Here is a 224,581-nt window from a genome sequence, read left to right as displayed (position 1 = left end):
GAAAGCCGGCCTGATCGGTGCCAACGGCGCCGGTAAATCCAGCCTGTTCGCCTTGCTGCGCGGTGAGCTGACGCCCGACTCCGGCGACTGCCAGCTGCCTGGCGACTGGCGCATCGCGCACATGCGCCAGGAGGTCGACACCCTCGAGCGCCTGGCGGTCGACTATGTGCTCGACGGCGATGCCCGCCTGCGCAAGGTCCAGGCCGACCTGGCTGCGGCCGAAGCTGCCCACGACGGCACTGCGTTGGCACGCCTGCATATCGAGCTCGACAGCGCCGACGGCTATACCGCCGATGCGCGGGCGCGCAAGCTGCTGGCAGGCCTGGGGTTTACCAACGAGCAGATGGACCGCCGGGTCGGCGACTTCTCTGGTGGCTGGCGGATGCGCCTGAACCTGGCCCAGGCCCTGATGTGCCCGTCTGACCTGTTGCTGCTCGACGAACCGACCAACCACCTGGATCTGGACGCCATCCTCTGGCTCGAAGACTGGCTCAAGGGCTATCCGGGCACGCTGCTGCTGATCTCCCACGACCGTGACTTCCTCGATGCCGTGGTCGATCACGTCGCCCATGTCGAGCAGTGCAAGCTGACCCTCTACCGTGGTGGCTACACCGCGTTCGAGCGCACCCGTGCCGAACGCCTGGCGCAGCAGCAACAAGCCTACGAGAAACAGCAGGCGCAGCGCGCGCACATGGAAAAGTACATCGCCCGGTTCAAGGCCCAGGCCACCAAGGCCCGTCAGGCGCAGAGCCGGATCAAGGCCCTGGAGCGCATGGAGGAGCTGTCGGCGGCGCATGTCGATTCGCCGTTTGACTTCGTTTTCCGCGAGTCGGAGAAAATCTCCAGCCCGCTGCTCGACCTGTCCGAAGCCCGCCTGGGCTATGGCGACAAGACCATCCTCGAGAAGGTCAAGTTGCAGCTCACCCCGGGGGCGCGGATCGGCCTGCTCGGTCCCAACGGCGCGGGCAAGTCGACCCTGATCAAGAACCTCGCCGGCGAACTGGAGCCGCTCAGCGGGCGCCTGGTACGCGGCGAGAACCTCTCGGTTGGCTACTTCGCCCAGCACCAGCTCGACTCGCTGGACAACAAGGCCAGCCCGTTGCTGCACCTGCAGCGCCTGGCGCCGACCGAGCGCGAGCAGACCTTGCGAGACTTCCTGGGTGGATTCGATTTCCGCGGCGCGCGCATCGACGAGCCGGTGGTGAATTTCTCCGGCGGCGAAAAAGCCCGCCTGGCCCTGGCCCTGATCGCCTGGGAGCGGCCGAACCTGTTGCTGCTCGACGAACCGACCAACCACCTGGACCTGGAAATGCGCCTGGCGCTGACCATGGCCCTGCAGGAATTCAGTGGTGCGGTGTTGGTGGTCTCTCACGACCGTCACTTGCTCAAGAGCACCACCGATGACTTCCTGCTGGTCGCCGACGGCAAGGTCGAGACCTTCGACGGTGACCTGGACGACTACACCCGCTGGCTGGTCGAGTACCGTCAACGCAATGCCCCGGTCAGCACTGCGCCGGTCAATGCCGACAAGACCGACAAAAAGGCCCAGCGCCAGGCCGCTGCCGCCCTGCGTCAGCAACTGGCACCGCACAAGCGTGAAGCCGACAAGCTCGAACGCGAGCTGGGCACCGTGCATGAGCAACTGGCCAAGGTCGATGCCAGTCTGGCTGACAGCGCCCTGTATGAAGCCGCGCGCAAGGACGAGTTGCGTGAGCTGTTGGCCCAGCAGGCCAAGCTCAAGGTTCGTGAAGGGGAGCTCGAGGAAGCCTGGATGGCCGCCCTGGAGACCCTCGAGGGCATGCAGGCGGAGCTGGAGGCGTTGTCCTGATGGAATCCTTGCAGTTGCCATTGCCGGTGGAATGGATCGCTCCGTTCTGGCTGGGTTTGCAGATCCTGCTGATACTTTCGGCGGCGTTCATCCTGCAGCGCGTGGTTGCCCGTTGCCTCAAGCGCCTGGGCGAGCGCTACCCGTTGCCACCGGAGCTGCTGATGCCGCTGCGTGGTGGCCTGCGCTGGCTGATCATGGGCAGTGCGCTGATCTTCGTGCTCGAGCGCCTGGGGGTTTCCGCCACGGTGCTGTGGACCGCACTGTCCGGGTTCGTGGCGGTTGCCGCAGTGGCGTTCTTCGCCATGTGGAGCGTGCTGTCGAACCTGCTGTGCGCGGTGCTGATCTTTACCGTCGGGCCGTTTCGCATCGGCGATGTGGTGGAACTGGTGGAAACCATCGACAAGCCGGGCGTCAAAGGCCGGGTGGTGGCCATCAACTTGTTGTTCACCACCTTGATCGAACTGCCGGAAGCGGGCGGTGCGCTGGTGCAAGTGCCCAACAGCCAGTTCTTCCAGAAATCGGTGCGGCGCTGGCGCGGTGCCGAAGTGCTGCCGCTGGTGAGCGAGAGCAAAACCCCGGGCAATTGATCGATCGCAGAAAAAAATCGTGGTGATTTTTTCGCCACGGCACTAGCTTAGAGGTTTGTAACAAGTTAGTGCCGAGGTGCGCGATGTCATTGGAAACGTGGTTGGCATTTTTTGCCGCTTGCTGGGTGATCAGTCTGTCGCCGGGTGCCGGGGCCATTGCCTCGATGTCCTGCGGCCTGCAATACGGCTTCTGGCGCGGCTACTGGAACGCGCTAGGCCTGCAGCTGGGCCTGGTGCTGCAGATTGCGATCATTGCCGCTGGCGTCGGTGCCATCCTCGCGGCATCGGCCACCGCATTCCAGGTGATCAAATGGTTCGGCGTGGCCTACCTGGTGTACCTGGCGGTCAAACAGTGGCGCGCGCTGCCGGCTGACATCAGCGACGAATCCGCCGTGCGCCCGATCGGCAAGCCGTTGAGCCTGGTGTTCCGTGGCTTTCTGGTCAACGTCAGCAACCCCAAGGCGCTGATCTTCATGCTCGCGGTGCTGCCGCAGTTCATCAATCCGCATGCGGCGCTGGTGCCGCAGTACCTGATCATTGCCGCGACCATGGTCACGGTCGATCTGATGGTCATGGCCGGTTACACCGGGCTTGCGGCCAAAGTGCTGCGCCTGTTGCGTACGCCCCGGCAGCAGCGGCGGATGAACCGCACCTTTGCCGGACTGTTCCTGGGGGCTGCGACCTTGCTGGCGACCATTCGCCGCGCGCCGGTGTAGGAAAACAATCAGCATAAAAAAAGGCGACCCGAAGGTCGCCTTTTTACTTTCTCAACGCAGGATCTGCGCTGGCTCGTCAGGCGGCAGGTTGTTGCGCGCCGGGGTGCGTTCACGCTCCGGCATCGCGCCTACCAGCTGTTCGGCCAGTTGCTTGGCAACGTCCATGCCCAGTTCCTTGGAAACCTCACGTACCACCCGTGGGCGGTTGAGGGTGACCCGAACATCCTGGCTGTTGACCAGCTTGGTGTCCTGGCCCTCACCCATGGCGGTGAACGCCGAGGTGATCTCGTAGGTCTTGGTGTTGATCAGGCTGAAGTCGGCCACCAGGCTCAGGCCGAGGATCGCCGAATAGCTGTTGGTGTTGTCCAGGGAGGTGATATCGCGCTGGAAGTCGATATCCGACAAGGTACCGAACAGCACGTAGTCAGCACCTTTGAAGTTGCCGTTCTTGATGCGGCGGATAACGTCGTAGACGTCAGCCTTGGCATCGGCGGTGTACGGCGTACCCTGGACCAGCTGGAACATCCCGGACTTGAGAATCTCGCCCTTGATGTCGCCGCTGAACTTGCGCAGCTCGGTCTGCTCGATGTAGCTCTCGCTGCTTTCGAACTCGCTGTAGCTCGACGAACCACTGGCGTGGTACATGCTCGCCTGGCTGCTGTTCTGCGCCGAGACCATGTGGATGTACTGCTCCACACGCTCCTGGTAGGCGAGGTCGGTTACTGCGACTTTTGGGGCCGCTTGCACGCTGAACGCGCAAGCCAGGCCCAGAATGCCCATCCATGCACGCATTGCTTAGCGCTCCGTGGTCTTGCGGATTTCTTTCTCGTCCATCCACTCGGCCAGGCCGCTCTCGACGTCGATCAGCTGCAGGCTGAACTTGTAGAACACGTCCTTGTAGTCGCTGCTGCGCTTGACGATCGAGCTGATCGAGCCTTCCAGGCGGTACTTGGCGGCGATCATGTTGCCGGTCTTGGCTACGGTGCCTTTCTTGTACAGACCGCTCTGGTTCTGCAGCTTGAGCTGGTCAACCTGGCTTTGCATCTGGGTGTTGTCGCTGGCGAAGCGGGCGGTGCCGGACTTCATCAGCTGGGTTTTGATCGACGTGGTGATCTCGCGGGTATCGATGTACTCGCTGGTCTTGTTCTTCACGTCATAGACCTGCACCACCGGGCGACCCTGGAGGATGCCGGACTGGGCCAGCGAGCGGGTCATGGACTCGGCGATCATCTGCAGGTCGGTCGAACCGAACTCGTTGGTGACCAGTTCCACGGCCTTGCTGTCGCCGTAGCCGATGTTCTTGCCGCCCAGGACCGGCGACGGGGTGCTGCAGCCGCTGACCAGGGCAATGGCGATGGCGGCGAGGGAAATACGTGCAATCATGAAAATGTGCTCCTGCAAAAATGATTACTGAGACTGAACTTCGATACGGAAGTCGGTGGCCTGGGATACCGGGGCAATCGCCGGCAACACGCTGGCCTGCTTGCCATACAGGGTGACGGTCTTCCAGCTCTCTTCATCGGCCACCGGGAAACCGTCGTTGCCCAGCCAGGCGAAGCGGTAGAACAGGGTCTTGTTGCTGCTGCTGGTGTTGTTCAGGGACACCTTGACGGTCAAGAAGCCGTTCTCGCGCGCAACGCGCATCGGGCCGGTCTCGATGTTCTTCAGGTTGCCCATTTTCACCACTTTGCTGGCAGCGCTGCCCGGCTCTGGTGGTGGCGGGGTCGCGCAACCGGCCAGCAGGGCTGTGACGAGAACGGCGAGCAATTTGATACGCATGGCGTTTCCTTAAGGTTGTTTGAGGCTGGCGACGGCCTGGCCAGTGGCTTTTGGTGCCACCTGCAGGGCAGGGCCACCGGCGAAGACCTGGTTGCCGACTACGCGCAGGGTGACCACCTGGAACGGCCGGTCAATCTTCACGCTGACCTGGCTGCCGCCCAGGCTCGAAGGCAGGCTCAACTGGTGTTCGCCCTGACGCAGGCGCACGCGGGCTACCTGGGTTTCATCCGGCAGGGTGCGCCAGGTACGGGTGTCGGCACCTTCGGTGATGGTCGAGGCGATACCCAGTGCCAGGCCAGCCAGCGGGTTGGCGTCGTTCAGTTGCTTTTGCGCCACACCACGAGAGATAGCCCGCACGCTGGTGCGCAGGATGATCCCCGGCATGTCGTCACGCAGGGCGCGGCGGGACATGGCAGTGGTGCTGTTGAGTGCGGTCAGCTTCAGCGAGTGGTCGTTGAGGTAGATTTCGCTGAAATGCGCGGTGGAAGTGTCTTCCTTGATCACCGGGAACGACAGCGGGGTGATCACCAGGTTGCCGCTGATCGGCAGCGGCAGCGGGACGCGCACCGAGTCGCGGGCCGGAGCGAGGCCGCTCTGGATCACGATCAGCACATCGCTTTCAGTGGCTTTCGCCGCTGGCTTGTCCAGGTCGAGCAGGGCTTTTTCCAGCAGCGGGGTGTTCGGGCGCAGTTCGGCAGCCTTGCGGTAGCCCGGTGCGGCCAGGCCTTTCTCACCCAGGGCTTCGTAGACATAGCCAGACAGGTAGTGGCTGAACGCACTCTGGTAGCTGTTCTTGAGGCCCACCACTTCTGGCGCGTCGAGGCTGGCGACCGGGTAACCCTGAAGGTCCTTGTACTCGGTCTTGACGCCTTCTTTCTCGGCCTCTTCTTCGCGCTTGAGGTATTCCTTGTCGCGCAGCTCGGCAATCACCGCTTCGCGCTCGTGGGTCTTCTTGATTTCGGTACGGGCGCCGTCGAAGTCGTTCTGGGCCAGGAGGTTGAGGGCCATCTGCGTGGTCAGCATGACTTTTTCGTAGTCATAGCCTTCGTAGCGGCGCACCTTGTCGTTGACCAGGTAGCTGCCGAACTGGCTCAGGTACTTGTCGGTGTCGAGCTTGACCGACTCTTCCCACTTGAACACCACGTCATCGGCACTGCGCCAGGCCAGCTGGCTGCCGGCCAGGTCGCCCTTGGAGCGCAGCAGCTCGCCTTTCTCGAAGTAGTAGAGAAGGTCTTTGTCCTCACCCTTGTTGTTTTTTTCCAGCAGCGCCAGGGCAGCGTCGACGTTGCCGCTGGTCAGGTGCTGGTTGGTTTCCTGAAGTTCGCTGTCATAGCTGCGAAAGGCCGAGCAACCAGCCAGTTGAACGGCCGCGAGCAGTGTCGCGACGGTGAGGACACGGGATGCCATCTGAATTCTTCTTCCCTGAATTGATGAAAAGCCTGGGGGCGAGAAGGCTGTCATCCCTTTGGCAATATCGCCAAATCCTCTTAAAAGAAGAGCCAAAATTCTGATCCGCTATATAGCGGCGCGGCATTATAAACGCATTTGCTGGCTAAATAATGGCGTTGTGCTTTAGGAATTTGCCGTCGTGCCAGCATTCAGCTATCGGCCGACGAACGGTCGTTCTTTAATCGGGAGGTGTCGCAGGGTATTTGTCACAAAATTTTTCAAGGATTCATCTGGCAAGCCTTGAGCGAACGGCAGTGGAAGTGAACAATGCTTTACCTCGTATTTCCATTTGAGAGTCGCTCATGATTCCCCGTTCCCGCTTACTCGCCTGGCTGCTCTGGCCGGTGCTGGCGCTGAGCAGTGCCACGCTGCTGGCCGACAGCCCCGATGGCGCTGCCAAGGCCCTGCACCTGCTCGATTACATCGGTGCCGATTACCCGGCCACCGTCGAGGCGGGCAAGGTAATCGACGACGGCGAATACCGCGAACAGCTCGAATTCCTCGATGTGTTGCAGGGACTGATCGGCGCTTTGCCGGCACGCGCTGAGCGCCAGGCCCTGGAGCAGGGCGTGGGCAACTTGCGTACGGCGGTCAGCCAGCGTCAGGACGGCGCGGTGGTCGCTCGTCAGGCCCGTCAGCTTGGCGCGCAACTGGCGGTGGCCTATGAGGTCAGCCAGGCGCCGATCATTACCCCTGACCCGAGCCGCGGCGCGCCGCTGTATGCCCAGCACTGCTCGGTGTGTCATGGCGACACTGGCGCCGGTGACGGCCCCGCCGGCCTTGGCCTGACCCCGCCGCCGGCCAACCTGCGCAGCCTCGAACGGCTGGATCGCCTGAGCCTGTTTGACCTGTACAACACCCTCGGCTTGGGCATCGAAGGCACCGACATGCCGTCGTTCGCCGACCAGCTCGACGAGCGCCAACGCTGGGACCTGGCGACCTATGTCGCCAGCTTCACTGCCGACCCGGCCCAGGCCAAGGGCGATAAAACCTACAACCTGGCCGACCTGGCTCGTCAGACCCCGGCCGAAATTGAAGCCAGCGAAGGGCCAGAGGCGCTCGCCCGGTTCCGCGCCCAGCGTGCGCAACCGCCGCAGGTCCAGCGCGGCCCGGCGCAACTGCTGGACTACACCGCCAGCACCCTGGACAAGAGCCTGGCGGCCTATCAGGCCGGTGATCACGAGCAAGCCTACGACCTGTCGGTAGCGGCCTACCTGGAAGGTTTCGAGCTGGTCGAAAGTTCGCTCGACAACGTCGATGCCAACGTACGCAAAGACACCGAAAAATCCCTGATGGCCTACCGTCAGTCGCTGCAGGACGGCCTGCCGCTTGAGCAGGTGCAGCAACGCCTGGATGCCGCCAAGGCCAAGCTCAAGGACGCCGCCGGCCTGCTCGGTGGCGATGGCCTGAGCTGGTCGCTGAGCTACATCTCCGGCTTGCTGATCCTGCTGCGCGAAGGCCTGGAAGCGATTCTGGTGCTGGCGGCGATCCTCGCCTTCCTGCGCAATACCGGCCAGCAATCGGCCGTACGCAGCGTCAACCTCGGCTGGGGCCTGGCCTTGCTGGCCGGGCTGGGTACCTGGGCGCTGGCGGCCTATGTAATCGACGTCAGCGGCGCCCAGCGTGAACTGCTCGAAGGCTGCACGGCGCTGTTTGCCAGTGTCATGGTGCTGTGGCTGGGTGTGTGGATGCACGATCGCCGGCACGCGGCGGCCTGGCAGGATTACATCAAGAGCAGCCTGGTCAGTGGTGGCGGGCGCTTTGGTTTTGCCGTGCTGGCGTTTTTCTCGGTGTACCGTGAGCTGTTCGAGGTGATCCTGTTCTACGAAACCCTCTGGCTGCAGGCCGGCCCTGCCGGGCACAACGCGGTACTGGCCGGTGGTGCCACGGCACTGGTGCTGCTGGTGGGCCTGGCCTGGGTGATCCTGCGCGGCTCGGCCAAACTGCCGCTGGCGTTGTTCTTCAGCATCAACGCGGCGCTGCTGTGCGCCTTGTCGGTGGTGTTTGCCGGGCACGGGGTCAAGGCGCTGCAAGAGGCCGGGGTGTTCGGTACCCGGCCGGTGGCGTTCTTCGATTTCGACTGGCTGGGCATTCACGCCGACGCGTATTCACTGGCCGCGCAGCTGGTGGCCTTGTTGGCCATTGCCATCCTTTACGGGCGCAGCCGCCTGGCCGAGAAGCGCCGCCAGCCAGCGGGCTGATTTGAAGGCAAACGGGCGAGCAGGGATACTGTTCGCCCGTTTTTGTTGGAAATCTGTGCCATGCGTGTGTGGATCGATGCCGACGCCTGCCCCAAGGCGGCCAAGGATCAACTGGTCAAGTTCGCCCTCAAGCGTCAGCTGGAAGTGGTGCTGGTGGCCGGCCAGAGCCAGATCAAGCCGGCTTTTGCCTGCGTCAAACTGATCGTCGTGCCCAGCGGGCCGGATGCCGCCGACGATTACTTGGTCGAGCACGCGGTGCCCGGCGAACTGGTGATCTGCAGCGACGTGCCGCTGGCCGATCGCCTGGTCAAGAAAGGCGTTGCCTGCCTCAACCCGCGCGGCAAGGAGTTCGACGAGCGCAATATGGGTGAGCGGCTGGCGGTGCGCAACCTGTTCACCGACCTGCGCGATCAGGGGCAGGTCGGCGGCGGCCAGGCGCCGTATGGCGATCGCGAGAAGCAGGCGTTTGCCAACGCCCTGGACCGCATTCTTACGCGGCTGAGTAGGAGCGGGCTTGCCCCGCGATGAGGTCCGTGATCTCAGCGCATCATGTGGTGCCTGGACGACGACCGCTTCGCGCGCGATCGCGTGGCAAGCCCGCTCCTACAGGGGTGTTCAGTCATTCTCGTGGGTCAGTTCCAGCACCCGGTCGACCAGTTTGTAGATGCCGCCGGCGGCTTCGCTGATGCTTTTCGCCAGCATGTAGGCCGGGGTACTGACCAGCTTGCGCTGGGTGTCTTCGACGATGTCATGGACATCGCATTCCTCATGGGTGCCGCCCATCTTGACGATGGCCGCGCTGGTGCCGGCATCGCTGCCAATGGTGCAGACCACGCCGGGGCCGTAGATTTTCGCCGCAAGGGCCGGCGAGATGCAGATCAGGCCGACCGGCTTGCCGGCTTCGGCAAAGGCTTCAGCCAGGGCCAGGACGTCTGGGTGCACGCTGCAGCCCGCGCCTTCAACGGCAAAGTTCGAAAGGTTTTTCGCCGCGCCAAAGCCGCCCGGCACGATCAGCGCGTCGAAGTCCTTGGCGTCGGCTTCGCGCAGGTCCTTGACCTCGCCGCGAGCGATGCGCGCCGATTCCACCAGCACGTTGCGGGTCTCGGGCATTTCTTCGCCGGTCAGGTGGTCGATCACGTGCATCTGCGCAATGTTCGGCGCAAAGCACTGCACCTGCGCACCGCGCTGGTCCAGGCGCAGCAGTGTGATCACGCTTTCGTGAATTTCGGCGCCGTCATACACGCCACAGCCGGAAAGAATCACAGCAACTTTTTTCTGGGTCATGCTCACTACTCCCGATTCGAGGCGCTAAATGTCCTCTAGTTTGGCAGATGTCGCCATAGGGTTTATGCCATTCCCGGCCTAATCTTGCTGGATAGGCTGGAGATGAAAAGACCCATGGACCTGATCCTCTTGGCGGTACCGTTTTTCATTGTTCTGATCGTTGCCGAGCTGCTCGCCGATCGATTGCGCGGCATGCGGACCTATCGTCTGGCAGATGCCATCAACAGCCTCAGCACCGGCGTGCTGTCGACCACCACCGGCCTGCTGACCAAGGGCGTTGGCCTGGTGACCTATGCGCTGGCCTGGGAACACCTGGCGCTGTTCAAACTGCCGGGCGAAGCCTTGTGGGTGTGGGTACTGGCGTTTGTCGTCTATGACTTTTGCTATTACTGGCTGCACCGTATGGGCCACGAGCGCAACATCCTCTGGGCCGCCCATTCGGTGCATCACCAGAGCGAGGACTACAATCTGTCGACGGCCCTGCGCCAGACCAGCAGCGGCTTCTTGCTGTCGTGGATCTTCTACCTGCCGCTGGCCGTGTTGGGGGTGCCGCCGCTGGTGTTCATCACCGTCGCGGCGCTGAACCTGCTGTACCAGTTCTGGGTGCACACCCGGCACATCCCCAAGCTGGGCTGGCTGGAATGGCTGTTCATTACCCCGTCCAATCATCGCGTCCACCATGCGCAGAACCCTCTGTACTTGGATCGCAACTACGGCGGAGTGTTCATTGTCTGGGATCGTCTGTTCGGCACCTTCCAGGAAGAGGACGATAACGAGCCGGTGATTTTCGGCGTGACCACGCCGCTGGCCAGCTGGAACCCGCTGTGGGCCAACCTGCAGTTCTATGCCCAGTTGTGGAGCGATGCGCGGCATGCCGAGCGTTGGTGGGACAAGCTGCGGATCTGGTTCATGCCCACCGGCTGGCGGCCGGATGACGTTGCCCGGCGTTATCCGCAAGCCAAGCAGGACTTGAGCCGCTTCCAGAAATTCGAGGTGCCGCTGGCCTGGCCGCAACAGTTGTATGTGGCGCTGCAGTTCGCGGTGTACGTGGGCTTGGGCAGTTACTTGATGGAGCACGCCGAGCAGTTGTCGGTGGCTGCCCTGGTGCTGGGCTGCGGCTTGATGGCATTTGGCTTGTTCGTGCTTGGCACGGCCCTGGAGAACCGCCCCTGGGCTTTGCGGCTGGAGCTACTGCGCCTGGGGCTGAATGTCCCGGCCATGGTCCTGGCCGGGATGACGGGCTCAGGGCCGGTCACTGCCCTGGCTTGGGTCCTGCTGCTTGGCTACAGCCTGCTCAGCCTTTTCGGCCTCTATGGCAGCCGCTTCCTTGCGCGCAATGCGCGCGGCCTTGAAGCGCCGGCGCAGCCACAGGCAGCCACCGAGCACCAGCAGGCCGCCGAGCACCCATAACTCGTATTTCTTCACGTTGCCCAGCAGGCCTTCGAGGATGGCGCCGAAGTGATAGGCGGCGGCGCCCAGGGCCAGGGCCCAGATGGCCGCACCAATGCCGTTGAGCAGCAGGTAGCGGCGCGGCGGGTAGCCGGACAAACCGATGGCCACCGGCATCACCGTGCGCAAACCGTAGACGAAGCGAAAACTCAGGACCCAGATGTCCGGATGGCGGCGAATGTGCTCCAGCGCACGGTCGCCCATCATCTGCCAGCGCGGTTTGCGTGCCAGCAACTTGCGCCCGTGACGGCGCCCCATGAAGTACCACAGCTGGTCGCCGGCATAGCTGCCGAAGAAGGCCACCACGACCACCAGGTTGATATCCATGTATCCGCGGAACGCAAGGAAGCCTGCGAGAACCAGGATGGTCTCACCTTCGAAAAACGTGCCGAGAAAAAGGGCAAAGTAGCCGAAATCCTGCAGGAATTGTTGGAGCATTTTCTGGGTGCTGGCGAAATGAACGCGCAGCCTAACCCTTCGTGGCCTTTGGGGAAAGTGTCCAAATGTGTCTCGACGTGAACATTTCCTACAAGGACAATGACTGCGTCCTCAAGTCGCAGGGTTGCCCTTGCCTGTCATACAGGCGTCATAATGGCCGCTTATAACTGTCGCGCTCGCCCGCCTGCGCGGGCTCAGGAGTCTGCCGTGAGCTTTACCCCCGCTAACCGTTTGTTTCCTGCCACCCGTCTGCGTCGCAACCGTCGTGACGACTTCAGCCGTCGTCTGGTTCGCGAAAATGTTCTGACTGTCGATGACCTGATCCTCCCGGTGTTTGTCCTCGATGGCGAAAACCGCCGCGAAGAAGTCGCTTCGATGCCGGGTGTCGAGCGTCTGTCCATCGACCTGTTGCTGGAAGCTGCGCAAGAGTGGGTAAACCTCGGGATTCCAGCCTTGGCGCTGTTCCCGGTCACCCCGGTAGAGAAAAAATCCCTCGACGGCGCTGAAGCCTGGAACCCCGACGGCATCGCCCAGCGCGCCACCCGCGCCCTGCGTGAGCGCTTCCCGGAACTTGGGGTGATCACCGACGTTGCCCTGGACCCGTTCACCACCCACGGCCAGGACGGTATCCTTGACGAAGAAGGCTACGTTCAGAACGACATCACCGTCGACGCCTTGGTGCGCCAGGCGCTGTCCCACGCCGATGCCGGTGCCCAGGTGGTCGCGCCATCGGACATGATGGACGGGCGCATCCAGGCCATCCGTGAAGCGCTGGAGCTGGCCGGTCACGTCAACGTCCGCATCATGGCCTACTCGGCCAAGTATGCCAGTGCCTACTACGGTCCGTTCCGCGATGCGGTCGGCTCGGCGCTGAACCTGGGCAAGGCCAACAAGGCCTCCTACCAGATGGACCCGGCCAACAGTAACGAGGCCCTGCACGAAGTGGCCGCCGACCTGTCGGAAGGCGCCGATATGGTCATGGTCAAACCGGGCATGCCGTACCTGGATATCCTTCACCGGGTCAAAGACGAATTCAAAGTGCCGACCTTCGTTTACCAGGTCAGCGGCGAGTACGCCATGCACATGGCGGCGATTCAGAACGGCTGGCTCAGTGAAGGGGTTATCCTTGAATCCCTCACTGCTTTCAAACGGGCGGGCGCCGATGGCATCCTCACCTATTTCGCTGTTCGCGCTGCTCAATTGATGAGAGGGCAGTAACGCCCTTCAGGAACGCTAGATGAATAACGAAGTACTTACCGACGTTGCAGTCAAAGACGCCCAGCCCGTGCCCGAGCAACTGGTCGAGACCCCGCCGGAGCCGCCTGCGGTGGCCGAGCCGGTGGTCGAGGCCCCGGCGCCGGCGCCAGTGGCTGCGCCTGCCATCGTCATTCCCGGTCTGGACGACAGCAGCCTGTACATTCACCGCGAATTGTCCCAGCTGCAGTTCAACATCCGCGTGCTTGAGCAGGCGCTGGATGAGTCCTATCCGCTGCTGGAGCGGCTGAAGTTCTTGCTGATCTTCTCCAGCAACCTGGATGAGTTCTTCGAAATTCGTGTGGCGGGCCTGAAGAAGCAGATCACCTTTGCCCGTGAGCAGGCCGGCGCCGATGGCTTGCAGCCGCACCAGGCGCTGGCGCGGATCAGCGAGCTGGTGCACGGCGAGGTCGATCGCCAATACGCGATCCTCAACGACGTGCTGCTGCCGGAGCTGGAAAAGCACCAGATCCGCTTCATTCGCCGCCGCCACTGGAACACCAAGCTCAAGACCTGGGTGCGGCGCTTCTTCCGCGACGAAATCGCGCCGATCATTACCCCGATCGGCCTCGATCCGACTCACCCGTTCCCGTTGCTGGTGAACAAGAGCCTGAACTTCATCGTCGAGCTTGAAGGCATCGACGCCTTCGGCCGCGATTCGGGCCTGGCGATCATCCCGGCGCCGCGTTTGCTGCCGCGGGTGATCAAGGTGCCGGAAGAGGTCGGTGGGCCTGGCGACAACTATGTGTTCCTGTCGTCGATGATCCACGCTCACGCCGATGACCTGTTTCAGGGCATGAAGGTCAAGGGCTGCTACCAGTTCCGCCTGACCCGCAACGCCGACCTGGCGCTGGACTCCGAAGATGTCGAAGACCTGGCCCGGGCCCTGCGCGGCGAGCTGTTCTCGCGTCGTTACGGCGATGCGGTGCGCCTGGAAGTGGCCGACACTTGCCCCAAACACCTCTCCGACTACCTGCTCAAACAGTTCAGCCTGAGCGAGAGCGAGCTGTACCAGGTCAACGGTCCGGTCAACCTGACCCGGCTGTTCAGCATCACCAGCCTGGACAGCCATCCGGAGCTGCAATACACGCCGTTTACCCCGGCAATCCCCAAGCTGTTGCAGAACAGCGAGAACATTTTCAGCGTGGTCAGCAAGCAGGACATCCTGCTGATGCACCCCTTCGAGTCGTTCACCCCGGTAGTCGACCTGCTGCGCCAGGCGGCCAAGGACCCGCATGTACTGGCTGTGCGCCAGACCCTGTACCGCAGCGGTGCCAACTCGGAGATCGTCGACGCGCTGGTCGACGCCGCGCGTAACGGCAAGGAAGTCACTGCGGTGATCGAGCTGCGTGCGCGTTTCGACGAAGAGTCCAACCTGCAGATGGCCAGCCGCCTGCAGGCCGCCGGTGCGGTGGTGATCTACGGTGTGGTGGGCTTCAAGACCCACGCCAAGATGATGCTGATCCTGCGCCGCGAAGCCGGCGAGATCGTCCGCTATGCGCACCTGGGCACCGGTAACTACCACGCCGGCAACGCCCGCCTGTACACCGACTACAGCCTGCTGACCTCCGACGACGCCCTGTGCGAAGACGTCGGCAAGCTGTTCAGCCAGCTGATCGGCATGGGCAAGACCCTGCGCATGAAGAAGCTGCTGCACGCGCCGTTCACCCTGAAAAAGGGCATGCTCGACATGATCGCGCGCGAAACCCAGTTCGCCCTCGACGGCAAGCCTGCGCACATCATCGCCAAGTTCAACTCGCTGACCGATCCGAAGATCATCCGCGCGCTGTACAAGGCCAGCCAGTCAGGGGTGCGTATCGACCTGGTGGTGCGCGGCATGTGCTGCCTGCGTCCGGGTATTGCCGGGGTGTCGCACAACATTCAGGTGCGCTCGATCATCGGCCGCTTCCTCGAGCACACGCGGGTGTTCTACTTCCTCAATGGCGGCGAAGAGCAGATGTTCCTCTCCAGCGCCGACTGGATGGAGCGCAACCTCGACAAGCGCGTCGAGACCTGCTTCCCGGTCGAGGGCAAGAAACTGATCCTGCGGGTGAAAAAGGAACTCGAAGGGTATCTGACCGACAACACCCACGCCTGGATCCTGCAACCGGACGGCCGTTACGTACGCAGCACGCCAACCGGCAACCAGAACCCGCGCAGTGCCCAGGCCGCTCTGCTCGAGCGCCTGAGCAACCCGGTGCTTATCGTACGCTGAGGACGAAGCCGACCCGGGCCAGCCATTCTGCCTCCAGGCCGAAGTCGGCCTGGGTCAGCTGGTTTTCTTCCAGCCAGCCGGCCGGGAACTCGACGTCCAGGCTGTCGCCCTTGGCGTGCAGGGTGACCGTGGGCATCTGCTGGGTGCCGCGGATGTGATGGAACAGGATCGCGAAGCGCAACAGTACGCACAGGCGAATCAGCTTGACCGCGTCGTCACCGAATTCGGCGAATTTATCCTTGGGAATGTTGCGGCGATGGCCGCGCACCAATAGCGCCAGCATCAGCTGGTCTTCCCGGGAAAAGCCGGCCAGGTCGGAGTGCTCGATCAGGTAGGCGCCGTGCTTGTGGTAATGGTAGTGGGCGATGTCCAGGCCCACTTCATGCACCTTGGCTGCCCAGCCCAGCAGTTCACGCCAGATGCCGTCTTCCAGGTCCCAGGCTTTGGCCACCTGGTCGAAGGCGTGCAGCGCCTTGCGCTCGACCCGTGCCGCCTGGCCCTGGTCAACGTGATAACGCTCCATCAGCGAGGTCAGGGTGCGCTCGCGCACGTCTTCGTGGTGGTGGCGGCCGAGCAGGTCGTAGAGCACGCCTTCACGCAGGGCGCCGTCGCAGTGGTCCATGCGCTGTAGCTCAAGGGCGTCGAAAATCGCTTCGAGAATCGCCAGGCCCGCCGGGAAGATCGCCCGGCGGTCGGGTTTGACCCCGTCAAAATCGATCTTGTCGGTTTCTCCCAGCTTGAACAGCTTGCGCTTGAGCCAGGCCAGGCCTTCGGCATTGACCTCGCCGCTGCCCATACCGCCGGATTTGAGCGCCAGGCCGATGGCGCGGATGGTCCCTGAGGAGCCGATGGCTTCGTCCCAGGTCAGGCGATGCAGGGCGTTTTCGATGCTCATCAGCTCCAGGCGTGCGGCGGTGTAGGCCTGGGCATAACGCGCCGGGGTGATCTTGCCGTCGCGGAAATAACGCTGGGTATAGCTGACGCAGCCCATCTGCAGGCTTTCGCGCAGCAGCGGTTCAAAGCGCTGGCCAATGATGAATTCGGTACTGCCGCCGCCGATATCAGCGACCAGCCGCTTGCCTGGCGTGTCGGCCAGCGTGTGGGACACGCCGAGGTAGATCAGGCGCGCTTCTTCACGACCGGAGATGACTTCCACCGGGTGGCCGAGGATGGCTTCGGCGCGGCGGATGAATTCGCCGCGGTTGCGGGCTTCGCGCAGGGCGTTGGTGCCAACGATGCGCACGGCGCCATCGGGCATGCCGTTGATCAGTTGGGCAAACCGCTTGAGGCAGTCCAGGCCGCGTTGCATGGACTCTTCGCTGAGCTGGCGCTCTTCATTGATGCCGGCGGCCAGCTGAACTTTTTCGCCGAGCCGCTCAAGGATGCGGATCTCGCTATGGTGGGCCTTGGCGACCACCATGTGGAAACTGTTGGAGCCCAGGTCTATGGCAGCGATCAAGGACAGATTCTTGGCTGTGGTTTGCGGCATGGTCATGGGTTCTCGGTCGATAACCCGGCAATCCTGCCACGATCCGGCGCTGGCGCCAACGCGCAGCGTATCAAGGCTTGATATGGGGCAGGTTGTGCGGGAAATATGACTTTCCCGTGACAGCAGCGATATGCGCGGTCATGCACAACTATAGTTACACTCAATCGTCCGCGGCTTCCTGTCAGCGGCGGGTGCAGCTATGATGGGCCACGTTTTTTTGCTTACGACCTTGGAGACTTCCATGAGCAGCGATCTTATCAAACACGTCACCGACGCCACCTTCGAAGCCGAAGTCCTGAAGGCTGAAGGCCCGGTGCTGGTCGACTACTGGGCTGAATGGTGCGGCCCTTGCAAAATGATCGCTCCGGTTCTGGACGACATCGCCGCTACCTACCAGGGCAAACTGACCGTCGCCAAGCTGAACATCGACGACAACCAGGAAACCCCGGCCAAGCACGGCGTGCGTGGCATCCCGACGCTGATGCTGTTCAAGAACGGCAACGTCGAGGCCACCAAGGTCGGCGCGCTGTCGAAATCTCAGCTGGCAGCCTTCCTGGACGCCAATATCTGAGTGAAATTAGCCCCGCATTCGTCGGGGCTTTTCTTTATCTGGTGACTAGACGCCAGAAAAAGCAGGTGTTACATTCGGCCTCGCACTGTTTCTTCGGTGCCCTCTGCACGCCGTCGCCGACGCATCCCTAATTCGAATCAGTACGCGATCCTGTCGCCTTCTTTGCGGCGCGGCTTCATTAAGCCAGAAGCTTAATTCCCCCTTCTTACATGATTACGTCACTCCCCTTATGAACCTGACTGAACTCAAGCAAAAGCCGATTACCGATCTGCTCGAAATGGCCGAACAGATGGGCATAGAAAATATGGCCCGTTCGCGCAAGCAAGATGTGATTTTCTCCCTGTTGAAAAAGCATGCGAAAAGCGGCGAGGAAATCTCCGGTGACGGCGTGCTGGAGATTCTCCAGGACGGCTTCGGCTTCCTGCGCTCGGCCGATGCCTCGTACCTGGCCGGCCCGGACGACATCTACGTGTCGCCAAGCCAGATCCGTCGCTTCAACTTGCGTACCGGCGACACCATCGTCGGCAAGATCCGCCCGCCAAAAGAAGGCGAGCGTTACTTCGCCCTGCTGAAAGTCGACACCATCAACTTCGACCGGCCGGAAAACGCGAAGAACAAGATCCTGTTCGAAAACCTGACGCCGCTGTTCCCTAACGAGCGCCTGAAGATGGAAGCCGGCAACGGCTCCACCGAAGACCTCACCGGCCGGGTTATCGACCTTTGCGCCCCGATCGGCAAAGGCCAGCGCGGCCTGATCGTCGCTCCGCCAAAAGCGGGCAAGACCATCATGTTGCAGAACATCGCGGCCAACATCACCCGTAACAACCCCGAGTGCCACCTGATCGTCCTGCTGATCGACGAGCGCCCGGAAGAGGTAACCGAAATGCAGCGCACCGTGCGCGGCGAAGTGGTTGCCTCGACCTTCGACGAGCCGCCAACCCGCCACGTGCAGGTTGCCGAAATGGTTATCGAGAAGGCCAAGCGCCTGGTTGAACACAAGAAAGACGTGGTCATCCTGCTCGACTCCATCACCCGTCTGGCCCGTGCCTACAACACCGTGATCCCGAGCTCCGGCAAGGTCCTCACCGGTGGTGTCGATGCCCACGCCTTGGAGAAGCCGAAGCGTTTCTTCGGCGCCGCGCGTAACATCGAAGAGGGCGGCTCGCTGACCATCATCGCCACCGCGCTGGTTGAAACCGGCTCGAAGATGGACGAAGTGATCTACGAAGAGTTCAAGGGTACCGGCAACATGGAACTGCCCCTGGACCGCAAGATCGCCGAGAAGCGCGTCTTCCCGGCCATCAACATCAACCGTTCGGGTACCCGTCGCGAAGAGCTGCTGACCGCCGACGACGAGCTGCAGCGCATGTGGATCCTGCGCAAGCTGCTGCACCCGATGGATGAAGTGGCTGCCATCGAGTTCCTGATCGACAAACTCAAGCAGACCAAGACCAACGACGAGTTCTTCTTGTCGATGAAGCGCAAGTAAACTGTTGCGCTGGGCAAGAGCCGGGGCGACCCGGCTTTTTGCTATCTGTACTTTGGCTATTCTGAGCAGCCGAGTTCGGCGCTACACTCTGCAGCCCGACCGCTACGGCAGCCAATACGAGGCTTTTGCATGCAGTATCGCGATTTGCGCGACTTTATCCGTGGCCTGGAACAGCGCGGCGAACTCAAGCGCATCCAGGTGCCGATCTCTCCAGTCCTGGAAATGACCGAAGTCTGCGACCGCACCCTGCGCGCCAAAGGCCCGGCCCTGCTGTTCGAAAAGCCTACCGGCTTCGACATCCCGGTGCTGGGCAACCTGTTCGGCACCCCGGAGCGGGTGGCCATGGGCATGGGCGCCGAGTCGGTCAGCGAGCTGCGTGAAATCGGCAAGCTGCTGGCCTTTCTCAAGGAGCCCGAGCCGCCGAAAGGCCTCAAGGACGCCTGGTCGAAGCTGCCGATCTTCAAGAAGGTCGTGTCCATGGCGCCGAAGGTGGTCAAGGACGCGGCATGCCACGAAGTGGTCATCGAAGGTGATGATGTCGACCTCGGCCTGCTGCCCGTGCAGCACTGCTGGCCGGGCGACGTTGCGCCGCTGATCACCTGGGGCCTGACCGTGACCCGCGGGCCGAACAAGGACCGCCAGAACCTCGGCATCTACCGTCAGCAGGTGATTGGCCGCAACAAGGTCATCATGCGCTGGTTGAGCCATCGCGGCGGCGCCCTGGACTATCGCGAATGGTGCGAGAAGCACCCGGGTCAGCCGTTCCCGGTGGCGGTGGCCCTGGGCGCGGACCCGGCGACCATCCTTGGTGCCGTGACCCCGGTGCCCGATACCCTCTCCGAGTACGCCTTCGCCGGCCTGTTGCGCGGCAACCGTACCGAGCTGGTCAAGTGCCGTGGCAACGACTTGCAGGTGCCAGCCACCGCTGAAATCATCCTCGAAGGCGTGATCCATCCGGGTGAAATGGCCCCGGAAGGCCCGTACGGCGACCACACCGGCTACTACAACGAAGTCGACAGCTTCCCGGTGTTCACTGTCGAGCGCATCACACACCGCAGCAAGCCGATCTATCACAGTACCTACACCGGCCGTCCGCCGGATGAGCCGGCGATCCTCGGTGTGGCGCTGAACGAAGTATTCGTGCCGATCCTGCAAAAGCAGTTCCCGGAAATCACCGACTTCTACCTGCCGCCGGAAGGCTGCTCGTATCGCATGGCGGTGGTGACCATGAAAAAGCAGTACCCAGGACACGCCAAGCGCGTGATGCTGGGTGTCTGGTCGTTTTTGCGACAGTTCATGTACACCAAGTTCGTTATCGTCACGGACGACGATATCAACGCGCGTGACTGGAACGACGTGATCTGGGCGATTACCACGCGCATGGACCCCAAGCGCGACACGGTAATGATCGACAACACCCCGATTGACTACCTGGACTTCGCTTCGCCGGTGTCCGGGTTGGGGTCGAAGATGGGCCTGGATGCGACGCACAAGTGGCCGGGTGAAACCACCCGCGAGTGGGGACGGGTCATCGTCAAGGACGAAGCCGTCACCCGGCGGATCGATGAGCTGTGGAACCAGTTGGGAATAGACTAAATGCAGGTAACCTTGCAGCCGTCCGGGGCCGTGTTGGCGCTCAAGCCCGGAGAAAGGATTCTGGATGCGGCGCGACGCCTGGGCTACGACTGCCCGCAAAGCTGTCGCAATGGCAACTGCCATGTCTGCGCCGCGCTGCTGGTCGAGGGCCGGGTGCGTCAGGATGGCGTCGAGCGTGATCACGGCGAGCTGTTCACCTGCATCGCCGAGCCACTGGAGGATTGCGTCTTGTTGTGGGATGGCGTGCTGGCCCTGGGCGAGCTGCCGGTACGGACCCTGGCCTGTCAGCTCAGTGAGTGTGTCGAAGTCGGCGGCGACGTCTGGCGCGTGCGCCTGCGGGCGCCTGCCGGCAAGCCACCGCGCTACCATGCCGGCCAGTACCTGATGATCGAGCGAGACAGCGGCGACAAGGCTGCCTTCTCGCTGGCCTCGGCGCCGCACAGTGGCCGCGACCTCGAGCTGCATGTACTGGCCCGCGAGAACAGTGCCCTAGAGCTGATCGCTCAGTTGCGGCGCAACGGCATGGCGCGGCTGCAGATGCCCTTTGGTGACACCCACCTGGCCGAATTGCCGGACGGCCCGCTGGTGCTGATCGCGGCCGGCACCGGCATGGCGCAGATGCACAGCCTGATCGAGCATTGCCGGGCCAGCGGCTTCAAGCACCCGGTGCACCTGTACTGGGGCGTGCGCCTACCGGACGACTTCTACCAGATCGAGCACTGGGCCGAGTGGGAGAGTCTGCCCAACCTGTTCCTGCACAAGGTGGTCAGCGACCTGTGCGGCTGGGAAGGGCGCTGCGGCCTGTTGCACGAGGCGGTATGCGAAGACATCAGTGACCTGGCCGGCGTGCATGTGTACGCCAGCGGTTCGCCAAACATGATCTACGCCACCCTCGACGCACTGGTCGACGCCGGCATGGACGCGCATCAAATGCGCGCCGATGTATTCGCTTATGCCCCGCGCAATTGATTGACGGAATAAGGCACGCTGCAACAGCGTGCCGGTTTAAATAACTGCCGGTGTCGCCAGCGGTGATAAGCCACTAATTATTGCCGGCAACGAAAATAACTTTCGCTACACTTGAAACAGTGCACCTGTTATCGCACCGGTGCGGCCTTTATCGCCGTCTCATGGCGTCTGGGGGCTTGTATTGCGGCGCTTATCTGCCGTACGGTAACTCTGTGCACAGTGCGTTGCTTTATAGTGCAATGCGTTGGTAATTCATGGGGAAGTGTGGCGGCAGCTATGTCGGCGATCGAAACGGTATCTTTGAATGTGGCCTATCCGCCGTTGCTTGATTTCGGCGAACAGTTAACTCGCGAGCAACTTGTGCATTCAGTTCAACACACCATGTCCCGGCACCAGGGTGGCCCGGTATGGTTGTTTGCCTACGGCTCATTGATCTGGCGCCCGGAGTGCAATGCCGCCGAACGGCGACGGGCACGGGTGCACGGCTATCATCGCGGGCTGTATTTGTGGTCCCACGAGCACCGCGGTACGCCGGAATGCCCCGGGCTGGTATTCGGTCTTGATCGTGGTGGTTCATGCAGCGGTTTTGCCTACCGCCTGCCGGACGACTGCCTGGAAGATTCGTTGCTGGCCTTGTGGCAACGAGAAATGCCTTACCCTGCGTACCGCCCGCACTGGCTCAATTGCCGGCTTGAGGACGGCAGTAAGGTCCAGGCCCTGGGGTTTGTGTTGGAGCGGCATTTGCCATGCTATGCCGGCAACCTGCCGGACACCTTGCTCAGCCAGATATTTGCCAATGCCAAGGGCCGTTACGGCAGCACCCGCGATTATGTCGAGCAGACCCTCAATGCCTTGCGCAGCCATGCCATGCCCGATCGCAACCTGGAGGCGCGTTTTCGGCGCTGCCATTCCAGGTAGGAGCGGGCTCAGATGTTCAGGCCATGGTCACCACCAGCTTGCCCACCGCCTTGCGCTGGCCCAGCATCTCGATGGCTGCACCTGCTTCAGCCAGCGGAAAGGTCTGCGATACCAGCGGCTTGAGCTTGCCTTCGGCGAACCAGGCAAACAGTTGCTGGAAGTTCGCCGCATTGTCGGCCGGCTGGCGCTGGGCAAAGGCGCCCCAGAACACCCCGAGCACCGCTGCACCTTTGAGTAGCGCCAGGTTCACTGGCAACTCGGGGATGCGCCCGCTGGCAAAACCGACCACCAGCAGCCGGCCATTCCAGGCAATGCCGCGCACCGCCTGGTCAAACAGATCGCCGCCAACCGGGTCGTAGATCACATCGGCGCCGTTGCCGCCGGTCAGGCGCTTGATTTCGTCCTTGAGGCTGGTTTCGCTGTAGTTGATCAGTTCGTCGGCGCCTGCCGCCTTGGCTACGGCAAGTTTCTCGGCGCTGCTGGCGGCGGCAATCACCCGCGCGCCCATGGCCTTGCCGATTTCCACCGCCGCCAGGCCAACCCCGCCCGAGGCGCCCAGCACCAGCAGGGTTTCCCCGGCCTTGAGCTGGCCACGCTGGCTCAGCGCATGCATCGAGGTGCCGTAGGTCATGCCGAAGGCCGCCGCCGTGGTGAAGTCCATCTGCGCCGGGATCGGCAATACGTTGTAGGCCGGCACCGCCACTTGTTCGGCAAAGCTGCCCCAGCCGGTCAGGGCCATGACCCGGTCGCCGACTTTCAGGTTGCCGGCTTTTTCACCCACCGCGCTGACCACGCCGGCGGCTTCGCCCCCGGGGGAGAACGGCAGCGGCGGCTGGAACTGGTACTTGCCTTCGATGATCAGGGTGTCGGGAAAGTTGACCCCGGCGGCCTGCACGTCGAGGAGGATCTCGTTCTTTTTCGGCACGGGGCTGGCGACTTCTTCCAGGACCAGGTTTTGCGCCGGGCCAAGGGCTTTGCACAACACTGCTTTCATCGGGACTATTCCTTTGCGCGTAGTGGCCGATAAGTGTAGGTGGGCGAGGTGCCGGGTCAACGAGCATGGCCCGCCCTGATAGGCCGGCATAAGCCCGGGCTTGGGTTTGACCGGTGCGCTGGGTATGCTGGCGCCAACTGTATGAGGAGCGAATTCGTGAAAGCGTGGATCTTGATGGTACTGGCGCTGATGCTGCCGATGGCGGCCATGGCCGAGGAAGCCAAGGAAGGGGAACCGAAGGTTTCCTACATTTCCCTGAGTCCGCCTTTTGTGGGCAACTACGCCCTTGATGGCGGGCCGAAGCTGCGCGTGTACAAGGCCGACGTGGCCCTGCGGGTCAACAGCGATGCCGCCGCCGCAGCGGTAAAGCATCATGAGCCGCTGATCCGCAACCAGCTGGTGGCGCTGTTCACCCAGCAGAACCTGGAGGCCATGAGTAACGTCGAGGCCAAGGAAAAACTGCGTCAGGAAGCCCTGAAGCAGGTCCAGCAGGTGCTCGAATCCGAAGAAGGCAAGCCGACCGTCGACGACCTGCTGTTCAACAACCTGATCGTCCAGTAATCACGAGGTCAGGCTGCGGCGAAAACGCGCCAGGGCAATGGCGAAGAAGGCCAGGCCAATGGCGGCGAGCGCCGCGATGTCTGGCCAGACCACTGCCAGCCCGGCGTCACGGAACAGGATTGCCGCGCTGAGGCTGACGAAGTGGGTCGAGGGCGAGCCCTGCATGACCCACTGCAGCCATTGCGGCATGCTGTCCAGCGGCGTGCTGCCGCCCGACAGCAACAGCATCGGGATGATCACCGGAATCGCCAGCAGGCCGAATTGCGGGGTTGAGCGCGCCAGGGTGGCGAGGAAGATCCCCAATGCGGTGCTGGCGAACAGGTACAGCGCCGTCACCGCCAGGAACAACCCCAGCGATCCCGCCAGCGGTACCCCCAGCGCGCCCTTGACGATCACCTCAAGCGACACCCAGGTGCACAGCACCACCACCAGGGCGTTGCTGGCGATCTTCGCCAGCATGATTTCCAGCGCGGTCAGCGGCAGCACCAGCAGGTGGTCGAGGGTGCCGTGCTCGCGCTCGCGCAGCAGTGCCGTGCCGGTGAGGATGATGGCCAGGATGGTGATGTTGTTGACGATCTGGATCACCGCCAGAAACCAGCCGCCCTCAAGGTTGGGGTTGAACAACGCCCGGGCACTGAGCTGCGCCGGGCTGCCGGCGGTAGCCGAGCCCTGCTTGGCATAGTCGAGCAGCTCGCGCTCGACGATCCTGCCGATGTAACCGGCGCCCATGAACGCCTGGCTCATGGCCGTGGCGTCGACGTTGACTTGCAGCTCGGGCGAGCGCCCGGCCAGCAGGTCGGTCTGGAAGTTCACCGGTACGTTGATCACGAAGGTGTAGCGGCCGCTGTCCAGGGCCTGGTCGAGCTGGTCGTAGGGCAACGGCACGGCGTGCTGGAATTCCGGTGGTTGCAGAGCCTCGGCGAGCTTGCGCGAGACCAGGCTGTGGTCTTCGTCGATGATCGCCACGCTGGCGTTGTGCACGCCGATCACCGAGCCTGCGGCCGGCATGTAGATCGCCACGCTGAAGGCGTACAGCAGGAACAACAGCAGCACGCTGTCGTGGCGCAGGCTGGTCAGCTCCTTGAGCCCCAGGCGCAGGGTATGTGCCAGACGATGCATCAGACCTCCTGCTTCTTCAGCATGGCCAGACTCAGGCCAGTGAAACCGACAAAGAAGCCCAGCAGCGCCAGGCACTGGGGCCAGAGTTCGCGTAGGTCCAGGGCTTTGGTAAAGGTGCCGACGGCGATATCGAGAAAGTAACCGGCCGGGAACAACTGGCCCATCAAGGCCGCCGCGCCATCGAGCGAGGAACGCGGCACGATCAGCCCGGAGAACTGGATGGTCGGCAGGCTGGTGATGATCATGGTGCCGAGGATCGCGGCGATCTGCGTGCGGGTGAACGCCGAGATCAGCAGGCCCAGGCTAGTGGTCGCCAGCAGGTAGAGCACGCCGCCGCAGGCCAGGGCCAGGGCGCTGCCCTTGAACGGCACGTCGAACAGCCAGCGGTTCATTGCTACCAGCAGCGCCAGGTTGACCAGGCTTACCGCCAGGTAGGGCGCCTGTTTGCCGAGCAGGAACTCCAGGCGGGTCAGGGGCGTGGCATAGAAGTTGGTGATCGAGCCCAGCTCTTTTTCGCGCACGATGCCCAGTGCGGTGAGCATTGCCGGAATGAACGCCAGGATCAGCGCCATGACCCCGGGGCCGATGGCGTTGACGCTGACCACGTCCTGGTTGTAGCGAAAGCGGGTTTCCAGGCGCACTGGAGTTTGTCCGGCCCGGGCCTTGCTGCTCAGCGCCGCCAGTTGTTCGAGGTTGCCCTGGTGCACGGCTTCGACATAGTTACGGCTGGTCTCGGCGCGAAATGGCATGCCGCCATCCAGCCAGGCTGCTACCACCGGCTGGCGACCGGCGTGCAGATCGCGACCAAAACCTGGTGGAATCTCCAAGGCCAGCTTGATTTCCGAGCGCTGCAGGCGTTTGTGTAACTGTGCGGCATCGCGAATCGGCGTCTGTTCGGCGAAGTAGCGCGAGCCGCGGAAGGCTTCAAGATAAGCGCGGCTTTGCGGGCTCTGGTCCTGGTCATAAACGGCGAAAGCGAGGTTTTCCACGTCCAGGGAGATGCCGTAGCCGAAGATCACCATCATGAACAGCGCGCCAAGCAGGGCGAACGCCAGGCGCACTTTGTCGCGCAGCAGTTCCTTGCCTTCGCGGGTGGCGACGGCGACCAGGCGCTTGAGGCTGAAGCCATGGCGCAGGGGTTGCGTTGCTGTATTGGCCGGGCTGTCGAACTGGTTTGGGGCCGTTGGCGCTTCGCTGGCGCCCTGGGCCTGTTCCAGGCAGGTGACGAAGGCATCTTCCAGGGTTTCACCGCCGAACTGCTGCTGCAGCGCCGCCGGGGTGTCGCAGGCCAGGACCTTGCCGGCATGCATCAGGGAGATCCGGTCGCAGCGCAGGGCTTCATTCATGAAATGAGTAGAGAGGAAGATCGTCACCCCCTGATCGCGCGACAGCTCGATCAGCAGGCGCCAGAAGTCGTCGCGCGCTGCCGGGTCCACACCTGAGGTCGGTTCGTCGAGGATCAGCACCTCCGGACGGTGCAGTACCGCTACTGCCAGCGACAGGCGCTGGCGCAAACCCAGGGGCAGGGCGCCGGACTGCTGGTCGGCGATGGCGCCCAGATCGAAACGCGCGATCAGCTCGGCGATGCGCGGGCCGCTGTCGGTCTTGGGCAGGTCGAACAGCCGCGCATGCAGTTCAAGGTTCTGCCGCACGCTGAGTTCGCCATACAGCGAGAAGCTTTGGGACATGAAGCCAACGCGCTTGCGCGTGGCCAGGTCCTTGGCGTTCACCGGGCGACCGAGCAGGGTGGCGCTGCCCTCGCTGGCCGGCATCAGCCCGGTGAGCACCTTCATGGTGGTGGTCTTGCCGCAGCCGTTGGAGCCGAGAAAACCGAAGATCTCGCCACGGCCGATGGCGAAACTGACCTTGTTCACGGCGGTGAAGTCACCAAAGCGCAAGGTCAGTTCATGGGCTTCGATAGCGATCTCGGCATCGCCGCTATCGCGCGGCGGGATCACCAGGGGCTGCTGGCTGCGCTGGCTGTCGCCCTGAAAGTGGGTAAAGGCGTCATCGAGCTTGTGGCTGGCGGTGGCTGCGGCCAGCTCTTCGCTCAAGCCTGCGGCAATCAGCCGGCCTCGATCGAGCATCAGACAGTGTTCGAACTGTTCGGCCTCTTCCATGTAGGCCGTGGCGACCAGCAGGGTCAGTTGCGGGCGTTCCTGGCGCACCTGCTCGACCAGCTCCCAGAAGCGCCGGCGCGACAGCGGATCGACACCGGTGGTGGGTTCGTCGAGGATCAGCAGGTCCGGTTCGTGGATCAGCGCACAGCACAGGCCGAGCTTCTGCTTCATGCCGCCCGACAACTTGCCCGCCGGGCGTTCGGCAAAGCGCAGCAGGTCGGTGGCCAGCAGCAGGTTGTGCATGCGCTGCTCGCACTCCGTGGCGCCAAGGCCGAACAGGGTGGCGAAGAAGCGGATGTTCTCGCTGATCGACAGCTCGGGGTAAAGGTTGCCGCCCAACCCCTGGGGCATGAAGGCGATACGCGGGTAGAGGCTGTTGCGATGGCGGCGCTGGCGGATCGAGCCGCCAAGCACCTGCAGTTCGCCGCTTTGCAGCTTCTTCACCCCGGCGATCAGCCCGAGCAGGCTCGACTTGCCGGCGCCGTCCGGGCCGATCAGGCCGCAGCGGGTGCCGGCCGGCAGGCTGAAGGCAATGTCCTGCAGGGCGTTCAGCCCGCCGTAGCGGTGGTTGATGCCCTCGGCGTGCAGCGCCAGCGCGCTCATTGCAGGTTGGCCGGCCAGTCCACATCAGCGGTGCGCACATAGCCTGCGCCCGGCATGCCGGGTTTGGCCTGAGGCATGGCGCTTGGTTCGGTCAGGCGCAGCTTGACCCGGAACACCAGCTTCTGGCGCTCGTCACGGGTTTCCACCTGTTTGGGGGTGAACTGCGCCTTGGCCGCGACGAAGGCGATCTTCGCCGGCAAGGCCCGGTCGGGCAGGGCGTCGAGAACGATGCGCGCCTGGTCGCCGACGGTCAGGCGGCCGGTCGTGGAGGCGGGCAGGTAAAGGTTCATGTACTGGTCGCTGGGGTCGATCAGCATCAGCACGCGGCCGCCGGCACCGAGCACTTCACCTGGCTCGGCCAGGCGCAGCTGGATCACGCCGTTGATGGGCGCGCGCAGGCTGCTGTCGTCGATTTCGCTGGTCAGCTGTGCCACCTGGGCTTCAGCGGCGCCGATGGCGGCCTTGATTGCCGCCAGTTGCGCGCGGGCGGCGACCACGGCGGAGTTGCTGGTGTCGTAGCGGGCCTGCTGCTGGTCGAGCAGCTGCTGGCTGGCATATTTGCGCTGGAAGATCTCGCGGACGCGCTTGAGCTCCTGGCTGGCCAGCAGTTGTTCGCTCTGGCGCAATTGCACCGTGGCCTGGGCGGCGGAGTAGTTTTCCCGGGCCCGTAGCACTTCGGCTTCGGCCTGGTTGCGCTGGGCTTCGAGGGTGCGGGTGTCGATGCGGGCGAGCAACTGGCCCTGCTTGACGGTATCGCCTTCGTCGACCAGCACCTCGGCCAGGCGCCCGGGGATCTTGCTGGCGATCTGCACTTCGGTGGCTTCGAGCCTGCCGTTGCCCATGCTCAGGCCTTCGGGCAGGCGGTCATGCAGGGACTTCCAGTAGCCCAAGCCACCCGCGGCCAGGAGCAGGGCGATCAAGGCACCGGCGAAGAATTTCGGGGCGTGTTGGCTCATCGACATGGTTGGGCAATCCTTGCTGCATTAACGTCAAATTGTGACGCCGCACCGGTCCTGGTGCGTTGATGTTCGTCAAATGAGCGGCCATCCTACCCTGTTTAACGCAGTGCGAGTACCGCTGCCCACTGTTCGGCGGTCACCGGCATCACTGAAAGGCGGCTGCCTTTCTGTACCAGCGCCAGTTCGGCAAGGGCGGTTTGCTGCTTGAGGTAGCCCAGTTGCAGGACCTTGTCGAAGGTTTCGACATGGGCGACATCGACAGCGCTCCAGGGGTTCTTGGCGTCGTTGGCCTTGGCGTCGAAGTAGTGGCTTTGCGGGTCGAGTGCAGTGGGGTCGGGATAGGCTGCGGCACTGATGCGGGCAATGCCGGCAATGCCCGGCTCCGGGCAGCTGGAGTGGTAGAAGAAGAACTGGTCACCGACTGCCATGGCCCGCAAGAAATTGCGCGCCTGGTAGTTGCGCACGCCATCCCAGCGCGCTTCGCCCAGCCGCGCGAGGTCCTTGATCGAGAGTTCGTCGGGCTCGGATTTCATCAGCCAGTAGGCCATGGGTGGTGCTCCAGACAATGTTTGAAATAACCTGTTTCAGGAAACCGACGGTCGGTTGGCGTCAACGTTTGCGTGTCGCCTCAGGTTGTCGGAGAATGCGCGCATTTTAAGCTTGACGCTGCTGCAACAACAAAAACGTTGCTGACAACGTGATCAGTTTGCCTGAGGGGGGCAATCGATGAATCGCAAACCGGATTTGCTCTGGATTCTGGTGTTTCTGTTCGGTTTGGGTGTTGTCACTACCGGTTATGCGCAAAGCCTTTGGGAACGCAAACTCGACGCCCCTTACGAAATGCCGGTCAATCCGCAACAGCGTTGATAGCCAGGTACCAGCCACGGTCCGAGACCGTCCCCTGCAGCGGCACATCCCAGCTGGCTTGCGCCAGTCGTTCGACCTTCTGGCATTCATGCGCCAGGCCCAGCAGCAAGGGTTTTTTCCAGGCCTTGCGGCGGGCATGATAGGCCAGGCTGCGGTCATAGAAACCGCCGCCCATGCCCAGCCGACCACCCACTTCATCAAAACCCACCAGCGGTAGCAGGATCAGGTCCAGCGCCCAGATCGGTCGTTGCCGGGCCAGGCTGATGTGCGGCTCGGGGATGCGAAAGCGGTTGCGCCGCAGCTTCTCGCCGGCTTCGATGCGCTGGAACACCATCTTGGTTTTTGGCCAGGCGTGCAGTACCGGCAGGTAGGTGCGTTTGCCACGGCGCTGGGCTTCACGCATCAGCAGGCGCGGGTCGATCTCGCAATCATTGGGCAGGTACAGGGCGATGTGCCGGGCCCGGCGAAACAACGGATGCTGCGCCAGCTGACGGTACAGGCCACGGGCTGCCTGGCGTTGTTCGGCCGGCGTCAGGGCACGGCGGGCATCGCGAAGCAGGCGGCGAAGTTGCGGGCGGGTCAGCGGCGCGGTGTCGGTCATGGCACGGGCGGTCCCAGAGAGGGCTGCCACCCGCCGGGTGACAGCTCGATTGCCCGCGCAGAAGGGCGGGCAAAGAATTCAGGCTCCCCGACGAACCGCTGTCGGTGTAGCCCTTGAACCCGAAAGTTCAAGGTGGAGATTGCAGGAGGCGTTAAGGCTTTCCGTCAAGCGGACATGCACACCGGCCCCACGTGCAACCCCCGTGGTTGTGCGTATCGGCTCAGGGACATGACCGACTGGCAAGCACTCCAGGGAGTGGCGCCAGTATACCGATACTCAACCCTTATTTGAATCTTGATCGTCGGCCAGTGCGCTATCGACGCGTTCAAGCAGGTCGCGCACCTGTTCACGGGTGGCGCCGCCCGCCGGCACATCCGGACGTTCCTGGTTGTGCAGCAGGTCGTGGGTAATGTTCAGCGCAGCCATCACGGCGATGCGGTCGGCACCGATGACTTTGCCGCTGCTGCGGATTTCGCGCATCTTGCCGTCCAGGTAGCGCGCGGCGCTGACCAAATTGCTGCGTTCTTCCGGCGGACAGATGATCGAATATTCTTTGTCGAGAATCTGAACAGTGACGCTATTGCTTGAGCTCATGAGTCTTGCTCCAGGGCCTTGAGTCGCAAAATCATCGATTCGACCTTACGCCGGGCGATTTCATTTTTTTCGATGAGGTGGGCGCGCTCTTCGCGCCAGGATTTTTCCTGAGCTAATAAGAGTGCGTTTTGCCGTTTTAGTTGCTCGACCCGCTCAATCAGCAGTTCGAATCGGCCCATCAGCGCTTGCAGATCGTTCTCTTGCATTGGTTGCCACTCGATTCGGTCGTGCGGGTGGTTGCCCGGTTTATGCCCTGGCCGGCCCGGAGTTGGCCGCGTCGATGGTCTTGGCGCGCCTGCCGGTGCTAGGATACAAGGTCTTCATTCTAGTCATTGCGCCGTCTGGCGCCTAGTTGCCCATGCCCAATATCAATTCGCCGTACACCGCCTTCGCCACCTTGCTCAGCAGCAACGGGCATCCTGTTTCCCCTGCCGAACTGCACGGGCTGTTGCTCGGGCGCAGCTGCGCCGGTGCCGGCTTCGATGCCGATGCATGGTTGGCCGATGCTGCGCAACTGCTGGAAAGCGAACCGGCAGACAACGTTCGTAACGCCTTGATCGGCCTGCAAGAAATGGTCAAGGGCGAACTGACCAGCGACGATATCACCGTGGTGCTGTTGCTGCCGGGTGATGATGAGCCGCTGACCGAGCGTGCCACCGCCCTGGGTCAATGGTGCCAGGGCTTCATTGCCGGTTTCGGTTTGAATGCCGGTGGCAAGGACCTGAGCACCGAGGCCAAGGAAGTGCTGCAGGACCTGGTCGCGATCTCTCAGGTCCAGGACGCCCTGGAAGAGTCCGAAGACGGCGAAAACGACTATATGGAAGTCATGGAATACCTGCGCGTCGCCCCGCTGCTGCTCTACACCGAGCTGAAGCAGCCGGTCGAGCCTGCGGCCAAACCTTCGTTGCACTGATCAACCACGGACTGCCACTGCCCATGAGCCACATCCCCAAGTCGGAATACGCCCGTCGACGCAAGGCGCTGATGGCGCAGATGGAACCCAACAGCATCGCCATCCTGCCCGCCGCCGCAGTTGCCATCCGCAACCGCGACGTCGAGCACGTGTACCGCCAGGACAGCGACTTCCAGTACCTCAGCGGCTTCCCCGAGCCCGAGGCGGTGATCGCCCTGATCCCCGGCCGCGAGCACGGCGAGTACGTATTGTTCTGCCGCGAGCGCAATCCCGAGCGCGAGCTCTGGGACGGCCTGCGCGCTGGCCAGGAAGGGGCGATCCGCGATTTTGGCGCCGATGATGCTTTCCCCATCACCGATATCGACGACATCCTCCCCGGCCTGATCGAAGGCCGCGACCGGGTGTATTCGGCCATGGGCAGCAACGCCGAGTTCGACCGCCACTTGATGGAGTGGATCAACGTCATCCGCTCCAAAGCGCGGCTGGGTGCGCAGCCGCCGAACGAATTCGTTGCCCTGGATCATCTGCTGCACGACATGCGCCTGTATAAATCGGCGGCGGAAGTGAAAGTAATGCGCGAGGCCGCGGCGATTTCCGCCCGTGCCCACGTGCGGGCCATGCAGGCCTGCCGCGCCGGTTTGCGCGAATACAGCCTGGAAGCCGAGCTCGACTACGAGTTCCGCAAGGGCGGGGCGAAGATGCCGGCCTACGGCTCGATCGTCGCCGCCGGGCGCAACAGCTGCATCCTGCATTACCAGGAGAACGACGCGCCGCTCAAGGACGGCGACTTGGTGCTGATCGACGCCGGTTGCGAGATTGACTGCTACGCCAGCGACATCACTCGCACTTTCCCGGTCAGCGGGCGCTTTTCGCCGGAGCAGAAGGCCATCTACGAGCTGGTGCTCAAGGCCCAGGAAGCGGCCTTTGCGGTCATCGCCCCGGGCAAGCACTGGAATCACGCCCATGAGGCCACGGTGCAAGTGATTACCGAAGGCCTGGTGGAACTGGGCCTGCTCAAGGGCCAGGTGCACGAACTGATTGAAAGCGAAGCCTATCGGGCTTTCTACATGCACCGCGCCGGGCACTGGCTGGGCATGGATGTGCATGATGTCGGCGAGTACAAGGTCGGCGGCCAGTGGCGAGTGCTCGAGCCGGGCATGGCCCTGACTGTTGAACCGGGCATTTACATTGGTGCCGATAACCAGAGTGTCGCGAAAAAATGGCGTGGCATCGGTGTGCGAATCGAGGATGACGTAGTGGTAACCAAGCAGGGCTGTGAAATCCTGACCTCCGGCGTACCCAAGACGGTTGCCGAAATCGAAGCCTTGATGGCTGCTGCGCGCAGTGCCGCAGCATGAGCCGGGTCAACCTTGCGATCATTGGCGGCGGCCTGGTTGGCGCCAGCCTGGCCCTGGCCCTGCAGGCCGGGGCCAAGGCGCGTGGCTGGAAGATCCTGCTGATCGAGCCGTTCGCTCCGGGTGACAGTTTCCAGCCGAGCTATGACGCCCGCTCTTCGGCGTTGTCTTTCGGTACCCGGCAAATCTACGAGCGTCTTGGCCTGTGGCAACAGATCAGCCGCCGCGCCGAGCCGATCCGCCAGATCCAGGTCTCCGACCGTGGCCGTTTTGGCGCCACCCGCCTGGACGCCCTGGAAGAAGGGGTACCGGCGCTCGGTTACGTGGTCGAGAACGCCTGGCTTGGCCAGTGCCTGTGGCAGGGCCTGGACGCTGAGGTGGTGAGCTGGCGCTGCCCGGCGGAGGTCACCGCCCTGCAGCCGCTGGAAGACGGTTACCGGCTGTCGCTCAACGACGACACCACGCTTGAATGCGACCTGGCGGTACTGGCCGATGGCGGCCGCTCCGGCCTGCGCGAGCAACTGGGTATTCATGTCAGCCAGCGGCCGTACAACCAGAGCGCCCTGATCGCCAACATCACCCCGAGCGAAGCCCATTGCGGCCAGGCTTTCGAGCGCTTTACCGACGAAGGGCCGATGGCCTTGCTGCCATTGCCGGAGAACCGCTGCGCGCTGGTCTGGACCCGTGCCGGTATGGACGCCAAGCGCCTGGCCGAGCTGGACGAACGCAGCTTCCTCAGCGAGCTGCAGGACGTGTTTGGCTACCGCCTCGGTGCGCTGCGCCAGGTCGGCGCCCGGCACTTGTATCCGTTGTCGCTGGTCGAGGCCCAGGAGCAGGTGCGCCCGCATCTGGTAGTCCTTGGCAACGCTGCGCACAGCCTGCACCCGATTGCCGGGCAGGGCTTCAACCTGTCGCTGCGCGATGTGCAGTCGCTGGCCGACGGCTTGCTGGCCAGCCCTGGAGTGCCGGGTGATTTCGCCACCCTGCAGGCCTACCGCGAGCGTCAGCGCCTGGACCAGGACCTGACCGTGGGCTTCTCCGACCGCGTCACCCGATTGTTCGGCAGCGCTCAACCCTTGGTCGCTACCGGCCGCAACCTGGGCCTGCTCGGCCTCGACCTGTTGCCTCCGGCCAAGCGCTGGTTCGCCCGCCAGGCCATGGGCCTGGGCACTCGCCCGGACCCACGGAGCTGAGCATGAGCGACCCGCGCAAACTGGCCCGGCGCGCGCGCAGGCTGCGCTGGCTGCTGAATATCTACCCGCCGTACCTGGGCGCGGGCATTCGCGTGCTCAGCGTCAGCCCCGACCTGCGCCACATCCGCGTGCGCATGGGCCTGCGCTGGTTCAACCGCAACTATGTCGGCACCCAGTTCGGCGGCAGCCTGTACTCGATGGTCGACCCGTTCTACATGCTGATGCTGATGGAGCTGCTCGGGCGTGAGTACATCGTCTGGGACAAGGCCGCCAGCATCGATTTCGTGTCGCCGGGCAAGGGCCCGGTGTTCGCCGACCTGCGCATCGACGATGCCCTGCTCGACGACATCCGCCAGCACACCGCCGGCGGCAAAAAGTACCTGCCACGACTTCAGGTCGATATCCGCGACGCCGCCGGTGAACTGGTGGCGCGGGTCGACAAAACCCTTTACGTGCGGCTCAAGCCGCAAGCGAGACAGGCTTAAGGCATGGAAATGCGCGCAGATCTGTTGATTGTCGGTGCCGGTATGGTCGGCAGCGCCCTGGCCCTGGCGTTGCAGCACAGCGGCCTGGAAATTCTCTTGCTCGACGGCAGCCCCTTGTCGATCAAACCCTTCGACCAGCAGTCGGCGTTTGAGCCGCGGGTCAGTGCCTTGTCGGCGGCCAGCCAGCGCATTCTCGAACGCCTGGGCGCCTGGCAGGGAGTCAGCGAGCGACGCCTGAGCCCCTACTCGGACATGCACGTGTGGGATGGCAGCGGCACCGGCCGGATCCACTTCTCGGCGGCCAGCGTGCACGCCGAAGTGCTTGGCCATATCGTCGAGAACCGGGTGGTGCAAGATGGCCTGCTGGAGCGTCTGCACGACAGCGAAATCGGCCTGCTGGCCAATGCCCGCCTGGAGCAGATGCGTCGCTCCGGCGACGACTGGCTGCTGACCCTGGCCGACGGCCGTACCCTGCGTGCGCCGCTGGTGATTGCTGCCGACGGCGCCAACTCGGCGGTACGCCGCCTGACCGGCTGCGAGACCCGCGAGTGGGATTATCTACACCACGCCCTCGTCACCAGCGTGCGTTGCGCCCGGCCGCATCAGGCGACCGCCTGGCAGCGTTTTACCGACGAGGGCCCACTGGCGTTCCTGCCGCTGTTGCGCGATGGCCAGCAGGACTGGTGCTCGATCGTCTGGTCGACCACCCCCGAGCAGGCTGAACACTTGATGGCCTTGAGCGACGAGGCGTTCTGCGCCGAGCTTGAGCGCGCCTTCGAAGGGCGCCTGGGCGGCGTCCTGCAGGCCGACCCACGGGTTTGCGTGCCGCTGCGCCAGCGTCACGCCAAGCGTTACGTGGCCGAAGGCCTGGCGCTGATCGGCGATGCCGCGCACACCATCCACCCGCTGGCCGGGCAGGGCGTCAACCTCGGTTTCCTTGATGCCGCGGTACTGGCCGAAGAGTTGCTGCATGCCTACGAGCGTGGCGAGCGCCTGGCTGATATTCGCGTGCTGAGCCGTTTCGAGCGCCGACGCATGCCGCACAACCTGGCCTTGATGGCGGCGATGGAAGGCTTCGAGCGCTTGTTCCAGGCCGATCCACTGCCGTTGCGCTGGTTGCGCAACAGCGGCCTGAAATGGATCGAGCAATTGCCGGAAGCCAAGGCCCTGTTCGTGCGCCAGGCCTTGGGCTTGAGCGGTGACCTGCCGGAACTGGCGCGGGCCTGAGGGCCCCGCAACATCTGGTAACTCCTCCCTTGTGAGTTCGGTTGAGAAGGCAAATGGGATTAACTACCATTTGCGCCTCTCATGAATTCCGAGGACTGCACCATGTTGCCACGCAAGCACGTAATGGCCGCCCTGGCTCTGACCCTGTTCGGCACGGCCGCCCAGGCGGCGGACGAGGTGGTGGTGTATTCCTCGCGCATCGACGAGCTGATCAAACCGGTATTCGATGCCTACACCAAAGAAACCGGGGTGAAGATCAAGTTCATCACCGACAAGGAAGCGCCGCTGATGCAGCGGATCAAGGCCGAGGGTGAGAACGCCACCGCCGACCTGCTGCTCACCGTCGACGCCGGCAACCTTTGGCAGGCCGAGCAGATGGGCATCCTGCAGCCGATCAAGTCGGACGTCATCGACAAGAACATCCCCGCCCAGTACCGCGCCTCGTCCCACGACTGGACCGGCCTGAGCCTGCGCGCACGGACCATCGCCTACTCCACCGAGCGGGTCAAACCCGAAGAGCTGAGCACCTACGAGGCCCTGGCCGACAAAAACTGGGAAGGTCGCCTGTGCCTGCGTACGGCGAAGAAGGTCTACAACCAGTCGCTGACCGCTACCCTGATCGAAACCCATGGCGAGCAAAAAACCGAAGAGATCATCAAGGGCTGGGTCAACAACCTGTCCACCGATGTATTCTCCGACGACACCGCCTTGCTCCAGGCGATCAACGCCGGCCAGTGCGACGTCGGCATCGTCAACACCTACTACTACGGCCGCCTGCACAAGGAAAACCCCAAGCTGGCAGTCAAGCTGTTCTGGCCCAACCAGGCTGACCGTGGCGTGCACGTCAACCTCTCGGGTATCGGCCTGACCAAATATGCGCCGCACCCTGAGGCGGCGAAGAAGCTGGTCGAATGGATGACCGGTGCCGAGGCGCAGAAAATCTTCGCCGGCGTGAACCAGGAGTTCCCGGCCAACCCGGCCGTGGCGCCATCTGAAGAAGTGGCTGCCTGGGGCACCTTCAAGGCCGACAGCATTGCTGTGGAAGTGGCCGGCAAACGCCAGGCCGAAGCCATCCGCCTGATGGATCGGGCTGGCTGGAACTAAGCGCCAGGCTTTATCCTTCCGGGGCCCTTATCGGCCCCCTGTGGGAGCGGGCTTGCCCCGCGATTGCAATGTGACTGACACAATGCAATCGCGGGGCAAGCCCGCTCCCACAGAGCCTGTGCTTCTACATAGAGATTTTTCCTTTTGGCCCACCCCGCCCAACGCCGCTGGTACCCCCTGGTCTTCATCATCGCCGCCCTGGTGCTGCTGCCGCTGAGCGTGCTGTTGTTGTCCTGGCAGTCGGTCGACCTGCAGATCTGGTCGCACCTGCTCGATACCCAGATGAGCCGCCTGCTGGGCAACACCCTGACGCTGATCCTCGGTGTCGGCATTGGTGTGACGGTGCTGGGCGTGAGCCTGGCCTGGCTCACCAGCCTGTGCGAGTTCCCCGGGCGGCGCTGGCTCGACTGGGCCTTGATGCTACCGTTCGCGATTCCGGCCTATGTGCTGGCGTTCGTGTTTGTCGGCCTGCTGGATTTCGCCGGGCCGGTGCAAAGCTTGTTGCGCGAATGGTTCGGGCCCTTGCGCCTGCCGCGGGTGCGTTCTACCGGCGGGGTCATCACCGTGCTGGTGTTGGTGTTCTACCCCTACGTCTACCTGCTGGCCCGTAACGCCTTCCTGGCCCAGGGCAAGGGCCTGATGGAAGCGGCGCGGGTTCTGGGTCTGTCGCCGCTGCAGGCATTCTGGCGGGTTGCCATGCCCATGGCGCGGCCGGCCATCGGTGCCGGGGTGGCCCTGGCATTGATGGAAACCCTGGCGGATTTTGGCGCGGTGTCAGTGTTCAACTTCGACACCTTCACTACCGCCATCTACAAGACCTGGTATGGCTTCTTCAGCCTCTCAAGCGCCGCGCAACTGGCCAGCCTGCTGTTGCTGGCGGTGATGCTGGTGCTGTACGGCGAGCGCCGGGCCCGTGGCGCCGTGCGCAGCAGCAACGAACGCCCGCGCGGCCAGGCCTTGTATCACTTGCGGGGCATCAAGGCCCTGGCCGCCAGCAGCTGGTGCCTGCTGGTCTTCGCCTGTGCCTTCGTGGTGCCGATGCTGCAGTTGCTGGTGTGGTTCTGGCAGCGCGGGCGTTTCGACCTTGATGAGCGCTATGCCGGGCTGATCCTGCATACCCTGTACCTGGGCGCCATGGCGGCACTGATTACTGTGTGTGTTGCCCTGATGCTGGCGTTTGCCCGGCGCCAGGCGCCGACCTCGACCATCCGCGCCGGCGTCGGTCTGGCCAACCTGGGCTATGCCTTGCCCGGCTCGGTGCTGGCGGTGTCGATCATGCTGGCCTTCAGTTACCTCGATAACCACTTGGTGGTGCCGCTGTCCGGCTGGCTCGGTGGTGCCGGCAAGCCGTTGCTGCTCGGCAGCCTGTCGGCCTTGTTGCTGGCGTATCTGGTGCGCTTTATCGCCGTGGCCTACGGCCCGCTGGAAAACAGCCTGGGACGGATTCGCCCGTCCTTGCCTGAAGCTTCGCGCAGCCTGGGGGTCAGTGGCCCGAGATTGTTTTTCAAGGTGTATCTACCCTTGCTGGTGCCCGGTGCCATGAGCGCGGCGCTGCTGGTATTCGTCGACGTGCTCAAGGAAATGCCGGCGACCTTGCTGATGCGCCCCTTTGGCTGGGATACCCTGGCGGTTCGGGTATTCGAGATGACCAGCGAAGGCGAATGGTCGCGGGCTTCGCTACCGGCGCTGACCCTGGTGCTGGTCGGCTTGCTGCCGGTCATCGGCCTGATTCGACGTTCGGCCCGCCACCCCGGTCAAACGCGCTAAGGGTGTAAGCCTGCTTGCTTGCAGCTACAATGCGCGGCATTCGCTGCGGCCGGTCCTACAGACCGGGTAGCTGCAACGCTGCCAGCCGCCGTAGCCTCGCCACGCCCGGAAGGAGAAACCCATGGGACAGCGTACGCCTCTTTATGACCTGCACTTGGCCCTCGGCGCCAAGATGGTCGATTTTGGCGGTTGGGATATGCCCCTGCATTACGGCTCGCAAGTCGAGGAACACCATCAGGTGCGCCAGGCCTGCGGGGTCTTCGATGTATCCCACATGACCGTGATCGATATCCGTGGCGCCCAGGCCGGTGCCTGGCTGCAACAGGTGCTGGCCAATGATGTCGCGCGCCTGAACGCCACCGGCAAGGCCCTGTACAGCACCATGCTCAACGAGCAGGGCGGGGTGATCGACGACATGATCGTCTACCGCTGTGAAGACGGTTACCGCCTGGTGGTCAACGCCTCGACCCGCGACAAGGACCTGGCCTGGCTGCAGGCGCGGATGATCGGCTTCGAGGTCGAGCTGAGCGAGCGCCCGGAACTGGCCATCCTTGCCATCCAGGGCCCGCAGGCGCGAGAAAAGGTCGCGGAGCTGGTAACCGCTGCCCGCGCTGCGCTGATCCGTGAACTCAAGCCCTTCGAAGGCCTGGCCGACGGTGACTGGTTCATCGCCCGCACCGGTTATACCGGTGAGGATGGCCTGGAAATCATTTTCCCGGCGGTACAGGCGCCGGCGTTCTTCAACGACCTGGTCGGCGCCGGCATCGCCCCTAGCGGCCTTGGCGCCCGCGATACCCTGCGCCTGGAAGCGGGCATGAACCTGTATGGCCAGGACATCGACGAAGCCCACACGCCGCTGACCTCGAACCTGGGCTGGAGCATCGCCTGGGAGCCGGCAGCGCGTGACTTCATCGGTCGCAAGGGCCTGCTGGAAGAAATCGAGCATGGCGTCGAGCAGAAACTGGTCGGCCTGGTGCTCGAAGAGCGCGGGGTTTTACGCGCCCATCAGGTGGTCCGTGTCGCCGGGATTGGCGAAGGGGAGATCACCAGTGGTAGTTTCTCTCCTACGCTGAGCAAATCCATTGCCCTGGCGCGGGTGCCGATGGCCACCGCCGATCGTGCCGAGGTGGAGATTCGCGGCAAGTGGTACCCGGTGCGGGTGGTCAAGCCGACCTTCGTGCGCCATGGCAAGATCCTGATCTGAACCCAATTCTGGCGGGCCAACCGCTGACCCAATCGAGGACAACAATTATGAGCAATATCCCCGCCGACCTGCGTTTTGCCGAAAGCCACGAATGGGCCCGGCTGGAAGCCGATGGCTCTGTGACTGTCGGGATCAGCGACCATGCCCAGGAAGCCCTGGGTGACGTGGTGTTCGTCGAGCTGGCGGAAGTGGGCAAGGTCTTTGCCGCCGGCGATGCGGCGGGCGTGGTCGAGTCGGTCAAGGCAGCTTCCGACATCTACGCACCGGTCAGCGGTGAAGTGATCGCAGTCAACGAGGCGCTGGCCGACAGCCCTGAGGAACTGAACAACGATCCGTACGCCAGCTGGATCTTCAAGCTCAAGCCAAGCGACAAGGCCGAGCTGGACAAATTGCTCGACGCCGCCGGTTACAAAGCCGCCATCGGCGAATAGTTTCACGCAGGCGGCAATCTCTTCCTAGACTCAATATGCCTCGAGCGCTCGAGGCTTGGTCGAGGAAGAGAGAGCCGCTATGTCCCAGTCGCCGTCCCTGAGCCAACTGCACGACCGCAATCCTTTTCTGCGTCGCCACCTGGGCCCCGATGCCTCGGAGCAGCAGGCCATGCTCGCTACCCTCGGGGTTGGCAGCCGCCGCGAGCTGATCGAACAGACCGTGCCGCCGGGCATCCGTTTGAACCGGCCACTGGAGCTGCCTGAGGCCCTCGATGAACAGGCTGCCCTGGGCAGGCTCAAGGGCTATGCCGAGCAGAACCAGGTGTGGACCAGCCTGATCGGCATGGGTTATCACGGCACCATCACGCCAACCGTCATTTTGCGTAACGTCCTCGAAAACCCGGGCTGGTACACCGCCTATACCCCGTATCAACCGGAAATCGCCCAGGGCCGCCTGGAAGCCTTGCTCAATTTCCAGCAAATGATCATCGACCTCACCGGCCTGGACCTCGCCAACGCCTCGTTGCTCGACGAAGCCACTGCCGCGGCAGAAGCCATGGCCCTGGCCAAGCGCGTGGCCAAGTCGAAAAGCAATGCCTTCTTCGCCGATGAACACTGCCACCCGCAAACCCTCTCGGTGCTGCAGACCCGCGCCGAGGGCTTCGGTTTCGAACTGATCGTCGACGCTGTGGATAACCTCGCCAAGTACAAGGTGTTCGGGGCCTTGCTGCAATTCCCCGATACCCACGGCGAAGTGCGTGACTTGCGGCCGCTGATTACCCAGCTGCATGCCCAGCAGGCGCTGGCCTGCGTCGCTGCCGATCTGCTCAGCCTGGTGATGCTGATGCCGCCGGGTGAGCAGGGCGCCGACGTGGTACTGGGCTCCTCTCAGCGCTTCGGCGTGCCCATGGGCTTTGGTGGCCCGCATGCGGCGTACTTTGCCTGCCGGGACGAATTCAAGCGGGCCATGCCTGGGCGCATCATCGGCGTGTCCAAGGATGCCCGCGGCAACACCGCGTTGCGCATGGCCCTGCAAACCCGCGAACAGCATATCCGCCGCGAGAAGGCCAACTCCAACATCTGCACCGCCCAGGTGCTGCTGGCCAACATCGCCGCCTTCTATGCGGTGTACCACGGCCCGGAGGGCCTGCAGCGCATCGCCCAGCGGGTGCATGCGTTGACCTTCGTGTTGGCGGCGGGTCTGGAGAGCAAGGGCATCAAGCGCCTCAACGAGCACTTCTTCGACACCCTGACCCTGGAAGTCGGCGGCAGTCAGACGGCCATTATCGAAAGCGCCGAGGTGGCGCAGATCAACCTGCGGATTCTGGGTCGCGGGCAACTGGGCGTGAGCCTCGACGAGACCTGTGACGAAACCACGGTGATGCGCCTGTTCGATATCTTCCTGGGCGCCGACCACGGCCTGGATATCGCCGCGCTGGATGCTCTGGCGCAGCCCGAGGGCATTCCGTCGGCATTGGTGCGACGCTCGGCTTTTCTCAGCCACCCGGTGTTCAACCTGCACCACAGTGAAACCGAGATGCTGCGCTACCTTAAGCAGCTGGAGAACAAGGACCTGGCGCTGAACCAGTCGATGATCCCGCTGGGCTCGTGCACCATGAAACTCAATGCCAGCAGCGAGATGATCCCGATCACCTGGCCGGGTTTTGCCTTGTTGCACCCCTTTGCCCCGGCCGCGCAGGTGCAGGGCTACAAGGCGATGATCGACGAGCTGGAAAGCTGGCTGTGCGCGATCACCGGCTTCGATGCCATCTGCATGCAACCCAACTCCGGCGCTCAGGGCGAGTACGCCGGGCTGATGGCAATTGCCAAGTACCACCGCAGCCGTCATCAACCGCAACGTGATATCTGCCTGATCCCGGCCTCGGCCCATGGCACCAACCCGGCCTCGGCGCAGATGGCCGGGATGCAGGTGGTGATCGTCGAGTGCGACCAGGCCGGCAACGTCGATCTGGCCGACCTCAAAGCCAAGGCGCAGGCGGCTGGCGACAAGCTGTCGTGCCTGATGGCGACCTACCCATCGACCCATGGTGTGTACGAGGAAGGCATCAGCGAGATCTGCGAGGTTATCCACACGCACGGCGGCCAGGTGTACATGGACGGTGCCAACCTCAATGCCCAGGTCGGCCTGGCGCGGCCAGCGGATATCGGCGCCGACGTCTCGCACATGAACCTGCACAAGACCTTCTGCATCCCCCACGGCGGTGGCGGCCCGGGCATGGGCCCGATCGGTGTGCGCGCACACCTGGCGCCGTTTGTCGCCAGCCACCCGGTCATCCCGCTGCCTGGCCCCGACCCGCAGAACACCGCAGTCAGCGCCGCGCCCTGGGGCAGCGCGAGCATTTTGCCGATCAGCTGGATGTACATCGCCATGATGGGCCCGCAACTGGCCGATGCCAGCGAGGTGGCGATCCTCTCGGCCAACTACCTGGCCGAGCAATTGGGCGGCGCCTTCCCGGTGCTTTATCGCGGGCGCAATGAACGGGTGGCCCATGAATGCATCCTCGATCTGCGCCCGCTCAAGGCCTTGACCGGCATCACCGAGGAGGATGTGGCCAAGCGCTTGATGGATTACGGTTTCCACGCGCCGACCATGTCGTTCCCGGTGCCGGGCACCCTGATGGTCGAGCCGACCGAGAGCGAGTCGAAGGCCGAGCTGGATCGCTTTGTCGAGGCGATGCTGAGCATTCGCGCCGAGATCCGTGAAGTGCAGGAGGGTAACTGGCCGGCCGAAGACAACCCGCTCAAGCATGCGCCGCATACGCTGGAGGATGTGCTAGGGGTGTGGGAGCGGCCCTACAGCATTGCCCAGGGCGTGGCGCCCAGTGCCCATGCGCGGCAGCACAAGTATTGGCCGGCAGTGAATCGCGTCGACAATGTGTATGGCGACAGGAACCTGTTTTGCGCCTGTGTGCCGGTGGATGACTATCGTTGAAGCGCTATTGGTGTGGGAGGGGATTTATCCGCTCCCACAGCGGTCGCGAGCTTACTCGCTGGCTAGCGCATTCTTGGCCAGGATCGCATTGGCCAGTTCCATGTCGCTGACTTGCAGCCCCGGGTTGTCGGCGCGCACTTTGTGCATCGCCGCTTCCAGGTACGGGCCGCGAATCGCGCCTTCGCTGGCGACGTAGCTGCCGGCATCATCCTGGGCCGCCATGACCAGTTTGTGGTCCTTGAAGGTCAGGTAGGTGGAACCGGTAGTGGCGCCGGACGAGATGACGTTGCGCCAGAAGGTATCGGCCATGGCAGAACCAACCGGCAGGGACAGCAGGGCGAGGGTTGCGACTGCGAATTTGAGGCGCATCGGGGGTGACTCCAACGTGAGGTGAACTGGGGCCTTTGATCGGCTTTGCGCAGATCTAGTTCCCTGCCCGGGTAAAAGCTTTGGCGCAGCCTCAGGCCGTGACGCGAAGCACTTCAGTCTGGCTTGTCTGCCCGGCCGCGACTTTGTCCAGGCCACTTTGCCTGAGGCTGTGCATCCCTTCCTTCAACGCCAGTTGGCGCAGGCCAGGCAGGTCGGCTTCACGGTTGATGAGTGACTTGAGCGCATCGCTGATGCCCAGCAACTCGAAGATCGCGCTACGGCCGTGATACCCGGTGTGCCGGCATTCCCGGCACCCCAGCGGCGCTCCCTTGCAGTGCCGGCACAGGGTACGCACCAGGCGCTGGGCCATGACCCCGATCAGGCTGGCCTTGAGCAGGTAGGGCGCAATGCCCAGCTCCAGCAGGCGGGTGATGGCGCTGCAGGCATCGTTTGTATGCAGGGTCGAGAGCACCAGGTGGCCGGTGAGGGCGGCCTGGATCGCCACCTGAGCGGTTTCCAGGTCGCGTATTTCGCCGATCATGATGACATCCGGGTCCTGGCGCAGCAGGGCGCGGGTACCGGCGGCAAAGTCGAGGTCGATGGCTGGTTGCACCTGCAACTGGTTGAAGGCCGGTTCTACCATCTCGATCGGGTCTTCGACGGTGCACAGGTTGATCTGCGGGGTAGCCAGGTGTTTGAGGCTGGCGTACAGGGTGCTGGTTTTGCCCGAGCCGGTAGGCCCGGTGACCAGGATAATGCCGTGGCGATGGTCGAGCATGGCCAGCCAGCGCTTGAGGTCGGCGCCGCCGAGGCCCAGTTGGGCAAAGTCCTGTTGCAGCAACTGTGGATCGAAAACACGCAGTACGAGCTTTTCACCGAATGTGGTCGGCAGGGTCGACAGCCGCAGCTCGACCTCTGCGCCGCCTGGCAGGCGGGTCTTGATCCGGCCGTCCTGGGGCCGGCGTTTTTCTGCGACATTCATGCGCCCCAGGCTTTTCAGGCGGCTGACCACCGCCAGAGTCACCGGCCCCGGAAACTGGTAGACCGGGTGCAGCACGCCGTCGATGCGAAAGCGCAGCTGGCCCTGGTCGCGCCGGGGCTCGAGGTGGATATCGCTGGCGCGCTGCTCGAAGGCGTACTGCAACAGCCAGTCGACGATGCTGACAATGTGCGCATCGTTGGCTTGTGCGTCAGCCCCGCGCGCGCCCAGCTCAAGCAACTGCTCAAGATTACCCGCAGCGATTGGCGTCGACTGCTGCTGACTGGCGCCGCTGACCGATTGCGCGACCTGGAAAAACGTCTGGCTGAGCTGACGGATCTGCACCGGGCTGGCCAGCACGCGCTTGATTGGCCGTTGCAGCACCTGCGCCAGGTCCGCTTCCCAGGCGCGTACATAAGGTTGTGCGCTGGCCACGGTGACGCCGCTGGCATCGGCGGCCACCGCGAGGATGCCGTGGCGCCGGGCGAAGCCTGCAGACATCAGGCCGGTGAGGCGGGCGGGGTCGATCTCCAGGGGATCGATACGCAGGTACGGCTGCCCGGCCTGCCTGGCCAGCCATTGGCACAGGCTATCGAGGTCCAGGTGCTGGCCGGGATTAAGCAGGTCGGCAAGCTGCTGGCTGGCGATCCACTCCAGCGGGTGCTGGTCGTGCTGCACCGGCGGGCAATTGCCGCGATCAGCCGGGCTGATGCGTTGCTCGGCCAGCAGCTCGTCCAGCAGGGTGTTCAGGTCAAGCCAGCGATCTTCGCTAAGGTTGTGCATGGCTGCGGGCTTCCTTGCCGCGCCACCGACAGTGGTGGCTTGAGCAAGGTTAGCGGCTGAGCCGGGGCTTCCCGCTGAACAAGGGTTACCAGGCTTTTCCGGCAGTGCTCAACTGCACTTCGCTTACGCAAATCAGGTTGCGCATTTTTTGCGCAATCAGCTCGGCGCGGTGCCAGCTAAGGCCGCTGATGCCAATCTCGACGTTGAGCAGGTCATCCTGCTGCTCGACATTCAAGCGATGTGGTACCAGAAATTGCAGGGCAAACAGGTTGAGCACCCGGCACAGGCTGTCGGGCTCGGCTTCGACCTGCAGTTGATAGCAGACATCGCTGTGGGCGTTGTTGGCGGCCCAGACATCGTGGCGCAAGGGCGTAAGGGGGCTGTCCAGCCGTTCGAGAGCGCTCATGGGTTTCTCCGCAAAAAGTGGAGAAATTTTTACATGCGGGCCGGGGCATTTCTTCTCTATGATCGTGCGATATTGCTCAATCTTGAATAGATCAATTCGCAGCTAATGACTTTGGAGAAATAATCATGCACAGCGAACTGGATGCTTATGACCGGCGCATCCTGGCCTTGCTGCAGGAAGATGCCTCGCTCTCCAGCGCGCAGATCGCCGAGCGCGTGGGCTTGTCGCAATCGCCTTGCTGGCGGCGCATACAACGCCTGAAAGAGGAGGGGGTGATTCGCGCCCAGGTGACCCTGCTCGACCGCAAGAAGATCGGCCTGAACACGCAGATTTTCGCCGAGGTCAAACTCAACGCCCACGGGCGCTCCAACTTCACCGAGTTTACCGAGGCGATCCGCGGTTTTCCGGAAGTGCTGGAGTGTTATGTGCTGATGGGCGCAGTGGATTTTCTGCTGCGCATTGTCACCCCGGACATCGAAGCCTACGAACGGTTCTTCTTCGAAAAGCTGTCGATGGTGCCGGGGATCCAGGAGGTCAACTCGACCGTGGCCTTGTCCGAAATCAAGTCCACGACGAGTTTGCCGGTATTGCCTTGAGCCTTACTTGCGCAGCAGGTGTTTCCAGCCGCGGCTCTGGAACACGGCCATGGCCTGGTGGACGCGGGCTTCGAGCACTTCGTCGCTGATCGGCAGGTTGGCCAGTTCCTGGAGCTTGTTCAGCTCGCCGAACAGGCGGTCCAGGTCCGGGCTTTCCAGCACCTGGCGGGCATGGTGCAGCCAGGCCAGCAGGCGCTCGATGCGCGGCAGCTGCTCGGCCAGGTCTTCCGGTTGGCGATGGTACAGCGGCAGGTTGAGGGCCTTGGCTTCTTCGGCCAGCAGCACGTTCAGCCAGTTGGCCAGTTGCGCGGCGCCCTGGCGGTCGCCGCGCTTGTTGCGCTCGACGGTCCAGGCGCGGGCCAGCAGCCAGCGCGAGGTCTCCAGGGAGAACTGGCCCCAGCGGGTTTCCAGCAGCTCCTCGGCGAACTGCTCGGGCGCTGCGCGGCGTACATCTTCGTCGTCGGCACCGGCGAGCACCAGCGGGCGCCAGTCTTCGAGCAGGGCGTCGAGGCTGTTGCGCAACTCGCGGGTGCTGGCGCGTGGGCCGGCCTGGCCGAGGCTGCTGGCCAGGGCACGCAGTTCCCAGAGGTTTTCGACCCAGTCTTGCAGCAGGCGCCAGTGACCGTTGAAACGGTACTGTTCGGCCAGGCGTTGGCTGCTGCCGAGCAGCTGCAAGGCCAACGCGGCGAAGGCGTCGTCGAGGGTCATTTCGGCGTTCAGTTCGGCGGCTGGCAGGCTCAGGGCGTAGCTGCCGGCGTCGAGCAGGCGGTAGCCGCGCTCGGCCTTGCTGATGTCGCAGGGCATCAGCGGCAGCTTGGCTGACAGCTCGGCGGCCAGTTCCAGCAGGGCTTCGGGGGCGCCTTCGCGCAGCTCGAGCTCCAGCTCGCAGATCTCTTCTTTTTGCTTGCCGGCGACCACGGTGCCGAGGTCCAGGGCGGCTTCGATTACCACTTTGGCCTTGCCGCGGCCCCAGGCGATTTCGGCGTACTCACGGGTGAAATCGGTGGTGAACAGCGCCTTGATGGTCTTTTTGTCGACATCGGCCAGTTGCTCTGGCCAGCACTCGGCGTCGAGTTTTTTCAGGTCGAGCTTGGCCTTGGGCAACTGCCATTCGAACTCGTTGCGCTGGGACAGGCCGGCGACGCTCTGGCCGCGGGTCTTGAGGGTCTGGATGACCACCTCGCCGTCGCGGCGCAGGCGCAGGGCGACCTTGGCGGCGGCCAGGTCGCGCTCCGGAGTGTCGAAGTACTGGTTGAGCAGTTCGCGGCTTTGCCACCCGGACTTGTTGCGCTTGTTCAGCAATGGGTGTTCACGCAGGGCGGCGAGGGTCTCGCGGCTGACCCGCAGTTTGATTTCGGTTTCTTTATGCATTGCTGGGTAATCCAGGCTCGAATGACAGGGAGCGTCTTGGGGGTGCAGTGTACAGGAGTCGGCTCGCGGCGGTTTATTCCCGGTGCCGGATGGCCCTATGATGAGCTTCGCCCAAGGAGAAAGCGCATGCCGTTGCCATCGCTCAAAGAGCAGTTCGCCGCCCTGATCGCCGCGCCATCGGTCAGTTGTACCCAGCCGTCGCTGGATCAGTCCAACCGTGCGGTGATCGACCTGCTGGCCGGCTGGCTGGGGGACCTGGGTTTTGCCTGTGACATTCAGCAGGTGACCCCGGGCAAGTACAACCTGCTGGCGAGCTACGGCAGCGGCCCGGGCGGCCTGGTGCTGGCCGGGCACAGCGATACCGTGCCGTATGATCCCGAGCTGTGGCAGACCGACCCGCTCAAGCTGACCGAGGTCGACGGCCGCTGGGTGGGCCTGGGCAGTTGCGACATGAAGGGCTTCTTCGCCCTGATCATCGAGGCCGTGCAGCCGCTGCTGACGCATGACTTCAAGCAGCCATTGTTGATTCTCGCCACCTGTGACGAAGAGAGCTCGATGGCCGGCGCCCGCGCCCTGGCCGAGGCCGGCCGGCCGCTGGGCCGTGCGGCGGTGATCGGCGAGCCGACCGGGCTCAAGCCGATCCGCCTGCACAAAGGGGTGATGATGGAGCGCATCGACATTCTTGGGCGCAGTGGCCATTCGTCCGATCCGAGCCTGGGCCATAGCGCACTGGAGGCCATGCACCAGGTGATGGGCGAGCTGATGAACCTGCGCCGGCAGTGGCAGCGTGAATACAGCAATGCCCAGTTCAGCGTGCCGCAACCGACGATGAACTTCGGCTGCATCCACGGCGGCGACAACCCCAACCGCATCTGCGGGCAGTGCGCCCTGGAGTTCGACCTGCGCCCGCTGCCGGGCATGGACCCTGAAGTACTGCGCAACGCCATCCGGCACAAACTGGCGCCGCTGGCCGAGCAGCATCAGGTGCGCATCGACTACGCGCCGCTGTTCCCCGAGGTACCGCCGTTCGAGCAGGCCGCCGATGCGGAACTGGTACGGGTCGCCGAACGTCTTACCGGCCATCGCGCCGAAGCGGTAGCCTTTGGCACCGAAGCGCCTTATCTTCAGCGCCTGGGTTGCGAGACCCTGGTACTGGGCCCCGGCGACATCGCCTGCGCCCACCAGCCGGGCGAATACCTTGAAATGTCACGCTTGCAGCCTACCGTGCGTCTATTGCGTGAGTTGATCGAACATTATTGCCTCAGCCCGGTAATTGCCCGCTGAGCTGAACCGTTTTGCAGAGGAGATTGCGCGTGACGCCAAGCCTGTTCCGACGATAACCCTTCGAGCGCTGTGTGCTTTCCCGTTCTTGTCCCTATTTTCTACAGGCTCTCCGGTTATGCCCGAATACGTCAATTGGCTGCGTCATGCTTCGCCTTACATCAACGCCCACCGCGACTGCACCTTTGTGGTCATGCTGCCCGGTGACGGCGTCGAGCACCCCAACTTCGGCAATATCGTTCACGACCTGGTGCTGTTGCACAGCCTTGGCGTGCGCCTGGTGCTGGTCCACGGCTCGCGCCCGCAGATCGAAAGCCGCCTGGCGGCCCGCGGCCTGACCCCGCACTACCACCGCGGCATGCGCATCACCGATGCGGCGACGCTTGAATGCGTGATCGATGCCGTCGGCCACTTGCGCATCGCCATCGAGGCGCGCCTGTCGATGGACATGGCCGCCTCGCCGATGCAGGGCTCACGCCTGCGCGTGGCTGCCGGCAACCTGGTTACCGCGCGGCCGATTGGCGTGGTCGAAGGCGTTGATTACCACCACACCGGCGAAGTGCGCCGGGTCGACCGCAAAGGTATCAATCGCCTGCTCGACGAGCGCTCTATCGTCCTGCTTTCGCCTTTGGGCTATTCGCCCACCGGCGAGATCTTCAACCTCGCCTGTGAAGACGTCGCCACTCGCGCCGCGATTGAACTGAATGCTGACAAGCTGCTGCTGTTCGGCGCCGAGCGCGGCCTGCTTGATGAACAGGGCCGGCTGGTGCGCGAACTGCGCCCCCAGCAAGTGCCGGCGCACCTGCAGCGCCTGGGCAGCGACTACCAGGGCGAGCTGCTTGATGCCGCCGCCGAAGCCTGCCGGGGCGGTGTGGCGCGCAGTCATATCGTCAGCTATGGCGAAGATGGCGCCTTGCTCACCGAGCTGTTCACCCGCGATGGTGGTGGCACCCTGGTGGCCCAGGAGCAGTTCGAGAAGGTACGCGAGGCGGCGATCGAGGATGTCGGCGGCTTGCTCGACCTGATCAGCCCGCTGGAGGAGCAGGGCATTCTCGTGCGCCGTTCGCGTGAGGTGCTGGAGCGTGAGATCGAGCAGTTCAGTGTGGTCGAGCGCGAGGGCATGATCATCGCCTGTGCGGCGCTGTACCCGATTGCCGATTCCGAAGCGGGCGAGCTGGCGTGCCTGGCGGTCAACCCGGAGTATCGCCACGGCGGTCGCGGTGACGAGTTGCTGGAACGGATCGAGACGCGGGCGCGGGAGATGGGGCTCAACACGCTGTTTGTGCTAACAACGCGGACAGCGCACTGGTTCCGCGAACGCGGCTTTGTGCCTAGCGGCGTCGAGCGGCTGCCGGCGGCGCGGGCATCGCTGTACAACTATCAGCGCAATTCGAAGATCTTCGAAAAAGCGCTGTAAAGCATCGCGGGTCAAGCCCGCTCCCACAGAAGATATTTGTGGGAGCGGCGGTGCGGCGACCCGACTTGACCCGCGATAAGGCCCTCAAGCATCAAACGGTATGCAGATACCAGTTGTACTCGAGGTCGGAGATGGAGTGTTCGAACTCCTCCAGCTCGCTCTCTTTACAGGCCACGAAGATATCGATGTATTTCGGATCGATGTACCTGGCCAGGATCTCGCTGTCGTCCAGCTCGCGCAGGGCATCACGCAGGTTGTTTGGCAGGCTCTGCTCGTTCTGCTCGTAGGAGTTGCCTTCAACCGGCTCGCCCGGGTCGACCTTGTTGGTCAGGCCATGGTGAACACCGGCCAGTACAGCGGCCATCAGTAGGTACGGGTTGGCGTCGGCACCGGCTACGCGGTGTTCGATGCGCACGGCGTCCGGGGTGCCGGTCGGTACGCGCAGAGCCACGGTACGGTTGTCCAGGCCCCAGCTTGGCGAATTCGGCACGTAGAACTGGGCACCAAAACGGCGGTACGAGTTGACGTTCGGGCACAGGAACGCCATCGACGCCGGTAGGGTCTCGAGCACACCGCCGATCGCGTGACGCAGTGCGGCGTTCTGCTCGGGATCCTCGCTGGTGAAGATGTTCTTGCCATCTTTGTCCAGCACCGAGATATGGACATGCAGACCATTACCCGCCTGGCCCGGGTAGGGCTTGGCCATGAAGGTGGTGTCCATTTCATGGTCGTAGGCAATGTTCTTGATCAGGCGCTTGAGCAGTACCGCGTAGTCGCAGGCCTTCATCGGGTCGGCAACGTGGTGCAGGTTGACTTCGAACTGTGCCGGGGCGCTTTCCTTGACGATGGCGTCAGCCGGAATGCCTTGTTCCTTGGCACCCTCGAGGATGTCCTGGAGGCAGTCGACGTATTCGTCGAGGTCGTCGATCAGGTAGACCTGGGTCGAGATCGGGCGTTTGCCGGAGATCGGCGAGCGCGGCGGTTGCGGGCGGCCGTTCACGTTCTCCTGGTCGATCAGGTAGAACTCAAGCTCGAATGCGGCGCAGATGGTCAGGCCCAGCTCGTCGAACTTGCTCACGACCTGGCGCAGGACTTCCCGCGGGTCAGCGAAGAACGGTTCGCCTTCGAGCTCGTGCATGGTCATCAGCAGTTGCGCGGTCGGGCGCTTTTGCCAGGGCTCGTTGGACAGGGTGTCCGGGATTGGATAGCAGATGCGGTCGGCATCGCCGATGTCCAGGCCAAGGCCGGTGCTTTCGACGGTCGAGCCGTTGATATCCAGGGCGAAGAGGGAGGCCGGCAGGTTGATGCCTTTCTCGTAAACCTTGTGGAGGCTGGTGCGCTCGATGCGCTTGCCGCGCACCACACCATTCATATCTGCAATCAGAAGGTCAACGTAGAGAACCTCAGGATGTTCCTTAAGGAACGCGTTCGCTTCGTTAAGCTGAACGGCACGCGGGGGTACCGACATGATGCAACACCTTTGTTGTTAAAAATATCAATCAATGGGGGCTTGCAGGTTCAGTCAATCGGAAAGCCTTGCTGAAGTCAAGCCAGCCCCATGATGCCCTAAAATGGCCCTCAAGCGGCATTTTTGCTGCAATTGGGGGCGCCGACAAGGGCTGCTTTCGTACGGTAACGGCGATCTTGAGCGGGCCGTGTTCTATTTTTTACGGGGGTGTTGTGTAAAAAAATGAACAAGGCTAAGCTCGGTGGCAACCCATAACACCAATAATACCGGGGGTTACATGTCACGCCTGCCGACAACCGGCATCATCGCCCGCCGTTCGCAGAACGGTTTGCACGCATTCCTCGCGGGTGGCTTGCGCCCTGCGCCAGCACCTTGCGCCCCGGCTGAAATAATTGACGGCCCAGGCGTCCTGCCTGCTGTCGACGCTACTTCGAATGACCTCTGCCATCACTATAGCGGGCTCGTCAGCCTTGCGGGAACTGCCCGTTGCGGCCTCCCTGCGCCTGACTTTTGCTTTAGCCCCGTGGGGCATCCAGAATGTCTGGGACGGCCCACTCCGGGTCACGTCCTGACGTCAGTCCAGACATTTACCTCCTGAGGTATTTATGAGTAGCAACCTCGACCAGCTCACCGATTGGTTGAAAGAACACAAGATCACCGAAGTCGAGTGCCTGATCAGCGACCTCACCGGTATCACCCGCGGCAAGATCTCGCCGACCAACAAGTTCATCGCCGAAAAAGGCATGCGCCTGCCCGAGAGCGTGTTGCTGCAGACCGTGACCGGCGACTATGTCGATGACGACATCTATTACGAACTGCTCGACCCGGCCGACATCGACATGATCTGCCGCCCCGACGAGAACGCGGTGTTTCTCGTGCCCTGGGCCATCGAGCCGACCGCCCAGGTGATCCACGACACCTACGACAAGCAGGGCAACCCGGTCGAGCTGTCGCCGCGCAACGTGCTCAAGAAGGTTTTGAAGCTCTACGCCGACAAGGGCTGGCAGCCGATCGTGGCGCCAGAGATGGAGTTCTACCTGACCAAGCGCTGCGAAGACCCGGACTTCCCCCTGCAGCCGCCGATTGGCCGCTCCGGGCGCCCGGAAACCGGTCGCCAGTCCTTCTCTATTGAAGCGGCCAACGAATTCGACCCGCTGTTCGAGGACGTCTACGACTGGTGCGAGCTGCAGAACCTGGACCTCGACACGCTGATCCACGAAGACGGCACGGCGCAGATGGAAATCAACTTCCGTCACGGGAATGCCTTGTCGCTGGCCGACCAGATCCTGGTGTTCAAGCGCACCATGCGCGAGGCTGCGCTCAAGCACAACGTCGCCGCCACCTTCATGGCCAAGCCGATGACCGGCGAGCCGGGCAGCGCCATGCACCTGCACCAGAGCATCATCGACGTGCACACCGGCAAGAACATCTTCTCGGACGAAGACGGGCGCATGAGCGAGCTGTTCCTCAACCACGTCGGCGGCCTGCAGAAGTTCATCCCGGTGGTGCTGCCGCTGTTCGCCCCCAACGTCAACTCGTTCCGTCGCTTCCTGCCCGACACCTCGGCGCCGGTGAACGTCGAGTGGGGCGAAGAGAACCGTACCGTCGGCCTGCGCGTACCGGATGCCGGCCCGCAGAACCGCCGGGTCGAGAACCGCCTGCCAGGCGCCGACGCCAACCCCTACCTGGCGATCGCCGCCAGCCTGCTGTGCGGTTTCATCGGCATGGTCGAAGGCATCAAGCCGAGCGCGCCGGTACAGGGTCGTGGTTACGAGCGGCGCAACCTGCGCCTGCCGCTGACCATCGAGGACGCCCTCGAGCGCATGGAAAACTGCAAGGCCCTGGAACCCTACCTGGGCAAGAAATTCATTACCGGCTACGTCGCCACCAAACGCGCCGAGCATGAAAACTTCAAACGCGTAATCAGCTCCTGGGAACGTGAGTTCCTGCTGTTTGCGGTCTGATCAACCCGGAGCCGCAGGACCGCGGCCGTCAACAAACGGAGAAGCACATGAGCGTCAACAACCCGCAAACCCGTGAGTGGCAAACCCTTAGCAGTGAGCATCACCTGGCACCTTTCAGTGACTATCAACAGCTGAAAGAGAAGGGGCCGCGGATCATCACCAAAGCCGAGGGCGTGCACCTGTGGGACAGCGAGGGCAACAAAATCCTCGATGGCATGGCGGGCCTGTGGTGCGTGGCGGTCGGTTATGGCCGTGAAGAGCTGGTTGAAGTGGCCGCCAAGCAGATGCGCGAGCTGCCGTACTACAACCTGTTCTTCCAGACTGCCCACCCACCGGCACTGGAGCTGGCCAAGGCGGTTACCGCCGTGGCGCCCAAGGGCATGACCCATGTGTTCTTCACCGGTTCCGGTTCTGAAGGCAACGACACCAACCTGCGCATGGTCCGCCATTACTGGGCGCTCAAGGGCAAGCCGCAGAAACAGGTGATCATTGGCCGTATCAATGGCTATCACGGCTCCACCGTGGCCGGCGCCGCCCTGGGCGGCATGAGCGGCATGCATGCCCAGGGTGGCACGCTGCCGGGCATCGAGCACATCCCGCAGCCATACTGGTTCGGTGAGGGCGGCGACATGACCCCGGACGAGTTCGGGGTCTGGGCTGCCGAGCAGCTGGAAAAGAAAATCCTCGAAGTCGGCGAAGACAAGGTCGCCGCCTTTATTGCCGAGCCGATCCAGGGCGCCGGCGGGGTGATCATTCCGCCAGAAACCTACTGGCCGAAGATCAAGGAGATCCTCGCCAAGTACGACATCCTGTTCATTGCCGACGAAGTGATCTGTGGCTTCGGTCGCACTGGCGAGTGGTTCGGTTCCGATTACTACGACCTCAAGCCCGACCTGATGACCATCGCCAAGGGCCTGACCTCCGGTTACATCCCCATGGGCGGTGTGATCGTGCGTGACGAAGTGGCCAAGGTGCTTAGCCAAGGCGGCGACTTCAACCACGGCTTCACCTACTCCGGCCACCCGGTGGCGGCGGCGGTAGGCCTGGAAAACCTGCGGATTCTGCGCGACGAGAAGATCATCGAGCGGGTTCAGGCCGAAACGGCACCGTATTTGCAGAAACGTCTGCGTGAGCTCAACGATCACCCGCTGGTGGGCGAAGTGCGTGGCCTGGGCATGCTCGGTGCCATCGAACTGGTCAAGGACAAGGCCACCCGTGCCCGTTACGAAGGCCAGGGTGCCGGCATGATCTGCCGCCAGTTCTGCTTCGACAACGGCCTGATCATGCGCGCCGTGGGCGACACCATGATCATTGCGCCGCCGCTGGTGATCAGCCACGCCGAGATCGACGAGCTGGTGGAAAAGGCGCGCAAATGCCTGGACCTGACGCTCGAAGCGCTGAAATAGCCAGGTGCTAGGCTAGCGTAATGGCATCAATGGGTTTCAAGGCGCCTCTGTTGTTGAAAGAGCGCCTTGTAACTTGCCAGACTAGCGGCTGTTTCAGTCGCTCGGAGCTTGCGCCGAATAAGCCGGCCGCTGAACAGATGGCTAAATAAAAAATTCTGGAGCATTACGCATGAAGAAATTGGGCAAGACGTTGTTGGCCGTGTCCCTGATGGGCGCCATGGCCAGTGCTGTTCAGGCGGATGACAAAGTACTGCACGTCTATAACTGGTCCGACTACATCGCACCAGACACCGTCGCCAAGTTCGAGAAACAGTCCGGTATCAAGGTCGTCTACGACGTCTTCGACAGCAACGAAACCCTCGAGGCCAAGTTGCTGGCAGGCAAGTCCGGTTACGACGTGGTGGTACCGTCGAACAACTTCCTGGCCAAGCAGATCAAGGCTGGCGTCTATCAGGAGCTGGACAAGTCCAAACTGCCAAACTGGAAGAACCTCGACGAAGACCTGCTCAAGGCCGTTGGCGATGCCAGCGACCCGGGCAACAAGCATGCGTTCCCGTACATGTGGGGCTCCATCGGCATCGGCTACAACCCGGAGAAGGTCAAGGCGGCGCTGGGCGTCGACAAGATCGATTCCTGGGACGTGGTGTTCAAGCCTGAAAACATCGCCAAGCTCAAGAGCTGCGGCGTGAGCTTCCTCGATGCCCCGACCGAAATGATCCCGGCGGCGCTGCATTACCTGGGCAAGCCGACCAACAGCACGAAAAAAGAAGACCTCAAAGCCGCCGAAGACCTGTTCCTCAGCGTGCGTCCTTCGATCGGCTACTTCCACTCCTCCAAGTACATCTCGGACCTGGCCAACGGCAACATCTGCGTGGCCGTAGGTTATTCGGGTGACCTGGAGCAGTCCAAGGCACGTGCCCACGAAGCCGGCGACAAGGTCAAGCTCGACTACATCATTCCGAAAGAAGGCGCCGGTACCTTCTACGACATGGTTGCCATCCCTAAAGATGCCGTCAACGTCGAAGCCGCCTACAAGTTCATGGATTTCCTGATGCAGCCGGAAATCATGGCCGAGATCACCAATGCCGTCCGTTTCCCGAACGGCAACAAGGCGGCCACCGCACTGGTGGACAAGGACATCTCGGGCGATCCGAGCATCTACCCACCGGCTGATGTGAAGAAGCAGCTGTACGCAATTGCTGACCCGGGTGCCAAGGCCCAGCGCGAAATCACGCGCAGCTGGACCAAGATCAAGTCGGGCAAGTAACAGCGGTTACCTCCCTGGGCGCGGTGTAAATCCCGCCCGGGGAGCATGAAAGCACAAATTTTTTTGCGGCATGAGTGCATCGAAGGTAAGTTGCGCGCCGGTTTGCTTATCCGGCAGGTATTTCTGCCGTTTGCCACGGGCACATTTGTGAGGACCTCCCACTTGTCTATTTCTGTATTTCGCAAGGCCATGTTGGCTGGAGCGGGTCTGACGCTGGCGATCAGCGTCCAAGCGGCGCCCACGGTGCACATTTATAACTGGTCCGACTACATCGGTCAGACCACCCTCGCGGACTTCGAAAAAGCCACTGGCATCAAGCCGGTGCAAGATGTCTTCGACTCCAACGAAACCCTGGAAGGCAAACTGCTGGCCGGTCGCACCGGCTATGACGTGGTGGTGCCGTCCAACCATTTCCTCGGCAAGCAGATCAAGGCAGGCGCGTTCCAGAAGCTCGACAAGGCGCTGCTGCCAAACTATGCGAACCTCGACCCGGCGCTGATGAAGCGCCTGGAAAAGAACGACCCGGGCAACCAGTACGCCGTCCCCTACCTGTGGGGCACCAATGGCATCGGCTATAACGTCGACAAGGTCAAGGCGGCGCTGGGTACCGACAAGATCGATTCCTGGGCCGTGCTGCTCGAGCCGGAGAACATCAAGAAGCTCTCCAAGTGCGGAGTCGCGTTCCTCGACTCGGCCGACGAGATGCTCCCGGCGGTGCTCAATTACATGGGGCGCGACCCCAACAGCACCAACCCCAAGGACTACGCCGACGCCGAGAAGAAGCTGCTGGCCGTGCGTCCCTACGTGACCTACTTCCACTCCTCCAAGTACATCTCCGACCTTGCCAACGGCGACATCTGCGTGGCTGCCGGTTTCTCCGGCGATGTATTCCAGGCCAAGTCCCGCGCCGAAGAAGCCGGCAAGGGCGTCAAGGTGGCCTATGCGATTCCCAAGGAAGGCGGCAACCTCTGGTTCGACATGCTGGCGATCCCCAAGGACTCCAAGAATGTCAAAGAGGCCCATGCCTTCATCAACTATTTGCTGCAGCCTGAGGTAATTGCCCAGGTCAGTGATTACGTCGGTTACGCCAACCCGAACCCCAAGGCTGGCGATCTGATGGACCAGAGCGTGCGAACCGACGCAGCGGTTTACCCACCGCAAGAAGTGCTGGACAAGTTGTACGTCAACTCCGAGCTGCCTCCCAAGGTGCAACGGTTGATGACCCGTAGCTGGACCAAGGTCAAGTCGGGCAAGTAAAAATCCAGGGTCCGTCACGGCAGGGGCGGACGCAAAAAATCTTGTTGGGAGTTTCACAAATGGCAGTTGCCTCCGGTGCCTATAAGAAAGCCCTCGAGGGCGACCAGCAACCTAAACAGGTGCTGGTCAAAATCGACCGGGTCACGAAAAAGTTCGACGAAACGGTCGCCGTGGACGATGTGTCCCTGGAAATCAAGAAGGGCGAGATCTTCGCCCTGCTCGGTGGTTCCGGTTCGGGCAAATCCACCTTGCTGCGCATGCTCGCCGGCTTCGAACGGCCCACCGAAGGGCGCATCTTCCTCGATGGCGTAGACATCACCGATATGCCGCCCTACGAGCGGCCGATCAACATGATGTTCCAGTCGTACGCATTGTTCCCGCACATGACCGTGGCGCAGAACATCGCCTTCGGCCTGCAGCAGGACCGCATGCCCAGGTCCGAGATCGACGCCCGCGTGGCCGAGATGCTCAAGCTGGTGCACATGACCCAGTACGCCAAGCGCAAGCCGCACCAGCTCTCCGGTGGCCAGCGTCAGCGTGTGGCCCTGGCCCGTTCGCTGGCCAAGCGGCCGAAACTGCTGCTGCTCGATGAGCCGATGGGCGCGCTGGACAAGAAGCTGCGCTCGCAGATGCAACTGGAGCTGGTGGAGATCATCGAGCGGGTCGGCGTGACCTGTGTGATGGTAACCCACGATCAGGAAGAGGCCATGACCATGGCCCAGCGCATCGCCATCATGCACCTGGGCTGGATTGCCCAGATCGGCAGCCCGATCGACATCTATGAAACCCCGACCAGCCGCCTGGTTTGCGAGTTCATCGGCAACGTCAACCTGTTCGAAGGCGAAGTGGTCGACGATGCCGAAGGCCACGCGGTGATCGCCAGCCCCGAGCTTGAGCGCAAGATCTACGTCGGCCACGGTGTCACCACTTCGGTGGAAGACAAGCGCATCACCTACGCCCTGCGCCCGGAAAAACTGCTGGTGACCACCGAGCAGCCGACCTGCGAGCACAACTGGTCGCGCGGCAAGGTCCACGACATCGCCTACCTGGGTGGCCATTCGGTGTTCTACGTCGAGCTGCCTGGCGGCAAGATTGTCCAGTCGTTCGTTGCCAACGCCGAGCGCCAGGGCACCCGGCCGACCTGGGACGACCAGGTCTACGTCTGGTGGGAGGATGACAGCGGCGTGGTACTGCGCTCATGAACGCCCGCAAGCTCAAGCGAGCCTTCAACCGAATAAAGCCCGAGGGGCGCCATGTGGTGATCGGCGTGCCGTTCATCTGGCTGTTCCTGTTCTTCATGCTGCCGTTCTTCATCGTTCTGAAGATCAGCTTCGCCGAAGCCGACGTGGCGATCCCGCCGTACACCGAGATCTACAGCTACGTCGAAGACAAGGTGCAGCTGGTGCTCAACCTGGCCAACTATGGCCTGTTGACCGAAGACGAACTGTACATCTCGGCGTACCTGGGGTCGTTGAAGATGGCCTTCGTCAGCACGCTGCTGTGCCTGCTGATCGGCTATCCGATGGCCTACGCCATCGCCAACGCCCGCAAGGAAACCCAGACGGTACTGTTGCTGCTGATCATGATGCCGACCTGGACCGCAATCCTGATCCGTGTCTATGCCTGGATGGGCATCCTCAGCAACAATGGCCTGCTCAACGCCCTGCTGCTGTGGCTGGGCTGGATCGATCAGCCGTTGCAGATCCTCAACACCAACCTTGCGGTGTATATCGGCGTGGTCTATTCGTACCTGCCGTTCATGATCCTGCCGCTCTACGCCAACCTGGTGAAGCATGACCAGAGCCTGCTTGAAGCCGCTTCGGACCTGGGTTCGAGCACCTTCAACAGCTTCTGGAAAATCACCGTGCCGCTGTCGAAGAACGGCATCATCGCCGGCTGCATGCTGGTGTTCATTCCGGTGGTGGGCGAGTTCGTCATTCCTGAGCTGCTTGGCGGCCCGGAAACCCTGATGATCGGTAAAGTGCTCTGGCAAGAGTTCTTCAACAACCGTGACTGGCCGGTGGCCTCTGCCCTGGCGGTAGTGATGCTGGCGATCCTGATCGTACCGATCCTGCTCTTCAACCGTAGTCAGGCCAAAGAGATGGAGGGCAGGGCATGAAGCGTTTCAGTTTCTCCAAATTGATGTTGGTCCTGGGCCTGCTGTTCATCTACCTGCCCATGCTGATCCTGGTGATCTACTCGTTCAACGCCTCCAAGCTGGTGACGGTGTGGGGCGGCTGGTCGGTGAAGTGGTACGTCGGCCTGCTCGACAACACCCAGTTGATGGGCTCGGTGATGCGCTCACTGGAGATCGCCTGCTACACCGCGATCGCCGCCGTGGCGCTGGGCACCCTGGCCGCCTTCGTGCTGACCCGGGTTACCCGCTTCAAGGGCCGCACGCTGTTCGGTGGCCTGGTTACCGCACCGTTGGTAATGCCCGAGGTGATCACCGGTCTGTCGCTGTTGCTGCTGTTCGTGGCCATGGCGCAGATGATCGGCTGGCCGCAGGAGCGTGGCATCGTCACCATCTGGATCGCCCACACCACCTTCTGCGCAGCCTATGTGGCGGTAGTGGTATCGGCGCGCCTGCGTGAGCTGGACCTGTCGATCGAAGAAGCGGCCATGGACCTCGGTGCCCGGCCGTGGAAGGTGTTCTTCCTGATCACCATCCCGATGATCGCACCGTCGCTGGCAGCGGGCGGGATGATGTCCTTTGCCCTGTCGCTGGACGACCTGGTACTGGCCAGCTTCGTCTCCGGCCCGGGTTCGACCACCCTGCCGATGGAAGTCTTCTCTGCCGTGCGTCTGGGCGTGAAGCCGGAAATCAACGCCGTGGCCAGCCTGATCCTGCTCAGCGTGTCGCTGGTGACCTTCATGGTCTGGTACTTCAGCCGTCAGGCCGAAGAGCGTCGCCGTCGGGCGATCCAGCAGGCTATCGAAGAAAGCGCTGCCGACTCGTGGAAACAACCGGACGTGCGTCGCGCGCCGGCGCCGGTTTCGGCGTGATCTGAAACCCTTCGCGGGGCAAGCCCGCTCCTACAAATGGGTAGGAGCGGGCTTGCCCCGCGATTGGTTTTCACTCCGGCCAGTGCCAGGCCGGCTCATCCAGCATCCCCTGACCGGCAACGCGGGTCTGCCCCAGCACCTTCTCCAGCACGATCGAATTGCAGCTCGCATCCTGTTCCAACGCGGCCACCAATCTTCGTGCATGCGACACCACCCACACCTGACACTGCTCCGAGGCACGAACGATCAAGCGCGCCAACGCTGGCAGCAAATCCGGGTGCAAGCTGGTTTCCGGCTCGTTCAGTACCATCATGGTCGGCGGCCTTGGCGTCAGCAGCGCGGCGACCAGCAGCAGGTAGCGCAAGGTACCGTCTGACAGTTCGGCGGCGCTCAGCGGCCGCAACAAGCCCTCTTGATGAAACAACACCCCGAACGCCCCACCCGGCACGGCATCGATCTCCAGGCGTGCGCCGGGGAAGGCATCGGCGATGGTTGCCTGCAAGGCCTGCGGGTCGCCGATCTCGATGATGGTCTGCAGCGCGGCGGCCAGGTCGCGGCCGTCGTGGTGCAGTACCGGCGTGCGCGTACCCAGTTGCCGGCGGCGGGCCGGGGCATCACGGTCGGTGCGAAAGTGATCGTAGAAGCGCCAGCCACGGATGCGCTCACGCAGCAGCAACACCTCCGGTGAGGAGCGCAGGTTGCCGACCTGGTCGAACAGGCTGTCGAAGCTCGGCGTGTGCTGCGCCTGCACCTCCCATTGGCGGCCTTCACGGACCTTGACCATCGGCCCCTGGCGGTCCACCAGCAGGCTGGCCGGGCGGTACAACGGACCTGCCCAGATGCTTTCGCGCTTGATCTGCGGGTCGAGGGCGAAAGATGACCTGCTTGGCTCCGGCAGGCCGAGACCGATGGCGTAGCCGAATTCTTCGTCGCCAAAGCCCAGGCGCAAGCGCCGTGCATGCTGGCGCGGGCCGCCCTGGATGGCGACTTCGCCGTTGCTCATGCGCCGGCTGATCTGCTCGGGGCCGGCCCAGAACGTCGACTCCAGCCCGCCCTCCACCGCCAGGGCGTTGACCACACCGCCTTGCGCCGTTTCGGCGAGCAGGCGCAGGGCCTTGTACAGGTTGGACTTGCCGCTGCCGTTGGGCCCGGTGATGACGTTAAGGCGTGCCAGTGGCAGCACCAGGTGATTGATCGAGCGGTAGTTGGCGACAGCCAGGGTGGTCAGCATGGCAGCGTCCATTCAGGTAAAGAGGGCAGTATCGCCGATTCCGCGTGGTGAACGAATTGTGTACACCGACAAGCGATCAAGGGAACCCTGATCTACGCTAACACTCGCATTCCTAAATAGATCTGGCACATGCAAGGAGCCTGCATGAGGGTGTTGCGTCCTTTATCGCTCGTCTGCCTGGGGGTGTCGCTGGTGCTGACGGGATGCGGGGAGAAAAAAGCCCCTGAAGCCGAACTGCCCAGGGTTGGTGTTCAACGTGTTCAGCCCAGTGATTTCGCAGCGTCCGTAACCCTGACCGGCGATGTTCAGGCGCGGGTGCAGACCGATCTTTCCTTTCGCGTGGGCGGCAAGATCATTGCCCGCAGCGTCGATGTCGGCGATCACATCAAGGCCAACCAGGTACTGGCCAGGCTTGACCCCAAGGACCTGCAAACCAACGTCGACTCGGCCAAGGCCGAGGTCTTCGCCGAGCAGGCGCGCGTGACCCAGACTGCCGCGGCCTTTGTTCGCCAGCAAAAACTGCTGCCCAAGGGCTACACCAGCCAGAGCGAATACGATTCGGCCGAAGCCGCCTTGCGCAGCAGCCAGAGCGCACTCAAGGCCGCCCAGGCGCAACTGGCCAACGCCCGAGAGCAGTTGAGCTACACCGCGCTGGTCGCCGAGGCGGACGGGGTGATCACCGAGCGCCAGGCCGAGGTCGGCCAGGTGGTTCAGGCCACGGTGCCGATCTTCAGCCTGGCCCGCGATGGTGAGCGCGATGCGGTGTTCAATGTCTACGAAGCCTTGCTGGTGGCCCCGGCCACCCGTGAGGCAATCAAGGTCAGCCTGGTGGATAACCCGAAAATCCAGGCTCAGGGTTACATCCGTGAGGTCACCCCGACGGTTTCGGCGCAAAGCGGCACGGTGCAGGTCAAGGTGGCATTGAATGATGTGCCGCCCGGCATGGACCTGGGCTCGCCAGTTACTGCCACCGGCAAAGTTCAGGGCAAGCCGAGCGTAGAGTTGCCCTGGTCAGCGCTGACCAAAGACCTGCATGAGCCGGCGGTGTGGCTGGTGGGCGAGGGTGACAAGGTGCGCTTGCAGAAGGTCAAGGTGATGCGCTACCTGACCGGCAAGGTGGTGGTGGGCGATGGCCTCAAAGGTGGGGAAACCGTTGTGGTAACGGGCGGGCAACTGTTAAATCCGGGCATGCAGGTGGAAATCGCGCCGCTCAAGGACAGCGGGGTGGCGCAATGAAAACAATCACGTTTGTCTTGGGCGGCGCACTGCTGCTCGTAGGTTGCGGCAAGCAAGCCAGTGCGCCAGAACCTGTGCGACCAGTGCTGTCGGTCATTGCCCAGCCACAGGTACAGGCCAATCTTGGACGTTTCGCTGGCAGCATCCAGGCCCGTTTTGAAAGCACCCTGGGCTTTCGTGTGGGGGGCCGGATTGCCCGGCGCTGGGTCGATGTCGGCAGTCAAGTGCAACCAGGCGATGTGCTTGCCAGCCTTGATCCCACCGACCAGCGCAACCAGTTGCGCGCCGCTGAGGGCGACCTGGCGAAGATCCAGGCGCAGTGGATCAACGCCCAGGCCAACGCCCGACGTCAGCAGCAGTTGTTTGATCGCGGCGTGGGTGCGCAAGCCCAGCTGGACATCGCGCAGACCGACCTGAAGACCACTGGAGCCTCCCTGAAGCAGGCGCGGGCGGCGGTTGACCAGGCCCGTGATCAACTGGGTTACAGCGAGCTGAAGGCCGACCATGGCGCCGTAGTCACCAATTGGCAGGCCGAGGCCGGGCAAACGGTGAGTGCCGGCCAGGCCGTGGTGACCCTGGCGCGACCGGATATCAAGGAAGCGGTGATCGACCTGCCGACCAGCCTGGCCGAGCAATTGAACACGCAGCTTCAGTTCCTGGTGGCCTCGCAACTGGACCCGGATATCAACACCACAGCGACCCTGCGTGAGCTGGAGCCGCAGGCCGATGCCACCACCCGCACCCGTCGCGCCCGCCTGACCTTGGTCGATACGCCGAATGCGTTCCGTCTCGGCACGGCTATCAGCGTCACCCTGACCTCGGCGGTTTCGCCACGCACCGAACTGCCGGCGTCGGCCTTGCTCGAAAGCGACGGCAAGACCCGGGTATGGGTGGTCGATCCGCAGCAAAAAACCGTCGCCACACGTGATGTGAAGCTGCTTGAGCGTACCCCTGGCAGCGTAGTGCTGGCCTCGGGCGTACAGCCTGGCGAGCGAGTAGTAACCGCCGGTGTAAACAGTCTCAAACCGGGCCAGAAGGTCATCGTCGACGAGGAAGACCCGCAATGAATGGAAGCTTCAACCTGTCGGAGTGGGCGCTGAAGCACCAATCCTTTGTCTGGTACCTGATGTTCGTCGGCTTGCTGATGGGCGTGTTTTCCTACATGAACCTGGGGCGTGAGGAAGACCCTTCGTTCACCATCAAGACCATGGTCATTCAGACCCGCTGGCCGGGTGCGACCCAGGATGAAACGCTGTACCAGGTCACCGACCGCATCGAAAAGAAGCTCGAAGAGCTGGACTCCCTCGACTATGTGAAAAGCTACACCCGCCCTGGCGAGTCGACCGTTTACGTCAACCTGCGCGACACCACCAAGGCGGCGGACATCCCGCAGATCTGGTATCAGGTGCGCAAGAAGATCCAGGATATTCGCGGCGAGTTTCCCCAAGGCATTCAGGGCCCGGGTTTCAACGATGAGTTCGGTGACGTGTTCGGTTCGATCTACGCCTTTACCGCCGATGGCCTGAGCATGCGCCAGCTGCGCGACTACGTCGAACAGGTGCGCGCCGAGATCCGTGAAGTGCCCAACCTGGGCAAGGTGGAAATGATCGGCACCCAGGACGAGGTGCTCTACCTGAACTTCTCGACCCGCAAGCTGGCGTCGTTCGGCATCGACCAGCGCCAGGTACTGCAGGCCCTGCAGAGCCAGAACGCAGTCACCCCGGCCGGGGTGATCGAGGCCGGTCCCGAGCGCATTTCGGTACGCACCACCGGCCAGTTCGCCTCGGAGAAAGACCTCGAGGCGGTCAACCTGCGCATCAACGACCGTTTTTTCCGCCTGGCGGATATCGCCGAGATCCAGCGAGGCTTTGTCGACCCACCCGCGCCGATGTTTCGCTACAACGGCCAGACCGCCATTGGCCTGGCCATCGGTATGAAGGCCGGCGGCAACATCCAGGTGTTCGGTGCCGACCTGCACAAGATGATGGACCGCGTGGTCTCCGAGTTGCCGGTTGGTGTTGGCGTGCATACGGTGTCTGACCAGGCGGTGGTGGTAGAGGAGGCCGTGGGCGGCTTTACCAGCGCCCTGTTCGAGGCGGTGGTGATCGTCCTGGTGGTCAGCTTCATCAGCCTCGGGGTACGCGCCGGTCTGGTGGTGGCCTGCTCGATTCCGCTGGTGCTGGCCATGGTCTTCATCTTCATGGAATACAGCGGCATCACCATGCAGCGGATCTCCCTGGGCGCGCTGATCATTGCCCTGGGCCTGTTGGTGGACGATGCGATGATCACCGTCGAGGTCATGGTCACGCGCCTGGAAATGGGCGAGAGCAAGGAGCAGGCAGCCACCTTCGCCTACACCTCGACCGCCTTTCCGATGCTTACCGGTACCCTGGTGACGGTCGCGGGCTTCGTGCCGATCGGCCTCAATGCCAGCTCGGCAGGGGAGTACACCTACACCCTGTTCGCGGTGATCGCGGCCGCCTTGCTGGTGTCCTGGGTGGTGGCCGTAGTATTTGCCCCGGTACTCGGCGTGCATATCCTCAGCACCAAGGTCAAACCGCACAGCGAAGAGCCGGGGCGTATCGGCAAGGCCTTTGGCAACAGCCTGCTGTGGTGCATGCGTCATCGCTGGCTGACCATCATCGGCACTGTGTTGTTGTTCGTGCTGGCGGTGTTCTGCATGCGATTCGTGCAGAACCAGTTCTTCCCGTCCTCGGACCGCCCGGAAATTCTCGTCGACCTCAACCTGCCGCAAAACGCCTCGATCGAGGAAACCCGCAAGGCGGTGGATCGCCTGGAAGCGACGCTCAAGGGCGACCCGGATATCGTGCGCTGGAGCACTTACATCGGCCAGGGCGCGATCCGTTTCTACCTGCCGCTGGACCAGCAACTGCAGAACCCGTACTACGCCCAGCTGGTGATTGTCAGCAAAGGCCTGGAGTCGCGCGAGGCATTGATGGCGCGCCTGCAAAAGCGCCTGCGTGAAGACTTCGTCGGCATTGGCAGCAACGTCCAGTCACTGGAAATGGGCCCGCCGGTCGGGCGGCCGATCCAGTACCGGGTCAGCGGCAAGGACATCGATGAAGTGCGCAAGCACGCCATTGCTCTGGCCTCGCTGCTCGACCAGAACGAGCACATCGGCGAGATGATTTACGACTGGAACGAGCCGGGCAAGGTGCTGCGGGTCGAGATCGCCCAAGACAAGGCGCGCCAGCTCGGGTTGTCGTCCGAAGACGTGGCCAATGTGATGAACAGCATCGTCAGCGGCGCGCCGGTGACCGAGGTCAACGACAACATCTACCTGATCGACGTCATCGCGCGCGCCGTAGACAGCGAGCGCGGCACGCCGCAGACCCTGCAAAACCTGCAGATCGTCACCCCCAACGGCACCTCTATCCCGCTGCTGGCCTTCGCCACCGTGCGCTATGAGCTGGAACAGCCGCTGGTATGGCGTCGCGACCGCAAACCGACCATCACCATCAAGGCCTCGGTGCGCGGCGAAATCCAGCCGACCGACCTGGTGGCCGAGCTCAAGCCGCAGATCGACGAATTCGCCAGCAAACTGCCGGTGGGTTACGCCGTGGCCACCGGCGGTACCGTGGAAGAAAGCGGCAAGGCCCAGGGCCCGATCGCCAAGGTGGTGCCGCTGATGCTGTTCATGATGGGCACCTTCCTGATGATTCAGCTGCACAGCGTGCAGAAGCTGTTTCTGGTCGCCAGTGTGGCGCCGCTGGGCTTGATCGGCGTGGTCCTGGCGCTGGTGCCGACCGGCACGCCGATGGGCTTTGTGGCGATCCTGGGGATTCTTGCGCTGATCGGCATCATCATCCGCAACTCGGTGATCCTGGTGACCCAGATCGACGAGTACGAAGCCCAGGGCTACTCGCCCTGGGATGCGGTGCTGGAAGCGACCAACCACAGGCGCCGGCCGATTTTGCTGACTGCGGCAGCGGCGAGCCTGGGCATGATCCCGATCGCCCGCGAAGTGTTCTGGGGGCCGATGGCCTACGCCATGATCGGCGGGATCATCGTCGCCACCTTGCTGACCCTGCTGTTTTTGCCGGCGCTGTACGTGGCCTGGTACAAGATCCGCGAGCCGCAGCGCCAGTGATTACGCCATCGCGGGTCCAGCCCGCTCCCACAGTTGCAACGGTGTATTCTGTGAGAGCGGGCTTGACCCGCGATAAACTCAGCGCTTGTTCAAACCCTTCGCCAACCGGTCCCCACCCAGCTGAATCAACGCCACCAGCACCACCAGCATGACGATCACCGTCAGCATGATCTGGCTGTCGAAGCGCTGGTAGCCATAGCGGTAGGCGATGTCGCCCAGGCCTCCGGCACCGATGGCGCCGGCCATGGCCGAGGAGTTGATCATGGTCACCAGGGTGATGGTAAAGCCGCCAACAATGCCCGGCAGGGCTTCGGGCAGCAGTACATGCCAGACGATATGCCAGCGCCGGCAGCCCATGGCCTGGGCCGCTTCGATCAGGCCGTGGTCGACCTCGCGCAGGCTGACTTCGGCAATGCGCGCAAAGAACGGTGTGGCGGCAATGGTCAGCGGTACCACTGCCGCCCAGACGCCGTAGGTGGTGCCGACGATCAAGCGGGTGAAGGGAATCAAGGCCACCATCAGGATCAGGAACGGAATCGAGCGGAACAGGTTGACGAAGGCGCCGAGCACCCGGTTCAGGGCAGGCGCTTCAAAGATCCCGCCCTTGCCACTGGTGACCAGGATCACCGCCAGCGGCACGCCGGCGAGCAGGGCGATCAGCGATGAGACGCCGACCATCAGCAGGGTGTCGAGCACGCCCTGGAGCAAGCGATCAAACCACATAACCCAATACCTCCACTTGTGCCGCCCATTGCCGGGCGCGCTCAATCACTTGCTCGTGGCGGTGCGGCGAGTTGGCCACCGACACAACAAGCTGCCCCAACGCGCGGCCCTGGATCGGTTCGATGCCGCCTTGCAGCAAGCTGATCCGACCGCCGAGCAAGGCGAATAATGAAGACAATTCCGGCGCCTGCTTGTCTTTGCCACTCACCCGCAAGCTCAACACCAGTGCTGCCTCAGGCCCCGCCGGTTGCGGCTGCAAGCGAGCCTGCAACGCAGCTGGCAGAGCCGGCTGCAAGGGCGCGAGCAGGGTCTTGCTGACCTCATGCTGCGGATCGCCGAACACCTGCCAGACAGCGCCTTGTTCAACGATGCGCCCACGCTCGAGCACCACCACCCGGTGGCAGATATCGCGGATCACCGCCATCTCGTGGGTGATCAACACGATGGTCAAACCCAGGCGCTGGTTGATATCGCGTAGCAGGCCGAGGATCGACTCGGTGGTTTCCGGGTCGAGTGCCGACGTAGCCTCGTCACACAGCAGGATCTCGGGGTCATGCACCAGCGCCCGGGCAATGCCGACGCGCTGCTTCTGCCCGCCGGACAACTGCGCCGGGTAGACGTGATGCTTCTCCTGCAGGCCGACCAGTTCCAGCAATTGGGCAACCTTGCGCTGGCGCTCGGCCTTGGGCACGCCGGCCACCTTGAGCGGCAGCTCGACGTTCTGCCAGACGGTCTTGGCCGACATCAGGTTGAAGTGCTGGAAGATCATGCCGATGCGCCGGCGCAGGCGCACCAGGCGGTCTTCGTCGTACTCGCCGATGTCTACCTGGTCGATCAGCACCCGGCCCTGGCTGGGTTGCTCCAGGCGGTTGATGGTGCGGATCAGCGACGACTTGCCGGCGCCGCTGCGGCCGATGATGCCGAAGATCTCACCGTGCTGGATGTTCAGGTCGATGCCGTCCAGCGCCGGGGCCTGTTGGCCAGGGTACGTCTTGCCGAGGCCAATGAAGCGTACATGGGCGTTGCCCAGCTCCGGGTGCAAGGCCCGTTGCCGGGCCTGTTGCAGGGGCGCGAAAGTGGCCTGCTGCTCCTGCGCCACGCGGGCGCTGATGGCGCTCATTTCAGCTCTCCCAGCCGGCTTGGTAGAGCTTGCCGTGGGCCTGGTCGAGGGCAGCACGCACCACCGGCGAGTGCTGGTAGATGTCGATGAACCTGGCCAGGCGCGGGTCGTCCTTGCTCTGCGGGCGGATGACGAACTGGATCACGTATTCCTTGTGGTCGAGGCCGTCGAACAGCAGCGCCGAAGTGGCGTCGAAGGTCTTGGCCAGGCGGATGTAGGCCGGGTAGCCCTGGACCAGGTCGGCGTCGTCGTAGGCACGCACCAGTTGTACTGCTTCAACCTGGAGGATCTTCAGCTTCTTCGGATTGGCGACAATGTCTTCTTCGGTGGCCTTGTAGCCGACGCCGGGCTTGAGGGTGATCAGGCCGGCCTTGGCCAGCAACTGCAAACCGCGGCCGCTGTTGATCGGGTCGTTGGCGATGGCCACGCTGGCGCCCTCGGGCAGCTCGGCGAAGCTCTTGTACTTTTTCGAATACAGGCCGACGTTGTTGATAATCCCCGGGGCGAAGGGCACCAGGTCGAAACCGGCAGCAGCCTTGGCGTTTTCCAGGAACGGGATGTGCTGGAAGTAGTTCACGTCGATGTCGCCGGCCGCCAGGCTGACATTCGGCGCGATCCAGTCGCTGAACTCGATCAGTTCGACGTCCAGGCCCTGTTTCTTGGCCTCGCTGACGGCGGCTTCAAGCGGGATCGAGAAGGCTGCGGTGGTGCCGACTTTCAGGGCATCGGCGGCCTGGGCGGCGCCGAACAGGCCGAGGCTCAAGGCCAGGGCTGCGACCGGGCGGGCAATAAAGGTCTTAAGCATGCTGTAGCGCTCCCGTCGGGGTCGTGGTGGTGTGGCGATAGCTGGCGCCAGGATGGTCTGCCGGCAGGTGAGGCTGGTCGCTGGCGAAGAGTTTTTCGCGCAGGCTGCCCTGTTCGTAGGCGGTCTTGTACGAGCCGCGGCGTTGCAACTCGGGGATGACCAGGTCGATGAAGTCGACATAGCTTTCCGGGGTGACCGTGCGCGCCAGGTTGAAACCGTCGAGGCCGGTTTCGGCGATCCAGCTTTCCAGCGCGTCGGCGACCTGGGTCGGCGAGCCGATCAGGGTGATGTAGCGCCCGCCCAGAGCGTGCTGTTCGAGCAGCTTGCGCCGGGTCCAGTCGTTGTTCTGCAGGTTCCTGGTGGCAGACTGGATGGCATTGCTTTTCACGTACTGGATCGGCTCGTCCAGTTCGTACTCGGAAAAATCGATAGCGGTGGAACTGGCAAAGTGCGCAACACCGGCCTCGGGGCTGGCATAGCGTAGGTACTCGGCGTGCTTGGCCTTGGCCTGTTCTTCGGTGCGGGCGACGATCACCGTCAGGCCCATGAACACCTTGATGGCTTGCGGGTCGCGCCCGGCTGCGACGGCGGCAGCGCGGACCTTGTCGACCTGGGCGCGGGTGGCGGCCTTGTTCTGGCCGCTGATGAACACGCATTCGGCATGGTTGCCGGCAAAGCCCAGGCCACGCTCGGAGCTGCCAGCCTGGAACAGCACCGGCGTACGCTGCGGCGACGGCTCGCAGAGGTGATAGCCCTCGACCCGGTAGAACTCGCCTTGATGCTTGACCTTGTGCACCTTGTCCGGCTGGGCGTAGATCCGCTGCTGCTGATCATTGAGCACCGCGCCGTCTTCCCAGCTGCCTTCCCAGAGCTTGTACAGCACCTGCAGGTACTCGTCGGCCTGGTCATAGCGGCGGTCGTGCTCGGGTTGCTGGTCCAGGCCCATGGCCTTGGCAGCGCTGTCGAGGTAGCCGGTGACGATGTTCCAGCCGACCCGGCCACGGCTCAGGTGGTCGAGGGTGGAAAGGCGCCGGGCAAACAGGTACGGCGGCTCGTAGGTGAGGTTGGCGGTCAGGCCGAAACCCAGGTTGCGGGTGACCGCGGCCATGGCCGAGACCAGCAGCAGCGGGTCGTTGACCGGTAGCTGGATCGACTCTTTGAGCGGTACATCGACCGACTGCTGGTAGACGTCGTAGACACCGACGATATCGGCGATGAACAGCCCGTCGAACAGCCCGCGCTCGAGCAACTGGGCAAGCTCGGTCCAGTATTCGAGGGTTTTGTACTGGCTCGAGTTGTCCCGCGGGTGGGTCCACAGGCCGTGGTTGATATGGCCAACGCAGTTCATGTTGAAGGCGTTGAGCAGGATCTTTTTCTTGGCCATCAGATGGTGCCCCGCAACGGTGGGTTTTCATCGTTGAGGTAGTAGTTGCCGATGGCGTGGTACTTCCAGCGCACCGGGTCGTGCAGGGTGTGCACCCGGGCGTTGCGCCAGTGCCGGTCGAGGCCATGCTCGGCCAGGGTGGCCTGGCTGCCCGACAGCTCGAACAGAGTGGTGCCGGCGGCGAGGGAAATCTCGGTGCTGATCGCCCGCGCTTCGGCCACGGCGATGGAGGCGGCGGCGACGGTTGCGGCATTGGGCTCGGCCTGGGCGCGGTCGAGGTATTCGCCGGCGCGTTCGAGCAGCGCTTCAGTGGCGTGCAAACGGATCGCCAGATGGCCGAAGGATTTCAGCGTCAGTGGATCTTCGCTGGCCTTATCGACCCCGGAGTCGACCCATGGCCGGCTGCGGGTGCGCACGAAGTGCAGGGCATCTTCGTAGGCGGCGCGGGCGATGCCGGTGTCGATGGCGGCGTGGAGGATCTGCGCCAGCGGGCCGACCGTGGTCGGGCGCTCGAAGGCGCTCTGGAACGGCAGCACGTCTTCGGCGCCAACCTGGACGTTATCGAACAGCACCGACCCGCTGCCGGTGGTGCGCTGGCCGAAGCCGCTCCAGTCGTCGATGACCTTCAGCCCGGTACTGTCTGCCGGGACGAAGGCCAGGCGCTGGATGCCGTCCTCATCGACAACCGAGGTGGGAATGCGCTGGGCATAGAGCGCACCGGTGGCGTAGAACTTGCGCCCGTTGATGCGGTAAGCATCGCCGTCGCGGCTAAGGGCGGTGGTGCGGTCGTGGGCGGTCTTGGTGCCCAGCTCGGCCAGGGCATTGCCAAAGCGCTGGCCGGCCACTACTTCGGCGTACAGGCGCTGCTGTTGCGCCGCGCTGCCGTTGACCCGCAGCACTTCCAGGGCATAGAAGTGGTTCTGCGGGATCTGCCCCAGCGAGGCGTCGGCCTGGGCGATGCGGGCGATGACCTTGGCCAGGGTGACGTTCGATACGCCAGCGCCACCAAAGGCCTTGGGCACGCTGATGCCCCACAGGCCGGAGCGCGAGAACAGTTCAAGTTCAGGGTGCGGCAGGCGTCGTTCGCGGTCGCGCAGGGCGCTGTCGCGGCGCAGCTGAATGGCGATTTCCTCGGCGACTTGCAATGCCTGGGCGTCAGTGTGGATGACCGCGACGTTGGCGTGCGGTTGTGGCAAAAGGCTCATAAACAGGGCTCCAGTGGTCTGGTCAAATCCAGGAGTGCCGGGCAGGCAAGGTACCGTTGAGGTGATAGGCGCCGACGGCGTGGTATTTCCAGCGCACCGGATCGTGCAGGGTGTGCACGCGGGCATTGCGCCAGTGCCGGTCGAGGTTGAACTCGGCTAGGGTGGCGCGGCTGCCGGAGAGCTCGAAGAGCTTCTCGCTGGCCAGCAGCGAAATCTCGGTGGTCAGCACCTTGGCTTCGGCCACGGCAATCGAAGCGCGAGCGGCCGCAGCGGCATCGACCGGCGCGGCGCTGACTTCGTCGAGCACCCGCGCAGCCTTGGAAAGCAGCGCCTGGGCGGCATGCAGTTCAAGCTGCAGGCGGCCGACGTCGGCGATTACATAGAGATCATCGCTGGCACGATCGACCTTGGCGTCGATCCATGGCCGGGCTTTGTCGCGAACGAAGGCGATGGTGTCGGCAATCGCCGCTTCGGCGATACCGGCATCGATGGCCGCCTGGATCAGCTGCGAAGCCGCGCCCTGGATGTTTGCTACTTCGCTCTGTTTCCAGGTGTCGATCACCAGCTCCGCATCGACCTGCACCTTGTCCAGCAGCACGGTGCCGCTGGCGGTGGTGCGCTGGCCGAAACCGGACCAGTCATCGACGATGCGCAGGCCCGGGGTGCCGCGGCGGACAAAGGCCATGGCCTGACGGCCGTCATCGTTCAACGCCTTGACCGCGACCCAATGGGCAAACAGGGCGCCGGTGGAATAGAACTTCTGGCCGCTGAGCACATAGTGATCGCCCTCACGGGTGATCCGTGCCTTGAGGTCCAGGGTGTGCTTGGTGCCGCGTTCCGGCCCGGCATTACCGATGCGCCAGCCATCGAGCACCGAGGTGAACAGCAGCTCTTTCTGCCGCTCTGTGGCGGTGCCTTTGAGCAGTTGCAGGATGCCGAACTGGTTTTGCGGGATCTGCCCCAGCGCCGGGTCGGCGGCGCTGATGATGCGAAAGACTTCCGCGATGGTGACAAACGACACCTGCGCGCCACCAAAGGCGCGCGGGATGCTGATGCTGCCCAGGCCGCTGCGGGTGAACTGTTCGATTTCTGCCCAGGGCAGCTTGCGCTGCTGGTCACGTTTGGCCGCTTGGGTGCGTGCTGCCTCAGCCAGTTCATGGGCTGCCTGCAGGGCTTGTTCGTCGTTGCTCAGCACCTTGGCCGGCAGCAACAGCGGGGCGCTGTCCAGATCGCTGTGGACTGTGGTTTCTGCCAGATTGGACATCAGTACCGCTCCTTGGCTGCACTCAATGCCCTGGCGTTACGCACTGGGGTGATTGTGTTCCTGACCATACCTACCTCACGAATTGAAAACGTCGGCGCGGGTTGCGACGACAAAATTGCGCTGGTCCGGTGGTCCGGTTCATATACCCTAATAGCGTATAAAAATTAAATAAACTAACTTTTAGGAATAAATATAGAAGTACTTGGCGGTCGCTGGACGAACGCCTGCCGGGGCTGGGCAGGCGCTGTAAGAGGGGCGGGGAAAGGTCGGGGAAAAACTCAGTAGCCGGTGTTCTGGGTACCGAGGAACTTGCTCAGGAACTGGCGCGTGCGGTCTTCCTTGGGGTGGGCGAACAGCGCTTTGGCTTCGCCCTGTTCAACGATAACGCCCTTGTCGAAGAAGATCACCCGGTTGGCCACGTCGCGGGCAAAGCTCATTTCATGGGTGACGATGATCATGGTGCGCTTTTCTTCGGCCAGGCCACGAATGGTCGCCAGCACTTCACCGACCAGCTCGGGGTCGAGCGCCGAGGTCGGCTCGTCGAAGAGGATCACTTCCGGCTCCATCGCCAGGGCCCGGGCAATCGCTACCCGCTGCTGCTGACCGCCGGAGAGCTTGCGCGGGTAGGCGGCTTCCTTGCCGGCCAGGCCGACCTTGGCCAGCAGCTTCATGCCCAGGGCCACGGCTTGTTCGTGCGGGGTCTTCTTGACCACCAGCGGGCCTTCGATGACGTTCTCCAGCGCCGTGCGATGGGGGAACAGGTTGAAGTTCTGGAAGACAAAACCGACTTCCTGACGCAACTGGCGGATCAGCCCGCTTTGCTGGCCCAGCGGGCGGTTGGCGTCGATTTCTACCTTGCCGACCTTGATGCGCCCGCTGCTCGGGGTTTCCAGCAGGTTCAGGCAACGCAGGAAGGTGGTCTTGCCCGAGCCGCTGGGGCCGATGATGGCGATCACCTCGCCGGCCTCGACCTTGAGGCTGATGTCATCGAGCACGGTCTGGCCGTTGAACTGCTTGCTCAGTCGTTGTACCTCGATCATGCCTCAGGACTCCTGGTCGTGCCGGTTGACCCGCGCTTCCAGGCGGTTCTGCAGGTGCGCGAGAACGCTGGCCAGCACCCAGTAGATCAGTGCGGCGGCAAGGTACATGGTGAAGATCTCGAAGGTGCGCGCAGTAATCAGCTGCGCCTGGCGGAACAGCTCCGGCACCTGGATGGTGGCGGCCAGGGCGGTGTCCTTGACCAGCGAGATGAAGCTGTTGCCCAGTGGCGGCAAGGCGGTGCGCGCCGCTTGCGGCATGATTGCCCGGCGCATGGCCTGGCCACGGGTCATGCCGATGCTGGCGGCAGCCTCCCACTGGCCGCGGTCGATGGAACTGATCGCGGCGCGGAGAATTTCACAGGCATAGGCGGCCATGTTCAGCGAGAAGCCGATCAACGCTGCCGGCAGCGGGTCGAGCTCGATGCCCAGTTGTGGCAGGCCGTAGTAGATCATGAACAGCTGCACCAGCAGCGGCGTGCCGCGAAAGAACGACACGTAGACTCGCGCCGTCCAGCTCAGCAGCTTGATCGACGACAGGCGCATCAGCGCCAGGCCAAAGCCCAGCAACAGGCCAAAGAACATCCCGCCGAGGCTGAGAATGACCGTAAAGTACGCGCCCTTGAGCAAAAAGGGCGCGGACTCCAGCGCCAGTTGCAAAGCTGCTTCCATTATTGGGTGACGTCAGCGTTGAAGTACTTTTCCGAAAGCTTTTTCAGTGTGCCGTCGGCGCGTAGCTTGTCGAGAGCTTTGTTCACTGCTGCCAGCAGTTCCGGCTCACCTTTGCGCAGGGCAATACCGGCTTCCTGGCGGGAGAAGGCGTCACCGGCGGCAGTGGTGTCCTTGGCTTTCTTGGCGTATTCCAGCGCCGCCAGACGGTCGATCAGGATGGCGTCGATCCGGCCGACGCGCAGGTCCTGGAACTTGGTCGGATCGTCTTCGTAGGTGCGCACGTCTGCGGTCGGCACGTTGGCTTTGACCCACTGTTCGTAGTTGGTGCCCAGGCCCACGCCGACTTTCTTGCCGCCCAGGTCGGCAGCGGACTTGATGTTCAGCTCGGCGGCCTTTTTCGTCAGCACCAGCGCCTGAATCCCGGAAACGGTGTAGGGCGCGGAGAAGTCATACTTCTTCTTGCGCTCATCGGAGATGGTCACCTGGTTCACCACCGCGTCCAGGCGCTTGGACTCCAGTGCCGCGAGGATGCCATCCCACTTGGTTGGCTGCAGCTTGACCTTGACCCCCAGCTCCTTGGCCAGGGCTTTGGAAAGCTCCACTTCGAAGCCGGCCAGCTTACCGTCGGCGTCGACGAAGCTGAACGGTGGATAAGTGCCTTCAAGGCCGATGTTGATCACGCCCTTGTTTTTGATCTGCTGCAGTTGCTCACCAGCGACAGCCTGGCCGAGCAGGCTGGCGCCGAGCAGCAAGCCGAGGCCTGCGGCGACTGCCTGTTTACCGAAAGCGGAAATCTTCATGGTTAGCCCCAATGTTGTTGTGAGTGTGGCGCTGACTATAGGGTGACGCTTTTAGTCTTAAAAATAATATAAATTCATTTTCTTATATTATTTTCAAATAAGTTAGTTAGCCGTTCCAGACCTCAGGGTAGGCGAATAATGCCGGGGCCCCACCGGTATGCAGAAAAATCAGCGGGCCGTCATCGAATCGCTGACGGGCAATACCATCAAGCAGCCCGGCCATGGCCTTGCCGGTGTATACCGGGTCAAGCAGCAAGCCTTCCTGGCTGGCCAGCAGGCGGATGGCGGCGAGGGTACCGGCATTCGGTTCGCCATAGCGCGGGGCGAAGTATTCATCCCACAATTCGATCTTGAACGTGGCCGGCAGGCGCAGGCCCAGCAGCTCGGCGGTGCGCTCGGCCAGGCCCTGGACTTTCGGCCGCTGGTCTTCGTCGCTGCGCGACACGGTCACGCCGATCACCGGCAGGTTCGGCAGTTTTTCTGCCAGGGCGATGGCCAGGCCGCTGTGGGTACCGGCACTACCGGAGGCCAGCAGCACCCCGGCGAACTGTTCGCCGCAATGTTCGATCTGCTCGGCCAGCTCCAGGCCTGCGCGTACATAACCCAGGGCACCGAGGGCGTTGGAGCCGCCAATCGGCACGATGTAGGGCTTGCGGCCACTGGCGTGCAGGCGCACGGCCAGGGCCTGCAGTTGTTCGTCGGCATTGTCGAGGTTATCGACCAGCTCGACCTTGGCGTCGAACAGCTCCAGCAACAGGCGGTTGCCGTTGTGCTGGTAGTTGGCTGAGTCGCTGGCGATCGGGTTTTCCAGCAAGGCTACGCAGGCCAGGCCCAGTTGCGCGGCCAGCGCCGCGGTCTGGCGCACATGGTTGGACTGGATGGCGCCTGCGGTGACCAGGGTGTCGGCGCCCTTGGCCAGGGCATCGGCGGCCAGGTATTCGAGCTTGCGCAGTTTGTTGCCGCCCAGCGCCAACGGCGTGCAGTCGTCGCGTTTGACGTAGATGTCGCGGCCGGCCCAGGCTGACAGCCGATGCAGTTTTTCCAGCGCGGTAGGGGCGCCAAGCAGGTCCAGACGATTGAAGCGGGCAAGCTGTCGGTCGATCATGGGGTCACGTCGGCTAGGTAAAATTCGACTATAGGCAGCCCGGGGCAGGTGGGCAACTCCCGGGCTTATGCCCCCTTTATTGCGTTCTGGAATAAAGGGTTATTTTTTCTGTCGCAGGAAATTGCCGTAAAGTAATCGGCACTTCGGCGGCACCACCATCCACCGACCGCCGCTGCAGCAGGAGAGGTAACCGTGAGCGACAACGCGCAAACAGGGCATTGGCAGTTGCAGACCATCGTCGGCCAGCTGCGTGCCGCCCGCGACCAGTGGCGCAGCAGTAACGGGCGCAGCAGCGGCGAGCAGGGCGGCCGCGAGCTGCCGTCACGCGAGGCCATGCGCCATATTCTCGAGCAGTTGTGTGGTGCCCTGTTCCCCATGCGCCTGGGCCCGGTCGACCTGCGTGAAGAGAGCGAAGACTTCTATGTTGGCCATACCCTCGATGCCGCGCTGACCGCCTTGCTCGCCCAGGCGCGCCTGGAGCTGCGCTACGTGGCGCGCCACGGCAAGCAGGCCACGGCCGAGATCGACGCCACGGCGCTGCGCCTGATCCAGGACTTTGCCGCCGCCCTGCCAAGCCTACGCAGCATCCTCGATACCGATGTGCTGGCCGCTTTTCATGGCGACCCGGCGGCGCGCAGCGTCGATGAAGTGCTGCTGTGCTACCCGGGCATCCTCGCGGTGATTCACCACCGCCTGGCCCACCATCTGTACCGCGCTGGCCTGCCATTGCTGGCGCGGATCAGCTCGGAGCTGGCGCATTCGGCCACCGGCATCGACATTCACCCGGGGGCGCAGATCGGCCCGAGCTTCTTCATCGACCACGGTACCGGCGTGGTGATCGGCGAAACGGCGATCATCGGCGAGCGGGTACGCATCTACCAGGCCGTGACCCTGGGCGCCAAGCGCTTCCCTGCGGACGAGGACGGGCAGTTGCAGAAGGGCCATCCGCGCCACCCGATTGTCGAGGACGACGTGGTGATTTATGCCGGCGCGACTATTCTGGGACGAATCACCATTGGCAAGGGTTCGACCATCGGCGGTAACGTCTGGCTGACCCGCAGCGTGGCGCCGGGCAGCAACCTGACCCAGGCCAATCTGCAGCATGATGACGGTACCCAGAAGTAGGCGATCCGAGGCTTGGCTTGCGGCAACGGGTCGCATCGCGACCCCCATCCATGTTTAACTTGAACGCTTGTTCAAGTTAAAACGGTGGTCCGCTGCCGGTGTTCAACAGGAGGAAACCCTTTGCTGAACCCGTTCAATCCAAGCTTCTCCCCCCTCGGCGAGGTGCACAACCAATGAGTGCACCCAGCTCCGAATCCAGCGGCAAGATCCGCATGAACCCGCCGGTTTTCTACTTCGCGGCGAGCTTTATCCTGATATTCGGCCTGGTGGTCATCAGCAACCCGCAAGCCGCTGGCGAGTGGCTGCTGGCGGCGCAGAACTGGGCGGCCAACACCGTTGGCTGGTACTACATGCTGGCGATGACCCTGTACCTGGTCTTCGTGGTGGTCACCGCCTTGTCTGGCTACGGCAAGATCAAGCTCGGTGCCGACCACGACGAGCCCGAGTTCAGCTACCTGTCCTGGGCCGGCATGCTGTTCGCCGCCGGCATCAGCATTACCCTGTTCTTCTTCTGCGTCTCCGAACCCCTGACCCACATGCTGCAGCCGCCGCAAGGCGAGGCCGGCACGGTCGAGGCCGGGCGCCAGGCCATGCAGTTGCTGTTCCTGCACTGGGGCCTGCATGGCTGGGGGGTGTTTGCCTTTGTCGGCATGGCCCTGGCCTATTTCGCCTACCGCCATAACCTGCCGCTGGCCCTGCGCTCGGCGCTGTATCCGTTGATCGGCAAGCGCATCAACGGTCCGATTGGTTATGCCGTCGACGGCTTCGGCATCATCGCCACGGTGTTCGGCCTGGGCGCCGACATGGGCTTTGGCGTGTTGCACCTGAACTCCGGCCTGGACTACCTGTTCGGCGTGCCGCACACCCAGTGGGTGCAGGTGATCCTCATCACCCTGATGATGGGCGCGGCGGTCGCGGTGGCGGTTGCCGGGGTCGAGAAGGGCGTGCGGGTGATGTCCGACATCAACATGTTCCTGGCCTGCGCGCTGCTGCTGTTCGTGCTGTTCGCCGGCCCTACCCAGCACCTGTTCAACACCTTGATCCAGAACCTCGGTGACTATCTTGGCGCCTTGCCGCGCAAGAGCTTTGACGTTTACGCCTACAACCAGGCCAATGAGTGGCTGGGCGGCTGGACGGTGTTCTACTGGGCCTGGTGGATTGCCTGGGCGCCGTTTGTCGGCCTGTTCATCGCGCGGATTTCCCGCGGCCGGACCATCCGCGAGTTCGTCTTCGGCGTGCTGCTGATTCCGCTGGGCTTCACCCTGGCGTGGATGTCGATCTTTGGTAACAGCGCGTTGTTCCAGGTGCTCGAGCACGGCATGACCGCGCTGGGCCAGTCGGCCCTCGACAACCCGTCGATGACCCTCTACCTGTTGCTGGAAACCTACCCGTGGAGCAAGGCGGTGATCGCCGTCACGGTGTTTATCAGCTTCGTGTTCTTCGTCACCTCGGCAGACTCCGGCACTGTGGTGCTCTCGACCCTCTCCGCCCGTGGCGGCAATGCCGATGAAGACGGGCCGAACTGGCTGCGGGTGTTCTGGGGCGCGATGACCGCACTGGTGACCAGCGGCTTGCTGTTCGCCGGCAGTATCGATTCGCTGAAATCGGCGGTGGTGCTTACCTCGCTGCCGTTCTCGGTGATCTTGTTGCTGATGATGTGGGGCCTGCACAAGGCGTTTTATCTGGAGTCGCAACGACAGATCGCCCAGTTGCATTCGCTGGCGCCGTTCGCCAATTCGCGGCGTGGCCGCGGTGGCTGGCGTCAGCGCCTGAGCCAGGCCGTGCACTTCCCGTCACGCGACGAGGTGTACCGCTTCATGGACGACGTGGTGCGCCCGGCGATTGCCGAGGTGACCGAGGTGTTTAGCGAGAAGGGCCTGCACGTCATCACCCAGGAAGACCCGAGCCACGACAACGTCAGCTTGAAGATCGGCCATGGCGAAGAGCAGCCGTTCATTTACCAGGTGCAGATGCGCGGTTACTTCACGCCGTCATTTGCCTTGGGCGGCCTGGGAACCCAGGAGCTGAAGAACCGTCGTTACTACCGCGCCGAGGTGCACCTGAGCGAGGGCAGCCAGGACTATGACCTGGTGGGCTACAGCAAGGAGCAGATCATCAACGACATTCTTGACCAGTACGAACGGCATATGCAGTTCTTGCATCTGGTGCGCTAAAAGCATCGCGGTCTTGCCCGCTCCCACAGTGTGGACTGCTGGGAGCGGGCAAGACCGCGATGGATCTTAAAACGGCGCATCCCCGAGAATCGTCGCCCGGTGCATTACCCGCCGCGCCGGCCGGTAATCATCCACCGCGTAATGCTGGGTCACGCGGTTATCCCAGAACGCCACGTCGTTTTCCTGCCAGCGCCAGCGAATGGTGAACTCCGGGCGGGTCGCGTGGGCGAACAGCAGCTTGAGAATCGCCTCGCTTTCAGCCTCGCTCAGTTCGTTGATGCGGGTGGTGAAGCCCTCATTGACGAACAGTGCCTTGCGCTTGCTCACCGGGTGGGTACGGATCACCGGGTGCGACAGCGGCGGGTTGTTACGCCGTGCCGTTTCCCAGCGCGCCAGGTCCTCAGGGGTGGTGCCGAAACGCTCCAGCGGGAACGACTTGGTGAAATCATGGGTGGCGGTGAGGCCAGCCAACAGCTGCTGCAGCGGTGCCGACAGCGCCTCGTAGGCAGCAATGCCACTGGCCCACAAGGTATCGCCACCGTAGGCCGGCAGTTGCTTGGCACTGAGCACCGCACCCAGTGCCGGGGTTGGCAGGAAGGTCACATCGGTGTGCCAAATGGCGTTGTCGCGCACGTCGGTGACGGCGGTGTCGAGCACCAGCACCTGCGGGGTTCCCGGCACATTGGGGTAGATCGGGTGGATATGCAGGTCGCCAAAGCGCGCGGCGAAATCGGCCTGCTGCTGCGGGTTGATCGGCTGGTCGCGAAAGAACAGTACCTGGTGCTTGAGCAGCGCCTGTTCGATGGCGTCGCGTTGTTCTTTGTTGATTTCGCGGCTGAGGTCGATGCCGCTGATCTGGGCGCCGAGCGCCGGGCTCAGCGGGGTAATGGTCAGGCTCATGGTTGTTCTCTGTTCGGTTTCAATGGCTCTGGCCGTGCCAGGGCACCAGCTTGCGCTGCAGGGCGCGCAGGCCCATTTCCAGGGCGAAGGCAATCAAGGCGATCACCAGAATGCCCAGCACCACCACGTCGGTGACCAAAAACTGCGCCGCCGACTGCACCATGAAACCCAGGCCGCTGGTGGCGGCGATCAGCTCGGCGGCCACCAGGGTTGACCAGCCAACCCCCAGGCCAATGCGCACGCCGGTAAGAATGTCGGGCAGGGCGCTGGGCAAAATCACGTGGCGAATCAGCTGCCAACGGGTGGCGCCCAGCGACTGCGCCGCGCGCAACTTGGTCGGGTCGACGGTGCGCACGCCAGTGGCGGTGGCAATGGCGATCGGGGCGAAGATCGCCAGGTAAATCAGCAGCACTTTCGACAGCTCGCCGATACCGCACCAGATCACGATCAGCGGCAGGTAGGCCAGGGGCGGAATCGGCCGGTAGAACTCGATCAGCGGGTCGAGAATGCCGCGGGCGATACGGTTATGGCCGATGGCGATGCCGATCGGGATCGCCGTGACAATTGCCGCGCCGAGGGCCAGGCCGATACGTTGCAGGCTGGCGCCCAGGTGCTGCCACAGGGTGGATTCCATGTAGCCCTGGGTCAGCAGCAACCAGGCCTTGCCCAGCACCGCTTCCGGCGAGGGCAAAAAAAGTGGCTCGATCCATTCGGCGGCGGTCACCGCCCACCACAGCAGCAACAGCGTGGCCAGGGTCAGGCCGCTGATCCAGCGGGTGCTCAGGCTGCGCCGGGGTTTGCTCGGCGCAGTGTGGCTGGCGGTGCGTTTGCTCGTTACCGGGACATCCAGGCTGCTCATGCGGACTCCTGCCGCGTTGCGGCACTGCGTTGGGAGAACACCCGGGCCAGCACGTGCTCGCGGGTTTCGATAAAGCGCGGGTCGGACTTGATCGAACGGGCCGACTCGCCGGCGCTGTAGCGCTGGCCAAAGTCCAGTTGCAGGCGTTCGACGATCTGCCCGGGGTTCGGCGCCAGCAACACCAGTTCGGTGGCGAGGAACACCGCCTCTTCAATGTCGTGGGTAATCAGGAATACCGGCTTGGCGGTACGCTGCCAGACCTGCAACAGCAACTCCTGCATCTGTTCACGGGTAAAGGCATCCAGCGCGCCGAACGGCTCGTCCATCAGCAGTACCCGCGGATCGGCCGCCAGCGCCCGGGCCAGGCCCACGCGCTGCTTCTGGCCACCGGACAATTGCCAGATGCGCCGGTTGCCGAAGTCCGCCAGGTCGACCAGGGCGAGCATTTCGCGGGCCTTTTTCTCGCGGCTGGCGCGTGGCACGCCGGCCAGTTCCAGGCCGAAGGCGACGTTGGCCAGCACGCCTTGCCAGGGCAGTAGAGCATCATCCTGGAACACCACGCCGCGCTCGGCGCCCGGACCTTGTACCGGCTCGCCGTCGAGGGTGATACGGCCACTGCTGGGCGCCACGAAACCGGCAATCAGGTTGAGCAACGAGGTCTTGCCGCTGCCCGAAGGGCCGAGGGCCACCAGCAATTGCTGCGGGCCCAGGCTCAGGTTGATATCGGCCAGCACCGGCTCGGCCGCGCCGGGGTACTGTGCGCTGATGCGCTCCAGTTGTAACAGGGCCATGGTCTGCTCCGAGTCTCAGTTGGCGATGAATTTGGCGCTGACGTAAGGCGCGTAGTCCGGCAGCACCGCTTCGACCTTGCCTTGCTCCTTGAGGAAGGTGGCGGTGTCGGTGATTGCCTGGGTGGTGGGTGCACCGAGTGCTGCGACCTGGTCGGCGGCCAGCGGGAACACGTTGCCTTGCAGCAGGCCAGGGATGTCAGCCGCCTTGGCGCCGGAGAGCTTGACCAGCTTGTCGACGTTACTCTGGTTTGCCAGCCACGCTTGCGGGTCCTTGCGGTAGTCGGCGTAGGCATCGAGGGTGACCTTGGCGAAGGCCTTGACGATCTCCGGGTGCTTGGCGGCGAAGTCCTTGCGCACGATCCAGGCATCGAAAGTCGGCGCGCCTTTTTCGGCCAGCTCAGCGGAGGTGATCAGCACCTTGCCGTTTTCCTTGGCCACGCCCAGGGCCGGGTCCCAGACGTAGGTGGCGTCGATGTCGCCGCGCTTCCAGGCGGCGATGATTGCCGGTGGCGCGAGGTTGAGGATCTGTACCTTGGCCGGGTCGATGTTCCATTGCTTGAGTGCGGCCAGCAGGCTGTAGTGACCGGTGGAGACGAACGGCACGGCAATCTTCTTGCCGATCAGGTCCTGTGGCGAGTTGATGCCGGCGCCGTCGCGGGCGACCAGGGCTTCGGCTGCGCCGATCTGGGTGGCGATCAGGAAGGTTTCCACCGGCAGTTTGCGGGTCGCAGCGGCGGCCAGCGGGCTGGAGCCGAGGTAGCCGATCTGTACGTCGCCGGAGGCCACGGCGGTGATCACGTCGGCGCCGCTGTCGAATTTGCGCCAGTCGATATCGGCCTTGCTGGTTTTCTCGTAGGTGCCGTCGACCTGGGCGACTTTCGCCGGGTCGACGGTGGTCTGGTAGGCCACCGTCAGGTCGGCCGCCTGGGCAAACCAGCTGGTGCCGGCCAGGGTCAGGGCGGCGAACAGGCGCAGGGGAGCATGCAGGGTCATGGTTAACTCCTTGTCAGGCGGGCGATTGTGTTGGTGTGGGATAAGACTAGATGATCTAAGAAAGTTAAAATAAATAACTTTTTAGCATTAGCTTAGGAGCCAATTGATTTAAGGCTTGCGAAAGGGGGGAGTCATCGCGGGGCAAGCCCGCTCCAGCCTATAGGCGCCATCGGCCTGGGCGACAAAAGTGACGCTGGTCAAGGTCAGGGCGCAGAGGAAACGCAATGATGGCCTGGCCATGAGGGCTACTTTGTCGAAGGGGAAGGATCGACGAAGCCAAGCGATCTAAAAAACAGCTTTGAAATATCCTTTAGGAATTAGCTTATGTGCCGATAACGGCAGCGAAGAAAAATCTTGGGTGATATTCCGTAATAATCTGAAAAATTACGAAATAAGTCTTTTTGGATTTATAGGATTGTCATTATCCTTCACCCCCACCGCTGGTGCATTAGACCAAAGTAGTGAAATGAATAGTTACGATTGACTTGACGGTCACCCTTTGGTGCTAATCGCCCATCGACGTCGAGCGGGACACAAAGATCCTGCCGTAAGCGACACACAAGAATTAGAACGTAGAGGAGCAAAACATGTACAAGTCCACCTTGGCACTTGCCGTGGCCGTTGGGGTTCTGGCCCAGCAGGCGGGTGCTGCCGGCTTCATCGAAGACAGCAAGGCAACACTGAAGCTGCGCAACTTCTATATCAACACCGACAACCGTAACCACGGTACCAACACCAGCACCAACTACCAGGAAGAATGGGGTCAGGGCTTCCAGGTCGATTACGCCTCGGGCTTCACCCAGGGCACCGTCGGCTTTGGTGTTGACGCTATTGCCCTGTTGGGCGTGCGTCTGGACTCGGGCAAGGGCCGTCATGGCAACCCGACCAGCGCCTCCTATGGCGGTTCGGTGTTCCCGACCGACAGCAACGGTCGTGCAGTCGACGAGTACTCCAGCCTGGGCCTGACCGCCAAGGCCAAGATTTCCCAGACCGAACTGCGCTACGGCACCCTGCTGCCGAAGCTGCCGGTCATCTCGTACAACGATGGTCGCCTGCTGCCGCAAACCTTCGAAGGTGGTCAGATCACCTCGAACGAGTTCAAGGACCTGACCCTGATCGGTGGTCAGATCGAGCACGTCAAAGGCCGTAACTCCAGCAACAACGAAGAAATGTCGATCGCTGGCGCCAACAACGCCCGTACCGGCAAGTTCAGCAACAAGTTCCTTTACGCCGGTGCCGACTACAAGGTCACCAAGGACCTGCTGCTGCAGTACTACTATGGCAACCTGGAAGACTTCTACAAACAGCACTTCCTGGGTGCGGTACACAACTGGGCAATCGGCCCGGGCGTGCTGAAGTCCGACTTCCGTTACTTCCACAGCACTGACGACGGCGCCAACAGCAACGATCCGGCCTACTTCACCAGCGGCTGGTACGGCAACGGCACCAAGGGCAAGGTTGATAACGATCTGTACAGCGCCCTGTTCCTCTACACCGTCCAGGGTCACACCTTCGGTGGCGGTTACCAGGTCTCCAGCGGTGACAGCGACTTCCCTTGGCTGAACCAGGGTGACGGCTCGTCCAACTACACCATCACCGACTCGCAGATCCAGAAGTTCGGCCGTGCCGGTGAGCGTACCTGGCAGGCTCGCTACTCCTACGATTTCGCCAAGGTCGGCCTGGCGGGCGCTACTGCCGGCGTCACCTACCTCAAAGGCGATAACATCGATTCGGCAATCGGTGACCGTACCGAGTGGGAACGTGATATCACCGTGGCCTATGTGGTACCGGAAGGCACCCTCAAGGGCCTGGGCATCATGTGGAAAAACGCCACCTGGCGCAGCGACATTGCCAACACCAAGGACCAGGACGAAAACCGTCTGATCCTCAGCTACTCCATCCCGCTGCTGTAAGGCGAGAAAAGCGCGCCCGCCCGGCCCTGTGCCGCGCGGGCGTTGTTTTGCCTGTTTTTTGATATTTCTGTTAGTTCTAAATAAATCAATATTTATTCTTTTTAATTTCAGCAGGAAGCAGGCACAGTGAAGCCATAACGAACCCAGCCAAGGAGCCGCACCATGAGCCTCAGACTCGGCGATATCGCCCCCGACTTCGAACAGGATTCCAGCGCCGGCAAGATCCGCTTCCACGAATGGCTGGGCGACAGCTGGGGCGTGCTGTTCTCCCACCCGGCCGACTTTACTCCGGTGTGCACCACCGAACTGGGTTTCACCGCCAAGCTCAAAGAGCAGTTCGCCGAGCGCGGGGTCAAGGCCATTGCCCTGTCGGTGGACCCGGTCGATTCGCACCACCGCTGGATCGAAGACATCAACGAAACCCAGAACACTGTCGTCAACTTCCCGATCCTGGCTGATGCCGATCGCAAGGTTTCCGACCTCTACGACCTGATTCATCCCAATGCCAGCGACACCCTGACGGTGCGTTCCCTGTTCGTCATCGACCCGAACAAGAAGATCCGTCTGACCATCACCTATCCGGCCAGCACCGGGCGCAACTTTCACGAGATCTTGCGGGTAATCGATTCGCTGCAACTGACCGACAACCACAAGGTTGCCACCCCGGCCAATTGGCAGGACGGTGACGAAGTGGTGATCGTGCCATCGCTCAAGGATGAAGACGAAATCAAGCGCCGCTTTCCCAAGGGTTACCGCGCGGTCAAGCCATACCTGCGCCTGACCCCGCAACCCAATCGTTGATCTTTAGCCATAGCAGGGAACTCGGGCCGTTTACGGCCCTTTTTTTATTCCCCTGGAGGCCGGTAGGAGCGGGCTTGCCCCGCGATGCTCCTATAGTTCCGTAAAGAATAAACAAATGAAAAAATATGATTTATAGATATATGTATCGAGCTGTTAAGGTCACTCCACTCCAGCGAGAACTGCAACTCGCGGCCCTCTAGAACACGATCAAGGATGCGCTCCAATGCTGGTTGTTTCTCTCGGTGGTAGTCCCAGTCTGCGTTCGCGCTCCGGCGTCCTGCTTGAGCGCAGCCGCCAGTGGCTGCAGGGCCAGGGCGTGGAAGTGGTGACATTCCAGGTGCGCGACTTTCCCGCCGAAGACCTGCTGCATGCACGCTTCGACAGCCCCAGGGTGCAGCATTTTCTGCAGTTGGTAGAGCAGGCCGACGGCTTGGTGGTTGCCTCTCCGGTGTACAAGGCTTCGTTTGCCGGTGCGCTGAAAACCCTGCTCGACCTGCTGCCCGAACGCGCCCTGAACCACAAGGTGGTGCTGCCGATCGCAACCGGCGGCAGCATCGCCCACATGCTCGCCGTGGACTACGCGCTCAAGCCGGTACTGTCTGCGCTCAAGGCCCAGGAAACCCTGCAAGGCATCTTCGCCGACGACAGCCAGATCGCCTACGGCGAAGGCAGTGCCGCCGCGCAACTGGCGCCGGCGCTGGAGCAGCGCCTGCACGAATCGCTCGAACTGTTCCACAGCGCCCTGGCGCGTCGACCCAAACCGGTCGCCCCGGGCGTGTTGAATGAACGTCTGCTCAGTGCTCGCTGGAGCATCTGAGGCTTACCACCCGTTACCTGTAATTCCCACCTTACTCGCCCGCCAACGGGCAAGCAGGTGCAGCCTGAACCCCAACAGCAAAGGAGAGCGCTATGCGCACTGTCATTTTGCGTCGTGGTCTGGTCGCTCTGTTTGCTGCGGCTGTGTCCTTCGGCGCCATTACTCAAGCCCAGGCTGAAAGCCTGCGTATCGGTTACCAGAAGTACGGCACCCTGGTGCTGCTCAAAGCCAAGGGCACGCTGGAAAAACGCCTTGCCGCCCAGGGCGTGCAGGTGCAATGGACTGAATTCCCCGGTGGCCCGCAACTGCTCGAAGGCCTGAATGTCGGCTCGATCGACTTCGGCGTTACCGGCGAAACCCCGCCGGTGTTCGCCCAGGCCGCTGGCGCCGACCTGCTGTATGTCGCCTACGAGCCGCCGGCGCCGCACAGTGAAGCGATCCTGGTGCCCAAGGGCTCGCCGATCCAGTCGGTGAAGGAACTCAAGGGCAAGAAAGTTGCGCTGAACAAAGGCTCCAACGTCCACTACCTGCTGGTCCGCGCCCTGGAAGACGCCGGCCTCAAGTACAGCGACATCCAGCCGGTGTTCCTGCCGCCCGCCGATGCCCGCGCCGCCTTCGAGCGCGGCAGCGTCGATGCCTGGGTGATCTGGGACCCGTACCAGGCGGCGGCCGAGCAGCAGCTGCAGGCGCGCACCCTGCGCGATGGCCAGGGCATCGTCGACAACCACCAGTTCTACCTGGCGACCAAGCCTTATGCGCAAAAGCACCCTGAAGTGATCAGCACGCTGGTCGATGAAGTGCGCGCGGTGGGCGAGTGGTCCAAGGCCAACCCGCAAGAAGTCACTGACCAGGTCGCGCCGCTGCTCGGCCTGCCGGCCGACATCACCCTGACCTCGGTCAAGCGCCAGGGCTACGGCGCTGCCTTCCTGACCCCGCAAGTGATCGCTGCCCAGCAGAAGATCGCCGACACCTTCAAGACGCTCAAGCTGATTCCCAAGCCCTTGAGCATCAAGGATGTGATCTGGACCCCACCGGCCAAGGTCGCCAGCGCCCCTTGACGATTTGCCCGCGCCGGGGCGCCGCCCCGGTCTGCGCCACCCCTAGGAGACAACTCCAATGAGCCTCAACGTATTCTGGTTTCTTCCCACCCATGGCGACGGCCATTACCTTGGCACCGCCGAGGGCGCGCGCGCCGTCGATCACGGCTACCTGCAGCAGATTGCCCAGGCCGCCGACCGCCTCGGTTTTGGCGGCGTGTTGATTCCGACCGGGCGTTCCTGCGAGGACTCCTGGCTGGTTGCCGCGTCGCTGATCCCGGTAACCCAGCGCCTGAAGTTCCTGGTCGCGCTGCGCCCGGGGATCATCTCGCCGACCGTAGCGGCGCGTCAGGCGGCAACCCTGGATCGTCTTTCCGGTGGCCGTGCCTTGTTCAACCTGGTCACTGGCGGCGATCCGGAAGAGCTGTCCGGTGACGGCCTGTTCCTCAGCCATGAAGAGCGCTACCAGGCCTCGGTGGAATTTACCCGCATCTGGCGCCGGGTGCTGGAAGGCGAAACCGTCGACTACGACGGCCAGCACATCCAGGTCAAAGGCGCCAAGCTGCTCTATCCGCCGATCCAGCAGCCGCGTCCGCCGCTGTACTTTGGCGGCTCTTCAGAAGCGGCCCAGGACCTGGCAGCCGAGCAGGTCGAGCTGTACCTGACCTGGGGCGAGCCGCCTGCGGCGGTGGCCGAGAAGATCGAGCAAGTGCGCGCCAAGGCCGCCAAGCAAGGCCGCACGGTGCGCTTCGGCATCCGCCTGCACGTGATCGTGCGCGAAACCAACGCCGAAGCCTGGCAGGCCGCCGAGCGGCTGATCTCGCACCTGGACGACGACACCATCGCCCGCGCCCAGGCCTCGCTGGCACGCTTCGATTCGGTCGGCCAGCAACGCATGGCCGCGCTGCATGGCGGCAACCGCGACAACCTCGAAGTCAGCCCCAACCTCTGGGCCGGTGTCGGCCTGGTGCGCGGCGGTGCCGGCACGGCGCTGGTCGGCGACGGCCCGACTGTGGCCGAGCGGGTCAAGGAATACGCAGCATTGGGCATCGATACCTTCATCTTCTCCGGTTATCCACACCTGGAAGAGTCGTACCGGGTCGCCGAGCTGCTGTTCCCGCACCTGGACGTGGAGCGCCCGCAACTGCCGCAAAGCGGTGGCTACGTGAGCCCGTTCGGCGAGATGGTCGCCAACGACATCCTGCCTAAATCCTCGGCGCAGCGCTGAGGGCCGGGCCATGAGTCGTAAATCCACTCCCTGGCAGCAACGCCTGGCGCCCTGGGCGTTGCCGCTGCTGTTGTTGGCGGTCTGGCAACTGGCAGTCAGCGTCGGCTGGCTGTCGACGCGGATTTTGCCGGCGCCCAGCGCGGTATTAAGCGCTGGCGTCGAGCTGGTACGCAGCGGCGAGATCTGGACCCATCTGGCAATCAGTGGCTGGCGCGCCGCCGTCGGTTTTGTGATTGGCGGTGCCATCGGCCTGGCGCTGGGCTTTATCACCGGCCTGTCGAAATGGGGCGAACGCCTGCTCGACAGTTCGGTGCAGATGATCCGCAACGTACCTCACCTGGCGCTGATTCCGCTGGTGATCCTGTGGTTCGGCATCGACGAGTCGGCAAAGATTTTTCTGGTGGCCCTGGGCACTTTGTTCCCGATCTACCTGAACACCTACCACGGCATCCGCAACGTCGACCCGGCGCTGGTGGAAATGGCCCGCAGCTATGGTTTGTCCGGCTTCGAGCTGTTTCGCCAGGTGATTCTGCCCGGTGCCTTGCCGTCGATCCTGGTCGGCGTGCGCTTTGCCCTGGGCTTTATGTGGCTGACCCTGATCGTTGCCGAAACCATTTCGGCTAACGCTGGCATCGGCTACCTGGCAATGAACGCCCGCGAGTTCCTGCAGACCGATGTGGTGGTCCTGGCGATCGTTCTCTATGCCGTGCTCGGCAAGCTTGCCGATCTGGCCGCACGCGGCCTCGAGCGGGTCTGGCTGCGCTGGCATCCGGCCTATCAAGCGAGCAGGGGAGAGGGCGCATGACCATCCTCAAGGATCCACCACCACGGCTGCTGCGCGGGATTCCGCTGGCGGCGCAGAACCTGCAGAAGACCTTCGGCCAGCGCCAGGTACTGCGTGATATCGACCTGCACATTCCGGCCGGGCAGTTCGTCGCCATTGTCGGGCGCAGTGGCTGCGGCAAGAGCACCTTGCTGCGCTTGCTCGCCGGCCTCGACCAACCCAGTGGCGGCGAGTTGCTGGCAGGTTCCGCGCCGCTGCGCGAAGCCCAGGAAGACACCCGCCTGATGTTCCAGGAAGCGCGCCTGCTGCCGTGGAAGAAGGTTATCGACAACGTTGGCCTGGGCCTCTCGGGCAATTGGCGGCCACGGGCGCTGGAAGCGCTGGCAGCGGTCGGCCTGGCCGAGCGTGCCAATGAATGGCCGGCGGCCTTGTCGGGTGGCCAGAAGCAGCGCGTGGCCCTGGCCCGGGCACTGATTCACCAGCCACGCCTGTTGCTGCTCGATGAGCCGCTGGGGGCACTGGATGCCCTGACCCGGATCGAGATGCAGCAGTTGATCGAACGGCTGTGGCGCCAGCACGGCTTCACCGTGTTGCTGGTTACCCACGACGTCAGCGAGGCGGTGGCGGTAGCCGACCGGGTGATTCTCATCGAAGACGGCGAGGTGGGCCTGGACCTTATCGTCGACCTGCCACGCCCGCGGGTACGCGGCTCACACCGCCTGGCTGCACTGGAAACCGAAGTTCTCAACCGGGTTCTGTCGATTCCGGGCACACCGCCCGAGCCGGAACCTGTCGCACCTTTGCCGACGCAATTGCGTTGGGCTCTCTGACCTGTAAGGAACCAAGCAGATGACTATCAAAGCGATCAACGTACGCAACCAGTTCAAAGGCACCGTCAAAGAAATCCTCGAAGGCCCGGTATTGTCGGAAATCGATGTGCAGACCGCCTCGGGTATCGTCACCTCGGTGATCACCACCCGTTCGGTGCGTGAGCTGGAATTGACTATTGGCAGCGAGGTGATTGCCTTTGTGAAGTCGACCGAAGTGTCGATCGCCAAGCTCTGAAAATCGCGGGTCAAGCCCGCTCCCTCTAGGAGCGGGCTTGACCCGCGATGAGGCCGTCAGCGTTTAGGCAGAAAGGGCGGTAGGTACAAGCCCAGATACGCATCAAACACCCGCATCCCTTCCTCGGCCATGCGCGGCGTAATCTGCCCATGCAACTGCACCGAACGGGCATACACCCGGTCACCCAGTTCCATGGCCAGGGCAAACACATCGACATCTTCCGGTAACACCGGCAACTGGAAATGCGCGGCAAACAGCCTGTGCATCAGGTCGCCCAGCTCGATGTCGTGCTGGCGGTCAGCCTGGGTCACTTCGCTCAGGCCATGCTGGGCGAGAATCAATTGCCGGGCCGCGGCGTCTTCGTTGTAGATCACCAGCATGCGCTGCTCGACCAGGCGCGACAGGTCGTGCCAGGTGTTCAGCGCCGCTGAATCAATCGGTGCTTCAAGGCAGGCGCGAAAGGCGCCGTGCACGTCGGCGGTGAGTGCTTCAAGCAACGCCGGGACACTGGCGAAGAAGTGATACACCGACGACGGCGGAATCTGCGCGCGCTCGGCCACGCTGTAAATCGACAGGCTGGCCACCCCTTCGCTGGCCAGCAGCGTGCGCGCCGCCTCGAGGATCGAATCGATCCTCGCCTGGCTGCGGGCCCGGGGTTTGCGCGGGGTAACGGTGCGGGTCATGTCAGTTGCTGATCGCCAGGATGCTCGCCTGGTAAGCGCTGACGAACAGGTCGAAATCAGCCTTGTCCTCTTCACGCTCAAGCTTGGCCTGGGCTTCCAGGGACTGGCGCGCTGCGCTTTCGAAACCTTGCTGCTGCTCGGCTGAAAGGGCTTGGGCGCGGAAGAACTCGGCATGCACCTGGCTTTGGCGCAAGGCGAAGCGGCTGAAGCTTTCCTTGTGCTCGGTCATGCTCGCCAGCACCTGCGCCGATGGCGTCAGGGCAGGGTCGCTGACCTTGGCTTTCTGCGCCTGCAGGGCCTTGGCGTGTTCGTCGCCGCCCTGGCTGCGGTCAAGCAGTTCGGCCAGGGGCGCGATGCGTTCGAGCAATTCATCGGCCCACTGCTTGAGTTCGACCGGCTGGCCGTCACGCTGCAGTTGCAGGCCCGGGCGGCGACCTTCCTTGACCACGCTGAGGAAGTTGCCGGTGCAGTTACCGCATTCCTGGTTGCCCAGCAGCGGGCTGTCTTCCAGGGCGCAGAACAGCAGGAAGGCGTCGAGGAAACGCGCTTGCGGCAGGTCGATACCGGTGGGCAGGAACGGGTTGATGTCCAGGCAGCGCACTTCGACGTACTGGATGCCACGGGCCATCAGCGCCTGGATCGGCCGCTCGCCGCTGTAGGTGACGCGCTTGGGGCGAATGTTGGAGTAGTACTCGTTTTCGATCTGCAGGATGTTGGTGTTCAGCTGAACCCACTCGCCATCCTTGTGCGTACCGATCTCGACATAGGGCGCGTACGGCGTGGCCACCGCCTTGCGCAGGCTGTCGGTGTAGCTGGCGAGGTTGTTGTAGCACGGCGTCAGGCCGGCTTGGGCGTTGCTCTGGTAACCCAGGTCGCTCATGCGCAGGCTGGTGGCGTAGGGCAGGTACAGGGTGTCGGCGTCGAACTGCTCAAGCTGGTGCGGGCGGCCACGCAAGAAGCCGGCATCCAGGGCCGGCGAGGCGCCGAACAGGTACATCAGCAGCCAGCTGTAGCGACGGAAGTTGCGGATCAGGGCGATGTAGGCCGACGACTGATAGTCGCGATCATCCACCGTGCTGTGTTCCGCTTCGCGCAGCAGCGGCCAGAGGTTCTCTGGCAGCGAGAAATTGTAGTGAATCCCGGCGATGCACTGCATGGTGCGGCCGTAGCGCAGGGCCAGGCCCTTGCGGTAGACGTACTTGAGCTGACCGATGTTGGAGGTGCCGTACCAGGCGATCGGAATGTCTTCCTCGGCCGGCAGCGGGCAGGGCATCGACGGGCTCCAGAGGAACTCGTTGCCAAGCTTGGTGTAAGCGAAGCGGTGGATGTTCTCCAGGCTTTCGAGGGTCTGCGCCGGGTCCGCCAGGGCTGGGGTGATGAACTCCAGCAGCGACTCCGAGTAGTCCGTGGTGATCTGCTCGTGGGTCAACGCCGCGCCCAGGGCTTCGGGGTGCGGAGTCTGGGCCAGACGACCTTCCTCGGTCACACGCAGGCATTCACGCTCGATGCCGTGCAGGCACTGCTTGAGCAGGGAGAGGTTGTCGCCTTGGCCGAGCAGGCTCAGGCGGCGGTTGAGAAGTTCGCTCAAGATGGATTCCTTCACGCGTCAGTCGCCCCAATATGGGGGTAGAGATGACGGTCTACAAGGGTGGACAGAGGAACTGGCGTTGTCGCCTGGTTTTGGCCGGCTTTCGGCAGCGCCTGCGCTCTGCCGAAAGTACCGCAGTTTGGCCATTTGCGGCTAGAGGACGACGAAAGTCCCCTGCGCTTTTGCCACCAGTTTGTCGCCCTGGAGTACATCGGCATCGACCACCAGCGTGCGCCGCCCGGCATGCAGCACCCGGGCGATGCACAGCACGTCACCTTCGCTGACCGCGCGCAGGTAGTTGATCTTGCATTCGAGGGTCACGCTCTGCTGGTCGAAACCATGGGAACTGGAGCAGGCCAGGCCCATGGTGGTGTCGACCAGGCTGAAGATTGCCCCGCCATGCAGGTTACCGCCGCGGTTGCGCAGGTGCGGCTCCAGGGCCATGGCCACCTCGGCAACGCCGTTTTCCAGGCGTTGCAGACGGCAGCCGAGCAACTGGCTGAAGGCGCTGAAGACGACGTCGTCGGGAACCGTCATCACTTCTTCTTCAGCTGCTTGGCGTTGGCGAACAGCGAGGCCATGGCGTTGTTGGCCGGTGCCGGGGTTTCCTTGGCGCGGGCCGGGGCACTCTGCTGGCGCGGGGCCGAGCCCGGACGGCTGCCACGGGCACCGTCGATCTTCTCGCCCGGGGTGTCGCTCATGCGCATCGACAGGCCGACGCGTTTGCGCGGGATGTCGACTTCCATGACCTTGACCTTGACCACGTCGCCGGCCTTGACCGCTTCACGCGGGTCCTTGATGAACTTCTCCGACAGCGCCGAGATATGCACCAGGCCATCCTGGTGCACGCCGATGTCGACGAAGGCACCGAAGTTGGTGACGTTGGTCACCACGCCTTCGAGGATCATCCCCAGTTGCAGGTCCTTGAGGTCTTCGACGCCTTCCTGGAACTCGGCGGTCTTGAACTCCGGGCGTGGGTCGCGGCCGGGTTTGTCCAGTTCCTGGAGGATGTCGGTGACCGTCGGCAGGCCGAAGGTTTCGTCGGTGAACTTCTTTGGGTCCAGGCGCTTGAGGAAGTCGCTGTCGCCGATCAGCGAACGGATGTCACGGTCGGTCTCGGCGGCAATGCGTTGCACCAGCGGGTAGGCTTCCGGGTGCACCGCCGAGGCGTCCAGCGGGTTGTCGCCGTTCATGACGCGCAGAAAGCCTGCGGCCTGTTCGAAGGTTTTTTCGCCCAGGCGGCTGACTTTCTTCAGCGCGGCGCGGGTCTTGAAGGCGCCGTTGGCGTCGCGGTGGGCGACGATGTTCTGTGCCAGGGTGCTGTTGAGGCCGGAGATGCGCGCCAGTAGCGCCACCGACGCGGTGTTGACGTCGACGCCGACGGCGTTCACGCAGTCCTCGACCACCGCATCCAGGCCACGGGCCAGCTTCAACTGCGAAACATCGTGCTGGTACTGGCCGACACCGATGGATTTCGGCTCGATCTTCACCAGTTCCGCCAGCGGGTCCTGCAGGCGGCGGGCGATCGACACAGCGCCACGGATCGACACGTCGAGGTCCGGGAACTCCTTGGCCGCCAGCTCCGAGGCCGAGTACACCGAAGCACCGGCTTCGGAGACCATGACCTTGGTCATTTTCAGCGCTGGATATTTTTTGATCAGTTCGGCGGCGAGCTTGTCGGTTTCGCGGCTGGCGGTGCCGTTACCGATAGCGATCAGCTCGACCGAGTGCTTGGCGCACAGCGCGGCGAGCACGGCGATGGTCTGGTCCCACTGGTTTTTTGGTACGTGCGGGTAGACGGTGGCGGTGTCCAGCAGCTTGCCGGTGGCATCAACCACGGCGACCTTGCAACCGGTGCGCAGGCCCGGGTCCAGGCCCAGGGTGGCGCGCGGGCCGGCCGGCGCGGCCAGCAGCAGGTCGTGCAGGTTATGGGCGAAGACGTTGATCGCCTCGCCTTCGGCGTTGTCGCGCAGCTCGCCGAACAGGTCGGTTTCAAGGTGGCTGTAGAGCTTGACCTTCCAAGTCCAGCGCACCACTTCGGCCAGCCATTTGTCGGCAGGACGGTTCTGATTTTGCAGGCCGAAACGCTCGGCGATCATCATTTCGCACGGGTGCAGGGTGCCCGGCAGTTCTTCGCCGACTTTCAGCGAAGCGGACAGCACGCCTTCGTTGCGGCCGCGGAAAATCGCCAGGGCGCGGTGCGACGGTACGCTCTTGAGCACTTCGTCGTGCTCGAAGTAGTCACGGAACTTCGCCCCTTCCTCTTCCTTGCCGGCCACCAGGCGGGCGCTGAGCACCGCTTCCTGCTTGAGAAAGCTGCGCAGCTTGTCGAGCAGGCTGGCGTCTTCAGCAAAGCGCTCCATGAGGATGTACTTGGCGCCTTCGAGGGCGGCTTTGACATCGGCCACGCCTTTTTCGGCGTCGACAAAACGCGCGGCTTCGGTTTCAGGGCTCAGTTGCGGGTCGCTCAGCAGGCCGTCGGCCAGCTCGCCGAGGCCGGCTTCCAGGGCGATCTGGCCCTTGGTGCGGCGCTTTTGCTTGTACGGCAGGTACAAGTCTTCGAGGCGGGTCTTGGTGTCGGCCAGTTTGATTTCACGGGCCAGTTCCGGGGTCAGCTTGCCTTGCTCTTCGATGCTGGCAAGGATGCTGACACGCCGTTCGTCCAGCTCGCGCAGGTAGCGCAGGCGCTCCTCCAGGTGGCGCAGCTGGGTGTCATCCAGGCTACCGGTGACTTCTTTCCGGTAACGGGCGATAAAAGGCACGGTCGAACCTTCATCAAGTAGAGCCACGGCCGCTTCGACCTGTTGTGGGCGGACACCGAGTTCCTCGGCGATGCGGCTGTTGATGCTGTCCATAAAACCACCTGACAAATTGTGAATACAAAGGCCGCGGGCGGGCGCTGTAGAGCGCTTGTGGTCAATGCGGCGCTGGCTGAAAGCGGCGCATTATACCCAGCGCGTCCGGCTTGCGGTGATAGCAGCAGGCCAGTTGTCGGCCCGGCAATACTGGCACCCGGGGAAAAATCTGCTAACAATGCACACGGCACGGCCATTGATGGCTAAGCCATAATGCGTGCCGAGATTAGAGGAGCTACCCATGAGCAGCACTGCACAAACCGCCGAAGGCGACAAAATTCTCATCGTCGACGATGACCCGGGCCTGAGCAGCCTGCTGGAACGGTTCTTCACCAGCAAGGGTTATCGCGCCCGTGCAGTACCCAATACCGAACAGATGGACCGCCTGCTGGCCCGCGAGGTTTTCAACCTGGTGGTGCTCGACCTGATGCTGCCCGGCGAAGACGGCCTGACCGCCTGCCGCCGCCTGCGCGCCGCCAACAACCAGATCCCGATCATCATGCTCACCGCCAAGGGCGACGAGCTGAGCCGCATCAAGGGCCTGGAGCTGGGTGCCGACGACTACCTGGCCAAGCCGTTCAACCCCGACGAACTGATGGCCCGGGTCAAGGCCGTGCTGCGCCGCCAGGCCCCGGCAGTACCGGGTGCACCGGGCAGCGAGGACGAAACCGTCACCTTCGGCGACTACGAGCTGTCGCTGGCCACCCGCGAACTCAAGCGCGGCGAAGAAGTGCACATGCTCACCACCGGTGAGTTCGCCGTGCTCAAGGCGCTGGTGATGCACGCTCGCGAGCCGCTGACCCGCGACAAGCTGATGAACCTGGCCCGTGGCCGCGAGTGGGACGCCCTCGAGCGCTCCATCGACGTGCAGATCTCGCGCCTGCGCCGGATGATCGAACCCGACCCGTCCAAGCCGCGTTACATCCAGACCGTCTGGGGCGTTGGTTATGTGTTTGTGCCGGATGGTAATGCCAGCAAGTGATGTTTCGTTTGCAGGAGTAGCTCACCGCCAGCAGGGCAGGCCTTCGGGATTGCCCTGTTTTTGCCTGTGCAGCGCTTTGCAAAGCCTGCGAGCCCCGCTCGTTCCCGCATAGTGTGTAGCCGTTGTCGATGAAAACGCCCCTGTGGTTCCCGCAAAGCTTCTTCGCCCGCACCCTCTGGCTGGTGCTGATCGTCGTGCTGTTCTCCAAGGCCCTGACCCTGGTGTACCTGCTGATGAACGAGGACGTGCTGGTCGACCGCCAATACAGCCATGGCGTGGCCCTGACCCTGCGCGCCTACTGGGCTGCCGATGAGTCCGATCGCGACAAGATCGCCGAGGCGGCGGGGCTGATCCGGGTGGTTGGCTCCGGGGTGCCCGAGGGTGAGCAGCACTGGCCGTACAGCGAAATCTACCAGCGCCAGATGCAGGCCGAACTTGGCGCCGACACCGAGGTGCGCCTGCGTGTACATGCGCCGCCGGCCTTGTGGGTACGGGCGCCGAGCCTGGGCGATGGCTGGCTGAAGGTGCCGCTGTATCCGCATCCGCTGCGTGGGCAGAAGATCTGGAGCGTGCTTGGCTGGTTCCTGGCCATCGGCCTGTTGTCGACCGCCTCGGCGTGGATTTTCGTGCGCCAGCTCAACCAGCCGCTCAAGCGTCTGGTGTTCGCCGCCCGGCAATTGGGCCAGGGGCGCAGTGTGCGCTTGCCGATCAGCGATACGCCGAGTGAAATGACCGAGGTGTACCGTGCCTTCAACCAGATGGCCGAGGATGTCGAGCAGGCCGGGCGCGAACGTGAACTGATGCTCGCCGGGGTCTCCCATGACCTGCGCACACCGCTGACGCGCCTGCGCCTGTCGTTGTCGTTGCTGGCCAACGAAAGCGACCTGACCGACGACATGGTCCGCGATATCGAAGACATGGACGCGATTCTCGACCAGTTTTTGGCGTTCATCCGCGATGGTCGCGATGAGCCGGTCGAAGAGGTCGATTTCAGTGAACTGGTGCGTGAGGTGGTGGCGCCGTTCAACCAGCCCGAGGAACAGGTGCGCCTGTGCCTGGAGCCGATCCCGCCGTTCCCGCTGCGCCGGGTGTCGCTCAAGCGCTTGCTCAACAACCTGATCGGCAATGCCCTGTACCACGCCGGCAAGGGCGTTGAAGTGGCGGCCTATGTGTCTGGCGAGAATGGCGCGCCCTACGTGGTACTGAGCGTGCTCGACCGCGGCGCCGGGATCGACCCGGGCGAGCTGGAGGGCATCTTCAACCCGTTCATCCGCGGCGACCGTGCCCGCAGCGGCAAGGGCACCGGGCTGGGCCTGGCGATCGTCAAGCGGATCGCCGCCCAGCACGGTGGCAACGTGCAGTTGCGCAACCGTTCAGGCGGCGGCCTGGAGGCGCGGGTGCGGCTGCCGCTGGGGCTGATGCTGCCGCGCGACGCTGTTTAGCCTTTGCCCTTGGTGCGGGTCAGGTTCGGCCCGCCATTCTTCTCCAGGTGTTCGATGATCATCCCGGCGACGTTCTTGCCGGTGGTGACTTCGATGCCTTCCAGGCCAGGCGAGGAGTTGACCTCCATCACCAGCGGGCCGTGATTGGAGCGTAGGATATCCACACCGGCCACGCTCAGGCCCATGACCTTGGCGGCGCGGATGGCAGTCATGCGCTCTTCCGGGGTGATCTTGATCAGGCTGGCGCTGCCGCCGCGGTGCAGGTTGGAGCGAAACTCACCGGGCTTGGCCTGGCGCTTCATCGAGGCGATGACCTTGTCGCCGACCACGAAACAGCGGATATCGGCGCCTCCGGCTTCCTTGATGTATTCCTGGACCATGATGTTCTGCTTCAGGCCCATGAAGGCTTCGATCACCGACTCGGCCGCCTTGGTGGTTTCGCACAACACCACGCCGATGCCCTGGGTGCCTTCGAGCACCTTGATCACCAGCGGCGCGCCATTGACCATCTGGATCAGGTCGGGGATGTCGTCCGGCGAGTGGGCAAAACCGGTGACCGGCAGGCCGATACCCCGGCGCGACAACAGCTGCAGCGAGCGCAGCTTGTCCCGCGAGCGGGCGATGGCCACCGATTCGTTGAGCGGGAACACTCCCATCATTTCGAACTGGCGCAGCACCGCGCAGCCGTAGAAGGTCACCGAAGCGCCGATTCGTGGGATCACCGCGTCGAAGTTTTCCAGCGGCTTGCCGCGGTAGTGGATCTGCGGCTTATGGCTGGCAATGTTCATATAGGCGCGCAGGGTGTCGATCACAACCACCTCATGGCCTCGTTCGGTACCGGCTTCGACCAGGCGACGAGTGGAATACAGACGCGGGTTTCGCGACAGCACGGCGATCTTCATGCAACACCTGTGGAGGGAGTGATAGTGGCCGGGAATGCCGGCTTGTCCTGAACGTACTTGAGCCCCGGGTTGACCACCAACTGGCCATGGATCAGGGCTTTGGAACCGAGCAACAGGCGATAGCGCATGGCCTTGCGGCAGGCCAGGGTGAATTCCACCTCCCACACCCGGTCACCCAGCGCCAGGGGCGTGCGGATCACGTAGCGGGTCTGGGCCTGGCCGTTGGAGCTCTTGATGGTTTTCATCGTCACCAGCGGCGCCTCGCAGCGCCGGTGACGCAGTTGTACCACCGAACCCAGATGGGCGTTGAAACGCACCCACTGTTCGCCATCGCGCTCGAAGGGTTCGACTTCGGTGGCGTGCAGGCTCGAGGTGCTGGCGCCGGTGTCGATCTTGGCCCGCAGGCCGGCCAGGCCGAGGTCCGGCAGGGCCACCCACTCGCGCAGGCCGATCACGGTCAAATGGTCAAATGTCTTCAAAATGCTCAACCAGCGTAGTAAGTCGTCAGGCACCAGGGCGGGCATGAACGACAGGTCGGTGAACTGTAAGCACGCCGCGTGTTTTTTGCATCCGCCAGATACGGTAGTACAGTTCCCTTTACGAAAATAAGTGGGGAAATGTCATGGCACAAAAGCCGGAAGAGGATGACAAGGTCCGTCTGGATAAATGGCTATGGGCGGCGCGCTTCTACAAGACCCGGGCGCTGGCCAAGGCGGCCATCGAAAGCGGCAAGGTGCATTGCCGGGGCGAGCGCTGCAAGCCGGGCAAGGAGCCGCGGTTGGGCGATGAGTTCGTCCTGCGTACCGGCTTTGACGAGCGTACGGTGGTGGTCAAGGCGCTGTCGGTAGTGCGTCGCGGCGCGCCTGACGCTCAGGCGCTATACGAGGAAACCGCGCAGAGCATCGCCCGCCGGGAACAGGCTGCGGCGATGCGCAAGGCCGGTGCCCTGGGGGTCAGCACTGATGGCCGGCCCACCAAGAAACAGCGGCGCCAGCTGCATCAGTTGCATGACAGCGCCGGTTAAGCGCGCGGGTTGACCACATTCAGGCGCCCGAGCAGTGGCAGCCGCGCCATGAGCTCGAACAGCGGTGCGCTCAGGCGCATCAGGGCAGCGCTGGCCTTGGCGGCAAACGGGGTATAGCAGCTCCAGCCCAAGGCCAGTACCGCCATCAGTACGCCACCGATGTAGTCGTCCTGGCCCCAGTGCGCGCCGGCCACCAGGCGCGGCAACATGAACAGCAGCGCCAGGGCCCAGACCAGCAATTGCTGTAGCAGCTTGCGGCTGAACAGGCTCATGAACATCGCCCAGATCAGCAGCACCGAGGCGTGATCGCCAGGGAAGCTCTGGCTGGAGCGGTCCTTGAGTTCCCAGCGTGCTTCAAGTTGCGGGTAGAAATCGCTGAGGTGAATGGCATCGCTGAACACCATCGACGGGCTGTTGTGCTGCCAGCCCATGGCGTTCATCCATTTCGAGAACAGCGCGCGGATCACCAGCAGCAGGACCAGGGTAGCGAAGAAGCCGAAGAAGGCCTGGCGCACCTGGCTGGCCTTGAATACCCAGTCGCCACGGATCAGCAGGCTGAGGAGGATCAGGCCGACGACAATATCGAACGGGCGCAGGCTGCCGACGGTCCAGATGTAACGCCAGACGCTATTGTCGGCCAGTGGCCGGTTGAGCAGGTGAAACAGCCATTCGTCGAAAGTCAGGCAGATGATCTGGCCAACAGGCCACAACCAGAAACACAGTAGAGCAACGGGCAAAACCGTGCAGAGAATCAAGGGACCCCAAGCCCACCTTGCTTGGAACAGTGAAGAATTGTCCATAAACTACCTCTTTGCTGCGAACCACGAGTGCACCATTCTGGTGCTCTAGACTGGGCTTTATAGGCCCTTGAAATTATTTTGTCATCATTCAGAAAGCCAAAGCCCATGTCCGATTTGCCAGATACCGACTACACACAACGCTTCCTTTTCGACGACCGCGACGTTCGCGGTGAAATGGTCGGGCTGGAGCGCAGCTACGCCGAAGTGCTGGCCAAGCACCCTTATCCGCAGCCTGTGGCACAGTTGCTCGGCGAGCTGATGGCGGCAGCCGCGCTGCTGGTCGGTACGCTGAAGTTCGATGGCCTGCTGATCCTCCAGGCGCAGTCGAGCGGGCCGGTGCCCCTGCTGGCTATCGAGTGCACCAGCGAGCACGAAATTCGCGGCCTGGCCCGTTATGCGGCCGAGCAGATCAAGGATGATGCAACCCTCGCCGACCTGATGCCTGGCGGCCACCTGGTGCTGACCATCATTCCGGTCAACGGCCAGCGCTACCAGGGCACGGTGGAACTGGACGGCAAGGATCTGTCGGAATGCTTCACCAACTATTTCGTCATGTCCCAGCAGGTCAATACCTGCATCACCCTGGCCGCCGACGGCATTCGTGCCCGTGGTCTGCTGGTGCAGCAACTGCCGGCCGACCGCCAGAAGGACATCGAAGAACGCGAGGAAAGCTGGAACCACGTCAAGGCGCTGGCCAATACCCTGAAGGCCGAGGAACTGCTGGGCCTGGACAACGAGACTGTGCTGCATCGGCTGTATCACGAGGATGCCGTGCGCCTGTTCGATATCCAGCCGCTGCATTTTCGCTGCAGCTGCTCCCGTGAGCGCTCCGGCAATGCCCTGGTGAGCCTGGGCAAGCATGACGCGCTGGAGCTGATCAACGAGCATGGCGGCCAGATCGAAGTCGATTGCCAGTTCTGCAATCAGCGCTACCAATTTGATGCCGCCGATATCGAGCAATTGTTCGCCGGTGGCGGTGTAGACACACCGTCAGATACTCGTCACTAAAACGTTTCACCACAGGTAAATCTCCTGTCTAACGCCGGAAACACGCCGTTCTGACAGGAGGGCCCTACTTTTTTTGGGCGTTTCTGGCATAATCCGGCCACTTTTTTCGCTGTAGTAGTTTTCAAAGCTCTACTACAAAACGTTTGGAGCACTCGGCCGCAGGCCGGATGGGGAATCTCATGACGCAAGCCAACAACACCGTCTACACCGACCTGAGCGTCGATGAGCTGGTAAAAGAAGCGCTGAACCGCGGTGAAGGCGAGCTGGCCGATACTGGCGCGCTGGTCGTGAAAACCGGTCACCGTACCGGTCGTTCGCCGGTGGATCGTTTCATCGTCGAAGAGCCGTCCACTCAGGACGCCATCGCCTGGGGCCCGATCAACCGCAAGTTCCCGGCCGACAAGTTCGATGCCCTGTGGGACCGCGTCGAGGCGTTCAACAACGCCCAGGATCACTTCGTTTCCTACGTTCACGTAGGCGCGGCTGCCGATCACTACCTGCCAGTGAAGATGACCACCCAGACTGCCTGGCAGAACCTGTTCGGTCGTTGCCTGTTCATCAATCCTGAACAGTACAACCCTGCTGGCCGTGACCAGTGGCAAGTGCTCAACGTTGCCAACTTCGAGTGCGTGCCTGAGCGTGACGGCACCAACTCCGATGGTTGCGTGATCCTCAACTTCGCCCAGAAGAAAGTCCTGATCGCCGGCATGCGTTACGCCGGTGAAATGAAAAAGGCCATGTTCTCGGTACAGAACTTCCTGCTGCCGGCTGCCGACGTGCTGCCAATGCACTGCGCCGCCAACATCGGCGAAGAGGGCGACGTGACCCTGTTCTTCGGTCTGTCGGGCACCGGCAAGACCACCCTGTCGGCTGACGAAAGCCGCTACCTGATCGGCGACGACGAGCACGGTTGGGGCGAAGGCGTTGTCTTCAACATCGAAGGTGGCTGCTACGCCAAGTGCATCGACTTGTCCGAGAAGAACGAGCCGGTCATCTGGAAAGCCATCAAGCACGGCGCAGTACTGGAAAACGTCGTCATCGACGATGCCAAGCACGCCGACTACACCGATGTCAGCCTGACCCAGAACAGCCGCGCCGCCTACCCGCTGGAACACGTTGCCAAGCGTTCCGAGAAAAACCTCGGTGGCGAGCCTAACGCGGTCATCTTCCTGACCTGCGACCTGACCGGCGTGCTGCCGCCAGTGTCGATCCTCAACGAAGAACAAGCGGCCTACCACTTCCTGTCCGGCTACACCGCTCTGGTGGGCTCGACCGAAATGGGTTCGGGCAGCGGCATCAAGTCGACCTTCTCCACCTGCTTCGGCGCGCCGTTCTTCCCGCGTCCGGCTGGCGAATACGCAGAGCTGCTGATCAAGCGTATCCGCGGTTTCGGCTCCAAGGTCTACCTGGTCAACACCGGCTGGACCGGCGGTGGCTACGGTGTGGGCAAGCGCTTCAACATCCCGACCACCCGCGCGGTGATCGCAGCGATCCAGAGCGGCGCCCTGATCGGCAGCGAAACCGAGCACCTGGACACCATCAACCTCGACGTGCCACTGGCCGTACCGGGCGTTGAAACCAACCTGCTCAACCCACGCAACACCTGGGCTGACCAGGCTGCTTACGATGAAGCTGCAAAAGCCCTGGCTGGCTTGTTCATCGAAAACTTCAAGAAGTTCGAAGTGTCCGACGCCATCAAGGCTGCTGGCCCACAGCTGTAAGCTGAAGCCTGCGTAAACAAAAAGCCGCCCTCAGGGGCGGCTTTTTGTTTTCCGGCTGTTCAATCATGGCCATTGTTGCCTGGCATGCAGCACCCGGATGATCTCGACGCAGTCTTCCATCACGCGATAGATCATTAAGTAGTTGGGACGAACCACGATTTCATGCGTACCGGGAAATCTTCCCGCTTTGTACATCGTCGGTGAGTATTGCGCTTTCCGGGCTTTGCTTTCAAAAGCCTCGTCCAGCGCGATTGCCGCTTCCGGGTTGTCGGCTGCAATGTGGTCCATGATCAGTTCGCGGTCGCTCAGTGCCATGGCTCGCCACACCAGTCTCATCAATGCGAACGAGCTTTCAGCGCTGCGCGGCGCTCGGCGAACAAGCGGCGAGCTTCATCATCCTCGATTGACGGAGTAGTGTCCTGCAGGCTGGCTTCGACTTGTGCGCTGAACCAGGTTTCGTAGGCCGCCGCTTCATGTGCTGTTTTAAGGGCCTGGGCACGATCAGGTCTTTGATAGGTCTGGAGTGTCTCGGGGTCGTAGCTGGAAGTGTCGACCTTGAAGTAGTCAATGCCTAGCGCCTGGAGATAGCTCACCAGCGTCTCGAGTTTTTTGAACAACCGGACATTGCCACTGCGTTGTGCAGTGAGTATGTGCTCCTGGTCCCTGGCGGAGACTTGAACAGCCCAGCCCCCCGCTTGCGCGACTACATGCGTGGTGTTGATGCAGCCAATCTCGACCATCTTGCTGAGTTTGGCATGGTCCATGTTATGAGTTGGCATGGGTGAATGTCTCTGCTTCATAAGGTCGATCCATGCTATGCAATCTATAGTTGATTGCAACTATAGGGCTTCTGAAGTGTTTGTGGGAAGCTTCGCACTCTTCCACAAGTGTCTCAGGTCCCTCATGTCCGAACTCCCACAACGCCAAGCCTTCCGCCATCTGCACCCGATCCTCAGCCGCTGGCAGGACAGCGACCTCAATGGCCATATCGCCGGTGCCACGGTCTATGCCTACTTCGACACAGCGATCCAGGCCTACCTGCTGCAACAGGCCGGGCTGGACCTGCAGGACGGCGAGGTCGCCGGTTTCGTGGTCAGTTCGGCGGCGGATTTTTTCGCCTTGCCGGCCTTCCCTGACACCCTTGAAGTCGGCCTGCGGGTGGCACGCCTGGCGGGCAGTTCGGTGGAATACCAGCTGGCGTTGTTCCGGGTCGAGGACGGGCAGCCTTGCGCGGCCGGCAAGCTGGTGCAGGTGTTCGTCGAGCGCGAGTCAGGGCGGCCGGCGCAGTTGCCGGCCACGCTGCAGGCGGCACTGGAGCGCTTGCAAGGCTGAGACCGCTCAATCGTTGAGGCGGATGATGCCTTCGCGTACGGCAAACAGCACCAGGCCGGGTACATCGTGAATCTGCAGGCGATGCATGATCTGCGAGCGGTGCGCCTCGATAGTCTTCACGCTCAGGCCGAGGCCGTCGGCAATCGAGCGGGTCGACTCGCCGCGGGCAATCAAGCGCAGGATTTCCAGCTGGCGCGCAGTCAACTGCATCGTGGTGCTGCCGCTGGGACGCTTGCGGCTGTGCTTCACCGCCTGGCCAATGACCATCGGCAGCACCGCTGACGACAGGTACTGGCCGCCGTTTTTCAGCGCCTGCAGGGCTTGCTCCAGCTCCAGTACGGTGGCGCTCTTGAGCAGAAACCCGTGAGCACCCAGCTGCAGGCAACGCATGACGAAGTCCAGCTCCGAGCGCGACGAGAGCATCAATACATGGCTTGAGGGCACGCGCAAAAACAGCTCACGCAGGATCTGCTCGCTGTCGAGGGTGTCGGCGGTCATGTCCAGCAGGATGATGTCGGGCTTGAGCTTCTCGGCCAGGGCGACAGCGGTCATGCCGTCGCCTGCGTCACCGACTACGGCGTATTGTTTTTTTTGTTCGAGCAGCGCTCGCAGGCCCGCTCGAAAGAGCGGCGAGTCATCGGCAAGTAGTATTCGGCAAAGCATGGGTTCGAGCCTGTTTCGCAAAAGAAGAGGGGCGGCAGGTTTGCTCGGTCCGGATGAGCGCTGCCGCGCGGTGGCGCGATCAGTATCGGGGGCCTGCCGCAGGTCCCGACAGCGCCGGCCATCATAGGCGTTCGAACACCGAGGGCAGGATCGGCCGCAAGGGCAGGTCGAGGCCGTGGATGCTCTCGCTATGCCCGATCAGCAGCAGGCCACCCGGGCGCAGGCAGGCCAGCAGGCGATGAACCACGCGCTGCTTCTCATCCTGACTGAAATAGGTCAGCAAATTGCGCAGAAAAATCACATCGAACAGGCCCAGGTCGGTGGGCAGCGACTGGATCAGGTTGATCGGGCGAAACCGCAGGCGCTCGCGCAGGGACGCCACCATGCGCATGCGCCCGGCCATTTCGCCGACGCCGCACAAGCAGTAGCGTTGCAGCCAGCCTTCGGGAAAGTAACGGGCCTGGGCGACGTCATAGATGCCTTCGCCTGCCTGCTCGAGCAGGTTGCGGCTGACGTCGCTGGCCAGCACGCTCCAGTCGTCGTTCACGGCGTGTTCGCTGGCGACCATGGCCAGGCTGTAGGCTTCTTCGCCAGAGGCGCAGGCAGCGCTCCAGAGCCTTAACGGGCGGGGCATGTCGCGCAGCCACTGGGCGAGGAATTCGAAATGGCGATGTTCGCGGAAGAAGTAGCTGTCGCGGGCAACCAGCAGGTCGAGCACCCGCTGTTGTTCCTGCTGCTGGTCAGGCTGTTCGACCAGATGCAGGTACTGTTCGAAGGAGGCCAGTTGCAGGTGCCGCAGGCGCTTTCCCAGGCGCGCTGCCACGGCGGCGCGGCGGTCGGCGGCGAGGAACACGCCGGTGCGCTGGCTGACCAGGGTGCGAAAGCGCAGGAACTGGGCTTCGCTCAGTAACGGAGGGCGGCTGCCGGCAGGCATCTCACACCCCTCGTGCACAGGGCAATCGGGCCGTCTTTGCGTGATAGCTGCGCATTCCCTGCGTCCATTGGCTGATTGGGAACGGCCGATGATAGCTACTGGCTATAACCGCCAGAATCGGGGTTGCCCCTAGGTCACAGGTGGCTGGCAAGCAGAAGGGAATTCAGGGCCTGCCGGGACTGGCCGGAAGATCGGCCTGCAGGGCTTGATCGGTAACGCGCGGGGTGATGCAGCGATCCCTGCCCATGGGGGCAGGGACTAGGAGTTTGGCTTAAGCCCGACAGGCTTCAGCGGTGACGCCAGTGCTTTTTGTGCTTGCGGTGGCCGTAGTGGTGGCCACGGTCGTAGTAACGACGGTCGTCGTAGCCGCGACGGTAGCGACGGTCATCGCGCTCGTCTTCATCGGCCTTGTTGCCCATGTAGTTACCCAGCGCGCCGCCGGCACCACCGCCTGCGGCCGCACCGATATAGCTACCGGTGGTGCCGCCCATGCTGCGGCCGACCACGTTGCCGCCGGCTGCGCCCAGGGCACCACCGATTGCGGCTTCACCGCGCTGGCGCTTGTCGGCACCGACCGCACTGCCGGCTGCGCCGCCCAGGCCCGCACCGATTGCACCGCCGGTGCTGCCGCCGATCGACTGACCGACCACCGAGCCCAGTACCCCACCCAATGCGCCGCCAATACCGGCTTCGGTGGTGCCACCTGCCGAGGCAACGCCGCTGAGCAGGCCAAGAGACAACAACAGAATCGAGGAGTACTTCATCAAGAAAGCCTCATAGGGATGACGAGGCGATCCTGAGGCTGGGGAGGGGGGCTGGCAAACGAAATCCGACGAGTAACACGAGTTGTACACAATTTTCTAAGTTACTGTTTTCACTGTGAAACTTTATCGTTTTTCGCGTGTCTGAGCTTACTTGGAACGCGGCCCTGACAGTGATGTCAGGGCCTTTTTTGTGCCTGTTTGCCGCCGATTCTGTCAGAGGATCCGGGCGTTGTCGCTGGCAGGTTGCAACTGGATCGCGACGAACTTGGAGGTCGGCGTGTGGCTGCCATCGCCCACGCTCTCCAGCGGCACCAGCGGGTTGACCTCCGGATAGTAGGCCGCCGCCTGGCCGGCCGGAATATCGAAGGCCAGCAGGGTGAAGCCCTTGACCCGCCGCTCGCGACCATCGCTCCACAACGAGACGATATCGGCCTTGTCCCCGGGGTGGAAGCCCAGGCGGACGATGTCGGCTTCATTGGCGAACAGCACGTTGCGCTGGCCCTTGACCCCACGGTAGCGGTCATCCAGGCCATAGATGGTGGTGTTGTACTGATCGTGCGAGCGCATCGACTGCATGATCAGGTCCGGCACCTGGCCGCTGGCGCGCACACGCTCGTGCAGCAGGTCGTCCGGCAGGGCGTTGGCCTTGAAGTTGGCCCGGCCGCTGGCGGTCTTCCATTGCCGCTGGCCGGCGCTGTTACCCAGGTAGAAGCCGCCCGGGTGTTGCAGGCGCTGGTTGAAGTTGTCAAAGCCGGGGATGGTCTGGTCGATCAGGTCGCGGATGCGCCCGTAATCGGCGATCAGCCAGTTCCAGTCCACAGGCTTGGCACCGAGGGTGGCGTTGGCAATCCCGGCGATCACTGCAGGCTCTGAGCGCATTTGCCGCGACAGTGGCTGCAACTGGCCATTGGAGGCGTGGACCATGCTGAACGAGTCTTCCACCGTTACTGCCTGCGGGCCTTGGCCCTGCAGGTCGATATCGGTCCGGCCCAGGCACGGCAGAATCAGCGCCTGCTTGCCATGCAGCAGGTGGCTGCGGTTGAGCTTGGTGCTGATCTGCACGGTCAGCGCGCAGTTGCGCAGGGCCTGGGCGGTGCGTTCGGTGTCCGGGGTGGCTTGGGCGAAGTTGCCGCCCAGGGCAATAAACACCTTGGCCTGGCCGTCGGCCATGGCGCGGATCGCCTCGACGGTGTTGTGGCCATTGTGGCGCGGTACCTTGAAGCCGAAGCGGCGCTCCAGGGCGTCGAGCAGGGCCACCGGCGGCCGTTCGTTGATGCCCATGGTGCGGTCGCCTTGCACGTTGCTGTGGCCACGCACCGGGCACAGGCCGGCACCGGGAACGCCGAGGTTACCGCGCAGCAGCATCAGGTTGGCGATTTCCTGGATGGTCGCCACCGAATGGCGATGCTGGGTGATGCCCATGGCCCAGCACATGATGACCTTCTTGGCCCTGCAGTACATGCGCGCGGCTTGCTCGATCTCGGCCAGGGTCAGGCCCGATTGCGCGGTGATCTGCTCCCAGGAGGTGGCGTCGACCGCGGCCAGGTAGCCCAGTACGTCCTGGGTATGCTGGTTGAGAAAGTCGTGATCGAAGATCGCCGGGGCATTGTTGGCCTGGGCTTCACGCTCCCACTGCAATAGGAACTTGGCCATGCCGCGCAGCACCGCCATGTCGCCGCCCAGGGCTGGGCGGAAGTAGGCGGTGTTGGTCGGGCGGTCGCCGTTGGTGAGCATTTCCAGCGGGTGCTGCGGGTGCTGGAAACGTTCCAGGCCGCGTTCTTTCAGCGGGTTGACGCAGACCACCTGGGCGCCGCGCTTGACCGCCTCGCGCAGCGGTTCGAGCATGCGCGGGTGGTTGGTGCCGGGGTTCTGGCCCCAGACGAAGATCGCGTCGGCATGTTCGAAATCGTCGAAAGTCACCGTGCCTTTACCGACCCCGACACTCTGCCCAAGTGCCACGCCGCTGGCCTCGTGGCACATGTTCGAGCAGTCGGGGAAGTTGTTGGTGCCGTAGGCGCGCACAAACAGCTGGTACAGGTAGGCCGCCTCGTTGCTGGCCCGGCCAGAGGTATAGAACTCGGCCTGGTCCGGGCTTTCGAGCTGTAGCAGGTGTTCGGCGATCAGGGCGAAGGCGCCATCCCAGTCGATTGGTTGGTAGCGGTCGGTGCTGGCGTCGTAGACCATCGGTTCGGTCAGCCGGCCCTGGTATTCGAGCCAGTAGTCGCTCTGGGCCAGCAGCGAAGTGACGCTGTGGCGGGCGAAGAACGCGGCATCGACGCGGCGCTTGGTCGCTTCCCAGTTCACCGCCTTGGCGCCGTTTTCGCAGAACTTGACCATGCCGCTTTCCGGCGAGTCGCCCCAGGCGCAGCCAGGGCAGTCGAAGCCGCCGTTCTGGTTGGTCTTGAGCAGCGCGCGGATGTTCTTCAGGGCATTGTCGCTGCCGATCCAGGCCTGGGCCACGCTGCGCAGCGCGCCCCAGCCGCCAGCGGCGCCGTGGTAGGGTTTATAGCGGGGCACAGGCTTGTGGTCGGCTTGGTGATGCAGGCTCACGTTCGGTTCTCCCGCACGGGGCTGAACACCCGTGGTGCGCTGTGTTTGGGCAGGTGAATAAGGTTGAGGTTGTGCCGCCGTGCCCACTGCAGGGCCAGGCCGGTAGGCGAGGACAGGCTGACCAGGGTCTGGATGCCGGCTCGCAGCACCTTCTGGATCAACTCCAGGCTGCAGCGGCTGGTGACGATCGCCAGGCCGCCGTCGAGGCTGATGTGCTGGCGCACCAGGGCACCGATCAACTTGTCGAGGGCGTTGTGCCGGCCGATGTCTTCGCGGCCCAGGAGGATCTCGCCCTGGTTGTTCATGAACAGTGCCGCATGCACCGCGCCGCAGTGCTGGCCCAGGGGCTGGAAGGCATCCATGCGCTGGCGCAGGCCGGCCAGCCATTGCGCGGGTGGCAGCGGAGCACCGGGCAGCACGGCAAGGTCGGGCAGCGCCTGCTCCACCGCCTCAACACCGCACAGGCCACAGCCACTGGTGCCGGCCAGTTGCCGGCGCTGGGTCTTGAGGTTCCAGAAGGCGCGGTTGGCAATCTCGACTTCGGCATGCACGGCAGAACCGTTGCCGGTGAACTTGACGTCGTAGATCTCGTTGGCCGAAGCGATGATGCCGCTGCCGATGCTGAAACCGACGATAAAGTCTTCAAGGTCCGTGGGGCTGACCAGCATCACGGCCTGGCTGATGCCGTTATAGGCGATCGCCAGCGCGACTTCCTCGGCCAGTGCGGTATGGGCCTGGCTGTCGTCGTCAAGGTGGCAGTAGTCGTAGGTGTTGCTGGCCGCGGGCGCAGTCACAAGCGGGGTGGACGCCGCACAGGCCGGGGGTTTAGTGCTCATCAGCAGAGGTACCGGCGGCTGTTCAGCTTTAAGCCTAGGCTTGCGCTCGGGTATCGTCTAATCGCTAATGCTGATGCTTTGATAGACGGCGTCGATCAAGCCTCGCCGCGCAGCGCTTGATATTCGCCCAGGCACACCTCGGCCAGGGCCGAGCGCGGCGCCGTGCGACGCATGATCAGGCCCAATGGTGCCAGGGTGCAGGCCTGTTCGATCGGTTGCAGGCGCAGCCGTTCGGTGAGCACTTCCAGCCCTGCCGCCAACGGCATGATCGCGCAGCACAGGCCGCCGCTGACGGCCTGGGCCAACTGATGGACGGCATCGGTCTGCAGCAACAGCTGCGGGGTCAGGCCGCGGCTGTGGAAGTTATGGTCGATCGACTGGCGAAAATGCATGCCGGCGGTGAGCAAGCCCAGCGGCAGTTCGGTCAGCTGTTGCCAGCTTAGGGGCTGCTCGTCGAAGCGGAAATGATCTGGATCATATAAAAGCCCCATGCGCGTCTCGCCCAGCGGCAGCGCCTGGAAGCGTTCGTGGTCGAGCCGGTCGAGGTATGACACGCCCAGGTCCAGCTGGTTGCTGGTCAGCTGTTCGAGGATCTGCTCGGAGCTCAGGGCGCTGAGTTCGAAGCGCAGTTCCGGGTGCTGCTGGTGCATGCGCCGTAACAATGGCAAGGGGTCGAAGCTCGACAACGGCACCACGCCCAGGCGCAGGGTACCGACCAGGTGGCCACGGCAGGCGGCCGCTTCGGCGTTCAGGCCATCGTAGGCGGCGATCACCGAGCGCGCCCAGGCCAGCACCCGCTCGCCCTGAGCGGTGAAACCCTCGAAGCGCTGGCCACGGTTGACCAGGGCCAGGTCCAGCTCTTGCTCCAGGTTGCGCAAGCGCATCGACAGGGTTGGCTGGGTCACGTGGCAGCGGGCGGCGGCCTGGCCGAAGTGGCGGGTTTCATCCAGGGCGATGAGGAATTTGAGTTGTTTGATGTCCATCGTCGCTCCACGGCGCAAAGCAGGCGAAGCATTCTAACCTGTCCTAAACTCCAGGCTCCGAGATTCATCACCAAGGAGAGCGGTATGAGCATTTTCAGTTTCATCAAAGAAGCCGGCGAGAAAATCGTCGACCTGCTGACGCCGGGTAATGCCAATGCCGGCGAGCAGTTGCAGAAGCACGTGGAGGCGGTTGGACTCGGTAACCCCAACGTCAAGGCTACCGTCGATGGCGACAAGGTCACGGTGACCGGCGAAGTGTCCAGTCAGGAAGAAAAAGAGAAAATTCTCCTGGCGCTGGGCAACATTGCCGGTGTGGCGTCGGTAGATGATCAAATTACTGTCACCGGCCCGGTTGTTGCGGCTGCTCGCTTCGTCGTCGTGAAGAAGGGCGACACCCTCAGCGCCATTTCCCTGGCCGTGTACGGCAATGCCAACCAGTACAACAAGATTTTCGAAGCCAACAAACCGATGCTCAAGCACCCGGACAAGATCTACCCGGGCCAAACCCTGCGCATCCCCGAGTAATCACAACCCTTCGAGCAACGCCCGGTAGTCGTCCACCGCGGCGAACTCTTCGGTATCCCGCGGCCCTTTGCGGCTATCGGGCTGGCGCACCGCAAGCAGGTGCGCCACGCCGAAGTCGCGGGCGCTGCGCAGGATCGACAAGGTGTCGTCGATAAACAGGCTGCGTTGCGGGCTGAAGCCGATATCGGCCTGCAGGGCGCTCCAGAACTGCGGGTTCTCCTTGGGGTAGCCGTAGTCATGGGAGCTGATCAGGCGCTCGAAGTAAGGCGCCAGCTCCACCCGCTCCAGTTTCAGCGACAGCGAATCGCGATGGGCGTTGGTGATCAGGATCACCCGCTTGCCGGCCTGTTTGATCGCCTGCAAAAAGGTGTCGGCATCCGGGCGCAGGGCGATCAGGTGGGCGGTCTCACGCTTCAGCTCGCGCACCGGGAGGTTCAGCTCGCGGCTCCAGAAGTCCAGGCAGTACCAGTTCAGCGAGCCGGCGTGCTGCTCGAACAGCGGCTGCAGCTCGAGCTCGGCCATGGCCCGGCTGATGCCGTGCAGTTCGGCGTAGCGCTGGGGCAGCTGCTCGAGCCAGAAATGGTTGTCGAAGTGCAGGTCGAGCAGGGTGCCGTCCATGTCCAGCAGGACGGTATCGATGGTGGACCAGGCTAAAACGGGCATATGAAATTCTCGAACAGTCATTAGGCAGCGGCCGGGCAAGCCACGGTATAGTAACCCGTTCACGCCAAGGAGCCGCCCCATGCGCCAGAAACCCACCGTCCTCTCTCGCGAGATTGTCGCCAGCAGTCGCCTGTTTCGCGTCGAAGCCGTGCAATTGCGCTTTGCCAACGGCGCCGAGCGCACCTATGAGCGCCTGGTCGGGCGCGGCAACGGTTATGGCGCGGTGATGATCGTGGCGATGCTCGACGCCGAGCACGCGGTGCTGGTGGAGGAGTACTGCGGCGGCACCGACGAGTACGAGCTGTCGTTGCCCAAGGGCTTGATCGAGCCGGGCGAAGACGTGCTGGCGGCGGCCGACCGAGAGCTCAAGGAAGAAGCAGGTTTCGGTGCCCGGCAACTGGAGCACCTGACCGAGCTTTCGCTGTCACCGGGTTACATGAGCCAGAAGATCCAGGTGGTGCTGGCCACCGACCTCTACGAGGAACGCCTGGAAGGCGATGAGCCCGAGCCGATGCGTGTCGACAAGATCAACCTGCGCGAGCTCTCGGCCCTGGCCCAGCATCCGCAGTTTTCCGAAGGCCGGGCCCTGGCGGCGCTGTATCTGGTGCGCGACTTGCTGAGCCAGCGTGGGGTGTTCCCGCTATGAACGATATTGAACTGATGCAGCACGTGGTGGAGCTGGCTCGCCAGGCGGGCAAGGCCATTTTGCCGTTCTGGCGCGCCGATGTGGCGGTGACGGCCAAGGCCGACGAATCGCCGGTCACCGCCGCCGACCTGGCTGCCCATGACGTCATTGCCGAGGGTTTGCGCGCCCTGGCGCCGCAGATCCCGGTGTTGTCGGAAGAGGACTGCGATATTCCCCTGGGCGAACGGCAAGGCTGGCAGCGCTGGTGGCTGGTCGATCCGCTGGATGGCACCAAGGAATTCATTGCCGGCACTGAAGAATTCACCGTCAACATCGCTCTCATCGAGCAAGGCCAGGTGGTGTTTGGCGTGGTGGCGATTCCCACCAACGGGCGTTGCTATTACGGCGGCAAGGGCTTCGGGGCCTGGCTGGCGGAAGCGGGCGGCGTGCCTAAGGCCATCAGCGTGCGCAACGCGCCGACTGCGGGTGAGCGATTTACCGTGGTTGCCAGCCGCCGGCACTCCAGCCCGCAACAGGAAGCCTTGCTGGCCGGCCTGAGCCAGTCGGTAGGGGAGCTGGAGCTGGCCAATATCGGCAGTTCGCTGAAGTTCTGCTTATTGGCTGAGGGCGTTGCCGATTGCTACCCGCGCCTGGCACCGACCTCGCAGTGGGACACCGCAGCAGCCCAGGGCGTGCTCGAAGGCGCCGGCGGCGAAGTGCTTGGCCTCGATGGCCAGGCCTTCGTCTACCCTGCGCGCGAGTCCTTGCTCAACCCGTTCTTCCTGGCCTTGCCGGCGGCCGCGCCGTGGCGCGACAAGCTGCTGCAGCAAGCCCTAGCGGTGTAGCACGTACTGGCCGCTGAACTGCACGGCAGCCTCGCTGCTGCCGGCATTGCTGACCTGGGTGTGCAGGTTCAGGCGCGCCCGGCCCCGGCGCTGATAGGTGGTAATGAATCGCTCCCAGACCTTTTGCTCCGGCGCCGCGCAGGTGGCGATGGCCGCGCCGGTGACTGGCAGCGGATAACTGATCTGGCCTTCCTGGATGACGATATGCCCGTCATCGACCCCCGCTTCGCGCAACCTCAGGTGCAGCCAGCCCCAACCGACCAGCACCGCCGCGCAGTACAGGCTGCCGCCGAACATGGTGCTCTTGTGGTTGACGTTGGCCTCCAGCGGTAGCTGCAGGCGCAGGCAATGTTGCTGCCAGTCGAGTACCTGCAGGCCCATTTGCCGGGTCAGCGGGATGTCGCTGTGCAATACCGATTCCAGGTAGTGGCTGTCCGTGCTCATGGACGGTTGTCCTCCAGGTCATCGCTGTGATGGTTGTCGCCAAAGCTCAGGCCGTGTTTACGCAGCTTGTCGTGCAGGGTCTTGCGCGGGATGCCGAGGGCCTCGGCCAGGCTGCGTAGCGAACTGTGCGAGCGCGCCAGTTCCGCGGCGATCAGCGAGCGTTCGAACTGCTCGACCTGTTCGCTGAGGTTGCCGCTGCCGATGCTGGCCACGGGACCGTCGGCCGCAGGCGGCAGGTCACCGTCCAGGGCCAGTTCCAGGCCCAGGGCGAAGCGCTCGGCAGCGTTTTGCAGCTCACGGACGTTGCCCGGCCATTCATGGCGCAGCAGCAACGCCCGTTGCGTCGGTTGCAATGCCGGCACTGGCAGGCCGTGGCGCTCGCCGGCGGCGTGGGCAAAGTGTTGGAACAGCACCAGGATGTCTTCGCCGCGCTCGCGCAGCGGCGGAATGCGCAGTGGTGCGACGTTCAGGCGGTAATACAGGTCGGCGCGAAAGCGCCCCTGGTCAGCGGCCTGGCGCAGGTCTTCCTTGGTTGCGGCAATGATGCGGATATCCAGCGGGATCAACTGGTTGCCGCCCAGGCGCTCGACTACACGCTCCTGCAGCAGGCGCAGCAGCTTGACCTGGACATCCAGGCTCATGCTTTCGATTTCATCGAGGAACAACGTGCCGCCGTTGGCGAATTCGAATTTGCCGATGCGACGCTTCTGCGCGCCGGTGAAAGCCCCTGGCTCGTGGCCGAACAGCTCGCTCTCGACCACCGATTCGGCCAGGGCGCCGGCGTTGATGGCCACGAACGGGCCGTCGCGGCGGCTCGACAGGTCGTGCAGGGCGCGGGCCACCACCTCTTTGCCGGCGCCGGTTTCGCCAAGGATCAGCACATCGGCGCGGGTGCCGGCCAATGCGCCAATTTGCTCGCGCAGGCGCAGCATCGGCGCCGAGTGACCGACCAGGCGCGTGCTCAACTCCTGGCGATCGCTCAGGGCCAGGCGCAGGCTGCGGTTGTCCAGCACCAGGCGGCGCAGGGCCAGGGCGCGGCGCACACTGTCGAGCAGGGCATCGCTGGCGAAGGGTTTCTCCAGAAAGTCGTAGGCGCCGGCACGCATGGCCTGCACCGCCAGCGGCACGTCGCCGTGGCCGGTGATCAGCAGCACCGGCAGCTCCGGGTCCTGGGCGTGCAGTTGCTGCAGCAACTCGAGGCCGTCGATGCCAGGCATGCGGATATCGCTGACCACCACGCCCGGCCAGTCGCGCTCGATGCGCCCGGCCAGGCCCTGGGCGTCGCTCAGGGGCAGGATCTTCAGCCCGGCGAGGTCGAGGGTCTGGCTCAGCGCCTGGCGCAGGTGCGGGTCGTCGTCGACCAGGATCACCTGCGTGCGGCTGTCGATGAGCGGCTCGGTCGTCATGCCGATGGGTCCTCCGAAGTGGGTAGGGTGGCGCCGGGCTTGGCGATGCGCAGTTGCAGGGTAAGCAGGGCGCCGCCTTCCGGGTGGTTGCCGAGCAGCAGCTCGCCGCCCAGCGCCCGCATCAAGGTATCGCAGATTGCCAGGCCCAGGCCAAGGCCCTGGGTGCGCGTCTTGGTGGTGAAAAACGGCTCGCGGGCGCGGGCCAGGGCCTGGCTGCTGAAGCCCGGACCGTTGTCGCGTATGTACAGGTAGACGTTGCCATCGCGCTGTTCGGCACTGAGCCAGAGTTTGCGCGGGTTGGCTTTTTCGGTCAGCGCGTCGAGGGCGTTGGCCAGCAGGTTGCCGAGCACCTGGCGCAAGCGGGTTTCGCCGGCCTGGACCCACAGGGTTGCCTCTGGCAGGTCGCGCACCAGTTCCACGGCCATTGCCCGCCGACGCTTGGCCAGCAGCGCCAGTGCATCGTCCAGCGCCGGCTGCAGGGCCACGCTTTCCGGGGCGTGGCGGTCGCGGCGGGCGAAGGCGCGCAGATGGGCGATGATCGAGGCCATGCGCCCGGTCAGTTCGCTGATCAGCTTAAGGTTGCTGCGGGCATCGTCGGTACGCTGGTGATCGAGGAGAATCTCGGCGTTCTCGGCGTAGCTGCGGATCGCCGCCAGCGGCTGGTTGAGTTCGTGGCTGATGCTTGCCGACATGGTACCCAGTACCGACAACTTGCCGGCCTGCACCAGCTCGTCCTGGGCGCGCACCAGTTCTTGCTGGGCCTGTTCGCGCTCCAGCACTTCTTCCTTGAGGCGGCTGTTGAGGCCTTCGAGGTCGGCAGTGCGCTCGATCACGCGCTTTTCCAGCTCCTGGCGGCCGTGGGCTTCAAAGTCGATGCGGTCCATGTAGTGGCGGCGCCGCTGCATGATCAGGCCGAGCAGCAGCATCAGCACCAGCAAGGTGGCGCCGCCGATGGCCACCACCGTGCGTACCGAGCGGTCGATCAGCGTGCGCGGGGCGAGGATGCTGACCTGCCAGCCGGTCTCGTCGATGGCCTGGGTCTGGGTCAGCCAGGCCTTGGGGTCGAGGGTCAGCGGCTTGGGTGACTGGGTCGGGTAGGGCTGGATGGCAACGATGGCTTCGCGCTCGGCGTCGCTCAATGGCCGGGTGGCACGGAAGCGCCAGTCGGGGCGCGAGGTCAGGATCACCACGCCATTGTGGTCGGTCAGCAGCAGCTGCTCCGGGGTCTTGCCCCAGAGGGTTTCGGTATGGTCCAGATCGACCTTGACCACCAGCGCGCCGATCACCTGATCGCGGTCGCGTACCGCGGCGGCAAAGAAGTAACCACGCTTGGCCGAGGTAGTGCCCTGGCCGAAGAAACGCCCCAGGCGCCCGGCAATGGCTTCGCTGAAATAGGGGCGGAAGGCAAAGTTGCGACCAATGAAGCTGTCGTGCTTGTCCCAGTTGGAGGCTGCCAGGGTGTTGCCGTTGGCATCCATCAGGTACATGACTTCGGCGCCGGTCTGGGTGGCGATGTCCTTGAGCAGGCGGTTGGCGTTGGTCAGGGTTTCCAGGCGCAGCGGGTCGGCCAGCACTGCGCGCAGGGCCGGCAGGTCGCCGAGGATCTGCGGCAGGGTTTCGTAACGGTGCAGGGTGCCGAGCAGGTTGGCGACGTAGAGGTCGAGGGTCTGGCGGTTCTGTCCGGCCAGTTCGTCCTGGTAGTAGCGCTCGGCGAGGTGCTGCAACGGCCACAGCAAGGGTGCCAGGCACACGGCAAGGATGGCCAGGCTGCGCCAGCGAGGGCGGCGGGGTACGGGTGGGGTTATGTTCATCGCAACTGCGCCAGAATGATCTGGCGCATTATGCGCTACTTCAGGCAGTCGATCAGCGCCTGCTGCCAGTGCGGCTGGCTGACGTGCCACTCGCGTTGCAGGCGGCTGCAATCGAGGCGCGAGTTTAGCGGGCGGCGCGCCGGGGTCGGATAGTCGCAGGAGGCGATTGGCAACAGCTCGGCGCAGGGCAAGCCCTGGGCCTTGAGTTGCTCGCCAATGGCCTGGGCAAAACCGAACCACGAGGTCTCCCCTTGCGCGGTCAGGTGATAGACACCCCAGGCACCGGCCTGGCCAGCCTGCCAGCGTTCGATCAGGGCACGGGTGCTGTGGGCGATGGTGCCCGCCCAGGTCGGCGCGCCGATCTGGTCGGCGACGATGCGCAGCTCGGGTTTTTCCTGCAGCAGGCGCTGCATGGTCAGCAGGAAGTTGCGTCCGTGGCGTGAGTACACCCAGCTGGTACGCAGGATCAGATGCTGGCCACCTACCGCGGCAATCGCCTGTTCGCCGGCCAGCTTGCTGCGTCCGTAGACGCCGAGCGGGTTGGGCTCGTCGTCCTCCGTGTAAGGGGTGGCCTTGCTGCCATCGAACACGTAGTCGGTGGAGTAGTGGATCAGCGGAATGCCAAGCTTCGCGGCTTCTTCGGCAAAAATGCCGGGAGCCTGGGCGTTGATCGCAAAGGCCAGCTCCGGCTCGCTTTCGGCCTGATCCACCGCAGTGTGGGCCGCGGCGTTGATGATCAGGTCGGGCTTGAGCTGCTGCACCTGGCCACGGATGGCTTCGGGGTACGCCAGGTCGAGCTGGTCACTGCCCAGCACCTGCAACTGCGCCAGGTCGCCCAGTTGCTGTTGCAGCGCCTGGGAAACCTGGCCGTTGCGGCCGGCGATAAGGATGCGCGGTTGGCTGTGCTTCACGGGAACAGGTCTGCCTCATGCAGGAACTTGCCGACCTGGTCCTTGGCTGAAAGCACCGGTGCGCTTTCAAGTTCCCAGTCGATCGCCAGGTCCGGGTCATCCCAGCGGATGCAGCGCTCGGCAGACGGCACATAGTAGTCAGTGGTCTTGTAGAGAAACTCGGCGAAGTCGCTCAGCACCAGAAAACCATGGGCAAAGCCCTTGGGAATCCACAACTGGCGATTGTTCTGGGCCGAAAGCCTGACACTGACCCAGCGGCCAAAGGTCGGTGAGTGGCGGCGGATATCGACGGCCACATCCAGCACTTCGCCTGCAGTTACCCGCACAAGCTTGTCCTGGGTATGTTCAACCTGGTAATGCAAACCGCGCAGCACATTTTTTTGTGAGCCGGAATGATTGTCCTGAACAAAGTGGGCATCGATGCCTGTTGCTTCCTGGAACGAGCGCTCATTGAAGCTCTCGAAGAAAAAGCCTCGTTCATCACCGAAGACCTTCGGCTCGATCACAAGAACATCAGGCAGCGCGCTGGCTGTTACTTTCATTAACGTTTCCCTACGAGACCGAACAGGTACTGACCGTAGCCGGTCTTGCCGAACATCTTGCCTCGCTCCAGCAGATGCGCTTCATCGATCCAGCCCTGCTGGTACGCGATTTCTTCAAGGCAGGCGACCTTCAGGCCCTGACGGTGTTCGATGGTCTGCACGTATTGCGATGCTTCCAGGAGACTGTCGTGGGTGCCGGTGTCCAGCCAGGCGAAACCGCGCCCGAGCAACTGGACATTGAGGTCGCCGCGCTTGAGATAGGCGTTGTTGATGTCGGTGATTTCCAGCTCGCCGCGTGGCGAAGGTTTGACCGCCTTGGCGATCTCGACCACGTCGTTATCGTAGAAATACAGGCCTGTCACTGCGTAACTGGACTTGGGTTGTGCCGGTTTCTCTTCGATGGAAAGGGCGCGGCCTTCATCGTCGAATTCGACGACGCCGAAACGCTCCGGGTCCTTGACCCAGTAGCCGAACACGGTGGCACCGGCACCCTGCTGGGCTGCCTTGCGCAGCTGCGGAGTGAAGCCCTGACCGTGGAAAATGTTGTCGCCCAGGATCAGGCACACCGAATCATCACCAATGAATTCTTCGCCGATCAGGAAAGCCTGCGCCAGGCCGTCCGGAGAGGGCTGCTCGGCATAGCTCATTTCGATACCGAACTGGCTGCCATCACCCAGCAGTTGCTTGTAGTGCGGAAGATCCTGCGGGGTGGAGATCAGCAGGATTTCGCGAATACCGGCCAGCATCAGTACCGAGATCGGGTAGTAGATCATCGGTTTGTCGTAGATCGGCAGCAGTTGCTTGGAAACACCCAGGGTGATGGGGTGCAGGCGGGTGCCGGAGCCGCCCGCCAGGACGATACCTTTGGTCATGCAATCAGATCCTTGAATTCGCTGGCGCCCAGGCGCTGGCCTTGATAACTGCCGTCTTGTACCCGCTGGCACCATTGCAGGTTGTCCAGGTACCACTGTACGGTCTTGCGCAGGCCGGTTTCGAAGGTTTCTTCGGGAACCCAGCCCAGTTCACGCTCGATCTTGCTGGCATCGATCGCGTAGCGCTGGTCATGGCCCGGGCGATCCTGAACGTAGGTGATCAGGTCGGCGTAGTTGGCAATGCCAGCCGGACGTTGTGGCGCCAGCTCTTCGAGCAGGGCACAGATGCCGCGTACGACGTCGATGTTCTTCTGCTCGTTGTGGCCGCCAATGTTGTAGGTCTCGCCAACTTCGCCTTCGGTTACCACCTTGAGCAGGGCGCGGGCATGGTCTTCGACGAACAGCCAGTCACGCACCTGCAGGCCGTTGCCATACACAGGCAACGGCTTGCCTGCCAGGGCATTGAGGATCACCAGCGGAATGAGTTTTTCCGGGAAGTGGAATGGGCCGTAGTTGTTCGAGCAGTTGGTGATCAGTACCGGCAGGCCATAGGTGCGCTGCCAGGCGCGGACCAGGTGGTCGGACGCAGCCTTGCTGGCGGAGTAGGGCGAGCTTGGTGCGTAAGGCGTGGTTTCGGTGAACAGGTCATCGACGCCATGCAGGTCGCCATACACTTCGTCGGTGGAAATGTGATGGAAACGGAACGCCGTGCGCTCATCGGCCGGCAGGCTCAGCCAGTAGGCGCGAGTTGCCTCGAGCAGGCTGTAGGTGCCGACGATATTGGTCTGGATGAAGTCCGAAGGGCCGTCAATCGAGCGGTCGACATGCGACTCTGCCGCCAGGTGCATGATCGCATGTGGCTTGAAGCGCTCAAGCACAGCGCTAACGGTGGCCTGATCGACGATATCCGCCTGGACGAACTCATAGCGGGTGTCGGTCGCGATACTGGTCAGCGATTCCAGATTGCCTGCATAGGTCAGTTTGTCGAGGTTGAGCACTTCGTGCTCGGTATTGGTGATCAGGTGACGCACCAGCGCCGAGCCGATAAAGCCGGCCCCGCCGGTGATAAGAATTCGCATGTCGGACTGCCTTTCTTCCGTAACTGACATTGAACTTAGGGTGCACAGCTTGTGGCCGGGTGCAGGCAGGCGCAAGCAAAAAGCGCCGAACAGTCCTTCTTACCCGGGCTGCTCGATGAAACTGAGCAAATGTTGCGCAATTTTAGCCGTTATTCTTGCCAACCGGCACAAGCAGTGGCGATATAGGCAACAAAAAAATGAGGTCCCCTGCCCATGTCGCTCAGTACCCTGATCCATCGCTCCAGCCAGCCATGCCCTGAAGTCAGTGAACAGCAGGCCGCAACCCTGTTGCAGGAACACTATGGCCTGAGCGGCTCATTGCAGGCATTGGGCAGCCAGCAAGACCTGAATTTTCTTATCGATTCGGACCATGGGCGCTACGTGCTGAAGGTTTGCCATGGCGCCTATGCCGAGCAGGAACTGCAAGCCCAGCATGCCGCCCTCGGCTTCCTGCGCGATCAGGGGCTGCCAGTGCCTGCGGTGCAGGCTGCCCGATCCGGTGAGCAACTGTTGACGGTGACTGTCGACGGCCAACCGCTACGCGTGCGCTTGCTCGACTATATAGAAGGCCAGTCACTGACCCGCATCAAGCACATGGAGCCGCGCCTGGTAGCTGAGCTCGGCCGCCTGTGCGCGCGGGTCGACCAAGCTCTGGCCAGTTTCACCCACCCGGGCCTTGAGCGCACATTGCAGTGGGATCCGCGCCATGCCCAGGCGTTGATCGATCACCTGTTGCCGATACTGGATAACAACCCGCAGCAAGCCAGGGTAAAAGCCGCCGCAGATCAGGCCTGGGAACATCTGCAGCCGTTGATCAACGATCTGCCATCGCAAGCCGTGCACCTGGACATCACCGATGACAACGCCGTATGGGCGCGCGATGAGCAACGCCAGTGGCAACTGCAGGGGGTCATCGATTTCGGCGACCTGATGCACACCTGGCGCATTGCCGACCTCTCGGTCACCTGCGCGGCCTTGCTGCACCACGCCGAAGGCGATCCCCTGCGCATCTTGCCGGCGATAGAGGCTTATCATGCGCTCAACCCGCTGAGCGCCGCCGAACTCAACGCCTTGTGGCCATTGGTGGTGGCCCGCGCTGCGGTGCTGGTGCTAAGCAGCGAGCAACAACTGAGCGTCGACCCCGGCAACAGCTATAGCCGGGACAATCTGGCTCACGAGTGGGAAATTTTCGACGTCGCTACCAGCGTGCCGTTCGAACTGATGCAGGCGGCGATTATGCAGTCGAGCGGGCATGAGCTGCCTGCGCTGGCGCTGGAAGGCTCGGCGCCACTCCTGCCGAACTCGGTGGCTGCCCAGGTGATTGGTGTGGACCTGGGCGTGCTAAGCGAGCATTACCAGGCCGGCAACTGGCAGCAAGCCGGCATTGATCAGCGCGTGCTGGCGCAGCAGGCCAGTGCTTCAGGCGCTGCCAGCAGCCTGTATGGGCAGTACCGCCTGTCGCAGACCCACATCGACAATCCCGCGGAACCTGCGACGTTCGCCCTGCATGTCGAACTGCATCTGCCTTGCGCCACGGTGCTCCAGGCTCCTTGGGCCGGGACCTGGCACCAATATGGCGAAGACAGCGGCTGCCTTGAGGGCAGTGAATGCAGCCTGTGGTTGCACGGGCTGGATCAGACGCCGGCCGACGGGCAGGCATTGGCCATCGGACAGTCTCTGGGCGCCACTGGCGCAGTGTTGACGGTCCAGTTATGCCGGGTGGCCGGCTTGTATCCACCAGCTTTTGTCGTGCCTTCGCGGGCCCAGGCCTGGCAGGCATTGTGCCCCTCGCCGCAAGCCATCCTCGGCTTTGCCTGCGACGCCGAACCGCTGGTCGATGCCCAGGCTTTGCTGGCTCGGCGCGATGCCAGTTTCGCCCGCTCGCAAAAACACTATTACCAGCAGCCGCCGCATATCGAGCGCGGCTGGCGCAACTACTTGTTCGACATGCAGGGGCGGGCCTACCTGGACATGCTCAACAACGTTGCGGTGCTCGGCCACGGGCACCCGCGCATGGTCGCCGAGTCGGCGCGGCAATGGTCGTTGCTCAATACCAACTCGCGTTTTCATTATGCCGCCATCGCCGAATTCTCCGAGCGCTTGCTGGCCCTGGCACCGAGCGGCATGGACCGGGTATTTCTGGTCAACAGCGGCACCGAGGCCAACGATCTGGCGATCCGCCTGGCCTGGGCCTACAGCGGTGGGCGTGACCTGCTGAGCGTACTTGAGGCCTATCACGGCTGGTCGGTGGCCACCGATGCGATTTCCACCTCCATCGCCGACAACCCCCAGGCCTTGAGCACCCGGCCGGACTGGGTTCACCCGGTGATTGCGCCCAACACCTATCGCGGCGCCTACCGGGGCGCCGAGAGCGCCGCCGACTATCTGCGCGACGTCGATGCCAAGCTCGATGCGCTGGCTGCCGAGCAGCGGCAACTGGCCGGGTTCATCTGCGAGCCGGTGTACGGCAATGCCGGCGGCATCTCGTTGCCTGCGGGTTACCTGCAGCAAGCCTATGCCAAGGTGCGGGCGGCGGGCGGGGTATGCATCGCCGACGAAGTGCAGGTCGGCTATGGCCGGCTGGGCACCTGGTTTTGGGGTTTTGAAGAGCAGGGCGTGGTGCCGGACATCATCACCATGGCCAAGGGCATGGGCAACGGCCAGCCACTGGGCGCGGTCATCACCCGCCGCGAGATTGCCGAGGCGCTGGAAGCCGAGGGCTATTTCTTCTCCTCCGCCGGCGGCAGCCCGGTCAGTTGCCGAATCGGCATGGCCGTGCTTGATGTCATGGAAGAAGAAGGGCTATGGGACAACGCCCGGGAAGTCGGCGGCTACTTCAAGTCACGGCTGCAACAATTGGTCGATAAACATCCGCTGGCGGGTGCCGTACACGGCTCCGGCTTCTACCTGGGGCTGGAACTGGTGCGTGACCGCCAGAGCCTGGAGCCGGCCAGTGCCGAGACTACCCTGCTGTGCAACCGCCTGCGTGACCTGGGTATCTTCATGCAGCCTACGGGCGATTACCTCAACATCCTCAAGATCAAGCCGCCGATGTGCACCACCCGCGCGAGCGTGGACTTCTTCGTCGACAGCATCGACCGGGTACTGTCGGAAGACCTGTAACCCTTGAGCTAAAGCCGGTTAATCCGATTGTTATCGAATTAACCGGCTTTTTTACGCCTGGTATTTTCCATTTTCCACTTTTAAAGCCGATATTTATCGGATATAAATGCCTCCATTATCACCAGGGTGGCCTGGCCTTGTTGGCCCGAGCACCTGCCGAGGAGGAATGCATGAGCCGCACTGTCACTGTTGCCGCCACCCAGATGGCCTGCTCCTGGGACCGCCAGGGCAACCTGGAAACCGCCGAACGGCTGGTCCGCGAGGCGGCCGCCAAGGGCGCACAGATCATCCTGATTCAGGAACTGTTCGAAACCCCGTACTTCTGTCAGAAGCCCAATCCGGACTACCTGCAACTGGCCACAGCGGTTGAAACCAACGCCGCCCTCGGTCATTTCCAGAAGCTCGCCAAAGAGCTGCAGGTGGTGCTGCCGATCAGCTTCTACGAGCTGGCCGGGCGTGCGCGTTTCAACAGCATCGCGATCATCGATGCCGACGGCAGCAACCTCGGTGTGTACCGCAAGACCCACATTCCGGATGGCCCCGGCTACCACGAAAAGTACTACTTCAACCCGGGCGACACCGGCTTCAAGGTCTGGCAGACCCGCTACGCGAAAATCGGCGTCGGCATCTGCTGGGACCAGTGGTTCCCCGAGTGCGCACGCAGCATGGCCCTGCTCGGCGCCGAGGTGCTGTTCTACCCGACCGCCATCGGTAGCGAGCCGCACGACCAGAGCATCTGCTCGCGCGACCACTGGCAGCGTGTGCAGCAAGGTCATGCCGGTGCCAACCTGATGCCGCTGGTGGCCAGTAACCGTATCGGCCGCGAACAACAGGACGGCTACGACATCACCTTCTACGGCTCCTCCTTCATCGCCGACCAGTACGGCGAGAAGGTCCAGGCGCTGAACGAGACCGAGGAGGGTGTGCTGGTGCATACTTTCGACCTCGATAAACTTGAGCACACCCGCAGTGCCTGGGGTACTTTCCGCGACCGTCGTCCGAATCTGTACGGCCCGCTGAAGACCCTCGACGGCGCGCTGCAATCCTGAAAGTTCAGCAAGGATCCTCTATGAAAACGCTTACCAGTACCCCGCGCGCCGACGGCTTCCACATGCCTTCCGAATGGGCGCCACAAACCCAGGTCTGGATGGTCTGGCCCGAGCGCCCGGACAACTGGCGCCTGGGTGGCAAGCCGGTACAGGCTGCCCACGTGACCCTGGCCAAGGCCATCGCCCGTTTCGAGCCGGTGACCGTTGCCGTCTCGGCCGCGCAGTACGACAACGCCCGGGCGCGCCTGGACCTGCCGAACATCCGCGTGGTGGAAATCAGCAACGACGACGCCTGGGTGCGTGATACCGGCCCGACCTTCGTCATCAACGACAGCGGTGAAGTACGCGGCGTCGACTGGGGTTTCAATGCCTGGGGCGGCTTCGAGGGTGGCCTGTACGCGCCGTGGAACCGCGACGAGCAACTGGCCAGCAAGGTGCTGGAGATGGAGCGCTGCCAGCGCTACCACACCGAAGGCTTCGTGCTCGAAGGCGGCTCGATCCATGTCGACGGTGAAGGCACCCTGATCACCACTGAAGAATGCCTGCTCAACCACAACCGCAACCCGCACCTGAACCGCGAGCAGATCGAAGCCATCCTGCGTGACCACCTGGCCGTGGACAGCATCATCTGGCTGCCCGATGGTCTGTACAACGACGAAACCGACGGCCACGTCGACAACTTCTGTTGTTACGTCCGCCCAGGAGAAGTGTTACTGGCCTGGACCGATGATCCGCAAGACCCCAACTATGCACGCTGCCATAGCGCACTTGAGGTGCTGGAAAACAGCCGTGACGCCAAAGGTCGCGCCTTCACCGTGCACAAGATGCCGATTCCGGGGCCGCTGTTCGCCACTGAAGAAGAGTGCGCCGGGGTCGATCCGGTGGCCGGCAGCCAGGAGCGCAACCCGTCGGTGCGCCTGGCTGGCTCCTACGTCAACTTCCTGATCGTCAACGGCGGCATCATCGCCCCGAGCTTCGACGACCCGGCAGATGCCGAGGCTAGAGCGATTCTGGCGCGGGTGTTCCCTGACCATGAAGTGGTCATGATCCCCGGGCGCGAGATGCTCCTGGGCGGCGGCAACATCCATTGCCTGACACAGCAACAACCGGCGCCAGCCAAAGGCTGAAGTGCACTAAGAAAACAGCCCGTCGATTGACGGGCTTTTTTATGCGTGGACGACGACCGGCATAGTCTTCTGGCACACCTCTTGTATTTGTTTTGCATTGTATTTCAAACAGATAGACCAGCATGGTTCTGTCACAAAGTTTGAGTAGGTTAGCCGCTCACGGCCCCAGGGAGTACGTGTCGAAATGAATGCAGCAAGTGAGCCGGCTTCGCCCCCATCAGCGGTGAATCAAGAGTCCCTCCAGCGCGTGGCGCAATGGTTGAAACACCATGGAGCAAACCGGGTCAGGAAGGCCGATCAGCGTCGCTCGTTACTGGCGCGTTATCCGGCAGGCCTGCTGAGCGAGGCAGAGCTGGAAGCGCTGCTGGGTGATGGCAGCCGCTAGAGGGTTCGGCAACAACAATGAAAAGGGCGGCATTGCCTGAACATTGCCGCCCTTTTTTTATTGCCTGGTGTTTAGAAGCTGTAGGTGCCGGTCACGATCAGGCTGCGCGGGTCGCCAAACTGGATCTGCGCGGCGCTGGTGGCCGAGCTGTAGTAGGTTTTGTCGGTAATGTTGTTGAGCGCCGCGCGCAGGTCCCAGTCCTTGGTACGAAAGCCTGCCAGCGCGTCCCAACGGCCATAGCCGGGCAGCACGGCGGTGTTCTGGTTGTCGGCATAGCGCTCGCCGACCAGGGTCAGGCCGGTTTCGCCGTACCAGCCCATTTCCGGTTTCCAGGTAACGAACAGGCTGGCGTTGCGCTTGGCAACGTTGCTCACGCGGTTGCCTTCCTGGCCGTTGTTGTCCTCGACGATGGTTGCATCCTGGATACCGATACCGCCGCGTACGTACCAGTTGCCAACGATGTTGCCGGTGGCGGTCAGCTCGACGCCGCGTGAGCGCTGCAGGCCGCTGAGCAAGGTGATGCCCGGGTTGTTCGGGTCGCTGGTGCGGCGGTTGTAGAGCTCCAGCTCATAAACCGCCAGGGTGGTGCTCAGGCGTTCGTCGAACCAGTCGCTCTTGACCCCGACTTCTTTCTGCCGGGTCTGTTCCGGGCTGGTTTCGTTGGTATTGCCGGCCGCACCCGGGGTAATGCCGATCAGGCCGCCGCCGACTGGCGAGAAGGTCTTGCTCCAGGAGGCATAGAAGGAGTGTTCCTTCCACGGCGAATAGACCACGCCCAGACGCGGGCTGGTGCTGTTGCTGTCCTGCTTCTCGGAGATACCGCGGACCTTGTTGGTGGTTTGCACTTCGAACTGGTCGAAACGCACCCCGGCCAGCACTTGCCACTGATCATTCAGGCGCAGTTGGTCCTGAAGGTACAGGCCGCGGCTGTCGACCACGGTGTGGTTGTTGCTGGAGACCACCATGGTGCCGTTGTGCTGCAGGTTACGGTTGGGGTTGTTCAGGTCCAGGCCCGGCACCGGGCGAGCGCCTGCGCCGGAAGTCGCTGCAGTGTATAGGATCGGATCGCGGCGCTGGTTACCGAACTCAAGGCCGGTGAGCAGGGTGTGCTGCAAGCCGAAGGTGTCGAAATTGCCTTCCAGTTCCAGGTTGTTGAACAGGTTGCGGGTGTTCAGGTCCTGCTGCCAGCGCTGGCGGGTAACCTGGTTGGTGGTGGCGTTGTAGCCGGTCAGGTAAGTGTTGTCGAAATCGCTGTTGAGCTTGAACAGGCCCAGGGTGTGGCGCACTTGCCAGGTGTCGTTGAGCTGGTAGTTCAGGCGCGAGCGCAGCGATTGCGCCTTGTCGTCGATGAAGTCGCGCTGGGTATCGCCGTAGGTGGTGTCGCGACCAACGTCGGCCGGGCGGCCGTTGACGCTGGGGATGCCGCGATCGGGGGTACGGTTGTAGCGGCTGTACTCGTATTGCACCAGCCAGTTCAGCTGCGGGGTCAGCTGCCAGCTCATCGAGGGCGCGAACAGCTGGCGGCTGCCGTCGATGCCGTCGCGGAAACTGTTGTTGTCCTGGTTGCCCATGTTCAGGCGCAGGCTGATGTTGTCGCTCGGGTCGGCGCTGAGGTCGGCATACAGGCTGCGCAGGTCCTCGCTGCCGCCCTGGGCCTCGATGCTGGAACGGCGGCCGGCTTCCGGCATCTTGCTCACCCGGTTGACGATCCCGCCCTGGCTGCCACGGCCATAGAGCACCGCGGCAGGGCCCTTGAGCACCTCGACCCGCTCGATATTGTGCAGGTCGCGCACGTATTGGCTGTCGTCGCGGATACCGTCGAGGTAGAAGTCGTTGCTGGCATCGAAGCCGCGGATGCGCACGCTGTCAAAGCGCGTGTCGGCGCCGCTGCTGACGTTGGGGATGCCGCTCAGGGCTTTGCCAAGGTCGTTGCTGCCGTAATCCAGCACGTTGCTGGTCTTCACCGAATCGATAGCCTGCGGCACGTAGCGGGCGGGCGTGGCGGTACGGGTTGCGGTGCTGACTTCACGTACCCGTGGGTCATCGCGTTCACGGTCAGACTCGGCGGTAACCGAGACTTCGGGCAACGTGGTGGTGGCAGCAGTGACCAGCCCTGAGCTGAAAAACAGCGACAGGCCCAGGGTCAGGGGAGAGAGGCGGCAAGGGGCAAGCATGACGGACATCCGGGCATTTATTAGAGTGAGAAATTTTGCGCGAATGATAATGCTTGCCATTTACTAACGTTAATTGTTTCTGGGTCTATCGACGAGCTGTTTGTTTCAAAATATTTCTGTCTATCAGCCTTTTGTTTTAGCGGTGAATTTGTACTGTTTTTCGCAACAAAGCTGTAACCCGTGCAGCGTTTTTCGCAACCTTCATCCGGCCTAACCTGACGTCATCATTTTTTCAGGAGGCGCTCATGCCGGTACAAACCACCCTTCACTATGTGTTCGATCCGCTGTGCGGCTGGTGCTACGGCGCTGAGCCGTTGATCAATGCGGCCAGCGGGCTGATGCCGGTTGTGCTGCACGGTGGCGGGATGATGGCCGGAGCCAATCGCCAGAAGGTCTCGGCGCAGTTGCGCGACTTCGTCATGCCCCATGACCGGCGTATTGCCGAGTACACCGGGCAGCCCTTCGGCCAGGACTACTTCGAGGGCCTGTTGCGTGACAACGACGCCGTCTTCGATTCACAGCCACCCATAGCGGCGATCCTGGCAGCAGAGCAGCTCGCCGGGCGTGGCCTGGAGTTGCTGGCGCGCTTGCAGCGTGCGCACTACGTGGAAGGCCGGCGGATTGCCGATGATGGCGTGCTCAAGGCCATCGCCGCCGAGATGGGCCTGCCTGCACCCGCCTTTGCCAGTGCATTGCGCGATGTGGATACCCAGAGCCATATGCGCACCAGTCGTGCGTTCATGGCCAGCGTCGGTGGCCAGGGCTATCCAACCCTGGTGCTGGAACGCGAAGGGCGGCTGCAGGTCATCGACATCGGTCCTTTCCTCGGCAAGCCTGAGGCCTTCGTGCATTGGCTGGACAGGGAGTTCTATCTGAGCGCGGAGAAAGATGCCGCAAACGCGGCGTTCTGTGCCGCGGATGGCTGCGATCTGTAAGCAGAAACACTTACTTTTCACGAATTTTTGACATGCTGATCCGCACACGGATAGGATTCGGTCAACGCCTGTAGGCCCATCGGCCAAGAGTCCAGAAAAAAAGGCCCGCTGCGAACACTCGCAGGCGGGCTTTTTATTTTCAGACCCGTGAGCGTCAACCCACGCAGGGGGCGTGGTTTTTGGCGTTTGGTCGCAGAGCGTCTTTGACTAAGTAATAAGGAAAATAAAATGTTGAAAACCAGGATCAGTCTGGTCGCGCTGGGGCTTATGGCCGCGACTCAGGCTATGGCCAATGACCAGGCCGAGGCCAAGGGCTTCGTAGAAGACAGCAAAGCCAGCGTTCTGCTGCGCAATGCCTTCATCAATCGTGACAAGAAGCACCATACCAACGACCAGAGCGAGTGGGGCCAGGCCTTCATCGGCAAGTTCTCCTCCGGCTACACCCAGGGCACCGTTGGTGTCGGTGTCGACGCCTTCGGCCTGTACGCAGTGCGTCTGGACGGTGGTAAAGGCCGCAACGGCGGTGGCGGTATCGACTTCTTCAAGCCGGCGGACGGCGACTCGCCGACCAACCAGCAGAACTCCCCGCACAACCTGGCCCGTGGTGGCGCAGCAATCAAGTTCCGCATCTCCAACACTGTACTGAAGTACGGTGACCAGATGCCTGAGCTGCCAGTGCTGCAGTACGACGACGGTCGCCTGCTGCCAGAAAGCTACACCGGTACCCTGATCACCTCCAAGGAGATCAAGGGCCTGGAACTGAACGCCGGTCGTTTCACCCAGGAAGCCCGTAAAAGTGCTGAAGGCCGTGACAGCGGTGGCCTGAAGTCGATCAACGTATTCGGCGGCAGCTACAAGTTCAGCGAAAACCTCTCGGCTTCGCTGTACACCTCCGACGTCGAAGACGTGCTGAAGAAGCACTACCTGGGCGTGAACTACGTTCACCCGATCGCCGACGACCAGTCGCTGACCCTGGACTTCAACGGCTACAAGTCGGACATCGACAAGAAGTACGTCGCTGCCGCCGACCTGACCGGTGACTCCAACACCATCTGGAGCCTGGCGGCTACCTACGCCTTCGGCCCGCACTCGATTACCATCGCCCACCAGCGCAGCACTGGCGACACCGGTTATCAGTACGGCTTCTACCAGAACGCCGGTGGCGTGGGTGACGGTGGTTCGACCATCTACCTGGCCAACTCCTACTGGTCCGACTTCAACGCTGAAGACGAGCGTTCCTGGCAGCTGGGCTACGGCCTGGACTTCGGCGCCTTTGGCGTACCGGGCCTGACCTACAAAGTGGCCTACGTGCGTGGTGACAACATCAACACCCACGGCTTCGGCGAAGGTAAAGAGCGCGAAATCTTCAACCAGTTCAAGTACGTGGTTCAGGAAGGCCCGGCCAAGGACCTGTCCGTCAAACTGCGTAGCTCGTTCCTGCGTACCTCCGAAAGCGTTCGTCAGAACGGCTACAACGACGACGGCAACGAAGTTCGCGTGTTCGTCGAGTACCCGATCAGCATCCTCTGATAGCTGTCTGGTGTCTCCAGCAACCCCGGCCTAGGCCGGGGTTGTTTGTTTTCGCCGCACAGCAGGTTTGATCGCCTGCATCTCGCCGCTCTCCGGCTCGAAGCTGTCGCTGCGGGCCATGCGCCACATCCGTGCATAGAATTCACTGTCGATCGAGCCGCTGAGCAACTCACCGGGCTTGAGGAACACATGCAACTGCGAAAACAGGCGGATCTCGCTGGCGCTGATGCGCCGCACCAGGTGCTTGGGCTTGAGCTCGGCCGGGTGATCCAGGCCAGCAGCAGCCAGCATTTCGGCCAGGGCATGCAGGGTGTTGCGATGGAAGCTGAAGACTCTGTCGGCCTTTTCCGGCACCACCAGGGCGCGTTGGCGTAACGGATCCTGGGTCGCCACGCCGGTCGGGCATTTGTTGGTGTGGCAGCTTTGCGACTGGATGCAGCCGATGGCGAACATGAAGCCGCGGGCCGAGTTGACCCAGTCGGCGCCAATGGCCAGCACGCTGGCGATGTCGAAGGCGCTGACGATCTTGCCGCCGGCACCAATGCGAATCTTGTCGCGCAGGTTCAGGCCCACCAGGGTGTTGTGCACGAACATCAGTCCTTCGCGCATCGGCACGCCGATGTTGTCGCTGAACTCCCGTGGCGCGGCGCCGGTGCCGCCTTCCTTGCCGTCGACGACAATGAAGTCCGGGACAATGCCGGTAGCCAGCATGGCCTTGGCGATGCCCATGAATTCCCACGGGTGGCCAAGGCAGAACTTGAAGCCCACTGGTTTACCGCCCGACAGCTCGCGCAACTGGCCAATGAACTGCAGCAGTTGCACGGGGCTACGGAAGGCGCTGTGCGCCGCCGGTGAGATGCAGTCCTGGCCCATCAGCACGCCACGGGTGGCGGCGATTTCGGCGCTGACCTTGTGCCCAGGCAGGATCCCGCCGTGGCCGGGTTTGGCGCCCTGGCTGAGCTTGACCTCGATCATTTTCACCTGTGGGTCGCCGGCCTGTTCGGCGAAACGCTGCGGATCGAAACGACCCTCCGGGGTGCGGCAGCCAAAATAGCCGCTGCCGATTTCCCAGATCAGGTCGCCACCGTGCTCGCGGTGATGGGGGCTGATGCTGCCTTCGCCGGTGTCATGGGCGAAGCGGCCACGTTTTGCGCCCTTGTTCAGCGCGGCAATGGCATTTGCACTGAGTGCCCCAAAGCTCATCGCCGAGATATTGAAGATCGACGCCGAGTAAGGCTGGCGGCACTGCGGGCCGCCGATGTTGATGCGAAATGAGGCAGGGTCGGGGGTTTCGACTGGCAGCATGGAATGGCTGATGAACTCGAAGCCTGGCCGGTAGACATCGTTGAGCGTACCAAAGGCCTTCTCGGCGCTCTCGTTCTTGGCCCGTGCATACACCAGCGAGCGCTGGGCCCGGGAGAACGGCAGCTTGTCATCGTCGCCTTCCAGCAAGTACTGGCGGATCTCCGGGCGGATGGTTTCGATCAGGTAGCGAATGTTGCCCAGGATCGGGTAGTTGCGCCGCACCGCGTGGTGGCTCTGGCGCAGGTCATTGAGGCCGACCAGGCTGAGCAGGACGCTGATGAGGGTGAACGGCCACAACCAGGAATGGGCAGAAACAAACGGCAGGCTGGCAAAACTGAAAACGAGACAGCCGACAAGGCAGGCGTAGCGGCTGGGAAGCGAAGCTTTCATGGATCTTCCGCTGATATGAGAGATCCTTCCTAGGATAGGCAAAGCGTCCGGCCAGAAAACCAGTGGTTTCGGTAAAACACTTTTATCCCGGGCGTGCTTGCCAGAGGGCCGTGCTCATGCGCAGGGTGTGGTTGCCCGGGCAAGTATTTGCAGAAACGCCTCGGCTGCCCGCGAGCGCCGCTGGCGGTGGCTGATGGCGAGCAGGTCGATGCTGGCGTCTGCTTCGTTCAGGGGCCGGTAGCACACGCCGCGCTGGTTCAGGGCACGGGTGCAGGCAGGCACCAGGGCAATGCCCTGGCCGGCGGCTACCAGGGCAATGATCGAAGTGATCTGCCGTCCGCGCGGGCCCCGCAGCAAGGGCAATTGGCAATGCTGGAACAAGCGCTCGATGGCATCGTTGAGCCCGGTGCCTTGCTCGTCGGTGTACAGCACCACAGGATGCGCTTGCAGCTGGGTGAGGCTGATGGTGTCGAGTGCCGCCAGCGGATCGTTCGTGGCCAGTGCCACCAGCAGCGGCTCCTGGTCGAGTGGCTGGACGTGCAGCTCCGTGAACTCCTGGGGTGGCAACAGCCGACTGAGGCCGATTTCCAGGGTGCCTTCGACGATGTTGCGCCATTGCGCGCTGGAGGCTTCTTCAACCAGGGTCAGGCGAACCTGCGGGTAGGCGTGGGAAAACTGCTGGATTGCCTGGGTGAAGTGGTCACTCAAGGCCACCGAGCTGGCATAGCCGATGCTCAACTGCCCGGCTGTGCCGGCGGCCAGCTTGGCGGCGAAGCTTTCGCTGCGTGTCAGTTGCTCCAGTACCCCGCGGGCGTAAGGCAGGAACTGCTGGCCTTCGCCGGTCAGGCTGACTGCACGGCTGCTGCGCTCGAACAGGCGAAAACCCAGCTGGCTTTCCAGGGCCGAGATCTGCCGGGTCAGTGCCGGTTGCGCCAGGTGCAGGCGCTGCGCGGCGCGGCCGAAATGCAGGTCGTCGGCGACGGCAATGAAATAGCGCAGCTTTCGCACATCGAGCATGTTGCACCTTGAGGTATCAATCGGTCGGAAATCGGTATTGGCCAGTGCCAATGACCGCACCTTATAAACAATACTCGTCACTGTAACGAGTTTTCCCATGCAATCGCGCCTGTCTGCCGCACGAATCGCGATGTTCCTCTGCGGATGCGCCGCGTTTCTGCCGCTCTACGCTACCCAGGGCATCCTCGCCGAGCTGGCGCAGAGCTTCGCCGTGGATGCGCGGCACGTCAGCTGGAGCATCACCGCCACGACCCTGGCCGTGGCCCTGGTCGCGCCCTTCGTCGGCGTGCTGACCCGGCGCTGGAGCCAGAAGACCGTGCTGGTGGCGGCAACCCTGTTGCTCAGCGTGCCGGGCTTGATGCTGGCAGGGGCCAGTGACCTGAACAGCCTGCTGTTCTGGCGCTTTGTCCAGGGCATGCTGATCCCGGTGATCTTCGCCACCAGCGTGGCTTACGTCGGCGAGCGCTGGCAGGGGGCGAAAGTCACCGAAGTTACCAGCCTGTACGTCTCCGGGACCATTCTCGGCGGTTTCGCCGGGCGTTTTCTGACCGGGGTCATGACACAGTACCTGGGCTGGCGCGAAGCGTTCATCCTGCTGGCGTTGCTGACCGTGCTGATCGGCCTGAGCATTCACCGGCTGCTGCCCAGCGGCGCGCGCCTGATCGAAATCACCATCGCCAACAGTCGTATCAGCATGCTGCGCAACCGACCGTTGCTGGCGGCCTATCTGGTTGGTTTCTGTGTGCTGTTTTCGCAGATCGCCACCTTCACCTATGTCGGCCTGCACCTGCTGGCCGCGCCGTTCAACCTTGGCGTTGCCGCGCTGGGTTCGGTTTATGCGGTGTTTTTGCTGGCGCTGGTGGTCACGCCGATTGCCGGCAAGCTGGCCAGCGCCAGGCCGCCGGCGCACTTGGTGGTATTCGCCGGGGTACTGGGGCTGCTGGGCTCGATGCTGACCTTGCTCAGCAGCCTGTGGTGGATCGTGCTGGGGCTGGCGCTCAGTTCCACCGGCGTGTTCCTGGCCCAGGCGGCGGCCAATGCCTTTGTTACGTCCACTGCCAGGCACAACAAGGCCGGCGCGGTGGGCTGCTATCTGACGTTCTATTACCTGGGCGGCAGCGTCGGTGCGCTGTTGCCGGCGCTGCTGTGGCAGCGCTGGGGCTGGTCAGGCTGTGTGCCGCTGATCATGGCCGCGCAGTTGCTGGTGATGCTGATCGCCTGGTTCGGCTGGCAGCCCACCGATTCCACCGACAAGAACGCGTTCAAAGAAACCGCTGACCCCTCCATTACAAGGACGTAAATACGCCAATGAACACCGTGATAGCCCTGCACAGCAAGCTGCTTTCGATCGTCGAGCCGGTCCTCAATGACATGCCGGCCAGCACCCTCAAGCACGCGTTGTTCGAAGCCTTCTGGGCGGTAGAAGAAGAGCTGATGGAGATTGAAAAGGCCTTTGCCCTGTTGACTGAGCGCAAGCATTCACCGGCAGTGCTGCGCAAGTTCTTCGCCAGCTGGTCGAAAACCAACAACTCCGCGGCCAGTGTCTCGGGCCTTGCCAACCGCCTGACCCTGCTGGCCCGTTCCGACGCCGGCTCCATGGCTGCCGACCAGCTGTATCGGGCCTGCGGCAGCCTGCAGCGGATCACCGATGAAGACCTCGGGGCCCTGGGCAATACCCTGCACGCCGATTTGTTCTACAACATGGCGACGCCCCTCTGCGGTGATGATCAGTGGATGCTCAAGGCCAACTGCCTGCCTTCGGCCCAGTCCTTCAAGGACTGGACCGATCGCCAGCGCCTGCGCGAGCGCGACCTGCTGCAAGGCCTGCTGACCACCCTGGTGCATGAGGTTTATACCCACGGCGAGGTCGAGTTCATCCATCCGTTGTTCAAGCAGTGGTTCGTCCGTGACATGGGCATACCGGCAGAGCGCGCGCGGGCAACGGTGGCCTGGGTCACCGTGCACACTGGCGGCACCGAGAGCAATCACTTTGCCCACGCGGTGGCGGCGGTCGAGCAGTTTGTCGAAGCCATGCAGATCAATATCGACCAGGCGGCGGCGCGAGAGATTTTCGAGCACTACCTGCGGTTGAAGGCTGGCGTGATGAAGGAATGCGCCGAGCTGTTGCACTGACCGCTGGATAGGCCGCGCGCAGGCACAGTTCGCTGCCGGCTGAACCCAACTCCGGCAGTTTTATAACGGTCGTGGAGTAAGGCCATGCTACAAGGCAGCTCCACTTCGCCGAGTGACGTCCGAGCATGTCCGCCATCCGTACCGAACAAGCTGCCCCAGGCTTTGGCCTGCTGTGCCTGGCCAGCTACCTGCTGTCGTTGTCCTATGGCTCGACCTTCCTGTTGTCGCTGTTGGTCAGCAGCCGTGGCGGCAACGAGCAGGATGCCGGGCAGATCATTTCAGTTGCCATGCTTAGCACCATCGTCGCCGTACTTGGCAGTGGCCATCTGGCCGACCGCTTGGGTTCGGCACGAGCCATCGCCCTGTCGGCGCTGAGCCTGGTGGCGGCTTGCCTGGGCTTCGCCCTGGTGCCTGGCACCGGCGCGGGCTTGATGCTCTGCGGCCTGATGCTGGGCCTGGGTTGGGGGGCTTTTTACACCCTGGGCCCGATCCTGGTGGCCGAGCGGGTCGAAGCCCAGCGGCGTACTCACTGCTTCGCTTTGCTCTCGGGCAGCATGATGAGCGGCATCGGTTCCGGGCCGCTGGCGGGCAAGCTGGCAGCGCTGTTGCAACTGCCGGTGCAGACGGCGTTCTACACCGCCGCGGGTGCCGCAGTCGCGGGCCTGCTGATCTTCAACCATCTAGCCCGCCAGCCACGGCACGCCACTCAGCCGGTTGGCATCAGCCGCCGCGCTGGCGCAACCGTACTGGCCTCGCCCGCCCGCTGGCCGATTCTCATGGTCGGCCTGGGCGGCGCGATCTTCGGTGGTCTGGGCAGCTTCCAGACCTCTTATGCCGCCGGGCGCGGCCTGGATTACTCGCTGTTCTTCATCGGCTTCATGAGCGCAGCCATCAGTTGCCGTTTGCTGATCGCCGGCTGGGTGGTCAAGCGTGATGCCTACCGTGCCTCGTGCCTGCTCTCGGGCTTTATCGTGCTTGCCGTGCTGGCGCTGGGCTGGTGGGTACAGGGCAACCTTGGCTATCTGCTGGCCGCAGCACTGCTGGGGGTTGGATACGGTCTGAACTATTCGGTAATCAACGGCCTGGCCGCCAACCAGGCACCGCCCGGGCATACCCCGCAGGCCTTGCTGCTATTTAGCCTGGCGTACTTTCTCGGGGTGTTCGGCTTTCCCTGGCTGGCCGGGCAGCTGATCGTCAGTGGCGGCACCGAGGCGATGATGCTGTGTCTGCTGCTGGTGGCGTTGCTCAACTGGGCGGTCAGCCTTGGCCGCCTGTTCGGGCGCAGGCGCGCCCGTAGCGTTGCGCAGGCGTTACTGGTCCGGGGCGATGGCAAACATTAACTGGTCGGCTTCCAGGTAAACGATCGCCTCGCGGCCGATGACATCCACCGGGCGAGCGGCAACTGCCTCATGCTCGGGGACGATCTTCTCCAGGCGCTTGGTCACAAGGTCAACCCTCCAGATGCAGGCGAAGCCGCCGTTGTTATCGAAGTACAGGACCGGCCGGGTCGGGCTCCAGGTTGGGTTGACCAGGCTCCAGCCGCCGGCATCCTTGTCCATCACCCGGTCGTAGGGGTTGCTGTCGCCGGTAAGGTGCGGGTAATAGATCAGCAGGCCGGAGTTATCGTGATTGAGGTCGCCGCTGATCTGCGCCTTGGCGAAACGCTTGCTGTTGGACTCGGCCGCGTACAGTTGCGTTGAAGGCTGCGGCGTGGCCTTGGAACCCAGTGTGTAGGCCATGCTTTGCTGCGCCTCGCCGCTCATTTTCTGCCGGTAGTAGAACACCCCGTCAATGATCCCGGCATAGCGCCGGCCCTGATCGTTGGCGGTGATACTGTTCCAGCCATCAAAGCGCACATTGCGCGCGAACGGGTGCAGGCCAGGGCGTGCGTCGGAGTATTCGTAGAGGGTGCCGATCGGGCGGCTGTCATAGATATTGCCGGGGTTGCTGCCTTCGTCATCCTGCTTTTCGGCAACGAACAGCACCACGTTCAGCACGCCATCGAGGGTGGCAACGTCCACCAGATAGGCAAAACTGTCTTCGCTCATGTCGGCAACGGTGGCCAGGGGAAAGCGCTGCCACGGCTCATCCTCGACCTGGGTATAACGCTGGTCGCGGGGCAGGGGCTGCAGGCTTTTGGGATCAACCTGGGAGAGTGCCGGTACTGGCGTCAGCAGTTTGATCTGCTGGTCGTAGGCGACTTCCAGGCAGGCGGCAGTCTCGCAGCGGTTACGGACCTCGCGCAGCCAGAAGTTTTCCAGCTCGCGGAAGATCTTGCGGTCCTTGAGCGGCTTGTAGCGCTCGTTGAGCGTGTCGTCCTTGGCCGACAGCGACGGTGTGGTGCAGATCGCGGTTTCCAGCAGGGTGCTGGCCTTGCTGCAGTCAAAGCCTGCGGCAAGGGTCGCGGGGCTGTGCAGGCAGGCAGCGAACAGGGCAGCAGGAAGCAAGCGCGCGGCGGCTTTCATCGGACATCCATGTGAGGTTGAGCAGGGTGCGGATGATACGTCAGCAAGGGCCATTGCGGAATCTGCCGCAGCAATGTGCCTGGGGTTCATTGGCCGCTGAGTTGTGCGCTCAGGTAGCAATGCAGCTGCTCTGCAATGATCTCTGCGTGTGCAGATTTGACGATCAGGTTAAAAAAATAATATTGCTCGAACAGAGGCTCGATATCGATCTGAGGCACAAGGTAGAACGCAACATAACTTGTGTAGATCGCTTTCACTGCTTCGGAAATTTCTTCGAGGTCCCCTGACAGATTGGTAATGTCGTAGAAAACATTCTTGTACGTTTCATTGATGTCGCTGATCTCTATGTAGGGCGCCTGCTGCCGCTCGCACTGTTCCCAGTGGCTCTTCTGATTTTTGCTGTTTCGATGGGTGTAGTTCATCTTCAGTCCTTTATCTTGAAGTCAGTGACGTGGGTCATTTTCCCTTTAGGATCGAGCTTGGCCATGTAGTGGACGTTGACCCCGTTTACTTTACGCTCCATTTTTGACCAGCCCTTGCCTTTGAAGTGAGGGTCTCCGATCTGGTCGGGCTTGATGATCTCTATCCCGTTTTCCGGATGTTTCTTGACATGATCCAGAGCGAACTCTTCGTTGCGGTTCCGGGGTCTGGTGCGCCCCGTTGATTTGCTTTTTACCCGTCGGGGTTTTCGGAAGCTGCATTTCTTCTTCCAACCCAGCGGGTCGATCCAGCCGAGCGGATTCGGTGCGTACTGATAAAGGTTGATGCCCCCCAGCAGGCCGATGGGATCGGGTGTGGTGAAGCGTCCGATATCAGGATCATAGAAGCGAAACGTGTTGTAGTGCAGTCCGCTTTCCCGATCCAGGTACTGCCCTTGGAACCTGAGATTCTGCTCTTCGAGGTAATATCCTTCGCGGGTTTCCTGCAGGGTGTTGCCCCATACCAGATAGCGCGCCTGCCAGAGAACGTCACCCTTGAATTCGGTCAATTGCTCTGGCAAGCCGTTAAGGTCGTTGTGGTAGTAGCGCACGTGTTGTTGTGCGCCAGCGCCGTCGACCCGCGCCAGAGGCTCATGGCTGTCCTGATCATAGAGATAGAGACTGGTTCGGCCATGCTGCTGCTCCAGCAATAGGCGCAGTCCATCCCAGGTAAAACGGGTCTTTTCCAGCAGATTGCCAGCATCGTCGTGCTGGCTTTTTTCGACGCGTCGACCCAATGGGTCATAACGCATGTTCAGCACCCGTTCTCGGCCGCCGATATGGCTGCGGACCTGGATCAAGCGGTGTTCTGCGTCGTAGCTGAACCGTTGCACGCCGTGGCGGCTGCTACGTTTTTCGATCATCCGACCAAAGGCGTCGTAGCGATACCGCTTGTCTTGGTAAGAAAGCAAACGATTATGGCGGACAAGGCCCTTTCCGAGCTCTGAACCGTCGAGCAGATTAGCCGCGGCATCATAGGCAAAGACTTCGCTCTGGCCCTGACCTGTGTTCTGGCTGGCCATGATGCGAGCGCTGGCATCGTAATGCAGCAGTTGCTGGTGCTGGCCTGCAAGATCCTGATTGAAACGACCGATCAAATTGTCGGCAGGGTCGAAGTCAAAGCGTTGTTGAACGGGCGCTGGTAGCTGTGGCGGCTGCTGGAGTGAACGACGCAGCCGGGAGCGCAGGCGGCCGCTACGGTCGTACTCGCTGCGGGTGCAGAGCTGTCCCTGGGAGCGAAACACTTCTCGATGCAGGCGGTCGCGCTCGAAGTCACAGATCACCTGGCCATCGAGATTGAGCTGGTGCAGATGGCCACTGCCATAGTAAAGACGATTTAGCCAGCGGCCGTCGCCCAGTCGGGTCTGGGTCAAGTTGCCAAGTTCATCGTAGTAGTGCTGCAGTAAGCCGGCCTGACTGCAGTCCTCAACAAGCTGTCCGAGTTCGTCATAGCCGAATTCCAATTGTTCGCTGTTGCCGCTGGTATCGGTGAAACAGATGGCGATCAGGTGATCAAGTGCGTCGTAGCTGTACTCGGTTAATCCATCGTCAGTGCGTTTTTGGATTACCCGGCCGGCTGCATCCAGTTGGTAGTGGTGACAGATCGGTTTGAGTGTCGGCTCGTTGTCATCGGGCGCCGGGACATAGGTCTGAGCCGTAACGTTGTTCAGCGCATCATAGTGATAACAGCGGGTGCTTGAATCCAGATACTCTTGCTGGGTCAAGCGATCTCCTTGATCCCAGGCGAAGCGATAACGCTCACCATTTTCGTTGGTCAGCGTGAGCAAACGGCCGTAGGCGTCATAGCCGTACTGAACTTTGCGCCCGTGCGGATCGATGCGCAGGTGCAGCTGACCGCGACGGGTATAGAGGAACTGGGTGGTGTGCCCGGCCGGGTCGGTATGGGTACTGAGCTGACCGTTGCAGTGATACTGGTAAAGGTCGCTGCGCCCATCCGGTAACCGTCGCAGTTGCAAGCGGCCTCGTGCGTCGTATTCATATTCGGTACGTTCGCCGAGGGCGTCGGTGACAGATTGTAGATGGCCACGACGGTCATAGTTCATACGGGTGGGATAGCCCGAACAGTCAACCTGCTCACTGAGCAGGCCGTAATCATTCCAGCGCAAGTGTTGGCGCTTGCCTGTAGCGTCGATCACCTCTACCACTTGGCCTCGTTCGTCGTAGCGATAGCGAGTTATGTTGCCTTGTGGGTCGGTTTCACTGCTGCAGTTGCCGCGCTGATCGTAGCTATAGCTTCGCCGATTGCCTGCGTAGTCGGTCTCTACTCGGGGTAGAGACCAATGCTCCAGCCATAGGGTTGACTCGCTGCGCCCGAGTGGGTCGATGCTTTCGCACAGGTTGCCGGACTCATCGTACAGGTATTGCCATTGCCCACCTTGCGGGTCGGTGGCAGCGAGCAACTGGCGCTCGTCGTTCCACTCGAAGCACCAGGTGTGGCCGAGGGCGTCGGTGTATTGGGTGATCTGGTACTGCGGGTTCCAGTGGCGGCTGCTGACCCGTTGCAGGCTGTCGGTGATCCGGGTGATGCCGGCCTCGATGTCGTAGTCGAAACGATACTCGTCGCCATCATCGGTCCAGTGCCGAGCGACGCGCCAGTCGTCGGCAGCGCGAGTCCATTCGTAGAAGCAGCGCAGGCCGCTGGGCAACTGGTGCTCGACCATGCGTCGGCCCTGGTCGTAGCTGAAGCTGCGTTGCAACTGGCCATTGGCGTCGCGCACCTGGGCCAGGTCGCCGTTGTCGTCATAACCATAACTGACCAGCAGTTCGGATGCGCCGTCGCTATACAGGCGCTCGAGAGAACTGATCCGCCCTGGCCATTGAGTGCTGTAATGCAGTTGTACCTGGATCAAGTCGAAGGTATCGCGCAGCCCGGTCAAACGACCACTGGCGTCGTAATCAAGATAGATGCGGTTATCGTTGCGGTCACCCAATTGCGCCAGGCGCAGGTGCAGTGGGTCGTTCGGAGTCGGCTGGAACAGGCGATACAATCCGTCGGTACGCTCGATCAGCAGTTCACCGTTGTGCTCGCGGCGTACACTCAGGCCTTCACCTGCGCTGAAGACGGCATCGCCCCGGGGTATGTGGCCCATGTCGATAATACGCGCCTGATCGTCGGTAAACAGCACTCGCTCGCCGCCTTGCGGGTGTAGTTCGATCCTGACAAATACCTCGTAATCGACGCTCCAGCCCGCACCGAAAAGGCCATCGTGGCGGGTGTCACGGCTGCTGTAGAAGCGCTGCCACTCCAGCGGGATCAAGCCGGGCAAGCTGAAGTCCAGATCATCGTCGTCAGCAAGAACCTTGGCCCCGGTGGGGCTATGGACCGGATGCGCAGAGCCGGCTACAGCGGATGTCAACGCACCTGCTACCTGCTCGGTCAGGTAGGTAGCAACGCCACCAATTACCATACAGCCCAGTTCGCTGTAGAACTTGCCGCCACGCCCGCGCAGCAGCATCAAAGCGGTTATCGCCAGGCCGATGCCCGGGGTCTTGCCACTGCGAATCTCGCGGACCACGATCGAGCCGCCGCCAATGCGCACGTTACTGGAGATCAGCCCGGCGTCGACGATCACCGCCTCGCAGGTGCTGCGATCGCCGCTGCGGCAAGCCGGATGGCCGTTGATGGTGACCTTGCTCGAACCTTCGGCCAGGTACTGCGGCGGCATTGGCGGGTGCTTGCTGCAGAGGATCTTGTCGTCGTCGGCAGGCTCGGTGTTTGGTGCGGGGCTGGCGACCGTGGGCCGCCACATCTGCGAGAAAAAGCCCTTGGCCATGTCGAGGAAGCTTTCTTCTTCCTCTTCGGCAGGTGGCTGGGCGGCATCACTGCCAGCGGGCGCCGCCGCGGCGACGATGACGCCAGCAGCGCGGGCGGCCGGTTTGCCATTGGTGTGGGTGTTCTTCGAGCCGGTGAGGATGTTGGCCTGCACCGAGGGCGGGAACAGAAAATTGCCGATACCCTCGCATAAACTGCTTAAACCCTTGTCGGCCCCGGTCTTGCTCATGGCCACGCCGACCACGATACCGACCACCGCGCCGAGCACGAAACAGCCCAGGCCGCCGGTAACCACGGTCAGCCCCAGCGCTGCGGTCACCGCCGCGGTGGCCAACATGCCGATGGCGACGTTGGCGGCCACTTCCAGCACACCGCCGACGATGTCGGCCATCATCGAGGTGTGCATCAGCGCATCGCCCTGGCGGGCGGCCCAAAGAGCGTCAGACATGCAAGGTGCTCATCAGGCCAGGGTGTCGAAGTTCAGTGATTGCTTGATCGCTGCCCAGTGCGCAGCCTCGGCATCACCCAGCGGTTGGGCTTTGACGTAACTCAGGGCGAACATCTTGCGCGTGCCGGGCAGTACCAGGGCCAGTTGGTACTGGAAGACCTTTTCGTTGCCCTTGCTGAACTGGCTGCGCAGCTCGATGCCTTCCACTGTCTGCTCGGCGCCCAGGCACACGGCCTGGCCCGGCTGGAAGCGCAGGTCCTTGACCTGTTGTTGCAGGCGCTCGAGCTGGCCGTCGAAGTTGCTTTGCAGGGTTTCGCCGTCGGCCAGCAAGCTGCGGCTGATGATCAGCGAGGTGCCGAGCTTGGCAAAGCGCAGGATGTTGATGCTGGTGTCCTGCACTTCGGCATCGGGCAGGGCGAGCTGGAATTCGTTGAGGCGATAAGTCATGACGCGAGAATCTCTTTATTGGCTGGCTTTGGGCTTGGGGAAGATCGCTTCCACGGCACCGTCGATGGTGCCTTTGACGCCTTGCCCGTCCGCAGTGGCGCCGGGGGCGCCGCCGATGTTCAGGTCCAGGGTGCCGCCGGTGTTGAACTGGGCATTGCCTTCGGCGTTGAAGTTGAACTGCACGCCGGTGAGGTTGATCTGGCCGCTGGCGTTGAGTTCGAGCACGCTCTTGCCGCACACCAGGCGCAGGTTTTCGCCAACCTCGATCAGGTAGCTGCGGCTGATGCTGTCGGTCTTGGTCGAGCCCACCAGCAAAATGTCATCGCGCTTTACTGCGCGAATACGGTCTTCGCCGATGGTTGCCACTTCACTGAAGTCCACCACCTTGTTGCGGTTGTGGCCCACCCAGTGGCTCTCGTCGTTCTCGACTTCGATGTCCTGGTTGCGCTCGGCGTGGATGTACAGCTGCTCGGCGCCCTTCTTGTCCTCCATGCGGATTTCGTTGAAGTTCGCCGGCGTGCCGCCTTTGCTCGAGCGGCTTTTCATCCCGCTCTGGGTCGCATTGGCCGGCAGGTCGTAGGGCACCGTCTGCTCGGCGTTGTAGACCCGGCCGGTGATGATCGGCCGGTCGGGGTCGCCTTCAAGAAAGCTGACGATCACTTCCTGACCGATCCGCGGGATCTGCATCGAACCCCAGTTCTTGCCGGCCCAGGCCTGGGACACGCGAATCCAGCACGAGCTGTTCTCGTTGGACTGGTCATGGCGGTCCCAGTAGAAGTGCACCTTGACCCGGCCATACTGGTCGGTCCAGATCTCTTCCCCGGCCGGGCCAACCACGATGGCGGTCTGCGGGCCCTTGACCTGCGGGCGCAGGGTGCTGGCCAGGGGGCGGAAGCTCTGCTGCGCATCGATGCAGCTGAGGTTGCTTTCGAACTGTGCATTGCCGCCGCCGGCGCCGGTTTCCAGGCGCTCCTGGACGATGTAATAGCGGGCACCGACGATCAGGTATTCGCGATTCTGGTCCTGGCGGCTGAAGCCGCTCATGCTGAACAGGTTGCCTGCCGCCAGGCCGCGGGCATTGCCGCGCAGTTCGATGCGTTCATGCAGGCTTTGCAGCGCTTCGATACGGGTACGGGCGTAATGCTCGCCGTCCTCACTCTGCACATAGGTGCCGGGGTAGTCGTACAGCGGGTAGTCGCCGGCGCTGTGCGGGCGCGGCATTAGCGAGCGCACGTCGATGCGCGCGCTGGGGCGCTGGAAGTCGTAGTCGTTAAGCTCCAGCGAGCCGGACTGCACCTCCTGGGCCAGGTGCCAGTCGTTGAGGTGGTCACGCTCGCGGTGCTGACCATCAGGCGGAAAGTACGGCACCGACTCGTAGCCCGGCACCACCTGGTGGGCACCATAGGCATCGGCCAGCACCAGCACGTGGCGGTCCTTCTCGTGGCGGAAGTAGTAGTAGATGCCTTCCTGTTCCATCAAGCGGCTGACGAAGTCGAAGCTGGTCTCGCGGTACTGCACGCAGTACTCCCACTCGCGATAGGGGCGGCTCAAGCTGTCTTCGAAGTCGGAAAAACCCAGGTCGCGAAACACCTGCTTGATGATCTGCGGGATGCTCTGGTTCTGGAAGATGCGGCAATCGGAGGTCTTGCTCAGCAGCCACAGCCAAGGCCGCAGGGTTACGCGGTAACTGGCGAACTGGCCGCGGTCGATGCTCTGGCTGCAGCGCGAAACAATGCCGTGAAAATACCGCGAGCGGCCCAGGTCCAGTTGCAGGCTGAGGCTCATGGGCTTGCCGAGCAACTGGTTGAGGTCGATGGCCGAGTTGTCCGAGGTCAGTTGCAACTCGTAGTCGAACAGCCGCCCCAGCTCTTCGCCGCCGCCCATTTCCGCCAGGATCAGCGCATCCGGGCCCAGCGGGCTGTTGATCTGCGCCAGTCGGGTGAATTGCTTGAATAGCATCGCTTATCTCGTCAAACGCGCCATCACGGCGCGTCGCTGAAGTGGTAGTGCAGGTCGTTGTCGCGGCGGCTGATGCGCACCCCGGCCAGGGCCTTGCCTTCGAGCATGCGGGAGAGGAACTCGCGGCTCATGTCCGGCAGCAGGCTGTTGGTCAGGATCGCGTCGATCATCCGCCCGCCGCTCTCGGTCTCGCTGCAGCGCGAAACGATCAAGTCGACCACTTCGTCGTCGTAGTCGAAGGCCACCTTGTGGGTGCCTTGCACGCGCTTGCGGATGCGTTCGAGCTGCAGGCGGGTGATGGCCTTGAGCATCTCGTCGCTGAGCGGGTAGTAGGGGATGGTCACCAGGCGGCCGAGCAGCGCCGGCGGGAAGATTTCCAGCAGCGGTTGGCGCAGGGCGCTGGCGATGGCCTCGGGTTCAGGGGTGTTCTGCGGGTCTTTGCAGACCCGGGAAATCAGCTCGGTACCGGCGTTGGTGGTGAGCAGGATCAAGGTGTTCTTGAAGTCGATCACCCGGCCTTCGCCGTCTTCCATCACACCCTTGTCGAACACCTGGAAGAAAATTTCGTGCACGTCCGGGTGGGCTTTTTCCACCTCGTCGAGCAGCACCACGCTGTAGGGCTTGCGCCGCACCGCTTCGGTCAGCACGCCGCCTTCGCCATAACCGACATAGCCGGGCGGGGCGCCCTTGAGGGTCGAGACGGTATGGGCTTCCTGGAACTCGCTCATGTTGATGGTGATGACGTTCTGCTCACCGCCGTACATGGCTTCGGCCAGGGCCAGGGCGGTTTCGGTCTTGCCTACCCCGGAGGTGCCGGCGAGCATGAACACGCCGATTGGTTTGTTGGGGTTGTCGAGGCCAGCGCGGGAGGTCTGGATACGCTTGGCGATCATCTGCAGGGCATGGTCCTGGCCAATGATGCGCTTGGCCAGGTGCTGGTCGAGCTTGAGCACGGTCTCGAGCTCGTTGCGGGCCATGCGTCCGACCGGGATGCCGGTCCAGTCGGCAACCACCGAGGCCACCGCCTGATAGTCGACGGTTGGCAGGATCAGTGGGGTTTCACCTTGCAGGGCGCTCAGGCGCTGCTGCAGCTCGATGAGTTTTTCGCGCAGCTCATGGCTCTGTTCGCTGCCGGTGTCGCGGTCGACCACCCCAACGTTTTCGCGCAGCTGCGCGCGGGTGGCCAGCAGCTCGTCGACCAGGGCCTTCTCTTCGGCCCAGCGACTTTCCAGTTCGGCCAGGCGCTCGCGCTCGGTGGCCAGCAAGGTTTCAGACTGTTGCTGGCGATTGCCGATGGCGATACCGATGGCCTGCTCGCGGGCGATGATCTGCAGCTCGGTTTGCAGTGCCTCGATGCGTCGACGGCTGTCGTCGACCTCGGCCGGTACCGCATGCAGGCTGATGGCGACGCGGGCGCAGGCGGTGTCGAGCAGGCTGACGGACTTGTCTGGCAACTGGCGCGCCGGGATGTAGCGGTGGGAGAGCTTGACCGAGGCTTCCAGGGCTTCATCGAGAATCTGCACCTGATGGTGCTGCTCCATGGTCGAGGCCACGCCGCGCATCATCAGCAGTGCCTTGTCTTCGCTCGGCTCGGCGACTTGCACCACCTGAAAACGCCGGGTCAGGGCCGGGTCTTTCTCGATGTGCTTCTTGTACTCGGCCCAGGTGGTGGCGGCCACGGTGCGCAAGCTGCCACGGGCCAGCGCGGGCTTGAGCAGGTTGGCAGCATCGCCGGTGCCGGCGGCACCACCGGCACCGACCAGGGTGTGGGCTTCGTCGATGAACAGGATGATCGGTTTGGGCGAGGCCTGCACGTCCTCGATGACCTGGCGCAGGCGCTGTTCGAACTCGCCTTTCATGCTCGCCCCGGCCTGTAGCAGGCCGACATCCAGGCTGCGCAATTCGACGTCCTTGAGCGATGGCGGAACATCGCCGGCAACGATGCGCAGGGCAAAGCCTTCAACCACCGCGGTTTTGCCCACCCCGGCTTCACCGGTGAGGATCGGGTTGTTCTGCCGGCGACGCATGAGGATATCCACCAGTTGGCGAATCTCTTCGTCGCGACCAACGATCGGGTCGAGCTTGCCACTGCGCGCCTGCTCGGTGAGGTCGACGGTAAAGCGCTTGAGCGCTTCCTGCTTGCCCAGAGCGCTGGGAGCCATGGCGCCGCTGGCTTCGCCCGGCACGGCGCCGGCATTGAAACCGTCGCTGGCGCCCAGGGCGTTTTCCGGCGAGTCGCCGACGTACTCGTCAAAGCGCTCGCTGAGGGCTTCGACCTTGATCTTGGCAAACTCCGACGACAGGCCGAGCAGGGCATTGCGCAGGCTCGGAGTCTTGAGGATGCCGAGCACCAGGTAACCGGTGCGCACCTGGCTTTCGCCGAACATCAGGCTGCCATACACCCAGCCACGCTCCACCGCCTCTTCGACGTGGGACGACAGGTCGGTGATCGAGGTCGAGCCGCGCGGCAGGCGGTCCAGGGCCTCGGTCAGTTCGCGGGCCAGGCGTGCTGGCTCCAGGTTGAACTGGCGAATGATGCGGTGCAGGTCCGAGTCCTGCAGTTGCAGCAACTGATGAAACCAGTGGGCCAGCTCCACATAGGGGTTGCCCCGCAGTTTGCAGAACACCGTGGCGGCCTCGATGGCCTTGTAAGCGACGCTGTTGAGCTTGCCGAACAGCGCGGCGCGGCTGATTTCACCCATGTTCCGGACTCCTTGTGGATTGCGATGCGCGCGTCTCGGCGTAGTACCGAGCCAATGTCAGGTCGCTGGCATCGTGTTGCGGGCGGCCGAGCCAGGTATCGAAACCCAGGCGTCGGCCAGTGTTGAGTTGCAGGGCGGGTATTTCGTCCTGCTGCAGAATCAGTTGCAGGTCCCAGTCCAGCTCGTGCCCCTGGTGCTCGGCGACCCAGGCCACCAGCTCGGCGAAGGCACTGCCATCGGGCAATAGCGACAGGTATTGCTCCAGGCTCAGCGGCCCCAGGCAGATGCGGAACTTGTGCTGGCGGTCCCAGACATGGCTGCCCAGGCACACATCCATGCCCAGCTGATTGGCGCTCGCGCCCAGGCGGCTGCGTTCAGGCAGTTGCAGCCACTGGCCAACGTATTCCTCGATGCTTACCGGCACGCCGAAGTAGGCCCCGAGAATACCGCGCAGGCCATCCGGATAGCGGGTCTGGGCGGCGAGGTGGCCGCTGTAGTGCAACTTGGCGGTATCCGGCAACGGGCCCTGATTACGCAGCGCCGGGGTGCCGCGCCCGCTCAGGGCGGCCAGGCGGGCGGCCCAGTAGTCGTCATCGGGCCGGTCATGGCTGACCGTCGGCCGCGCTTCGGCCCAGGCCCGGTAGAACAGGCTCAACAGACGGTGATGAAAGACATCGAGAAAGCGCTTGCTGGTGCTGTCGGCATTGTTGCGCTGGCGCTCGCGCATGTACTCGGTCAGGTGCAGCGGCAAGGGGCCGTTGGGGCCGCCGAGGCCAAAGAAGAACTGCTCCAGGCGCGCCGGGCCCTGATCACTGGCAGGCGTCAGCGCCGCCAGGGTGGCCGGCGCAAACGCACAGTCGAGCTGCTGGCCAAGGCGCACCGGATCATCGGCCAGGCGCAGCGAATGGCCGAAGCGTGGCAGCTGCGGCGACTCGCATTGCAGCCGGCGCAGGGCCTGGAAGAAATCGTAGTTCCAGGGTTCGGCCTGCATTTCGCTGAGGATGTTCACAGGGTCGGACGGCGTCCGGGCTTGGCTTTCCATCGCATGATCTCGCCGCGTTCGGTGGTACGGAGCACCGTCTCGGTAAAGCTGTTGATCGACACGTAACGTGCCAGGAAGCGCTCGAAAACCGCACCGAGCAGGAACACGCCAGTGCCGCGAAAGGCGTTTTCGTCGAATTCCAGGGTGATCTCCAGGCCACGGCCAAAGACGATCGGCCCCGGCATCGGCAGGCGTCGCGTGCAGGCCTTGCTGCTGACCTCGCGCAGGCCGTCGATCTGCAGCTGCAGGGCGGCGTCGTGGCTGTCGCCGTACAGGCGCAGCAACTCGCGCAGGGCGGCGGCGCCCTGGCCTTGCTCGGTCAGCGACAGGTAGTTCAGCGACAACTGGCTGATCAGACGCCAGGCCTTGTTGTCATGGGCATGGCTGGCCCGTGGCCGGCTTGGCCCGGCCAGGCAGCGAATGGCGGCCACCGGCGCGCTGTCGGCCAGGGTGAAATCACTGCGGCCATCGCCGACGTTCATGAACAGCGCCAGGTCGCGATTGGTGCACAGGGCACTGACCCCCAGTTGGCGCAGGTCGTGGCGGTAAGGCGCCTGTTGGCCATCGACCAGGCTGATGAAGGTTTCGCTGCCCATGTAGGTCGAGCGGGTACCGTTGCGGCGCTGCTCGCTGGAAAGCATGCGCGGCTCGCGGCGGACGATGTAATAGGCCTGGTCACGGCCGTAGCGCGACGGGTCGCGTACGGCATAGAAGGGCAGGAAAGCCTGGTCGGGGCCGGTGCCGTGGCCGGTAACGCTGCTCAACGAGTGGATCTCGAAATCCATTGGCCGGGTGCGGTCGGCAATCACATGATGTTCGTTGACCCGGTCATTCAGGTGGATGCGGTCGACCCGGCGCGGGAACAGGTTGATCGCCGGTGTGCAGAAGGGCACGAACTGCTCGGTGCCGACGCTGCCTTCCAGGCTCTGGTCGTAGCGCTCGAACAGCACGATCAGCTCCAGCTCCTGACCATCGCAACGCTTTACTGCGCGACCCAGTTCGGCAAATTCTACGAACAGAAAACGCTGCGGCAGGGCGAAGTACTCCTGCAGCAGGCGGTAACCCTGGAATGCCTGCGGCACCACCGGTAACGCCGCCTCGCGGTCATCGAAGCCGCAAGGGCGCAGGGCTGAGGTCGGGATGCGCTCGACCCAGTCGCTGCCAGGCTGGCGCGCGAACACCGCACAGGCGTTGCCCAGCAGCTGCTCGTACAGGCGAAACGGCAGTTCGTCGGCGCCGTTCAGGTACAGCGGCAGGCTGCTGAGGTCGAGGGCGTTGAACGGCAGGTCGGCGCCGGTACGCAAGGTAATGCGCAAGCCGGCGCGGGCTTTCGGTTCGCTGGCGGCCAGGCGCCCGAGGCGGGCTGCCGGGTTGCCGAAGTATTCCGCCTGGGCGACTTGCAGCGGCCACAGGGTAACGGGATGGGCACTACGAAACTCGCAAGGCGTTTGCGAATCGCGACCAAGGGTGGCGCGCAGCACGCTGCCACGCGGCAGGGTGAAGCCGGCACTGAGCGAACCTTCATCTGGATCGGCCTGCATCTGCACCACCGTCATCGACGGCGTCGGCGCCAGGTAGTGCGGGTAGGCGATCTCCAGCAGGTTGTGGGTGAAGGTCGGGTACTCGGCATCGAGCTTGAGTTGCACCCGTGCGGTCAGGTAGGCAAAACCTTCAAGCAGGCGCTCGACATAGGGGTCGGCGCAGTCGATACCGGACAGGGTCAGGCGCCCGGCGATCTTCGGGTATTCCCGGGAAAATTCTGCCGCGCTTTCGCGGATGTGTTGCAGTTCCTGGTTGTACAGCTCGAGCAGGCGCGGGTTCATGGACGTCTCCGGCGCTCGGCGGGGGCCACCCGGACATGTCCGGATTCCAGGTCAAGGTCGGTGCGCAGCAGCAACGGCAGTGCCGCCGGCTGGGCCCACAGGTCGCCTTCGATCTCGAAACTCAGGGCGTTGTTGTTCATCTCCCCCGGTGCGACCTGGGCGCGCACCCGCAGGCTGCTGCGCAGGATGCGTGGTTCGAAGGTGGCGATGGCCTGGTAAATGATGCTCTCCAGTGCGCTGATATCAATGTTCGAGGCGCTGTTACCGGCCAGTGCCGGCAGGCCGTAGTTGACCACCGAAGTGCCGGCCGGGGTGTTGAGGGTGGCGGCCGCATCGAGCAGTGAAGTGGTGTTGAGCAGCCAGGTGAGGTCGCGTAGTACCGAGGCCTTGAGCTGGCTCAGCGAAAGCACGCGCTTGTCGTTGGCTTCTTGCAGGTTGCCGGGCTCGTCGTCGGTCAGACGATCGAGCAGCGAAGGCTGCAGACGGTCACGTGCAGCGATTTCGGCTACCAAGGGGCGGCTCCGGTGGTGATATGCGTGAGTGCGTTATCCCTATCGCGGGGCAAGCCCGCTCCTACAGGGTGGGAGCGGGTTTGCCCCGCGAAGAGGGCGAAACGCATCAGATCTTGACGTTCTGGCGCACGTTCCAGCCGTACTTGACCGGGCCGCCGTCTTTGGTGCCGTCAGCTTTCTGCGGCTGGTAATCGACCGTGACTTTGCCGAAGTTCAGGGTGACGTTTTCGGTCAGGCGGTCATCGCCGCCCGAGCCACCGGTGCTCAGCGAGCTGATCAGCACTTCTTCGAGGTTGATGATCAGGTACTCGACCTGGCTCTCGCCACCGGCCTTGCGCACGGTCAGCTTGACCTTGTCGATGTGCTTGCCGCTGGAGCAGTGCATCATCAGGTTGGGGCTGGATTTGTCGACGTACTTGGTCAGCGACAGGTCCTGGATGTTGACCTTGCCGGCGCCGCCGCCACCACCCATGTGCATGTTGCCGGACTGGGCCATGCCCCAGCTCCAGTTCAGCACATCGATTTCGTCCTTGTGGGCCTTGTCCATGGACTCGCCCTTGATGTCGCCAATCTTGATGAAAATATCAACTGCCATGTTGTCTCCAGAGTGTGGCATCTACCACATTATTTTTTCAGTGCACGCCCCGCAGCACGGGGCGTTCTAGCGAGCCTGGGCTCAGGCGCCCTTGGCCGACGGCAACTTCGATACCAGGCGCAGCGACACGGTCAGCCCTTCGAGCTGGTAGTGCGGGCGCAGGTAGAAACGCGAGTTGTAGTAACCCGGGTTGCCTTCGACTTCTTCGACCACCACTTCGGCAGCTGCCAGTGGGTGCTGGGCCTTGGTGGTTTCGGTGGAGTGGGCCGGATCGCCATCGACGTAGTTGAGGATCCAGTCCTGCAGCCAGCGCTGCATCTCGTCCTTCTCTTTGAACGAGCCGATCTTGTCGCGCACGATGCACTTCAGGTAGTGAGCGAAGCGGCAGGTGGCGAACAGGTACGGCAGGCGCGCGGCCAGGTTGGCGTTGGCGGTGGCGTCCGGGTCGTCGTACTCGGCAGGCTTTTGCAGCGACTGGGCGCCAATGAAGGCGGCGAAGTCGGTGTTCTTCTTGTGCAACAGCGGCATGAAACCGTTCTTCGCCAGTTCCGCTTCACGGCGGTCGGAGATGGCGATTTCAGTCGGGCACTTCATGTCCACGCCACCGTCATCGGTAGGGAAGGTGTGCGCCGGCAGGTTCTGCACTTCGCCACCGGACTCGACGCCGCGAATCCGCGAGCACCAGCCGTAGTACTTGAACGAGCGGTTGATGTTCACCGCCATCGCGTAGGCGGCGTTGGCCCAGGTGTACTTGGCGCTGTCGGCGCCGTCGGTGTCTTCTTCGAAGGCGAAGGCTTCTACCGGGTCGGTCTTGGCGCCATACGGCAGGCGCGCCAGGAAGCGCGGCATGGTCAGGCCAATGTAGCGCGAATCTTCCGATTCACGCAGCGAGCGCCAGCCGGCGTACTCGGGGGTGGTGAAGATTTTGGTCAGGTCGCGCGGGTTCGACAGCTCCTGCCACGAGCCCATGCCCATCACGGTCGGCGAGGCCGCAGCGATGAACGGCGAGTGCATGGCGGCACACACCTTGGACAGCTCGCCGAGCAGCTCGACGTCCGGTGGCGACTGGTCGAAGTAGTAGTCGCCGACCAGGCAACCATACGGCTCGCCGCCGAACTGGCCGTACTCTTCTTCGTACATCTTCTTGAACAGCGGGCTCTGGTCCCAGGCCGTGCCCTTGAATTTCTTCAGGGTCTTGTGCAGGTCGGGCTTGGAGATGTTGAGCACGCGGATTTTCAGCTGCTCGTCGCTCTCGGTGTTGTTGACCAGGTAGTGCAGGCCCCGCCAGGCGCTTTCCAGCTTCTGGAACTCGGGGTGGTGGATCACCTGGTTGACCTGGGCGGTGAGCTTGGCGTCGATGGCGGCAATGATCGATTCGATCGACTTGATCGCGTCATTGGACACCAGGTCGGTTTGCGCCAGGGCCTGTTCGGCCAGGGTGCGCACCGCAGTTTCGACGGCCTCACGGGCGCGCTCGGTCTTGGGTTTGAATTCTTGCAGCAGCAGCGAAGCGAACTCGCTGGCTTGCTCGGTGGCCGCTGGCTGGGCCTGGGTATCACGCATCGGATCGGTCATGAGGCTTTGTCCTGATTAAGCGTTCGGCTCGGCATCCTGGGGCTTTGGCGCGCTGGCCAAGGCCTGGAGCAGGGCCGGATCCTTGATGGCTTTCATGATGATTTCTTCGGCGCCAGTCTTGCCGTCCATGTAGGTCAGCAGGTTGGCCAGCTGGGTCCGCGCTTCGAGCAGCTGGTTCAGCGAATCGACCTTGCGCGCCACGGCGGCAGGGCTGAAGTCGTCCATGCTCTCGAAGGTGATATCCAGGCTCAGGTTGCCTTCGCCGGTCAGCTCGTTGGGTACGTGGAACGCCACCCGTGGCTGCATGGCCTTGAGGCGCGAGTCGAAGTTGTCGACGTCGATTTCCAGGAACTTGCGCTCGGCGACCGGGGCCAGCGGCTCGGCAGGCTTGCCCGCGAGGTCGGCCATGACGCCCATGACGAAAGGCAGCTGGACCTTCTTCTCGGCGCCGTAGAGCTCGACGTCATACTCGATCTGCACCCGCGGCGCGCGATTGCGCGCAATGAATTTCTGAGAACTGGGGTTCGCCACGTTGTTCCTCCTGGTCGCAGGTGCGACGGTATTGGCGTCATCGATCGTTGCCGGTAACGGTGTTGCGTATGTGCGTTGGGTCAGGCCCGCAGGCCTCAGTCAGCTTCGGGTCCGCGCAGGGTTTCGAACTGCGACAGCCCATCGGGGATCAAGTCGCGGACGATCGCGGCAAAATCGGCGTTGACCAGATTTTTCGCGCGGTTGAGCAGCACCGGCAGCGGGCTCGAGGGCTCGTGGCGGGCGTAGTACTTGAGAATTCGGTCAAGGCTGCGCAGCACTTCATCGCGGCTGGCGATATCGGCCGAAGCGCGAGCGACGGCGGGCGCGGGGGCGGCCTCGGCAACCGGCGTCGAGCTGTCGGCAGCGCTGCTGGTTTCGCTGGCGTCGTTGGCGGCCTGCTCGCTGGCCGGCGCATGTTCGGCAAGAATCTGCGCGGCCTGGCGCAGCGGCTGCTTGAGCGCGCTCAGGTCAACTCCGCTGGCCGATCCGACCTGCTCGTTGACGTATTGCTCGATTGCCTCGGCGGCCTCGCGGGCTTGCTGTAGCGCCTCGCGGGTGGCCTGCAGTTGCTCGCCATCGCTGTCGCGCAGGGCGCCGCCGAGTTCGTCGGCGTTGAGCGTCTCGCTGGCAAAGTGCTGCAAACCGCTGGCGTGCAGGGCTGCGCGCAGGCTGACCGGGCCGAAGGCGCGGGAGCGGGTCAGCAGGCTTTCGCGCAGCAGGGCGATGTTGGTCTCGCAGACCAGACCGGCGAGGGCGTTGATACGCACTGTCGGGTCGTTGTCGTCATCGGCGTCGAGCTGCGGATGGACCTGCGGCCAGTACTGGCGCAACAGCTCGTTGATCAGTTGCAGAGTGTTGGCCAGGCCGGCAATGCCGTGCAGGGCGAGGGCACTTTGCAAGAGGAAATGAGTGACGCGAAGGTCTTTGCTGCGTTGCAGCAGGGCGGTGCAGGACTGTTCGATCTGCCGCCACTGCGGAGCTTCGGCAGGCTGGATGGCATCGCCCATGACACGCTCGGGCCGGCCTTGGGCATCACGCTCCAATTGCAGGAAGTCCGGGTCGTATTCAAGGTCGTCGCCGCAAGGAAAGTTTTCCGAAACGGCAGCGAGCAAATGCGCTGAGTTCACCAGATATCGATCTCCGTATCGTCCCGTGGTGGGGGTGGCTAATGTGTGCTAGTTGGTTTTGTGACATAGCGCACATAATTTGCTGAGTTGTCCTTAGTTGATATCAAAGTGATATCACGCCTGTTCAGCAAGTTGCGCATTTTTGGTTTATTTCCAATTGGCTGTCAAGGTAAGCTAGCGGCCCATCGTGACCTGCATACTGGGCCGTACAGGTTTATTGACTTGTTGGTCAGGGTAGCGGTGGATGTCATTTGAAACTGATGAACATCAGCGAAAAGTGAACGAAATTCGGACATTCAGTAGACTTTTTCAGGGATTGGAAGCGAATCGTGGCAAGTGTGGCAGGCCTCCAGCGGGCCCACAGGCGATTCGGGATGTTGCTAAGGAGGCGTGATGTCGCTGAGTCTTACTATTACCAGTTATCACAAGATTACCCCTGGCCAATGTCCTGAAAAGTTCATCGAGTCAGGTGCCATCAGTATTGGTCGCGGCCCCGACAATGATTGGGTGCTGCCCGATCCGGAGCGTCTGGTTTCTTCGCAACATTGTGTAATTCAATATAAAGACGGCCGTTATTACCTGACCGATAACAGCACTAACGGTGTCGAATTAATTCACGCCGGTATTCGCTTGCGTCGTGGTAACAGTGAGCCGTTGATGGATGGCGAAGTCATCCGTATCGGCGAGTACGAGATTCAGGCGCGGATCGATTCAAGCTTCAAAATGGCGGATGGCAACCCGTACGGTGCTGATGCCTCCAACAGCTTCGAAGCCCTGATGGCCAATCAGAACGGCAGCACTCCGGTTGCCCCAAGCCCTGCCACGCCTGCGTTGATTCAGGGCGCATCAAGCAATGCCACCTTGCCGGACCTGTTCGATTTTCTTGCACCGGCGAGCATTGCGCCGGTGACCCTGCCCGATCATGTGCCTGCCCAGCAGCATGATTTTCGCCCGCCAACGCCCGTAGCGTCGACGCCTGAGCCGGTACCGGCAAGCCCTGGTGTGATTCCCGAAGACTGGGACCTGTTCGCCGAACCTGTGCCGGCGGCGCCCGCGCCTGTCGTTGTAGCTGTCGAACCAGCCATGCCCGCACCCATGCCCGCGCCTGTCGAGGCCTCGGCGCAGGCTGGCGACTCCAGTGTGCTGGCCCAGGCGTTCCTGCGCGGTGCGGGGCTTGAACATCTGCGTATCGACAGCGCCCAGGTCGAGGCGCAGATGGAAGCCCTTGGCCGCAGTTATCGCTTGATGGTCGAGGGCCTGATCGATGTGTTGCGTGCGCGCAGCAGCCTCAAGGGCGAGTTCCGCATGCAGCAGACGATGATCCGCCCGGCAGAAAACAACCCGCTCAAGTTCGCGCCCAATGCCGATGAAGCGCTGCTGTTGCTGCTGCGCCATGGCAACCACGCGTTCATGGCGCCGGACCAGGCGGTACGCGACAGTTTCGACGACTTGCGCGCGCATCAGCTGGCAGTGATGGCCGGTGTTGAAGCGGCCATCAAGCACCTGCTCGGGCGCTTCGAGCCGGCGCAGCTGGAATCGCGGCTCGGCGAACCGGCAGGGCTGTCGAAGCTGTTCGCAGGTTCGCGCCAGGCGCAGTACTGGCAGCAGTTCACCGAGCTGTACAGCAAGATTTCCCGGGAAGCCGAAGACGACTTCCAGGACCTGTTCGGGCGCGAATTCAGTCGCGCCTACGAGGAGCACGGCGCGCGTCTGCAGCGCTCCTGAAACAAACGGAAAGTGCCACGTCATTGAGGACGCAGGATGATTCGAACAATGCTGATGGCAGCGGTAACCACACTGCTGCTCAGTGGTTGTAGCAAGGATGAAGTCGCAGCACCGGTCCAGCCCGAGGTGGCGGGGCCTACCAGCGTCACCTTGTATTTCAGTGCCGCCGCCGGGCTCAACCCGGGTGCCAACGGCCAGGCCGCGCCTGTGCGCGTGCGCATTCTCGAACTGAAGAACAGCGCAGGTTTCAGCCGCGCCGATTATTTTGCCCTGGCCGAACGCGGCCCGGCGACCCTGGGCGCCGACCTGCTCGATCAGGACGAAGTGCTGGTGCAGCCCGGTGAGCAAGTGCGCATCGACCGGCCGTTGAACCCGCTGACGCGCCAGATCGGCCTGGTGGTCGGCTACCGCGAAATCGACCAGGCGCAATGGCGCAGCCTGCTGCCAGTGCCGCCGCTGGACTACCAGATCAGCCTCGATGTTCGCGCTGTGCGCAGCGCTGCCCATACCTCCCCAACCAGCACCGCCCAATAGGCGATCGGAGAAGCCATGTCCTGGAACAATCGTGTGGTCTGGTCGGAAGGCATGTTCCTCGGAACCCAGCACTTTCAGCAGCATGACCGTTATCTCGAGAACCTTATCGATGCCCGCAGCCGGCCGCTGTCAGCGGGCGCCTGGGGCTTCTCCGAGCTGCTGGTCGACCAGGGCCTGCTGGCCCAGGGCAAGCTGGCCATCGTTTCTGCCCGCGGGCTGCTGCCCGATGGCACGCCGTTCAACATCCCCCACGATGACCTGGCGCCCAGCCCGCTGAACATCGACGACAACCTGCGTGATGGCCTGGTGTACCTGGCCTTGCCGCTCAAGCGCGCCGGTGCCCGCGATACCGTGGACGAAGGCGAAGCACCGGGTGGTGCGCGCTATGTCAGCCGGGTGGCCGAAGTGCGTGACGACAACGCACCATTCGAGAACCGCGCCCCGGTCGCCCTTGGCTCCCGTGCGCTGCGCCTGATCACCGCCGAAGAAGGCCTGAGCGACTATGCCGCGCTGGGCCTGGTACGTATCAAGGAAAAACGCGCCGACCGCGCCCTGGTGCTGGATGACAGCTATATCGCGCCGGTGCTGGATGTATCGGCGAGCAAAAGCCTGTCGGCATTTCGCAGCGAACTGCTGGGCCTTTTGCATCAACGCGGTGAAGCACTGGCCGGGCGGGTGGTGGCCTCCGGTGCCGGTGGTGCTTCGGAGATCGCCGACTTCATGCTCCTGCAACTGGTCAATCGCGCGCAACCGCTGGTCGAGCACCTGAGCCAGTTGAGCCCGTTGCACCCGGAGCGGCTGTACAGCGAGCTGGTCAGCCTGGCCGGTGAGTTTGCCACCTTCTGTGCCAGCAACCGCCGCCCGGGTGAGTTCCCGGTGTACCAGCATGACGACCTGGCGGCGAGCTTCGCCCCGGTCATGCAGGCGCTGCGCGAAGCCCTGTCGATGCTGATCGACAGCAAGGCCACGCCGATCCCGATTGTCGAGAAGGCCTATGGCATTCATGTCGCCATGCTTGCCGACCGCAGCCTGCTCGACAATGCCAGTTTCATTCTCGTGGTGCGTGCCGACGTACCGAGCGAAACCCTGCGCGGGCGCTTCGCCCAGCAAAGCAAGATCGGCGCGGTCGAGCACATCCGTGACCTGGTCAACCTGCAGCTGCCGGGCATCGGTCTGTTGCCGCTGCCGGTGGCACCACGGCAGATCCCGTTCCATGCCGGCTCCACCTACTACGAGCTCGATCGCGGCAGCGAGCACTGGCAGCAACTGCAGAACGCCGGCGGCTTTGCCTTCTACGTCGCAGGCGAGTTCCCGGGGCTGAACCTGGCCTTCTGGGCCATCCGAGGATAAGCCGCAATGCAGCCTAACGACCCGTCGGCGCCACCGGCCAACGACCGCACCCAGTTCATGCCGCGCCCCGGTGGCCGCGGCCCGCAGGCCGGTACGCCGGAGCCTGTGGCGGCGCCGTCGATGCCAGCGCAGCCGCTAGCCGCTGGCCAGGCGCTGGGCCTCAACCCGCTGGAAAGCGCCGCCGGGCCATTGTTGGCCTTGCTGACCCGCTTGCGCAGCACCATCGCCCATCCGGCCCCGGCCAGCCTGCGTGCGCAGTTGCTGGCTTATCTGCGTCAGTTCGAAGAGCGCGCCGAAGCCGCCGGTGTGGCCCGTAACGAAGTCATGCTAGCCCGTTACGCGCTGTGCACTGCGCTCGATGAAGCGGTGCTCAGCACGCCGTGGGGCAGCAGCAGTGACTGGGGCAAGCAGAGCCTGCTGATCACTGTGCACAACGAAGCCTGGGGGGGCGAGAAGGTCTTCCAGCTGCTCGAGCACTGCCTGCAGAGCCCGCGCGAACGCCTGTACCTGCTGGAGTTGCTGTACCTGTGCATGTGCCTGGGCTTCGAGGGCCGTTACCGGGTTATCAACGGTGGCCGCGCCCAGCTCGAAGCCTTGCGCGAACGCACTGCTGCCGCTATCCGCAGCGCCCGGGGCGAGTTCGAGCGCGAACTGTCGCCGCACTGGCGCGGGGTCAGCGTCAGCCGAGATCGGCTGTCGCAGTTCATCCCGCCCTGGGTGGGCCTGGCCATTGCCCTGGCGTTGCTTGTGGCTCTGCTGTTTGCCCTGCGCATGATGCTCGCCGCCGACGCGGAGCCTGTGTTCAAGAACATTCATGCCCTGGGCGAAATCCCGGTGCAGGCCATCGACCGTCCGGTGACCCAGCCCAAGCCGGTGGAGCGTCCACGCCTGGCGGGTTTTCTGGCCAGCGATATCAAGGCCGGGCGGGTCAGCGTCGAAGACGCCGTCGACCGTTCGGTGGTGACCATCCGTGGCGACGAATTGTTCGCCTCGGCCAGCACCAGCATCAACGACAGCCTGCAGCCACTGATGCTGCGCATTGCTGACGCCATTGGCCAGGTCAAGGGCCAGGTGCGCATCACCGGCCACAGCGACAACCGGCCGATCGCGACCTTGCGCTTCCCGTCCAACTGGGCGCTGTCCCAGGCCCGCGCCGAGCAGGTGCTGCAGATCCTGGCCGCCAAGACCGGCCAGCCCGCGCGCTTTACCGCGCAGGGCCTGAGCGACACCGAACCACTGGCAGCGAACAACACGGCCGAAGGCCGGGCAAAGAACCGCCGGGTTGAAATCACTGTATTGGCGGAGGGGGTCGAGTGAAGGCGTTTTTCGGATTTGTCATTCGCTGGGTCATTCCGCTGCTGGGCCTGATCGCCCTGAGTCTGATCATCTGGTTCATCGGCCCGCTGTGGGACATGCTGATCCCGGCAGGGCGGCGCTGGGCGCTGATTGCCCTGCTGTTTGCAGTGTGGCTCGGCTATCGCCTGTGGCGCTTCATCGAGGCCCGCCGCCAGGCGGCAGAAGTCATGCGCAGCCTGGCTGCAGAAACAGCGCCTGACCCTGCCAGCGTGGCCACCGCCGAAGAACTGGCAACCCTGCGCCAGCGCATGGACGAGGCCCTGGCCCTGCTGAAAAAGGCGCGCCTGGGTGGCGATGAGCGGCGCAACCTGTACGAGCTGCCGTGGTACGTGATCATCGGCCCGCCGGGCTCGGGCAAGACCACGGCGCTGGTCAATTCCGGCCTGCACTTTCCGCTGGCGGCGCAGCTTGGCGCCGGGGCGATTCGCGGCGTCGGCGGCACGCGCAACTGCGACTGGTGGTTTACCGACCAGGCGGTGTTGCTCGACACCGCTGGCCGCTATACCACCCAGGACAGCCACGCCCAGGTCGACAAGGCGGCCTGGCTGGGCTTTCTCGATCTGCTGAAAAAGCAGCGCGCGCGCCGGCCGATCGATGGCGCTTTCATTGCCATCAGCCTGTCCGACCTGTTGCTGGGCAGCGACGCCGAACGTGCTGCCCATGCTGCGGCCATCCGCTCGCGTATTCAGGAGTTGTACAGCCAGCTGGGCGTGCGTTTTCCGATTTACCTGATGCTGACCAAGCTCGACCTGGTGCCGGGTTTCATGGAGTTCTTCGACACCCTGAGCAAGGAAGAGCGCGCTCAAGTGTGGGGTATGACCTTTGCTCTGGACGACGACAAGTCGGTCGAAGGGCCGCTGGCGCAGTTCCACAGCGAGTTCGCCGGCCTTGAGCAACGCCTCAACGAGCGCCTGGTCGAGCGCCTGCAGCAGGAGCGCGACCCGGCGCGGCGCGATCTGGTTTACGGCTTTGTCCAGCAGTTCGCTGCCTTGCGCTCCAACCTGCAGGGCTTTCTCGACGGCGTGTTCAAGCCCAATGCCTATGAAGAACGCGCCCTGTTGCGCGGCGTGTACTTCACCAGCGGTACCCAGGAAGGCAGCCCGATCGATCGCCTGATCGGCGCCATGGCCCAGAGCATGGGCCTGGACCGTCACCATCTGGCACGCCAGAGCGGCACCGGGCGCAGCTACTTCATTGAAAAACTGTTCAGCGCCGTGGCGTTTGCCGAGCGCGGGCTGGTCGGGGTCAACCCGCAAGTCGAGCGCCGGCGCAAATGGCTGGCCCGTGCTGCACTCGCCGCCAGCGTTGCCCTGGTAGTGCTGGTCGGCAGCGTATGGGCGCTGAGCTATCGCGCAAACCAGGCTTACATCGCCCAGGTCGAGCGTAAGCTCGCGCCGCTGGGGCCAGTCCTGCAAACCTTGAGCCCGGCCCAGCGCGATGTACTGGCGGTACTGCCGTTACTCAATGCCGTGCGCCATCTGGCCGAAGATCCGCCCAGTTGGGCCGAGGGGTTGGGGCTGTACCAGGGCGACATGCTCGAAGCCGAGTCGGCCAGCGTCTACCGCAAGTTGCTGATTGCCGTGTTCGCCCCGCGCCTGGTCACCCGTATCGAAGAGCAACTGCACAGCGGTGGTGGTTCGGACTTTCTCTACGAAGGCCTCAAGGCCTACCTGATGCTGGCTGACGGCGAGCATTACGACCCGGACTTCATCAAGGCCTGGGTCAGCCTCGACTGGGAGCAGAGTCTGCCTCGCGACCTGGCCCCGGAGCAGCGTGCGGCATTGGGCGAGCATCTGCAGGCGCTGTTTGAAAAGCGTCCGCCGAATGCGCGCCTGGATGCCAACCTGATCGAAGACCTGCGTCGCCAATTGCAGCAGTTGCCGGTGGCCCAGCGCGTCTATGACCGGGTCAAACGCCAGCAGTTGCCCAACGGCGTCAGCGATTTTCGCCTGAGCGAAGCGGCTGGCCGCGACGCCGCGCTGGTGTTCAGCCGCAAGAGCGGCAAGCCTTTGGGTGAACCCTTGAGCGGGCTGTTTACCCTTGATGGCTATCGCAAGGCGTTTCTTGCCACCAGCCTGCAACACAGCAATACCCTGGCTGAAGAGCGTTGGGTGCTGGGCCGCGAGCAAGCCGATGAAGGTGATGTGACTAGCCTGGCCGCCGACGTGCGCCGTTTGTATTTCGCCGACTACATCCGCCACTGGGACGCGCTGCTGGCCGATATCGACTTTGTGCCGATCACCAGCGTGGCCCAGGCCGCCGATGTTCTGCGGGTGATTTCCGGGCCGACCTCGCCGCTGAAAAAGCTGCTGAGCGCCGTGGCCAAGGAAACCAACCTGCAACAGCAGGACCCGCTTGCCGCGGCCCAGGCCAAAGCCAGCGAGGCAGGTGTCGACCAGCTCAAGCAGCGCCTGGGTAACTTGCTGGGCCAGGATGCTCCGGCCGATAGCCGCCAGGCGCAGCAAGACCAGGACCCGGTCACCGCGCACTTTGCCGACCTCGCCAGCCTGGTCAGCAAGGGCGAGGGCGAGCCAGCGGCCATCGACGGCCTGCTCACCGACATGAACGCCTTGTACGTGCAGGTCAGTGCCATGGTCGGTGCCAGTGGCGACGCCCTGCTCGGCGAGGCCAAGAACCAGGCAACGGCCGCCGCCAACCGCGTCAGCCTCACCGCGCAGCGCCAGCCGCCGATGGTTCAGGGCCTGGTCAAGTCGGTGGTCAACTCGACCACCAACACCATGATGGGCGGCGTGCGCAATCAACTGAACGCCGCCTGGACCAGCGAAGTGGTCAACGTTTATCGCCAGTCGCTGAGCGGTCGTTATCCGCTGGCAGCGGGCAGCTCGCGGGATGCCACGCTGGACGATTTCGGCCAGTTCTTCGGCGTCGGCGGGGTGATGGACAGCTACTTTCGCAAGTACCTGCAGCCGTATGTCGATACCTCGGCCAACCCTTGGCGCTGGCAGCCGGGCGCGGCGCAGAAGCTCGGCATTGGCTCTGGCGTGTTGCACACCTTTCAGCGTTCGGCGGCGATTCGCGATGCGTTCTTCCGCTCGGGCGGCATGCAGCCGACCGTGCGCTTCGAGCTCAAGCCGGTGGCCATGGACGCCTCGGTCACCCAGTTCTTGCTCGACCTCGATGGCCAGCAGATCAGCTATGACCACGGCCCGAGCCGCCCGGTTGCGATGCAGTGGCCAAACCCCAACAGCATCGGCGTGGTGCGCCTGTCGATCATGCCGCCATCGGCCAGCGGTCGCTCCGGGCTGACCCTGGAAGGGCCGTGGGCCTGGTTCCGCTTGCTCGATCAATCCGACCTGGTGGCCGGCAACGGCCCGGATCGCTTCAGCCTGCGCCTGCGCGTCGATGGCGCCAGCGTGTCGTACGAGCTGCGCGCCAACAGCGCCTTCAACCCGTTCAAGAGCCGCGTGCTCAGCGGCTTCAGCCTGCCGGAGCGGTTGTGATGGCGGGCGTCGGCTTCTACGGCAAGCTGGCCAGCCGCGGCGACTTTGTCAGTCGCGGTTTGCCGCAGAGTTTTATCCAGCCCTGGGACCAGTGGCTGGCGGCCGGGCTTGTGGCCAGCCAGCAGCAACTGGCCGAGCGCTGGTTGCCGGCCTATCTGGTCAGCCCCTTGTGGCGCTTCGCCCTGGCCCCGGGAGTATGCGGGCCCGACGCTGTAGTGGGGGTGTTGATGCCCAGCATTGACCGGGTAGGGCGCTATTTCCCTCTTATCCTGGCCCAGGTTTTGGCGTCGGATGAGTCGCTGGCGGCAGTGGTGAGTGGCCCGGATAACTGGTTCGAGCAGTGTGAAGCCCAGTTACTGGCAACCCTCGAGCCGCAAGCCGCTTTTGAGGCGTTCGATGCAGCAGTGCAGGGCATTGATGCTCCTCGTAGTGCTGTTGTTTCAAGCCCGGTTGTGGGCGGCTTGCAACGCTTTGCAGCGGTGACCCCGCAGGCGCGCCAGGCAGCCTTGGCCGAAAGCGCCTGCGCCGGCATGAGCCTGTGGTGGGGGCGCGGCTCAGAGCATATCGAGGCGGGAATGCTGCGCTGTGCGGGCCTGCCGCACAGCGAGGATTTCGCCAGTTTTCTTTTGGGTAGTGAGGCGGCGCGCTAGATGACGGCTTTGCATTACACCGCAGCCAGCTACAGCCATGTCGGCCTGGTGCGCAGCATCAATGAAGACGCTTGCCTGGACCTTGCCAGCGAAGGCCTGTGGGCAGTTGCCGATGGCATGGGCGGGCATGCGGCGGGCGACTACGTCAGTTGCCTGATCGTCGATACTTTGCGCCAGTTGCCGACCACGGCGTCCCTCAATGACTTCGCCCAAGTGCTGCGCCAGCGGCTGTCGGCGGTCAACGCGGCAGTGCGCGAAGAAAGCGCCCGGCGTGGCGTGGCGATGATGGGCAGCACCCTGGTGCTGCTGGCGGTACGCGCTGACCAGGGTATCTGCCTGTGGGCCGGGGACAGCCGCCTGTATCGCCTGCGCGACGGGCGCCTGGAAGGTATCTCGCGCGATCACAGCTACGTGCAGGAACTGCAGGACAGCGGCCTGCTCAGCGAGGCCGAAGCGCGGGTGCACCCGCGGGCCAACATCGTTACCCGGGCAATTGGCGTCGAGCCCGAGCTCGAACTTGAGGCCGTGCACCTGCAGGTCCTCCCTGGCGATACCTATCTGCTGTGCAGCGATGGTCTGAACAAGACCGCCGAAGACCATGAAATTCGCGAAGTGCTGGGCCACAGCGACCCCTACCAGGTGGTCCGCAGCCTGGTGCACCTCGGCCTGACCCGGGGCGCCCCCGATAACATTACCGCCGTCGTCATCAAGGCCGGTTGAAGACCAAGCACATGGACAAAGTGATCCCCGGATACGACATCGACGGCGAGATTGGCGAAGGCGCCATGGCCACCGTCTACCTCGCCACCCAGCGCTCGCTGGAGCGCAAGGTGGCCTTGAAGGTCATGGCCGCGGCGCTGGCTGCCGACCCGACCTTCTGCGAGCGCTTCCTGCGTGAAGGCCGCACCCTGGCGCGCTTGTCGCACCCGCACACGGTGACCATCCACGACATCGGCAATGTCGGCGAGCTGTACTACATGGCCATGGAGTACCTGCCCAACGGTACGCTCAAGGAGCGTATCGCCGCCGGGGTCACGCCGGAGCAGGGCCTGCTGTACATCCGCCAGATCGCTTCGGCGCTGGGTTATGCCCATGCCCAGGGCCTGGTGCACCGGGATGTGAAACCGGCCAACATTCTTTTTCGCGCTGACGGCACAGCGGTGCTGTCGGACTTCGGCATCGCCAAGTCGCTGGATGACCGCACCCAGTTCACCCAGGCCGGGTTTGCCGTCGGCACCCCCAGTTACATGAGCCCGGAGCAGGCGCGCGGCCAGGAAATCGACGGCCGCGCCGACCTCTATGCCCTGGGCGTGGTGTTTTACGAGATGCTGGTTGGCAAGCTGCCCTACAGCGGCAACGACGCGCTGTCGACGGCCTTGGCGCATTTGACCGAGCCGTTGCCGGAGCTGCCGATCGAGCACGGCCGCTATCAGGACATTCTCCGTGGCCTGCTGGCCAAGGACCCGGCCGAGCGCTTTGCCGATGCCGAGACCTTGCTGGCGGCGCTCGACCGGTTACCCGCGCAAGACACTGAAAGCACCCTGATCCAGCCGCTGCCGATTGCAGCGCCGGTGGCACCCGTAGCCGTAGAGCCAGCACCGCCGGCGCCGAAACCAGAACCGGTCACCAAGGCCTCGCCACCTGCAGCTGCGCGCAAGCGCCCGACACCGGCCTTGCTCGCCATCGCCGTTGCTGCCGCGCTGGGCCTGGGCGGGATTGGCTACTGGGCCATCAGTGGCGACGAACAGGTAGTGGAGGCGCAGCCGGTACAAGCCCGCGAGCCAGTAGCGCCGACCGTTGCGACTGCGAGCAACGACAGTGACCGACCATTGCTGATGGCCGGCAAGCGAACTCTGTTCCAGCGCGTGCTGAGCCGGCCGGGCGCGCAGGTCGTCAAGCAGCCGGGCGCCACGCCCAGTGATACCTTGCCGGCCTTTACCGTGCTCTATGTCTACCAGCGCCAGGACGTCAACGGCAGCCCTTGGCTTGAGGTCGGCACCGCCAGTGACGGTCGCCGCGACGGCTGGTTGCCGGCCTCCCAGGTCAGCGACTGGAAGCAGAGCCTGGTATTGAAGTTCACCGAACGCTCGGGGCGTGCGCCGGTGATGTTCCTGCGCCAGGCCGATGAGCTTGAGCGTTTGCTTGGCGACACTTCGGCCGCCCGTGCCGAGCTGCTCAAGGCGCAGAACAACCCCGACGAAGTGCCGCAAGTGATGGCCCTGGAACCCAGCGCCAGCGCCGTGCCCCAAGAGCAGTTCTACCTGATGCCGATCTTCGAGGCGCGCGAGAGCTTCGACGAAAACGGCCAGCCGCTGCAGTTGCTCAATGTCGCCTCCATCGACCCGGGCAACAGCGCACCCGCCGGCGAAGCGAAAGCCGCCGGCATGGCCACCTCAGGCGACGCCTTCCGTACCGCCGTGGTGCTGGTGGTGGATACCTCGGTATCGATGCAGCCTTATATCGATCAGGTCCGCCAGGTGGTGCACGAGCTGCACGGACAGATTTCGCGCCGTGGCGAGCTGGACAACGTCAGCTTCGGCCTGGTCGGCTTTCGCAACAACACCACGCGCACGCCTGCCCTGGAGTACCTGACCAAGACCCTGGTAACACTCGATGAAGGCCGCGATCCCGAGCGTTTTTTGAAGCTGGCCGAGCAGGTGAAAGCCACCAACGTCTCCAGCCATTCGTTCAACGAAGACGCTTTTGCCGGGATCATGCAGGCGGTCGACGGCATGGACTGGTCCGGCTACGGCGGGCGCCTGATCCTGCTGGTCAGTGACGCCGGCTCCCTGCGCAAGAACGACCGCTACAGCAGCACCCAGATGAACGAAGCCGAAGTGCGCCAGGCGGCCTTGAGCAAGCAGATCAAGATCTACGCCCTGCACCTGCGCACCGAGGCCGGCAAGAAGAACCACGCCTACGCCGAGCAGCAGTATCGGGTGCTTACGGCCGATGCCAACCCGCAGATCGGCGACCTGTATGTATCGGTACCCGGTGGCGATGTGCACAAGTTTGGCGAGCGGGTGCGCGAGATCGGTTCGACCTTCGCCGATCTGGTCCACCAGGTGCGCAGCAACACCGCGCAACCGGCGCCGCTGCTGGCGGCTTCGCCGAGCATCGCCGACAAATCCGCCGCCATCGGCTATGCCATGCACATGGATTTTCTTGGCCGCAAGAGCGCCAGCCAGGCCCCGCAACTGGTCAGCGCCTGGACCTCAGATCGCGACCTGACCAACCCGGCGCTGCCGACCCTGCAGGTCTGCGTGATGCTCACCAAGCTGCAACTCAACGACCTTCAGCAGTCACTGAAGCTGATCGTCGATGCCGCGCGCAAGACCCGCACTTCGCCCAAGGATTTCTTCCAGGAAATCGCCAGCGCCAGTGCCTACATGAGCCGCGACCCGGCCGCCCTGCGCAAAGGCGCCAACCTCGCCGAAGGCGGTGTGCTGGGCGAATACCTGGAGGGCCTGCCGTACCGCAGCAAGTCCCTGAGCATGACCCAGGACCTGTGGTTGTCGCTCAGCGTTGGCGAACAGGAAGACTTCATCGACGAGCTCGATTCGAAGATCCGCCTGTACGAAACCTTCCACAACGACATGGCCAACTGGGTGCGCTTCGGCAATGCCGAGCCCGGTGACGCCTTGTACCGTGTGCCGTTGTCGACGCTGCCATGATGATCAACCTGCACGCGCTGCGCAAAACCCGCGGCCTCGGCAACCAGCGCTACAGCCTGGAGATCGAGCGCCTGGAACTGCGTGCCGGTCAGCAGCTGGCGCTGGTCGGCCCCAGTGGCTGCGGCAAGAGCACCTTGCTCGACCTGCTGGCCTTGGTGCTGCAGCCCGATCAGGCCGAGCGCTTTGTGTTCAGCACCGACTCGCACACCTACGACGTTCAGCAGCTGTGGCGTGAACAACGCCAGGAGCACCTGGCGCACCTGCGCCGCCGGCATCTGGGCTATGTGCTGCAAGCGGGCGGCTTGCTCGGCTTTCTCGATGTGCGCAGCAACATCGCCCTGCCGCGCCAGGTGCTTGGCCTGGGCAATGACGGCAGCGTGCAGCGCCTGGCCGAACAACTGGAGATTGACGATCAGCTGGACAAGCAGCCAGGCGCCTTGTCGGTCGGCCAGCGCCAGCGGGTCAGCTGTGCCCGTGCCCTGGCGCACAACCCTGATTTGCTCCTGGCCGATGAGCCGACCGCGGCCCTGGACCCGCTCAATGCCCAACGGGTAATGCAACTGCTGCTGCGCCAGGCGCAAGCACGGCAGGTGACCTGCCTGGTCGCCACCCACGACGAGGCACTGGCCCGTGATGCCGGCTTGCAGGTGTTGCGCATGGTCTGCCGCCGCGATGCCGACGGTGGTGTCACCGCCACGTTGGAGGGCCAGCCGTAATGCGCCCGATGCTGATCGCAAGCCTGGCCTGGCGCGACTATCGCAACGACGCGCGCCTGTCCGTTTGCAGCGTGCTGGCCCTGGTGGCGGTGATTGCGCCGTTGCTGGTGCTGTTCGGTCTGAAATTCGGCCTGGTCAGCAGCCTTACCGAGCGTTTGCAGCGCGACCCTGCCGTGCGGGAAGTCATCCCCTTGGGTGGCGGTCGTTTCAGTGCCGACTTCGTCGCTGAACTGGCGGCGCGTAACGACGTCGCCTTCGCTTTGCCGCGCACCCGGCAGATTGCCGCGACCGCCGACCTGGTGCTGGCTGCGCGCAAGGTCGTGGTCAATGTCGAGATGATCCCCACTGCGCTTAACGATCCGTTGCTGCAAGGGCTGGCCGTCCCCGGTGCGGTCGACCAGATCGTCCTCAGCCGTACGGCGGCAGAAAAGCTTGGCGCGAAGGCGGGTGATCAGCTTGATGCTTCGTTCAGCCGCCAGCTTGCCGGGCAGATCCAGGCCCAGCGCACCACCTTGAAGGTCGTGGCTGTGCTGCCGCTGGAAGCCTTCGAGCGCGATGCCTTGTTTGCGCCGCTGGCGCTGCTGGAAGCCGCCGAAGACTACCGTGATGGTCGCGCCGTGCCCGCTTTCGGCTGGGAAGGTGAGCGCCATACCGGTGAGGTACAACGGGTTTATCCGGCCTTCCGGCTGTACGCGCGCAACCTCACCGATGTCGAGCCGCTGCGGCGCTTTTTTGCCGATCGCCAGTTGCTGGTCTCGACCCAGGCCCCAGCGATTGCCCAGGTGCAGTCGCTGAGTCGCAACCTGACCCTGGTGTTCTGGATCATTGCCGCGCTGGCCGTAGCGGGCGCGTTTGCGGCGATTTGCGCCGGCGCCCTGGCGGCGGTCGAGCGCAAGCGCCGCGAGCTGTCGGTGTTGCGCCTGCTCGGTTTCAGCACCGCTGCCTTGCTTGCATTTGTCGTGCTGCAGGCGTTGTACAGCGGGGTGTTTGCCGCTGTCATCGGCGCGGCGCTGTACGCCCTGGCCGAAAGCGGCCTCAACCAGTTGTTCATGCAGATGCCTGGCGAGTACGCCAGCCATCTGCTCCCGTCGCATTACCTCGTTGCCTTGCTCGCTGTGCTGCTGGCCAGCGCGGCCGCTGCCGCCCTGGGGGGCTGGCGCGTGGCACGAATAGACGCTTGTGAAGGAATTCGAGATGTTTGACCGCCGCTTACCCGCCCTAGCGCTGATCGTCGCCGCCCTGAGCCTGGTGTCCTGCGCCCAGGCCGAGGACGACAGCAAGCCTGCCAGCAATAAACTGGACAACCCCAAGCCACTGGCCGACGACATCAGCCTGCCGCTGCCGTGCGACGGCGAGATGGTCTTCCGCCACGTCTACGTGCTGGCCCAGGGCAGCCTGGACGACCGTGAGGTGAACCTTGGCTACCCCTTCAGCGAAGGCGAAGCGGGCTACAAGCAGTCGTTCATTTCCGGCTATCGCCGTGACTTTATCAACGGCCAGTTCAGCCTCCAGGACCTGTCTGCCGAGTGGAAAAAACGCATTAGCCCGAGTCTGCCGCAGACCGACGCCGGCAGCCCGCTGAAGCCGATGATGTACTTCATCGGCAAGTACGAAGTCACCGCCCGCCAGTACGCTCAGGTGATGGCCCAGGCCCAGTCGCTGGCCAGCGGCGAACCGGCGCCGGCCTGTGAAGCACCGAGTGGCATGGCCGGGCGTTTGCCCAAGGTCAAACTGTCGCGCTTTGAGGCCGAGCGTTTTTCCGCGGTGTACAGCGCCTGGTTGATGAAGAACCATCGTGACCTGCTGCCGGTCAGTGGCCGTGGCAACAAGGCCGAAGACGGCGGTGTAGGCTTTGTGCGCCTGCCCACCGAAGTGGAGTGGGAGTTCGCTGCCCGTGGCGGCTCCGCCGTCAGCCGCCAGGAGCTGGAAGGGCGGCTGTTCCCGCGCCGCCTCGAGGGCAGCGAAAGCGACGGCCCGCTGGCCGACTGGGCGGTGTTCAACCAGGTCGCCGGCGGCACCGGCCAGGCCGCGCGCCTGACCCCGATCGGCACCAAGCTGCCCAACCCGCTGGGTATGTTCGACGTACTCGGCAACGCCGCAGAGATGGTCCAGGAATCGTTCCAGCTGGTGCACGCCGGGCGGCGCCAGGGCGCTTATGGCGGGTTTGTGGTCAAGGGCGGTAACTACCTTGAAGGCGAGGGCACGCTGTTTACCGGCATGCGCCGCGAGTACCCGCTGTTCGGCGCCGATGGTACCGAGCAAAGCAACGAGACCACAGGTTTTCGTGTCGCCATCGGCGCGCTGTCGGCGCCGCGTTCGCGTTATGAGGAACTGTTCGAACAATGGCAGAAAGAGGGCCGCCTGGCCGCGCTGACCGACGCCATCGACGACGCCCAGGACCCGACCAAGCGCCTGGACAGCATCATCGCCGCCAGCGTCGACCCGCGCCTGCAAGCCGAGCTTGGCCTGGTCAACGAAGAGCTCAAGCGCAACGTCTCGCTGATCGCCCAGCAGCGCGAAGAAGCCGCCGGCAACCTGATCCAGTCGGCGGCGCTGGTGGCCGAAACCATCAATAACTACAACATCCGCCTGACCAACCTGCAGAAAACCCAGCAGCAGGCCAAGGCTTCCGGTGACGAGACCAGCGCCAAGCTGTTTGCCGCTGCCATCAACAACGGCCGCAGCGCCCTCGACGGCGCCGTGGCGATCTACATCGACAACCTTGCCACCGGCACGCGCTACACCGACGCGGTGATCCAGGCGCAGTTCCAGCGGGTCAAGGAAGAGCTCAATCGCAAGCCGGTGCTGGGTAAGAGCCTGCTCAGCCGCGCGACCCTGTTCGTCCGTCATGTCGGGGACTATCGCCAGCAACGGCGCGCCGACCCGGCGACGATTTTGAAAGAACTGCTCGCATCAGCCGCCCCGCAACCTTGAGCGGCTGTCGAGCGAGCATCGTAGTGACCGGGGCGACATGAGGTTGTCCCGGGCGTGTTTAAACAAAGAGAGAACCTGACCATGCTTTCAACTCGCAAGCCCTTCTTCACTGCTTCCAACGGCCGGGCCGCGCTGCTGCTGGCGGCCGGTTTCAGCACCGTCCTGCTGACTGGCTGCGCCAGCTCGCCGGCGTCCAAGGTCGGTGCGACGACCAAGGTCGAGTACTACCCGAGCTGCTACGAGCCGGTGCAGCACCTGCGCGCCACCGATTCGGACATGACCAAGTCGGTCGCCACCGGTGCCCTGATCGGAGCCGTCGGCGGCGCGCTGACCGGCGCCCTGACCGGCAACTCCGACAACCGTGGCCGCAATGCTGCCATCGGTGCTGCCGGTGGTGCTCTGGTCGGCGGTGCAGCCGGTTACTACACCGAGCGCCAGAAGCAGATCAGCGACGACAACCAGCGCATCGGCTCCTACGCCACCGACATCAACAAAAGCGCGGCCGACATGGACCGCAGCACCGCTTACGCCAAAGCCTCCCAGGCGTGCTACCAGCGTGAGTTCGCCAACCTGATGGATGGCCGCAAGAGCAACAAGATCAGCGATGGCGAAGGCCGCAAGCGCCTGGCGGAAATCATCGCCGGCCTGCAAGAGTCGAACAACCTGATCACCGCGGTCAACGGCCGTCTGGGTGAGAACCTCAACAACTACACCCAGGCTTACGAGCAAGACCTCAAGCAGGTCGGCGTACCGCGTAACGACGTGGTGATCGTTGCCGAAGCCCAGGCGCCGGTGCTGGCCACCGGTAACGCCAAGAAGACCAATACCGGCAAGACCAAGACCCCGCCACCGGCGAAGAAAAAGCTGCCAGAGGTACCGAAGGAAGCCGTCGCCACCGAGAAGACCCTGCAGGACGCCAACGCCAAGAAGGCTGAAAGCCAGAAGGTTGCCAGCGCCGGCCAGAGCCAGGTCAACAACATGTGCAAGAACCCGGACATGGGTGACTGGGCACCGGTGCCTTGCCCTAACGTGTAAGGCTTGAGCCACAGCGTCGCCCGGCTCGGTGCCATAAGGCCGGGCGACCTGTGCGCCGTTTCAAGGAAGACCGTTCATGAGTGAGTTACTCAACCGACTGGATAACAATCCGTCGCAATTTTTCGCAAGGCAGCGCATCGAAAGCAGCATCAACCTGCCGAAACTCTTTGCCGCCATCGATGCCGATCCGGGCATTGTCGGTGCTGGGGTGGTGTATATCGATGCGGATTACAACGTGGTGACGCTGCGTGAGTTTCAGCCGATATGCAGTGTGCTACCCAAGCGGGTGATTTTGCGTGAGGCGAAGAAGTATCTGGCGCCTGCGCAGTTCATCGAAGAGCTCAAGACCAGTCCGCGTGAGTCGCGAGTGGTTAAAGAAGCACTGAACGCAACGCTTTCCTGTACCGGGGCAGTTCTGGGATGGATCGTAGTGTTTAGCGGCACAGTTGCGGTGCCGTTCACTGCCGGCACCAGCCTGGTGCTCACTACAATGGGCGCCGCAGCTGCAGCGGCCAGTACCACCCAGTGTATTTTCGGCGGGTACAGAACTTTCAACGAAGTGGTGAACCCTGCGGATAACGATGAGCTGGACTCTTACGAGTGGTACCAGAACATGTCGTCAGCGCTGGATGCTGTGTCGTTGATGGGGGTAGGGGCCTCTGGGCTTACGACCTTCAAGTATCTGCAAGTGCGCAAAGCGGCTACCGGAAGCAGTTGGTCTGAGCTTTCCAGAAAACTGAGCCGTCAGCAGCGCAAAGCGCTGACCGATGAATTGCTTTCGCTCAAGCATCCTTCGCTGACAGCCAAGCAACTACGGCTCAAACAGAGTACTGGTCAACTTCCCAAGCGCCACACACCGACCGAGTTCAAGCATGCAACCCGAACTCTGATCAAAGACTCCCTGGGTGCGGGTGCCGGGTTTGTGGGCAGCAGCAGGGTGCAGACGATCGCAGTAGGGCTGTATGAGGAGTTCAAGCCATGAAGCAGCCACCGAGCTTGAAAGTGTTTCTGGCAAAGTACTTTCCAGCCTTCATCGTTGCCTTCTTCATGGTGTGCTTCTCGGCTTCCTGTACCGTGGCGCTTGCCTCCAATACCTATTTCAAAGGTATTGAAGATCGAGTGTTCAAAACCTCGATGGTTCTGCTGGCGCTTTCTGTGGTGGTCTTTGTGAGCCATTTTCTGATGGTACGGGGTCGTGCTTGGGCGGTCTGGGTCGTTGTCGGTGTGTTCGTGGCTTGCCTGGTGACCGTGCTGCCCAGCTACGGATACCGGCCACATATGTTTGTCTATAGCACCGGCCTGCTATTCCCGCTCATCGGCTTATTAATTCTGAACAGCAAACTGCACAGGGAAATGCGTGCCTATCTGGTGGAGATGCGAAAGGAGCGTGTCAAGCAACGGGACGAAGCTCGGGCAATCAAGGAACGTCGTTGAAGGGGAAATCCCGAATGCTCCACCTCCATGTCCCTTTCTGGGCTCTATCTGCTTAACAGCCAACGCCAGTGAAAAATGCGCAGTCGTCTGGTGGCGATGCGCAAATCACGTAACAAATTGCTCAAAGCCATGCATGCCGGCAATCGGCAAAACCATTGACCCTGGTTAATATTTGCACAATCACCACCCCCTAAACTGAGGACTCTGCACCCTCAAAGGGGGACATGGCATGACCATTATCGTCACCGGCGCCGCCGGTTTTATCGGTAGCAACCTGGTTCAGGCCCTCAACCAACGCGGCGAAACCGAGATCATCGCGGTCGATGACTTGAGCGATGGCGACAAGTTTCGCAACCTGGCTGACAGCGAAATCGCCGACTACCTGGACAAGGACGACTTTCTTCAGCGCTTTGGCCGCGGCCAGTTTGGCAAGGTGCGCGCCGTGCTGCACCAAGGCGCTTGCTCGAGCACCGTCGAAGGCGATGGGCGCTTGATGATGGACAACAACTACCGCTACAGCCGCGACCTGCTCGACGCCGCTCAAGGCCTGCAGGTGCCGCTGCTGTATGCCTCGTCGGCGGCGGTGTATGGCGCCGGGCGCGACTTCCGCGAACAGCGCGAGTGCGAGCGGCCATTGAACGTATATGGCTACTCGAAATTCCTCTTCGACCAGCGCGTGCGCCGGCAGCTGCCCCAGGCGCGCAGCCAGATCGTCGGCCTGCGTTACTTCAACGTCTACGGCCCCCACGAGCAGCACAAGGGCGCCATGGCCTCGGTGGCCCTGCACTGCTTCAACCAGTACCAGGCCAACGGCAAGGTCAGCCTGTTCGGCAGCTATGGCGACTACCCGAGCGGCGGCCACCTGCGCGATTTCGTGGCGGTCGAGGATGTGGTCAAGGTCAACCTGTTCTTCCTCGACCGGCCGCAGCTGAGCGGCCTCTTCAACGTCGGCAGCGGCCGCGCCCAGCCTTTCAATGACGTGGCCTTGGCAGTGATCAACCGCCTGCGCGAGCAGCAGGACCAGCCGCCGCTGTCGCTGGAGATGGCCCTGCTGGAGGGCATTCTGGAATACAGCGAATTCCCCGAGCACTTGCGCGGCAAGTACCAGTGCTACACCTGCGCCGACCTTGAGCGCTTGCGCAGCGTTGGCTATGAGCAGCCAACGCTGACGGTGGAGCAGGGTGTGGCACGTTACTGCGACTGGTTGCAGCGCGCGCCCTAGTCAGTGCTGGCGCAAGGTCTTCAGATCGCCCTTGCCCGAGGTCTCGCGCAGGTACTCCTGCAGTGAGTCATCCAGCGCGTTGAGCCAGCGAGTATGGTGCGGCACGGCAGCGGTACCGGTGATCACCGAGCGGTAGGACTTGTCGCGGTAACCCATGATGTCTTGTTTTTTGTCCGACTTCCATTTGAGGAAAATCCGGTTCACCGCGTCGATATCGAAGCTTGGGTAATCGGTCTGCTCGATCAGGTGCTTGATATAGCGGCCCTGGAACTCGTACATCGAGGCGGTCGACTCCAGCGCCAGTTCCTCGGCGCGCCACTGTGCGCTGTCGGCAGCCATTGCCGCCGGCTGCGGCAGCTTGATGCGCCCGAGCATGTAGTCGCGGGCAAACCAGGCCTGGGCGTCGAACAGGTTGAAGCTGTACCAGAGGTCTTGCATGCCGAGGTAGATCAGCTGCGGGTTGTGTTCCCAGACAACCCCTTGGTACAGCCCGGCAGGCCACAGGCGGTTGCTGGTCTTGAGCGTCAGCTCGTCGGGCAGGAACGGGAAGTGATGCTGGTAGCCGGTGCAGAGGATGATCGCATCCACGCGCTTGCTCGAACCGTCGGCAAAGAACGCCATCTCGCCCTCGACCCGCAGCAACTGCGGGCGCTCTTCCCAGCCTTTGGGCCATTTGTAGCCCATGGGCTGGGTGCGGTAGGCACTGGTGATCGAGCGCGCACCGTACTTGAAGCATTGCGAGCCGATGTCTTCGGCCGAATAGCTGCTGCCGACAATCAGCACATCCTTGCCCTTGAACTCCACCGCCTCACGAAAATCGTGAGCGTGAAGGATGCGCCCGGAGAAGCGCTCGAAGCCGTCGAATTCCGGCACATGCGGGGTAGAAAAATGCCCGCTGGCGACCACGACGAAATCGAACACCTGCTCGATGCCCTGGCCGGTGCCGTAGTCATAGGCACTGACGGTAAAGGTGCGGCTGGCCTGATCAAAGCGTACCGCTTTGACGGCGGTATTGAAGCGAATGTAATCACGCACACCGGCCTTTTTTACCCGGCCCTGGATGTAATCCCAGAGCACCTCGCGCGGTGGATAAGACGAAATCGGCCGCCCGAAATGTTCATCAAAGCTGTAGTCGGCGAACTCCAGGCATTCCTTCGGCCCGTTCGACCACAGGTAGCGGTACATACTGCCGTGCACCGGCTCGCCATGCTCGTCCAGGCCGGTGCGCCAGGTGTAGTTCCACATCCCGCCCCAGTCGGCCTGCTTCTCGAAACACACCACCTCGGGCATCTCGGCACCCTGGGCATGAGCGGATTGAAAGGCACGCAACTGCGCCAGGCCGGACGGGCCTGCGCCGATAATGGCAACACGAATAGTCATAAGATTTCCTGACAGAAAACACTGAAAAAAATGCAAAGCGACTCCAGCCCTGAACGGCAGAACCGAGGGCGAGAGGAAGCGGAAACTTCAGGTGTCAGCTGGCAGGCGGAGGGACAGGGCGCTTGCGCTTGTGCGCGAGCAAGACGTCGCGAGGTGGAATCGACAAGGTGTGGAACAGCGTTGAGAGGGGGGAGCTGGTCAGCGAAGGGCTAGCGACAGCGTTGGGCCCGTAAGGCTTGCCGAACAGCGCGGCAAACGGGCCTGAAGGGCGAAAGATACGTGTGGTCTCGTACATGGCGGGCTGATTCTGCCTCTTTTTGGTTATGGATGCCTTTTTAGCTATAACGGATGGGGGAGAGGATTACAAGGTGGAGGCTTGGCAGAATCTCATACTCGACTGCTGACGGACTTGCGCTTCACCTTCGCGCAGTGGTTTTGCTTTGCATTGCAAGGCGCAGTGCACGTCGGATGTCTGCATTAATATCATCGCTATCTTCCAGGCCAACAGAGATTCGCACCAAGCCGTCCGGCACGCCTATTTTTTCCAGGTCGGTGCTGCCCTCCCTGCTAAAACTACCGTAGTGATAACATAAGGACTCAATATTGCCGAAGGTTGTACCTATTCGGATAAGCTGCAGATGACGAACAAAGCTTGTAGCCGTTTCTCGCGATGGAAAAACAATGGCGATAAGGCCTGTATGCAATGACGGAGAAATGCCGTTGGTTTGCGCACTTTTAGTCGACCAGACTGCACGCCACTCCAGCTTCGGGAACTCCTCACGCAGCATGGCGATCACCGCATGTGCATTATCGGTATGTTTTTTTAATCGCAGTGGCAGTGTCCTTAGTCCTCGTATAGTGAGCCAGGCCGAGAACGGATCTACGATGAGCCCTGCACTGTCCCTGTGATACTTCAATGCCTTGAACAGGTCCGGTTCATTGGTACTGACCATGCCGCCCATCACATCGCCGTGGCCGTTGATGTGTTTGGTGATGGAATATAATGTTACTGCAGCTCCCAAGGAAAGTGGCTTTTGGCAGGCAGGTGTAAGAAAGGTGTTATCAACAACAAGAAGAATGCCACGCTTGTTGCAAAGCTCTGCCAAGTCAGGAATGTTGATATCTAAAAATGCTGGGTTGGTGGGGCTTCGATAAAGATCATTTTCGTGTTGGCTTGGATCGCGCGCTCAAATGCCGCTGCCGGGTATTCGTCGATAAGCGACATTTCAATCCCGCGATGGTTTACTTCATAATTAAGCTGCTCAATGATTTCGTAAAATACACTGTGGGGTACGATGACATGATCGCCTGCGCTCAACAGGGCGCGAAAAGCAAGCAGGCAGGCGGTCATCCCGCTATTGACCGCGAGGCTATAGGAGCAGTGTTCAATGGCACGAAATTTCGCTTCTAAAACTGAAACGGTAGGATTTGCATAACGTTGGTAGGCAAAGTTTTCCTGCTTTGCATTACCTAGCATCTCTCTGCCTTCTTCAATTGAATTCAGGAGTGTTGCAGAGTTACAAATGAGCGCTGGAACTGGAAACTGACCCAGTCCATTCTCATGTTGCCCTAAATGGATCGCCTGGGTAGCGATACCTAAAGAAGGAGAAAGAAAATAGTCACGGCATGGTAATTCGCGTGGGCTCTTTTTTTCTGCTGGGCTCATGAAAGGCCTGGTTCCGAAAGATAATGAGAGACGCTTTGACGGCAATGGTTACGTCAGCCGGGCGTATGGCGAGATTTAAAGCTCGTTTGACAATGACCAGGTCATCATGGCCACGACGGCTTTGCTGTTTACTCGTATCGATAGCAGGGCACAACTTTTCCGCCCAGTGAGACAATCGAAAATCTTTCCATTTTTGGCATGACCGCACAGGCCAGGCTAACCTGGTTGGGGCTGGAATGTAGTTCTTTTAGCCAAACGGGATGATTGGCTTTAAAACACTCATTTTTTAAATGGGACAAGTGTAGCGCCAGTGGCATTTTTTCCGGGTCTTGAGGCATCGGGTAAGGTACTGTTTTGGCACGCTGGGTGGCCCCAAACGCCATGCGCAAGCAGCGCAGCAACTTTGGGTTTTTGCCCAGGTTGTTTTTTGAACGGGTCCACTCTTGTGTGACGTGCTGCACGCCTTCAGCAACTTTGTATTGCTGCACCAGCTCCTTGATCGCACGTGCTGCGGCATGGCTCGGGTAAAGTGAACAGCCGCCACCAACGACATGAATATCTGCGATCGTCTTCTCCGGGCAGTAGGCAATAAAAACGGGATAGTCTATTTGACTAGAAGCGTCAAATACCTCGATTGAAGCACCTATGGCAGTTTCTGCATCACGCAAGGTGTTTAACAGATGCTCTGGCATTGAATTGTCAATAATCTTTCTTATCGGCTCTTTTGAATCATAAAAGAAATGTTGTGCAATAAAGCGCCCAATGCCATGGCGCTCTATGACTTCGCTCGCGGCATGAATTGCCGCTTCCGTAAATCCCACACCCGCCGCCACACCGGTACCGCAGGAGTATCGGCGCGCAGCGCTATAGTCGGTATCATCGCCGGGAAGCGACTCGTTGGCATACTGATGGTTAATCAGAAATGACGGATAGAGTAACTCAACGCCTGCGGAGGCTTCATGCGCCTCGAAGGAAAGTACAGCCATCTGTGATGCGCCGGCGTGGCGAAGCATTTGCATCGGCAGTATGTTTTGCAAGGACGGTTGAGAAACAACCGAATCAAAACAATGCAGTGCGCTATGCTTTCGTAGCTGAAAGGGGCCCATGTAATGCTCATAAGCCTCGAACTTCGCACCCACACGAGCCTCTGCTTCATAGCCTTTGCCACAACCGACACATTCTATGCCGCTACTGTCATAGGGGAGGTGAAGGGTGGCAACAGTGCTGGACAGCGGGCTACCGTAACGGCGTAGGGTTAAATGAATTCCTTCGCTGGAAAAGTGCTGATCGATTGCGCTTTCTGCATCGTCCAGTGATAACGTACGCTCTGGGGCAATTGTTTTCATAGGCAGGAAGTTTCCATATAAGCCAAAAAATGAGGCGAAAAAATCGCCTCATTTATTTTCGTTACTCAGCCAGTATGGAGAGCTCTTCCGGGGTGAAATCTTCTTCTGCTATGACAGACTCTACTTCGTCGTCAGTGGGTTGGTCGACTTTGAATTCGTTGATATACATGCAGCACCACATACCCATGGGAATATCCTTTTATTATTTGATTTAAGTGTGCACTTTTTAACAGGTGCAATGAGAGATTAGTTCGTATGGCTTTGGCTGCACATAGGAAAAATCCCGATTCTATGAGTGATTATGTTTTTTTGAGGGTGCTATTTATTTCTGTACTGCTCAGAAATAAGACTCTGGCTTGGGGCATCGGCGTTGACACCGGATCGGGCCAAATTCTTAGAGGGTAGGTGCAGTGGCGAATGTGACAAACTGGGTCGATCAGCGGAGGTGATCAAGCGCACAGCGGTTGCGATTCAGACGCCGCCTTCGGCAGCTCATTGCGGGCAAGCCTGCTCCCAACCGGCGGGTGTGCCCACGCAAACAAAAAAGGCCCACCTTGCGGTGAGCCTTTTTTTACTGTGTATGGTGCCGGCACCAGGAATCGAACCCGGGACCTACTGATTACAAGTCAGTTGCTCTACCATCTGAGCTATACCGGCACAGGGGCGTCATTATAGCGATCAGTTTGCGTCTGTAAACCACTTCTGCAACATTCCTCGCGATACCCGGTTTCAGCGGGCATCGCGGGGTGTTTTGTTACCAGCCGCGGTGCATTGTGGTGGCGCTGGGTTCGGCTTTGGTGGGGTCGAATATCAGCGGTTTGTAGCGGCAATCATGCTTTTTACAGTGCTCTCGGCAGCCGTGCTTTTTCTTGCAGCTGTAGGCCGGGCCGGTGTAGCCCTTGTCGCCGTATATCTGCATCTGCGGGATTTCCCAGCCAGACATCGGGGTGTAGTCGCCGCTGGTGCAGCCGCTCAGGTAGAGCGCGCACGCCAGCAGGAGGAAGGATCTGATAATGGCCACAGGCAATTCCGTTTGGTCGAAGTGTCAGTGTTTGTGTGTGTCGAGGTAGTGCTGGATGGCGTGGCGGTCTCTGCTGAAGTCCGGCCCGGGGAAGCTCTGGTTGCCGTACATCTGCATGGGCGGCACTTGCCAGTCGGACCGGGGTGGCGGGACTTGCCAGTCGGACATGAAGGCGCAGCCGCTGAGGTAAAACGCGCACGCAAGCAGGGCGATGGATCTGATGATATCCACAGTCAATTCCGTTTATTCGAGGCGTCAGTCTTTGTTGAGGATGCGCTGGATGGTGCCGCCGCAAGATTGGTAGCAGCTGTCGTAGTCGCTGCCGCACGAGTAGCTGGAGCCGCTGTTGAACGGGTAGCTGGGGTAGTAGCAGCTTTTGCGCGCTTCTTTTTTGCTCTTGCCGGCCTGGCACAGCTGGTAGTTTCTGTAGTTGGCCTGGTACAGGGCGTGGTCGCTGTTTTCCTGCAGGCGCGCCATCTGTTTGCAGTGGTTGCGTTCCATCGAGCAGGAGTTGATGCAGTTCATGCCCGCCATGCTGGGCGGTGGGGAGTATCTATAGGTATAGCTGGGGCCGCAGCCGCCGAGCAGGCCGACGGCCAGCACTAGCGCAGCGCGCCATTTGAGTGAATTGCTCACGAGTTGCCAGTTCCTTGTTCATTCCTCGCTGAACTCCAGCAGGTCACCTGGCTGGCAGTTCAACGCGCGACAGAGCTTCTCGAGGGTTTCCATCTTGAAACCCTTGATCTTGCCGTTTTTCAGCAACGACAGGTTCGCCTCCGTAATACCGATAATCTCGGCCAGATCCTTGGAGCGGATCTTGTTCTTGGCCATGACTACATCGAGTCGAATAATTATCGGCATAGGGGCAAGCTAGACATAACAGTTGTGTTCATCGCTGATGGTTTTGGCGTCACGCATGAGGAGTGAGAAGGCGCAGAGGAAAATGCCTTTCATGATCTCGTAAACCGCCTGGGATGATACACCGATCGATACGCTGAAGCTTCTCTCGCCTTTGGGCAGGTCGATGGAGAACGCCAGGCCCTGCAAGGTGCCGATCATCGGCCAGACCATCGGCAAGCCGATGCACAGCAAGCCCACCCACCAGAGCATCTTGATGTTTTGCGTCGTCCAGGTTTCACCCCGGGACAGGCGCAGGAAGAACAAGCCGGTCAGGTACAAGGCAAAGGCCGAGAGGCTGGCGGGGATCAGTTCCAGGCCGATCACCAGGCCCAGGGCCAGGTGCGAAGGCTGGTAATCCGGGGCCAGCAGCAGCGGCATGTTTTCACCGAAGCTTTGCAGGTAGGCGCCTTGCACCTGGGCTTTTTCGAACACCCACAATAGTACGTTGCCGCCGAACTCGACGATCCCTGTACCCCAGGCGAGTACCGCGGCGAATGCACCGATCACTCGCAGACGCGATCTCGCGTAAGCCACTGTCTTACTGTTCATGGTTTCCCTCCGTGCTAGTTGAGCGGGGTGCATTATTTGTGAAAAATTATCGTATTACAATAATTAATTGTGATTTTGCCGAGGGTGCGGCGTTTTGACACGAGGGTGAGGTGGGATCTTACGGGGGATCGCGGGGCAAGCCCGCTCCTACAGGGTGGGAGCGGGCTTGCCCCGCGATGCCTTTATCAGGTCGGGTAATATAATTTACGAACCTTTCTGCAACCTTTAAGGGCTTTCACCTAAATACGGACTGAAAGACGCGAAAATTAATTAGTCATTTTCTATCGATTTGACTTTAACGATGCCTTGAGCTAATTTGTTGTTCATTATGTTGAACACTAAAGCGTTTCCGCTCTTCACCTCCCGCCTGGTTTCCCGTGAACGTCACTGGACCGGCGACCTCTAGCGCCTCCCCCGACAAACAGCCTTTTTCTTCTCTTTGTCTGTAGCCGTCAGCGCGATTTCGCTCGGTTTGTGTCGCCCGTGGGAGGGCATCATGCGTTCCTGGATCTATCTGTTTATCGCCATCACCGCCGAGGTGATCGGCACCGCGTCGATGAAATTCGCCGCCAGTCATTTCCCCATTCTTGGTCACGGGTTGATGTACCTGATGATCGGCCTGTCGTACTTTTTCCTGGCACTGGCGGTAAAACGCGTACCGGTGGGCGTGGCCTACGCCTTGTGGGAAGGCATCGGCATCGTGTTGATCACCCTGATCAGCGTCACCTGGCTGGGCGAGAGCCTGGGCCTGCTCAAGGCCGCCGGCCTGGGCGTGATGATCGCCGGTATCCTGCTGATCAAGTCGGGTACCCGCGCCGCACCTGCCCCGCGCAATATGGAGGCCCTGCCATGCTGAGCATGAACTGGATTCCCTTCGCCTGGCTGGGCCTGGCGATCGTGCTGGAAGTGATCGCCAACCTGTTGCTCAAGTATTCCGACGGTTTCAAAAAGCGCGGCCTGGGCATTGCTTCGATTCTCTGCGTGCTGGCCGCCTTTACCGCACTGGCTCAGGCTGTGCGAGATATCGAACTGTCGCTGGCTTACGCCATCTGGGGTGGCTTCGGCATCCTCGCCACCGTGGCCATGGGTTGGGCACTGTTCGGTCAGCGCCTGGTAGGCCGCGGCTGGTTGGGCCTGGCGCTGTTGCTGGTGGGCATGAGCCTGCTGAAACTGGCCTGATTCAACCTGCTTAGCGCTATTCGCGCGAAGGCTTATGCACAAGCCGCATGCCAAACAGGTGCGCATTGCATCGGAGCAACGCCCGCCGTTGGTCTTTGCGCAAATGGCTGTTTTTGCTGACGATTAATCAGTGAACAAAAAATGACCAGCCTGTGAAAGCGCTTGGATCCACGAATTTGCTGGGGTTCGGCGCAAGGTTGCGCACAGATTTATCCACAGGCTGAGCGCCGTTATCGGCGTTCGGCCAACAGCAGCAGGTTGCGCGGGGTGAGAGGCTGCTCACAAAACACCCCGAGCTGTACCTGGTAGGACTGTTCCTCCAGGAACAGTGCGCGATCCAGCACCAGCCATAATTCCAGCGGGCGGCGGAACAGATTGCGCAGCAATTCCAGGTTGCGCACCTGGGCCAGGCGCTGCCAGCCGGCCGCTTCCAATGCTGGCCAATCAGGCTCGGCACCTGGCTGCAATTCCTTGAGTTCGGCAAGGCCCCAGCAGTAGTCGGCGAACGGCTTGTGCAGCCAGCTGACCGGCAGCGAAGGCGTCGGCAGGTACTCATCTACCCCACGCAACTGCCGTTGCCACAGATCAAAACCCAGGCGCCTGGCCATGGACTCGTCACGCTGGCGGCGTACCCGCGCACCTGCGGTAACGGTTTCGCTGAGCGGCAAGCCAAGATCATCAATCGACAACTGCAGGCCAGATGCCTTGGCGGCTGTGGATAACGGCTGGTACTGCGGCGCCTGGATGCGGTTGTAGCAGCACGGCGCGATGGCCAGTTGGCGGCAACCCTTGAGGCTTGCCAGTTGCATCAGGCGTACATGCAGGTCGCCACAGGCGTGCAGGGCCACTGCGGTATGCTCGGCGCTCAATTGCTGGGCGGCGCTATCGGCCAGTACATCCTGCAGGCGGTGCTCGGCGGGCAGTTGGTGATGCTGGCTGAGGGCGCTGCCGGCTTCGACCAGCGCCGGGTCGTATTCCAGGCAGGTCAGTTGCTGACTATGAGGCTGCAGCAAGCGCCGGCCCAGATGACCTTTGCCGGCGCACCAGTCCAGCCAGTGCCGTGGGCTGTGGATAAAACCCAGGTGGCTGGCGAAGGCTTCGATCTGCTGCCATTTGCGCCCCGGCACGTCGACATTCAGGCGAGGGCCAGCAGCGGGCAGGGCAACGGTGGATAACTCGCCGATGGCAGACAGCGCTGCCGCCCGGCGTGCCAGCTGGGGAAAAGGCGCCGGTGCAGCGAGTTGCTCGGGGTGATTGTGCGCCGCTTCCGCCTCGCTCAACGAGCGCTGGCGCAACCAGTCGGCCAGGGCGCGGTATTCGGTTTCCCACGGCAGTTGCAACTGGGTGAAAGGCCGTGGCCGCCACAGCGCCTGATGCTCGCGCAGAAAGTCGTCGAGCGCCTGGAAGCGGCTGAGCAGTTGGTCGGCGCAGAGGGGGAGGGCAGTGGTCATGAGCGGATACGAAAACGGGGCTGAGATCAGCCCCGTTATACAGGTTTATCGACCCTGGCAGGCGTCGACGCGCAGCCAGCGTTCCAGCTGCTTGAAGGCTTGCACCAGCAAGAAGGAGATCAGCAGGTAGAACAGGCCCGCCGCGAAGAAGATCTCCACCGGCAGGTAGGTCCGGGCGATGATCGTCCGTGCCATGCCGGTCAGTTCCAGCAGGGTAACGGTACTCGCCAGGGCACTGGCCTTGAGCATCAGGATCACTTCGTTGCTGTAGGCCGGCAGGCCGATGCGGGCGGCACGCGGCAGCATGATGTAGAGCATTGCCTTGGCCCGGGACATGCCCAGGGCCCGCGCCGCTTCGATCTCGCCACGGGGGATGGCCTGCAGCGCGCCACGCAGGATTTCTGCGATGTAGGCGGCAGTGTGCAGGGTCATGGTCAGCACCGTGCACCAGAACGGATCGCGCAGGTACGGCCACAAGGCGCTGTTGCGCACGGCATCGAACTGGGCCAGCCCGTAATACACCAAAAACAGCTGCACCAGCAGCGGCGTACCGCGGAAGAAGAAAATGTAGCCGTAAGGCAGGGCCCGTACGTACCAGAGCCGCGAAGAGCGGGCGATACCCAGTGGAATGGCGAGGATCAGCCCGGCGATGACCGCGATGGCGACCAGCTCGAGCGTCAGCGTGGCGCCCTGGGCCAGGCGTGGCAGCCACTTGATGATGACTTCCCAGTTCATTGGTTGGCCCTCGCGAAGCCGCGACCGGCGCGTTTTTCCATGAAGTGCATGCCGGTCATGGCCAGGACGGTAAGGCCCAGGTAAATGATGGCGGCGACCATGTAGAAGGTGAAGGGTTGCTTGCTCACGGTCACGGCGATTTGCGAATGACGCATGATTTCTTCCAGGCCGATTACCGAGACCAGCGCGGTGTCTTTCATCAGGATCATGAACAGATTGCCCAGCCCCGGCAGGGCGATGCGCCACATTTGCGGCAGCACCAGCCTGGAGAAGATCCGCCCCTTGGACAGGCCCAGCGCCAGGCCGGCTTCACGGTGGCCCTTGGGGATCGCCAGCAGCGCACCACGGAACACTTCCGTGGCATAGGCGCCGAAGCACAGGCCCAGGGCAATCACGCCTGCGGCAAAGGCATTGAGCTCAAGGCCGGGAATATTCAGAAGCTCGCCCAGCCGGTTCATCAGGCTGACGGTGCCAAAGTAGATCAACAGCACCCAGAGCAGCTCGGGCACGCCGCGAACCAGTGTGGAGTAGAAACCACCCAGCCATTGCAGGGGTTTGTAGGGTGAGGTCTTGGCCAGGGCGCCAAGCAGTCCCAGTACCAGCCCCAGGAGCAGGGCCGACAATGCGAGTTTGACGGTCATCAGCGTCCCGGCCATCAGGGCCGGACCGAATCCGTAAAGATCAATATTCATGGGCAGGTTTGTTCAAGGGACCGGCATTGCCTGCAGGGCAATGCCGGTCGGGGCGAATCAATAGATGCTGAACGGGAAGTATTTGTTGTTGATCTTCTCGTAGGTGCCGTCGGCAACGATTTCTTTCAGGGCGGCGTTGAGCTTGTTGCGCAGTTCGTTGTCACCTTTGCGTACAGCGATACCAACCTTGTCGCTTTCGTTCACCGGATCGCCTTTGAACTCGTAGTTTTTACCGGCTTCGGACTTGAGCCAGTCGTAGTTGGCGTATTTGTCAGCCAGCAGGGCATCGACGCGGCCCGAGGTCAGGTCCAGGTAGGCGTTTTCCTGGGTGTCGTACAGGCTGACCTTGAACTTGTTGTCCATGCCGCCGTTATCGTCCAGCCAGATAGCTGCCTGGGTAGCGCGCTGAGTGCCGAGGGTCTTGCCTTCGAGCGACTTGGGATCAGTCTTGAAGTCGACGTTTTTCGGGGCGATGAACTGCTGCTTGTTCGAGTAGTACGGGTCGGTGAAGTCCACCGCCTGCTTGCGCTCGTCGGTGATCGACAGCGAGGAGATGATGAAGTCGGACTTCTTCGCGTTCAGGGCGGGAATGATGCCGTCCCAGTCAGAAACCACCACTTCACACTCGACCTTCATCTTGGCGCACAGGGCGTCGCCGATGTCTTTGTCGAAACCGACGACCTGGCCACTGGCGTCCTTGTTGTTGAACGGCGGGTAGGCCGCCTCGATGCCCATCTTCAGTTTCTCGGCAGCCATGGCATTGGCCGAGAACACCAGCGTGGCGGCAGCGGCCAGGAGGAATTTCTTATAGGTCTGCATGCGTGTTGCTCCGTTAGCGGTTGCTGGACATGAATTGTTTACAACGCGCCGAGGTCGGGTTTTCGAAAACCTGCTGCGGCGTTCCTTGCTCTTCGACCAGCCCCTGGTGCAGGAAGACGACTTCGCTGGACACCTGGCGGGCAAAGCCCATTTCGTGGGTAACCAGTAGCATGGTACGGCCTTCTTCGGCGAGGGCACGGATAACGTTGAGCACTTCCTGGACCATTTCCGGGTCCAGGGCCGAGGTCGGCTCGTCGAACAGGATAACCTTGGGCTTCATTGCCAGGGTGCGGGCAATGGCCGCACGCTGTTGCTGGCCACCGGACAGCTCGGCCGGGTAGCTGTGACGCTTGTTGTGGATGCCAACCTTGTTCAGCAGCGCTTCGGCATGCTCGATGGCCTCGGCCTTGCTCTGGCCGAGCACCCGGCGCGGCGCCTCGATGATGTTGTCGAGGATGCTCATGTGCGGCCACAGGTTGAAATTCTGGAAGACAAAGCCGATCTCGCTGCGCAGGCGATTGATCTGTTTGTTGTCGGCGGCCACCAGTTCACCGTTTTTTGCCGCCTTGAGCCTGAGCTCTTCGCCAGCCACCAGGATCTGGCCCTGGTGCGGGTTTTCCAGCAGGTTGATGCAGCGCAGCAGAGTGGACTTGCCGGAGCCGGAGGATCCCAGGATCGAGATCACGTCGCCATCACGCGCGGTCAGCGAAATTCCCTTGAGGATTTCCTGGTCGCCGTAGCGTTTGTGCAGGTTGCGGATTTCCAGCGCGGGCGTGGCCTCAGCCATGTGCGGTCCTCATGTGTTCTGGTGCGCTCCTGCTGTTAGCGGCCTTCCTGGCGAGGCGCCAAGCTAGCATAGCGGTCCGAAGACAGCCAATAACGTCGGGAGAGGCAATCGGTTGGTGGGAGGGCGGGTGTCGCATCGCTGCAGTGGACTGTCGCGCAGATGTCCGCCTACCCTCGTTTCCAGGGCCGGAGCCTTGATGAAAAAAGGCGCGATGGTGCCAGTTTTGGCCGTTTCTGGGAAGTCGTTTCTGACCTTGTGCACAGGTTCAGGCCTTTATCTACGGCTTTGGTTGTACCTTTGGGTTGTACCTTTTTGGTCGTAGGAAGTGCATGAGGTGTTACCGGTGACGAAGTGTGGTGCACCCGGGGCATTTGTAAGTGGGTATTTCAGTAATTGGTCTATTCCGCCGGTTTTTCAGGGTCTTTCGGTCAAGTCTTGGCCGAAAGACCTGTAAGCCTTGTTAAACGGGGCTGTGAGAATTTTCGAACGAACGGTCATCAGCCTGGCGCGGTAATTGCGTTATCGATCGGCAACAGGATGTAGCACTCTTTTTGAAGAGCGCGACTCGAGTAGCAGGATCAAAACGCCATTTCTCGCAAAGGTAGTTTTATGAGCGGTACGCACAATTCCAATGACCTCGCTCAGGGGCTCAAGCAGCGGCATGTGACCATGCTGTCGATTGCCGGTGTCATCGGCGCCGGGCTGTTCGTCGGCTCCGGCCACGCCATCGCCGAAGCCGGCCCTGCGGTCTTGCTGGCCTATGCCGCGGCCGGGACCCTGGTGGTGCTGGTGATGCGCATGCTGGCCGAAATGGCCGTTGCCTCGCCGGATACCGGTTCGTTTTCGACGTATGCCGACAAAGCCATCGGCCACTGGGCCGGCTTTACTATCGGCTGGCTGTACTGGTGGTTCTGGGTTCTGGTGATTCCGCTGGAGGCCAACGCCGCCGCAACCATTCTGCATGCCTGGTTCCCCGATATCGGCATCTGGGTGTTTACCCTGGTGATCACCTTGCTGCTGACCGCGACCAACCTGTTCAGTGTGAAGAACTACGGTGAATTCGAGTTCTGGTTCGCGTTGCTCAAGGTAGTGGCGATCATTGGCTTCATCATCCTTGGTGTGGCTGCGATCTTCGGCCTGCTGCCCAACAGCCAGGTCAGCGGCGTCAGCCACCTGTTCGACACCCAGGGCTTCATGCCCAACGGCATGGGCGCGGTGCTGGCGGCGATGCTGACCACCATGTTCTCGTTCATGGGTACTGAAATCGTCACCATCGCTGCCGCCGAGTCGAAAGACCCGGGCAAGCAGATCACCAAGGCCACCAACTCGGTGATCTGGCGGATCTTCCTGTTCTACCTGGTGTCGATCTTCGTGGTCGTGGCCCTGGTGCCGTGGACCAACAGTGACCTGGCCGAAGTCGGTTCGTACCAGACCGTGCTCAACCTGATGGGCATCCCCAACGCCAAGCTGATCGTCGACATCGTCGTGCTGATCGCCGTGACCAGCTGCCTGAACTCGGCGCTGTACACCTCCTCGCGCATGCTCTTCTCCCTGAGCAAGCGTGGCGATGCGCCGGCCATGGCCCAGCGCACCACCTCCAGCGGTACCCCATACGTGGCAGTGGTGCTGTCGACTGCAGCGGCGTTCCTCACCGTGATCGCCAACTACCTGGCACCTGCTCAGGTGTTCGAGTTCCTGCTGGCCAGTTCCGGCGCCATTGCCTTGCTGGTGTACCTGGTGATCGCCGTGTCGCAACTGCGCATGCGTCGTCAGCGTATGCAGCGCGGCGAGAAGATCGCCTTCAAGATGTGGCTGTTCCCGGGCCTGACCTGGGCGACCATTGCCTTCATCGTCGGCATCCTGACGGTGATGCTGATCCGTCCGGACCATCGTATTGAAATCGTCGCGACCGGCTTGTTGTCGATTGCCGTGGTCGCCGCCGGGCTGCTGGTGGCGCGCAAGCGCAAGGCCGAGGCGGCCGGGCGGGCGGTGCTGAACAACTGATGTGATGCGGATGCAATGACAAAGGCCGCGATCTGTGAGGATCGCGGCCTTTTTGTTTTGACCGTAGCGGGCTCATCGCGGCTCATGCGGTGGGCTTTACCAGTGCTCAGGTCGCTCACTGCGCTGATGCAGAAATCGCAATACCTGGACCCGTCCGTCGAGCAAGCGGTACGGGGCAATAAAGGCGATGTGGGCGAGCACCAGCTCGCGCACATCCGGCACTGGCGAGGGGCGGCCTGCACCTGGGAAGTGTTCGAGAATTTCCAGGCTGCTCAATATGCCCTGAACCATTGCAAAGGCCGTTTTGCTGCCTGCCTTGAGCTGATAGTGCTCGAAAATCGATTCCAGGTCGCTTTCAGCCTTCGCCGTCAGTGCAGTCATCTTCGCGTTTCACCCACTTTGCCTTGACCTCAGAGAGGTCGGTCAGGTTGCCAGTGTCGGCATCGCTGATGCCGGCAGCAATCGCCTGCACGTGCCATGACTCGGCTTCGACATAGCGCAGCAAAGCGCGCTTGAGGTGATATTGGCGATCTCGATCGGTGGCGGCTGCCAGTTGATCGAGCTTTTCGGCGAGGGATGCTTCGACGCGAAACGACAGAACCGGGGAAGCCATGTCTACGCTCCTGACTTTGTATACGTTGTAAACGGTCAACAAAGGTTAGGTGGCGTCGAGGCGATGGTCAATCGGCCAGGGACCTGTGGTCGATGTAGGATTTTTCTTTGAGGGGATCTGGCCCCCGAGGAATCAGGAGCCAGGCAAGCTGTCAGCCAAACTTCTTCTGCTGCTTGGCCACCGCCTCGGACGCGCTGATGTAGGCTTCCTGGAACTCGTCGCTCTCGAGCCAGGCCATGGTTGTGGCTTCGTCGGCGCCGTCCAGCCACTTGCGGTAGGCAGTGAAGACCATGACGATGTAGTCGGTGGCGTGTTCTTCCTTGTGGCCCTTGAGCACCAGGGTCAGCAGCGGGTCGACCAGGAACACCGAAATCAGCGCGACCAGGCCGGTTTCCTGGGCTTGCTTCATTTTTTCGAACAGGGCGGTATAGCTGCCCGATTCCATGGCCTTGTTGAAGACCTGCTCGACGCTGGCGCTGGAGCTTTCGCCCGAGCTCTTGACCGCCTGGCCGCTACGCACCATGCGGTTTTCGCGGGCCTTGTTGGCGGCGCGCTTGGCGCGTTTCTGTTGTTTGCTGCTGGAGGCCATCGGTGAACCCTTGTGCTGAGCCGGATAAATTCTGCGTATTGAATCGCAGTTGGCCGGGAAACCCAAGTGCCGCCGACGGCCTGGAGCAAGCTCAGGCTGGTTGCGCCAGCTCGCCGCGGTCTTCCTCTTCGAGCACGCGCGCGGCGCGGTCCACCAGCAGCGGGTCAGGCTGGTGGGCGACACTCAAATCCTTGCCGGGGTAGTCCAGCGAGTGCAGGAAGTGGCGGATGCAGTTGATCCGCGCGCGTTTTTTGTCGTCGGATTTGATTACCGTCCACGGTGCATCGGCGGTGTCGGTGTGGAAGAACATTGCCTCCTTGGCAGCGGTGTATTCGTCCCACTTGTCCAGCGACTTGATGTCGATCGGCGACAGCTTCCAGTGCTTGAGCGGGTCGTCACGGCGGGAGATGAAGCGGCGCAGCTGCTCTTCGCGGTTCACCGAGAACCAGTACTTGAACAGCAGGATGCCGCTGTTGCACAGCATGCGTTCGAGCTCCGGCGCCTGGCGCATGAACTCCAGGTATTGCAGCGGCGAGCAAAAATCCATGACCCGCTCGACCCCGGCGCGGTTGTACCAGGAGCGGTCGAAGAAGACCATTTCACCGGCCGTGGGCAGGTGCTGGACGTAGCGCTGGAAGTACCACTGGCCCTTCTCCTGCTCGGAAGGCTTCTCCAGGGCGACAATCCGCGCACCACGCGGGTTGAGGTGCTCCATGAAGCGCTTGATGGTGCCACCCTTGCCGGCGGCGTCGCGGCCTTCGAACAGCACGACGATGCGCTGACCGGTTTCCTTGACCCAGCTTTGCACCTTGAGCAGTTCGATCTGCAGTTCGTGCTTGGCCTTTTCGTACTCGGCGCGGCGCATGCGGTTGCTGTACGGGTAGCTGGCCGGCAGCTTGGCCGAGGCGCTGTCCTCGTTGGAGCCGCGCGGCGCCGAGGCGACTTTCAGGGCTGCCGGTTGCTGGCTGATGGCGCTGATTTCGCTTTCGGCAGCGGCGCTGACAGCAGGCTTGCGCGGGGTACGTGGACGCCGTGGACGGGGGGTGGCAGCTTTGCGTGCCGGGCTTGGGCTGGGGCTCGCAGGTGTTTCAGCGGCAGGCGAGGGCAGGGGCAGGGCAGTGGATTCTTCGCTCATGGGGAGGCCTGTTGGTTCCTTCTAATATCCTCAGAGCATTTTATCGGTGCGGGCCGAGGGCATATTGACGGTGGTCAACAGCCCTCGGCATAGCGCCATCAGTACCAGTATTTCGGGTAGCTGTTGGCCTGGCGCGCATTGTTCAGGCACCAGGCCACGGCGACGATCACCAGCGAGCCGGCCAGCACCGGGGTAATCACGAAGCTCAGCGGTGCGTGGCTGGCGATCACCACCAGCGGGTTGGCCCCGGCTGGTGCGTGCAGGGTGCGGGTCTGCTGCATGGCAGCCAGGGCCAGGCCGACGGCCAGGGCTGCGCTCCACCAACTGTCGCCGAGGGTATGCAGCACTGCCAGACCCACCAGGGTGGCAATCACGTGGCCGCCGATGATGTTGCGCGGCTGCGCCAGCGGCGAGTCGGGCATGCCGAAGGCCAGCACGCAGCTGGCGCCAAACGGGGCCATCAGCCACAGCGCGCCGGACACCTGGCTGAGCCAGCCGGTGGCGCCGATCGCCAGGGCCGCGCCGATCAGTGACAGCAGGCTGAAATGCAGGGAAGGGGCGGCGGGCGCCTTGGATTTGAATGGCATGGGTGCAGTCTCTGGCTGGGCAATGTGCGCCGAGGATACCGATCGGTTTACCTGCAAGTCAACCGATCGGTATACACTGCTGGTAACTGTCCTGATCGAAGGTGTGGCATGAGTACGTCCGAGAAAATCGCCGAGTCGGCGCTGCAGCTGTTCTACCGCCAGGGTTACCACGGCACCGGGGTCGAGCAGTTGAGCCAGGAGGCCGGGGTGACCAAGAAAACCCTGTACCGGCATTTCCCCAGCAAGGAGCTGTTGATCGAGGCGGCGCTGGAACGTCGCGATCACGATTTCATGGCGCGCCTGCAAAGCGCTCTGGCGGCCGTTGAGGCAAAAGCGCGGCCGCTGGCCTATATCGACTTCATCGAGGCCTGGGCGCGCTCTGAAGGCTTCTACGGCTGCGCCTTCATCAACGCTTCGGCCGAGTATGCCGGGCCGGCCGAGCCACCCCATGTGCTGGCCAGGTTGCACAAGGACAAGGTCATGGCCGCACTTGAGCAGGCCTGCCAGCAGGCGGGGTGCAAGCAGGGCGCTGCGCAGCAGCTGTTTTTGCTGGGCGAGGGGTTGATTGTTGCGTCGCAGGTCGGCGGGGTGCAGGTGCCGCTGTTCGAGGCGGCGCGGTTGATAGTGGCTGCGCTGGCCTAGCGCAGCATCCCGCAGATCTGATTGCCTTCGTAACCATGGATGATCGGCGCCAGGATCATCATCGGGCCACAGGCGTACATGGGCGAGCTGATGGTCTGCCTGGCGTTGAACAGCACGACCTGGTCGCCATCGATGTCCGGGCCATAGGCCACTTCGCTGTAGGTCCTGCACACCGGCAGTAGCAAAGGCACCGGCACGACCACAGCCCAGAGGGTGACGCCGCACCATTCGCGGGTGACGTCGGATTTCTCCGATTTGCTGACCTTGGGGGTGATGTTCTTCAGGCGCAGGATGCGATGGGCCGCGGTGGGGTAGGTGTCTTTATGCGGCAGCACCACGGTGGCGCCGACACAGCCGGTCAGGCTCAGCAGCATGGCGACGGCGACGGCAATCGATTTCATCCCTGGCTCCGACAAGCTCGCGGCATTTCCGTGCGCGAGAAGGCCTGCGTTCGCTGATAAATCGCAGGCATGAAAAAAGCCCCAAGGAATCACTTCGCTTGGGGCTTTTCGGTATTAGTGGTGCCCAGAGACGGAATCGAACCGCCGACACGGGGATTTTCAATCCCCTGCTCTACCGACTGAGCTATCTGGGCAACGGGGCGCATTAAAAGGGTTTTTCGGATTTACGTCAACGACTTTTTGAAAATTTTTTAAATTAATTCCGTCGCTTACGATTTTCCGGGGTTATTCGCTAGGTGGAACGTAGCCTTCGGCCTTCTCGTAATCCTGGCCGGAGAAGAACTTGTCCATCTCGCCCTGGAGGAATTTGCGGTCCTCGGCGTTCATCATGTTCAGGCGCTTCTCGTTGATCAGCATGGTCTGCTCTTTCTGCCAGTCGGCCCAGGCTTGCTGCGAGATGTTCTCGAAGATGTCCTGGCCCTTGGCGCCCGGGTAGGGTGGACGCTCGAGGCCTGGCAATTGTTCTTTGTACTTGCGGCACATTACGGTGCGGGTCATCGCGACTCTCCTGTAAGCAATACGTCGGCCGCGCGTTTAAGCAGTTTTTTCACCGGGGCGGCAAGGCCCAGGCGCGGCGGGGTGGCGAGGTTATACCAGAGCCAGTCGGCCTCGGCCACGTGGTCGCTGGTGGCATTGACGCGCACCAGCCAGGGCTCGATGGCCAGCTGGAAGTGGCTGAAGGTGTGGGTCAGGCCGTCCAGCGCCTGGCTGCCGGCCAGGCTCAGGCCGTGCTGGTCGGCCAGCTCGTCGATCTGCGCGAGATTGTCCAGTTCCGGCAGGCTCCACAACCCGCCCCACAGGCCCGTGGAAGGCCGCCGGTAAAGCAGGATGGCGCCTTGGTGGTTGGCCAGCAGTGGCATCAGCGTGCGCTTTTGTGGCAGCTCCTTGCGCGGCTTGGGCACTGGGTAGCGGATTTCCTGGCCGAGCATGTGCGCCTCGCAACCGACCTTGAGCGGGCACAGCAGGCAACTGGGCTTGCTGCGGGTACACAAGGTCGCGCCCAGGTCCATCATCGCCTGGGTGTAGTGGTTCACCCGGCTGTGCGGGGTATAGCGCTCGGCATTGGCCCACAGCGCCTTGGCCACTTTCGGCTCGCCGGGGTAGCCCTCTTGCGCGGTGTAGCGGGCCAGCACGCGCTTGACGTTGCCGTCGAGGATCGGCGCACGCAGGCCCATGCTGATGCTGGCAATAGCGCCGGCAGTGGACAGGCCAATGCCGGGCAGGTCGGTGAGTTTCTCGACATCGCGGGGGAATTCGCCGCCATAGTGCTCGACAACGATCTTCGCGGTCTTTTGCAGGTTGCGCGCCCGGGTGTAGTAACCCAGGCCCGTCCACAGGTGCAGCACCTCGTCCTCGGGTGCTTCGGCCAGGGCCTGGACCGTCGGCAGCGCCTGCATGAAGCGGTCGAAGTAGTTGAGCACGGTGCTCACCTGGGTCTGCTGCAACATGATCTCCGAGACCCACACCCGGTACGGGGTGATGCCCTGTTGCCAGGGCAGGTCGTGGCGGCCGTTACGGTCGTACCAATCCAGCACGGCGCTGGAAAACTGCTCGGGGCTCATCGCTTGAACAACCCCTTGAGCGCGTCCTTGAGTTCCGGGCTGACCTTGTCGCCGAGCTTCTCGTCGATCTTCTCGCTGAGTTTTTCGCTGACCTTGTCGCCAGCCAGCTTGGCCGCGACCTTGCCCAGACCGTCTTTATCCAGGCGGCAAGCCTTGGCGCCCAGCTCCAGCGGGCCACGGCAGCGCAGCGGCAGTTCGAGGCCGACATAGCGCTCGCCGACCTGGCAGGCCGGGTCGGGCATGTCGCGCTTGTCGCCCTCGACGATCACGCCAATGCGGTAGTCCATGCCCAGCACGCGCAGGTCGAGGTCGCCATGGCCGTTGACGGTCAGGCCGGGAATGCGTGCCTTGAGGTCAGGGTTGCTGGCCACGCCGTTACGCATTACCAGGCTGCCCTTGAGCTCCTGGAACGGCGTGTCCTTGCCGCGTGGCTCGCCACTCAGGGCCTTGCGGTTGAGGGTGGCGATGGCCTGGCACAGTTGCTGTTCGAGGTTGGCGTTGACCAGGATACCGTCGTTGATGACGAAGCTGGCGTTGCCGTTGAGGGTGTCGACCAGGGCTTTCTGGCTGTTGCCGGTGGCGGTCAGGTCGCTGTTGAGGGTCAAAAGGCCCTTGACCGGTGGCGTGCCGGTTTCGCTCTTGATGAAGTGCTCGACCGGCACCCGGTTGATGCGGGTGTTAAGACCAATCTGCGGCACGGCTGGGCGTACATCGAGGGTGCCCTTGCTTTCGAAGTCGCCGTTGTACAGGCCGCCGCGCAGGGTTTCCAGGGTGATCAGGCCGCCTTGGCCCTGGGCCTTGAGGTGGGCGTTTTCGATCGGCAGCTTGTCCAGAGTCAGCTGGCCAAATGTCAGGTCGGCCTGCAGGTCGACCTTGCGCAGGCGGTCAACCGGCAGCAGCTTGTCGTTGCTCCAGGCCACCTGGGTCGGCGCGTCGGGCAGCGGTGTGGTACCGGCACCGGCGAGGGCACCGGCCTCTTTGCTCTGCACTTCGGCCTGGCGTGCGGCCTTGGCGCCCTGGGCTGCCTCGCTCTTGGCCAGTAGGTAGCGGTCGGCGTCGAACTTGTCGGCCTTGAGCTGCACGCGCAGGGCTTGCTTGGCGAAGTCTTCAATGGCCAGGCGGCCGCTGAAGGTGCTGTCGTCGAGCTTGATCGCCAGGTCTTCCAGGGCCAGGCTGTTCGGCGTGCCTTGCAGGCGGGTGACCAGCTCGACCTTGCCCAGGGTGCTGTTATCGGCCGAGGCCGGCAGCGGGTGGCCGATGCTGTCGAGGAAGTTGCGCAGGTCGAATTGGGCAATCGACAGGCCGCCGCTCAGTTGCGGGGTTTTGTCGAGGTCGCGCAGGTTCAGCTCGCCGAGGGCGCGCAGCTGGTTGGCCGAGAGCTTGAGGCCGTTCCATTCGGCGACGTTGGCCGCCAGATCGACCAGCAACTGGCCCTGGGCGGCGAAGGTCATGGTCTTGCCTTGCAGCGGCTCGCCCGAGGCTTCGCCGCTGAGTTTCATGTCTTCGAACTGGTAGCGCTTGAGCCGGCGATCGAAGCGCAGCTCGCCGTTAAGCTCGGTGCGCGCTTTGACCACTGGCTGGCCGGAACTGAGGAAGGCGGTCATCTTCAGCGGGATGTTCACCCCTTCATGCACCGCGCCGGTGCTCAGCTGGATGCTTTCGGCGCCGAAGCTCTGGCCGCTGCGGGCATCGTTGTACTGCACGCGGGCGTTGTTGACGGTCAGGCTGTCGATATCGAGCTTGACCGGGCGCTCGCTGGCGCTGTCGCTGCTAGCCTGGGCCGGGGCAGTGCCGGCGCTTTCGGCCGGGGCCGGGGCCGGGGTGGCAGCGGGCAGCGGCTTGCCGATGTCTTCCCAGTTGCCATGGCCGTTTTCGTCACGGCTCAGGGTCAGGTTCAGGCCCTCGACGCGCACATCGCTCATCTGCACTTCACGGCGCAGCAACGGCAGCACGCGTACCGACAGGCCAAGCATCTGCAGGTCGGCAAACGGCACTTTCGGGTTGTTCAGGGTGGCGATGCTGGCTTCATGCAGCTCAAGGCCCAGCCACGGGAACAGGCTCCAGCCAATGTCGCCATTGAGCGTCAGCTCGACGTGGGCCTTGTCGCGTGCCAGCTGGCGAATCTCGTCTTTGTAGTCGTTGGGATCGAAGAGGTGGGTCAGGGCGAAGCCCAGAGCCACAATGATCAGCAACAACCCGAGAAGCACCAGCCCCAGGATTTTGCCGAACGCTTTCATGGGCGAGTCCTTGTAGTCCGATTTCTAAATTCAGCCGCAGAGTATAGCGCTGCGGTTATCACCGCTGGGTGATATGGGGCGAAGGTTTAGTCCTGCATAAGTGTCGGATTCGACAACACATGGCATGACAGTTCCTTGCCGGGGGGATCAGTTGCAGAACAAACGACGGTATCAGTTAGCGCTAAGTGACCACGGCAAATGCTACTCTCTCGCCGCTCTCAGGCCCTGCTGCGGCCATTTGTCGCGCAAACGGGGCCGTTCGCCAATAACAACGACCAGTTGCCAAAGCGCCAAGGTCGCGGGCGGTGAGCGCTTCATTCCTACGAGGGGAACACAACAATGAGCAGCAGCATCACGGCCGGAACCGTCGCCAGCGCGCCCGGCTTCCTGTCCAAGGAGCGGATCATCGCCCGTCCGGGCTTCAACCGCTGGTTGGTACCGCCAGCGGCCCTGGCCATCCACCTGTGCATCGGCATGGCCTACGGTTTTTCGGTGTTCTGGTTGCCGCTGTCGCAGGCCATCGGCATCAGCGCGCCGGTTGTCTGCTCGGAACAGACCCACTTCCTGATGCGCATGTTCACCACCGAGTGCGACTGGCCGATCTCGATGCTCAGCTGGATCTACACGCTGTTCTTTGTCTTCCTCGGTTGCTCGGCAGCCATCTGGGGCGGCTGGCTGGAGCACGCCGGGCCGCGCAAGGCCGGAGTGGTCTCGACCCTGTGCTGGTGCGGCGGCCTGCTGATTTCTGCCTTTGGCGTCTATACCCACCAACTGTGGCTGATGTGGCTGGGCTCCGGGGTGATCGGCGGTATTGGCCTGGGGCTTGGCTATATTTCCCCGGTCTCGACCCTGATCAAGTGGTTCCCGGACAAACGCGGCATGGCCACCGGCATGGCGATCATGGGCTTTGGCGGCGGCGCCATGGTCGGCGCGCCGCTGGCGGCAGCGCTGATGAACCACTTCGCTACGCCCGGCGACGTTGGGGTCTGGCAGAGCTTCGTGGTCATGGCGGTGATCTACTTCGTGTTCATGCTCGGCGGCGCCCTGGCCTATCGCGTGCCGCCTACCGGCTGGAAGCCTGAAGGCTGGACTGCGCCGCTGAAAAAAGCCGGCAACGCGATGATCACCCATCGCCATGTGCATGTCAGTGTGGCGTGGAAAACCCCGCAGTTTGTGTTGATCTGGCTGGTTTTGTGCCTGAACGTTTCGGCAGGTATCGGCATTCTCGGCATGGCTTCGCCGCTGCTGCAGGAGGTTTTTGCCGGCAAGCTGCTGGGCAATGACCTGAGCTTCAGCCAGCTCAACGCCGCGCAATTGGGCCAGATCGCCGCGATTGCCGCCGGTTTTACCGGTTTGCTCAGCCTGTTCAATATCGGCGGGCGCTTCTTCTGGGCGTCGTTCTCCGACTATATCGGGCGCAAAAACACCTATTTCGCCTTCTTCGCCCTGGGCGTGGCTCTGTATGCGCTGGTGCCGAACATGGGCCACCTGGGCAACATCGCCCTGTTCGTGGCGGCGTTCTGCATCATCCTGTCAATGTACGGCGGCGGTTTTGCCACGGTGCCGGCGTACCTGGCCGACCTGTTCGGCACGCAGATGGTCGGCGCCATTCACGGTCGCCTGCTGACCGCCTGGGCCGCAGCCGGGGTGCTGGGCCCGGTGCTGATCACCTACCTGCGCGAGTATCAGCTGGCGCTGGGCGTGCCACGGGCGGCGGCCTATGACATCACTCTGTACATCCTCGCCGGGCTGCTGGTGCTGGGCTTTGTCTGCAATGCGCTGGTGCGGCCGGTGGCCGACAAGTACTTCATGACCGATGCCGAGCTTGCCGCCGAACGGGCCCTGAGCCACGACCAGGGCAGCGCCAGCGAGCGCGTACTGGAGTGGAAGGCCGACCCGGCCAGCAAGCCTTTGGTGCTGGCGGCCTGGCTGGTGGTCGGGGTGCCGCTGGCCTGGGGGATCTGGGTGACGTTGCAGAAGACTGCGGTGTTGTTCAACTAGGTCTGCCCTGTAGGAGCGGGCTTGCCCCGCGATGAACCCGCATTCGATCGCGGGGCAAGCCCGCTCCTACAGAAGTAGCTGAAAATTGCCGGATCGCAGGTAAATTCCCTGCCACGCGTCATCTGCGTTTCAAGCCGCGTGCTTCTGGGCCTATAATGGTCACCTTTTTCGCCCAATGATTTTGCGGAGCTGGTGATGGTCGAACGTAAGGCTTCCGTCGAGCGCAATACTCTGGAGACCCAGATCAAGGCCTCGATCAACCTGGATGGCAGCGGCAAGGCCCGATTCGATATCGGTGTGCCTTTCCTTGAACATATGCTCGACCAGATCGCCCGACATGGGCTGATCGACCTCGATATCGAATGCAAGGGCGACCTGCATATCGACGATCACCATACTGTCGAAGACGTCGGTATCACCCTCGGCCAGGCCTTCAACCAGGCCATCGGCGACAAAAAGGGCATCCGCCGCTACGGCCATGCCTACGTGCCGCTGGACGAAGCGCTGTCGCGGGTGGTCATTGACTTCTCCGGCCGCCCGGGCCTGCAAATGCATGTGCCATACACCCGCGCTTCGGTGGGCGGCTTCGATGTCGACCTGTTCCAGGAGTTCTTCCAGGGCTTCGTCAACCACGCCAACGTCACCCTGCACATCGACAACCTGCGTGGGCACAACACCCACCACCAGATCGAGACCGTGTTCAAGGCCTTCGGCCGCGCGCTGCGCATGGCCATCGAGCTGGACGAGCGCATGGCCGGGCAGATGCCATCGACCAAGGGTTGCCTGTAATGCAGACGGTTGCCGTTATCGACTATGGCATGGGTAACCTGCACTCGGTGGCCAAGGCCCTCGAGCATGTGGGCGCCGGCAAGGTTCTGATCACCAGCGACGCCGAGGTGATTCGCGAAGCCGACCGCGTGGTGTTCCCCGGTGTTGGCGCGATCCGCGACTGCATGGCCGAAATCCGCCGCCTGGGCTTCGACAGCCTGGTGCGCGAAGTCAGCCAGGACCGGCCGTTCCTCGGCATCTGTGTGGGCATGCAAGCGCTGCTCGATCACAGTGAAGAGAACGACGGCGTCGATTGCATCGGCCTGTTCCCGGGCAATGTGCGCTTCTTCGGCAAAGACCTGCACGAAGACGGCGAGCACCTGAAAGTGCCGCACATGGGCTGGAACGAAGTCGCCCAGAGCATCGATCACCCGCTGTGGCACAACATCCCCGAGCGTGCGCGCTTCTACTTCGTGCACAGCTACTACATCACCGCCGGCAAGCCGGGCCAGGTGGTCGGTAGCGGCCATTACGGTGTCGACTTCGCCGCAGCGCTGGCCGAAGGCTCGCGCTTTGCCGTGCAGTTCCACCCGGAGAAGAGCCATACCCATGGCCTGCAGCTGCTGCAGAACTTCGCCGCCTGGGACGGGCGCTGGTAATGGGCAAGTCCAGGGCCAAGCCGCCGATCCTCACGCTGGCGCCGGAACAGGAGCGTGAAGCGCTCGATACCCTCAAGCGCTTTCTCGAAGACCGTTTCGAGCTGCAGTTGGGGTCGTTCGAGGTGGCCGAGGTCCTGGAGCTGTTCACCAAAGAGATTGCCCCGCACTACTACAACAGGGCGATTTTCGATGTGCAGAACCACCTCAAGGAACGGTTCGAGAGTATCGAGAGCGACCTCTGGTCGCTAGAGAAAGGCAGCTGAAAGCGACAAGCTGCAAGAGAACAGACGCGCATGCTTGCAGCTTGTAGCTAGCAACTTGCAGCTCTTTTTTACGAAGGAAAAAAGCATGCTGATTATCCCCGCTATCGATCTCAAGGACGGTGCTTGCGTACGCCTGCGCCAGGGCCGCATGGAAGACTCCACGGTATTCTCCGACGACCCGGTGAGCATGGCCGCCAAATGGGTTGAAGGGGGCTGCCGCCGCCTGCATCTGGTTGACCTCAATGGCGCCTTCGAAGGCCAGCCGGTCAACGGTGAAGTAGTCACCGCGATTGCCAAGCGCTACCCGAATCTGCCGATCCAGATCGGTGGCGGTATCCGTTCGCTGGAAACCATCGAGCACTACGTCAAGGCCGGCGTCAGCTACGTGATCATCGGCACCAAGGCGGTGAAAGAGCCGGAGTTCGTCGCCGAAGCCTGCCGCGCCTTCCCGGGCAAAGTGATCGTCGGCCTGGATGCCAAGGACGGTTTCGTCGCCACCGACGGCTGGGCAGAAGTCAGCTCGGTGCAGGTCATTGACCTGGCCAAGCGTTTCGAAGCCGACGGCGTCTCGGCCATCGTCTACACCGACATCGCCAAAGACGGCATGATGCAGGGCTGCAACGTGCCCTTCACCGCCGCCCTGGCCGCTGCCACCAAGATCCCGGTGATCGCCTCCGGCGGTATCCACAACCTCGGTGACATCAAGGCCCTGCTCGACGCCAAGGCGCCAGGCATCATCGGTGCGATCACCGGCCGCGCCATCTACGAAGGCACCCTGGATGTCGCCGAGGCGCAAGCCTTCTGTGACGCCTATTCGGCTAGCTCCAAGTCGTAAGCTGCAAGCTGCAAGTCAAAAGCGCGACCGAGTCGCTCTTTCTTGCAGCTTGAAGCTTGAAGCTTGCAACTCGAGGTCTACCTATGGCTTTAGCCAAACGCATAATTCCCTGCCTCGACGTCGACAACGGCCGGGTGGTCAAGGGCGTCAAGTTCGAGAACATCCGCGATGCCGGCGACCCGGTGGAAATCGCCCGGCGCTACGATGAACAGGGCGCTGACGAGATCACCTTCCTCGACATCACCGCCAGCGTCGATGGCCGTGACACCACCCTGCATACCGTCGAGCGTATGGCCAGCCAGGTGTTCATCCCGCTGACCGTGGGCGGCGGCGTGCGCACCGTGCAGGACATCCGCAACCTGCTCAACGCCGGTGCCGACAAGGTGTCGATCAACACCGCCGCGGTGTTCAACCCGGAGTTCGTCGGCGAAGCTGCCGCGCACTTCGGCTCGCAGTGCATTGTGGTGGCCATCGATGCCAAGAAGGTCTCGGGCCCGGGCGAAACCCCGCGCTGGGAGATCTTCACCCACGGTGGGCGCAAGCCGACCGGCCTGGACGCGGTGGAGTGGGCGAAGAAGATGGAAGGCCTGGGGGCCGGCGAGATCCTCCTGACCAGCATGGACCAGGACGGCATGAAGAACGGCTTTGACCTGGGCGTGACCCGCGCCATCAGCGATGCCCTGGGCATTCCGGTGATCGCTTCCGGTGGTGTCGGCAACCTGCAGCACCTGGCCGACGGTATCATCGAAGGTCATGCCAGTGCGGTGCTGGCGGCGAGCATCTTCCACTTCGGTGAGTACACCGTGCCCGAGGCCAAGGCGTTCATGGCCAAGCAGGGTATCGTCGTTCGCTGAACTTGAAAGCTGATCGCGGGGCAAGCCCGCTCCTACCGTAGGAGCGGGCTTGCCCCGCGATGCTTTTACCCCAGGTTCTTGCCCAGCAGCGCGTGGTACAGCTCGCTGTCGCCAAGAATCCCCACCACTTTATTACCTTCCTGAAGCACCAGTTTGTTGCCGGTCTGGTAGCGGATCTGCAGGGCTTCGCGCATGCCGATGTTGGCATTCACCAGGGTCGGTTTGCGCCCCAGGCCTTCCACCGCTTCACCCGGTGCCCAGTTTTGCAGGTCCATGCCGTTGGCGCCCTGGCGCGCACCCTTGATGGTGTTGCCTTCGGCCAGGTCCAGCCAGGAGTCGCCACCCGGGTCGAGGCACACCGAGCCGTTGATGCGTTTGCACTTGTCCAGGGTGCGCATCAGGCTGCGGCCGCACAGCACGTTGAGCGGGTTGGTGTGGGCGACGAAGGTGCGCACGTAGTCGTCGGCGGGGTTGAGGACGATTTCTTCCGGCTTGCTGTACTGGATGATCCGCCCGTCTTTCATGATCGCAATACGGCTGCCCAGCTTCAGGGCTTCGTCCAGGTCGTGGCTGACGAAGACGATGGTCTTGTTCAGCTTGCGTTGCAGCTCCAGCAGCTCGTCCTGCAGGCCCTGGCGGATCAGCGGGTCGAGGGCCGAGAAGGGTTCGTCCATCAGCAGGATGTCGGCGTCCATTGCCAGTGCCCGGGCCAGGCCGACGCGCTGCTGCATGCCGCCCGAGAGTTCATCGGGCTTCTTGTTGCGCCATTGGGTCAGGCCCACCAGTTCGAGTTTTTCATCGACCAGCTTGCGCCGTTCCTTCTCCGGGCGGCCCTGCATTTCCAGGCCGAAGCTGATGTTCTCGCGCACCGTCAGCCAGGGCATCAGGGCGAACTTCTGGAACACCATGGCGATGCGCTTGGTGCGCATCATCTTCAGTTCCGCCGGGGTGCAGTGGGCGATGTCGATATGCGAGCCTTCGTGCTCGACGAACAACTTGCCGCGGCTGACGGTGTTGAGGCCGTTGATACAGCGCAGCAGGCTCGACTTGCCCGAGCCGGACAAGCCCATCAACACGCAGATCTCGCCCTTGTTGATGTCCAGGTTGGCTTTCTCGACACCGACCACCAGGCCGGTCTTCTTCAGGATCTGTTCGCGGGTCATGCCCTGGTCGAGCAGGCTCAGGGCCTCGCGCGGTCGGCTGGAGAAGATAACGTCTACGTCTTCGAAGCGAATAATGCTCATGCTTCACTCCTTACCGGCGCGTCGGGTTGTTTGCAGATACGGTCGAGCATGATCGCCAGCAACACGATCGCCAGGCCCGCTTCAAAACCCAGGGCGATATCGGCGGTGTTCAATGCGTTGACCACAGGTTTGCCCAGGCCGTCGGCACCCACCAGCGCGGCAATTACCACCATCGACAGCGACAGCATGATGCATTGGGTAACGCCGGCGGCGATGCTCGGCATGGCGTGGGGCAGCTCGATGCGCGACAGCAGCTGGCGGCGTGAGCAGCCGAAGGCCTTGCCGGCGTCGAGCAGTTCCTGGGGCACGTCACAGATACCCAGGTAGGTCAGGCGGATCGGTGCGGCGATGGCGAACACCACCGTCGAGATCAATCCGGGGACCACCCCCAGGCCGAACAGGGTCAGGGTCGGGATCAGGTAAACGAAGGTAGGTACCGTCTGCATCAGGTCGAGGACCGGGCGCATGGCGGTGTAGAACATCGGCTTGTGTGCGGCGAGGATGCCCAGCGGCACGCCGATGGCCACGCAGACCAGGGTGGCGAACAGCACCTGGGCCAGGGTCTCCATGGTCTCCTGCCAGTAACCGAGGTTGAGGATCAGCAAAAATGACAGTACGCAGAATGCGGTCAGCGCCCATTTGCGCTGGATCAGGTGCGCGATTACTGCAATCAGGCCGATCAGGACGAAAGGATTGAACCAGGTCAGTGCCCCGGTCACGCCATGAATCATGTATTCCAGTGCAGCCGCGAAGGCATCGAAGTAGTTGGCGCCGTGTTGCGTCAACCATTCAACGAAGCCTGCGATGTACTGGCCCAAAGGGAGTTTTTCATCGATCAGCATGATAGCGAGCGTCCACCTGCAAAAGTTTGAAGACAGCCTGCGGCGGGGCCAGCCCGCCGCAGGCAGTGCTTACTGCGTGAGTTTGGCTTTGGCTGCCTCCAGGCCAGGCTTGCCGTCAACGGTGGTGACCCCGGCCAGCCAGGTGTCGAGCACCTGCGGGTTGTTTTTCAGCCAGGCCTTGGCTGCGGCGTCGGGTTTCATCTTGTCGTCCAGGACGTTGCCCATCAGCTTGCTTTCCATGTCGAGGGTAAAGGACAGGTTCTTCAGCAACTGGCCGACGTTGCTGCATTCCTGTACATAGCCCTTGCGGGTGTTGGTGAGGACGGTGGCCTTGCCGTAGTCGGGGCCGAAGAAGTCATCGCCGCCGTCCAGGTATTTCATCTTGAAGCGGGTGTTCATCGGGTGCGGTTCCCAGCCCAGGAACACCACGGCGGTGTCACGGCGCTGGGCACGTTCGACTTGCGAGAGCATGCCGGCCTCGCTGGACTCGACCACCTTGAAACCGGCGTCCTTGAGGCCGAAGGCGTTCTTGTCGATCATGCTCTGGATGGTGCGGTTGCCGTCGTTGCCCGGCTCGATGCCGTAGATCTTGCCGTCCAGCTCCTTCTTGAACTTGGCAATGTCGGCGAAGTTTTTCAGGCCCTTGTCGTACAGCGCCTGGGGCACCGCCAGGGTGTACTTGGCGTTCTCAAGGTTGGCCCGAACGGTTTCCACGGTGCCGGCATCGCGGTACTGCTTGATGTCGTTTTCCATGGTCGGCATCCAGTTGCCGAGGAACACGTCCATGTTCTTGCCATCGGCCAGCGACTTGTAGGTCACCGGTACCGAAATCATCGTGGTCTTGGTCTTGTAGCCCAGCGACTGGAGCACGACGCTGGTGACCGCGGTGGTCACGGTGATGTCGGTCCAGCCGACATCGGAGAAGTTGACGGTGTGACATTGCTCGGGCTCTGCGGCCTGGGCCAGCACCGGCAGACTCAGCACTGCGGCCAGCAATAGCGAGGGTGAACCTTTCATTCGATGGACTCCTGGGTTTTTTTCTCGGATGTCCCACGGGACCGCCGTGCTTTATGGTTTGCATTCGGTCGGGCCTGACTATCGGGCGATAGCGGGACGGCTGCCGTGCAATCGAGTCGATACCGATCATCTAACAGCGAAAATCAAACGCCTACAGGGTGCGTCGTATCCAGTACAGACAGGGTCGCATCCAGTGTCGATGAGGTCGTTTACAGATTTATCCGGCCCTGTAAACGCAGTTTCGGCACTTGTGCACCGCAAAAAAACGGCGCACAAGCGCGGCTGACAGCTGGCGGCGTTGCTGGGCAAGAACGCGTCGGTTGCAGACGTCAGAGGTCCTGGCAAAAGCCTGATGATGCGCGGAATCGGCGGATTGCCGCCTATTCAGCGTAGCAGTTGCGACGCCCTTGGCTTGGGCTGCGGGGCTGCACATTCAGGCTGTACATTCAGGAGGTAGGTGGCATGGCCATCAGTGTGTTCGACCTGTTCAAGATCGGCGTTGGCCCATCCAGCTCCCATACCGTCGGGCCCATGCGCGCCGCAGCATTGTTCGTCCAGGGCCTGCGCGAGCGCGGCGAGCTTGAACAGGTGCGGCGCGTCGAAGTGCGCCTGTACGGCTCGCTGTCGGCCACCGGTATCGGCCACGGCAGCGACAACGCAGTGATCATGGGCCTGATGGGCGAATGGCCGGACGCCATCGACCCCGCGCAAATCGGTCCGCGCATCGCTGCACTGCGCGAAACAGACACCTTGCTGCTCGATGGCCGGCTGCACGTCGGCTTCGTCTGGGCCCGCGACATGCTGCTGCTCGACGAGAACCTGCCGTACCACCCCAACGCCATGACCCTCATCGCTGAAGGCGCCGCAGGCGAGCTGCACCGCGACACCTATTACTCGGTGGGCGGCGGCTTTGTCGTTGATGCGGCACAGGCTGCCAGCGGCGTGCTGGACGCCGACAACACGGTGCTGCCCTACGATTTCGACAGTGCCGTGGAGTTGCTCGAACTGTGCAAGCAAAACGACCTGCGCGTGTCGCAATTGATGATGGAAAACGAAAAGGTCTGGCGCAGTGAAGCAGAAATTCGCGCCGGGCTGCTGAAGTTGTGGCACGCCATGCAGGCCTGTGTCGAAAACGGCCTCAAATACGAAGGCATCCTGCCTGGCGGGCTCAATGTCAAACGTCGCGCAGCCAAGCTGCACCGCAGCCTGCAGGAACTGAACAAGCCCAATGTCATCGGCTCGACCCTGAGCGCCATGGAATGGGTCAACCTTTATGCCCTGGCGGTCAACGAAGAGAATGCCGCCGGCGGGCGCATGGTCACCGCACCGACCAATGGCGCGGCGGGGATCATCCCTGCGGTGCTGCACTACTACATGCGCTTTAGCGACGAAGTCAGCGAAGCCAACGTCGTCGACTTCTTCCTCGGCGCCGCCGCAGTGGGCATTTTGTGTAAGAAGAATGCTTCGATCTCCGGTGCCGAAGTCGGTTGCCAGGGTGAAGTCGGTTCGGCCTGCGCCATGGCCGCCGCCGGCCTTGCCGAGGTGCTCGGGGCTACCCCGGGGCAACTGGAAAACGCCGCCGAGATCGGTCTTGAGCACAACCTGGGGCTGACCTGCGACCCGGTTGGCGGGTTGGTCCAGGTGCCGTGTATCGAGCGCAACGCGATTGCCGCGGTCAAGGCCATCAATGCCGCGCAGATGGCCCTGCGCGGCGACGGCGAGCACTTCATCTCCCTCGACCGGGTGATCCGCACCATGCGTGACACCGGCGCCGACATGCACGACAAGTACAAGGAAACCTCGCGCGGTGGCCTGGCGGTCAGCGCCATCGAATGTTGAAACGCTGACGCGCCCTGCGCCGTTTTCGCCCACCTTCGGGCTGCGCGCCGCCTTTTGGCGCGCAGGCCTTTCCCGCCTCGAACAATCCGCTGTTACCCCCGTGCCTGGCGCCTTGGGTGACAGTTGCCGATGTCGTTTCTGGGCATCCTTCACACAAGTGCTACCGAATTGCTCACGCGTCCTACAGACCGGCGCTAGGCCGCTGGTTTGCGTTTATAACCGCGCCCGGCAACAAGGGCCATATAGACGCTGCGCGACGTCGTTTTTGGGTTTTGTTGAATGGCCATTCAATTTCAGGCATGGCATTTGCGTTGTGATTGGCAAAGCCCCTGCATCCGAATCGGGGCCGTGACAAAAAAGCCCGTGCCTGCCTGAGGCACAACCTGCATTGTGTGAGGAGATACCGCGATGACGTCGTACAACTCCGGGACCCCAACCCAGAACCGCACGCCCCAATCCATCGGCTTCCTGCTGCTGGACAATTTCACGCTGATTTCCCTGGCTTCCGCTGTTGAGCCGCTGCGCATGGCCAACCAGCTGTCCGGTCGCGAGCTGTATCGCTGGAGCACCCTGAGCGTGGATGGCGGCCAGGTGTGGGCCAGCGACGGCTTGCAGATCACTCCCGATGCGGCAATGCACAAGGCACCGGCCATGGACACCGTGATTGTCTGTGGCGGTATTGGTATCCAGCGCACCGTTACCCGCGAGCACGTCACCTGGCTGCAGAGCCAGGCGCGCCAGTCGCGACGCCTGGGGGCGGTGTGCACCGGCAGCTGGGCCCTGGCCTGTGCCGGCCTGCTCGATGGTTTTGACTGCAGCGTGCACTGGGAATGCCTGGCGGCGATGCAGGAAGCCTTCCCGCGGGTGAGCATGAGCACCCGTTTATTCACCCTCGACCGCAACCGCTTCACCAGCTCCGGCGGCACGGCGCCGCTGGACATGATGCTGCACCTGATCAGCCGTGATCATGGTCGCGAGCTGTCGGCGGCGATCTCGGAGATGTTTGTCTACGAGCGCATCCGCAACGAACAGGACCACCAGCGCGTGCCGCTCAAGCACATGCTCGGCACCAACCAGCCGAAACTGCAGGAAATCGTCGCGTTGATGGAAGCCAACCTCGAAGAGCCGATCGACCTGGATGAACTGGCCGTTTATGTGTCGGTGTCGCGGCGCCAGCTTGAGCGCCTGTTCCAGAAGTACCTGCACTGCTCGCCGTCACGCTACTACCTGAAGCTGCGCCTGATCCGCGCCCGGCAACTGCTCAAGCAGACGCCGATGTCGATCATCGAAGTGGCTTCGGTGTGCGGCTTTGTCTCGACCCCGCATTTCTCCAAGTGCTATCGCGAGTACTTTGGCATTCCGCCGCGTGACGAGCGCGTGGGCTCTAATACTGCCCAGCAGGTGGCGATGATGCCGATCCCGCAGGCGCTGGTGCTGTCGCCGCTGGCCGGGCCGATGTCGGCGTTGAGCCAGGCGCGCAATGAGTCGACTTTTGCCAGTGTGAGGCTCTGATTCCGAGCTGAATTCATCGCGGGTCAAGCCCGCTCCCACAGGAGTTAGGTGATCTCTGTGGGAGCGGGCTTGACCCGCGATGCTTTTAGCGATTCTGGAATTGTGCCAATGCCGGCAACAGCTGTTTGTCGATGGCTTTACGAACGTCCGGCAGAATAGTCGCACTACTGGTGTACATCTGCTCGACCATGACCTTCAAGGCTTTGGCCCGCGGCTCACTCAAACCGCGTACCGCACACTCGCAGGCCTGTTCGGCACTGGCCCCGGCCGGCGTCTCGAAACCCAACGCGCGCAGCTGGCCCAGCAGGTCGTCCTGATCAATCAAATCCGCATGCATCATGGTTGTTGTCCTTGTTTGCAGGTGTGATCGTCAGTCGATTCTGTGGGCCCGGGCGCACTGCGGCAAGGGCAGATTGTCGCAATGGCCGCTTTAGCTAAGCACAGGTCGTTTTCGGGTAAATCGGCGGGGGAGAGAGGCTGCACACTGGGGCCATGCACAGCAACGGAAGGTTTGGTCACCGTCCGCTTCAGCCCCGTTTGCGTCACCGCTGCGGGGCTGTTTTTTGTCACTGCGCGCGGGGCAACCCGATCACCCGGCCAACAAACTCGGCCGCCGGCAGATCAACCTGCTCATTCACGACCCCCTGCAAGCGCTCAAGCACCGTTGGTGCAAACGGCGCTGACCTCGGCCCGGCCAGATCCACATGCAACAGCATCTGTTCACTGGCCGCCAGCGCTTCATCAAACCCCTCGCGATGCAGGCTGTGGTACAGGTGCAGGCGCTTGCGGTCAAAACCGATGACCTGGCTCTGCACCCACACCTGGGTGCCGAGCTTTACCTCATGCAGGTAGTTCAGGTGGCACTCCAGGGTGAACAGCGAGTGGCCGCTGGCGCTGCGGTTGTCGCTGTCCAGGCCGATGCGGTCCATAAAGGCATCGGTGGCATAGCTGAAGATCAGCAGGTAGAAGGCATCGCGCAGATGCCCGTTGTAGTCGACCCAGTCCGCCGGAACCTGGGTCTGGTAGGTGATCAAGGCGGGCATCGCTGCACTCCGGTCAGTCGCTGAAGGCCATGCCGTGCTTGGCCTTGGTGGTTTTTACCGCAGCCAGCACGGCCAGCAGGCAATCATCACGATAGCGCTCCAGCGCGCTGATGCTGCGCTCGCCCAGTTGTTCGCCGGTGCCTTCGACCACGGCGTCGATCAGGCCGTCGGTCAGCTCGGGCGCGGGCAGGTAGGTCCAGGGCAGTTGCAACGCCGGGCCGAACTGGGCCATGAAGTGGCGCATGCCGGCGTCGCCTCCGGCCAGGGTATAGGTGAGGAAGGTGCCCATGAACGACCAGCGCAAACCGGCGCCGAAGCGGATTGCGTCGTCGATCTCACCGGTGGTCGCCACGCCATCGTTGACCAGGTGCAGAGCCTCGCGCCACAGCGCTTCGAGCAGGCGGTCGGCGATAAAACCGGGCACTTCCTTGCGCACATGCAGCGGGCGCATGCCGAGGTTGGTGTAGACGGTTTTTGCCGCTTCGATGGCCTCGGGCGCGGTTTTGTTGCTGCCGACGATTTCTACCAGCGGCAGCAGGTACACCGGGTTGAACGGATGGCCGACCACGCAGCGCTCGGGGTGGGTCGAAGACTCGTAGAACTCGCTGGGCAATAGCCCTGAAGTACTGGAGCCGATCAGCGCATTGGGCTTGGCTGCGGCGCTGATCTTGCTGTGCAGGTCGAGCTTGAGGTCGAGGCGCTCGGGGGCGCTTTCCTGGATGAAATCGGCATCGCGCACGCATTCCTCGATAGTCGCCACAAAGCGCAGGCGCTGCTGCGAAGCGCCGGGCGTCAGGCCTTGTTGCTCCAGGGCCGGCCAGGCATTGGCGATACGCTTGCGCAAGGCCGCCTCGGCTCCCGGCGCCGGGTCCCAGGCGACTACATCCAGGCCGTGGGCCAGGGCGCGGGCCACCCAGCCGCTGCCGATTACGCCGCTGCCCAGGGCTGCAAAAGTCTTGATCTCGGTGATAAAGCTCATCGGTTTCTCCAGCAGTCAGCGACGGGTCAGGTTCATTTTGGCGCGGCCTTCGGCAGGGCTCAGTACCCGCGCGCCAAGGCGGCTGAGAATCTCGCTGGCGCGTTCCACCAATTGGCCGTTGCTGGCCAGCATGCCCTTGTCCAGGTACAGGTTGTCTTCCAGGCCGACCCGCACGTTGCCGCCCAGCAGCACTGCTTGTGCGGCCATCGGCATCTGCATGCGGCCAATGCCGAAGCCGGCCCAGGTCACGCCTGGCGGCAGGTTGTCGACCATGGCTTTCATGGTGGCGGTGTCGGCCGGCGCGCCCCAGGGGATGCCCAGGCACAGCTGGAACAGCGGGTCGTCGAGCAGGCCTTCCTTGATCATCTGCTTGGCGAACCACAGGTGGCCGGTGTCGAAAATCTCCAGCTCTGCTTTGACGCCCAGTTCAGTGATGCGCCTGGCCCCAGCGCGCAGCTGCGCCGGGGTCGAGACGTAGATGCTGTTGCCGTCGCCAAAGTTGAGGGTGCCGCAGTCCAGGGTGCAGATTTCCGGCAGCAGCGCTTCGACGTGGGCCAGGCGCTCCAGCGGGCCGATCAGATCGGTGCCGGCGCCGAACTCCAGCGGAGTTTCGCCCGGGCCGATCTCCAGGTCGCCACCCATGCCGGCGGTGAGGTTGACGATGATGTCGACGTCGGATTCGCGGATGCGCTCCATCACCTCGCGGTACAAGTTGACGTCGCGGCTGAAGCGGCCGGTTTGCGGGTCGCGAACGTGGCAGTGGACCACCGTGGCACCGGCTTTGGCGGCTTCTACCGCGGCTGCGGCGATCTGTTTCGGGGTGACCGGGACCAGGTGGCTTTTGCTGGCGGTGTCGCCGGCGCCGGTCAGGGCGCAGGTGATGATGACGTCGTGGTTCATGTGCGGTTTCCTTCGGGCGAGTTGGGGCCATCGCGGGTCAAGCCCGCTCCCACAGGGTCTGTCAGTTAGCGGTCAGTTGCAGGTTTTCGGCGGCCGGTTTGCCGTCAAACGTGGTCACCCCTTCAAGCCAGCGCTTCTGGTCTTGCGGGTGATCCTTGAGCCACTGGCGGGCGGACTCCAGCGCATCCTTGTGCTCGAGCAGCGGCTGCATCATGCGGCTCTCGTCTTCGGCGGTGAATTTCAGGTTGCTCAGCAGGCGATGGGCATTCGGGCAACGCTGGGCGTAGTCGGGGGCGGTAACGGTCCACACCGTGGCGCGGCCTTCGTCCGGGCCGAGGGCGTCTTCGCTGCCGCTGAGGTAGGCCATGTCGATGTTGACGTTCATCGGGTGCGGTGCCCAGCCGAAGAACACCACCGCCTCCTTGCGCCGTACCGCGCGGTCGACGGCGGCGAGCATGCCGGCCTCGCTGGACTCTACCAGCTGGAATTTGCCGAGGCCGAACTGGTTCTTGCTGATCATCGCCTTGATCTGGGTGTTGGCCCCGGAGCCCGGCTCGATGCCGTAGATCTTGCCGCCCAGCTCCTTCTCGAATTTGGCGATGTCGGCGAAGGTTTTCAGGCCCTTGTCGGCCAGGTAGCTGGGCACCGCGAGGGTGGCGCGGGCGTCGTCGAGGCTCGGCTGGTCGAGGACCTTGACCTGCTTGGCGTCGATGAACGGGGTGATGGTCTGGGTCATGATCGGGTTCCAGTAGCCGAGGAACATGTCCAGGCGCTGGTCGCGAATGCCGGCGAAAATGATCTGTTGCGAGGCGCTGGTCTGCTTGGTCTTGTAGCCCAGGCCATCGAGCAGCACCTGGGTCATGGCGCTGGTGGCCATCACGTCGGTCCAGTTCACCACGCCGAGGCGCACGTTCTTGCAGGCGGCCGGTTCTGCGGCCATCACGTTGGTGCTGAGGATTGCGGTACCGACGAGCATCAGCAGGCTACGGCTGATCATTCTGTTCATGGTGGCTCCTCCAACGGCAGTTCTAATTGTTATAGGGGGCGGCCTCTGCGTGCCGTGTGATCAAACTACGCGGCTGCCGTGGGTAAAAATCGCACTGTGGCGACCGGCACTTGCACAGTGGCGACCAGCGCGCTATTAACCCTGGATCCGTGGCCGTCGAGTCGTCGCTATGCCCCAGGATTTCCATTTCTTGCTGTTGCCGGGTTTCTCCGCGATCGGTTTTATATCTGCGGTAGAGCCGCTGCGGGTGGCCAACCGCTTTCGCGGCGAGCTGTACCGCTGGCAGGTGCTGAGCATAGATGGCGGCGCGGTGCAGGCCAGCAACGGCATGTCGGTGAATGCCGACGCCGCGCTGCAGCCGTTGGGCAAGGGCGCTACCCTGCTGGTGGTGGCCGGTTTCGAGCCGCTGCGCAGCTTCGGCCCGGCCCTGCAGCACTGGTTGCGCAAGCTTGATCACGAAGGCGTGGTATTGGGCGGCATCGATACCGGCAGCGTGGTGCTGGCCGAGGCCGGTTTGCTTGAGGGTTACCGGGTGACCCTGCACTGGGAAGCGCTGGAGGCCTTCAAGGAAAGTTACCCGCAGTTGCAGGCGACCCAAGAGCTGTTCGAAGTCGATCGCCGGCGCATTACCTCAGCGGGAGGCACTGCCTCGATCGACCTGATGCTCGACCTGATCGCCCAGGCTCATAGCCCGGAGCTGGCGATCCAGGTGTCGGAGCAGTTCGTGCTCGGCCGGATTCGCCCGCGCCAGGATCACCAGCGCATGCAGATCGCCTCACGCTACGGCATCAGCAACAAGAAGCTGGTGCAGGTGATCGGTGAGATGGAGCGCAACACCGAGCAACCGCTCAACACCTTGGTGCTCGCCGAGTCGGTGCAGGTCACCCGGCGCCAGCTGGAGCGCCTGTTCAAGCTTTACCTGCACGACACCCCCAGCGGCTTCTACCTGCGCCTGCGCCTGGACAAGGCCCGGCAGTTGCTGCGCCAGACCGACCTCAGCGTGCTGGAGGTGGGCATCGCTTGCGGGTTCGAGTCGGCGTCGTATTTCACCCGTTGTTACCGCGGGCGCTTCCAGCGTTGCCCGCGCGAAGACCGCAAGGCCGCGGCGGTCCGCCTCAGCGGCGCTTGAGCAACAGCGCGCAGGCGCTCTTGTAGGCTTCGTGCTGGTACTTGTTCAGCGACGCCGGCAGTTCAAGGTCGTGTTTCTTCGCTTGGGCGCTGACGGTCTGCGGTGACACCAGCTCCACCTCGCAGTTGTCCAGCAACTGCAGCACGCCCTCGATCTTGAAGGTGGTCGGGCCGCCGGCGAAATCGCCTTTCTTGCTGCGCTTTTTGATCGCCAGGTGGCTGATGCCCTGCTCGGCGATAAAGGCCCGGGCCTGGCGGGCAAAGGCTTTGACGCTATCTGCCAGTTCGTCGTCTTCCAGGGCGATTTTTTTCGTCGCCACGGCAAGGTGCACAGGGCTGGCGCCGTCCAGGGTGACAACGGCAAGCAGCGCTTCGCTGCCTTTGATTTCAATTCCGCAGATTTTCATGCTGGTCTCAATCGGAGTTTGGCAGACCCAGGGACTGCAGGTATTCAGAGCGATCGTCGCTACGTTGGGCAATGCAGGTGTTCAAGGCCGCGTCGAAGGCCTTGCCGGGTTGCTGGTCATAGGTCTCGACCTTGCAATCGGCGTCGCGCAGTTGCTTCCAGATAGTTTGGGCGTCACCCAGGCGCTTGCTCAGCTCGTCGACCTTGGCTTGCTGGTCGCCGTACTGCTCGTCAATGCGCTGTAGCAGGTCGTCGAAAGCGGCATTGAGTTCGCGTTCGGCGGTGGTGCGGCTGTATTGGGCGCACGCATAGCTTTGCTGGTCGGTGTCGACGTTGTCGCACGGGGTGCTTTCGTCGTCCTCGGCATGGGCGCCGAATGCCAGCAATACCAGGGCCAGGCCTACCATCGTTCTCATCTGCGACATCCTCCGAAAGCTTGCGCGAACATGGGCGCCGATTCTCGCTCAGCGCCGCAGCAAAGAACAGGGTAGCCGTTGCGCCTGTCCACTCACCTGGCCCAGGCCAAAACCGCCTGAGGCGCGAAGTGTCGAGTCCTCTACCCAGGGCAGTTCAGATCATCAGGCCGACGATGAATGTTTCGGCCATCTGGCCAAGACGCTCCTGGATCATTTGCTGTATGGCGTAATTTCCCGGGGGATGAAACTGCACCTGGTGAATTTCCAGTTTTACCATGGCTCTGGATTCAAGCCGCTGACGGTCAAGGAGGCTTGTCACTGGCACAGCAGAAGAAAGCTCCAGCCTGTGCAACTGGACATCCAATAGACCGTTGGCCCGCTCGTTGACAGGGATGAACTGAAAGCTGTTGAACGCATGGTGGTCATTGCCGATTCTGAACACTTCCCGGGCAGCTGTGGATTGCAGGAGCGCCCTGAACGTTCTGTCGACCTGTTGAACTTGCGTGAGGTCCAGTACGGGCGAGTTCTCTGCAACGATAGAGAACGCCAGTTCGAGCAATGTCCAATACAGGTGATGCAGCTCGACCTGTTTTTTCCAGACGCCGGTGAAGCGCCAGCCCAGGGTTGCCAGGATCGTACAGTAGCTGGCAAACCAGTCCTGACCCGGGGGCGTTTGTTGTTGAGCCAACAGTTGCGCAAAAAGTGTGCTGTTCAACACGCTCTTGCGCTGCGTATCTGTCAGTCGGTCACTGAAACTGAGGACACTATCCGCTGCCACCGCAGCATTCACTGCACCCGGTAGAGTGTTATTGTGGTAGTTGACCAGGTTGCGAGTTGCCGGCGTTAGTGCCGGTGGAATAACTATCGGGGTTGAATCCATAGAGGTGTTCATGGCGAGGGGCTCGGATACTGCCGCATTGCCAGAATTGACCAGTGCGACAGTATCAGTGGAATAGCCAGCGATTCACGGGTGGGGAAGTTCGAAGGTGAGTTGCTGAATGTGACTACCCAGTTTGGTGGTCACGGTGCTCCTCAGGTTGCTGTAGCTTGCTTTGAGACTGGCATCACTGTGGCGGATCTGGATTGGGCGCAGAATGTCCTGACAGGCAAACGAATGCTTTAGCCAGTCATTGGTGACGTTAAAGGGTTTAGTCTCCAGGGCCAGACTGATCTTCTTGATCGCCGTTGACGAACGCGCAATCAGCACTTCAATAGTGATCAACAGCCGGTCCTGGCCAGGCAGCGGTTTAAAAGCAGATTGGCGCAGAACAGTTTTTTTAGGGTCGGGCTGACCCGGCTCGTTCAATGCAGTCCACACCTGCGCTGGAATCGCATAGGGATTGGCAACCTGCTGAAGCAGTTCCATTAGCGTGATTGTGCTTCCCAGGCTTGAGGTGTATTCGGTCAACTGCTCGGTGGTGAAAACCCAGCCTAACTTACCGAGCGCCTTACTGTAGTGCGAGTGCCACTCCTGGATAGAATGATACGGCTGTTTGTCGGCAGACATTTGCGCGAGCAGGCTCGATCTCAATATGTCTTCCTTGGTGCTCACAGGTAGGTGCGTGGATAAACAGGCAATCTGCGCAGCGTTGTTATAACTTTCGAAAGCAATGGGCATGTTGGCACTCCTTGCGATGGGCAGTGCCGATGCCGGGCATCGGCACGCGAAGTATCAAATCTCGAATTGCTCAAGAAAGTTTTCTGCACCACCGGCCAGTTTGTCTTCTACCGCAGAACGGATGCGGGCATACAGATTGGTGTTCAACTGAACCTGGCTAGCAGCCCGATAAATGGTCACATTGGTTTTCTTGAATTTGAAAAACAGCACGCGCTTGGTCCTGACCTGTTTCTTGAACTCCAGGCAATTGAGCACCATCGCTACCTGACCCTTGCTGGACTCGAGGCACGGAAGAATCTGGAAGGTGCCGAAGGATTCCGAGGCGCTGTTGTTTTCCAGCAGGTTCAGTGCGCCCTGGTCTTTTTGCAGGCCATTCAGGGTTTTTTCTGCAATGCTCCTGAATGCACCGCCCCCGGACACCGCGCCAATGATTTCCAGGGCAATCTGGTCCATGGAAAACTCACTGGCGCGTGGGGTGTAAAGCTGAGAGGCGTTGTTGGTGGTGTTCCATCCCAATGTCGCCAGGCCTTTGGTGTAGAACTCATACCACTGCTTGCGCTGGGTTTCCTTGTCGAACTTCTTGTCTGCCCCTTGTTGCATGAGGGAGATGCAGTTCATTACATCAATACTGTTTTGTTCCGACAGCGAGTCAGTGAGGCCGATGGCACTTTCACCGACGACGACGCCATTGTCGGTGTTTTCGTCGAAGGCGACTCCCGGGAGGGTGGGAGCTGCCGCAAACGCCGCGCGAGTGGCGATGACGGGTTTGCGGGCAGGCAGCTCAAGGGAACTGATGAAGTCAAGTTGATCCGATTGCAGCATGTCGTTACTCCTGTAAAGGGTGCCAGCCTCCTGGCTGGTCGAGCAATGATAGAGCGACCACTGCTGCAACCCAGAGGGACGCGCTTCTATTCCCAAGGTTCGCCGCGGCACAAACTGCCCCCCTTCAACAAGCGTTGACGCTTTCGGCAATTCCCCTGTCGTTTTTGCATCTGGGCGACATTGCCCCTAGGCATATGCTGGCCCCAAAGCGCCGGCAGACGATTCGGCGCAGGTTTTACCAATAAAGGGGACAGCCTGATGAGCCCAGCCGAATTACACGCAGACAGCATCGTTATCGACGGGCTGATCATTGCCAAATGGAACCGCGAGCTGTTCGAGGACATGCGCAAGGGCGGCCTGACCGCAGCCAACTGCACAGTGTCGGTCTGGGAAGGCTTCCAGGCCACGGTCAACAACATCGCCGCCAGCCAGAAGCTGATTCGCGACAACAGCGACCTGGTGATGCCGGTGCGCACCACCGCCGACATCCGCAAGGCCAAGGAACTGGGCAAGACCGGCATCCTCTTCGGCTTCCAGAACGCCCATGCCTTCGAAGACCAGATCGGCTACGTCGAGGTGTTCAAGCAACTGGGCGTGGGCATCGTGCAGATGTGCTACAACACCCAGAACCTGGTCGGTACCGGTTGCTATGAGCGTGACGGCGGGCTATCGGGCTTTGGCCGCGAGATTGTCGCCGAGATGAACCGCGTCGGGGTCATGTGCGACCTGTCCCACGTCGGCTCCAAGACCTCCGAAGAAGTCATCCTCGAATCGAAAAAGCCGGTGTGCTACTCCCACTGCCTGCCTTCCGGGCTCAAGGAGCACCCGCGCAACAAGTCCGATGAAGAGCTCAAGTTCATTGCCGATCACGGCGGTTTCGTCGGCGTTACCATGTTCGCGCCGTTCTTGGCCAAGGGTATCGATTCGACCATCGACGACTACGCCGAAGCCATCGAATACACCATGAACATTGTTGGTGAAGACTCCATCGGCATCGGTACCGACTTCACCCAAGGCCACGGCCAGGATTTTTTCGAGTACCTGACCCACGACAAGGGCTACGCCCGGCGCCTGACCAACTTCGGCAAGATCATCAACCCGCTGGGCATCCGCACCGTGGGCGAGTTCCCCAACCTCACCGAGACCCTGCTCAAACGCGGCCACTCCGAGCGCGTGGTGCGCAAGATCATGGGCGAGAACTGGGTCAACGTTCTAAAGGACGTCTGGGGCGAGTGAATACCTCTGGAGCCTACTCCGCTCGCCGATAGCTGCGTCAGGTCCTCGCGAAAAGCTCGCCGTACCTCGGTACTGTCTCGCCTTTCGCTCCGGTCCTTCCTTGCTCTCGACGTGCTCGCTACGGCTCCAAAGGCATTCACAGCGGCTGTTTATTGAAGAGCAAAGCCAAAGCGGCTTTGCATCGTGAATACCACATTTCTGGAGTTCAGTTTCCATGGCCAAGATCGCCCCGCAATTGCCTATCGAAGTCGACAGCGAAACCGGTGTCTGGACCAGCGACGCCCTGCCGATGCTGTACGTGCCGCGGCATTTCTTCGTCAACAACCATATGGGCATCGAGGAAGTACTGGGCGCCGAGGCCTATGCCGAGATCCTCTACAAGGCCGGCTACAAGTCTGCCTGGCACTGGTGCGAGAAAGAGGCTGAATGCCACGGCCTGCAAGGCGTGGCGGTGTTCGAGCACTACATGAAGCGCCTGTCCCAGCGCGGCTGGGGCCTGTTCAAGATCCAGGACATCGACCTCGACAAGGGCACCGCCAGCGTCAAGCTCGAGCATTCGGCGTTCGTGTATGTGTACGGCAAGGTCGGGCGCAAGGTCGACTACATGTTCACCGGCTGGTTCGCCGGGGCCATGGACCAGATCCTGGCCGCCCGCGGCAGCAACATTCGCACGGTCGCCGAGCAGGTCTACGGCGGTTCGCAAGAAGGCCACGACGACGGCCTGTTCATCGTCAAGCCGTTGTAAGTCGAGGATCCCGCCATGGCTTTCGAAGCAATGTTCCAGCCGATCCAGATCGGCAAACTGACCATCCGCAACCGGGTACTGAGCACTGCGCACGCCGAGGTCTACGCCACCGATGGCGGCATGACCACCGAGCGCTACGTGAAGTACTACGAAGAGAAAGCCAAGGGCGGCATCGGCCTGGCGATTTGCGGCGGCTCCTCGGTGGTGGCCATCGACAGCCCGCAGGAATGGTGGGCGTCGGTGAACCTCTCGACCGACCGCATCATCCCGCACTTCCAGAACCTGGCCGACGCCATGCACAAGCATGGCGCCAAGATCATGATCCAGATTACCCACATGGGCCGTCGCTCGCGCTGGGACGGCTTCAACTGGCCGACCCTGATGTCGCCATCGGGGGTGCGCGAGCCGGTGCACCGGGCCACCTGCAAGACCATCGAGCCAGAAGAAATCTGGCGGGTGATCGGCAACTACGCGCAGGCCGCGCGCCGGGCCAAGGAAGGTGGCCTGGATGGCGTCGAGCTGTCGGCGGTGCACCAACACATGATCGACCAGTTCTGGAGCCCGCGGGTCAACAAGCGCACCGACGAATGGGGCGGCACCTTTGAAGGGCGGATGAAGTTTGGCCTGGAAGTGCTCAAGGCCGTGCGTGCCGAAGTGGGCCCGGACTTTTGCGTGGGCATGCGCATCTGCGGTGACGAGTTCCACCCCGATGGCCTCAGTCATGAGGACATGAAGGAAATCGCCAAGTACTACGACGCCACCGGCATGCTGGATTTTTTCGGCGTGATCGGTTCGGGCTGCGACACCCACAACACCCTGGCCAACGTCATTCCCAACATGAGCTTCCCGCCCGAGCCGTTCCTGCACCTGGCAGCCGGCATCAAGGAAGTGGTCAAGGTGCCGGTGCTGCACGCGCAGAACATCAAGGACCCGAACCAGGCTACGCGCATTCTCGAAGGCGGTTATGTCGACATGGTCGGCATGACCCGTGCGCACATCGCCGACCCGCACCTGATCGCCAAGATCAAGATGGGCCAGATCGACCAGATCAAGCAGTGCGTGGGTGCCAACTACTGCATCGATCGCCAGTACCAGGGCCTGGACGTGCTGTGCATCCAGAACGCCGCGACCTCCCGTGAATACATGGGCGTGCCGCACATCATCGAGAAAAGCACCGGACCCAAGCGCAAGGTGGTGGTGGTTGGCGCCGGGCCTGCGGGCATGGAAGCCGCGCGTGTGGCAGCAGAGCGCGGCCATGACGTCACCCTGTTCGAGAAGAAGGACGCCATCGGCGGGCAGATCAGCATTGCCGCCAAGGCGCCGCAGCGCGACCAGATCGCCGGTATCACCCGCTGGTACCAGCTGGAGCTGGCGCGCCTGAAGGTCGACTTGCGCCTGGGTACTGCCGCCGATATCGACACCATTCAAGACCTGCGCCCGGACATCATCGTGCTGGCGGTGGGCGGCCATCCATTCATCGAGCAGAACGAACACTGGGGCGCCGCCGAAGGGCTGGTGGTCAGCAGCTGGGACGTGCTCGACGGCAAGGTGGCGCCGGGCAAGAACGTGCTGGTGTACGACACCATCTGCGAATTCACCGGCATGTCGGTGGCCGACTACATCGCTGACAAGGGCAGCCAGGTCGAGATCGTCACCGACGACATCAAGCCGGGCGTGGCCATTGGCGGCACGTCGTTCCCGACCTACTACCGCAGCATGTACCCCAAAGAAGTGATCATGACCGGCGACCTGATGCTAGAAAAGGTCTACCGCGAGGGTGACAAACTGGTGGCGGTGCTGGAGAACGAATACACCGGCGCCAAAGAGGAGCGGGTGGTCGACCAGGTGGTGATCGAGAACGGTGTACGGCCGGACGAGGCGCTGTACTACGGCCTCAAGGAAGGCTCGCGCAACAAGGGCCAGATCGACATCGAAGCGCTGTTCGCGATCAAGCCGCAGCCGATTCTCAGCCAGCCGGGCGAAGGCTACTTGCTGTATCGCATTGGCGACTGCGTGGCGCAGCGCAATACCCACGCCGCTATCTACGATGCACTCCGGCTTTGTAAGGATTTCTAAGGCAGCTGCAAGCGGCAAGCTTCAAGCGGTAAGCAAGAGCAGCGCGGTGTTGCCCTGGCTTGCGGCTTGAGGCTTGAGGCTTGCACCTGAAAGGTGCCTCTAAATGTTGAACACCCTTATCCCCATCCTCCTGTTCGCCGCCCTGGGCCTTGCTGTCCTGGGCGCGCTGCGGCGCGTGCGGATGTGGCGCCAGGGTCGGCCTTCGAAGGTCGATCTGCTCGGCGGCCTGCTGGCCATGCCCCGGCGCTACATGGTTGACCTGCACCACGTGGTCGCCCGCGACAAGTACATGGCCAACACCCACGTGGCCACCGCTGGCGGCTTTGTCCTGGCGGCGGTGCTGGCGATCCTGGTGCATGGCTTCGGCCTGCATAACAAGATTCTCGGCTACGCCTTGCTGTTCGCTACTGTGCTGATGTTTGCCGGTGCGCTGTTCGT

205 protein-coding genes, 2 tRNA genes, 1 other RNA gene and 2 pseudogenes (2 of these 210 running past the window's edge) are annotated in these 224,581 nt (G+C 62.6%); 98 read left to right on the top strand and 112 right to left on the bottom strand.

Annotated features, from left to right (window positions below; genetic code table 11):
- The 3 genes from LOY54_RS26530 to LOY54_RS26520 form a co-directional block, all read left to right on the top strand.
- A protein-coding gene (locus LOY54_RS26530; RefSeq protein ID WP_195885294.1) for an ATP-binding cassette domain-containing protein crosses the window boundary here: on the top strand, positions 1 to 1,828 show its 3' portion. It extends 83 nt beyond the left edge of the window; only the last 1,828 of its 1,911 coding nucleotides appear in the window; the start codon falls outside the window, past its left edge; it ends in the stop codon at positions 1,826 to 1,828.
- Positions 1,828 to 2,415: a mechanosensitive ion channel family protein gene (locus LOY54_RS26525; protein ID WP_045201021.1), complete on the top strand. Its 588-nt coding sequence runs from the start codon at positions 1,828 to 1,830 to the stop codon at positions 2,413 to 2,415. Before LOY54_RS26530 ends, LOY54_RS26525 begins: the two co-directional genes overlap by 1 nt.
- Before the next feature lie 83 nt (positions 2,416 to 2,498).
- Positions 2,499 to 3,131 (top strand): LysE family transporter, encoded by a 633-nt coding sequence (locus LOY54_RS26520; protein ID WP_045201023.1) that lies wholly within the window; start codon positions 2,499 to 2,501, stop codon positions 3,129 to 3,131.
- Between the two features lie 51 nt (positions 3,132 to 3,182).
- Here the strand turns inward: LOY54_RS26520 and LOY54_RS26515 are convergent, their stop codons facing one another.
- Genes LOY54_RS26515 through LOY54_RS26500 form a run of 4 tightly spaced genes read right to left on the bottom strand, consistent with a single transcriptional unit; the run spans position 3,183 to position 6,317 of the window.
- Positions 3,183 to 3,923 carry a hypothetical protein gene (locus LOY54_RS26515; protein WP_045201024.1) on the bottom strand — a complete coding sequence of 247 codons (741 nt, stop codon included), beginning with the start codon at positions 3,921 to 3,923 and terminating at the stop codon, positions 3,183 to 3,185.
- Between the two features lie 3 nt (positions 3,924 to 3,926).
- Positions 3,927 to 4,514 (bottom strand): penicillin-binding protein activator LpoB, encoded by a 588-nt coding sequence (gene lpoB, locus LOY54_RS26510; protein WP_045201026.1) that lies wholly within the window; start codon positions 4,512 to 4,514, stop codon positions 3,927 to 3,929.
- Between the two features lie 24 nt (positions 4,515 to 4,538).
- Positions 4,539 to 4,910, bottom strand: a complete 372-nt coding sequence (locus LOY54_RS26505; RefSeq protein WP_045201027.1) for a YcfL family protein — start codon at positions 4,908 to 4,910, stop codon at positions 4,539 to 4,541.
- A gap of 9 nt (positions 4,911 to 4,919) precedes the next feature.
- Complete coding sequence (locus tag LOY54_RS26500; RefSeq protein ID WP_045201029.1) at positions 4,920 to 6,317, bottom strand: COG3014 family protein; 1,398 nt, start codon at positions 6,315 to 6,317, stop codon at positions 4,920 to 4,922.
- Positions 6,318 to 6,661: 344 nt separating this feature from the next.
- Between LOY54_RS26500 and LOY54_RS26495 the strand changes: the two genes are divergently transcribed.
- Positions 6,662 to 8,560 carry a cytochrome c/FTR1 family iron permease gene (locus tag LOY54_RS26495; RefSeq protein WP_258608585.1) on the top strand — a complete coding sequence of 633 codons (1,899 nt, stop codon included), beginning with the start codon at positions 6,662 to 6,664 and terminating at the stop codon, positions 8,558 to 8,560.
- 60 nt (positions 8,561 to 8,620) lie between these two features.
- Positions 8,621 to 9,088 carry a YaiI/YqxD family protein gene (locus LOY54_RS26490; RefSeq protein WP_258608583.1) on the top strand — a complete coding sequence of 156 codons (468 nt, stop codon included), beginning with the start codon at positions 8,621 to 8,623 and terminating at the stop codon, positions 9,086 to 9,088.
- Positions 9,089 to 9,175: 87 nt separating this feature from the next.
- Here the strand turns inward: LOY54_RS26490 and elbB are convergent, their stop codons facing one another.
- Entirely contained in the window at positions 9,176 to 9,844 is a 669-nt protein-coding gene (elbB, locus tag LOY54_RS26485; protein WP_045201032.1) for an isoprenoid biosynthesis glyoxalase ElbB, read from the bottom strand.
- Between the two features lie 102 nt (positions 9,845 to 9,946).
- On the opposite strand from elbB, the pseudogene LOY54_RS26480 reads away from it, so the two are divergent.
- A pseudogene (locus tag LOY54_RS26480) lies at positions 9,947 to 10,585 on the top strand (sterol desaturase family protein); the annotation flags it as partial.
- A gap of 501 nt (positions 10,586 to 11,086) precedes the next feature.
- Here LOY54_RS26480 and LOY54_RS26475 read toward each other — a convergent pair.
- Positions 11,087 to 11,731, bottom strand: coding sequence for a DedA family protein (locus LOY54_RS26475; RefSeq protein ID WP_176794205.1), 645 nt, complete (start codon positions 11,729 to 11,731; stop codon positions 11,087 to 11,089).
- A 207-nt stretch (positions 11,732 to 11,938) separates the two neighbouring features.
- Here LOY54_RS26475 and hemB point away from each other — a divergent pair, with 207 nt between their 5' ends.
- Both hemB and ppk1 read left to right on the top strand, forming a co-directional pair.
- Positions 11,939 to 12,949, top strand: coding sequence for a porphobilinogen synthase (gene hemB, locus LOY54_RS26470; RefSeq protein WP_045201037.1), 1,011 nt, complete (start codon positions 11,939 to 11,941; stop codon positions 12,947 to 12,949).
- A 19-nt stretch (positions 12,950 to 12,968) separates the two neighbouring features.
- Complete coding sequence (gene ppk1 / locus LOY54_RS26465; RefSeq protein ID WP_093378207.1) at positions 12,969 to 15,200, top strand: polyphosphate kinase 1; 2,232 nt, start codon at positions 12,969 to 12,971, stop codon at positions 15,198 to 15,200.
- Here the strand turns inward: ppk1 and ppx are convergent.
- Complete coding sequence (gene ppx, locus LOY54_RS26460) at positions 15,187 to 16,689, bottom strand: exopolyphosphatase (RefSeq protein WP_258610752.1); 1,503 nt, start codon at positions 16,687 to 16,689, stop codon at positions 15,187 to 15,189. The two genes, ppk1 and ppx, sit on opposite strands and share 14 nt — an antisense overlap.
- A 241-nt stretch (positions 16,690 to 16,930) precedes the next feature.
- Between ppx and trxA the strand changes: the two genes are divergently transcribed.
- The 5 genes from trxA (at position 16,931) to LOY54_RS26435 (ending at position 22,232) form a co-directional block, all read left to right on the top strand.
- On the top strand, positions 16,931 to 17,260 hold the full coding sequence (gene trxA, locus LOY54_RS26455) for a thioredoxin TrxA (RefSeq protein WP_045201042.1): 330 nt from the start codon (positions 16,931 to 16,933) through the stop codon (positions 17,258 to 17,260).
- A gap of 229 nt (positions 17,261 to 17,489) precedes the next feature.
- Positions 17,490 to 18,749 carry a transcription termination factor Rho gene (gene rho, locus LOY54_RS26450; protein ID WP_028942380.1) on the top strand — a complete coding sequence of 420 codons (1,260 nt, stop codon included), beginning with the start codon at positions 17,490 to 17,492 and terminating at the stop codon, positions 18,747 to 18,749.
- A gap of 129 nt (positions 18,750 to 18,878) precedes the next feature.
- A complete protein-coding gene (ubiD, locus tag LOY54_RS26445; RefSeq protein ID WP_045201047.1) occupies positions 18,879 to 20,345 on the top strand; it encodes a 4-hydroxy-3-polyprenylbenzoate decarboxylase in 1,467 nt (488 codons plus the stop codon).
- Entirely contained in the window at positions 20,346 to 21,314 is a 969-nt protein-coding gene (locus LOY54_RS26440) for a CDP-6-deoxy-delta-3,4-glucoseen reductase (protein ID WP_045201050.1), read from the top strand. It begins immediately after the preceding gene.
- 276 nt (positions 21,315 to 21,590) lie between these two features.
- Positions 21,591 to 22,232 (top strand): gamma-glutamylcyclotransferase, encoded by a 642-nt coding sequence (locus tag LOY54_RS26435; protein ID WP_045201052.1) that lies wholly within the window; start codon positions 21,591 to 21,593, stop codon positions 22,230 to 22,232.
- 16 nt (positions 22,233 to 22,248) lie between these two features.
- Here LOY54_RS26435 and LOY54_RS26430 read toward each other — a convergent pair whose 3' ends face one another.
- Entirely contained in the window at positions 22,249 to 23,226 is a 978-nt protein-coding gene (locus tag LOY54_RS26430; protein ID WP_258608581.1) for an NADPH:quinone oxidoreductase family protein, read from the bottom strand.
- Positions 23,227 to 23,382: 156 nt separating this feature from the next.
- Here LOY54_RS26430 and LOY54_RS26425 point away from each other — a divergent pair, with 156 nt between their 5' ends.
- Positions 23,383 to 23,787, top strand: coding sequence for a flagellar basal body-associated protein FliL (locus LOY54_RS26425; RefSeq protein ID WP_045201057.1), 405 nt, complete (start codon positions 23,383 to 23,385; stop codon positions 23,785 to 23,787).
- Here LOY54_RS26425 and LOY54_RS26420 read toward each other — a convergent pair whose 3' ends face one another.
- The 4 genes from LOY54_RS26420 to LOY54_RS26405 form a co-directional block, all read right to left on the bottom strand.
- A complete protein-coding gene (locus LOY54_RS26420) occupies positions 23,788 to 24,906 on the bottom strand; it encodes an ABC transporter permease (RefSeq protein ID WP_258608579.1) in 1,119 nt (372 codons plus the stop codon). It abuts the gene before it with no gap.
- Positions 24,906 to 27,629: a ribosome-associated ATPase/putative transporter RbbA gene (rbbA, locus tag LOY54_RS26415; RefSeq protein WP_258608577.1), complete on the bottom strand. Its 2,724-nt coding sequence runs from the start codon at positions 27,627 to 27,629 to the stop codon at positions 24,906 to 24,908. Before rbbA ends, LOY54_RS26420 begins: the two co-directional genes overlap by 1 nt.
- Complete coding sequence (locus LOY54_RS26410) at positions 27,626 to 28,585, bottom strand: HlyD family secretion protein (protein ID WP_258610751.1); 960 nt, start codon at positions 28,583 to 28,585, stop codon at positions 27,626 to 27,628. Before LOY54_RS26410 ends, rbbA begins: the two co-directional genes overlap by 4 nt.
- Positions 28,586 to 28,686: 101 nt before the next feature.
- Complete coding sequence (locus tag LOY54_RS26405; protein ID WP_045201065.1) at positions 28,687 to 29,136, bottom strand: EVE domain-containing protein; 450 nt, start codon at positions 29,134 to 29,136, stop codon at positions 28,687 to 28,689.
- Positions 29,137 to 29,314: 178 nt separating this feature from the next.
- Here LOY54_RS26405 and LOY54_RS26400 point away from each other — a divergent pair, with 178 nt between their 5' ends.
- A complete protein-coding gene (locus tag LOY54_RS26400; RefSeq protein ID WP_165392175.1) occupies positions 29,315 to 29,455 on the top strand; it encodes a hypothetical protein in 141 nt (46 codons plus the stop codon).
- Here the strand turns inward: LOY54_RS26400 and LOY54_RS26395 are convergent.
- From LOY54_RS26395 to LOY54_RS26380, 4 genes are all read right to left on the bottom strand, one after another.
- On the bottom strand, positions 29,436 to 30,056 hold the full coding sequence (locus LOY54_RS26395) for a 5-formyltetrahydrofolate cyclo-ligase (RefSeq protein ID WP_258608569.1): 621 nt from the start codon (positions 30,054 to 30,056) through the stop codon (positions 29,436 to 29,438). The genes LOY54_RS26400 and LOY54_RS26395 overlap by 20 nt on opposite strands.
- Before the next feature lie 80 nt (positions 30,057 to 30,136).
- Positions 30,137 to 30,314, bottom strand: a non-coding RNA gene (gene ssrS / locus LOY54_RS26390) — 6S RNA.
- Positions 30,315 to 30,332: 18 nt separating this feature from the next.
- The gene (locus LOY54_RS26385; RefSeq protein WP_258608568.1) at positions 30,333 to 30,650 is read right to left on the bottom strand and encodes a cell division protein ZapA; all 318 of its coding nucleotides are present in this window, start codon (positions 30,648 to 30,650) and stop codon (positions 30,333 to 30,335) included.
- Positions 30,647 to 30,856, bottom strand: a complete 210-nt coding sequence (locus tag LOY54_RS26380) for a TIGR02449 family protein (protein WP_010221172.1) — start codon at positions 30,854 to 30,856, stop codon at positions 30,647 to 30,649. The genes LOY54_RS26385 and LOY54_RS26380 overlap by 4 nt, the downstream gene beginning before the upstream one ends.
- Before the next feature lie 152 nt (positions 30,857 to 31,008).
- Here LOY54_RS26380 and LOY54_RS26375 point away from each other — a divergent pair, with 152 nt between their 5' ends.
- The 10 genes from LOY54_RS26375 (at position 31,009) to gcvP (ending at position 43,282) form a co-directional block, all read left to right on the top strand.
- Positions 31,009 to 31,563 carry a YecA family protein gene (locus LOY54_RS26375; RefSeq protein WP_045201070.1) on the top strand — a complete coding sequence of 185 codons (555 nt, stop codon included), beginning with the start codon at positions 31,009 to 31,011 and terminating at the stop codon, positions 31,561 to 31,563.
- Between the two features lie 23 nt (positions 31,564 to 31,586).
- The gene (pepP, locus tag LOY54_RS26370; protein ID WP_045201072.1) at positions 31,587 to 32,921 is read left to right on the top strand and encodes a Xaa-Pro aminopeptidase; all 1,335 of its coding nucleotides are present in this window, start codon (positions 31,587 to 31,589) and stop codon (positions 32,919 to 32,921) included.
- Positions 32,918 to 34,111, top strand: a complete 1,194-nt coding sequence (gene ubiH, locus LOY54_RS26365; protein ID WP_045201074.1) for a 2-octaprenyl-6-methoxyphenyl hydroxylase — start codon at positions 32,918 to 32,920, stop codon at positions 34,109 to 34,111. The genes pepP and ubiH overlap by 4 nt, the downstream gene beginning before the upstream one ends.
- A 2-nt stretch (positions 34,112 to 34,113) precedes the next feature.
- Positions 34,114 to 34,596 carry a DUF4442 domain-containing protein gene (locus tag LOY54_RS26360; protein ID WP_045201076.1) on the top strand — a complete coding sequence of 161 codons (483 nt, stop codon included), beginning with the start codon at positions 34,114 to 34,116 and terminating at the stop codon, positions 34,594 to 34,596.
- Positions 34,597 to 34,605: 9 nt separating this feature from the next.
- The gene (locus tag LOY54_RS26355) at positions 34,606 to 35,823 is read left to right on the top strand and encodes a 2-octaprenyl-3-methyl-6-methoxy-1,4-benzoquinol hydroxylase (RefSeq protein ID WP_258610750.1); all 1,218 of its coding nucleotides are present in this window, start codon (positions 34,606 to 34,608) and stop codon (positions 35,821 to 35,823) included.
- A gap of 102 nt (positions 35,824 to 35,925) precedes the next feature.
- Positions 35,926 to 36,927, top strand: coding sequence for an extracellular solute-binding protein (locus tag LOY54_RS26350; protein WP_045201202.1), 1,002 nt, complete (start codon positions 35,926 to 35,928; stop codon positions 36,925 to 36,927).
- A gap of 144 nt (positions 36,928 to 37,071) precedes the next feature.
- On the top strand, positions 37,072 to 38,694 hold the full coding sequence (locus LOY54_RS26345) for an iron ABC transporter permease (protein ID WP_045201080.1): 1,623 nt from the start codon (positions 37,072 to 37,074) through the stop codon (positions 38,692 to 38,694).
- 121 nt (positions 38,695 to 38,815) lie between these two features.
- Entirely contained in the window at positions 38,816 to 39,898 is a 1,083-nt protein-coding gene (gene gcvT, locus LOY54_RS26340) for a glycine cleavage system aminomethyltransferase GcvT (RefSeq protein ID WP_045201083.1), read from the top strand.
- A gap of 47 nt (positions 39,899 to 39,945) precedes the next feature.
- Positions 39,946 to 40,329, top strand: a complete 384-nt coding sequence (gene gcvH / locus LOY54_RS26335; RefSeq protein ID WP_195885285.1) for a glycine cleavage system protein GcvH — start codon at positions 39,946 to 39,948, stop codon at positions 40,327 to 40,329.
- 79 nt (positions 40,330 to 40,408) lie between these two features.
- A complete protein-coding gene (gene gcvP / locus LOY54_RS26330; RefSeq protein WP_258608567.1) occupies positions 40,409 to 43,282 on the top strand; it encodes an aminomethyl-transferring glycine dehydrogenase in 2,874 nt (957 codons plus the stop codon).
- 51 nt (positions 43,283 to 43,333) lie between these two features.
- Here the strand turns inward: gcvP and LOY54_RS26325 are convergent, their stop codons facing one another.
- The 3 genes from LOY54_RS26325 to LOY54_RS26315 form a co-directional block, all read right to left on the bottom strand.
- On the bottom strand, positions 43,334 to 43,651 hold the full coding sequence (locus LOY54_RS26325) for a DUF2388 domain-containing protein (RefSeq protein ID WP_045201089.1): 318 nt from the start codon (positions 43,649 to 43,651) through the stop codon (positions 43,334 to 43,336).
- A 91-nt stretch (positions 43,652 to 43,742) separates the two neighbouring features.
- Complete coding sequence (locus LOY54_RS26320; RefSeq protein WP_258608566.1) at positions 43,743 to 45,413, bottom strand: GspE/PulE family protein; 1,671 nt, start codon at positions 45,411 to 45,413, stop codon at positions 43,743 to 43,745.
- Between the two features lie 85 nt (positions 45,414 to 45,498).
- Entirely contained in the window at positions 45,499 to 45,819 is a 321-nt protein-coding gene (locus LOY54_RS26315) for a hypothetical protein (protein WP_195885282.1), read from the bottom strand.
- Between the two features lie 125 nt (positions 45,820 to 45,944).
- Here LOY54_RS26315 and LOY54_RS26310 point away from each other — a divergent pair, with 125 nt between their 5' ends.
- The gene (locus LOY54_RS26310) at positions 45,945 to 46,415 is read left to right on the top strand and encodes an Lrp/AsnC family transcriptional regulator (RefSeq protein ID WP_123565204.1); all 471 of its coding nucleotides are present in this window, start codon (positions 45,945 to 45,947) and stop codon (positions 46,413 to 46,415) included.
- 3 nt (positions 46,416 to 46,418) lie between these two features.
- Here LOY54_RS26310 and LOY54_RS26305 read toward each other — a convergent pair whose 3' ends face one another.
- A complete protein-coding gene (locus LOY54_RS26305; protein WP_258608563.1) occupies positions 46,419 to 47,786 on the bottom strand; it encodes an inorganic triphosphatase in 1,368 nt (455 codons plus the stop codon).
- Between the two features lie 126 nt (positions 47,787 to 47,912).
- Here LOY54_RS26305 and argE point away from each other — a divergent pair, with 126 nt between their 5' ends.
- A complete protein-coding gene (argE, locus tag LOY54_RS26300; RefSeq protein WP_258608561.1) occupies positions 47,913 to 49,070 on the top strand; it encodes an acetylornithine deacetylase in 1,158 nt (385 codons plus the stop codon).
- A 115-nt stretch (positions 49,071 to 49,185) separates the two neighbouring features.
- Complete coding sequence (gene argA / locus LOY54_RS26295; RefSeq protein ID WP_195885279.1) at positions 49,186 to 50,484, top strand: amino-acid N-acetyltransferase; 1,299 nt, start codon at positions 49,186 to 49,188, stop codon at positions 50,482 to 50,484.
- A gap of 91 nt (positions 50,485 to 50,575) precedes the next feature.
- Here the strand turns inward: argA and LOY54_RS26290 are convergent, their stop codons facing one another.
- Positions 50,576 to 51,952, bottom strand: coding sequence for a glutamine synthetase family protein (locus LOY54_RS26290; RefSeq protein ID WP_045201104.1), 1,377 nt, complete (start codon positions 51,950 to 51,952; stop codon positions 50,576 to 50,578).
- Positions 51,953 to 52,557: 605 nt separating this feature from the next.
- On the opposite strand from LOY54_RS26290, the gene LOY54_RS26285 reads away from it, so the two are divergent.
- From LOY54_RS26285 to LOY54_RS26255, 7 genes are all read left to right on the top strand, one after another.
- Positions 52,558 to 53,916 (top strand): glutamine synthetase family protein, encoded by a 1,359-nt coding sequence (locus LOY54_RS26285; RefSeq protein ID WP_045201108.1) that lies wholly within the window; start codon positions 52,558 to 52,560, stop codon positions 53,914 to 53,916.
- A 47-nt stretch (positions 53,917 to 53,963) separates the two neighbouring features.
- Positions 53,964 to 55,322 carry an aspartate aminotransferase family protein gene (locus LOY54_RS26280; RefSeq protein WP_093378291.1) on the top strand — a complete coding sequence of 453 codons (1,359 nt, stop codon included), beginning with the start codon at positions 53,964 to 53,966 and terminating at the stop codon, positions 55,320 to 55,322.
- A gap of 169 nt (positions 55,323 to 55,491) precedes the next feature.
- Positions 55,492 to 56,589 (top strand): polyamine ABC transporter substrate-binding protein, encoded by a 1,098-nt coding sequence (locus LOY54_RS26275; RefSeq protein ID WP_258608559.1) that lies wholly within the window; start codon positions 55,492 to 55,494, stop codon positions 56,587 to 56,589.
- Between the two features lie 162 nt (positions 56,590 to 56,751).
- Complete coding sequence (locus tag LOY54_RS26270; protein ID WP_093378296.1) at positions 56,752 to 57,846, top strand: polyamine ABC transporter substrate-binding protein; 1,095 nt, start codon at positions 56,752 to 56,754, stop codon at positions 57,844 to 57,846.
- Positions 57,847 to 57,905: 59 nt separating this feature from the next.
- Positions 57,906 to 59,048 carry a polyamine ABC transporter ATP-binding protein gene (potA, locus tag LOY54_RS26265; protein ID WP_045201117.1) on the top strand — a complete coding sequence of 381 codons (1,143 nt, stop codon included), beginning with the start codon at positions 57,906 to 57,908 and terminating at the stop codon, positions 59,046 to 59,048.
- Positions 59,045 to 59,965 (top strand): ABC transporter permease subunit, encoded by a 921-nt coding sequence (locus LOY54_RS26260; protein WP_093378301.1) that lies wholly within the window; start codon positions 59,045 to 59,047, stop codon positions 59,963 to 59,965. The genes potA and LOY54_RS26260 overlap by 4 nt, the downstream gene beginning before the upstream one ends.
- Positions 59,962 to 60,852, top strand: a complete 891-nt coding sequence (locus LOY54_RS26255) for an ABC transporter permease subunit (protein ID WP_010221198.1) — start codon at positions 59,962 to 59,964, stop codon at positions 60,850 to 60,852. The genes LOY54_RS26260 and LOY54_RS26255 overlap by 4 nt, the downstream gene beginning before the upstream one ends.
- A gap of 70 nt (positions 60,853 to 60,922) precedes the next feature.
- Here LOY54_RS26255 and LOY54_RS26250 read toward each other — a convergent pair whose 3' ends face one another.
- A complete protein-coding gene (locus LOY54_RS26250) occupies positions 60,923 to 62,083 on the bottom strand; it encodes an AAA family ATPase (protein ID WP_258608558.1) in 1,161 nt (386 codons plus the stop codon).
- A 144-nt stretch (positions 62,084 to 62,227) separates the two neighbouring features.
- Here LOY54_RS26250 and LOY54_RS26245 point away from each other — a divergent pair, with 144 nt between their 5' ends.
- The 3 genes from LOY54_RS26245 to LOY54_RS26235 are packed head-to-tail and all read left to right on the top strand — an operon-like array spanning position 62,228 to position 67,430.
- On the top strand, positions 62,228 to 63,319 hold the full coding sequence (locus LOY54_RS26245) for an efflux RND transporter periplasmic adaptor subunit (protein ID WP_093378311.1): 1,092 nt from the start codon (positions 62,228 to 62,230) through the stop codon (positions 63,317 to 63,319).
- Positions 63,316 to 64,386, top strand: a complete 1,071-nt coding sequence (locus LOY54_RS26240) for an efflux RND transporter periplasmic adaptor subunit (RefSeq protein WP_258608557.1) — start codon at positions 63,316 to 63,318, stop codon at positions 64,384 to 64,386. Before LOY54_RS26245 ends, LOY54_RS26240 begins: the two co-directional genes overlap by 4 nt.
- Positions 64,383 to 67,430, top strand: a complete 3,048-nt coding sequence (locus LOY54_RS26235) for an efflux RND transporter permease subunit (RefSeq protein ID WP_093378316.1) — start codon at positions 64,383 to 64,385, stop codon at positions 67,428 to 67,430. The genes LOY54_RS26240 and LOY54_RS26235 overlap by 4 nt, the downstream gene beginning before the upstream one ends.
- Before the next feature lie 78 nt (positions 67,431 to 67,508).
- Here LOY54_RS26235 and LOY54_RS26230 read toward each other — a convergent pair whose 3' ends face one another.
- The 10 genes from LOY54_RS26230 to LOY54_RS26185 all read right to left on the bottom strand — a co-directional run bounded on the left by LOY54_RS26230 (position 67,509) and on the right by LOY54_RS26185 (position 77,545).
- The gene (locus LOY54_RS26230; protein WP_093378325.1) at positions 67,509 to 68,153 is read right to left on the bottom strand and encodes a methionine ABC transporter permease; all 645 of its coding nucleotides are present in this window, start codon (positions 68,151 to 68,153) and stop codon (positions 67,509 to 67,511) included.
- Positions 68,143 to 69,273: a methionine ABC transporter ATP-binding protein gene (locus LOY54_RS26225; RefSeq protein WP_195885273.1), complete on the bottom strand. Its 1,131-nt coding sequence runs from the start codon at positions 69,271 to 69,273 to the stop codon at positions 68,143 to 68,145. Before LOY54_RS26225 ends, LOY54_RS26230 begins: the two co-directional genes overlap by 11 nt.
- Position 69,274: 1 nt before the next feature.
- Entirely contained in the window at positions 69,275 to 70,078 is an 804-nt protein-coding gene (locus LOY54_RS26220; protein ID WP_258608556.1) for a MetQ/NlpA family ABC transporter substrate-binding protein, read from the bottom strand.
- Positions 70,071 to 71,462 (bottom strand): LLM class flavin-dependent oxidoreductase, encoded by a 1,392-nt coding sequence (locus LOY54_RS26215; RefSeq protein ID WP_258608555.1) that lies wholly within the window; start codon positions 71,460 to 71,462, stop codon positions 70,071 to 70,073. Before LOY54_RS26215 ends, LOY54_RS26220 begins: the two co-directional genes overlap by 8 nt.
- On the bottom strand, positions 71,462 to 72,667 hold the full coding sequence (locus LOY54_RS26210; protein WP_258608553.1) for an SfnB family sulfur acquisition oxidoreductase: 1,206 nt from the start codon (positions 72,665 to 72,667) through the stop codon (positions 71,462 to 71,464). Before LOY54_RS26210 ends, LOY54_RS26215 begins: the two co-directional genes overlap by 1 nt.
- 22 nt (positions 72,668 to 72,689) lie before the next feature.
- Positions 72,690 to 73,931 (bottom strand): SfnB family sulfur acquisition oxidoreductase, encoded by a 1,242-nt coding sequence (locus LOY54_RS26205; RefSeq protein ID WP_258608551.1) that lies wholly within the window; start codon positions 73,929 to 73,931, stop codon positions 72,690 to 72,692.
- Positions 73,932 to 74,209: 278 nt separating this feature from the next.
- Positions 74,210 to 74,971, bottom strand: a complete 762-nt coding sequence (gene tcyN / locus LOY54_RS26200; RefSeq protein ID WP_045201142.1) for an L-cystine ABC transporter ATP-binding protein TcyN — start codon at positions 74,969 to 74,971, stop codon at positions 74,210 to 74,212.
- Positions 74,972 to 74,974: 3 nt separating this feature from the next.
- On the bottom strand, positions 74,975 to 75,640 hold the full coding sequence (tcyL, locus tag LOY54_RS26195) for a cystine ABC transporter permease (RefSeq protein WP_258608549.1): 666 nt from the start codon (positions 75,638 to 75,640) through the stop codon (positions 74,975 to 74,977).
- Positions 75,640 to 76,440: a cystine ABC transporter substrate-binding protein gene (gene tcyJ / locus LOY54_RS26190; protein ID WP_258608547.1), complete on the bottom strand. Its 801-nt coding sequence runs from the start codon at positions 76,438 to 76,440 to the stop codon at positions 75,640 to 75,642. Before tcyJ ends, tcyL begins: the two co-directional genes overlap by 1 nt.
- A 106-nt stretch (positions 76,441 to 76,546) precedes the next feature.
- On the bottom strand, positions 76,547 to 77,545 hold the full coding sequence (locus LOY54_RS26185) for a D-cysteine desulfhydrase (RefSeq protein ID WP_258608545.1): 999 nt from the start codon (positions 77,543 to 77,545) through the stop codon (positions 76,547 to 76,549).
- Between the two features lie 192 nt (positions 77,546 to 77,737).
- On the opposite strand from LOY54_RS26185, the gene epsC reads away from it, so the two are divergent.
- Positions 77,738 to 78,670 (top strand): serine O-acetyltransferase EpsC, encoded by a 933-nt coding sequence (epsC, locus tag LOY54_RS26180; protein WP_045201146.1) that lies wholly within the window; start codon positions 77,738 to 77,740, stop codon positions 78,668 to 78,670.
- Positions 78,671 to 78,843: 173 nt separating this feature from the next.
- Entirely contained in the window at positions 78,844 to 80,844 is a 2,001-nt protein-coding gene (betT, locus tag LOY54_RS26175) for a choline transporter BetT (protein ID WP_045201147.1), read from the top strand.
- A gap of 66 nt (positions 80,845 to 80,910) precedes the next feature.
- On the opposite strand, the gene tauD is transcribed toward betT, so the two are convergent.
- The 4 genes from tauD to tauA are packed head-to-tail and all read right to left on the bottom strand — an operon-like array spanning position 80,911 to position 84,387.
- Positions 80,911 to 81,744, bottom strand: coding sequence for a taurine dioxygenase (gene tauD, locus LOY54_RS26170; RefSeq protein WP_258608543.1), 834 nt, complete (start codon positions 81,742 to 81,744; stop codon positions 80,911 to 80,913).
- A 19-nt stretch (positions 81,745 to 81,763) separates the two neighbouring features.
- The gene (tauC, locus tag LOY54_RS26165; protein WP_258608541.1) at positions 81,764 to 82,603 is read right to left on the bottom strand and encodes a taurine ABC transporter permease TauC; all 840 of its coding nucleotides are present in this window, start codon (positions 82,601 to 82,603) and stop codon (positions 81,764 to 81,766) included.
- The gene (gene tauB, locus LOY54_RS26160) at positions 82,600 to 83,394 is read right to left on the bottom strand and encodes a taurine ABC transporter ATP-binding subunit (RefSeq protein WP_258608539.1); all 795 of its coding nucleotides are present in this window, start codon (positions 83,392 to 83,394) and stop codon (positions 82,600 to 82,602) included. Before tauB ends, tauC begins: the two co-directional genes overlap by 4 nt.
- A 15-nt stretch (positions 83,395 to 83,409) precedes the next feature.
- Positions 83,410 to 84,387 (bottom strand): taurine ABC transporter substrate-binding protein, encoded by a 978-nt coding sequence (gene tauA, locus LOY54_RS26155; RefSeq protein ID WP_045201151.1) that lies wholly within the window; start codon positions 84,385 to 84,387, stop codon positions 83,410 to 83,412.
- A 587-nt stretch (positions 84,388 to 84,974) separates the two neighbouring features.
- Here tauA and LOY54_RS26150 point away from each other — a divergent pair.
- The 8 genes from LOY54_RS26150 (at position 84,975) to LOY54_RS26115 (ending at position 92,032) form a co-directional block, all read left to right on the top strand.
- Entirely contained in the window at positions 84,975 to 86,300 is a 1,326-nt protein-coding gene (locus LOY54_RS26150; protein WP_093378368.1) for an OprD family porin, read from the top strand.
- 162 nt (positions 86,301 to 86,462) lie between these two features.
- The gene (locus LOY54_RS26145; protein WP_045201153.1) at positions 86,463 to 87,101 is read left to right on the top strand and encodes a peroxiredoxin; all 639 of its coding nucleotides are present in this window, start codon (positions 86,463 to 86,465) and stop codon (positions 87,099 to 87,101) included.
- A 223-nt stretch (positions 87,102 to 87,324) separates the two neighbouring features.
- Positions 87,325 to 87,918 (top strand): NADPH-dependent FMN reductase, encoded by a 594-nt coding sequence (gene ssuE, locus LOY54_RS26140; RefSeq protein ID WP_258608537.1) that lies wholly within the window; start codon positions 87,325 to 87,327, stop codon positions 87,916 to 87,918.
- A 92-nt stretch (positions 87,919 to 88,010) separates the two neighbouring features.
- Positions 88,011 to 88,976 (top strand): sulfonate ABC transporter substrate-binding protein, encoded by a 966-nt coding sequence (locus tag LOY54_RS26135; protein ID WP_258608534.1) that lies wholly within the window; start codon positions 88,011 to 88,013, stop codon positions 88,974 to 88,976.
- A 58-nt stretch (positions 88,977 to 89,034) separates the two neighbouring features.
- Entirely contained in the window at positions 89,035 to 90,183 is a 1,149-nt protein-coding gene (ssuD, locus tag LOY54_RS26130; RefSeq protein WP_045201156.1) for an FMNH2-dependent alkanesulfonate monooxygenase, read from the top strand.
- Positions 90,184 to 90,193: 10 nt separating this feature from the next.
- On the top strand, positions 90,194 to 90,988 hold the full coding sequence (gene ssuC, locus LOY54_RS26125; protein WP_045201157.1) for an aliphatic sulfonate ABC transporter permease SsuC: 795 nt from the start codon (positions 90,194 to 90,196) through the stop codon (positions 90,986 to 90,988).
- Positions 90,985 to 91,797: an aliphatic sulfonates ABC transporter ATP-binding protein gene (ssuB, locus tag LOY54_RS26120; RefSeq protein ID WP_093378378.1), complete on the top strand. Its 813-nt coding sequence runs from the start codon at positions 90,985 to 90,987 to the stop codon at positions 91,795 to 91,797. The genes ssuC and ssuB overlap by 4 nt, the downstream gene beginning before the upstream one ends.
- Before the next feature lie 19 nt (positions 91,798 to 91,816).
- On the top strand, positions 91,817 to 92,032 hold the full coding sequence (locus LOY54_RS26115; protein WP_010221227.1) for a molybdopterin-binding protein: 216 nt from the start codon (positions 91,817 to 91,819) through the stop codon (positions 92,030 to 92,032).
- A 56-nt stretch (positions 92,033 to 92,088) separates the two neighbouring features.
- On the opposite strand, the gene LOY54_RS26110 is transcribed toward LOY54_RS26115, so the two are convergent.
- The 4 genes from LOY54_RS26110 to LOY54_RS26095 form a co-directional block, all read right to left on the bottom strand.
- Positions 92,089 to 92,715, bottom strand: coding sequence for a TetR/AcrR family transcriptional regulator (locus LOY54_RS26110; protein ID WP_045201159.1), 627 nt, complete (start codon positions 92,713 to 92,715; stop codon positions 92,089 to 92,091).
- Position 92,716: 1 nt separating this feature from the next.
- Entirely contained in the window at positions 92,717 to 94,303 is a 1,587-nt protein-coding gene (gene gshA / locus LOY54_RS26105) for a glutamate--cysteine ligase (protein WP_258608532.1), read from the bottom strand.
- Between the two features lie 153 nt (positions 94,304 to 94,456).
- Positions 94,457 to 94,840, bottom strand: coding sequence for a PaaI family thioesterase (locus LOY54_RS26100; RefSeq protein WP_258608530.1), 384 nt, complete (start codon positions 94,838 to 94,840; stop codon positions 94,457 to 94,459).
- Positions 94,840 to 97,158 (bottom strand): Tex family protein, encoded by a 2,319-nt coding sequence (locus tag LOY54_RS26095; protein WP_258608528.1) that lies wholly within the window; start codon positions 97,156 to 97,158, stop codon positions 94,840 to 94,842. The genes LOY54_RS26100 and LOY54_RS26095 overlap by 1 nt, the downstream gene beginning before the upstream one ends.
- A 241-nt stretch (positions 97,159 to 97,399) precedes the next feature.
- Here LOY54_RS26095 and ompR point away from each other — a divergent pair, with 241 nt between their 5' ends.
- The gene (ompR, locus tag LOY54_RS26090; protein ID WP_045201163.1) at positions 97,400 to 98,140 is read left to right on the top strand and encodes a two-component system response regulator OmpR; all 741 of its coding nucleotides are present in this window, start codon (positions 97,400 to 97,402) and stop codon (positions 98,138 to 98,140) included.
- Between the two features lie 128 nt (positions 98,141 to 98,268).
- The gene (locus LOY54_RS26085; protein WP_038998193.1) at positions 98,269 to 99,582 is read left to right on the top strand and encodes an ATP-binding protein; all 1,314 of its coding nucleotides are present in this window, start codon (positions 98,269 to 98,271) and stop codon (positions 99,580 to 99,582) included.
- Here LOY54_RS26085 and rimK read toward each other — a convergent pair.
- Positions 99,579 to 100,484, bottom strand: coding sequence for a 30S ribosomal protein S6--L-glutamate ligase (rimK, locus tag LOY54_RS26080; RefSeq protein ID WP_010221234.1), 906 nt, complete (start codon positions 100,482 to 100,484; stop codon positions 99,579 to 99,581). The two genes, LOY54_RS26085 and rimK, sit on opposite strands and share 4 nt — an antisense overlap.
- Positions 100,481 to 100,897, bottom strand: a complete 417-nt coding sequence (locus LOY54_RS26075; protein WP_371128664.1) for an ATP-dependent zinc protease — start codon at positions 100,895 to 100,897, stop codon at positions 100,481 to 100,483. Before LOY54_RS26075 ends, rimK begins: the two co-directional genes overlap by 4 nt.
- A gap of 209 nt (positions 100,898 to 101,106) precedes the next feature.
- Between LOY54_RS26075 and LOY54_RS26070 the strand changes: the two genes are divergently transcribed.
- Complete coding sequence (locus tag LOY54_RS26070) at positions 101,107 to 101,508, top strand: RNA-binding S4 domain-containing protein (protein WP_258608526.1); 402 nt, start codon at positions 101,107 to 101,109, stop codon at positions 101,506 to 101,508.
- Here LOY54_RS26070 and LOY54_RS26065 read toward each other — a convergent pair.
- Positions 101,505 to 102,308: a phosphatase PAP2 family protein gene (locus LOY54_RS26065; protein WP_093378385.1), complete on the bottom strand. Its 804-nt coding sequence runs from the start codon at positions 102,306 to 102,308 to the stop codon at positions 101,505 to 101,507. The genes LOY54_RS26070 and LOY54_RS26065 overlap by 4 nt on opposite strands.
- Positions 102,309 to 102,413: 105 nt before the next feature.
- Here LOY54_RS26065 and hslO point away from each other — a divergent pair, with 105 nt between their 5' ends.
- Together hslO and LOY54_RS26055 are read left to right on the top strand one after the other, a co-directional pair.
- On the top strand, positions 102,414 to 103,316 hold the full coding sequence (gene hslO, locus LOY54_RS26060; RefSeq protein WP_045201165.1) for an Hsp33 family molecular chaperone HslO: 903 nt from the start codon (positions 102,414 to 102,416) through the stop codon (positions 103,314 to 103,316).
- A gap of 179 nt (positions 103,317 to 103,495) precedes the next feature.
- Entirely contained in the window at positions 103,496 to 105,037 is a 1,542-nt protein-coding gene (locus tag LOY54_RS26055) for a phosphoenolpyruvate carboxykinase (RefSeq protein WP_093378388.1), read from the top strand.
- Between the two features lie 63 nt (positions 105,038 to 105,100).
- Here the strand turns inward: LOY54_RS26055 and LOY54_RS26050 are convergent, their stop codons facing one another.
- Positions 105,101 to 105,373, bottom strand: a complete 273-nt coding sequence (locus tag LOY54_RS26050; protein ID WP_258608524.1) for a type II toxin-antitoxin system RelE/ParE family toxin — start codon at positions 105,371 to 105,373, stop codon at positions 105,101 to 105,103.
- Positions 105,373 to 105,837 carry a hypothetical protein gene (locus LOY54_RS26045; RefSeq protein WP_258608522.1) on the bottom strand — a complete coding sequence of 155 codons (465 nt, stop codon included), beginning with the start codon at positions 105,835 to 105,837 and terminating at the stop codon, positions 105,373 to 105,375. Before LOY54_RS26045 ends, LOY54_RS26050 begins: the two co-directional genes overlap by 1 nt.
- A 103-nt stretch (positions 105,838 to 105,940) precedes the next feature.
- On the opposite strand from LOY54_RS26045, the gene LOY54_RS26040 reads away from it, so the two are divergent.
- Complete coding sequence (locus LOY54_RS26040; RefSeq protein WP_258608520.1) at positions 105,941 to 106,369, top strand: thioesterase family protein; 429 nt, start codon at positions 105,941 to 105,943, stop codon at positions 106,367 to 106,369.
- Positions 106,370 to 106,375: 6 nt separating this feature from the next.
- On the opposite strand, the gene LOY54_RS26035 is transcribed toward LOY54_RS26040, so the two are convergent.
- The 6 genes from LOY54_RS26035 to LOY54_RS26010 all read right to left on the bottom strand — a co-directional run bounded on the left by LOY54_RS26035 (position 106,376) and on the right by LOY54_RS26010 (position 113,099).
- Complete coding sequence (locus LOY54_RS26035; protein ID WP_026001197.1) at positions 106,376 to 107,032, bottom strand: response regulator transcription factor; 657 nt, start codon at positions 107,030 to 107,032, stop codon at positions 106,376 to 106,378.
- 121 nt (positions 107,033 to 107,153) lie between these two features.
- Positions 107,154 to 107,966: a protein-glutamate O-methyltransferase CheR gene (locus LOY54_RS26030; protein WP_093378402.1), complete on the bottom strand. Its 813-nt coding sequence runs from the start codon at positions 107,964 to 107,966 to the stop codon at positions 107,154 to 107,156.
- A gap of 287 nt (positions 107,967 to 108,253) precedes the next feature.
- A complete protein-coding gene (locus tag LOY54_RS26025) occupies positions 108,254 to 108,733 on the bottom strand; it encodes a glycine zipper domain-containing protein (RefSeq protein WP_176794206.1) in 480 nt (159 codons plus the stop codon).
- Positions 108,734 to 108,943: 210 nt separating this feature from the next.
- Entirely contained in the window at positions 108,944 to 111,280 is a 2,337-nt protein-coding gene (locus tag LOY54_RS26020; protein ID WP_258608518.1) for an FdhF/YdeP family oxidoreductase, read from the bottom strand.
- Positions 111,277 to 112,116: a formate dehydrogenase accessory sulfurtransferase FdhD gene (fdhD, locus tag LOY54_RS26015; RefSeq protein WP_045201171.1), complete on the bottom strand. Its 840-nt coding sequence runs from the start codon at positions 112,114 to 112,116 to the stop codon at positions 111,277 to 111,279. The genes LOY54_RS26020 and fdhD overlap by 4 nt, the downstream gene beginning before the upstream one ends.
- A gap of 95 nt (positions 112,117 to 112,211) precedes the next feature.
- On the bottom strand, positions 112,212 to 113,099 hold the full coding sequence (locus LOY54_RS26010; protein WP_045201172.1) for a LysR family transcriptional regulator: 888 nt from the start codon (positions 113,097 to 113,099) through the stop codon (positions 112,212 to 112,214).
- A gap of 84 nt (positions 113,100 to 113,183) precedes the next feature.
- On the opposite strand from LOY54_RS26010, the gene lysM reads away from it, so the two are divergent.
- Positions 113,184 to 113,624 carry a peptidoglycan-binding protein LysM gene (gene lysM, locus LOY54_RS26005; RefSeq protein WP_258608515.1) on the top strand — a complete coding sequence of 147 codons (441 nt, stop codon included), beginning with the start codon at positions 113,184 to 113,186 and terminating at the stop codon, positions 113,622 to 113,624.
- Here the strand turns inward: lysM and yrfG are convergent, their stop codons facing one another.
- On the bottom strand, positions 113,625 to 114,287 hold the full coding sequence (yrfG, locus tag LOY54_RS26000; RefSeq protein WP_258608513.1) for a GMP/IMP nucleotidase: 663 nt from the start codon (positions 114,285 to 114,287) through the stop codon (positions 113,625 to 113,627).
- Positions 114,288 to 114,366: 79 nt separating this feature from the next.
- Between yrfG and nudE the strand changes: the two genes are divergently transcribed.
- Positions 114,367 to 114,933, top strand: coding sequence for an ADP compounds hydrolase NudE (gene nudE / locus LOY54_RS25995; RefSeq protein ID WP_038998207.1), 567 nt, complete (start codon positions 114,367 to 114,369; stop codon positions 114,931 to 114,933).
- Positions 114,930 to 115,757, top strand: coding sequence for a 3'(2'),5'-bisphosphate nucleotidase CysQ (gene cysQ, locus LOY54_RS25990; RefSeq protein WP_093378418.1), 828 nt, complete (start codon positions 114,930 to 114,932; stop codon positions 115,755 to 115,757). The genes nudE and cysQ overlap by 4 nt, the downstream gene beginning before the upstream one ends.
- Here cysQ and LOY54_RS25985 read toward each other — a convergent pair.
- From LOY54_RS25985 to rfbB, 7 genes are read right to left on the bottom strand one after another with little or no spacing between them, the layout of a single operon-like run.
- Positions 115,746 to 116,201: a YiiD C-terminal domain-containing protein gene (locus LOY54_RS25985; protein ID WP_258608511.1), complete on the bottom strand. Its 456-nt coding sequence runs from the start codon at positions 116,199 to 116,201 to the stop codon at positions 115,746 to 115,748. The two genes, cysQ and LOY54_RS25985, sit on opposite strands and share 12 nt — an antisense overlap.
- Entirely contained in the window at positions 116,198 to 117,607 is a 1,410-nt protein-coding gene (locus LOY54_RS25980; protein WP_258608509.1) for a sigma-54 dependent transcriptional regulator, read from the bottom strand. Before LOY54_RS25980 ends, LOY54_RS25985 begins: the two co-directional genes overlap by 4 nt.
- The gene (locus LOY54_RS25975) at positions 117,604 to 119,418 is read right to left on the bottom strand and encodes an ATP-binding protein (protein WP_045201178.1); all 1,815 of its coding nucleotides are present in this window, start codon (positions 119,416 to 119,418) and stop codon (positions 117,604 to 117,606) included. The genes LOY54_RS25980 and LOY54_RS25975 overlap by 4 nt, the downstream gene beginning before the upstream one ends.
- Positions 119,419 to 119,453: 35 nt before the next feature.
- Positions 119,454 to 120,329 (bottom strand): dTDP-4-dehydrorhamnose reductase, encoded by an 876-nt coding sequence (gene rfbD, locus LOY54_RS25970; protein ID WP_258608507.1) that lies wholly within the window; start codon positions 120,327 to 120,329, stop codon positions 119,454 to 119,456.
- Positions 120,326 to 120,871 carry a dTDP-4-dehydrorhamnose 3,5-epimerase gene (gene rfbC, locus LOY54_RS25965; protein WP_045201180.1) on the bottom strand — a complete coding sequence of 182 codons (546 nt, stop codon included), beginning with the start codon at positions 120,869 to 120,871 and terminating at the stop codon, positions 120,326 to 120,328. The genes rfbD and rfbC overlap by 4 nt, the downstream gene beginning before the upstream one ends.
- Positions 120,871 to 121,743 carry a glucose-1-phosphate thymidylyltransferase RfbA gene (gene rfbA, locus LOY54_RS25960; RefSeq protein WP_093378435.1) on the bottom strand — a complete coding sequence of 291 codons (873 nt, stop codon included), beginning with the start codon at positions 121,741 to 121,743 and terminating at the stop codon, positions 120,871 to 120,873. Before rfbA ends, rfbC begins: the two co-directional genes overlap by 1 nt.
- Positions 121,740 to 122,822, bottom strand: a complete 1,083-nt coding sequence (rfbB, locus tag LOY54_RS25955; protein WP_045201182.1) for a dTDP-glucose 4,6-dehydratase — start codon at positions 122,820 to 122,822, stop codon at positions 121,740 to 121,742. The genes rfbA and rfbB overlap by 4 nt, the downstream gene beginning before the upstream one ends.
- Positions 122,823 to 123,035: 213 nt before the next feature.
- Between rfbB and LOY54_RS25950 the strand changes: the two genes are divergently transcribed.
- The 4 genes from LOY54_RS25950 to LOY54_RS25935 all read left to right on the top strand — a co-directional run bounded on the left by LOY54_RS25950 (position 123,036) and on the right by LOY54_RS25935 (position 128,506).
- Positions 123,036 to 125,945: an aminotransferase gene (locus LOY54_RS25950; RefSeq protein WP_258608504.1), complete on the top strand. Its 2,910-nt coding sequence runs from the start codon at positions 123,036 to 123,038 to the stop codon at positions 125,943 to 125,945.
- A 170-nt stretch (positions 125,946 to 126,115) separates the two neighbouring features.
- Positions 126,116 to 126,994 (top strand): N-carbamoylputrescine amidase, encoded by an 879-nt coding sequence (gene aguB, locus LOY54_RS25945; RefSeq protein WP_258595292.1) that lies wholly within the window; start codon positions 126,116 to 126,118, stop codon positions 126,992 to 126,994.
- Positions 126,995 to 127,014: 20 nt separating this feature from the next.
- Positions 127,015 to 128,121, top strand: coding sequence for an agmatine deiminase (aguA, locus tag LOY54_RS25940; RefSeq protein ID WP_258608501.1), 1,107 nt, complete (start codon positions 127,015 to 127,017; stop codon positions 128,119 to 128,121).
- A gap of 184 nt (positions 128,122 to 128,305) precedes the next feature.
- Positions 128,306 to 128,506, top strand: coding sequence for a hypothetical protein (locus tag LOY54_RS25935; RefSeq protein ID WP_258608498.1), 201 nt, complete (start codon positions 128,306 to 128,308; stop codon positions 128,504 to 128,506).
- A gap of 71 nt (positions 128,507 to 128,577) precedes the next feature.
- Here LOY54_RS25935 and LOY54_RS25930 read toward each other — a convergent pair whose 3' ends face one another.
- A complete protein-coding gene (locus tag LOY54_RS25930) occupies positions 128,578 to 130,680 on the bottom strand; it encodes a TonB-dependent siderophore receptor (protein WP_045201187.1) in 2,103 nt (700 codons plus the stop codon).
- Positions 130,681 to 130,925: 245 nt separating this feature from the next.
- Between LOY54_RS25930 and LOY54_RS25925 the strand changes: the two genes are divergently transcribed.
- Both LOY54_RS25925 and LOY54_RS25920 read left to right on the top strand, forming a co-directional pair.
- Positions 130,926 to 131,615: a DsbA family protein gene (locus LOY54_RS25925; RefSeq protein WP_123565248.1), complete on the top strand. Its 690-nt coding sequence runs from the start codon at positions 130,926 to 130,928 to the stop codon at positions 131,613 to 131,615.
- A 228-nt stretch (positions 131,616 to 131,843) separates the two neighbouring features.
- Positions 131,844 to 133,145, top strand: coding sequence for an OprD family porin (locus LOY54_RS25920; RefSeq protein ID WP_045201189.1), 1,302 nt, complete (start codon positions 131,844 to 131,846; stop codon positions 133,143 to 133,145).
- A 30-nt stretch (positions 133,146 to 133,175) separates the two neighbouring features.
- On the opposite strand, the gene LOY54_RS25915 is transcribed toward LOY54_RS25920, so the two are convergent.
- Entirely contained in the window at positions 133,176 to 134,840 is a 1,665-nt protein-coding gene (locus LOY54_RS25915; RefSeq protein ID WP_258608497.1) for an FMN-binding glutamate synthase family protein, read from the bottom strand.
- Positions 134,841 to 134,954: 114 nt separating this feature from the next.
- On the bottom strand, positions 134,955 to 135,857 hold the full coding sequence (locus LOY54_RS25910; protein ID WP_258608494.1) for a LysR family transcriptional regulator: 903 nt from the start codon (positions 135,855 to 135,857) through the stop codon (positions 134,955 to 134,957).
- Between the two features lie 97 nt (positions 135,858 to 135,954).
- Here LOY54_RS25910 and LOY54_RS25905 point away from each other — a divergent pair, with 97 nt between their 5' ends.
- The 3 genes from LOY54_RS25905 to LOY54_RS25895 all read left to right on the top strand — a co-directional run bounded on the left by LOY54_RS25905 (position 135,955) and on the right by LOY54_RS25895 (position 139,330).
- Entirely contained in the window at positions 135,955 to 137,157 is a 1,203-nt protein-coding gene (locus tag LOY54_RS25905) for an MFS transporter (RefSeq protein ID WP_213602971.1), read from the top strand.
- Positions 137,158 to 137,165: 8 nt separating this feature from the next.
- Positions 137,166 to 137,990 (top strand): hypothetical protein, encoded by an 825-nt coding sequence (locus LOY54_RS25900; protein ID WP_045201193.1) that lies wholly within the window; start codon positions 137,166 to 137,168, stop codon positions 137,988 to 137,990.
- Between the two features lie 125 nt (positions 137,991 to 138,115).
- On the top strand, positions 138,116 to 139,330 hold the full coding sequence (locus LOY54_RS25895) for an MFS transporter (protein ID WP_258608490.1): 1,215 nt from the start codon (positions 138,116 to 138,118) through the stop codon (positions 139,328 to 139,330).
- Here the strand turns inward: LOY54_RS25895 and LOY54_RS25890 are convergent.
- The 13 genes from LOY54_RS25890 to tssA form a co-directional block, all read right to left on the bottom strand.
- Positions 139,301 to 140,455 (bottom strand): lysozyme inhibitor LprI family protein, encoded by a 1,155-nt coding sequence (locus tag LOY54_RS25890; protein ID WP_045201195.1) that lies wholly within the window; start codon positions 140,453 to 140,455, stop codon positions 139,301 to 139,303. The two genes, LOY54_RS25895 and LOY54_RS25890, sit on opposite strands and share 30 nt — an antisense overlap.
- 86 nt (positions 140,456 to 140,541) lie before the next feature.
- Positions 140,542 to 140,877 carry a hypothetical protein gene (locus LOY54_RS25885; protein ID WP_258608488.1) on the bottom strand — a complete coding sequence of 112 codons (336 nt, stop codon included), beginning with the start codon at positions 140,875 to 140,877 and terminating at the stop codon, positions 140,542 to 140,544.
- Between the two features lie 2 nt (positions 140,878 to 140,879).
- The gene (locus LOY54_RS25880) at positions 140,880 to 145,175 is read right to left on the bottom strand and encodes an RHS repeat-associated core domain-containing protein (protein ID WP_258608486.1); all 4,296 of its coding nucleotides are present in this window, start codon (positions 145,173 to 145,175) and stop codon (positions 140,880 to 140,882) included.
- 12 nt (positions 145,176 to 145,187) lie between these two features.
- Positions 145,188 to 145,622 (bottom strand): DUF1795 domain-containing protein, encoded by a 435-nt coding sequence (locus tag LOY54_RS25875; protein ID WP_258608484.1) that lies wholly within the window; start codon positions 145,620 to 145,622, stop codon positions 145,188 to 145,190.
- Between the two features lie 15 nt (positions 145,623 to 145,637).
- The gene (locus tag LOY54_RS25870; protein ID WP_258608482.1) at positions 145,638 to 147,581 is read right to left on the bottom strand and encodes a type VI secretion system tip protein VgrG; all 1,944 of its coding nucleotides are present in this window, start codon (positions 147,579 to 147,581) and stop codon (positions 145,638 to 145,640) included.
- A gap of 23 nt (positions 147,582 to 147,604) precedes the next feature.
- Positions 147,605 to 150,283: a type VI secretion system ATPase TssH gene (gene tssH / locus LOY54_RS25865; protein ID WP_258608480.1), complete on the bottom strand. Its 2,679-nt coding sequence runs from the start codon at positions 150,281 to 150,283 to the stop codon at positions 147,605 to 147,607.
- Entirely contained in the window at positions 150,276 to 151,325 is a 1,050-nt protein-coding gene (gene tssG, locus LOY54_RS25860; protein ID WP_258608479.1) for a type VI secretion system baseplate subunit TssG, read from the bottom strand. Before tssG ends, tssH begins: the two co-directional genes overlap by 8 nt.
- Complete coding sequence (gene tssF, locus LOY54_RS25855; RefSeq protein ID WP_258608477.1) at positions 151,289 to 153,148, bottom strand: type VI secretion system baseplate subunit TssF; 1,860 nt, start codon at positions 153,146 to 153,148, stop codon at positions 151,289 to 151,291. The genes tssG and tssF overlap by 37 nt, the downstream gene beginning before the upstream one ends.
- Entirely contained in the window at positions 153,145 to 153,660 is a 516-nt protein-coding gene (gene tssE / locus LOY54_RS25850) for a type VI secretion system baseplate subunit TssE (protein WP_093378493.1), read from the bottom strand. The genes tssF and tssE overlap by 4 nt, the downstream gene beginning before the upstream one ends.
- Positions 153,661 to 153,766: 106 nt before the next feature.
- Positions 153,767 to 154,255: a type VI secretion system tube protein Hcp gene (locus tag LOY54_RS25845; RefSeq protein ID WP_038998241.1), complete on the bottom strand. Its 489-nt coding sequence runs from the start codon at positions 154,253 to 154,255 to the stop codon at positions 153,767 to 153,769.
- 81 nt (positions 154,256 to 154,336) lie between these two features.
- Complete coding sequence (gene tssC, locus LOY54_RS25840; protein WP_010221276.1) at positions 154,337 to 155,830, bottom strand: type VI secretion system contractile sheath large subunit; 1,494 nt, start codon at positions 155,828 to 155,830, stop codon at positions 154,337 to 154,339.
- A 15-nt stretch (positions 155,831 to 155,845) separates the two neighbouring features.
- The gene (gene tssB / locus LOY54_RS25835; RefSeq protein WP_010221277.1) at positions 155,846 to 156,361 is read right to left on the bottom strand and encodes a type VI secretion system contractile sheath small subunit; all 516 of its coding nucleotides are present in this window, start codon (positions 156,359 to 156,361) and stop codon (positions 155,846 to 155,848) included.
- 95 nt (positions 156,362 to 156,456) lie between these two features.
- Complete coding sequence (gene tssA, locus LOY54_RS25830) at positions 156,457 to 157,488, bottom strand: type VI secretion system protein TssA (protein ID WP_258608473.1); 1,032 nt, start codon at positions 157,486 to 157,488, stop codon at positions 156,457 to 156,459.
- 393 nt (positions 157,489 to 157,881) lie between these two features.
- On the opposite strand from tssA, the gene tagH reads away from it, so the two are divergent.
- The 15 genes from tagH (at position 157,882) to rfaD (ending at position 177,579) form a co-directional block, all read left to right on the top strand.
- Positions 157,882 to 159,213 (top strand): type VI secretion system-associated FHA domain protein TagH, encoded by a 1,332-nt coding sequence (gene tagH / locus LOY54_RS25825; protein WP_258608470.1) that lies wholly within the window; start codon positions 157,882 to 157,884, stop codon positions 159,211 to 159,213.
- Positions 159,214 to 159,249: 36 nt separating this feature from the next.
- Positions 159,250 to 159,747, top strand: a complete 498-nt coding sequence (gene tssJ, locus LOY54_RS25820) for a type VI secretion system lipoprotein TssJ (RefSeq protein WP_045202269.1) — start codon at positions 159,250 to 159,252, stop codon at positions 159,745 to 159,747.
- Positions 159,748 to 159,762: 15 nt separating this feature from the next.
- On the top strand, positions 159,763 to 161,097 hold the full coding sequence (tssK, locus tag LOY54_RS25815) for a type VI secretion system baseplate subunit TssK (RefSeq protein WP_258608466.1): 1,335 nt from the start codon (positions 159,763 to 159,765) through the stop codon (positions 161,095 to 161,097).
- A 6-nt stretch (positions 161,098 to 161,103) separates the two neighbouring features.
- Positions 161,104 to 162,414 carry a DotU family type VI secretion system protein gene (locus LOY54_RS25810; RefSeq protein ID WP_258608463.1) on the top strand — a complete coding sequence of 437 codons (1,311 nt, stop codon included), beginning with the start codon at positions 161,104 to 161,106 and terminating at the stop codon, positions 162,412 to 162,414.
- Positions 162,411 to 165,914, top strand: coding sequence for a type VI secretion system membrane subunit TssM (gene tssM, locus LOY54_RS25805; protein ID WP_258608461.1), 3,504 nt, complete (start codon positions 162,411 to 162,413; stop codon positions 165,912 to 165,914). Before LOY54_RS25810 ends, tssM begins: the two co-directional genes overlap by 4 nt.
- Positions 165,914 to 166,564, top strand: a complete 651-nt coding sequence (gene tagF / locus LOY54_RS25800) for a type VI secretion system-associated protein TagF (RefSeq protein WP_258608460.1) — start codon at positions 165,914 to 165,916, stop codon at positions 166,562 to 166,564. Before tssM ends, tagF begins: the two co-directional genes overlap by 1 nt.
- Positions 166,565 to 167,284 (top strand): PP2C family serine/threonine-protein phosphatase, encoded by a 720-nt coding sequence (locus tag LOY54_RS25795; protein WP_093378531.1) that lies wholly within the window; start codon positions 166,565 to 166,567, stop codon positions 167,282 to 167,284.
- A gap of 11 nt (positions 167,285 to 167,295) precedes the next feature.
- Positions 167,296 to 170,238 (top strand): serine/threonine-protein kinase, encoded by a 2,943-nt coding sequence (locus LOY54_RS25790; RefSeq protein ID WP_258608459.1) that lies wholly within the window; start codon positions 167,296 to 167,298, stop codon positions 170,236 to 170,238.
- Entirely contained in the window at positions 170,238 to 170,954 is a 717-nt protein-coding gene (locus LOY54_RS25785) for an ABC transporter ATP-binding protein (RefSeq protein WP_283817212.1), read from the top strand. The genes LOY54_RS25790 and LOY54_RS25785 overlap by 1 nt, the downstream gene beginning before the upstream one ends.
- A complete protein-coding gene (locus LOY54_RS25780; RefSeq protein ID WP_045202330.1) occupies positions 170,954 to 172,156 on the top strand; it encodes an FtsX-like permease family protein in 1,203 nt (400 codons plus the stop codon). Before LOY54_RS25785 ends, LOY54_RS25780 begins: the two co-directional genes overlap by 1 nt.
- Entirely contained in the window at positions 172,149 to 173,888 is a 1,740-nt protein-coding gene (locus LOY54_RS25775; RefSeq protein ID WP_258608458.1) for a formylglycine-generating enzyme family protein, read from the top strand. Before LOY54_RS25780 ends, LOY54_RS25775 begins: the two co-directional genes overlap by 8 nt.
- 81 nt (positions 173,889 to 173,969) lie before the next feature.
- Complete coding sequence (gene tagQ, locus LOY54_RS25770; RefSeq protein WP_093378542.1) at positions 173,970 to 174,923, top strand: type VI secretion system-associated lipoprotein TagQ; 954 nt, start codon at positions 173,970 to 173,972, stop codon at positions 174,921 to 174,923.
- Between the two features lie 76 nt (positions 174,924 to 174,999).
- Positions 175,000 to 175,905 carry an NAD synthetase gene (locus LOY54_RS25765; RefSeq protein WP_093378547.1) on the top strand — a complete coding sequence of 302 codons (906 nt, stop codon included), beginning with the start codon at positions 175,000 to 175,002 and terminating at the stop codon, positions 175,903 to 175,905.
- Entirely contained in the window at positions 175,902 to 176,357 is a 456-nt protein-coding gene (locus LOY54_RS25760; protein ID WP_258608456.1) for a hypothetical protein, read from the top strand. Before LOY54_RS25765 ends, LOY54_RS25760 begins: the two co-directional genes overlap by 4 nt.
- 229 nt (positions 176,358 to 176,586) lie before the next feature.
- Complete coding sequence (rfaD, locus tag LOY54_RS25755; protein WP_258608453.1) at positions 176,587 to 177,579, top strand: ADP-glyceromanno-heptose 6-epimerase; 993 nt, start codon at positions 176,587 to 176,589, stop codon at positions 177,577 to 177,579.
- Here the strand turns inward: rfaD and LOY54_RS25750 are convergent, their stop codons facing one another.
- From LOY54_RS25750 to LOY54_RS25710, 9 genes and pseudogenes are all read right to left on the bottom strand, one after another.
- The gene (locus LOY54_RS25750; protein ID WP_093378563.1) at positions 177,580 to 178,959 is read right to left on the bottom strand and encodes an NAD(P)-binding domain-containing protein; all 1,380 of its coding nucleotides are present in this window, start codon (positions 178,957 to 178,959) and stop codon (positions 177,580 to 177,582) included.
- A gap of 416 nt (positions 178,960 to 179,375) precedes the next feature.
- Positions 179,376 to 180,625, bottom strand: a pseudogene (locus LOY54_RS25745) (trans-sulfuration enzyme family protein).
- Between the two features lie 128 nt (positions 180,626 to 180,753).
- Positions 180,754 to 181,971 (bottom strand): YcaO-like family protein, encoded by a 1,218-nt coding sequence (locus LOY54_RS25740; RefSeq protein ID WP_258608449.1) that lies wholly within the window; start codon positions 181,969 to 181,971, stop codon positions 180,754 to 180,756.
- A gap of 581 nt (positions 181,972 to 182,552) precedes the next feature.
- A tRNA-Thr gene (locus LOY54_RS25735) sits at positions 182,553 to 182,628 on the bottom strand.
- Between the two features lie 97 nt (positions 182,629 to 182,725).
- Positions 182,726 to 182,992, bottom strand: coding sequence for a hypothetical protein (locus LOY54_RS25730; RefSeq protein WP_093378572.1), 267 nt, complete (start codon positions 182,990 to 182,992; stop codon positions 182,726 to 182,728).
- Between the two features lie 24 nt (positions 182,993 to 183,016).
- Positions 183,017 to 183,223: a hypothetical protein gene (locus LOY54_RS25725; RefSeq protein ID WP_123565275.1), complete on the bottom strand. Its 207-nt coding sequence runs from the start codon at positions 183,221 to 183,223 to the stop codon at positions 183,017 to 183,019.
- Between the two features lie 24 nt (positions 183,224 to 183,247).
- The gene (locus tag LOY54_RS25720) at positions 183,248 to 183,628 is read right to left on the bottom strand and encodes a hypothetical protein (RefSeq protein WP_093378578.1); all 381 of its coding nucleotides are present in this window, start codon (positions 183,626 to 183,628) and stop codon (positions 183,248 to 183,250) included.
- Positions 183,629 to 183,646: 18 nt separating this feature from the next.
- A complete protein-coding gene (locus LOY54_RS25715) occupies positions 183,647 to 183,853 on the bottom strand; it encodes a helix-turn-helix transcriptional regulator (protein ID WP_010221299.1) in 207 nt (68 codons plus the stop codon).
- A gap of 9 nt (positions 183,854 to 183,862) precedes the next feature.
- Complete coding sequence (locus tag LOY54_RS25710; RefSeq protein WP_010221300.1) at positions 183,863 to 184,441, bottom strand: hypothetical protein; 579 nt, start codon at positions 184,439 to 184,441, stop codon at positions 183,863 to 183,865.
- A 496-nt stretch (positions 184,442 to 184,937) separates the two neighbouring features.
- Here LOY54_RS25710 and LOY54_RS25705 point away from each other — a divergent pair, with 496 nt between their 5' ends.
- Complete coding sequence (locus tag LOY54_RS25705) at positions 184,938 to 185,297, top strand: multidrug/spermidine efflux SMR transporter subunit MdtJ (RefSeq protein WP_038998273.1); 360 nt, start codon at positions 184,938 to 184,940, stop codon at positions 185,295 to 185,297.
- Positions 185,291 to 185,620 carry a multidrug/spermidine efflux SMR transporter subunit MdtI gene (gene mdtI / locus LOY54_RS25700; protein WP_038998274.1) on the top strand — a complete coding sequence of 110 codons (330 nt, stop codon included), beginning with the start codon at positions 185,291 to 185,293 and terminating at the stop codon, positions 185,618 to 185,620. Before LOY54_RS25705 ends, mdtI begins: the two co-directional genes overlap by 7 nt.
- Positions 185,621 to 185,850: 230 nt before the next feature.
- Here mdtI and LOY54_RS25695 read toward each other — a convergent pair whose 3' ends face one another.
- From LOY54_RS25695 to LOY54_RS25675, 5 genes are read right to left on the bottom strand one after another with little or no spacing between them, the layout of a single operon-like run.
- A complete protein-coding gene (locus tag LOY54_RS25695) occupies positions 185,851 to 187,071 on the bottom strand; it encodes an SAM-dependent methyltransferase (protein ID WP_258608444.1) in 1,221 nt (406 codons plus the stop codon).
- A 45-nt stretch (positions 187,072 to 187,116) separates the two neighbouring features.
- The gene (locus tag LOY54_RS25690) at positions 187,117 to 187,806 is read right to left on the bottom strand and encodes an ABC transporter permease (RefSeq protein WP_093378590.1); all 690 of its coding nucleotides are present in this window, start codon (positions 187,804 to 187,806) and stop codon (positions 187,117 to 187,119) included.
- Positions 187,803 to 188,498: an ABC transporter permease gene (locus LOY54_RS25685; RefSeq protein WP_045202307.1), complete on the bottom strand. Its 696-nt coding sequence runs from the start codon at positions 188,496 to 188,498 to the stop codon at positions 187,803 to 187,805. The genes LOY54_RS25690 and LOY54_RS25685 overlap by 4 nt, the downstream gene beginning before the upstream one ends.
- 57 nt (positions 188,499 to 188,555) lie before the next feature.
- Complete coding sequence (locus LOY54_RS25680) at positions 188,556 to 189,317, bottom strand: ABC transporter substrate-binding protein (RefSeq protein ID WP_123565278.1); 762 nt, start codon at positions 189,315 to 189,317, stop codon at positions 188,556 to 188,558.
- A gap of 13 nt (positions 189,318 to 189,330) precedes the next feature.
- The gene (locus LOY54_RS25675; protein WP_038998282.1) at positions 189,331 to 190,104 is read right to left on the bottom strand and encodes an ABC transporter ATP-binding protein; all 774 of its coding nucleotides are present in this window, start codon (positions 190,102 to 190,104) and stop codon (positions 189,331 to 189,333) included.
- A gap of 609 nt (positions 190,105 to 190,713) precedes the next feature.
- Between LOY54_RS25675 and gabP the strand changes: the two genes are divergently transcribed.
- Complete coding sequence (gene gabP / locus LOY54_RS25670) at positions 190,714 to 192,108, top strand: GABA permease (RefSeq protein ID WP_258595238.1); 1,395 nt, start codon at positions 190,714 to 190,716, stop codon at positions 192,106 to 192,108.
- A gap of 96 nt (positions 192,109 to 192,204) precedes the next feature.
- Here gabP and LOY54_RS25665 read toward each other — a convergent pair whose 3' ends face one another.
- From LOY54_RS25665 to LOY54_RS25645, 5 genes are all read right to left on the bottom strand, one after another.
- Complete coding sequence (locus LOY54_RS25665) at positions 192,205 to 192,489, bottom strand: type II toxin-antitoxin system RelE/ParE family toxin (protein WP_258608438.1); 285 nt, start codon at positions 192,487 to 192,489, stop codon at positions 192,205 to 192,207.
- Positions 192,464 to 192,721 (bottom strand): CopG family ribbon-helix-helix protein, encoded by a 258-nt coding sequence (locus tag LOY54_RS25660; RefSeq protein WP_045202358.1) that lies wholly within the window; start codon positions 192,719 to 192,721, stop codon positions 192,464 to 192,466. Before LOY54_RS25660 ends, LOY54_RS25665 begins: the two co-directional genes overlap by 26 nt.
- A 151-nt stretch (positions 192,722 to 192,872) precedes the next feature.
- Positions 192,873 to 193,310 carry a hypothetical protein gene (locus tag LOY54_RS25655; protein ID WP_045202356.1) on the bottom strand — a complete coding sequence of 146 codons (438 nt, stop codon included), beginning with the start codon at positions 193,308 to 193,310 and terminating at the stop codon, positions 192,873 to 192,875.
- A 91-nt stretch (positions 193,311 to 193,401) separates the two neighbouring features.
- Positions 193,402 to 194,445: a polyphosphate kinase 2 gene (ppk2, locus tag LOY54_RS25650; protein WP_258608435.1), complete on the bottom strand. Its 1,044-nt coding sequence runs from the start codon at positions 194,443 to 194,445 to the stop codon at positions 193,402 to 193,404.
- 98 nt (positions 194,446 to 194,543) lie between these two features.
- On the bottom strand, positions 194,544 to 195,032 hold the full coding sequence (locus LOY54_RS25645; protein ID WP_093378607.1) for an HPP family protein: 489 nt from the start codon (positions 195,030 to 195,032) through the stop codon (positions 194,544 to 194,546).
- Positions 195,033 to 195,140: 108 nt separating this feature from the next.
- Here LOY54_RS25645 and LOY54_RS25640 point away from each other — a divergent pair, with 108 nt between their 5' ends.
- Positions 195,141 to 195,674, top strand: coding sequence for a TetR/AcrR family transcriptional regulator (locus LOY54_RS25640; protein WP_258608432.1), 534 nt, complete (start codon positions 195,141 to 195,143; stop codon positions 195,672 to 195,674).
- Here the strand turns inward: LOY54_RS25640 and LOY54_RS25635 are convergent.
- From LOY54_RS25635 to LOY54_RS25615, 5 genes are all read right to left on the bottom strand, one after another.
- Positions 195,671 to 196,075, bottom strand: coding sequence for a hypothetical protein (locus LOY54_RS25635; protein ID WP_045202348.1), 405 nt, complete (start codon positions 196,073 to 196,075; stop codon positions 195,671 to 195,673). The two genes, LOY54_RS25640 and LOY54_RS25635, sit on opposite strands and share 4 nt — an antisense overlap.
- Before the next feature lie 118 nt (positions 196,076 to 196,193).
- Positions 196,194 to 196,269: transfer RNA gene (locus tag LOY54_RS25630), tRNA-Phe, on the bottom strand.
- A gap of 91 nt (positions 196,270 to 196,360) precedes the next feature.
- Entirely contained in the window at positions 196,361 to 196,633 is a 273-nt protein-coding gene (locus LOY54_RS25625; protein ID WP_045202346.1) for an oxidative damage protection protein, read from the bottom strand.
- A complete protein-coding gene (mutY, locus tag LOY54_RS25620) occupies positions 196,630 to 197,697 on the bottom strand; it encodes an A/G-specific adenine glycosylase (RefSeq protein ID WP_258608424.1) in 1,068 nt (355 codons plus the stop codon). The genes LOY54_RS25625 and mutY overlap by 4 nt, the downstream gene beginning before the upstream one ends.
- Positions 197,694 to 199,934, bottom strand: coding sequence for an AsmA family protein (locus LOY54_RS25615; RefSeq protein ID WP_258608422.1), 2,241 nt, complete (start codon positions 199,932 to 199,934; stop codon positions 197,694 to 197,696). Before LOY54_RS25615 ends, mutY begins: the two co-directional genes overlap by 4 nt.
- Before the next feature lie 339 nt (positions 199,935 to 200,273).
- On the opposite strand from LOY54_RS25615, the gene LOY54_RS25610 reads away from it, so the two are divergent.
- From LOY54_RS25610 to hisF, 6 genes are all read left to right on the top strand, one after another.
- On the top strand, positions 200,274 to 201,935 hold the full coding sequence (locus LOY54_RS25610; protein WP_195885213.1) for an OFA family MFS transporter: 1,662 nt from the start codon (positions 200,274 to 200,276) through the stop codon (positions 201,933 to 201,935).
- Between the two features lie 195 nt (positions 201,936 to 202,130).
- Positions 202,131 to 202,724: an imidazoleglycerol-phosphate dehydratase HisB gene (gene hisB, locus LOY54_RS25605; RefSeq protein ID WP_028942262.1), complete on the top strand. Its 594-nt coding sequence runs from the start codon at positions 202,131 to 202,133 to the stop codon at positions 202,722 to 202,724.
- Positions 202,724 to 203,362 (top strand): imidazole glycerol phosphate synthase subunit HisH, encoded by a 639-nt coding sequence (gene hisH / locus LOY54_RS25600; protein WP_045202336.1) that lies wholly within the window; start codon positions 202,724 to 202,726, stop codon positions 203,360 to 203,362. Before hisB ends, hisH begins: the two co-directional genes overlap by 1 nt.
- A complete protein-coding gene (locus tag LOY54_RS25595; RefSeq protein ID WP_036995008.1) occupies positions 203,362 to 203,625 on the top strand; it encodes a DUF2164 domain-containing protein in 264 nt (87 codons plus the stop codon). The genes hisH and LOY54_RS25595 overlap by 1 nt, the downstream gene beginning before the upstream one ends.
- An 85-nt stretch (positions 203,626 to 203,710) precedes the next feature.
- Positions 203,711 to 204,460 carry a 1-(5-phosphoribosyl)-5-[(5-phosphoribosylamino)methylideneamino]imidazole-4-carboxamide isomerase gene (hisA, locus tag LOY54_RS25590; protein WP_093378627.1) on the top strand — a complete coding sequence of 250 codons (750 nt, stop codon included), beginning with the start codon at positions 203,711 to 203,713 and terminating at the stop codon, positions 204,458 to 204,460.
- 83 nt (positions 204,461 to 204,543) lie between these two features.
- On the top strand, positions 204,544 to 205,314 hold the full coding sequence (gene hisF / locus LOY54_RS25585) for an imidazole glycerol phosphate synthase subunit HisF (protein ID WP_010221324.1): 771 nt from the start codon (positions 204,544 to 204,546) through the stop codon (positions 205,312 to 205,314).
- Positions 205,315 to 205,379: 65 nt separating this feature from the next.
- Here the strand turns inward: hisF and choV are convergent, their stop codons facing one another.
- The 3 genes from choV to LOY54_RS25570 form a co-directional block, all read right to left on the bottom strand.
- Positions 205,380 to 206,558 carry a choline ABC transporter ATP-binding protein gene (choV, locus tag LOY54_RS25580; RefSeq protein ID WP_093378632.1) on the bottom strand — a complete coding sequence of 393 codons (1,179 nt, stop codon included), beginning with the start codon at positions 206,556 to 206,558 and terminating at the stop codon, positions 205,380 to 205,382.
- Positions 206,555 to 207,403 (bottom strand): choline ABC transporter permease subunit, encoded by an 849-nt coding sequence (choW, locus tag LOY54_RS25575; RefSeq protein WP_176794313.1) that lies wholly within the window; start codon positions 207,401 to 207,403, stop codon positions 206,555 to 206,557. Before choW ends, choV begins: the two co-directional genes overlap by 4 nt.
- Positions 207,404 to 207,469: 66 nt before the next feature.
- Positions 207,470 to 208,417 carry a choline ABC transporter substrate-binding protein gene (locus tag LOY54_RS25570; RefSeq protein ID WP_093378641.1) on the bottom strand — a complete coding sequence of 316 codons (948 nt, stop codon included), beginning with the start codon at positions 208,415 to 208,417 and terminating at the stop codon, positions 207,470 to 207,472.
- Between the two features lie 462 nt (positions 208,418 to 208,879).
- Between LOY54_RS25570 and LOY54_RS25565 the strand changes: the two genes are divergently transcribed.
- The gene (locus tag LOY54_RS25565) at positions 208,880 to 210,256 is read left to right on the top strand and encodes an L-serine ammonia-lyase (RefSeq protein WP_093378645.1); all 1,377 of its coding nucleotides are present in this window, start codon (positions 208,880 to 208,882) and stop codon (positions 210,254 to 210,256) included.
- Positions 210,257 to 210,664: 408 nt separating this feature from the next.
- On the top strand, positions 210,665 to 211,768 hold the full coding sequence (locus tag LOY54_RS25560) for a GlxA family transcriptional regulator (protein WP_093378649.1): 1,104 nt from the start codon (positions 210,665 to 210,667) through the stop codon (positions 211,766 to 211,768).
- A gap of 85 nt (positions 211,769 to 211,853) precedes the next feature.
- Here LOY54_RS25560 and LOY54_RS25555 read toward each other — a convergent pair whose 3' ends face one another.
- From LOY54_RS25555 to LOY54_RS25535, 5 genes are all read right to left on the bottom strand, one after another.
- On the bottom strand, positions 211,854 to 212,108 hold the full coding sequence (locus LOY54_RS25555; RefSeq protein ID WP_093378659.1) for a hypothetical protein: 255 nt from the start codon (positions 212,106 to 212,108) through the stop codon (positions 211,854 to 211,856).
- A 226-nt stretch (positions 212,109 to 212,334) separates the two neighbouring features.
- The gene (locus LOY54_RS25550) at positions 212,335 to 212,811 is read right to left on the bottom strand and encodes a thioesterase family protein (RefSeq protein ID WP_258608418.1); all 477 of its coding nucleotides are present in this window, start codon (positions 212,809 to 212,811) and stop codon (positions 212,335 to 212,337) included.
- A 13-nt stretch (positions 212,812 to 212,824) separates the two neighbouring features.
- On the bottom strand, positions 212,825 to 213,790 hold the full coding sequence (locus LOY54_RS25545) for an L-carnitine dehydrogenase (RefSeq protein ID WP_093378669.1): 966 nt from the start codon (positions 213,788 to 213,790) through the stop codon (positions 212,825 to 212,827).
- Between the two features lie 15 nt (positions 213,791 to 213,805).
- Positions 213,806 to 214,690, bottom strand: a complete 885-nt coding sequence (locus LOY54_RS25540; protein ID WP_258608414.1) for a 3-keto-5-aminohexanoate cleavage protein — start codon at positions 214,688 to 214,690, stop codon at positions 213,806 to 213,808.
- 61 nt (positions 214,691 to 214,751) lie between these two features.
- Positions 214,752 to 215,696: a choline ABC transporter substrate-binding protein gene (locus LOY54_RS25535; RefSeq protein ID WP_258608411.1), complete on the bottom strand. Its 945-nt coding sequence runs from the start codon at positions 215,694 to 215,696 to the stop codon at positions 214,752 to 214,754.
- 169 nt (positions 215,697 to 215,865) lie between these two features.
- Here LOY54_RS25535 and LOY54_RS25530 point away from each other — a divergent pair, with 169 nt between their 5' ends.
- Positions 215,866 to 216,825, top strand: coding sequence for a GlxA family transcriptional regulator (locus LOY54_RS25530; protein WP_258608408.1), 960 nt, complete (start codon positions 215,866 to 215,868; stop codon positions 216,823 to 216,825).
- Here LOY54_RS25530 and LOY54_RS25525 read toward each other — a convergent pair.
- The 5 genes from LOY54_RS25525 to LOY54_RS25505 form a co-directional block, all read right to left on the bottom strand.
- Positions 216,812 to 217,231: a DUF3010 family protein gene (locus LOY54_RS25525; protein ID WP_258608406.1), complete on the bottom strand. Its 420-nt coding sequence runs from the start codon at positions 217,229 to 217,231 to the stop codon at positions 216,812 to 216,814. The genes LOY54_RS25530 and LOY54_RS25525 overlap by 14 nt on opposite strands.
- A gap of 7 nt (positions 217,232 to 217,238) precedes the next feature.
- Positions 217,239 to 217,646 (bottom strand): lysozyme inhibitor LprI family protein, encoded by a 408-nt coding sequence (locus LOY54_RS25520; RefSeq protein ID WP_258608404.1) that lies wholly within the window; start codon positions 217,644 to 217,646, stop codon positions 217,239 to 217,241.
- Positions 217,647 to 217,800: 154 nt separating this feature from the next.
- Positions 217,801 to 218,538 (bottom strand): hypothetical protein, encoded by a 738-nt coding sequence (locus LOY54_RS25515; protein WP_258608403.1) that lies wholly within the window; start codon positions 218,536 to 218,538, stop codon positions 217,801 to 217,803.
- A gap of 72 nt (positions 218,539 to 218,610) precedes the next feature.
- Complete coding sequence (locus LOY54_RS25510) at positions 218,611 to 219,264, bottom strand: hypothetical protein (protein WP_258608400.1); 654 nt, start codon at positions 219,262 to 219,264, stop codon at positions 218,611 to 218,613.
- Positions 219,265 to 219,318: 54 nt separating this feature from the next.
- Positions 219,319 to 220,086, bottom strand: coding sequence for a hypothetical protein (locus LOY54_RS25505; RefSeq protein ID WP_093378697.1), 768 nt, complete (start codon positions 220,084 to 220,086; stop codon positions 219,319 to 219,321).
- A gap of 258 nt (positions 220,087 to 220,344) precedes the next feature.
- Between LOY54_RS25505 and LOY54_RS25500 the strand changes: the two genes are divergently transcribed.
- The 4 genes from LOY54_RS25500 to dgcB all read left to right on the top strand — a co-directional run.
- Positions 220,345 to 221,322, top strand: coding sequence for a dipeptidase (locus LOY54_RS25500; protein ID WP_123565301.1), 978 nt, complete (start codon positions 220,345 to 220,347; stop codon positions 221,320 to 221,322).
- A 214-nt stretch (positions 221,323 to 221,536) separates the two neighbouring features.
- Entirely contained in the window at positions 221,537 to 222,067 is a 531-nt protein-coding gene (locus tag LOY54_RS25495) for a 4-vinyl reductase (RefSeq protein ID WP_045202287.1), read from the top strand.
- A gap of 15 nt (positions 222,068 to 222,082) precedes the next feature.
- Positions 222,083 to 224,143, top strand: coding sequence for a dimethylglycine demethylation protein DgcA (gene dgcA, locus LOY54_RS25490; RefSeq protein ID WP_093378706.1), 2,061 nt, complete (start codon positions 222,083 to 222,085; stop codon positions 224,141 to 224,143).
- Between the two features lie 103 nt (positions 224,144 to 224,246).
- Positions 224,247 to 224,581 carry the 5' portion of a dimethylglycine demethylation protein DgcB gene (gene dgcB / locus LOY54_RS25485; RefSeq protein ID WP_213603034.1) on the top strand. It continues 1,615 nt past the right edge of the window, so only the first 335 of its 1,950 coding nucleotides appear in the window; the start codon lies at positions 224,247 to 224,249; the stop codon falls past the right edge of the window.

The sequence above is a fragment of the Pseudomonas sp. B21-032 genome (genome assembly GCF_024748965.1).
GTDB lineage: Bacteria > Pseudomonadota > Gammaproteobacteria > Pseudomonadales > Pseudomonadaceae > Aquipseudomonas.
This window is presented reverse-complemented; position numbering and strand designations above follow the sequence as displayed.

What these genes read in the sequence shown, in the direction of transcription:
- LOY54_RS26525 (WP_045201021.1), top strand. Translation starts at nt 1,828, where the DNA reads ATGGAATCCTTGCAGTTGCCATTGCCGGTGGAATGGATCGCTCCGTTC.
- LOY54_RS26520 (WP_045201023.1), top strand. Translation starts at nt 2,499, where the DNA reads ATGTCATTGGAAACGTGGTTGGCATTTTTTGCCGCTTGCTGGGTGATC.
- LOY54_RS26515 (WP_045201024.1), bottom strand. Translation starts at nt 3,923, where the DNA reads ATGCGTGCATGGATGGGCATTCTGGGCCTGGCTTGCGCGTTCAGCGTG.
- lpoB (WP_045201026.1), bottom strand. Translation starts at nt 4,514, where the DNA reads ATGATTGCACGTATTTCCCTCGCCGCCATCGCCATTGCCCTGGTCAGC.
- LOY54_RS26505 (WP_045201027.1), bottom strand. Translation starts at nt 4,910, where the DNA reads ATGCGTATCAAATTGCTCGCCGTTCTCGTCACAGCCCTGCTGGCCGGT.
- LOY54_RS26500 (WP_045201029.1), bottom strand. Translation starts at nt 6,317, where the DNA reads ATGGCATCCCGTGTCCTCACCGTCGCGACACTGCTCGCGGCCGTTCAA.
- LOY54_RS26495 (WP_258608585.1), top strand. Translation starts at nt 6,662, where the DNA reads ATGATTCCCCGTTCCCGCTTACTCGCCTGGCTGCTCTGGCCGGTGCTG.
- LOY54_RS26490 (WP_258608583.1), top strand. Translation starts at nt 8,621, where the DNA reads ATGCGTGTGTGGATCGATGCCGACGCCTGCCCCAAGGCGGCCAAGGAT.
- elbB (WP_045201032.1), bottom strand. Translation starts at nt 9,844, where the DNA reads ATGACCCAGAAAAAAGTTGCTGTGATTCTTTCCGGCTGTGGCGTGTAT.
- LOY54_RS26475 (WP_176794205.1), bottom strand. Translation starts at nt 11,731, where the DNA reads ATGCTCCAACAATTCCTGCAGGATTTCGGCTACTTTGCCCTTTTTCTC.
- ppk1 (WP_093378207.1), top strand. Translation starts at nt 12,969, where the DNA reads ATGAATAACGAAGTACTTACCGACGTTGCAGTCAAAGACGCCCAGCCC.
- ppx (WP_258610752.1), bottom strand. Translation starts at nt 16,689, where the DNA reads ATGCCGCAAACCACAGCCAAGAATCTGTCCTTGATCGCTGCCATAGAC.
- trxA (WP_045201042.1), top strand. Translation starts at nt 16,931, where the DNA reads ATGAGCAGCGATCTTATCAAACACGTCACCGACGCCACCTTCGAAGCC.
- rho (WP_028942380.1), top strand. Translation starts at nt 17,490, where the DNA reads ATGAACCTGACTGAACTCAAGCAAAAGCCGATTACCGATCTGCTCGAA.
- ubiD (WP_045201047.1), top strand. Translation starts at nt 18,879, where the DNA reads ATGCAGTATCGCGATTTGCGCGACTTTATCCGTGGCCTGGAACAGCGC.
- LOY54_RS26440 (WP_045201050.1), top strand. Translation starts at nt 20,346, where the DNA reads ATGCAGGTAACCTTGCAGCCGTCCGGGGCCGTGTTGGCGCTCAAGCCC.
- LOY54_RS26435 (WP_045201052.1), top strand. Translation starts at nt 21,591, where the DNA reads ATGTCGGCGATCGAAACGGTATCTTTGAATGTGGCCTATCCGCCGTTG.
- LOY54_RS26430 (WP_258608581.1), bottom strand. Translation starts at nt 23,226, where the DNA reads ATGAAAGCAGTGTTGTGCAAAGCCCTTGGCCCGGCGCAAAACCTGGTC.
- LOY54_RS26420 (WP_258608579.1), bottom strand. Translation starts at nt 24,906, where the DNA reads ATGCATCGTCTGGCACATACCCTGCGCCTGGGGCTCAAGGAGCTGACC.
- rbbA (WP_258608577.1), bottom strand. Translation starts at nt 27,629, where the DNA reads ATGAGCGCGCTGGCGCTGCACGCCGAGGGCATCAACCACCGCTACGGC.
- LOY54_RS26410 (WP_258610751.1), bottom strand. Translation starts at nt 28,585, where the DNA reads ATGAGCCAACACGCCCCGAAATTCTTCGCCGGTGCCTTGATCGCCCTG.
- LOY54_RS26405 (WP_045201065.1), bottom strand. Translation starts at nt 29,136, where the DNA reads ATGGCCTACTGGCTGATGAAATCCGAGCCCGACGAACTCTCGATCAAG.
- LOY54_RS26400 (WP_165392175.1), top strand. Translation starts at nt 29,315, where the DNA reads ATGAATCGCAAACCGGATTTGCTCTGGATTCTGGTGTTTCTGTTCGGT.
- LOY54_RS26395 (WP_258608569.1), bottom strand. Translation starts at nt 30,056, where the DNA reads ATGACCGACACCGCGCCGCTGACCCGCCCGCAACTTCGCCGCCTGCTT.
- LOY54_RS26385 (WP_258608568.1), bottom strand. Translation starts at nt 30,650, where the DNA reads ATGAGCTCAAGCAATAGCGTCACTGTTCAGATTCTCGACAAAGAATAT.
- LOY54_RS26380 (WP_010221172.1), bottom strand. Translation starts at nt 30,856, where the DNA reads ATGCAAGAGAACGATCTGCAAGCGCTGATGGGCCGATTCGAACTGCTG.
- LOY54_RS26375 (WP_045201070.1), top strand. Translation starts at nt 31,009, where the DNA reads ATGCCCAATATCAATTCGCCGTACACCGCCTTCGCCACCTTGCTCAGC.
- pepP (WP_045201072.1), top strand. Translation starts at nt 31,587, where the DNA reads ATGAGCCACATCCCCAAGTCGGAATACGCCCGTCGACGCAAGGCGCTG.
- ubiH (WP_045201074.1), top strand. Translation starts at nt 32,918, where the DNA reads ATGAGCCGGGTCAACCTTGCGATCATTGGCGGCGGCCTGGTTGGCGCC.
- LOY54_RS26360 (WP_045201076.1), top strand. Translation starts at nt 34,114, where the DNA reads ATGAGCGACCCGCGCAAACTGGCCCGGCGCGCGCGCAGGCTGCGCTGG.
- LOY54_RS26355 (WP_258610750.1), top strand. Translation starts at nt 34,606, where the DNA reads ATGCGCGCAGATCTGTTGATTGTCGGTGCCGGTATGGTCGGCAGCGCC.
- LOY54_RS26350 (WP_045201202.1), top strand. Translation starts at nt 35,926, where the DNA reads ATGTTGCCACGCAAGCACGTAATGGCCGCCCTGGCTCTGACCCTGTTC.
- gcvT (WP_045201083.1), top strand. Translation starts at nt 38,816, where the DNA reads ATGGGACAGCGTACGCCTCTTTATGACCTGCACTTGGCCCTCGGCGCC.
- gcvH (WP_195885285.1), top strand. Translation starts at nt 39,946, where the DNA reads ATGAGCAATATCCCCGCCGACCTGCGTTTTGCCGAAAGCCACGAATGG.
- gcvP (WP_258608567.1), top strand. Translation starts at nt 40,409, where the DNA reads ATGTCCCAGTCGCCGTCCCTGAGCCAACTGCACGACCGCAATCCTTTT.
- LOY54_RS26325 (WP_045201089.1), bottom strand. Translation starts at nt 43,651, where the DNA reads ATGCGCCTCAAATTCGCAGTCGCAACCCTCGCCCTGCTGTCCCTGCCG.
- LOY54_RS26320 (WP_258608566.1), bottom strand. Translation starts at nt 45,413, where the DNA reads ATGCACAACCTTAGCGAAGATCGCTGGCTTGACCTGAACACCCTGCTG.
- LOY54_RS26315 (WP_195885282.1), bottom strand. Translation starts at nt 45,819, where the DNA reads ATGAGCGCTCTCGAACGGCTGGACAGCCCCCTTACGCCCTTGCGCCAC.
- LOY54_RS26310 (WP_123565204.1), top strand. Translation starts at nt 45,945, where the DNA reads ATGCACAGCGAACTGGATGCTTATGACCGGCGCATCCTGGCCTTGCTG.
- LOY54_RS26305 (WP_258608563.1), bottom strand. Translation starts at nt 47,786, where the DNA reads ATGCATAAAGAAACCGAAATCAAACTGCGGGTCAGCCGCGAGACCCTC.
- argE (WP_258608561.1), top strand. Translation starts at nt 47,913, where the DNA reads ATGCCGTTGCCATCGCTCAAAGAGCAGTTCGCCGCCCTGATCGCCGCG.
- argA (WP_195885279.1), top strand. Translation starts at nt 49,186, where the DNA reads ATGCCCGAATACGTCAATTGGCTGCGTCATGCTTCGCCTTACATCAAC.
- LOY54_RS26290 (WP_045201104.1), bottom strand. Translation starts at nt 51,952, where the DNA reads ATGTCGGTACCCCCGCGTGCCGTTCAGCTTAACGAAGCGAACGCGTTC.
- LOY54_RS26285 (WP_045201108.1), top strand. Translation starts at nt 52,558, where the DNA reads ATGAGTAGCAACCTCGACCAGCTCACCGATTGGTTGAAAGAACACAAG.
- LOY54_RS26280 (WP_093378291.1), top strand. Translation starts at nt 53,964, where the DNA reads ATGAGCGTCAACAACCCGCAAACCCGTGAGTGGCAAACCCTTAGCAGT.
- LOY54_RS26275 (WP_258608559.1), top strand. Translation starts at nt 55,492, where the DNA reads ATGAAGAAATTGGGCAAGACGTTGTTGGCCGTGTCCCTGATGGGCGCC.
- potA (WP_045201117.1), top strand. Translation starts at nt 57,906, where the DNA reads ATGGCAGTTGCCTCCGGTGCCTATAAGAAAGCCCTCGAGGGCGACCAG.
- LOY54_RS26260 (WP_093378301.1), top strand. Translation starts at nt 59,045, where the DNA reads ATGAACGCCCGCAAGCTCAAGCGAGCCTTCAACCGAATAAAGCCCGAG.
- LOY54_RS26255 (WP_010221198.1), top strand. Translation starts at nt 59,962, where the DNA reads ATGAAGCGTTTCAGTTTCTCCAAATTGATGTTGGTCCTGGGCCTGCTG.
- LOY54_RS26250 (WP_258608558.1), bottom strand. Translation starts at nt 62,083, where the DNA reads ATGCTGACCACCCTGGCTGTCGCCAACTACCGCTCGATCAATCACCTG.
- LOY54_RS26245 (WP_093378311.1), top strand. Translation starts at nt 62,228, where the DNA reads ATGAGGGTGTTGCGTCCTTTATCGCTCGTCTGCCTGGGGGTGTCGCTG.
- LOY54_RS26240 (WP_258608557.1), top strand. Translation starts at nt 63,316, where the DNA reads ATGAAAACAATCACGTTTGTCTTGGGCGGCGCACTGCTGCTCGTAGGT.
- LOY54_RS26235 (WP_093378316.1), top strand. Translation starts at nt 64,383, where the DNA reads ATGAATGGAAGCTTCAACCTGTCGGAGTGGGCGCTGAAGCACCAATCC.
- LOY54_RS26230 (WP_093378325.1), bottom strand. Translation starts at nt 68,153, where the DNA reads ATGTGGTTTGATCGCTTGCTCCAGGGCGTGCTCGACACCCTGCTGATG.
- LOY54_RS26225 (WP_195885273.1), bottom strand. Translation starts at nt 69,273, where the DNA reads ATGAGCGCCATCAGCGCCCGCGTGGCGCAGGAGCAGCAGGCCACTTTC.
- LOY54_RS26220 (WP_258608556.1), bottom strand. Translation starts at nt 70,078, where the DNA reads ATGCTTAAGACCTTTATTGCCCGCCCGGTCGCAGCCCTGGCCTTGAGC.
- LOY54_RS26215 (WP_258608555.1), bottom strand. Translation starts at nt 71,462, where the DNA reads ATGGCCAAGAAAAAGATCCTGCTCAACGCCTTCAACATGAACTGCGTT.
- LOY54_RS26210 (WP_258608553.1), bottom strand. Translation starts at nt 72,667, where the DNA reads ATGAGCCTTTTGCCACAACCGCACGCCAACGTCGCGGTCATCCACACT.
- LOY54_RS26205 (WP_258608551.1), bottom strand. Translation starts at nt 73,931, where the DNA reads ATGTCCAATCTGGCAGAAACCACAGTCCACAGCGATCTGGACAGCGCC.
- tcyN (WP_045201142.1), bottom strand. Translation starts at nt 74,971, where the DNA reads ATGATCGAGGTACAACGACTGAGCAAGCAGTTCAACGGCCAGACCGTG.
- tcyL (WP_258608549.1), bottom strand. Translation starts at nt 75,640, where the DNA reads ATGGAAGCAGCTTTGCAACTGGCGCTGGAGTCCGCGCCCTTTTTGCTC.
- tcyJ (WP_258608547.1), bottom strand. Translation starts at nt 76,440, where the DNA reads ATGAAGATTTCCGCTTTCGGTAAACAGGCAGTCGCCGCAGGCCTCGGC.
- LOY54_RS26185 (WP_258608545.1), bottom strand. Translation starts at nt 77,545, where the DNA reads ATGATCGACCGACAGCTTGCCCGCTTCAATCGTCTGGACCTGCTTGGC.
- betT (WP_045201147.1), top strand. Translation starts at nt 78,844, where the DNA reads ATGAGTGCACCCAGCTCCGAATCCAGCGGCAAGATCCGCATGAACCCG.
- tauD (WP_258608543.1), bottom strand. Translation starts at nt 81,744, where the DNA reads ATGAGCCTGACCATTACCCCGCTGAGCCCGGCGCTCGGCGCCCAGATC.
- tauC (WP_258608541.1), bottom strand. Translation starts at nt 82,603, where the DNA reads ATGAGCAGCCTGGATGTCCCGGTAACGAGCAAACGCACCGCCAGCCAC.
- tauB (WP_258608539.1), bottom strand. Translation starts at nt 83,394, where the DNA reads ATGGCCCTGTTACAACTGGAGCGCATCAGCGCACAGTACCCCGGCGCG.
- tauA (WP_045201151.1), bottom strand. Translation starts at nt 84,387, where the DNA reads ATGACCCTGCATGCTCCCCTGCGCCTGTTCGCCGCCCTGACCCTGGCC.
- LOY54_RS26150 (WP_093378368.1), top strand. Translation starts at nt 84,975, where the DNA reads ATGTACAAGTCCACCTTGGCACTTGCCGTGGCCGTTGGGGTTCTGGCC.
- LOY54_RS26145 (WP_045201153.1), top strand. Translation starts at nt 86,463, where the DNA reads ATGAGCCTCAGACTCGGCGATATCGCCCCCGACTTCGAACAGGATTCC.
- ssuE (WP_258608537.1), top strand. Translation starts at nt 87,325, where the DNA reads ATGCTGGTTGTTTCTCTCGGTGGTAGTCCCAGTCTGCGTTCGCGCTCC.
- LOY54_RS26135 (WP_258608534.1), top strand. Translation starts at nt 88,011, where the DNA reads ATGCGCACTGTCATTTTGCGTCGTGGTCTGGTCGCTCTGTTTGCTGCG.
- ssuD (WP_045201156.1), top strand. Translation starts at nt 89,035, where the DNA reads ATGAGCCTCAACGTATTCTGGTTTCTTCCCACCCATGGCGACGGCCAT.
- ssuC (WP_045201157.1), top strand. Translation starts at nt 90,194, where the DNA reads ATGAGTCGTAAATCCACTCCCTGGCAGCAACGCCTGGCGCCCTGGGCG.
- ssuB (WP_093378378.1), top strand. Translation starts at nt 90,985, where the DNA reads ATGACCATCCTCAAGGATCCACCACCACGGCTGCTGCGCGGGATTCCG.
- LOY54_RS26115 (WP_010221227.1), top strand. Translation starts at nt 91,817, where the DNA reads ATGACTATCAAAGCGATCAACGTACGCAACCAGTTCAAAGGCACCGTC.
- LOY54_RS26110 (WP_045201159.1), bottom strand. Translation starts at nt 92,715, where the DNA reads ATGACCCGCACCGTTACCCCGCGCAAACCCCGGGCCCGCAGCCAGGCG.
- LOY54_RS26100 (WP_258608530.1), bottom strand. Translation starts at nt 94,840, where the DNA reads ATGACGGTTCCCGACGACGTCGTCTTCAGCGCCTTCAGCCAGTTGCTC.
- LOY54_RS26095 (WP_258608528.1), bottom strand. Translation starts at nt 97,158, where the DNA reads ATGGACAGCATCAACAGCCGCATCGCCGAGGAACTCGGTGTCCGCCCA.
- ompR (WP_045201163.1), top strand. Translation starts at nt 97,400, where the DNA reads ATGAGCAGCACTGCACAAACCGCCGAAGGCGACAAAATTCTCATCGTC.
- LOY54_RS26085 (WP_038998193.1), top strand. Translation starts at nt 98,269, where the DNA reads ATGAAAACGCCCCTGTGGTTCCCGCAAAGCTTCTTCGCCCGCACCCTC.
- rimK (WP_010221234.1), bottom strand. Translation starts at nt 100,484, where the DNA reads ATGAAGATCGCCGTGCTGTCGCGAAACCCGCGTCTGTATTCCACTCGT.
- LOY54_RS26070 (WP_258608526.1), top strand. Translation starts at nt 101,107, where the DNA reads ATGGCACAAAAGCCGGAAGAGGATGACAAGGTCCGTCTGGATAAATGG.
- LOY54_RS26065 (WP_093378385.1), bottom strand. Translation starts at nt 102,308, where the DNA reads ATGGACAATTCTTCACTGTTCCAAGCAAGGTGGGCTTGGGGTCCCTTG.
- hslO (WP_045201165.1), top strand. Translation starts at nt 102,414, where the DNA reads ATGTCCGATTTGCCAGATACCGACTACACACAACGCTTCCTTTTCGAC.
- LOY54_RS26055 (WP_093378388.1), top strand. Translation starts at nt 103,496, where the DNA reads ATGACGCAAGCCAACAACACCGTCTACACCGACCTGAGCGTCGATGAG.
- LOY54_RS26050 (WP_258608524.1), bottom strand. Translation starts at nt 105,373, where the DNA reads ATGAGACTGGTGTGGCGAGCCATGGCACTGAGCGACCGCGAACTGATC.
- LOY54_RS26045 (WP_258608522.1), bottom strand. Translation starts at nt 105,837, where the DNA reads ATGAAGCAGAGACATTCACCCATGCCAACTCATAACATGGACCATGCC.
- LOY54_RS26040 (WP_258608520.1), top strand. Translation starts at nt 105,941, where the DNA reads ATGTCCGAACTCCCACAACGCCAAGCCTTCCGCCATCTGCACCCGATC.
- LOY54_RS26035 (WP_026001197.1), bottom strand. Translation starts at nt 107,032, where the DNA reads ATGCTTTGCCGAATACTACTTGCCGATGACTCGCCGCTCTTTCGAGCG.
- LOY54_RS26030 (WP_093378402.1), bottom strand. Translation starts at nt 107,966, where the DNA reads ATGCCTGCCGGCAGCCGCCCTCCGTTACTGAGCGAAGCCCAGTTCCTG.
- fdhD (WP_045201171.1), bottom strand. Translation starts at nt 112,116, where the DNA reads ATGAGCACTAAACCCCCGGCCTGTGCGGCGTCCACCCCGCTTGTGACT.
- LOY54_RS26010 (WP_045201172.1), bottom strand. Translation starts at nt 113,099, where the DNA reads ATGGACATCAAACAACTCAAATTCCTCATCGCCCTGGATGAAACCCGC.
- lysM (WP_258608515.1), top strand. Translation starts at nt 113,184, where the DNA reads ATGAGCATTTTCAGTTTCATCAAAGAAGCCGGCGAGAAAATCGTCGAC.
- yrfG (WP_258608513.1), bottom strand. Translation starts at nt 114,287, where the DNA reads ATGCCCGTTTTAGCCTGGTCCACCATCGATACCGTCCTGCTGGACATG.
- nudE (WP_038998207.1), top strand. Translation starts at nt 114,367, where the DNA reads ATGCGCCAGAAACCCACCGTCCTCTCTCGCGAGATTGTCGCCAGCAGT.
- cysQ (WP_093378418.1), top strand. Translation starts at nt 114,930, where the DNA reads ATGAACGATATTGAACTGATGCAGCACGTGGTGGAGCTGGCTCGCCAG.
- LOY54_RS25985 (WP_258608511.1), bottom strand. Translation starts at nt 116,201, where the DNA reads ATGAGCACGGACAGCCACTACCTGGAATCGGTATTGCACAGCGACATC.
- LOY54_RS25980 (WP_258608509.1), bottom strand. Translation starts at nt 117,607, where the DNA reads ATGACGACCGAGCCGCTCATCGACAGCCGCACGCAGGTGATCCTGGTC.
- LOY54_RS25975 (WP_045201178.1), bottom strand. Translation starts at nt 119,418, where the DNA reads ATGAACATAACCCCACCCGTACCCCGCCGCCCTCGCTGGCGCAGCCTG.
- rfbC (WP_045201180.1), bottom strand. Translation starts at nt 120,871, where the DNA reads ATGAAAGTAACAGCCAGCGCGCTGCCTGATGTTCTTGTGATCGAGCCG.
- rfbA (WP_093378435.1), bottom strand. Translation starts at nt 121,743, where the DNA reads ATGACCAAAGGTATCGTCCTGGCGGGCGGCTCCGGCACCCGCCTGCAC.
- rfbB (WP_045201182.1), bottom strand. Translation starts at nt 122,822, where the DNA reads ATGCGAATTCTTATCACCGGCGGGGCCGGCTTTATCGGCTCGGCGCTG.
- LOY54_RS25950 (WP_258608504.1), top strand. Translation starts at nt 123,036, where the DNA reads ATGTCGCTCAGTACCCTGATCCATCGCTCCAGCCAGCCATGCCCTGAA.
- aguB (WP_258595292.1), top strand. Translation starts at nt 126,116, where the DNA reads ATGAGCCGCACTGTCACTGTTGCCGCCACCCAGATGGCCTGCTCCTGG.
- aguA (WP_258608501.1), top strand. Translation starts at nt 127,015, where the DNA reads ATGAAAACGCTTACCAGTACCCCGCGCGCCGACGGCTTCCACATGCCT.
- LOY54_RS25935 (WP_258608498.1), top strand. Translation starts at nt 128,306, where the DNA reads ATGAATGCAGCAAGTGAGCCGGCTTCGCCCCCATCAGCGGTGAATCAA.
- LOY54_RS25930 (WP_045201187.1), bottom strand. Translation starts at nt 130,680, where the DNA reads ATGCTTGCCCCTTGCCGCCTCTCTCCCCTGACCCTGGGCCTGTCGCTG.
- LOY54_RS25925 (WP_123565248.1), top strand. Translation starts at nt 130,926, where the DNA reads ATGCCGGTACAAACCACCCTTCACTATGTGTTCGATCCGCTGTGCGGC.
- LOY54_RS25920 (WP_045201189.1), top strand. Translation starts at nt 131,844, where the DNA reads ATGTTGAAAACCAGGATCAGTCTGGTCGCGCTGGGGCTTATGGCCGCG.
- LOY54_RS25915 (WP_258608497.1), bottom strand. Translation starts at nt 134,840, where the DNA reads ATGAAAGCTTCGCTTCCCAGCCGCTACGCCTGCCTTGTCGGCTGTCTC.
- LOY54_RS25910 (WP_258608494.1), bottom strand. Translation starts at nt 135,857, where the DNA reads ATGCTCGATGTGCGAAAGCTGCGCTATTTCATTGCCGTCGCCGACGAC.
- LOY54_RS25905 (WP_213602971.1), top strand. Translation starts at nt 135,955, where the DNA reads ATGCAATCGCGCCTGTCTGCCGCACGAATCGCGATGTTCCTCTGCGGA.
- LOY54_RS25900 (WP_045201193.1), top strand. Translation starts at nt 137,166, where the DNA reads ATGAACACCGTGATAGCCCTGCACAGCAAGCTGCTTTCGATCGTCGAG.
- LOY54_RS25895 (WP_258608490.1), top strand. Translation starts at nt 138,116, where the DNA reads ATGTCCGCCATCCGTACCGAACAAGCTGCCCCAGGCTTTGGCCTGCTG.
- LOY54_RS25890 (WP_045201195.1), bottom strand. Translation starts at nt 140,455, where the DNA reads ATGAAAGCCGCCGCGCGCTTGCTTCCTGCTGCCCTGTTCGCTGCCTGC.
- LOY54_RS25885 (WP_258608488.1), bottom strand. Translation starts at nt 140,877, where the DNA reads ATGAACTACACCCATCGAAACAGCAAAAATCAGAAGAGCCACTGGGAA.
- LOY54_RS25880 (WP_258608486.1), bottom strand. Translation starts at nt 145,175, where the DNA reads ATGTCTGACGCTCTTTGGGCCGCCCGCCAGGGCGATGCGCTGATGCAC.
- LOY54_RS25875 (WP_258608484.1), bottom strand. Translation starts at nt 145,622, where the DNA reads ATGACTTATCGCCTCAACGAATTCCAGCTCGCCCTGCCCGATGCCGAA.
- LOY54_RS25870 (WP_258608482.1), bottom strand. Translation starts at nt 147,581, where the DNA reads ATGCTATTCAAGCAATTCACCCGACTGGCGCAGATCAACAGCCCGCTG.
- tssH (WP_258608480.1), bottom strand. Translation starts at nt 150,283, where the DNA reads ATGGGTGAAATCAGCCGCGCCGCGCTGTTCGGCAAGCTCAACAGCGTC.
- tssG (WP_258608479.1), bottom strand. Translation starts at nt 151,325, where the DNA reads ATGGAAAGCCAAGCCCGGACGCCGTCCGACCCTGTGAACATCCTCAGC.
- tssF (WP_258608477.1), bottom strand. Translation starts at nt 153,148, where the DNA reads ATGAACCCGCGCCTGCTCGAGCTGTACAACCAGGAACTGCAACACATC.
- LOY54_RS25845 (WP_038998241.1), bottom strand. Translation starts at nt 154,255, where the DNA reads ATGGCAGTTGATATTTTCATCAAGATTGGCGACATCAAGGGCGAGTCC.
- tssC (WP_010221276.1), bottom strand. Translation starts at nt 155,830, where the DNA reads ATGACCGATCCGATGCGTGATACCCAGGCCCAGCCAGCGGCCACCGAG.
- tagH (WP_258608470.1), top strand. Translation starts at nt 157,882, where the DNA reads ATGTCGCTGAGTCTTACTATTACCAGTTATCACAAGATTACCCCTGGC.
- tssJ (WP_045202269.1), top strand. Translation starts at nt 159,250, where the DNA reads ATGATTCGAACAATGCTGATGGCAGCGGTAACCACACTGCTGCTCAGT.
- tssK (WP_258608466.1), top strand. Translation starts at nt 159,763, where the DNA reads ATGTCCTGGAACAATCGTGTGGTCTGGTCGGAAGGCATGTTCCTCGGA.
- LOY54_RS25810 (WP_258608463.1), top strand. Translation starts at nt 161,104, where the DNA reads ATGCAGCCTAACGACCCGTCGGCGCCACCGGCCAACGACCGCACCCAG.
- tagF (WP_258608460.1), top strand. Translation starts at nt 165,914, where the DNA reads ATGGCGGGCGTCGGCTTCTACGGCAAGCTGGCCAGCCGCGGCGACTTT.
- LOY54_RS25795 (WP_093378531.1), top strand. Translation starts at nt 166,565, where the DNA reads ATGACGGCTTTGCATTACACCGCAGCCAGCTACAGCCATGTCGGCCTG.
- LOY54_RS25790 (WP_258608459.1), top strand. Translation starts at nt 167,296, where the DNA reads ATGGACAAAGTGATCCCCGGATACGACATCGACGGCGAGATTGGCGAA.
- LOY54_RS25785 (WP_283817212.1), top strand. Translation starts at nt 170,238, where the DNA reads ATGATCAACCTGCACGCGCTGCGCAAAACCCGCGGCCTCGGCAACCAG.
- LOY54_RS25780 (WP_045202330.1), top strand. Translation starts at nt 170,954, where the DNA reads ATGCGCCCGATGCTGATCGCAAGCCTGGCCTGGCGCGACTATCGCAAC.
- LOY54_RS25775 (WP_258608458.1), top strand. Translation starts at nt 172,149, where the DNA reads ATGTTTGACCGCCGCTTACCCGCCCTAGCGCTGATCGTCGCCGCCCTG.
- tagQ (WP_093378542.1), top strand. Translation starts at nt 173,970, where the DNA reads ATGCTTTCAACTCGCAAGCCCTTCTTCACTGCTTCCAACGGCCGGGCC.
- LOY54_RS25765 (WP_093378547.1), top strand. Translation starts at nt 175,000, where the DNA reads ATGAGTGAGTTACTCAACCGACTGGATAACAATCCGTCGCAATTTTTC.
- LOY54_RS25760 (WP_258608456.1), top strand. Translation starts at nt 175,902, where the DNA reads ATGAAGCAGCCACCGAGCTTGAAAGTGTTTCTGGCAAAGTACTTTCCA.
- rfaD (WP_258608453.1), top strand. Translation starts at nt 176,587, where the DNA reads ATGACCATTATCGTCACCGGCGCCGCCGGTTTTATCGGTAGCAACCTG.
- LOY54_RS25750 (WP_093378563.1), bottom strand. Translation starts at nt 178,959, where the DNA reads ATGACTATTCGTGTTGCCATTATCGGCGCAGGCCCGTCCGGCCTGGCG.
- LOY54_RS25740 (WP_258608449.1), bottom strand. Translation starts at nt 181,971, where the DNA reads ATGAAAACAATTGCCCCAGAGCGTACGTTATCACTGGACGATGCAGAA.
- LOY54_RS25715 (WP_010221299.1), bottom strand. Translation starts at nt 183,853, where the DNA reads ATGCCGATAATTATTCGACTCGATGTAGTCATGGCCAAGAACAAGATC.
- LOY54_RS25710 (WP_010221300.1), bottom strand. Translation starts at nt 184,441, where the DNA reads ATGAACAGTAAGACAGTGGCTTACGCGAGATCGCGTCTGCGAGTGATC.
- LOY54_RS25705 (WP_038998273.1), top strand. Translation starts at nt 184,938, where the DNA reads ATGCGTTCCTGGATCTATCTGTTTATCGCCATCACCGCCGAGGTGATC.
- mdtI (WP_038998274.1), top strand. Translation starts at nt 185,291, where the DNA reads ATGCTGAGCATGAACTGGATTCCCTTCGCCTGGCTGGGCCTGGCGATC.
- LOY54_RS25695 (WP_258608444.1), bottom strand. Translation starts at nt 187,071, where the DNA reads ATGACCACTGCCCTCCCCCTCTGCGCCGACCAACTGCTCAGCCGCTTC.
- LOY54_RS25690 (WP_093378590.1), bottom strand. Translation starts at nt 187,806, where the DNA reads ATGAACTGGGAAGTCATCATCAAGTGGCTGCCACGCCTGGCCCAGGGC.
- LOY54_RS25685 (WP_045202307.1), bottom strand. Translation starts at nt 188,498, where the DNA reads ATGAATATTGATCTTTACGGATTCGGTCCGGCCCTGATGGCCGGGACG.
- LOY54_RS25680 (WP_123565278.1), bottom strand. Translation starts at nt 189,317, where the DNA reads ATGCAGACCTATAAGAAATTCCTCCTGGCCGCTGCCGCCACGCTGGTG.
- LOY54_RS25675 (WP_038998282.1), bottom strand. Translation starts at nt 190,104, where the DNA reads ATGGCTGAGGCCACGCCCGCGCTGGAAATCCGCAACCTGCACAAACGC.
- gabP (WP_258595238.1), top strand. Translation starts at nt 190,714, where the DNA reads ATGAGCGGTACGCACAATTCCAATGACCTCGCTCAGGGGCTCAAGCAG.
- LOY54_RS25665 (WP_258608438.1), bottom strand. Translation starts at nt 192,489, where the DNA reads ATGACTGCACTGACGGCGAAGGCTGAAAGCGACCTGGAATCGATTTTC.
- LOY54_RS25660 (WP_045202358.1), bottom strand. Translation starts at nt 192,721, where the DNA reads ATGGCTTCCCCGGTTCTGTCGTTTCGCGTCGAAGCATCCCTCGCCGAA.
- LOY54_RS25655 (WP_045202356.1), bottom strand. Translation starts at nt 193,310, where the DNA reads ATGGCCTCCAGCAGCAAACAACAGAAACGCGCCAAGCGCGCCGCCAAC.
- ppk2 (WP_258608435.1), bottom strand. Translation starts at nt 194,445, where the DNA reads ATGAGCGAAGAATCCACTGCCCTGCCCCTGCCCTCGCCTGCCGCTGAA.
- LOY54_RS25645 (WP_093378607.1), bottom strand. Translation starts at nt 195,032, where the DNA reads ATGCCATTCAAATCCAAGGCGCCCGCCGCCCCTTCCCTGCATTTCAGC.
- LOY54_RS25640 (WP_258608432.1), top strand. Translation starts at nt 195,141, where the DNA reads ATGAGTACGTCCGAGAAAATCGCCGAGTCGGCGCTGCAGCTGTTCTAC.
- LOY54_RS25635 (WP_045202348.1), bottom strand. Translation starts at nt 196,075, where the DNA reads ATGAAATCGATTGCCGTCGCCGTCGCCATGCTGCTGAGCCTGACCGGC.
- LOY54_RS25625 (WP_045202346.1), bottom strand. Translation starts at nt 196,633, where the DNA reads ATGACCCGCACCGTAATGTGCCGCAAGTACAAAGAACAATTGCCAGGC.
- mutY (WP_258608424.1), bottom strand. Translation starts at nt 197,697, where the DNA reads ATGAGCCCCGAGCAGTTTTCCAGCGCCGTGCTGGATTGGTACGACCGT.
- LOY54_RS25615 (WP_258608422.1), bottom strand. Translation starts at nt 199,934, where the DNA reads ATGAAAGCGTTCGGCAAAATCCTGGGGCTGGTGCTTCTCGGGTTGTTG.
- LOY54_RS25610 (WP_195885213.1), top strand. Translation starts at nt 200,274, where the DNA reads ATGAGCAGCAGCATCACGGCCGGAACCGTCGCCAGCGCGCCCGGCTTC.
- hisB (WP_028942262.1), top strand. Translation starts at nt 202,131, where the DNA reads ATGGTCGAACGTAAGGCTTCCGTCGAGCGCAATACTCTGGAGACCCAG.
- hisH (WP_045202336.1), top strand. Translation starts at nt 202,724, where the DNA reads ATGCAGACGGTTGCCGTTATCGACTATGGCATGGGTAACCTGCACTCG.
- LOY54_RS25595 (WP_036995008.1), top strand. Translation starts at nt 203,362, where the DNA reads ATGGGCAAGTCCAGGGCCAAGCCGCCGATCCTCACGCTGGCGCCGGAA.
- hisA (WP_093378627.1), top strand. Translation starts at nt 203,711, where the DNA reads ATGCTGATTATCCCCGCTATCGATCTCAAGGACGGTGCTTGCGTACGC.
- hisF (WP_010221324.1), top strand. Translation starts at nt 204,544, where the DNA reads ATGGCTTTAGCCAAACGCATAATTCCCTGCCTCGACGTCGACAACGGC.
- choV (WP_093378632.1), bottom strand. Translation starts at nt 206,558, where the DNA reads ATGAGCATTATTCGCTTCGAAGACGTAGACGTTATCTTCTCCAGCCGA.
- LOY54_RS25570 (WP_093378641.1), bottom strand. Translation starts at nt 208,417, where the DNA reads ATGAAAGGTTCACCCTCGCTATTGCTGGCCGCAGTGCTGAGTCTGCCG.
- LOY54_RS25565 (WP_093378645.1), top strand. Translation starts at nt 208,880, where the DNA reads ATGGCCATCAGTGTGTTCGACCTGTTCAAGATCGGCGTTGGCCCATCC.
- LOY54_RS25560 (WP_093378649.1), top strand. Translation starts at nt 210,665, where the DNA reads ATGACGTCGTACAACTCCGGGACCCCAACCCAGAACCGCACGCCCCAA.
- LOY54_RS25555 (WP_093378659.1), bottom strand. Translation starts at nt 212,108, where the DNA reads ATGATGCATGCGGATTTGATTGATCAGGACGACCTGCTGGGCCAGCTG.
- LOY54_RS25550 (WP_258608418.1), bottom strand. Translation starts at nt 212,811, where the DNA reads ATGCCCGCCTTGATCACCTACCAGACCCAGGTTCCGGCGGACTGGGTC.
- LOY54_RS25545 (WP_093378669.1), bottom strand. Translation starts at nt 213,790, where the DNA reads ATGAGCTTTATCACCGAGATCAAGACTTTTGCAGCCCTGGGCAGCGGC.
- LOY54_RS25540 (WP_258608414.1), bottom strand. Translation starts at nt 214,690, where the DNA reads ATGAACCACGACGTCATCATCACCTGCGCCCTGACCGGCGCCGGCGAC.
- LOY54_RS25535 (WP_258608411.1), bottom strand. Translation starts at nt 215,696, where the DNA reads ATGAACAGAATGATCAGCCGTAGCCTGCTGATGCTCGTCGGTACCGCA.
- LOY54_RS25530 (WP_258608408.1), top strand. Translation starts at nt 215,866, where the DNA reads ATGCCCCAGGATTTCCATTTCTTGCTGTTGCCGGGTTTCTCCGCGATC.
- LOY54_RS25525 (WP_258608406.1), bottom strand. Translation starts at nt 217,231, where the DNA reads ATGAAAATCTGCGGAATTGAAATCAAAGGCAGCGAAGCGCTGCTTGCC.
- LOY54_RS25520 (WP_258608404.1), bottom strand. Translation starts at nt 217,646, where the DNA reads ATGAGAACGATGGTAGGCCTGGCCCTGGTATTGCTGGCATTCGGCGCC.
- LOY54_RS25515 (WP_258608403.1), bottom strand. Translation starts at nt 218,538, where the DNA reads ATGAACACCTCTATGGATTCAACCCCGATAGTTATTCCACCGGCACTA.
- LOY54_RS25510 (WP_258608400.1), bottom strand. Translation starts at nt 219,264, where the DNA reads ATGCCCATTGCTTTCGAAAGTTATAACAACGCTGCGCAGATTGCCTGT.
- LOY54_RS25505 (WP_093378697.1), bottom strand. Translation starts at nt 220,086, where the DNA reads ATGCTGCAATCGGATCAACTTGACTTCATCAGTTCCCTTGAGCTGCCT.
- LOY54_RS25500 (WP_123565301.1), top strand. Translation starts at nt 220,345, where the DNA reads ATGAGCCCAGCCGAATTACACGCAGACAGCATCGTTATCGACGGGCTG.
- LOY54_RS25495 (WP_045202287.1), top strand. Translation starts at nt 221,537, where the DNA reads ATGGCCAAGATCGCCCCGCAATTGCCTATCGAAGTCGACAGCGAAACC.
- dgcA (WP_093378706.1), top strand. Translation starts at nt 222,083, where the DNA reads ATGGCTTTCGAAGCAATGTTCCAGCCGATCCAGATCGGCAAACTGACC.